This is a genomic window from Phycicoccus sp. Soil748, from assembly GCF_001428025.1.
Classification (GTDB): domain Bacteria; phylum Actinomycetota; class Actinomycetes; order Actinomycetales; family Dermatophilaceae; genus Pedococcus.
Window position 1 is genome coordinate 796311 of the sequence record NZ_LMSC01000007.1, and the last position, 179558, is coordinate 975868.

Consider the following 179558-nt stretch of genomic DNA (forward strand, 5'->3'; position numbering starts at 1 on the left):
GCAGCGTCTGCCTCGTCGGGCTGAGCTTCAAGATGGACACCGACGACCTCCGGGAGAGCCCGAACCTCGAGGTGGCCGAACGGTTCGTCGGCAAGGGACTCGACGTGCGCATCTACGACCCGATCGTGAATCCGGACAAGCTGATCGGCGCCAACCTGCGCCACCTCCAGAGCAAGCTGGCGCACGTGAACCGGCTCCTCGCCGCCACCCCGGAGGAGGCCCTGGACGGTGCCGAGGTCGTGATCGTGAGCTCATCCGACGCCGAGGCGCTGCGCGCCGTGACCGCCGCGTCGCCCAAGCTCGTCATCGACCTGCACGGCCGACTCGGCGAGGACGTCGAACAGCTCTCCGGTTACGCAGGAGTGAGCTGGTGAGGATACGTCCGGCCACCTCGGCCGCGCAGCCGCGCGTCCTGATCATCGTGCAGAACCTGCCCGTCCCCTTCGACCGACGCGTCTGGCTCGAGTGCCGGACGCTGGTGGAGTCGGGGTACGACGTCACGGTGGTCTGCCCACAGGGCGAGGGCACCGGGCCGGAGCAGCTGGTCGACGGCGTGCGGATCCTGGCGTACCGTCCGTACGCTCCAGGCGGCAGCGCGCTGGGATTCGTCGTGGAGTACGCCTACTCGTTCCTGGCCACCGCGCGGTTGGTCCTCTGGGCTCGTCGCCATGGCCGGTTCGCGGTCATGCAGGCCTGCAACCCGCCGGACATCTTCTGGCCGTTGGCGCGGATCCTGCGGCTGCCCGACGGGACGCGCTTCGTCTTCGACCACCACGACCTCTGCCCCGAGCTGTTCCGCTCGCGCTTCCCCGATGGTCGTCCGGCGCTCCTCGAGGGGCTGCTCTTCCTGGAGCGCATGACCTTTCGCACGGCTGACCGCGTCATCTCGACCAACGACTCGTATGCCGCGATCGCCCGCGCCCGCGGTCGGAAGCGGCCCGAGCACGTGACCGTCGTCCGTACCGGGCCCGACCCGCAGCAGCTCCGTCGCCGCGAGGCCAAGCCCGGGCTGCGGCGTGCGAGGCCGCACCTCGTGTGCTACCTGGGTGTCATGGGGCCTCAGGACGGGGTCGACATCGTCCTGCGCGCCGCGGACGTCGTCGTCAACCAGATGGGCCGCAAGGACGTCACCTTCACTCTCATGGGCAGCGGCGACTGCTGGGGCGAGCTCGTGGCCGAACGCGACCGGCTCGGCCTCACCGAGGTCGTCGAGATGCCGGGACGGGTGTCGGACGAGGTCGTCGCGGACGTCTTCTCCACGGCCGACGTGGGTCTGTCGCCCGACCCACTGAACCCGTTGAACGACGTCTCGACGATGAACAAGACGATGGAGTACATGTCCTTCGAGCTCCCCGTCGTGGCCTTCGACCTGCGGGAGACGAGGGTGTCCGCGGCTGATGCCGCGGTCTACGTCCCCCCGGGGGACGTGGAGGCCTACGCCCGCGCCGTGGTCGACCTGCTCGACGACCCGCAGGCTCGTGCCGAGATGGGCCGGCGGGGCCGGGAGCGGGTCGAACGCACGCTGGCCTGGGAGCACCAGCGCCGGGGCTACCGCGCCGTCTTCGACGAGCTGAGCGGTCGCGACCGGGCGGGGTCGCGCACGGTCCGTGCCGGGGCGGAGGTCTAGCCGTGTGTGGTGTGGCAGGGGCGTACCGGCAGCCCGACGGCAAGGACGTGGTCGCCGCCATGGTCAACCGGATCGCGCACCGGGGCCCCGACGCGTGCGGCATCGTGGAGCTGGTCGGCCTCGAGGCGTCCGTCGTGCTCGGCCACCGCCGGCTCTCGATCATCGACCTGTCCGCTGCAGCGGACCAGCCCTTCGCCAAGGACGGCCTCACGCTCAGCTACAACGGGGAGGTCTACAACTTCCGCGAGCTCCGGATGGAACTCGAGGGGTACGGCGTCCGCTTCACGACCACCTCTGACACCGAGGTGGTGCTCGAGGCCTGGCGCGTGTGGGGGACCGGCGCCCTGCGGCGGTTCCGCGGCATGTTCGCCCTCGCCCTCCACGACGCCCGCGACGACAGCCTGACGCTCGCCCGTGACCCGCTGGGCATCAAGCCGCTCTACGTCCTGCCACGCGGTGACGGCGTCGTGTTCGCCTCCGAGCTCAAGGCGGTGGTCGCCGCCGTCGGGGACGAGCTGCGCATCGACCCGGCCGGGATGGTCGCCTCGACCCTGTACTACTGGTTGCCCCAGGACTACGAGGTCGTCCGGGGGGTGCACAAGCTGACCCCGGGCAGCTGGAGCACCTACCACCGCGACGGCTCGGTGTCCCGCGGTGTCTACTGGCACGCAGCGCAGGAGGCGGCACGGGCGGCGGCGGGCGCTCGTGCAGACCTGCGCGAGGTGCTGGAGGCATCCGTGGAGGCCCACCTCGTCTCCGATGCGCCGGTGGCCTCCTTCCTCAGCGGGGGCCTCGACTCGAGCATCGTCACGGCCCTGGCGCACCGGGCGGACCCGGCCATCGAGGCCTACACGATCGCCTTTCGCGCCGAGGACCAGCGGCTGGAGGCGATGCCCGACGACGCACGCTACGCGCGGATCATGGCTCAGCACCTGGGGATCCGGCTGCACGAGATCGAGGTGAGCCCCGATGTCGTGGACCTCCTTCCTCGTGTGGTCGACATCCTCGACGAGCCGATCGGCGACCCTGCAGCGATCAACACACTCCTCATGTGCGACGCCGCTCGTCAGGCGGGCGTCAAGGTGTTGCTGTCCGGCATGGGAGCCGACGAGCTCTTCGGTGGCTACCGCAAGCACCTGGCGACGCTGCTCACGGCTCGCTACCGACGAGTGCCGCGCACTCTTCGCACCCACGTGGTCGGGCCCGCCGTGCGCGCCCTCCCCGTGGCCGTCGGTCAACGCGGCCTGCGGAGCGTCCGGTGGGCCCAGCGGTTCCTCACCTTCGCCGAGCTCGGGGAGGAGGAGGCCTTCCGGCGCAGCTACACGCTGTACGACCGGGACGAGCTGACCGACCTCCTCGACCCCGAGCTCGCCTCGGCGGTCGACGGGGTGATCGACCACCACCGGCGGGTCTACGCCGACACGACCCTCACCGACCAGGTCGACCGGATGTGCCTGGCCGACAGCCGCATGTTCATGGCGGGCCTCAACCTCACCTACACCGACCGCGCCAGCATGGCTGCCTCCACCGAGGTGCGGGTGCCGTTCGTCGACCCGGTGGTGTTCGCCGCCGCCTTCTCCATCCCGGGCTCGGAGAAGATCCGGGGGCGCACCCAGAAGGCGGTGCTCAAGGACGCCGCCCGGACGTGGGTGCCCGACCAGATCATCGACCGGCCCAAGGCCAGCTTCGGTGTGCCGCTCCGGGCGTGGGTGACCAACGACCTGCGCGAGCTCGTGGACGACGTGCTGGTGGACGGCGAGCTCGTGCGCAGCGGGTTCCTGCGGCGGCAGCCGCTCGTGCGCCTGGTCGAGGACCAGCGCAGCGGCCGTCGCGACGAGTCGAAGCAGATCTGGCAGCTGATGTCACTCGAGCAGTGGTACCGGAACGCGCGGGCTGCCGGGGTGGCGGCGCCGTGAGGGGCACACGAGCGCAGCGCGCCGAGGAGATCCACCCTCGGCGCCCGGGAACTGGTGCAGGGACGGGGAAGAACCCATGAGGCAGGTCGCGCAGAACTACAGGTCCGGAGAGCTCGTCGTCCTCGACGTGCCCCCACCGGCGTGCAAGCCGGGCGGGGTGCTGGTGCGCACGATGTTCTCGCTGATCTCGACGGGCACCGAGATGATGAAGGTGACGGAGGCCCGGCTCTCCCTGGTGGGCAAGGCCCGCGCCAGGCCCGACCAGGTGCGCAAGGTGCTCGACTCGGTGGCCCAGCAGGGCGCGGTCGCCACCTACAAGAAGGCCGTCAACACCCTCGACAGCTACACCCCGCTCGGCTACTCGCTGTGCGGCGTGGTCGTGGAGGTCGGTGCCGGCGCCGAGGAGTTCTCCGTGGGCGACCTGGTCGCGGCGGCCGGCAACGAGTTCGCCCTGCACGCGGAGCTCAACTGGGTGCCGACCAACCTCTGCGTCCAGGTCCCCACGGGGGTCGAGCCCGAGCACGCGGCGTTCGCCACCGTGGGCGCCATCGCCATGCAGGGCGTGCGCCGCGGTGAGAGCCAGCTGGGGGAGACGGCCTGCGTCATCGGCCTGGGCCTGATCGGCCAGCTGGTCGTCCGTCTCCTGAGCGCGTCCGGTGTGCGCGTCGTGGGCGTCGACACCGTGCCGGAGCGGTGCCGGATGGCGGAGGCGGCCGGGGCCATGGCCTGCGCCGCCCCGGACGCCGAGGGGACGGCGTACCTCGAGCAGGTCGTGCTCGAGGCCACCGGCGGTCTCGGCGCCGACGCCGTCTACCTTGCCGCCGGCGGTGACTCGAACGGTCCCGTGGAGCTGGCCGCACGGCTCGCCCGTGACCGCGCGCGCGTCGTCGACATCGGCAAGACCAGGCTCGACCTGCCGTGGAACGCCTACTACGAGAAGGAGCTCGACGTCCGCTTCTCCCGCTCCTACGGACCGGGACGCTACGACGACAGGTACGAGCTCGAGGGCATCGACTACCCCGCTGGGTACGTGCGCTGGACCGAACGGCGCAACCTCGGGTGCTTCCTCGACCTCCTCGCCGGCGGCTCCGTCGAGGTGGCCTCGCTCGTGTCCGGCACCCGCGACGTCGGTGACGCCGGCCAGGTGTACGACGCCCTGCGCACGGGCGCGCTCGCCGGCGTCGGGTTCCTCTTCTCCTACCCGCAACCGCCCTCGGTCGACCGTGGGCGGCTCGAGCGCGCCGGCCACCCGGGGCCTCGGGTACCCGGCCGGGGCGACGCCCTCGCACGGCGCTCCTCGCGGCGGGGCACCGCGGCGGCCACGCGGCCACCGGGCCAGGTGCGGCTCGGCTTCATCGGCGCCGGGGCGTATGCGAGCTCGATGCTGCTCCCGCACCTCGCCAAGCACCCCGGGACCTCGCTGGCGACCGTGGCGACGACCCGCTCCCTGTCCGCGGTGAACGCCCAGCGCAAGTTCGGCTTCGACACGGTCACGACCGACGCCTCGCAGGTCCTCGAGGACCCCACCATCGACGCCGTCTTCGTCGTGACGCGCCACCACTCCCACGCCGACTTCGTCTGCCGTGCGCTCGAGCAGGGGAAGGCGGTCTTCGTCGAGAAGCCCCTCGCCCTCACCCGTGACCAGGTCGACCACATCCTCGAGGTGGTGGACGCCACCGGGAACGACCGCGTCATGGTGGGGTTCAACCGCCGGTTCGCGCCGCTGTTCACCGACCTGCGCCGACGCTTCGGCGAGGAGGGCGGCCCGGTCAGCCTGCGCTACCTCGTCAACGCAGGGCGGCTGGATCCGCACAGCTGGTACCGCAACGAGGAGCTGGAGGGCCCGCGGTTCCTCGGGGAGGGCGGCCACTTCATCGACACCGCCAGCGCGTGGCTCGGGCACGACCCGGTGGAGGTCACGGCCCACGCGACCTCCAACGGCCTCGCCCTGCACGTCGTCCTGCGGTACGGCGACGGCTCGCTCGCGACGGTCACCTACGCCACGGACGGTGACGGCCGCTTCCCCAAGGAGACCCTCGACGTCTCCGGCTGCGGCAGCAACGCCCGCCTCGACAACTTCACCCGCGCCACCGTGTGGAGCCCGTCGGGGAAGGACGTCAAGCGGTCGTACACCGGTCAGGACAAGGGGCAGCGGGCCCAGGTCGCCGCGTTCGTCGAGGCGGTGCGCACCGGGGCGCCCATGCCCGTCTCGCTGGCGTCCCTGGTGACCACGACCCGGGCCACCATCGCGGTGGGGGAGAGCCTGGTGTCCGGTGGTGGGGTGACGCCGTGAGCACCACCTCGCCCGCGTGGTACCTGCGCCGGCTGCGCGGCATGTCGGCCGGTGAGGTGCTGCACCGTGTCGAGGACTGGGGGCGCCACCGCACCTGGGCGGCCCGACAGGTACGACCGGGGGACGACCTCCCGTTGCACGTGCCGGGTCTGCTGCCGGAGCGCTCGTTCACGGCCACGCTGCCGGACGGACTGGCGCGCGAGGTCTCGCCGGAGGCGGCCGAGTGCCTCCTGGCGGCGGCGAACCGGATCCTGGCCGGTCACCACGTGCTGCTGGGCTTCCCCCGTCCGGACATCGCCGACCCGGACTGGTTCCGCGACACGGCGACAGGCCGCAGGGCACCGCAGGACACCTACGCCTTCCGCATCGACCACCGCGACGAGGCCGTGACCGGCAACGTCAAGGCCGTCTGGGAGCTGTCCCGCCACCACCACCTCACCGTGCTGGCGGCCGCCTGGTGGCTCAGCGGTGACGAGCGGTTCGCGGTCGCGGTCGCCGCGCAGCTGCGGTCGTGGTGGGCCGCGAACCCGTTCCTGTCGGGCATCCACTGGACGAACGGGATCGAGGTCGGCCTCCGGCTGGTCAGCTGGGTCTGGGTCCGCCGCCTGCTCGACGGCTGGTCCGGAGCGGCGGAGCTGTTCGAGGACAACCCGGTGGCGCTGCACCAGCTGCGGTGGCACCAGGAGTACCTCGCCGCGCTCCGCAGCCGGGGCTCCTCGGCCAACAACCACGCGGTCGCCGAGGCCGTCGGCCGCTTCGCTGCGGCGTGCGCCTTCCCGTGGTTCGCCGAGAGCCCTGCGTGGCGCGACGAGGCGGCACGCGACCTCGAGAAGACCTTGGTGGCCAACACTTTTCCCAGCGGCGTCAACCGGGAGCTCGCCACCGACTACCACCGCTTCGTCAGCGAGCTCGGCCTCGTGGCACTGGGCGAAGGGGCCCGGGCCGGGTTCCCCCTGGGGACCGACACCTGTCGGCTCCTCGTGGCCTCGCTGGACGCCGCTGCCGCCCTGGTCGACGTGGCCGGCAGACCCCCGCGTCAGGGCGACGGTGACGAGGGCCGCGCCCTCCTCGTCGACGACGCCGAGCGGGACCCGTGGGGCATCGCCCTGGGTGCTGGGGCAGCCGTCGCCGGGCGCCTCGCCTGGTGGCCGGCCGTCCCCGACAGCGTCGCCGGCGTGGTGCTCGGCGCGCTGGCGGGACAGACGGAGGTCCCGGGTCGCCCCACGTCTCGCCCCACCGCATACGAGGACGCAGGCATCCACCTGCTCAGGACCCCGCATGGCGACGACCCGGAGATCTGGTGCCGGCTGGACGGCGGCCCCCACGGCTTCCTCTCGATCGCGGCCCACGCCCACGCCGACGCGCTGTCGGCCGAGGTGCGCTGCGACGGGGTCGAGGTGCTCGTCGACCCGGGGACCTTCTGCTACCACGGGGACCCGGAGTGGCGGCGCTACTTCCGGTCCACGTTGGCGCACAACACGATCGAGGTGGACGGCAGCAACCAGGCCGTCGAGGGCGGGCCGTTCCTGTGGAGCACGCGGGCGGACGCCACCGTGTCAGCCTGCGAGCGCTCGGCACACCGGCACAGCGTGACCGCAAGCCACCGCGGGTATGCGCGGTTCGACCCCACCCTGGTGCACGAGCGGACGGTGGAGCTCGACAGCCGGGCACGGACGGTCACCTTCCACGACAGGCTGAGCGCCGCGGGCCCGCGCACGCTGCGGCTGGCGTGGCACGTCGGGCCCCAGGTCGACGTCGAGGTCCTCGAGGGGGAGGCGCGCCTGCGCTGGCACACCGGCCTGTCCGGCGCAGGCAGTGGTGTGCTCCAGCTGCCTGCCGCCCTCTCGTGGACGGCCCACCGTGGTGAGACCGATCCCGTGCTCGGGTGGTACTCCCCGCGGTTCGGGGTACGGACACCGTGCACGACGCTCCTCGGCTCGGGGGGCTGGCGCGGCGAGCTGGCGCTGACCACCGTGCTGCGGGTGACGTCCGCCCCGACGACGGGGCCGGGACGTGACCTGTTGGTGGAGGGCCTCGCGGTCGGCGGTGGGGACACGTGAGCGAGCAGGCCCTCGACCTCAGGTGGGCCTGGGCGGTCGCGCGACGGCGCGCGGGGTGGTTGGTGGTGGCAGGCCTCATCGGGGCCGTCGACGGCGGAGTGGCCCTGTCGCTTCGCCCTCCGGTGTACAGCAGCACCGCCAAGGTGCTGCTGCCCCCCGTCGTCGCGGGATCCAGTGTGGCTGCGCCGGTCCACGACATCGACACCCAGGTCCGGGTCGCCGAGAGCGACGCGGTCCTCGGTCCGGCCGGGAGGGCGGTCACGCCCAGGCTCTCGCCGCAGGAGGTCGGCGACCGGGTGGCGGTCGAGGCGGAGACGAACGAGCTGCTCAAGATCACCACGACAGGGAGCACTCCCCGCGGGGCGCAGGCCCTGGCCGGCGCCGTGGCGCGGGCCGAGGTCGACTACCTGGACGGTGCGGCCAGTGCTGTGGACGAGAGGGCGCAGACCGCGCTGTTCGACCGTCTGCGCACGCTGCAGGACAGCCTGACGGCCGTGAACGCCGAGATCGGGAAGACGACCAAGCGAGCCCGTGGGGAGCTGTCCTCGTCCGCGCAGGGCAGGGTGGACGCGGCCGCGCTGGCGCAGCTGACGGCCCAGCAGGCCGGCCTGGCCCTGCAGATCGACCGGGTGAAGGGCGAGGCGAACAGCCGGTCCTCCGACCGACCCGGCGGCGCGGTGACCATCATCGAGCCACCCTCGCCCGCGGTCACGTCGTCGGCCGTGCTCAGCTATGCCCTCGTCGGCCTGGGCGGTGCGGGAGCAGGCGTCGTGATCGCCATGCTCGTCCTGCTGGTGCTGACCCGACGTGAGCGGGCGGTGCGCACCCGCGACCAGGTCGCCGACGCCATCGGTGTGCCCGTGGCGGCGTCCATCCAGAGCTGCGCCCCTCGTTCGGTCGCCGGGTGGGCCAGCCTGCTGAGGAGCTACGCCCCGCCCAACGTGGAGACGTGGAGCCTTCGCCAGCTCCTGCGCCTGGTGACACCGGGGCACCCGGGCAGCCTGGCCCGGGAGCCGGCCGGCGAAGCGGGTTCGACTGTCGTGGTCGTCACGCTCTCGGGCGACAGCCGTGCCCTGGCCGTAGGCCCCCAGCTCGCGTCGTTCGCGGCCTCGGCCGGCCTGCGCACCCACCTCGTGACGGCGCTCGCGCACGAGTCCGCGAACGCCTTCCGTGCAGCCTGTGCAGGCCTCGGGCCGGGCGAGCAGCCCCGCCCGAACCTGTGGGTCGGCAGCCGGCCGGGGCACCAGCAGGCCACGGATCTCGTCGTGCACCCCGTGGTCGTGGACCGCCAGGACCCCGTTCTCGAGCCGGGAGCGGTCACCGCGGTGGTGCTGCTCGCCGTGACTGCCGGGGCGGCCACGGCGGAGGACCTCGCGCGGGTCGCCATCGCCGGCGACGACTCGGGCAACCAGATCAGTCGCCTCGTCGTGGTCGACCCGGACCCGCTGGACCGCACCACCGGAAGGCTCCTGCCTTCTGAACGGGCACACACCCCGATCCCGTCGCTGATGACCGGTGCCACCTCGGCCCCGGAGGCGACCGCCCGACTGACCCGACGGAGGCTGCGGTGATCGACGTCTCCTGGCGCATCGAGGACGAACCCCGCGACGACGAGCCCACCGGCGCGCCGCGACCACTGCTGGGCACGTGGCACTACCTGAAGAACTCGCTGCGCCGCGGATGGCGCACGTGCGCAGTGCTGGCCCTCGTGGGGGCGGAGCTCGGTCTGGCCATGGTCCTGCTCTTTCCACCTGCGAGCACGGCCACCGCCAAGGTGCTCATGGCCCACCCCGCCAACCTCGACGGCCAGTCGGCCATGGCCACCGACGTGAGCTTCCTGAACACCCGCGAGGTGGCCGCGCGCACGCTGAGGACTCTGCACCTGCAGGTGCCTGCGGACGCGTTCCTGTCCACCGTCAGCGCAGAACCGCTGACGGCCCAGGTGCTCGCCATCTCCGTCTCGGCACCCGACGACCGCACTGCCACGGCGCGGACCAACGCCCTCACCGTCCAGTACCTTGCCTTCCGGGCAGAGCAGCTCCGCTCGCTCAGCAAGGGCCTGATCGAGGGTTACCAGGCACGCATCGACGCGCTTCGACCGGAGGTCGCCGACCTGTCCGCCGAGTACGCCGAGGCGAGCGCCAAAGGGGCCGCCGAACAGAACCGCGCCGCCGACGTCCTGACCCGTCGCAGCCAGATCAACGCCCACATCGTCGAGATGCAGGCGGCCCTCGAGGATGCCTCCCTGAGCACGGACGCCGCGATCGCCTCCACCCACGTCATCGACCCGGCCACGGTCCAGGGCCGGTCGCCGGCCAGGCACCTGGTCCTCAGCGTGGCTTCCGGCCTCATCGCGGGAACGGGTCTGGGCATGGGCTTCGTGCTGTTCCGGGCCTTCACCTCAACCGTGGTGCGCCGCAGGCAGGACGTGGCGGAGGCGCTTGGCGTGCCCGTACGGTTCAGCGTCGCCTCGCGAGGGCCGGGCGAGCGACGCCGCGGCCCGCTCCGGTTCCTCAGGCGCACGTGGCGGGGCGGTGACCTGTGGACACTCGTGCACGGCTTGTCCTCGACCGTGTGGTCCCAGCGAGGCGCGACGCCGGCCGGAGCGGCCGGCCGGCACGCCGCGTCCGGGAGCGAAGGACGTCGGGCCGGCGTCGCCCTCGTGGCGATCGACAACACCCGGGCGGCCGCCGAGGTGGTCGCCGCGCTGGCGGGCCTCCTCGCCGGGTACGGGCGGGCCGTGCTCCTGGTGGACCTCAGCCTCTCCGGCGCCCTCGTCGACCGACTGCCGGCGCAGGGTGGGGACCGGGGCGACCTCGAGGCAGCGGATGGCATGGCGAGCGAGGTCGGGGGTGCCGCCCCGACCGTCTTCCGACCGGCCGGATCGGTGTCCCTCGCACGAGGCCTCCGGGAGGCCACGGACAGCGCAGGGGGCGACCCGCGCTCCGACACCGAGCTGCGCGAGATGTGGGACGCGGTGGACGTCGTGCTCGTCCTGGCCGACATCGACCCGGGGCTCGACGCCGAGAGCCTCGCCACCTGGGTCGGCCAGGTCGTGCCGTTGGTGACTGCTGGCCAGTCCTCCCCGGAGCTCCTGGAGACCACCGCCGAGCTGGTGCGGGCGGCCGGACTGGAGCTGCCGTTCGCCATGGTGGTCGGGTGCGACAGCACCGACGAGAGCCTCGGCCTGATGAGCCGCGACGCGTCGGACCCCGCTGCAGGGAGCTGGGCGTGAGCACCCCGGTCCTCGGCGGCCGCTGGACCTGGAGCTGGGGCGCCACCGCTGACCCTGCGACGGCCCGGGTCCTGCAGACACGGGCCTCCGAGGTCCCCCGCCTGCTCCTCATGGCGTGGGCGGCGCTCTTCTTCAACGTGCTCACCCCGACCCCCGTGTCCACCATCGTGCCGATTCCCTCCCTGCTCACCCATGCCATGGCGCAGGGTTCGCTGCTGGTCGCGCTGGTGCTCGCCCTGCTGGCGAACCCGCGGATCGTCGTGCGTCCCAACGTCTTCCTCGTGCTGCTGTCGGTCATGGCCGTCGTGGCGCTCGCCGTGAGCATCCACAGCCAGTTCCTCCTGGGGTCGACGTACCGCGCCGTCCGGCTGGTCGGCTTCGTCGTCTGCCTGTGGCTGCTGTCGCCGTGGTGGGGCTCCCGTGAGCTCGTGCTCCTGCGGGTCCACCGGCTCTGCCTGTGGGCCGCCCTGGTCCCGGTCGCGGTCGGAGCCCTCCTGGCCCCCGGCAAGGCCTTCGCCTTCGACGGTCGCCTGGCGGGGGTCATCTGGCCCATGTGGCCCACGGCCGTCGCGCACTACGCGGCGGTGCTGCTCGGCACCTCCGTCGTGCTGTGGATGTGCCGCGTCATCGGCGGGAGGCACGCCCTGCTCGGGGTCGTGCTGTGCACCGCCTGCCTCGTCGGCACGCACACGCGTACGGCGCTGCTCGGCGTCGTGGTGGGGCTGGTCGTGGCTGCGGGCAGCCTGTTCCTGGGCCACGCCCGCGTCCGACGGACGTCGGCGTCGACGCTGGCCGCGGTGATCGTCGGCGCCACCTTCTTCGCGCCCCAGGTCCTCAACTGGGCCGCCCGGGGACAGTCGTCGGAGCAGGCGACCCAGCTTACCGGTCGTGCCACCGTCTGGTCGGCGGTGTCCGACACCACGCGCCCCCGTCTGCAGGAGCTCTTCGGGACCGGGCTGTCGGACAAGTCGTTCAAGGGCCTCTCGGTCGACAGCAGCTGGGTGGCCACCTACCTCGACCTCGGCTGGTTCGGCATCGTCCTGGTGGTGAGCTACCTCGGGGCGCTGCTGGCCATGGCAGTCACCGCAGCCAGGGGGCCCAGACGCGCACTGGCCCTCTTCCTCATCACGTACTGCATCGTGTCGTCCATCACCGAGACGGGGCTGGGCGACGCGTCGGCCTACCTGCTGGACCTCGTGGTGGCCGGGTCGTTGTTGTCCAGGGCACCCCAGGGGGGCTCCCGATGAGGGTCATGGTCGTCCACAACCGCTACCGGTCGGCGGCCCCCAGCGGCGAGAACATCGTCGTCGACCAGGAGGCTGCTGCCCTCCGGGCGGCAGGCCACCAGGTCGAGCTCTTCGAGCGCCACAGTGACGACATCGCCGACTGGTCGCTCGCCCGCAAGGCCGGGGTGCCGGCGACGACGGTCTGGAACGGCGGGGTGAAGCGTGACCTGCTGAGCCGGATCGAGGCCGCGCGTCCCGATGTCCTGCACGTGCACAACACCTTCCCGCTCCTCAGCTCGTCGGTCCTCCACGCCGGTCGTGAAGCCCGTGTCCCCGTCGTCGCGACCATCCACAACTACCGCCTCCTGTGCCCCGGAGGAGGCTTCTTCCGCGACGGCGAGCCCTGCCACGACTGCGCCGACGGGCACGGGACCGCGGCCCTGCGACACGGCTGCTACCGCGGCTCACGCCTGGCAACCGCCCCCATCGTCGTCGCGAACATCGTCCACCGTCCGGCGTGGCAGCGCCTCGTCTCCGCCTACATCTTCATCTCGCAGTCGCAGAAGGACCTCATGTCCGGCCTCGGCCTCCCGGCGGAGAGGACGTTCGTCAAGCACAACTTCGTGGAGGCCGGCGACGCGCACCCCGGCACCCGCGAGCACCTGGTCACCTACGTCGGGCGACTCGACGCCGCCAAGGGCATCGCCGTCCTCATGCAGGCCTGGGACACCTTCCGGGCTGCCAACCCGCACTCGAGGCTGCGGCTGGCCGTCGTCGGTGACGGCCCGATGGGTGACGAGGTCCGCACGTGGGGGGCCGGGCACCCGAGCGTCGAGGTCTGCGGCCTGGCCCCACGCGACCAGGTCGGCGCGCTCCTGGGCCGGTCCCTGGCGTGTGTCCTGACCTCGAAGTCGGAGGAGACCTTCGGGCTGGTGGCGGTGGAGGCGATGGCCGCCGGCGTGGCCGCCGTCGCTCCCCGCACGGGACCCTTCCCCGAGCTCATCTCCCACGGGACCGACGGTCTGCTCTTCGAGGCCGGTCAGGTGGGCTCCCTCGCAGCGGCGCTCGCGGAGGTGGACCGCGAGCCCGGGCGCTTCGTCGCGATGGGGCGGCAGGGGCGCACGACGTACGAGCGCCGGTTCCGAGCGGGTGACAACCTCGAGCGGCTCCTGCAGATCTACCGGTTCGTTATGGCCAACCCGGTCACCTCCGGGGACCCCTCGGACCATACGCAGAGCCCGGATCCGGCGACGGCCATCCCCACGGCTTCCCCCTCGGCGCCACAACCGCGTACGACGCCATGACGACCGCGCCGGGTCGCTCGCCCCTGCTCATCGCCACCATCGCCCGGGAGCGGGGCACCACGGGTGTGCACACCCACGTGCGCCAGCTGTTGGGCCACGTCGCGAGGACGGACCACCCCGCGGAGGTCGTGACGCCGCACAGCTGGGGAGGACGGCTGGGCCGGCTCCTGCTGTTCCCCCTCTTCGGAGTGCGTCCCGTCCTCCAGAGGCTGTCGGGACCGGTCCACGTCTGGTGGTACCGCACCTCGCACGAGCTCTTCCTCCGCCGCGAGCTGCGTCGCAGACTGGCAGACGGACACGCCTGCACCGTGTACGCCCAGTGCCCGGTCTCGGCCAGGGCCGCCCTCGCGGCACGGCGGGGCCCGCACCAGCGGGTGGTCCTCGCCGTCCACTTCCGCACCTCGCAGGCCGACGAGTGGGCCAACAAGGGCGAGATCCCGCCGGGGGGAAGGGTGTTCCGCTGGATCCGCGAGACCGAGCGTGGGGTGCTGCCGCGTGTGGACGGCCTCGTCTTCGTGTCGGCGTGGGCGCGCAACGCCGTACAGGCCTGGCTCCCGGAGATCGACGCCGTGCCCGGCCAGGTGATCCCCAACTTCCTGGACGCGCCGCGCGCGCACGACGAGGCTCCCGTCCCCGGACGGCTGGTCACCGTAGGCAGCCTCGAACCGGTCAAGAACCACCGCTTCCTCCTGCGGGTCCTCGCCGCAGCAGCGGCTTCCGGTCACCGGTTCACCCTGGACGTGTACGGCGAGGGCCCGGAGCGCAGTCGGCTCCTGTCACTGGCGGAGGAGCTGGGGGTGGGGCACCAGGTGGTCCTGCACGGGTTCTGCGCCGACGTGCGGGAGCGCCTGCCCGGTCACTCGGCCTACGTGCACGCCTCGTACTCGGAGTCCTCCTCGCTGGCGATCATGGAGGCCATGGCGGTCGGTCTGCCCGTCGTGTCGAGCGCCGTGGACGCGTTGACCGAGGTGTTCGACGCTCCTGAGGAGGGCCGGTACTGGCCGCTGGACGATGTCGAGGGGGCGGCACGGGTGCTGGTCGACCTCATGACGTCGCCGTCGGAGCTCGAGCGCGTCGGGACGGCGGCCAAGGAGCGGTTCCTGCGTGACTACGAGGTGCGGGTGGTGGCCCCACGGCTGCTCGGGTTCCTGGTACCCGGCCCCGTCGAGGCGCTGTCGGTGGAGGGGACGAGCGGGCGTCCCGGAAGGGAAGACGCGGGGGCGCCGGCACGCCCGGCCCCTCGGTCCCGGCCGGCCGGTGCCTCGGGGAGTGCAGTGGGCGCGGGCCATGGGGGTGGAACCCGGTGGTGGGGGTCGCGGTGACCCGTGCAACGCACAGCGGCGCCGGCCTTCCCACGCTCCCTCGTAGGAGGTCCCCGATGGTCCGGGGGTCAGGCGCCACGGCCCGTGGGGGGAGCGCGTCGACGGCTGTCTCGCTCGGCGTGGCGACAGCGCTGTGCTACCTGCTCCTCACCCTGCTCGTCGCGAGGGGGCGCACCCGCGGGCTGGACTCCAGCGTGTACGAGCTCTTGCGTCCGAGTGGCGTCTGGGGACCGGCGCAGCGGTTCAACGCGAGCCTGGTCGCAGGGCTCGACCCCCGTGTGGCCTTCCCGGTCCTTGTCTCCGCCGCCGTCCGGAGCAGCATCCGGAGGCGTTCGTGGCGTCCGCTGGTGGTGGTCTGCGCCGCGCTCGCCGCGACGGTCGTCGTCACCCTGGTCACCAAGGCCCTCGTGCATCGAGTCGACACCGCGGGCGCCTACGGCACCGGCGGCAGCTTCCCCTCCGGCCACGCGGCGTCGGTCACCGTCTGCGTCGTCGGGCTCGCGATGCTGGTCCGGGCGCGGACCCGCTCCTGGCAGTGCGCCGCCCTCGTGCTGCTCACCCCGGTGGCCAGTGCGCCGATCCTCGCCGTCGGCATGCACTGGCTGACCGACGTCATCGGCGGGATCCTGCTCGGGCTGGCCGTCAGCCTGTGGCTGTACGTCCTGCTGCTGAGGGACTCAGCAGGCTCAGAAGCTCTTGGCCCGACAGGCGGCCCGAACGGGTCCGCCCCGCCACCGGCCCGTGACGCGGGAGGAACGTGATGGGGGAGCGACGCATCGCCGTGGTCGGTGGGGGGATCGTCGGCCTGGCGGTCGCGATGCAGCTGAGCCAGCGGGACGAAGGGGTCCGTGTCGTGGTGATGGAGAAGGAGCCCCGGCTCGCGGCACACCAGACCGGCCACAACAGCGGGGTAGTCCATGCCGGCATCTACTACCGACCGGGCAGCCTGAAGGCGCGGCTGTGCACCCGCGGCCGTGGTCTGCTGCGCGACTTCTGCGACGAGCACCGGCTCCCCTTCGTCGAGTGCGGCAAGCTCGTGGTGGCCGTGGACTCCTCGGAGCTGTCGCGGTTCGAGGCGCTCGAGCGGTCTGCGCACGACAACGGTGTCCCGGGGCTGCGCGTTCTCGGACCTGCCGGGATCGCTGAGGTGGAGCCGTCCGCACGGGGCCTCGCCGCCCTGCACTCGCCGCGCACCGCGATCACCGACTACGGCGCCGTGGCCCGCGCCATGGCCGTGCAGGTCGTCCGCTCCGGTGGCGCCGTGCACCTCGCCACCGAGGTCACCGAGATCACGAGGGCCGTTGGGGGGCTTCATGTCTCGACCGCGGCCGGCGTCGAGGTGTTCGACCAGGTGGTGGTGTGCGCCGGTCTGCAGGCGGACCGGGTGTCACGCAGGGTCGACCACAGCGACGACCCGAGGATCATCCCGTTCCGGGGCGACTACCTGACCGTGCGGGCCGAGAAGGCCGACCTCGTCAACGGCCTGATCTACCCCGTTCCCGACCCGAGGTACCCGTTCCTGGGAGTGCACTTCACCCGCCGGGTCGGGGGGCAGCTCGACGTGGGCCCCAATGCCGTCCTCTCCCTGCACCGGGAGGGCTACGGCCGGACGGCCTTTCGCCTCGCAGATGTGGGGGAGACCGTCGCGTGGCCAGGTTTCTGGCACCTGGCCAGACGCCACTGGGTGACCGGTGCCAAGGAGCTCCACGCGTCCGCGTCACGAAGGTCCTTCATGCGCGTCGCCCAGCGGTACGTCCCGGACATCAGCCACACGGACGTCGTCCGGGGCCCATCAGGCGTCAGGGCGCAGTCGGTATCCCGCGACGGGAGCCTCGTCGACGACTTCACGATCACCGAGCAGGACGGGGTGACGTGTGTGCGGAACGCGCCGTCCCCCGCTGCCACCTCCTGCCTGGCCATCGCCGAGCACGTCGTCGACCTGATGCAGGCGCCCCGCTGACAGGTCGCACAGGCCGGGTTCTGGCGGCTGTCCGCGGCACCGCGCGCAGCTGCCGCTCTCAGGGCAGGGACAGCGAGTAGTCGTCCAGCGTGAACGTGGTCGGCTCACCGGTGTAGGCGACCTCGAAGCCGTACTCGACCTCGCCCAGGACCTGGGACGACCTCAGCCAGCCCTTGGCGACGGCCCACCTCAGCATGTGCGCCAGGTCGACGGTTCCCTGGTTGGTCACCTTGTCCCTGATGAACCACAGACCGGTGCCGGTGCTGTTCCGGTAGGCGTGGTACGCCACCCCGTCGATCGTGACCCGTACACCGCCGCTGACGCCCCACCAGTACTGCCAGTTCATGGTCCAGTTGTTCCAGATCATGACCTCGGTCCCGAAGTTGTCGAGCCACAGGTCGTAGGTGGCGTTCCACTGCTTCCCCCGCGTGGGTACGTGGCCTCCTCCACCCGGCGTCGTCACCGCGAACCGGGACGGCAACGAGGTGAGCGAGGACAGCGGGTAGCTGACATGCCGCTGCGTGTCGGGATACGTCTTCACCGCGTCGTCGGCTCCGGCGCCCGGTTGGTCGGACGTGACGGACCAGCGGTTCCAGGCGCAGGCCGACACGGTCTGCGCTCCAGCGTCCCCGCTCCAGGAGTTGTTGTTCACGAGGTAGCCGTGGGTGCTCCACGAGGCCAGCTTCGCGGACGACGTCCACGCGGGGACACAGGACGGCCTCGTGCGGGTCGTCGACCGCACGTCGGACGCGGGCTGCACCTCCGCAGCGAACCACGGCGTACGAGCTGCCGAGGCCGACGCCTCAGCGGGTGGTGCCGACGCGTCCGCCGCGATCGTCGCGGCGACCGCGGCACTCATCACGATCGCGGCTGACAGTGAACGTGGTCGCACCAAGGGCCTCCAGGCGTGGGAGATGCCGACCGTGAACCCGAGCGCCGTACCGTGCGGTCAGCCGTTCGTCCCAAACACCATCTCGAACCTCCGACGCCACCGCAAGGACCAACAACAAGAAGCTGCGCAAAGCCCGCCTGACCCACGAAAAGGCGCCCTGCCCACGAAGATCCGTGGGCAGAGCGCCTTCTCATGGGCAGAGCGCGGTGGCTCAGCTCGCAGGCTCGCTCAGATGTCGCTCAGATGTCGAAGTACATCTCGAACTCGTGCGGGTGCGGGCGGAAGCGGATCGGGTCGACCTCGTTCTTGCGCTTCCACTCGATCCACGTCTGGATGAGGTCCTCGGTGAAGACGTCACCCTCGAGCAGGAACTCGTGGTCGGCCTCGAGGGCGTCGAGCACCTCGGGCAGCGACCCGGGCACCTGGTCGATCGCGTCGTGCTCCTCCGGGGGCAGCTCGTAGAGGTCCTTGTCCACCGGCTCCGGGGGCTCGATGCGGTTCTTGATGCCGTCGAGGCCGGCCATGAGCATCGCGGAGAACGCGAGGTAGGGGTTGGCCGACGGGTCCGGCACGCGGAACTCGACGCGCTTGGCCTTCGGGTTGTCACCGGTGATCGGGATGCGGATGCAGGCCGAGCGGTTGCGGGCCGAGTAGACCAGGTTGACCGGGGCCTCGTAGCCGGGCACCAGGCGGTGGTAGGAGTTCACCGTCGGGTTCGTGAACGCGAGCAGCGCCGGTGCGTGCTTGAGCAGGCCACCGATGTACCAGCGGGCGATGTCCGACAGGCCGCCGTAGCCGCGCTCGTCGTAGAAGAGCGGCTCGCCGTCCTTCCAGAGCGACTGGTGGGAGTGCATGCCCGAGCCGTTGTCACCGAAGATCGGCTTCGGCATGAAGGTGACGGTCTTGCCGCCCTCCCAGGCCACGTTCTTGATGATGTACTTGAACTTCAGCACGTCGTCAGCGGCCTGCTTCAGCGTGTTGAAGCGGTAGTTGATCTCCTGCTGGCCGGCGGTGCCGACCTCGTGGTGGGCGCGCTCGACCGACAGGCCGGCCTCCTCGAGGGCGAGGGTCATCTCGTCGCGCATGTCGGCGAAGTGGTCCACCGGCGGGACGGGGAAGTAGCCGCCCTTGTAGCGCGTCTTGTAGCCCTTGTTGCCACCCTCCTCCTCGCGGCCGGTGTTCCACGCGGCCTCGACGGAGTCGATGTAGTAGTAGCTGGCGTTCTGCTTGGTCTCGAAGCGCACGTCGTCGAAGACGTAGAACTCGGCCTCGGCGCCGAAGTACGCGGTGTCCGCGATGCCGGTCGACTTGAGGTAGGCCTCGGCCTTGGCGGCGATGTTGCGCGGGTCGCGGGAGTACTCCTCGCCCGTGAACGGGTCGACGATGGAGAAGTTGAGGATGAGCGTCTTCTCCTTGCGGAACGGGTCGAGGTAGGCGCTCGTGGGGTCCGGGACCAGCTTCATGTCGGACTCGTGGATGGCCTGGAAGCCGCGGATCGAGGACCCGTCGAACATCTGGCCCTCCTTGAAGAAGTCCGCATCCAGGCTCTTGGCAGGCACGTTGAAGTGCTGCATCACGCCCGGCAGGTCGCAGAAGCGCACGTCGACGAACTTGACGTCCTCGTCCTTGATGAACTTCAGGACCTCGTCAGCATTGCTGAACAAACCAACCTCCTGTGGTGGGGCGGGCGAAACCGCCCAAGGACTCAACTCATGTCGTCCACGAGCCTAACGGGTGGGGATTTCTCGGCCATGACCCGAATGTTTCACCGGTGTTACACCGTGAGAGGCTGGCGACGTGGTCGACCGCAGGGACATCGGGTCCTGGCTCGAGGGGCCGGGTTCGCGCTCAGGCGCCTCCTCGGCATACCCCGGCGAGCGGCTTGGTATGCCGCGCGAGGGCGCGGGCTCGATGGGCCGGTTCGGGCGTCGCCTGGTCGGCGTCGTCCTGGACTGGACCGCCTGCCAGCTGATCGCGTTCGCGTTCTTCGGCGTGCCGCTGCCCTTTGCGGGCGTCGCCACCGGTCGCGACACCGCGGTGCTGCTGGCGGTCTTCGCCCTCGAGAACCTGCTCCTCGTCGGAACGCTCGGCTCGACCCTCGGTCACCGCGTCGTGGGGTTGCGGGTCCAGTCCACCGACGGGCGGCTGCCGCGACCGTTCCAGACGCTGGTGCGCACCGTGCTGCTCTTCCTGTTCCTGCCGGCGATGTTCTGGGACAAGGACGGCCGCGGCCTGCACGACAAGGCCGCCGGCACCGTCATCGTCCGGACCTGACCACGACCTCCCGGATCCGCGTCGACGCCTCGGTGAGGATGTCGACGATCTCGCGGGTCTGCTCGCTGGTCAGCCCGTGGCGTTTCCACGCGCTGCGCGCCTCCTGGCGCAGCTGCTGCACCGCCTGCTCGAGCTCGCCCATGGCCCCGCCCTCCCGGGGGTGTGACCACCCGTCGTGGCCGCCCGCGGGCGTCGCCGTACGGCGTGCCTCCTGGGCTGCCGCGCGGAGCTCGGCTCGCAGGTCGCTGGTCTGTCCGCGCACCCGCGAGCGCACCTGCTCCGCCAGCTCGCGCACCGACAGGTCGAGGTCGGACTGCAGGCTGGACAGGTCGTCGGCCCGTGCCCGCACCTCGGCCCGCCCGGCGTCGGTGATGCTGTAGACGGCCTTGCGGCCCTCGTCGGTGCGCTCGACCAGCCCTTCCTCCTCCAGCTTGGCCAGCCGTGGGTACACCGTGCCGGCGCTGGGGGAGTAGAGGCCGTTGAACCGCTGCTCGAGGTCCTGGATGACCTCGTAGCCGTGCCGCGGACCGTCGGCCAGCAGCGAGAGCAGGTAGAGCCGCAGCTGCCCGTGGGCGAACACGGGGCTCATGCGGGGCTCCCCTCGGCAGCGAGCACCACGACGTTGCCGGAGACGGCGCTCGCCTTGAGGCGCAGGCTCCCGGCACCGGCGGCGAGGCGACCGTTGGCAGGGCGGGAGAGCTTGTCAAAGGTCCGGCCGTCGATGACGACCTGCCCCGACGCGAGGCTGGCCTTGACGTCGTACCCGTCGTGCGGGGCCCGCACCGTGACGTCACCCGAGACCGAGCTGGAGGCGATCGTCGTGGTGGCGTTGACGAGGTCGAGCGTCACGTCGCCGCTGACGGTCTTGATGCTCACCTCCGGCACGTCGCTGTGCTGGGCGGTGACCGACCCGGAGACCGTGTTGACCTTGAGCGGCCCGTGCAGCGCGCCGCACTCGATGTCGCCGCTGACGGTGTTGACGTCGACCGGACCGGCGATGTCGTCCAGGGTCATCGACCCGGAGACGGTGTTGGCCTTCGCGCCGCGGCGCAGCCCGGCGAGCAGCCCCGTCGCGCTCACGGTGCTCACCGAGGCCTGGACGTCCTCCGGTACCGAGATGCTCAGCGCCACCCGGTTGTGCTCGAGCCCGTCGAAGGCCTGCCGCACCTTGTCGAGGATGCTCGACCCGTCGACGCCGTGCGTGATCCTCAGCTTGCTGCCGTCCCAGACGACCTTGAGCGGCATGCCCTGGATCTCGGCGACCTCGATGCGGGCGGTGGGGGAGTCGTCGTGGGTCACGACGTCGACCCGGCCGCCGACGACGGCGACGCTGAGGGCGCGCACCTGCTCGCCGTCGCCGCCGATGTCGAGGACCCGGGGNCGACTCACGTTATATCGCGTTGTTGGCCATGGCAAGACCCAGACCAGTCGGCAGGTCGGGGAGGTAGGTCGGGGAGGTAGGTCGGGGAGGTAGGTCGGGCAGACTGGGCCGGTGACGTCGCACCGCATCGCCCTGTGCACGTGGTCCGACCCGGCCTACGTCGACCCCGAGCCGCCGCTCGTCGCCGAGCAGCTCACCGCACGCGGTCACCGGGCCGACGTCGTGGTGTGGCACGACGACGTCGATTGGAGCGCCTACGACCTCGTCGTCATCCGCTCGACGTGGGACTACTTCGAGCGGCTCGAGGAGTTCCTGGCCTGGGTCGACCGCGTCGACGTCGAGAGCCGCATCGTCAACCCGCCCGCCGTCGTGCGCTGGAACGTCCACAAGGGCTACCTCGCCGAGCTCGGGGCGGCGGGGGTGCCCGTTCTGCCGATGCTCGTCGTGCCGCGCGGCGCCGCGGACATCGACGCCCGGATCGCCGCGACCGGCTGGGAGCAGGTGGTCGTCAAGCCGGCCGTCGACGGGGGAGCCCGCAAGGCGGCCCGGGGCGAGGCGACGTCACCCGCCCTTGTCGAGCACGCCCGGGTCGTGGTCGAGCTCGGCGACGTCGTCGTGCAGCCCTACGCGCCGGGCATCGAGGACGGCGAGGTGTCGCTGTTCGTCTTCGGCGGCGAGGTCTCGCACGCCGTCCGCAAGGTGCCGGCCGACGGGGACTACCGCGTCCAGGCGCACCACGGCGGTGCCGAGCACCCCCACACCGCGACTGAGGCCGAGCTGGCCACGGCCCGGGCCGCGCTGGCGGTCGCCCCGGACGGCGTCACCTACGCGCGGGTGGACCTGGTGGAGCACGAGGGCGTGCCGACGGTCATGGAGCTCGAGCTCATCGAGCCGGACCTCTTCCTGCGGATGGATGCCGGTGCGCTCGATCGCTACGTCGACCTCGTGGAGGCCCAGCTCCGGCCTGCCTGACCTCAGCGGCCGCGCATGGCCTTGCGGTCGACGCGGGCGCGCATGGGGTCGGTGCCGGCGGGGATCGGGGGACGCATGCCGCCGAGCGACTTCAGGCGCTTGTTGACCGCCGAGACCTCCTCCTTGGTCAGGACGGGCTTCATGCGGGTCAGCTTGCTGCTGAGCTTGCGCACGGGCACCTGGTCGTCGCCGTCACCCACGGAGATCGCGGTCACGGGCACACCGGGCGCCACGCGCTCGACCTTGCGGCGTTCCTGGACGATGAGCTTCTTGCGGCGCGCGTCCGGGCCCTCGGCGACCAGGACCACGCCCGGGCGACCGACGGCGCGGTACACGAACGCGGCCCCGACCATGTCCTCGGGGCGTGTGCCGCGGGCACCGTCAATGGCCACCGGCTCCTGGGAGAAGAACCATCCGCGGCGCAGCGCACCGAGGGCAGCGCCGGCCGCGCCGGGCTGGCCCTCGAGGCTGCGGTAGGCAGCGCGCTCGGCCTTGCGGCTCAGGACCAGGGTCGCGGCGAGCAGGCCGACGGGGATGCTGAGGACCAGCGCGTACTTCCAGTGCCCGAGGAGCAGGCCGATGACGGTGCCGACCACGACGACGGCGACGAAGGCGAACAGCATCCACCAGGGGATGGTCGGGTCGGCCTTGCTGGCCGCGCTGTAGACCTGTCGGACCTGGGCGAACCGTCCCTGCTTTGCGGGGGCGTCCGACTGCTGCTTCTCCTTGCGGGCCATGGGGGTCAGGATACGGGTGTCAGGCAGGGGTTCCCAACGCGGCCGGGCGGCGGGCGGCGACCAGCGACGCAGCCTCCTGGCGGGCGGGGTCGCCCGCGGCGTCGGCGAGGTGCTGCAGGTGCTCGGGGATCTCGCGGCCCCACTTCTTCATGGCCGTCGCCCAGAGGCGGCCGGCCCGGTAGGACGAGCGCACGAGCGGCCCCGCCATGACGCCCTTGAAGCCCATGTCCTCGGCCACCTGGCTCCAGTGCACGAACTCCTCGGGCTTGACCCAGCGGTCGATCGGGTGGTGCAGCTTGGAGGGGCGCAGGTACTGGGTGATGGTGAGGATGTCGCACCCGGCGTCGTGCAGGTCGCGGATGGCCTGCTCGACCTCGTGGTCCTCCTCGCCCATGCCGAGGATGAGGTTGGACTTGGTCACCAGCTGCGCCTCGCGGGCCATCGACAGCACCTTGAGCGACTTGTCGTAGGTGAAGGCGGGGCGGATCTGCTTGAAGATGCGCGGCACGGTCTCGAGGTTGTGCGCGAACACCTCCGGCTGGGCCTCGAAGAGCTGACCGACGAGCTCGGGCTTCGCGCCGAAGTCGGGCGGCAGGATCTCCACGCCGGTGTTGGGGTTCTTCTCGTGGATCTGGCGGATCGTCTCGGCGTAGAGCCACGCCGCGCCGTCGGGCTGGTCGTCGCGGGCGACGCCGGTGACGGTCGAGTAGCGCAGGCCCATCTGGGCGACCGACTCGGCCACCCGGCGGGGCTCGTCACGGTCGAGGGCCTCGGGACGGCCGGTCGCGATGTCGCAGAAGTCGCAGCGGCGGGTGCAGACGTCACCACCGATGAGGAAGGTCGCCTCGCGGTCCTCCCAGCACTCGAAGATGTTGGGACAGCCGGCCTCCTGGCAGACCGTGTGCAGCCCCTCGGTCTTCACCATCGAGTGCAGCTTGGTGTACTCCGGCCCCATCTTGGCGGTCGTGCGGATCCACTCGGGCTTGCGCTCGATCGGCGTCTCGGCGTTGCGTGCCTCGACGCGCAGCAGTCGACGACCCTCGGGTGCGACAGTCACGAAGACTCCCTTGCCTTGCGTTCGGTGCGCCGCCACCGGCCGGTATGCCGGGGGGCACGGGCGCGCCCGGAGGTCACCGGGCGTCCTCCAAGACTACGCCTGCCCCGTTCGAGGTATTCCGCCACCGTCTCGTGGTAGCCGAATACCTCGACCCGGACGGGAGATCCGGCTCAGGCCGCGGCGAGGACGTCCGCGAGGTGCTTCTCGGCATACGGGAGCACGTCCTGGACGGTGACCGCACGCCCGGCCTCGCGGCTGATCGAGCTCACCCCGGCGTCCTCGATGCCGCAGGCGATGATGTTGTCGGCCCACGAGAGGTCGGCGTCGCAGTTGAGGGCGAAGCCGTGCATCGTCACCTGCCGGCTCACGCGGACCCCGATGGCGCCGAGCTTGCGGTCGGGGCCGCGCTCGTCGGCGAGCACCCAGACGCCGCTGCGACCCTCGACCCGGACGGTCTCGACCCCGAAGTCACGGCAGGTGCGGATCATGACCTCCTCGAGCCGGCGGACGTGGGCGACCACGTCGATCGGCACACCGTGCAGCCGCACGATGGGGTAGCCGACGAGCTGTCCGGGACCGTGCCAGGTGATGAGCCCCCCTCGGTCCACGTCGATGACGGGGGTGCCGTCGACGGGGCGCTGGTGCGGCTCGGTGCGCTTGCCGGCGGTGTAGACGGCGTGGTGCTCCAGGAGCAGGACGGTGTCCTCGCCACCGGCCACCACACCGGCATGGACCTCGCGCTGCAGGGCCCAGGCGGCCTCGTAGTCGACGAGGTCCGGGGCGAAGCCGACGTGCTCGAAACGCATGGCTCGACCTTACGCCTGCGTCCCGGCGGCGCCGGGTCGGGCCCTCAGAGGCGCCGGGGCTCCAGCCGCTCCTCGACGGCGCGGTCGCCCTCACGGGTGACGACGTAGGCGCCCTTGCCGTCGACCTCCGACACCGCCTCGACCAGCTGGGTCCCGTGGTAGACGAGGCCGACCCCGTCGTCGGTGCAGTGGGTCGTCGACAGCGTGCCGTCCGCGACGAGCTGGTGGACCAGGGGGCGACGGCGCTCCTCGGAGTCGTAGTGCACGCCGTTGCCGTAGGGGAGCAGGGCCAGGCCGTTGGTGACGGCGCGCAGCTCCGGGCCGAAGGAGTCGGTGGTGCCGCCCTCGTACCAGCAGATCGACCCGGCAGAGACGCCGGACAGCACCACACCGGCCTCCCAGGCGCGGCGGAAGATCTCGTCGAGGCCGTGCACCCGCCAGACGGCCAGCAGGTTGGCCACCGAGCCGCCGTTGACCCAGACGACGTCCTGCTGCAGCAGGTGACCCTCGATGTCCTCGACGTTCGGCATGGAGAACAGGTTGAGGTTGGTCAGGTCGAACCCGGCGACGCCGGCCGCCTCGCCCATCCAGCTGTTGAAGTAGGCCTGGTCGCCGCCGGCCGTGCCGAGGTGGGTCACGCGTGGCGCCCGTCCGTCGACCCCGGAGAGCTCGACGGCGTGGTGCACCAGGGCGTTGAACTCCAGGCGGGTTCGGGAGCCGTAGCGGTAACCACCGGAGGTGGCGAGGATGGTCGGCTGGTCGGCAGGCATGACCCGACTCTAGGGGCCTGTGGACAACCGCCCGGGTGCCGGGTCGGGCGTCGGCAGACTGGCCGGATGGGAGCGACGGAAGGCAGCGAGGGGCAGCCGGGTGTGCCGCCGCATGTCCCGGGCTACCGGCTCGGCGACCTGCTGGGCGCCGGCGGCACCGGCACGGTCTGGGCGGCGACCCGGGAGGCCGACGGGGCACAATGTGCGGTCAAGGTCGTCGCGGTGGGGACCGATGCCGACACCTCCGCGGCGGCACGCGAGCTCGCGGTGCTCGGCCGGGTGGACGTGGAGGGGCTCGTGGGCTTCCACGAGGCGGTCGCCCTGGGCGACGAGGGAGCGGCCTCGATCGCGCTCGTGCTCGACCACGTCGGCGGCGGCTCGCTCGAACGGGTCGTGCGCGCCCGCGGTCGGCTCAGCGTGGGCGAGTCGGTCACGGTGCTCGCCCCGGTTGCCCGCACGTTGGCCGGACTGCACGCGCTGGGGGTCACCCACGGCGACGTCAGCCCCGCCAACGTGCTGTTCGAGCGCTCGGGCCGGCCACTGTTGGGCGACCTCGGGGTGGCGCGGCTCGCGGGCGAAGGCTGGGCAGACGCCTACGGCACCGACGGGTTCGTGGCGCCCGAGGTCCTCGACGGGGCCCCGGTGGGCCCCGCCGCCGACGTGTATGCCGTGGGTGCCCTGGCCTGGTACTGCGTGACCGGGGCGCCACCGGGGCCTGCTGCGCTGCGGCCGCCGCTCGAGTCGCTCGTGCCGGACCTTCCCCCCGCATGGCTCGACGCGACGCGGCTGGCCCTGAGGGGCGATCCCGAGGTCCGGCCCACCGCCGCGGAGCTCGCCCTCACGTACTTCGACGCCGCCGCCTGCGAACCGCTGCGGCTCGTCGTGGGCACGGACGACACCTCGATGCTGACGCACCGGCTGCGCAACGCCCCAGCCCCCGCTCCGGCCCCGCCGTCCCGACAGGCTGAGCGTGTGGGTCTGCCGCGCGCGGCTCTGGCACGTCTACTTCACAGGGTTCGGGTCGCCCGGCCCGGGGCGCGGACGACGCGCGCGGTGGCCACCACCACGGCACTGCTCCTCCTGCTCGGCACCGGGGGCCTCATAGCGGCCGGGACGGTGGCGGCACCGCGGTGGCTGTCGCCCGACGGCCGGCGCGCGGAGCCCACGACGTCGCACGCCCGGGCGGGTGCGAGCGAAGCCCCCGGCCCGACCCCCGACCCGACGCGCGACCCGAGCCCTGCCCCTCCGTCCGACCCGCAGCTGGACCCGTCGGCGCCCCGGGACCGGGCGCAGCGGCTGATGCAGGCGCTGTCGGACCTGCGGGCGCGTGCCATGGAGTCGAGGGCGGCGGCCGACCTCGACCACCTGGACGCGCCCGGGTCACCGGCCCTCGCCGCCGACACCGCGACGCTGGCCGGCCTGCGGCAGGTGGGGCAGTCCTACGAAGGGGTGCACCTGGTCGTGCGCCGGGCCGACGCGACGACGGTCGCCCGGGGGTCCGCCACCGTCGAGGCGGTCGTGGACACCGCGGCGTACCGCGTCGTGACGGCCGGCTCGAGCAGCACCCGGGCGGCGGTGGCAGGCCAGCGGTTGAGGTTCGAGCTGGTCTGGACCGGAGATCGCTGGCTCGTGGCCCGGGTCGGCGCCGTTCCCGGGACAGGGTGACGTGGCGACCGGGGGAGGGAGCGGCTAGTCCTGGGCGTCCTGCGAGAGCGCCCAGCGCAGTGCCGAGTCGATGGTGGGGTCGGCGTGGACGAACCCCGAGGCGGGGAGGCGCTCGGCGACGACCCGCTTGCTCGTGAGGATCTCGTCGGAGAAACCGCCCAGCACCAGCTTGATCCCGAATGCAGGCGCCGGGAAGACCGCCGGCCGGTGGAGCTGCTTGCCGAGGGCCCGGGCGATGTCGAGCTGCCGGGCGGGCAGGGGAGCGACGAGGTTGACGGGCCCTTCGACCTCGGGGTGGTCGACCAGGTGCACCAGCGCAGCGACGGTGTCGCGCAACGAGATCCACGGCCACCACTGCTGCCCGCTGCCCAGCGGGCCGAGGATCCCCAACCGGGCCAGCGGCAGCATCCGGGCCAGCGCTCCGCCCTTCGGGGACAGCACGATGCCGGTGCGCGGATGGGCCACGGCGAGCCCCGCCTCGCGGGCCGGGTCGGCGGCGGCCTCCCACGCACGGACGACCTCGCTGAGGAACCCGTTGCCGAAGGAGGACTGCTCGGTGAGCACCTCGTCGCCGCGGTCGCCGTACACACCGACCGCGGAGCCGCTCACCAGCCGCACCGGCTCCCCGAGGTCGGCGAGAGCCTTGGCGATCGTCTGCGTGCCGTCGACCCGTGAGCCGAGGATCTGCTGCTGGTAGGACGGCGTCCACCGGTGGTCGCCGACCCCGGCGCCCGCCAGGTGCACGACCGCCGTGACCCCGGTGAGGTCAGCCGGGGCGAGCAGGTGCGCGGCCGGGTCCCAACGCACCTCGTCGGGAGCCTGGACCGGGCGTCGCACGAGGCGCACCACCTCGTCCCCCCGCCCACGCAGGTATGACGACAGCGCGCTGCCGATCAGTCCGGTGGAACCGGTGATGGCAACGCGCTGCGGCATGTCACTCCTGCGGTCGAGCGGGGTGGGCCGGACGCGCCGGCCCACCCCTCAGCGGGTCAGAGCCCGAGGTCGGACTCGAAGTGGCCGTCCTCGAGGCGCGTCTTCATCGTGGTGAGGAAGCGCGCCGCGTCGGCACCGTCGACGACCCGGTGGTCGTAGGACAGGGCCAGGTAGACCATCGAGCGGATGGCGATCGTCTCGCCGCCCTCGCCGTCGGAGACCACGACCGGGCGCTTGACGACCGCGCCGGTGCCGAGGATGGCGACGTTGGGCTGGTTGATGATCGGGGTGTCGAAGAGCGCGCCGCGGCTGCCGGTGTTGGTCAGCGTGAACGTGCCGCCGCCGAGCTCGTCGGGCCCGATCTTGTTGGTACGGGTGCGCTCGGCGAGGTCGGCGATCTTGCGGGCCAGCCCGGCGATGTTGAGGTCACCGGCGTCCTTGATCACCGGGACGAGCAGGCCCCGCTCGGTGTCGACCGCGACGCCGAGGTTCTCGGTGCCGTGGTAGGTCACCTCGGTGCCCTCGACGCTGGAGTTGACCGACGGGTGGGCCTTGAGCGCCTCGACGGCGGCGAGCGCGAAGAACGGCAGGAAGCTGAGCTTGGTGCCCTCGCGCTGCTCGAACTCCGACTTCGCCTTGGCCCGCAGGCGCGCGATCTTCGTGACGTCGACCTCGACCACGGTGGTCAGCTGCGCGGACACCTGCAGCGACTCGACCATGCGCTTGGCGATGGTCTGGCGCAGGCGCGACATCTTCTCTGTGGTCCCGCGCTTGGGGGAGACCGCCGCGGAGCCGGCCGAGGGGGCCGAAGACGCAGCCTGAGCCGCGGAGGCAGCCGGTGCAGCAGCGGAGGCCGGTGCCGGGGCCTTGGCGGCCTCCTCGGCGGCCTTCGCCGCGTCGAGGACGTCCTGCTTGCGGATGCGGCCGCCGACGCCGGTGCCCTTGAGCGAGCCCAGGTCGACCTTGTTCTCGGCCGCGAGCTTGCGCACCAGCGGGGTGACGTAGGACGAGGCGTCCTGGCTGTCTCCCGAGGGCTGCGCGGCCGGTGCCTGGGACTGCTGGGGTGCGGCCTGCTGAGCCGGAGCCGACTGGGCGGCGGGGGCCTGCTGCTGGGGCGCCTCCTGCTTCGGCTGCTCCTGCGGCGCCTCCTGCTTCGGGGCTTCCTCCTTCGGGGCCTCGGGCTCGGGAGCCTGCTCCTGCTTCGGCTCCTCCTGCGGGGCCGCGGCGGGGGCGCTGTCGCCGGAGCCACCGGCTGAGCCACCGATGACGGCCAGGTCGCCGCCGACCGGGACGGTGTCGTCCTCCTGGACGAGGATCTTGGTCAGGGTGCCGGCGAACGGCGAGGGGATCTCGGTGTCGACCTTGTCGGTGGAGACCTCGAGCAACGGCTCGTCGACCTCGACGGTGTCGCCCTCGGCCTTGAGCCAGCGGGTCACGGTGCCCTCGGTGACGGACTCGCCGAGCGCCGGCATCGTCACCGTCTCGCCGGAGCCGCCACCGGAACCGCCGTCGCCCGAACCACCCTGGGCGGCCGGAGCGGAGTCCTGCTGGCCTTGCCCCTGCTGGCCCTGCTCGGGCTCGGACGTCGACTCCTGGGGCGCCTGCTCGGTCGAGGGAGCCTCGGCCGGCGGCTCCTCGGAACCGGCGGACGCCTGCTCCTGCGAGGCCTCGGCACCAGCGTCCTGCTGCCCACCCTGCTGGTCGGACTGCTCGCCACCGCCGGAGCTGCCGTCGCCAACGACGGCGAGGTCGGCGCCGACCGGCACCGTGTCGTCCTCCTGCGCGAGGATCTCCTGCAGCACGCCCGCGACGGGCGAGGGGATCTCCGTGTCGACCTTGTCGGTGGACACCTCGAGCAGTGGCTCGTCGACCTCGACGGTGTCGCCGACGTTCTTCAGCCAGCGCGTCACGGTGCCTTCGGTGACCGACTCACCCAGGGCCGGCATGGTCACGCGTTCAGACATGTGCCTCTATCTCCTTGTTTCGTGTTCGCTGGCGGATCAGCAGTACGTCTAGTTGTGGGCGTGCAGGGGCTTGCCGGCGAGCGCGAGGTGGGCCTCGCCGAGCGCCTCGTTCTGCGTCGGGTGCGCGTGGACGAGCGCGGCGACGTCCTCCGGGAACGCCTCCCAGTTGTAGATCAGCTGGGCCTCCCCGATCTGCTCGCCCATGCGGGCGCCGACCATGTGGACACCGACGACCGGGCCGTCCTTCTCGCGGACGAGCTTGACGAAGCCGGCGGTCTGCAGGATCTGGGACTTGCCGTTGCCGCCGAGGTTGTACTCGTAGGTCTCGACCTCGCCGTACTTCTCCCGGGCCTGGGCCTCGGTGAGCCCGACGGAGGCGATCTCGGGGTCGCAGTAGGTGACCCGCGGGATACCGAGCTCGTCGATCGGCGTGGGGGACAGGCCGGCGATCTCCTCGGCGACGAAGATGCCCTGGGCGAACCCTCGGTGGGCGAGCTGCAGGCCCGGCACGATGTCGCCGACGGCGTAGACACCCTCGACACCGGTGCGCAGGCGCTCGTCGGTGGTGACGAAGCCGCGGTCGAGGCGCACGCCCGCCTCGGCGTACCCGAGCCCGTCGGTGACCGGGCCGCGGCCGACGGCGACGAGCAGCAGGTCGGCCTCGATCGAGGAGCCGTCCTCGAGCGAGACCGTCACGGTGTCACCGGACTGCGTCGCGCCCGCGAACTTCACCCCGGTCCTGAACGCGATCTTGCGCTTGCGGAACGAGCGCTCGAGCGTCTTGGAGACGGCCTCGTCCTCGGCGGCCACCAGCCGGGGCAGCGCCTCGACGATGGTGACCTCGGAGCCGAAGGAGCGGAACACCGACGCGAACTCGACGCCGATGACGCCACCGCCGAGGACCACGACACGCGGCGGGACGAAGTCGAGCGACAGCGCCTGCTCGCTGGTCATGACCCGGCCGCCGATCTCGAGGCCGGGCAGCGACTTGGCGTATGAGCCGGTGGCGAGGACGACGTTGCGACCGGTGACCCGGCGACCGCCGACCTCGACGGTGGAACGGTCGACCAGGCGTCCCTCGCCCTCGACCAGCTCGATCTTGTGGGCCTTGGCCAGGCCCTGCAGGCCCTTGTAGAGGCGTCCGACGACGCCGTCCTTGTAGGCGTTGACGCCGGACATGTCGATCGACTCGAACGTCGACTTCACGCCGAACTGCGCACCCTCGCGGGCGGTGTCCGCGACCTCGGCGGCGTGCAGCAGCGCCTTGGTGGGGATGCAGCCGACGTGCAGGCACGTGCCCCCGAGCTTGCCCTTCTCGACGAGGGCGACGGTGAGCCCGAGCTCGGCGGCGCGGAAGGCGCAGGCGTAGCCGCCACTACCCCCACCCAGGATGACGACGTCGAAGGTGGTCTCGGCGTCAGCCGGCATGCTCGCTCCCTTGCGTGGTGGGCACTGGACGGTCGTTGACGACCGGCAGCGAGGTCAGGTCGTGACCAGACGCGATCGACACAGAGCATCTTGTCACTGTTCGGCCTGCGGGGTGCAAGCAGGTCCAGCGTTCGCGGACCGCACGGCGCGTACGGCGCAGATGCCCGCCCGCGCGGGTCGCCGCCCCGTATCGTGTGGCCATGGCGTGGTGGAAGCGGGGACGCAAGGGCCGGGGTCGTGGGCCCTCCGACGGACCCAACATGGCAGTCGACCAACGCGCCGTACGGGCCCACCTGGCCGACTTCGCGGCGACCCGTCGTGGGGTCGAGGCCTACGTCGAGCCGCCGACCAACGTCACCGCGACCACCGTCATCCTCATCGCGCACGACGGTGAGTGGACCCGCCGCGCGGCGGGCACGCGGCAGTCCGCCTTCGACCTGGCCGCGAGCCTGGGGGTGCCCGTGTACGACGTGCTGCAGACCGGGTACCCGAACCGCATGCGTGAGTGGAACTCGCGCCAGCGCAAGAAGGACTGACACCGCAGGCCGCTCGGCGGCGCAGGGCATATGTGCTGGTGCCCGCCCGTGACGAGGTGCGAGGCTGGAGGTCCGGCGGGTCCGCACGCGGCCCGCTCCGCACGAGGAGCAGGAGTCACCATGTCCAAGTCCGACGGCGCACGGTCGCAGGGGAGTGCCGGTCCCAGCGACGAGATGAAGCGCAAGTTCCGCGAGGCCCTGGACAAGAAGCGCTCGCACGCCGGCAAGGACGTCTCCGACGACCACGAGCACGGCAAGGTGGACCACGCCCAGGGCGCTGCCACCTCGGCGACGCAGCAGATGTTCCGCCGCAAGAGCGGCGGCTGAGCCGCACCGCCACGCACGGAGGGGCCCGTCCGACTAGGACGGGCCCCTCTGTGCGTCAGCGCCGGTGTGCGCTTCGCGCCTGCGTACTGTGCGTCAGCCGGCGTAGCCCTCGACCAGCGAGAGCAGCGTGCCGACGCCGAACCCGGTGCCGCCCTTGGGGGTGTAGCCCCACGGGGAGCCCTCGTTGAAGGAGGGGCCGGCGATGTCGACGTGTGCCCACGGCGTGCCCTCGGTGACGAACTCGCCGAGGAACAGGCCGGCCGTCAGCATGCCGCCCCAGCGCTCACCCTTGTGGGAGAGGTCGGCGACCGACGACTCGAGCTGCGGACGCAGGTCCTCCGGCAGCGGCATCGGCCAGGCGGCCTCACCGGCGGTGTCGGCGGCAGCCCGGACGCGGTCGCGGAAGGTGTCGTCGTTGGCCATGATCCCGGCGACGCGGGCGCCGAGGGCGACCATCTGGGCGCCGGTGAGGGTGGCGATGTCGACGATGGCGTCGGGGGCGGACTCGGCGGCGAGGCAGATGCCGTCACCGAGGACCATGCGGCCCTCGGCATCGGTGTCGATGACCTCCACGGTGGTGCCGTTGCGCATGGTGACGACGTCGCCGGGGCGCTGGGCCGAGCCGCTGGGCATGTTCTCGGCGAGGCACAGGTAGCCGGTGACGGCGACCGGCAGGCCGAGCTCGGCGGCGGCGAACACGGTGGCGGCCACGGCGGCGGCGCCGGCCATGTCCGACTTCATGCTCAGCATGGAGGCCGGCGGCTTGATGCAGAGGCCGCCGGAGTCGAAGGTGATGCCCTTGCCGACCAGGGCGACCGAGTGGGTGGCCTTGGCCGGGGCCCACGTCAGCGTGACGATGCGGGGCGGGCGCACCGAGCCCTGGCCGACCCCCACGATGCCGCCGAAGCCGCCCTTCTCGAGCGCCTTCTCGTCGAGCACCTTGACGGTGACCTTGGCCTTGCCGGCGCTGCTGCGCTCCTTGACCGAGTCGGCGAACGACTGCGGGAACAGCAGGTTGGGCGGGGTGTTGACGAGGTCGCGCGCGTAGGCCTTCGCGTCGGCGAGCACCGCGGCGCGGGTCGCGGCGGCCTTGACGGCCTTGTCCTTCGCCTGCCCGGTGACAACGGTGACGGCGCTGACGCCCTCGTCGGCGGCCTTGCCCTTGGCCGTCTTGCCCTTCGTGTCCTTGCCCGGGCCGCGCACCCCCGCGTAGCGGTAGGCCCCGAGGGCGGCGCCCTCGGCGACGGCGGCGACTGCCGCGACATCCTCGGCGGGCAGGGCGACGACGACCTTGGCGGCGTTCTTCAGCGAGCGCACGGCGGCACCGGCTGCGCGGCGCAGCACCTCGTCACCGACGCCGGCCCCGGCCCCGTCCGCGGCCGAGCCGAGCCCGGTGAGGACGACGCGGCTCGCCGCGACACCGGGGACGGCCGCGACCGTGAGGACCTCCTCGGCCTTGCCCGTGGCGTGGAGGGCGGCGAGCTGGGCCGAGAGGTGGCGCTCTGCGTCACTGGGCAGGCCGTGGCCGGCGGCCAGGGCGGCGGAGCGCTCGCCGGCGACCGTGCCGAGGACGAGGGCGTCCGCCTTGAGGTCGTGGGCGGCGCGGTCGGAAACGCTGACGGTGGTCACGTTCGCATCCTTCGAGGTGTGTGAGGTGGTCCCTGCTGCGCGCAGGATATCCGTGCCGTCGGGACGCTGCCCGCGGGGCGGTAGCGTTCGACCCATGAGCGACGCAGCCCTGAAGACCTCGCCCCTGCACGACCGGCACGTGGCCCTCGGGGCCAAGATGGCGGACTTCGGCGGCTGGGAGATGCCGATCGAGTACCCCGGCGGCGGCGTCGTCCGCGAGCACACCGCGGTCCGCACCTCCGTGGGCCTCTTCGACGTCTCGCACCTCGGCAAGGCCCGCGTGTCCGGCCCCGGCGCCCGTGACTTCGTCAACTCCTGCCTGGCCAACGACCTCGGGCGCATCCACGAGGGCAAGGCGCAGTACACGCTCTGCTGCGACGAGGACGGCGGTGTCGTCGACGACCTCATCGCCTACCTGCGCAGCGACGAGGACGTGTTCCTCATCCCCAACGCCGCCAACACCGCCGAGGTCGTGCGCCTGCTGTCCGCAGCCGCGCCCGAGGGCATCGTCGTCGAGGACCTGCACGAGTCCTACGGCGTCATCGCGGTGCAGGGCACGAAGTCCGACGAGGTGCTCGACGCCCTCGGCCTGCCGTCCGGCCACGAGTACATGTCGTTCGTCGAGACGGACTGGAACGGCCTGCCCGTCATCGTCTGCCGCACCGGCTACACCGGCGAGCGCGGCTACGAGCTCGTGCCGGCGTGGGACGTCGCGGGAGAGCTGTGGGACGCCCTCGTCGAGGCGGCGAAGCCCTACGACGGGCTGCCCTGCGGCCTCGGCGCCCGCGACACCCTGCGCACCGAGATGGGCTACGCCCTGCACGGCAACGAGCTGTCCCGCTCCATCACTCCCGTGCAGGCGCGGGTCGGCTGGGCGGTCGGCTGGAAGAAGGACACCTTCTGGGGCAAGGACGCCCTCGTCGCCGAGAAGGCAGCCGGCCCGGCCCGGGTGGCCTGGGGCCTGCTGGCCACCGGTCGCGGCATCCCGCGCGCCCACTGCGAGGTCAAGGTGGACGGCCAGGTCGTGGGCGAGGTGACGTCAGGGACCTTCAGCCCCACACTGCGCAACGGCATCGCGCTCGCCCTGCTCGCGCCGTCGGTCGCCGAGGGCGACGAGGTCGTCATCGACGTGCGCGGCCGCGAGGTCCCGGCGACCGTGGTCAAGCCCCCGTTCGTCACCGTCGACGTGCGCGAGGGCTGAGGACCGGCGACGGGTATGGCGTCGCACTCCTACCGTGCGCAGGTGCGCTGGGAGGGCTCGACAGGTGCGGGGTACCGCGAGTACCCGCGCGCCCACTCGGCATCCGTGCCCCCGGCGCCCGAGGGTTTCGACCTGTCCGCGGACCCGCAGTTCCGCGGCGACGCCGACCTGCCCAACCCCGAGCAGCTGCTCGTCCTCGCGGCGTCGTCGTGCCAGCTCCTGTCGTTCCTCGCGGTCGCCGCGCGGGCCGCGGTCGACGTCGTGGGCTACGCCGATGACGCCTCGGGCGAGATGCCGCCGGACGCCAAGCCGCTGCGCATCACGCGCATCGTCCTGCGGCCGGTGGTGACGGTGCGCGGTGAGGTCGAGGTGGCGGTCGTCGAGCGGCTGCTCCACCAGGCCCACGAGGAGTGCTATGTCGCCAGCTCGCTGCGCTCGGAGGTCGTGCTGGAGCCCGAGGTCCGCCGCGCCTGAGGTGCAGTCCAGGGCCCGCCGGGTAGCCAGGGCGTCGACCGTGGGGCGTTGTCGGTGGTCGCGGCTAGCGTGACCGGGATGAGGTTCGGGTTCGTGGTGCCGTTCGCCGACGCGCGGGAGTTCGCCGAGCTCGCCACCCTCGGTGAGCAGCACGGGTGGGACGGCGTGTTCACGTGGGAGTCGCTGTACGGCGAGCACGCGTGGGTGACGCTGGGCGCCGCCGCGATGACCACGTCACGGATCCGGTTCGGGACCCTCCTCACCCCGGTCTCCCGCCACCGCCCGTGGGACCTCGCCTCGATGGTGAGCACGGTCGACCGGCTCAGCGGCGGCCGCGTGGTCATGTGCGCCGGGCTCGGCGCGCTGCACCCGGGCTGGACGCGGTTCGAGCCCGACGAGGGCCGGCGGGTGCGCGCGGAGAAGCTCGACGAGGGGCTGGCGGTGCTCAGCGGCCTGCTCGGCGACGAGGAGTTCACCTTCGACGGGCGGCACTTCCCGGTGGGTCCGACCGGACCCGGTGGGCCGCCGGGCCCGCCGCCGCCGGTGCAGCGACCGCACCCTCCGGTCTGGGTCGTGGGCGCCTACCGTCGCGGCCGGGCGCGGCAGCCCTCGCTGGAGCGTGCCGCCCGCTGGGACGGGCTGCTCGTGTCGGTCGTCGGTGACGAGCCGCTGGAGCCCGGGACGGCAGTCGACCTCGAGACCTACGGCCGGGTCGTGCAGACCGTCCGCGGCATCCGCGAGGACACCGGCCTGTCCTGGGAGGGCTACGACGTCGTGGTGGAGGCAGACAGCTCAGGCGAGTTCGTGCAGCTCGAGGGCACGCCGGCCGACTGGCAGGAGGTCGGGGCGACGTGGTGGGTCGAGAGCTGGTGGAGCGTCCCGCCGGGTCCCGAGGGGCTGGCTGAGGTGCGCCGTCGCGTCGAGGCCGGCCCGCCGAGTGGGCCCGGCTGACCCGGGGGTCAGGCCGGGGTGCGGCCTACGGCTGCCACGAGCCGGTCCACCGTGAGGTAGGGCAGCGGCCGGACGACCTTGGCCACCTGAGGGGCGAAGGCGGGGGAGTCGAGCAGGACCGTGGTGCTCGGGCCGTCGGCCACCAGCTCGCCCTCGGCGAGGACCGCCACCCGGGTCGCCACCTCCGCGGCCAGCTCCACGTCGTGCGTGGCCAGAACCACGGCGACCCCGTCCTTCGCGGCACGCCGCAGGAGCACCGCCAGCCGGCCCTTCGCGCCGTAGTCGAGCCCCCGGGTCGGCTCGTCCAGCAGCACGACCTCGACCTCCCCGGCGAGCACAGGGCCCAGGACCGTCGCGAGGACGAGGCACATCTGCTGGCCCTGCGACAGCTCGCTCGGGCGCCGGGCGTGGTCGAGGTCCGGGGAGAGGTCGCGCAGCACGTCCGCAGTGGTGCCGTGCGTGAGGGCGTGCTCGAGGTCGGCAGCGTCCAATAGGTCGGAGACCGTGCGGTCTGGCGCCGCCTGGCGCAGGACCGCGCCGGGGTCCTGCGGCGACAGGGCCACCTGCACCGTGCGGCCGGTGCTGCTCGACGGGAGCGCGCGCACGCGACCCGTGGTGGGTCGCAGGCTGCCCGTCAGCGCGTGGAGCAGGGTCGACTTGCCGGCGCCGTTGCGCCCCATGAGCGCCACCACCTCACCGGGGGACACCGCGAGGTCGAGGCCCCGCAGCGCCACGGCACCGTCGCGCACGACCCCGAGGCCGCTGGCGGAGATGACCGGCGTCCCGGATGCCGGCGTGCGTGCGGAAGGGTCCGATGCCGATGCCGATGCCGATGCCGATGCGGGTGCGGATCCTGACGCCCATGCGGCCGCGGCGGCCTCCAGGGTGGCGGGCAGGTCGCGTGCGGCCCGGCGGGCGTCCCTGACCGAGAGGGGCAGCGGGTCCCAGCCCAGCGCCCGGCCGAGGGCCACCAGCGGGGGGTGGATGCTCGAGACCGCCATCGCCTGCGCCGGTGAGAGCAGCGCGCTCGTGCCGTCACCGCCGACGAGCAGGACCGAGTCGGCGTGGTGGACGACCCGCTCGAGGCGGTGCTCGGAGAGCAGCACGGTGACGCCGACGTCGTGCACCAGCCGGTGGAGCGCAGCCAGGACGTCCTCGGCGGCGACCGGGTCCAAGGCAGACGTGGGCTCGTCGAGCACCAGGACGCGAGGACCTGCGACGAGGGCCGCAGCGATGGCGACGCGCTGCTGCTCGCCGCCGGAGAGCCGGTCGAGCGGGCGGGCGCGCAGCGGCGTCAGGGCGAGCAGGTCGAGGGCCTCCTCGACCCGCCGCCGACCGCCGTGCGCGTCGTGCGCGCCGGGGCGGACGTGGCGCGCGACCTCGCCCTCAACCGTGTCGGCGGCGAACACCGAGGCCGGGTCCTGCGGCACCCAGCCCACCAGCGCGGCGAGGGCACCGGCGTCCAGGTCACGAGGGTCCACACCGTCCACGAGCACCCGGCCTGACGTCACGCAACGGCGGGCGTGCTCGCCGTCGCCCAAGCACCGCAGCAGCGAGGTCTTGCCAGAGCCGGTGGGCCCGACGACCAGCACGAGCTCGCCCTCGGGGACCTCGAGGGTCACGTCCCGCAGCGCCGGCCGCGCGCCGTACGCCACGCTCACCCGCTCGAGGACGATCACAACGTCGAACCGTCGCAGCCGGTCCCGCGGGTGTCAAAGCCGGCCGCGGGCCGAGGAGCGAGGCGACGGTCGGTGGCGCCGCCTACAGTGACGCCATGAGCGATGCGTGGACGTGGACCTATCTCGACGCCGACGGACGGGAGATGTCGGGGGAGCAGCTCGTGACGACGGCGTTCCCGTCGCAGTCCGACGCCGAGAACTGGTTCGGGGAGACCTGGCACGAGCTCGGCGAGGCGGGCGTCGACGCCGTCGTGCTGCACCACGAGGGAAGCGTCGTCTACGGCCCGATGAGCCTGCGCGCCGCCGAGTAGGTCAGGCGGGGAACTCGCCGCGCTTGACGAGCACGCGCGGCATCCGCGAGCGGCGGATCTGGAAGCCGCGCATCACGGCGTACATGGCCAGCCCGCGGCCCACCTTGTCGGCGCCGAACTTCGCGACGAGGCGCTGCTTGAGGCGGCGCCACATGAGCCACGAGTCGATCGCCGCGGCGAAGAGCAGGCCGTAAACGCCGATCGACACGGCGGCGAAGACCCACGGCAGCTTCAGGAACGACAGCGCCAGGACGACGATCATCACCGGGAGCATGATCTCGCCGAGGTTCCAGCGCGCGTCGACGTAGTCGCGGATGTAGCGGCGCACGGGGCCCTTGTCGCGGGCAGGCAGGTGCGCGTCGTCACCGGTCGCCATGGCCTGCCGCTGCAGCAGGGCCGCCTCCCGACGCTTGGCGCGGTCGAGGTTCTTGGCCTCCTTGCGGTCCGCGACGACGAGAGGACGCTTGCGAGCCGCCTCCTGGTCCCGGCGCTTGGGCGTGGGCCGGTTCTTGGCGCCCTCGCGGGGCGTGCGGTCGAGCGTGGAGGTCTGCTGCTCGTTGAGGGTCTTCTGGCGTCCGAACACGTGCCCACTGTATGCCGCGACGGCACCTTCCCCGGAATCGTCCGAGGAGGCACCCGTTAGGCTCCCCGCCGTGACCGACGACGTGCTCAGCCCCGACCAGGTTTCCGCCCTCAAGGCCACGGTGGCCGACCTCATGCCCGGCCTGCGCGCCGACCTCGAGGCGCTCACCCGGATCCCGAGCGTCAGCCTCGACGCCTTCGACCAGGCCCACGTGGAGGCCAGCGCGGAGGCGACCGCCGAGCTGCTGCGCGCCGAGGGCCTCCAGGTCGAGATCGTCCGCGAGGGTGGCCGACCCGCCGTCATCGGGCACATCGACGGGCCCGAGGGTGCCCCGACCGTGATGCTCTACGCCCACCACGACGTGCAGCCGCCCGGCGACGACAAGGACTGGGACAGCGCACCCTTCGAGCCGACCGAGCGCGACGGGCGGCTCTACGGCCGCGGTGCCGCCGACGACAAGGCCGGGATCATGGCCCACCTCGCCGCGCTGCGCGCCCACCGCGACCGGCTGCCCGTCGGCGTCACCGTCTTCGTCGAGGGCGAGGAGGAGATCGGCTCCGACTCCCTGCCGACGATCCTCGAGCGCCACGGCGAGAAGCTGCGCGCCGACGCCATCGTCCTGGCGGACTCGACCAACTGGGCCATCGGTGAGCCCGCCCTGACCACGACCCTGCGGGGCCTCATCCGCGTCGTCGTCACCGTCACGACCCTCGACCACGGCATCCACTCCGGCATGTTCGGCGGTGCCGTCCCCGACGCGGTCACGGCGCTGGTGCGCCTGCTCGCGACCCTGCACGACGACGCCGGCGACGTCGCCATCGCGGGCCTGCGCTCCGGTACGGCGAGCCAGCTCGACTTCGACGAGGCCCGCCTGCGCGAGGAGTCGGGGCTGCTCGACGGCGTCGAGGTCATCGGCACCGGCTCGCTGCTCGACCGCATCTGGGCGAAGCCGACCGCCACCGTCATCGGCATCGACGCACCGTCGGTCGCGAAGTCGTCCAACACCCTGGTGCCGACCGCGAGCGCGAAGGTCTCGATCCGGCTCGCCCCCGACGAGGACCCGATGGACGCCTATGCGGCGGTGCAGCGGCACGTCGAGGCCAACATCCCGTGGGGTGCCAAGGTCGAGGTGCACCTCGACGACCAGGGCTCGGGCTTCGCCGCGGACGCCGACGGACCGGTCTACGACCAGGCCCGCGCGGCGTTCACCGACGCCTGGGGCGTCGAGCCGGTCGACATCGGCGTGGGCGGCTCGATCCCGTTCGTCGCGGCGTTCGCCGAGAAGTTCCCGCAGGCCGCCATCCTCGTCACCGGCGTCGAGGACCCTGACACCCGCGCCCACGGTGCCAACGAGTCGCTCCACCTCGGCGAGTTCGAGAAGGTGTGCGCCGCCGAGGCGCTGCTCCTCGCCCGCCTGGGGGCCATGCCCCGCTGAGCCTGCCGCGCTGCGACCCGGGCACGGTCCGGTTAGGTTCGTGGCCATGGTGACCACCACGGCCAAGGGCTATGTCGAACCCTCGTACGAGCGCGACACCCGCTACATCGACGACCGCATCACCGTCTCCGGCGACGGCGAGCGCGAGTGGCCCGTGGAGGCCGGTCGCTACCGCCTCGTCGCGGCCCGGGCCTGTCCCTGGGCCAACCGCACCATCATCGTGCGGCGTCTGCTCGGGCTCGAGGACGCGATCTCCCTGGGGTTGTGCGGACCGACGCACGACGAGGACAGCTGGACGTTCGACCTCGACCCCGGCGGGGTGGACCCGGTGCTCGGGATCCCGCGGCTCAAGGACGCCTACGAGGCGCGTCAGCCGGGCTATCCCCGTGGCATCACCGTCCCCGCCCTCGTGGAGGTGGACAGCGGCGAGGTCGTCACCAACGACTTCGCCCAGATGACGCTGGACTTCTCCACGCAGTGGGGCGCCCACCACCGCGAGGGTGCGCCCGACCTCTACCCCGAGGACCTGCGCGAGGAGATGGACGAGGTGATGCAGCGCGTCTACACCGAGGTCAACAACGGGGTCTACCGCTGTGGCTTCGCGGGCACGCAGGAGGCCTACGACCAGGCGTACGACCGCCTCTTCACCGCGCTCGACTGGCTCGAGGACCGCCTCACCGACCGGCGCTACCTGATGGGTGGCTCCATCACCGAGGCCGATGTGCGGCTGTTCACGACCCTGGCGCGGTTCGACCCGGTCTACCACGGCCACTTCAAGTCCAACCGGTCCAAGCTCAGCGAGATGCCGGTGCTGTGGGCCTACGCCCGGGACCTGTTCCAGACGCCCGGGTTCGGCGACACCACCGACTTCGCGCAGATCAAGCGGCACTACTACGTGGGCCACCACGACATCAACCCGACCGGCATCGTCCCGGCCGGCCCCGACCTGTCCGGCTGGCTGACCGAGCACGGGCGCGAGGCCCTGGGCGGTCGACCGTTCGGTGGCGGCACCCCGCCGGGGCCGGTGCGCGAGGGGGAGGCCGTCGCTTCCGAGGGCCGGCCGTGAGCGGCCGCGCCCATGACGTCGTGGTCTACGGCGCCACGGGTTTCGTCGGACGCCTGCTGGCCGAGTACCTCGCCGAGCACGCTCCCTCCGGCACCCGCATCGCCCTGGCCGGTCGTTCCCGCACCCGGCTCGAGGAGGCCAGGCGCGGGCTCCCCGCGGCCGCCCGTGACTGGCCCGTCCTGGTGGCCGACGCCACGGACGAGGCGGCACTGGAGGAGCTGGCCGCCTCGACCACCGTCGTCGCGACGACCGTCGGCCCCTACCTCCGGTACGGCCTCCCGCTGGCCCTGGCGTGTGCCCGGACGGGCACCCACTACGCCGACCTCACGGGCGAGGTGCTGTTCGTGCGCAGGGTCATCGACGCCTGCGACGACCTCGCCCGCAGCACGGGTGCGCGCATCGTCACGGCCTGCGGCTACGACTCGGTCCCGTCGGACCTGGGAGTCCACCTGCTGCACCAGCGGGCCCGCCACGACGCCGCCGGGGCCCTGCTCGACACCACCCTGCACGCGAGGGCCAGGGGAGGGCTGAGCGGTGGCACCATCGACTCCTCCAGGGCCCAGGTCGAGGCCGTCGAGGCCGACCGTCGCGCACTGAAGGTGCTGTTCGACCCGTACGCCCTGAGCCCCGAACGCGCTGCCGAGCCCGACCTGGGCAAGGAGCGTGACGTCACGACCGTCTTCGAGGACGCGCAGACCGGTGACTGGGTCGGGCCGTTCGTCATGGCGGCGTTCAACTCGCGAATCGTCAGGCGCAGCAACGCCCTTCGCGGCCACGCGTACGGGCGCCGCTTCCGCTACCGGGAGGTGAACGCCTTCGGTCGGGGTGCCCGTGGCCACCGCCGCGCCCTCGTGCAGAGCGCCGCACTGGGTCTGGCGATGAAGGCCATGGCCGACCCGCGCACGCGTCCCCTCGTCGACCGCCTAGCCCCGTCGCCCGGCCAGGGGCCGAGCGAGCAGACCCGGCGCACCGGGTGGTTCTCGATGACCCTGCGCACCACCACCGAGACCGGGCGCCGCTACGTCGCCACCGTGCGCGCCCAGGGCGACCCCGGGTATGCCGCGACGGCGGTCATGCTGGGGGAGTCGGCGCTCGCGTTGGCGCTCGACGGCGACCGGCTGCCGGCCGCCGCAGGGGTCCTCACCCCGGCGACCGCCATCGGCGACGTGCTGGTCGAACGTCTGCGCGCACGTGACTTCGCCCTCACCGTGGAGGAGCTGCCCACCGCCTGACCTGCTCAGACGCGGCCACGCCGCCGCACCGCCGCGCGGTGCGTGTCAGGGCGCCGGCTGCCGGACCGATAGGGTGGGAGCACCGGCCCGCACAGTTCTGCCTCGGGCCGTGGCTTGTGATCATGCTCTTGCGCTGCGAACCCAGTGTCGGGTCGCGCCGGGCGGAACACCCCTTTGACTGTTCTGGAGTACCCACCTGTGTCTGTCGACACCACCTTCCCGAGCCTCGGCGTCCCCGACGCCCTGGCCACCGTCCTCGCCGCCCGCGGCATCACGGTTCCCACCCCCATCCAGGCCGCGACGCTGCCCGACTCCCTCGCGGGCCGGGACGTCCTCGGCCGCGGCCGGACCGGTTCCGGCAAGACCTACGCCTTCGTGCTGCCCCTGCTGGCGCGCCTCGCCGCAGGCCGGACGGCCCGGCAGCCGAGGCGCCCCCGTGCGCTCGTGCTGGCGCCGACCCGTGAGCTCGTCACCCAGATCCAGGCCGCCATGGCGCCGCTGGCCGAGCCCCTCGGCATCACCTCGCTGACGATCTTCGGTGGTGTCGGCCAGAACCCCCAGGTCGCTGCGCTGCGCAAGGGTGTCGACGTCGTGCTCGCCTGCCCGGGACGCCTCGAGGACCTGCTCCAGCAGGGCGCGCTCACCCTCGACGGGGTCGAGGTGACGGTCCTCGACGAGGCCGACCACATGGCCGACCTGGGCTTCCTGCCCGGCGTCAAGCGGATCATGGACAAGACGCCCAAGCAGGGGCAGCGGCTGCTGTTCTCGGCCACCCTCGACGCCGGCATCGACGTCATCGTCAAGCGTTACCTGTCCAATCCCGTGACGCACCAAGCTGATTCGGCCCAGTCGCCGGTCGCGACCATGGCGCACCACATCTTCCACGTGCACCGCGACGCGCGGCTCGACGTGCTGCTCGACCTCACCTCCGCCCCGGGGCGCAAGGTCGTGTTCACCCGCACCAAGCACGGTGCCAAGAAGCTGGCCAAGCAGCTCAACGCCTCCGGTGTGCCGGCCGTGGAGCTGCACGGCAACCTCGGCCAGGGCGCCCGCGACCGCAACATGGCGGCGTTCCACGAGGGCAAGGCGTCCACGCTGGTCGCCACCGACATCGCCGCGCGGGGAATCCACGTGGACGACGTCTCCCTGGTCATCCACGCCGACCCGCCGGTCGAGCACAAGGCCTATCTGCACCGCTCCGGTCGCACCGCCCGCGCCGGCAACGACGGCACCGTCATCACGCTGATGACCGACGACCAGGTCGCCGACGTGCGCATGCTGACCAGCAAGGCCGGCATCAAGGCCAGGACCACGCGCCTCGGCGTCGGCCACCCCATGCTCCTCGAGGTCGCCCCGGGCGAGCGGGTCGCCACCGGCGGCCTGACCCTGGTCGCGCCGGCCCAGCCGTCCGGCTCGGGTCGCTCCGGCGGCGGGCAGTCACGACGCGGCGGTTCCGGGCGCTCGGGTGGTCAGGGCGGCGGCGGACGGCGCTCTGGAGCCCAGGGCTCCGGCGGGCAGGGCCCGGGCCGGACCTCCGGGTCCAAGGCAGCAGGCGCCGGTCGGTCCGGCTCCGCGACGTCGGGAGCCAAGACCCCGGGAGCCAAGTCCTCGGGTGGGCAGCGTTCCGGCGGTCGCGCTCTGGGCGGCTCCACCACCGCGTACTCCACGTCCACGGGCTCCGGCTCGTCCGGCGGCGCCGCCGCGTTCTCCGCGGGCAGCCGCGCCGGCACCCGCCGAGGACGCTGAACCACGCCGTACGGGGGCGCTGAACCGCGGCGTACGAGGACGCGGTCCCCGACACCGCACCGTCCTGGACGCGGCGGTCCCCGTCACCGCACCGCCCCCACGGGCGGTGACGGGGACAGCCCCCCGTGGCAGGTGCCGCGGCCGGGATGAGTCGGCCGGACCCGCCCCCCGAACGTGACGCCTCCTCGGACAGCTCGAGACCGGTGTGCACGGGTGGCGGGGAGCCTCGTGCCGCCCGTACAGGTCACCAAGTCTGGGCCTGCTGCACGGCGGCTGCCTCCCGCATCCGGACTAGTCCGCCGCGGCGCGGCTCGACGGCTCAGCAGCCCTCCGGGGCTCAGCAGGCCACCGGCGGCTCAGTCCTTCGAGGTCTCCCCGGGCAGGGCGAGCATCTGGTCCAGCGCCACGCGGGCGTGGTGCGCGACCTCGGGGTCGACCCGGATCGGGTTGACCACCCGACCCTCGACGAGGGACTCCAGGGTCCACACCAGGTGCGGCAGGTCGATGCGGTTCATCGTCGAGCAGTAGCAGACGTTCTTCTCGAGGAAGGCGATCCTCTGCTTCGGGAACATCGCGCCGAGGCGCCGCACGAGGTTGAGCTCGGTACCGACGACCCAGGACGTGCCGTCTGGGGCGGCCGCGATGGTCTTGATGATCTTCTCCGTGGAGCCGACCTCGTCGGCCGCCTCGACGACCTCGTGGCGGCACTCGGGGTGCACGATGACCTTGACGTCCGGGATCTCCCGCCGTGCCTGCTCGACGGCCTCGAGCGAGAACCGCCCGTGCACCGAGCAGTGCCCGCGCCACAGGATCATCGTCGCGGCCTCGAGCTCTGCCCGGGTCAGCCCGCCCATCGGGCGGTGCGGGTCGAACACCACGCAGCCGTCGAGCGATCCGCCGAGGTCGCGCACGAACGTGTTGCGCCCGAGGTGCTGGTCGGGCAGGAACAGCACCTTGCCGCCCTCGCCGGCCTGCTCCAGGGCCCAGGTCAGGGCCGTCCTGGCGTTGGATGACGTGCAGATGGTGCCGCCGTGGCGCCCGGTGAACGCCTTGATCGCGGCGGAGGAGTTCATGTAGGTCACCGGCACGGTCCGGTCGGCGACGCCCGCCTCGACGAGGTCGTCCCACGCGTCCTCGACCTGCCGGATCGCTGCCATGTCGGCCATGGAGCACCCTGCGGCGAGGTCGGGGAGGATGACCGTCTGGTCGTCGCCGGTGAGGATGTCGGCCGACTCGGCCATGAAGTGCACGCCGCAGAACACGATGTACGGCGCGGTCGGCCGGGCCGCAGCGTCCTTGGCCAGCTTGAAGGAGTCGCCGGTGACGTCGGCGAACTCGATGACCTCGTCGCGCTGGTAGTGGTGCCCGAGGACGAACACGCGGTCGCCGAGGGCCGTCTTCGCCGCGCGGGCGCGGGCGACCAGGTCCGGGTCGGACGCGGCGGGGAGCTCGCCGGGGCACTCGACCCCGCGCTCGGTGTGCAGCTCACGCCCCCGGCCCAGCACGAGCAGGGGCAGCGGCGTGGCGGGGGAGGCGTCCGTGGTGGTGCTCACGCGGGCATCGTATGCCGTGCCGGCAGTGGTCCCGTCCCGCCGTCTCCGGGGATGGTCACAGCCGGCGTCCAGCACGCTCCCAGCCACCTGTCGCACCGTGGGGGACCGGGGCACCGGAGAGCCTCCCGGCACGTGCCGGGGCCGGGGCCGGGGCCCCGATCGGAGGTCGTCGGTGGCACTCACGTCCACAGGGCTGCTGGTGGTGCTCGGCCTGCTGGCGCTCGCGGTGTTCGCGGCGCTGGTGCTCGGGCGCCCACGGCTGCGCCGCCGGGGTGCGCAGATGGCGACGCGCGCCGTCTCCGTGCTCGTCCTCAACGTCCTCGTCCTCTCGCTCGCCGGAGCCGCCCTCAACGACCAGTTCGGCTTCTACGTGAGCTGGTCGGACCTGGCCGGCGCGCGCTCGCCGGTCACGGTCACCCACCACGGCGCCTCGGCCAGGAAGGCCGCCACCGCCGCGCTGGGGCACGGGGTGGACGTGGGCGGTGCGTTCTCCGCGGCCACCCTCGCCGCGGGCCGCATCCAGCACCTCGACGTCGTGGGGACCCACAGCGGGGTGCACGCCCCGGTCAGCGTGCTCCTCCCCGCCGGCTACTCCGCGTCGTCCAGCACGCGGTACCCCGTGATCGAGGCACTGCACGGGTTCCCCGGCAGCAGCACCTCCTGGCTCACCGGGATGCGGGTCCAGCAGGCCCTCGACGGGCTCGTCGCGTCGCGCACCATCCGGCCGTCGATCGTCGTGATGCCGCAGATCAACATCCCGGGCAACATCGACGGCGAGTGCGTCAACGGCCCGCGCGGGACGCCGCAGGTGGAGACGTGGCTCGCCAAGGACGTCCCGGAGTACGTCGCCGGCCACTTCCGCGTCGACACCCGACGGTCGTCCTGGGCCGTCGCGGGCTACTCCGAGGGCGGGTGGTGCGCCGCCATGGTGGGGCTGCGGCACCCCGACGTCTTCGGCGGCGACATCGTGTTCAGCGGGTCGTTCCAGCCCGAGTTCACCCGGGCGTACCGGCCGTTCGGAACCACCACGCCGGCCCGGTACGACCTCATCCGGCTGGCGCGGACCGCGCCGCCGCCGTTGGCCATGTGGGTCCAGTCCGCGAAGCCGGACGGCTACTCCTACCCGCAGACGGCGCGGTTCCTCAAGGCGGTGCGGGCGCCGCTGTCGGTGACGACCGACCTGCTCAAGACCGGGGGACACCGCGAACCCCTGTGGGCGGCCGAGCTGCCGACCGCGCTCACCTGGCTGGCGCACAACGTCCCGGGGTTCGCGGCGTGACCCCGGGCGGCGGTGGCCGGGTACACCTAGAGGGGGTGGATCTTGCTGCTGTTGAGCGCCACGCTGACGGTGCTCTGCCCGAACCGGACCTCCATGCGGTCACCGGTGATCCGGAGCACGGAACCCAGTCCGTGACGGTCGTGGGTGACCCTGTCGTTGACCGCGAAGTCGTGCAGCTCGGGGGTCGGCTGGGCCTGGAACGGGCTGTTCTTCAGGACGGGTTTCTTGGCGGGCTGACGGGGGCGCATTGGTCCAGTCTCCTCCACTTCGGCCGGGTCTGGTGACGCGAGGGGTGCCTGATTCGTCTTGCTCGAACCTGCCGGCACCCCTGGCCCGGCAGGCGCCAGGGAGTGGAGAGGCGCCGTACGCGCCGCTGACCTGCGCAAACGTCCGAAAAGCAGCCCTTGCCGGGCGTCCGCGGCCCTCGCGGCACCCGGCTCCCACCGGCCGGTGGAAGGATGGGCGCGTGCACGTCGTCATCGCCCCGGACTGCTTCACCGGCACCCTCACCGCCCAGCAGGCCGCGCAGGCCATGGCCGACGGCTGGGCCCAGACCGCACCGCAGGACCTGCTGACCCTGCTGCCCCTGTCGGACGGCGGCCCGGGCTTCCTCGACGTGCTGGGCTCGGCGCTCCCGGAGGCGCAGACCCTGGCCGTCACCGTCGCCGACCCCCTGGGTCGGGAGGTGCCCGCCGCCGTGCTCGTGGTCGAGGACGGCGCGCGACGCACCGCGTACGTCGAGTCCGCCCAGTCCGCCGGGCTCCACCTGCTCGACGCGGGCGAGCGCAACCCCGCCCTGACCAGCACGTGGGGAGTGGGCCAGCTGCTCGAGGCGGCGCTGTCCATGGGGGCCACGCGCATCGTCGTGGGGCTGGGCGGCAGCGCCACCAACGACGGGGGAGCAGGGCTGCTCGCGGCGCTCGGCGTCGGCCGCCCCGAGGACCTGGCCCGGGGCGGACTCCAGCTCGGCGACCTGCGCGACGACGCACTGTCCGGTCTGGACTCGGTGCGGGAGCGGTTCGCCGGCGTGGAGCTGGTGCTGGCCAGCGACGTCGAGTCGCCGCTGCTCGGCCTGCAGGGCGCCTCGGCGGTGTTCGCGCCGCAGAAGGGGGCCTCGCCCGAGCTCGCGCAGGCCCTCGAGGGCGCGCTGGGCAGGTACGTCGAGGTGGTGCGCCGCAGCCTTCCCGAGACGACCGACCTGCTCACGGGCAAGCCGGTGCGCCTGGACAAGCAGCCGGGCGCCGGCGCGGCGGGCGGGCTCGGCTACGCGCTCTACCTGCTGGGCGGCCGTCGCGTGAGCGGGGTGGGGGAGGTGCTGTCCGCGGTCGGGTTCCGCGACCTGCTGGCGGCCGCCGACCTGGTCGTCACCGGCGAGGGCAGCTTCGACTGGCAGAGCCTGCAGGGCAAGGTCGTGGCGGGCGTCGCCGCGGTGGCCCTCGAGACCGCGACGCCGAGCATCGTCATCGCCGGCCAGACCCTCGTGGGCCGCCGTGAGGCGATGACCCTGGGGCTGTCGGGCACCTATGCCGTGGCCACGTCACGCGAGCAGGTCGAGGCGGCCATGGCCGACCCGGTCGGCACGCTGGCGGCGCGCACCGCCCGCGTCGCGGCCACCTGGTCCCCCCAGCGGTAGGCACGACGTACAGTGGTGTGCGCGGGGGAACATTCCCCGCACCCCGTGGGTTGGCACCGATGGTCAGCCGACCCCCGACCACCGACATGAAGGACGCATCACGATGAGTGTTCAGGACCAGACCGCTCCGGCCAGCACCACGGCTCCGGCCGAGGCCGCCGAGACGACCCACGGCGTCCTCCTCTCCGACGTCGCCGCCGCCAAGGTCAAGTCCCTGCTCGAGCAGGAGGGTCGCGACGACCTCCGGCTGCGTGTGGGTGTGCAGCCCGGTGGCTGCTCCGGCTTGATCTACCAGCTCTACTTCGACGAGCGCACCCTCGACGGTGACCTCGTCCGTGACTTCGACGGTGTCGAGGTCGTCGTCGACCGCATGAGCGCCCCCTACCTCGAGGGCGCCAGCATCGACTTCGCCGACACCATCGAGAAGCAGGGCTTCACGATCGACAACCCCAACGCCGGCAGCTCCTGCGCCTGCGGCGACTCGTTCAGCTGAGCCACCGCGGCGCCTGCCGCACCTCGAAGGGCCCCACTGCGCGGTGGGGCCCTTCGTCGTGTCCGCCGTACGGCGCGCGCCCAGCCGGCCTCGCCGGGGCGGCCACGCCCGGTCAGCGGTACTCGGGGTTGGGGTGCTCGGGGTTGGGGTGCTCGGGGAAGTCGAAGCGCGCCCCGGCGTCCCACTCGGTGCGCTGGTTGCCGCCGACGGGGAACCCGCCCGCCGCCTTGAACATGGCGGCGAGGTGCATGAGGTTCCACGTCATGAAGGTGGTGTTGCGCTGGGTGAACTCGTTCTCCGGGCCTCCGCTGCCGGGGTCGAGGTACGAAGGCCCGGGACCCGCCTCGCCGATCCACCCCGCGTCGGCGCCCGGCGGGATGCTGAACCCGATGTGCTGCAGGCTGTAGAGGATGTTGGACGCACAGTGCTTGATGCCGTCCTCGTTGCCGGTGATGACCGCGCCACCGACCTTGCCGTAGTAGACGTACTGCCCCGCGGCGTTGGTCATCGAGGAGCCGGCGTACAACCGCTCGATCACCTTCTTGGTCACCGAGGAGTTGTCGCCGAGCCAGATGGGGCCGGCGAGGACGAGGATGTCGGCGTCGAGGATCCGGGCGAACAGCAGGGGCCACTCGTCGCGGTCCCACCCGTGCTCGGTCATGTCGAGGTAGACGCCGGTGGCGATGTCGTGGTCGATCGCCCGGACGACCTCCACCTCGACACCGTGGCTGGTCATGATCGCCGCACTGTTGTCGATGATGCCCTGGGTGTTGCTCTGCTCGGGAGAGCGCTTGAGCGTGCAGTTGACGAACATGGCGCGCAGTCCGGAGAAGTCGTGCTCGAGGTCGGTCATGGCCAAATGTTCCTCCCGCCGCCGCACCTCGGCAACGCCCACCGCGCCGACCGGGTAGGTTGCCGGACGTGCAGATAGCCATCACCGGGTCCATCGCCACCGACCACCTCATGACCTTCAAGGGCAGGTTCCGCGACTCGCTGGTCGTCGAGCAGCTCGACAAGGTGTCGCTGTCGTTCCTCGCTGACGACCTCGAGGTCCGCAGGGGAGGCGTGGCCGCCAACATCGCGTTCGGCATGGCCAACCTCGGGCAGCGCCCGATCCTGGTCGGCGCGGTCGGTGAGGACTTCGCCGACTACCGCAGCTGGCTGGAGCGCAACGGCGTCGACTGCACCTCGGTCCACGTCTCGGACTCCAAGCACACCGCCCGCTTCGTCTGCACCACCGACGAGGACATGGCCCAGATCGCGACCTTCTACGCCGGCGCCATGAGCGAGGCCCGCGCCATCGAGCTCGGGCCCATCGCCGACCGGGTGGGCGGCCTGGACCTCGTGGTCATCGGGGCCAACGACCCCGAGGCGATGCTCCGCCACACCCGCGAGTGCCGTTCGCGGGGCATCCCGTTCGCGGCCGACCCGAGCCAGCAGCTCGCGTTCGCCGACGGCGAGACCATCCGCCAGCTCATCGACGGCGCCGACTACCTGCTGACCAACGAGTACGAGGCGGCGCTGACCTCCCAGAAGACGGGGTGGAGCGCGGAGGAGATCGCCGACCGCGTCACCACCCGCGTCACGACCAAGGGCAAGGACGGCGTGGTCATCGAGCGCCGGGGCGAGGAGCCGGTCGAGGTGCACGTCGCCCGCGAGGTCCGTCGCGCCGACCCGACGGGTGTGGGCGACGCCTTCCGCGCCGGCTTCCTCACCGGCCTCGCTGCCGACCTCGGGCTGCGGCACGCGGCCGAGCTCGGGTCGATGCTGGCCACCTACGTGATCGAGACGGTGGGCACGCAGGAGTACACCCTCGGCAAGGCGAGCTTCCTGCAGCGCCTCGCCGACGCCTACGGCCAGTCCTCCGCCGACGCCATCGAGCCCCACATCGCCTGCGTGGCGCCCTGACCCGTGAGGGACCCCATCGAACCGCTCCCGACGTCGTGGGAGTTCGACCTGACGGAGGTCGAGGCCGGGGAGGACCTGGTCGCGGTCGGGGGTGACCTGCGCGCCGGCACGTTGCTCGAGGCCTACCGCAGCGGGGTCTTCCCCATGGGTCTCGGCGAGCACGGCGCCCGGCCGCTGGGCTGGTGGTCGCCGGACCCCCGCGGTGTCCTGCTGCCCGGGGCGGCTCACGCGAGCCGCTCGCTGCGCCGGTCCCTGCGTCACTTCGAGATGCGGGTCGACACCGCCTTCGACGAGGTGCTCGCCGCGTGCGCCGACCCCACCCGCGACGGTCGCTGGATCACGCCTGAGATCGTCGACGCCTACACCGAGCTGCACGCCCTGGGCTGGGCCCACAGCATCGAGACCTGGCGCGACGGCGAGCTCGTGGGAGGGCTCTACGGCCTCGCGGTCGGTGGCCTGTTCGCGGGGGAGTCGATGTTCCACCGGGAGACCGATGCGTCCAAGGCCGCGGTGCTGGCCATGGCGGGCTTCGTCTTCGCCGACGGCGACCCGCGCCGGATCATCGACGTGCAGTGGGCCACCGACCACCTGCGCACCCTCGGCATCGTCTCGATACCCCGCGAGGACTACCTCGAGCGGCTCGACGCCGCCCTGGACCTCGCGCCGCCCACCTTCACGGCCTGAGGGCGGGGCGGTCCGGAGCGGTCAGCGCCGCCCGGAGCGGTCAGGGCGGCGCGGTCACCCTGACGCGGTACGCCGCGTAGCTGTTTCCGTCGTCGGCCGTGACCGACCGCGCGCCGAGGTAGTCCTGTCCGCGCATGCGGCACCACGCAGGGACGTCCGCGGCGGCCGCCGCGTCCGTGGCCCACACCTCCACGACGGTGCCGGGGGAGGCGTCGCGGGCGTGCTGGGCGAGGCGGATGACCGGTACGGGGCAGGCTAGCCCTCGGGCGTCCACGACCTCGACGTCGCGCTCGTGCGCTGCCGCCGTGCCCGGACCGGTGCCGCTCACAGGTGCTCGGCCCCCAGCTCGGCGCGGACAGCGGCCACCGCGGGCGCCACCTGCGCGGCGAAGGCGCGGACGTCCTCGGCTCGGTGCGGCGCCACGGAGGCGAGCGGCAGGGTCACGCGGACGTTGCCGTGCGTCAGGGCGCCCATGGCGGCCAGCACGTGGCTCGGCTCCAGCGTGCTGGAGGTGCACGCGGACCCCGAGGCGACCGCGAAGCCGCGCCGGTCCAGCTCGCGCACCAGCGCCTCCCCGTCGGCGTACAGCGCGGAGAAGGTCACGACGTGGGGGAGGCGGTCCTGCGGGTCGCCCACCACCTCGACGTCCGGCACCGCGGCCGCGGCCTCGCGGACGAGGTCGACCAGGGCGCGTGCCTGCGCCGCGTCGGCCTCCCGGTCGGATGCCGTCTGCTGCCACGCCTCGGCGGCGGCGAGGGCGAGCGGCACCCACGGGTGGTGGCGTGAGGGGCCGTTGAGCCCGGCGTCGGGGTCGACCGGTCCGGGGCGCAGCCACCGGGTGCGCGACGGCACCACGAGCACGCCCACACCGCCGGGGCCGCCCCAGGACAGGGCGTCACCGGCGAGGACGTCGTAGTCGACGGGCGGTGCCACGCGGCCGAGGGACGACTGGGCGTCGACGGCCAGCGGCACGCCGGCGGCGCGACAGGCCTCGAGCGCCGCCCCGAGGGGCTGGATCGTGCCGACCTCACCGTTGGCGTGCTGCAGGAAGGCGGCGACGGTCCCGGGCAGCGAGACGGCAGTGGGCCAGGCCTTGAGGTCGACCCGGCCGAGGTGGTCCACGGCCACCTCTTCGACGAGGTCGGCGTCGCCGGCGAGGGCCGCCGCGTGGCGCGCCGGGACCAGCACCGCGGAGTGCTCGACCGCCGAGGCGACCACGCGAGCCCCCCGGCGGCGGGCGGCGTGCGTGAGGCCCTGCGCCATCCAGCGCACGGCGGTGGGCCCGTCCGGGGCGAAGGCGACCTCCTCGGCCCGCACGCCCAGGCCCTCGGCGAGGACGGCCCTCGCGTCGTCGAGCAGCCGGCGGGCCGTGCGTCCCTCCCGGTGGAGCCGGCGCGGGTCGGCCCAGCCGGCGTCGACCGCGGCGGCGAGCGTCTCCCGGGCCACCGGGTGCATCGGGCCGGGGGAGGCGTCGAGCAGGACGCGACGACCGCCCTCACCGGCTCGTGCACGACCGCCGTCGCCGGCACCCCTTCGGGCGCCGTCGGCACGGCCTGCCGAGGCGCTGCCGGGGGCACCCTCGGAGGCGTCGCCGGGGCCGTCGGGGAGGGGGTTCGCCACACCCCGACGTTAGCCGCACCCTGCCCGGACGAGCCGCATGGGCTGGAGTAGGGTTTGCGCTTGATGGCCCATCACTGTTTCGAAGAAGGTGCACCGTTGCGTCAGCACGACGTCTCTGCGCCGCGCCCTCACCGGCGGCGGTCCGTTAGCAGGAGATCCACCACGGCCCTCGGCCTGGCGGTCGTCGCCCTCGCCCTGTCCGGCTGTGCCGGCCGGGTCCAGGACGGCTTCCTCCCGCGTGCCGCCAGCGAGAACGGCGAGCACGTCACCCGGCTGTGGAACGGCGCCTGGATCGCCGCCCTCGCCGTGGGTGTGCTCGTCTGGGGCCTCATCCTGTGGTGCGTCGTGGCCTACCGCCGCAAGAAGGACGACACCACCCTCCCGGTGCAGCTGCGCTACAACGTGCCGATGGAGATCCTCTACACGGTCGTCCCGGTCTTCATGATCGCGGTGCTCTTCTACTACACCGCCCGTGACGAGGCCACGCTGCTCGACACCTCCAAGCACCCCGACGTCGTGGTCAACGTCGTCGGCAAGAAGTGGAGCTGGGACTTCAACTACGTCAACGAGCAGACCTACGAGACCGGCACCCAGGCCGAGCTCACGGGCCAGCCCGGTGCCGAGAAGAACCTCCCCACGCTCTACCTGCCGGTCAACAAGCGCACCGAGTTCGTGCTCACCGCGCGCGACGTCATCCACTCCTTCTGGGTGCCGGCGTTCCTGCAGAAGCTGGACATGATCCCGGGCCGGGTCAACCGGTTCCAGGTCGTCCCGACCGAGATCGGCGAGTTCAAGGGCAAGTGCGCCGAGCTGTGCGGCGCATACCACTCGCAGATGCTCTTCAACGTCAAGGTCGTGTCGCAGGCCGACTACGAGGCGCACATCTCCCAGCTGAAGGCCGCAGGCAACGACGGCCAGCTGGACAACAGCCTCAGCACCAAGAAGGTCATGCCCAACCAGCAGGACATCCTCAAGGACTCAGGGACCAAGTGATGGCAGCCGCAACCGAGTCGACCTCGACCTACTTCCGCTCGACGGAGGCGACCGCGACCCGCCGGCTCACCAAGGGCCAGACGGTCGTGAAGTGGATCACGACGACCGACCACAAGGTCATCGGCAACCTCTACTTCATCACCTCCTTCATCTTCTTCATGTTCGGCGGTGTGCTCGCGCTGCTGATCCGCGCCGAGCTGTTCCAGCCGGGCCTGCAGATCGTGGACAACCCCGAGCAGTACAACCAGCTGTTCACCATGCACGGCACGATCATGCTGCTGCTGTTCGCGACGCCCCTGTTCGCCGGCTTCGCCAACGCCCTCATGCCGATCCAGATCGGCGCGCCCGACGTGGCGTTCCCGCGGCTCAACATGTTCGCCTACTGGCTCTACCTCTTCGGTGGCCTCATCGCCTCGGCCGGCTTCCTGACCCCGAGCGGTGCCGCGTCCTTCGGCTGGTTCGCCTACGCGCCGCTGTCCGACGCGTCCAACAGCCCCGGCCTCGGTGGCGACCTGTGGGTCTTCGGCCTCGCGCTCGGTGGTTTCGGCACGATCCTCGGCGCCGTCAACTTCATCACCACGATCATCTGCATGCGCGCGCCCGGCATGACGATGTTCCGGATGCCGATCTTCACCTGGACCATCCTCATCACCTCCCTGCTGGTGCTGATGGCCTTCCCGGTGCTCGCCTCCGCGCTCCTGGCGCTCGGCGCGGACCGCAAGTTCGGTGCCCACGTGTTCGACCCCAGCAACGGTGGGCCCATGCTGTGGCAACACCTGTTCTGGTTCTTCGGGCACCCAGAGGTCTACATCATCGCCCTGCCGTTCTTCGGCATCATCTCCGAGATCCTGCCGGTGTTCTCGCGCAAGCCGATCTTCGGCTACAAGACCCTGGTCTTCGCCACCATCGGCATCGCGGCCCTGTCGGTCACCGTCTGGGCGCACCACATGTACGCCACCGGTCAGGTGCTCCTGCCCTTCTTCTCGGTCATGACGATGTTGATCGCCGTGCCCACCGGTGTGAAGTTCTTCAACTGGATCGGCACGATGTGGGGCGGCAAGCTCTCGTTCGAGACGCCGATGCTCTGGGCGATCGGCTTCCTCGTGACGTTCCTGTTCGGCGGCCTGACGGGCATCATCCTGTCCAGCCCCGCCCTGGACTTCCACCTCTCCGACAGCTACTTCGTCGTCGCCCACTTCCACTACGTCGTGTTCGGCACCGTGGTGTTCGCGATGTTCGCCGGGTTCTACTTCTGGTGGCCGAAGTTCACCGGGCGCATGCTCGACGAGACGCTCGGCAAGATCCACTTCTGGATGCTGTTCATCGGCTTCCACACCACGTTCCTCATCCAGCACGTGCTGGGTGTCGACGGCATGCCGCGCCGCTACGCCGACTACCTGCCCGAGGACGGCTTCACCTGGGAGAACCAGGTGTCGACCTACGGCTCGTTCCTGCTGGCCGCCTCGACGCTGCCCTTCCTCTACAACGTGTGGAAGACGTGGCGCACGGCCCCGCTCGTGGAGACCGGCGACCCGTGGGGCTACGGCGCCTCGCTGGAGTGGGCGACCTCCTGCCCGCCGCCGCGGCACAACTTCGACACCATCCCGCGCATCCGCTCGGAGCGTCCGGCGTTCGACCTGCACCACCCGGAGGCAGCTCCCGGGGGTGGGCTCCAGGCCGACCCCGACACGCTGACGCGGATCATCGGCCCCGCCGAGGTGTCCGAGGACGAGCACGGCCACCGCACCGGTGAGTACGACCAGGACCTGCACCCCCGGTTCCACGAGGAGCGCGACTGACCATGAAGATCGAGTACAAGCTCTTCGTCATCCTCGCTGCCTTCTTCGCGCCGGTGGGCCTGGCCTACGGCATCTTCACCCACTGGAAGGAGCCCGTCGGCCCCGCCGGCCTGTTCCTCTCCTCCGGGCTCGGGATCATGGTGGCCTTCTACCTGTGGGCCACCGCCCGCCGGCTCCCCGAGCGCCCCGAGGACAACCCCAGTGGTGAGATCGCCGAGCAGGAGGGCGAGTACGGCTTCTTCAGCCCGCACTCCTGGTGGCCGCTGCCCCTGGCCGCCGGTGCCGCGGTGTGCTTCCTCGGTGTCGCCGTCGGGTGGTGGCTGTTCATCATCGGTGCCGCCTTCGGCGTCGTGGCGCTCGTCGGCTGGACGTTCGAGTACTTCAAGGGCCCGCACGCAGTCTGAGCGCAGCCTGAACGACAGGCGTCCCACCGCACGGCGGCGAGGGCGCCTGTCGGCGTTGGGGGCCGGCCGGCAGCGTACGATGGGCACGCGGTCCGCGGGGTGGACCGTGAACCGCCAACCTGACGGAGTCCCCAGGCGTCTGTCCAGGTGTGGGTGCTCCACGGCACGTGCCGTACCGCGCCCACGGTGGACCGAGTACGAGCAGGAGGCGCCGCGCGGCGGCGCAGGGACACAGGGAGCTTTGACGTGGTGGGTAGGTCACTTCGGATGCGCGGCGCCGCCGGCGTCCTCGCAGCGGTCTTCGCCGCGGCGCTGGTCGCGGGCTGCCAGGGCAGCCCTGCCAGCCCCGGCACGAGCGCTGCCGGCACCGCCGCGGCAGCCGGGGACACGCCCTCCTCCTCGTCGAGCTCGACCCCCACGACCGTGCCCGCCGAGCTCCAGGTCAGCCCTGCTGACCAGGCCACCGGGGTGCGCCCGGACGCGTCCGTCACCGTCAAGGCGGTCACCGGTGAGCTCGGTACGGTGCGCGTGACCGGTCCCGACGGCGCCCCGGTCCCGGGACGGGTCGTGCAGGGCGCGTGGACGTCGACGGCCCTGCTGGCGCCCAGCACCTCCTACACGGTCACCGTCTCGGCCAAGGGCGAGGACGGCAGCCCGTCGACGACCACCTCGACGTTCAGCACCCTCAAGCCCAAGGTCACGGCCACCTACGGCATCCTCTACGCCGGCCAGACGGTCGGCGTCGGCATGCCCGTCAGCATCCAGTTCGACTCCGCCGTCGCGTCCAAGGCGATGCGCGCCGCGGTCGAGAAGCGGGTCAGTGTCACCACGACGCCCAAGCAGGCGGGTGCCTGGGGCTGGCTCGACGACCGGCAGCTGATGTGGCGCCCGGCCACCTACTGGCAGCCCGGGACGACCGTGTCCGTCAAGGCACCCCTCACCGGCCTGCAGACCGGCCCGGACAAGTGGATCGCGAACGACGACTCGGCAGGCTTCACGGTGGGGTCGACGATGGTCTCGACCGTCGACATCAAGGCCCACACCATGACCGTCCGGCGTGACGGCAAGGTCCTCAAGGTCATCCCCGTGAGCACCGGGCGTCCCGGCAAGCTCACCGAGACCCGGTCGGGCACCAAGGTCATCATCCGCAAGGAGGGTGAGGTCACCATGGACTCCACCACCCTCGGCATCCCCAAGGGCAAGCCCGGCTACTACAAGGAGGTCACCCAGTCCAACCTCCGCGTGACCTGGACGGGGGAGTACCTCCACTCGGCGCCGTGGTCGGTGGCCTCCCAGGGCAACGCCAACGTCAGCCACGGCTGCGTCAACATGTCGCCGGCCAACGCCAAGTGGATGTTCGACGCCTCCAAGGTCGGCGACGTCGTGAAGTTCACCGGCTCCAACCGGCCGTTCCTGCCCACGGAGGGCATCGGGGTCTGGCAGTACACCTTCGACGGGTGGAAGGCGCAGAGCGCCCTCACGTGACCGGGCAGACGCGGCGAGGGCACGGGCTGACGGGGCGGGTGCTCGCCTCGCGGGCCCTGGTGCCCGGCGTCCTGGTCGCCGGGCTCGCGGTGGCGGGCTGCAGCGGCCCCGGAACGGGGTCCGACGCGTCGTCGACCGCCACAGCCCGGGCCTCGGGGTCGTCCAGCGGCACTGCCCAGCCGCCCGCCGCGACATCCGCGACGGCCGGTGGCCCCTCGGCCACGCCGTCGGCGCGGAGCGTGGTCGACAAGCTCCTCGTCGTGGTGGTGGAGAACCACTCGCTGGCGCAGATGCAGGCGGCCATGCCGTACACCTCCGGCCTCGCGCGCCAGTACGGCTATGCCACCCACTACACCGCCACCCGGCACCCGTCGCTGCCCAACTACCTGGCCATGGTCTCGGGGAGCACCCACGGTGTCGCCGACGATGCCGCCCCCGCGGCGCACGCGGTGCCCGGTCCGACCGTTTTCGGCGCGGCCCTCGCCAAGGGACGGACCGCGGCGGTCTACGTCGACGGCATGGCGACCCCGTGTGAGCTCGCCAGTGCGGGGGACTACGCGGTCAAGCACAACCCGTGGCCGTACTTCGTCGACGAGCGGGCCCAGTGCGCGCGCCACAACCTGCCGCTGGCGGCGTTCGACACCGCCGTCCGCACGGGGACCCTCCCGAACGCCGGCATGCTGCTGCCCGACCTGTGCCACGACGCGCACAACTGCCCCCTGGCGACTGCTGACAGCTGGTTCGCGGCCCGGATGAAGGACATCCAGGCCGGGCCGGACTGGCGCTCGGGACGCCTCGCCGTGGTCCTCACCGCCGACGAGGACGACCACTCCGCCGGCAACGTCGTGCTCACCGTGGTCGCCCACCCCTCACTGCGCGGTGTGGTCGTCACCACGCCGTTGACCCACTACTCGCTGACCCGGCTCTACGCCGAGGTGACCGGCACCGCGCCGCTCGGGTATGCCGCGTCGGCACCTTCGATGGTCAAGGCGTTCGGCCTGCGCGTGCGCTGACCTAGCCCCAGCCGAGCGCGTGGAGCCGTGCGTCGTCGATGCCGAAGTGGTGGGCGATCTCGTGCACGACGGTGATGGCGATCTCGTCGAGCAGCTCGTCCCGGTCCTCGCACATGCGGGTGAGCGGCCCGCGGTAGATCGTGATGCGATCAGGGAGCGCCCCGGCCCACCCGTCACCGCGCTCGGTCAGGGGAGTGCCGTCGTAGACGCCCAGGAGGTCCGGATCGTCGGGCGGTGGCTCGTCCTCGACGAGGAAGACGACGTTGTCGAGCAGCGCCATCAGCTCCGGCGGGACCTCGTCCAGGGCGTCGCCGACCGCCTCCTCGAACTCCTGGACCCCCATCTCCACCACGGTCCCAGCCTGCCACGGGTGCCGGGGGACCTGGCACGAGGACCTTGGGACGGGGCCGGGAACGCCGTGTGCCGCCTGCTCGGGCGAGCAGGCGGCACACGGGGTGCGGGGAGGTGGTTCCCAGCCGTCAGGTGGGCGTCAGGGACGCTTGGGGGGCTCCCGGCGGGCGCTCTCCAGAGCCGGGCGCGAGCCCGACTCCTCGTGCGGGGCCTCCTCGATGGCCTCGAGGGCATGGCCGTCGTGGTGGGCGGCAGCCAGCTCGGCCGGGGTGACCGGGTCGATGCGGTCCTCGAAGTAGAACCGCGACAGGGCGGCGCGGACCTTGTCCTTGCGCGCGGTGGGGGAGACCACCCCGTGCTCGTCGGTGCCGGCGGTGAGCTGCAGCGGCTCGTGCTTGTCGTGCTGCACCAGCAGCCAGCGGGTGTACTCGTCGAGCGGCTCGTGCTGCTCGAAGAACCGGCCGTCGGCGGTGCGCACGATGCGTCCGGTCTCGCGGCCGTGCAGGACCAGGTCGCGGTCACGGCGCTGCAGCGAGAGGCAGATGCGCTTGGTGACCCAGAACGCGATCGGCGGGGCCACGAAGAACGCCGCACGCAGGATGTGCGTGATGTCGTTGATCGACAGCCCCAGCTTGATCGCCATCAGGTCGTTGCCGGCGGCGAACATCAGGACGCCGTACGCCGTCAGGCCAGCCATGCCCAGGCCGGTGCGGGTCGGGTTGTTGCGCGGGCGGTCGAGCAGGTGGTGCTCGCGCTCGTCACCGGTCACCCAGCGCTCGAGGAACGGGTAGGCGGCCATGAGCCCGTACATCACGGGGATGAGCAGGATGGCGCCGATCATGACGTTGAAGGAGAACGTGAACCCGAAGGCGTTGAACTCCAGCCAGCCCGGCAGCAGTCGCAGCGCACCGTCGGCGAAACCCATGTACCAGTCCGGCTGGGAGCCGGCGGTGACCGGCGACGGGTCGTAGGGCCCGTACGCCCAGATCGGGTTGATGGTGACCAGGGCGGCGATGAGGGCCAGCACACCGAAGACGATGAAGAAGAACCCACCGGCCTTGGCGGCGTACACCGGCATCACGGGGAAGCCCACGACGTTGTCGTTGGTCTTGCCCGGCCCGGGGAACTGGGTGTGCTTGTGCACGAAGACGAGGCCGATGTGGGCCACGAACAGGCCGACGAGGATCGCGGGCAGCAGGAGCACGTGCACGGAGTACAGGCGGGGGATGATCGCCTCGCCGGGGAAGGGGCCGTCGAAGACGAAGTAGGACAGGTAGGAGCCGATGACCGGCACCGAGCGCATGAAGCCCTCGGCGGCGCGCAGGCCCGTGCCGGACAGCAGGTCGTCGGGGAGGGAGTAGCCGGCGAAGCCCTCGACCAGCGCCAGCATCGACAGGATGCAGCCGATGACCCAGTTGATCTCACGCGGCTTGCGGAACGCACCGGTGAAGAACACGCGCAGCATGTGCACGGACAGGGCCACGATGAACATCAGGGCGGCCCAGTGGTGGATCTGGCGGATGAGCAGGCCACCGCGGATGTCGAAGGAGATGTTGACCGTCGACTGGTAGGCCTCGGACATGGTCACGCCACGCAGCGGCAGGTAGGAGCCGTCGTAGACGACCTGCCCAGCGCTCGGCACGAACCAGAACGTGAGGAACGTGCCCGAGATCAGGCAGATGATCATCGAGTACATGGCGACTTCGCCGAGCATGAAGGACCAGTGGTCGGGGAAGACCTTCTTCATGAGGTAGCCGATGGGCTTCGCGGCACCCGTGCGGTCGTCGAGCCAGCCCGCGACCCCGCCCACGGCCTTCAGGCCGGCGGCCGGAGGGGCCTCGGTCCTGGCGTCGTCAGCGCGGAGCCGGTCGGCACCGCGGGAGGTCTGTGTGGTGCTCATGCGTGTCCACGCTCCCAGAAGCTCGGGCCGACAGCCTCGCGGAACGGGGAGTCGGCCACCAGGTAACCCTCGGAATCAACGGTGATCTTCAGCTGCGGCAGCGGTCGCTTGGCCGGGCCGAAGATGACCTTGCAGTCCTGCGTCACGTCGAACGTCGACTGGTGGCAGGGACACAGCAGGTGGTGCGTCTGCTGCTCGTACAGACCCACGGGGCAGCCCACGTGGGTGCAGATCTTGGAGTAGGCGACGATGCCCTCGTGGCCCCAGTCGCGCTCCTTCTGGGGCTTGATGTCCTCGGGGTTGAGGCGCATGAGCAGGACGGCGGCCTTGGCCTTGTCCTCCAGCACGTGCTCGGAGTCCTTGATCGACTCGGGCAGCACGTGGAAGACCGACCCGATGGTGACCTGGTCGGCGCGGATCGGGGTGCGCTCGGGGTCGCGGACCAGCCGGTCGCCCTTCTTCCACATCGTCTTGGAGAGCGCGTCCTTGGGGACCGGGCCGAGCCCGGCCGCGAGCGGCACGACGAGGGTGATGGGGGGCAGCGCCAGCGCGCCGAGCAGGGAGTACTTGATCAGCGGGCGCCGGCCGAGCTGGGCCTTCTCGCCGCCCTGGGTGAGCTCGGAGACCACGCGCTGGCGGTCCTCGTCGCTCGCGCGCTGGGTGTGGCGGTACTCGACCGACTCCTCGTCGGGCATGAGCGTCTTGGCCCAGTGGACCGCACCGACGCCGACGCCGAGCAGGGCGATCGCCATGCAGACGCCGATGACGACGTTGTAGAGGCTCGTCCGCCCGATGCCGGGGATGAACGTCGTGCTCTCGCGGTCGATCGCGAAGAACGCGACGACGAACACGATGGTGAACAGGCTGGACAGGCCGAACAGGGTCGCGACCTGCTTCTCGGCCCGCTTGGCGGCCTTCTCGTCGTGGTCGGCCATGCGGGCGACGTGAGGCGGCAGGCCGGGGTTCTCGAAGCGCTCGGGGAGGCCCCCGGTGCCCTCGATGTGACCCTGGTCCAGACGGACGGCGGTGGCGCCGTAGCCGTCGGAGTCGTGGCCGACGACCTCGCCGTGGGGCGTGCCGTTATCGCTCATCGTGAGATCGGTCCTGTCGCGTCGCAGTCGTGGGTTCCATGGTGCGCCTTCGGCGCAGAAGTGGCCATCGGATGTGACCTGCTCATCACGCGGCCTTCTTCCCGAGCCACACGGCGAAGGCGACCATGATGCCGAGCCCGAACACCCAGACGAACAGGCCCTCGGAGACCGGCCCGAGGTTGCCGAGGTTCATGCCGCCGACGTTCTCCTCCTTGTCGACCGCGTGGAGGTAGGCGACGATGTCGTTCTTGGACTCGGGGGCGATGTTGGTGTCGTTGAACACCGGCATCGACTGCGGCCCGCTGACCATCGCCTCGTAGATGTGCTTGCCCTCGACGTCACGCAGGCTCGGCGCGTACTTGCCCCGGGTCAGCGCCCCGCCGGAGCCGGCGAAGTTGTGGCACATCGCGCAGTTGACGCGGAAGAGCTCGGCGCCCTTGGCGACGTCGCCGCCCTTGCCGCTGCTGACGTCGGCGTCAGGGATTGCGGGGCCGGGGGCCAGCGAGGCGACGTATGCGGCGAGCGCGGAGATCTCCTCGTCGCTGAACTGCTTGCGCTTCCGAGGTGCCTGCACGTCCGGGGCGGCCATCGGCATGCGGCCGGTGCCCACCTGGAAGTCGACGGAGGCGGCACCGACACCGGCGAGGCTCGGGCCCGCCTTGGTGCCCTGCGCCTGCAGGCCGTGGCACGTGGCGCAGTTGGCGAGGAAGAGCTTCTTGCCGTCCTGGACCTGGCTGGCGGCAGCCGGGGCGGCGTCGGCCTGCTTCGGCGAGAGGAACGAGTAGGCGACGCCGGTCACGACGAGGCCGAGCAGCAGGAGCAGGGCGATCGCGGCGGGGTGTCGTCTGCGGGCGGCCAGGGCGTTCACGGGGCGGTCCTGTCGGTGGGGGCGGTCAGGGCGGTCTGGGTGAGGCTCACGTCGGGGTTCTCGGGGTGGCTCACGTCGGGCTGCGTCACTGCAGCAGGTAGATCGTGGCGAACAGCGCGATCCACACGACGTCGACGAAGTGCCAGTAGTAGGAGGTCACGACCGCGCCCGCGGCCTGCGCGTGGCTGTAGTGCCGGGTCGTGAAGGTGCGGCCGATGATGAGCAGGAAGGCCAGGAGGCCGCCGGTCACGTGCAGGGCGTGGAAGCCGGTGGTGAGGTAGAAGACCGAGCCGTAGGCGTCGGACGACAGGGTGATGCCCTCGTGGACGAGCTCGGAGTACTCGAGCACCTGCCCGGAGACGAAGATCGCCCCGAAGATGTAGGTCAGGACGTACCACTCGCGCATGCCCCACTCCTTGAGGGAGAACAGGCTCGCGGTGCCGCGGTGCGGCTTGCCGTGCTCGGCAGCGTGGACGCCCAGCTGGCACCACACCGAGGAGATCACGAGGATGACCGTGTTGACGGTGGCGTAGGGGACGTTGAGCACGTCCGTCTTCACCTGCCACAGGTCCGGCTCGACCGAGCGGATCGTGAAGTACATCGCGAACAGGCCCGCGAAGAACATCAGCTCGCTGGAGAGCCAGACGATCGTGCCCACCGACACCATGTTGGGTCGGGAGACCGGACCGTGTCCGGGAATGCTCCCGGCGGAGCGGGAGGGTTCGCTGGTCACTGCGGATGCTGTCGCCACGAGCGCCATTATTGCCCATTGCGCAACAGGCACGCCTCCGACCCCCCGACGGGTGGCGAAGCAGGTCCCGGTATGCCGCCGGGAGGCTCGTCCCGGCCCGTGGCGCCGGCTCGCGGCGGCCACTCGGCGGTCGGGCGGACACGCACCGGTAGCATCGGCGCCATGACCGCTTCGCACGCGACCGCTGCCGACACCCCGACCTCTGCGGGCACCTCCGTCCGCAAGATCTCGGTGCTCCTCTACAGCGACGACCGCACGACCCGCGACGCCGTGCGTGTCAACGTCGGACGCCGTCCCGCGCGGGACGTCGAGGTCGCGACGTGGCGCGAGTGCGCCACCGCGGCGGCCGTCATCGAGGCCGTGGAGTCGGCCTCCTTCGACGTGCTGGTGCTCGACGGCGAGGCGGCCCCCGTCGGCGGCCTCGGCCTGTGCCGCCAGCTCAAGAGCGAGATCTTCCAGTGCCCCCCGGTGCTCGTGCTCACCGGACGTCCCCAGGACGGCTGGCTCGCGACGTGGTCCCTGGCCGACCTGGCCGTGCCGCACCCGCTCGACCCCATCGCCCTGGCTGCTGCCGTGGCGGAGCTGGGTCGGCGCGGACGCCCGACCGCCTCCTGACCGGGGTGTCCAGCCCCGTGGCCCCCGCAGGCGACACGCAGGCCGGGCCCACCTGGCCCGACCTGCTCACCCGGCTGATCGCCGGCCATGACCTGACGACGCCGCAGGCCGCCTGGGCCATGGACCAGGTGATGGCTGGTGAGGCGTCCCCGGTGCAGGTGGCCGGCTTCCTCGTCGCGCTGCGCTCCAAGGGCGAGACGGTCGAGGAGCTCCGTGGGCTCGCCGACGTGATGCTGGCGCACGCCAACCGCATCGAGGTCCCCGGCCCGAGCCTCGACATCGTGGGCACCGGAGCCGACCGGTCCAACACCGTGAACATCTCGACCATGGCCGCCGTCGTCATCGCCGCGAGCGGTATCCGGGTGGTCAAGCACGGCAACCGTGCGGCCTCCTCGTCCTCGGGCTCGGCGGACGTCCTCGAGGCGCTAGGGGTCAGCCTGACGCTGTCGCCCGAGCGCGTGCGGCAGGTGGCCCACGAGGCGGGGATCACCTTCTGCTTCGCCCAGGCCTTCCACCCGGCCATGAAGCACGCCGCGGCGGCGCGCAGCGGGCTCGGCGTCGGCACGACGTTCAACGTGCTGGGGCCGCTCACCAACCCCGCCCAGCCCACGTATGCCGCCGTCGGTGTCGCCGACCCGCGTATGGCGCCGCTCATGGCCGGCGTCTTCGCCGGCCGCGGCAAGGACGCGGCCGTCTTCCGCGGCGACGACGGGCTCGACGAGCTGACCCTCAGCACGACGTCGACGGTGTGGTGGGTCAGGGACGGAGCCGTCACGAAGCGGGTGCTCGACCCGGTCGACCTCGGCCTGGAGCGTCAGCCCATCGAGGCGCTGCGGGGAGCCGACGCCGCCCACAACGCCGCCGTGGCACGGGACCTGTTCGCCGGGGCGCGCGGCGCCGTCCGCGACGCGGTGGTCCTCAACGCCGGGATCGCCCTGGCGCTGACCGTGCCAGACCGTGGCCCGGGTGACGCCGACTTCGTCGCCGGTGTGCGCGCCGGCATGGACCGGGCCGAGCAGGCGCTCGACTCCGGCGCCGCGCAGCGGCAGCTGCAGACCTGGGCCGACGCGACGGGCGCCTGAGCGCCGGTTCACGTCAGCCCAGGTCGGTCAGGTCAGGTCAGGGAGGACAGCCAGCTCAGCGCCTGGCGGGCGTTCTCGCGGCGCTGCTCGTAGCGCGCCCCGACCATGAGCAGCAGGACGCCCAGCGTGCCGAGGGTGAGGAAGCGCGGGGCGTGCAGGGTGAACGGCCCGAGCTGGGTGACCGCCACGAGTCCCGCCGCAGCCGCTCCGACGACCACGAGCGCCTGCCAACGGCGCCAGGCGCCGACCACGAGGACGGCCACTGCGGCGGTCACCGTCAGCAGGGCCCGGGGGAGGTCGTCGCTGACCGCGGTGGCCGCGGCCGACGGCACGAGCGCCACCAGCAGCGCTGGTCCGGCCACCGTCCACGAGCCGTCACCCAGCTCGCGGTGCGACCACAGCCCGGCGGCCAGCAGCAGCGCCGCACAGGGCAGCGTGTAGGCCTCCAGCCGCATCACGTCCGCCTCGAGCAGCTCGACCCAGACGGCGGTGGTGAGGCCTGCGACCCCCACCGCCGCGAGGGCGCGGCGGTGGGGGAGCGCGGCGTACACGACGGCCAGGACGCCGTAGGTCGCGGCCGATCCTGAGGCGGCGTGCGGCCAGCCGCGGTCGAGGGCGAGGGTGACGGTGGTGACGGCGACCAGCCCGGCGACGATGGCCAGCACCGCCTCCTCCGGGCGCTCGCGCAGCCAGATGGCCAGCGTCGCCAGCAGCGCCGCAGCCAGGGCGAGCAGGATCCACTGCACGTCGGGGGAGGCGAGGCCGCCCACCAGCCACAGGGACGACGTGCCGGTGACGGCCGACACCCCGGCCGCGACGGGGCGGAGGCGTGGGCGCAGCACTGCCGTCGCGGCGGCAGCCGCGGCCAGGACGGCGAGCGAGGCCGCGGCATACCCGTCGGGCAGCGGCGTGGAGGCTGCCAGCGCCAGCCCGAAGGAGAGCGCGGCGACCACTCCGGTGGTCTGCTCGTCCGGCCGCCCACGGCGGGCCAGGGCGAACGCGCTGAGCACGGCTGCGTATGCGGTCACGGCGACGACCTGGGTGCCGGGCGAGCGGAGCTGGCCGGCGACGGCCACGGCGAACAGCAGCGCCAGCGCGCTCACGCCCGCCGCGGGGACCAACCAGCGGGGGCGCAGGACCGCGGCCGCGGCCGCCAGCGTCGCGGTGGCGACCAGGGTGGCGATGGTGGGGACGTCGGCGTGGTGCAGCACCGCCAGCGCGACCAGGACGAGCTCGCCCGCTGCCACCTGCCCGAGCAGCCACAGGTCGCCGAGCGACTGTCGCGCCGGTCGCAGGGCGAGCAGGCCGGCGCCGACGGCCGCCACGAGCCCCGAGAGCAGGGCCGTCCCGACCGGCCCCACCTGCGACCCGAGGCCGAGGACCGCGGCGGGACCGGCAGCCGTGGTCACCAGCGCCACCAGGGTCACGGCGCGCCAGTCCCCGGACACCGGCCGGGCCGACCAGTCGGCCCTGACGGCGGCCCGCGACCCGAGCACGCCGGCCCGGACCGCGACGACGCTGCGCACGACGAAGGCGCCACCGACGCAGAGCGCCACGAGCACCGCGACGCACGCGAGGCCGCTGGCGGTGGGACCGGCGATGTCCGCGCCGAAGCGCTCCGGGCGGGTGTCCCGCAAGGCGCCAACGAACGCGGTGGCCAGGGCGACCGCGCTCCACAGCGACGCCGGGCCGCCGGCCGCCCTCCGGGTCAGGCCCAGCGAGCCCGGCAGCGCGACCCGGGCTGCGCCGAAGGCAGCCGCCCCGAGCAGGGCCAGCGACGCAGCCCCGGCAGGGCCGTGCGCGAACGACACGACCCCGGCCCAGGCGACCGAGGCAGCAGCGAGCGAGGTCAGGGCGTAGGCGGCGATGCGACGGTCGACCCGGTGCAGCGCCGCGAGCCCGGTGGCCACCAGCAGGCCGGTGACGACCGTGTAGCCGCGCCCGCTCACGAGGTCGAGTCCGAAGAGGCCGAAGCGACGCGCCGCCGAGACGTCGAGGAGCAGCAGGCCGGCCGCGACGAGGGCGAGGGCCTCGGCGCTGCTCGGCAGGGCGCGGCGGGAGACGTAGAGGGAGGAGTAGACGGCCAGGCCGGTGAAGCCGCCCATGACGACCATCTGGCCGTAGGGGCCGATGACGAACCAGGCGAATGCGAGCGCGATGGAGGCTGCCACCAGGACGAGCAGGACCCCGACGGCGAGCAGGGTCTGCTGGGTCGTCCACCGGCGACGAGGCGCCGACAGCGGGGCCGCGGGCCCTGTGGTGCCGGCCGCCCCCAGGTCCTGCGGACCAGCACTCTGCAGGTCGGACGTCTGCGGCCCGGGGAGGGCCGAGCCGAGCCGGCTCGGTGCGGGGACCGTGGTGGTGCCTCGGGCGCGCAGGGCGCCGATGAGGGCCAGGCGCTCGGTCTGCAGGGAGGCCAGCTGCTGGTCGAGCTGCCAGAGCTGGACCGCCTCGGGGCCGGTCAGGGGCAGCTGGCAGGCAGGGCACACCACTGGGGAGGGCGGAAGGGTGGCGCCGCAGGACGGGCAGGGGATCGGGGGCATCGGTCCTCCAGGAACGGGCGCGCTGGTGCGCGTGGTGTCCCCGAGTGTGTCGGGGCGGGCGCCCCCACGGATGAGGAGTCGTACTCAGATCGGCCGAACGGCCGTGCCCTCAGTCGCCGTCGAGCCCGAGGCTGAACGCGGCCTCGAGGTCGTGCTTGGAGTAGGTGCGGAACGCGATGTGGGTGTTGGTGCCCGTGACGCCCTGGACCTTGTTGAGCCGGCCGGCGATGACGTCGTGCAGGTCCTCGTGGGCTCGGACGCGCACCAGGGCGATGAGGTCGGCGTCACCGGCCACCGAGTAGACCTCGCTGACCCCCTCGAGCTCGGCGATGGCCTCGGCCACCTCGGGGATCCGGTCGACTTCGGCGTTGATGAGGACGATGGCGGAGATCACGCGCCCACTGTATCGGCGGTGGTCGCGGCCGCGAGGCTGGTCGCGGTGAGTCGCGGTGAGTCGCGGTGAGTCGCGGCCGGCGGTGGTCAGGAGGCTGCGACGAAGACCGGCGCCTCGCGGCGTTCGGCCGGTCCCTCCAGCTCGGCTCGTGCCCCTGCCGCTCCACCCACCGGGCACGTCCACGCCCCCTCGACGTCGACGATGCGCACGCCGGGCTGCTCCAGCCACCGCAGCACCTTCTCGGTCTCCTCGGGGATCGCGGCCGGGGCGGGCCACGGCGCCGGCAGGACGACCTCGGCGGTGTCGCGGACGGCCTTGACGTAGGGCATCGGGTCGGCGCCGCGGGGGGACACGGTGCTCGCCGCCAGCCGCCCGTGCCGGACGACGACGACCTCCCAGCCGCCCACGGCGGCGGGCCGGGCGGCGACCAGCTCAGGGCTCGCAGCCAGGGGCGCGATGCGCTGGGCGCGCGCCATACCCCGCACGAGCGCGAGGAGGCGGTCGCGCAGGGTGCCGGCGTCCTCGTAGCGCTCCTGGTCGGCGAGGGTGCCCATCCGGGCGCGCAACGCCTGCACGACGGTGCGCGAGTCGCCCACGAGCGCGTGCTCGGCGACCTGGACCACCCGGCCGTAGTCCGCCACGCTCTGGGCGCCCGTGCACGGGGCCCCGCAACGGCCCATGTCGGCCAGGGCGCACGAGCCGACCCTGCGGGTGGGGGACAGGCGCTGCACGCACTGGCGCAGCGGGACGACCTCGTGGACCGCGGCGACGGCCGCCTCGGCCGACGCGCGGCTGCCGAAGGGCCCGATGTAGCGGGCGCCGTCGGGGCGCACCTCGCGCACGATGGACAGTCTCGGGAACGCCTCCACGGTGAGCTTGACCCACGTCGCGCGCTCGGGCGTCTTGGACCGGCGGTTGTAGCGCGGCTTGTGCTCGGCGATGAGCCGCAGCTCGCGGACCTCCGCCTCGAGGGTGGTCGCACACACGACCGGGGTCACGCTCTCGGCGAGCCGGACCATCTCGGCCATGCGGGTGCGGTGCTCGGAGGCGGTGAAGTAGCTGCGGACCCGGGTGCGGATGTTGACCGACGTGCCGACGTAGAGGACCCGGCCGTCGCCGTCCTTGAACATGTAGACCCCGGGGGCGTCGGGCAGGCCGTCGGCGAGCCAGCGCTTGCGACGCTGCGCCGGGCTCACCCGGGAGGTGTAGCTCGTGAGCTCCTCGAGGGTGTGCACGCCGAGGCTGCCGACGCGCCCGATCAGCGCGTGCAGGACGTCGACGGTGGCGCGGGCGTCGTGCAGCGCCCGGTGGTCGGGCGTGGTGGTGGCGCCGAAGAGGGCGGCGAGGGTCGACAGCTTGTGGTTGCGCGCCTCGTCGCGGGGGACGAGCTGGCGCGCGAGGTGGACGGTGTCGAGGACGGTGTGCCGTGGCCACTCGATGCCCTGCAGCTGGGCGGCCATCTTGAGGAAGCCGATGTCGAAGCGGGCGTTGTGGGCGACCAGTGCCGTGCCCTGCGCGAACTCCATGAACGCGGGCAGCGCCGACTCGATGCGCGGGGCGTCGGCGACCATCGCCGTGGTGATCCCGGTGAGCGCCTGGATGAACGGCGGGATGGGCACGTGGGGGTTGACGAGTGTCTGGAACTCTCCGAGCACGACCCCGCCGCGCACCTTGACCGCGCCGATCTCGGTGATGGCCGAGTCGGCCGGGCTGCCGCCGGTGGTCTCGAGGTCGACGACGACGAAGGTGACGTCGGCCAGCGCCGTCCCCAGGTCGTCGAAGGTGCCCTGGACCATCTGCATGGGAGTGACGGTATGTCGGTGGTGTGACAGCCCGTCGCAGGCGCGCCCGCCGCGCTAGCCGCCGGTGGGGGTCAGCTTGTAGTGCAGCCTCAGGACCGTGGACGACCAGAGCTGCAGCAGGTGGTCCGTGCGCAGGACCCCCTCGTCGTCGACGTGGACGCGGAAGAGCTCGTGGATCGGGAGGCGGGCGGCGTGGGTACGTGCCCCAGTCGTGTTCCCGGCCCCGTTCGCAGTCCTGTCCCCGGTCCTGTACCCGGTGCCGGCGTTGCGCTCGCCGACCAGGACGTAGGCGCCGTCCTGGCCGAACCTGCCTGCAGGAGAACGCAGCTCGAGCCCGCCCCCGGGCAGGACGGACGGCCGGAGGAACACCTGGACGTTGCCGGCCTCGAGCGGGAAGGCGACGTGCACGCTCGGCTGGCGGGAGCCGGGCAGGGTGCGGCTGGAGTAGCAGCCGCTGTAGACGTACCCGCCGGTCGAGCGCAGCGTGCGCAGCCAGCCGGCGGCGCGCTGCCGGCCGGAAGGGTCGAGGATCGTCACGACCCGGCTGTCCATGCCACGGGCCACGTCGAGGGGACGGGTTGGCAGGGCGAGCTGGTGGACCCGGCGCCCGAAGTACCGCGAGACGAGTTCGCCCCCGGGCTGGAACAGGGCGTTCCACTGGGTCCACACCTCCATCCGCCACCGTGCGGTGTGCTCGTAGAAGTCCTTCACCTCGGGCCGCAGGTCGGCGGCGCGGAAGGTGGGCCCGTCGAGGGCGGACAGGTCCGGCAGCAGGCCGGCGCCAGGCTCCTCCTGCAGCGTGCCGCCGACCCGGGCTGCCTCAGCCGCGAGCCAGCGGTCGCCGATGGTGGCCCCGTCGTGCACGGGTGCCTCCAGCCAGCGCTCGCTGCCCAGGAGGTCGACGGGTCGCCCCACGGTGCGCCAGAACGTCCGGGTCACCCGGTCCAGCCGCGGCATCAGCGAGCTCACGCGCGTCACTGTGCCAGAGGGATGCGGAGGGGGGAGGAGGTTTGGTGCGGAGGGCGTTGTCGGTGGCTTCTCGTACCGTCGTCGGCAGGTGGAAGACATCCACCCGTGGTGCCGAACAGGAAGGGGTGATCGCGATGATCATCGACTGCCAGAGCTGCCCCGTGCGTGACCTGCACTGTGACGACTGCATGGTCACGGCGCTGCTCACCCCCACGACGTCCGAGCTCCCCCTCGACGCGGCCGAGCGCGCGGCCGTCACCCGGTTCGCCGCGGTCGGCCTCGTGTCCGCCGTCGAGGCCGGGTCGGTCACCGCGCGGCGGGAGCCGTGGGCGGCGCACGCCCGCGCCGTCGGCTGAGGCCGCGCGTCCAGGACCGCCGGGCTGCCAGGCACCTCACCGCTGGCGCGACTCCCGGGCCGGCGGCGCACCCGATCCGGCCGGGCTGCCTACGATGGCGGCGTGCGACGGAGAGCGGGCCACGCCTACCGAGCGGCGCTGGCCGCGCTGACGGCCGTCGCGCTCGCCGGGGCGTGCTCCTCGCCCTCGCGTCCCGCTGCGCCACCGCGGACCGCTGCCGCCTCCTCGGCCCAGCAGAACGCCGCGGCGCCGACGGTCGAGCGCGAGGACGCCCTGGCGGCGCTGCTCACCCGCCGGGCCGCCGCCGTCCGGGCCCACGACCGGGCCGCGTTCGCCGCGACCCTCGACAGCACCACCTCCGGGTTCGGGCTGCGCCAGCTCGCCCAGTACGACGCCCTCGTACGACTGCCCCTGGGGACCTTCACCTACGGCACCCCGGAACCGGCGCCTGCGCTCGGCCCCGACCGGGTGGCCCAGCTCGGACCCGACGCCTGGGTGGCCCGGGTGGCGGGGCGCTACGGCTTCGCGGGCTACGACACCTCAACACGGGAGTTCGAGTCGTACTTCACCGCCGTACGGCGCGGCAGCCGGTGGAAGCTCGCCGACGACACCGATGGCGGCACCCAGGTGCAGCTGTGGGACCTGCCCCGGCTGACGGTGCTGCGCAGCGGGACCACCCTGGTGGTCGGCTCGGGGCCGGCGAACAGGTTGCGTCCGTACCTCGGCCTCGGCGACCTGGCGGTCTCACGCGTCCGGTCGGTCTGGTCGTCGGGCTGGAACGCCCGGCTGGTGCTGGTCGTCCCCGCCACCGCGGCGCAGATGGCCGAGCAGGTCGGCCAGGACGCGCGGCAGGTGTCACAGGTCGCGGCGGTGACGGACGGCCCGATCGCCACCACCGGACGGGCCGGCGCGGACCGGGTGGTGGTCAACCCCGGCGCCTTCGCGACGCTGGAGGTCAAGGGCAGGCAGGTCGTCGTCACCCACGAGGCGACGCACGTGGCGGTCAGGGCGACGACCGACCGCCCGGTGCCGCTGTGGCTCTCCGAGGGCCTGGCCGACTACGTGGGCTACCGCGACATCGGGGCCACGCGTCAGCAGGTGGCAGCCGCGCTGCTCGACCGGGTGCGGGCAGGCGCCGGCCCGAAGGCCCTGCCGGGACCGGCCGACTTCGACCCGGGCCGTTCGACCATCGCCCCCAGCTACAACGCCGCCTGGCTCGCGGTGTGCCGGATCGTGGACCGCCGGGGCGAGGCGGGGCTCGTGAAGTACTACCGGGCGGTGGCGACCACCCCGCGCGGCACCCACTCCGCCGGTGACCCCGACGCCAACGCGAGGGCGGCGTTCCCCGCCGTCCTCGGCACGACGGAGGCTGCCTTCACCCGCGACTGGGTCGCCTACCTGCGGCGACTGGCCGGCTCCTGACCCACGTGGCCTGCTGTACACGCGGCAGGCGCGGACCGGGCCAGCCGGCCGGTCAGCCCGGTGAGGGCACGCGCCCACCCTCCGGGGTGGGTGCTTCTTCGTGGGCGCGTGTCTGCGGTTCTCCGCCGACCACGCGGTCGAGCTGCGGAGCGGCGGCCAGGGAGAGGACGACGAGGGCGCCGACGAGCCAGAACTGGTTGTAGAACGCCTGCTTGTTGACCAGGTTGGCGACGAGCAGCACCAGCGCCAGCCAGCGCAGCAGGGCGTCGAGCGGCGGCTGCCGTCGCCAGACCGTCGCCGCCACCGCGGCGAGCGTGCCCAGCACGACGACGCCGGTGACGTAGAAGGGCAGGGTCACGCCGAAGGTGTTGAGCGCCAACAGGTAGAGCGTGTTGGCGAACTTGATGGGGTGGAACGACAGCAGCAGTGTGATGGTGTCGTGGACGAAGTCCGCGGGGCTGGCGAGGAACCACGGCGCGATCAGGACCCCTGTGAGGGCGCCGGTGGCGACGGTCCGGCGCCACCCGAAGGGGCGCCAGAGGAGCAGCACGGGCAGCAGCAGAGCCAGGTGCTGCTTGCTGGCACAGGCCAGGGCGAGGGGGACCACGGCCCACCACGCGTGTCCACGGCGGACCAGTACGGCCCACCCCACGAGGCCCGCGAACAGGAGCGGCTCGGTCCAGGCCTGGTCGAGCTGGGTGAGGGTGCCCGGCGCGAACAGCAGCAGCGCCGCGACGGCCGCTGCCGTCCAGACCGGAGGCAGCGCACCCGCCGTCGGAGCGACCACGGGGGTGGCGACCGGCCCCGGAGAGATCGCATCTGGGAAAGCCGGACTCGGCGAGGCTGTCCCCCGCGAGGCCGCACCCGCCGAGACCGCGCCCGGCACGTGCAGCGTGAGGAAGAAGACCCCGGCCACCGCCAGCAGCGTCCAGGCCGTGAGCGCCCAGCGCACGTCCCCGGCGAGCCAGCGGCCGGGAGCGAGCAGGGCCGCTGTCCACGGCAGGTAGGTGAAGGCGTCCTGGATGCCGGGGGAGCCGGTCCAGCGCATGGCGTAGAAGTTCTCGCCTCGGGCCAGGGCGTCGCTCGCCTGCTGCAGGGTGACCCAGACGTCGATGCGAGGCCGCGGGGACGAGAGCACCGCGGTGGCGGCGGCCACGACGTACGCGAGGACCGCGGTGCCCCCTGCCGCGCGGGCACTGCGTCGCGAGGTCGTCCCCGGGGAACCGAGCAGCGCGGCCACGGCGAGGGGGCCCACGACGAGCGCGCTGGTCGCGACGGCGAGCCCGGTGGGGGAGAGGTAGCTGAAGAGGGGGACGAGGAGGGTGGCCAGGGCCGACCCCGCAAGCATCAGCACGACCGCCGGACGGGTCAGCTCGACGCGCCAGCCACGCCACTGCCACAGGGCCAGCGCGACGGTCGCCACCGTGAGGGTGGCCACGATCGGGACGCGGTAGCGCACGACGCTCCACTGCAGGACGGTGAAGAACACCAGCCACGCCACCGCGAACACGGTGGCGTGGCTGGGTCGTGAGGTCGGCGCGCCGGTGGGCATGCCTAGACCGTAGAGGTCACTCCCGGCCGCCGGAGTAGAGGGCCTCCACCTGGTCGTGGAAGTCCTTCATGACGATGTTGCGCTTGAGCTTCAGGCTGGGCGTGAGGTAGCCGTTCTCCTCGGTGAAGTCACCCTCGAGCACCGCGAACTTGCGGATCGACTCGGCCTTGGACACCGACTTGTTGGCGTCGTCGACGGCGTCCTGCAGGGCCTTGAGGACCGTCTCGTCGGTGCGGGCCTGCTCGAAGCTGACCCCGGCGATGCCGTTGTTCTTGGCCCAGGCGGGGTACATCTCCTCGTCGAGGGTGAGCAGCGCGGCGATGAACGGCTTCTGGTCGCCCACGACGATGCACTGGGAGACCAGGGGGTGCGCGCGGAGCCGGTCCTCGAGGGCTGCGGGAGCGACGTTCTTGCCGCCGGCGGTCACCAGGAGCTCCTTCTTGCGCCCGGTGATGCGCAGGTAGCCGTCCTCGTCGAGCTCGCCGAGGTCGCCGGTGTGGAACCAGCCGTCCTCGATCGCGCCCGCGGTCGCGTCGGCGTTGTTGTGGTAGCTCGCGAAGACGTTGTTGCCGCGGATGAGGATCTCGCCGTCGTCGGCGATGCGGATGCCGACGCCCGGGAGCGGGGCCCCGACGGTGCCGATCTTGACGCGGTCGGGGACGTTGACCGTGGCGGGCGCCGTGGTCTCGGTGAGGCCGTAGCCCTCGAGGACGGTGACGCCGATGCCGCGGAAGAAGTGGCCCAGGCGGGTGCCGAGCGGCGCGCCGCCGGACACGGCATACATGACCCGGCCACCCATGGCGGCTCGCAGCTTGGAGTAGACCAGCTTGTCGAACACCTTGTGCCGCAGCGACAACCCGAAGCCGGCGCCACCGGTGTCCTGCGCGGTCGACCAGGCGATGGCCGTGTCGGCAGCGGTCGTGAAGATCTTGCCGCGGCCCTCGGCGGTGGCCTTGGCCTCGGCCGAGTTGTAGATCTTCTCGAACACCCGCGGCACGGACAGGATGAACGTGGGCTTGAACTCGCCGAAGTCCTCGAGGAGGTTCTTGATGTCGGCGGTGTGGCCCATCTTCGCCTCGCCGGCGACGCAGAGGACCTGGATGAACCGGGCGAAGACGTGCGCGAGCGGCAGGAACAGCAGCGTCGAGGCGTCGTCGGCCTTGACCACGTCCTTGAGCTTGGTGATGGCGTTGTCGGCCAGCGCCATGAAGTTGTCGTGGGTGAGCTGCACGCCCTTGGGGCGCCCGGTGGTGCCCGAGGTGTAGATGATCGTCGCGATGCTGCCGCGGTCGACACCGGCCGTGGCCTCGGCCAGCTGCTCGTCGCTCACCCCGGCGCCGGACGCCTCGAGCTCCTCCATGGCCCCCGCGTCGACCTGCCACACGTGCTGCAGCCCGGGCAGCTGGTCGCGGACCTCGTCGAGCGTCGCCTGGTGGGAGGGGGTCTCGAGCATGATGCCGCAGGCCCCGGAGTCGGTGAGGATCCACGCCACCTGCTCCGCCGACGAGGTCTCGTAGATCGGCACGGTGACCGCACCCGCGGTCCAGATGGCGAAGTCGGTGAGGGTCCACTCGTAGCGGGTCTTGCACATGATGGCGACACGGTCACCGGGGGCGATGCCTGCCGCGACGAGCCCCTTGGCCACTGCCCGGACGTCGTCGTTGAACTGTGCCGCCGTGACGTCGACCCAGCCGCCGCCCTCCTTGCGGGAGAACGCGATGAACGAGGGGTTGGTGGCGGCGTTGCGCGCCGGCAGGTCGGCGAGACTGCCCTTCGTCGTGGGCTCGACGAGTGGGGGCGCGACGTGTTCCTGCACGGAGACTCCTTTGACGGCGGCACTGCCTCGGACCTCCAGCCTACCCACCGGTAGCACGCCTGCGGGCGACAGGCACGTCGGGCGGGGGTGACGTGCGGAACACTGGTGCCCGTGAGGTCCCGACGCATCGACATCGTCGACGAGACCTTCGTCGACGCCGCCCCCGCCCTCGTGCGCCGCCAGCTCGACGACTTCGCGTGGGCCGACCAGGTGTGGCCGCACCTCCACCGGCAGGTGGTCCGCGACCGCGGGTTGAAGGGGCTGCGCTGGCGGGTCACCGGGCAGGTCGTCGGCGAGATGGAGGTGTGGATCGAGCCGTGGTGGGACGGCGCGGTCGTGCACCACTACGTGCGGGGCACCAGGGGTGATGGAGCACCTCGCGACGTGGCCCTGCGCCACACCCTGCGGTGGAAGCGTGCGGTCCACGGACTGAAGGACCGGCTCGAAGGGAAGTCGTTGTAGCCTTCGGCGCATGGCCGACCGCACGGAGTCCAGCATCGACATCGCCGCGACCCCCGGCGAGGTCCTCGACGTCATCGCGGACTTCGACAGCTACCCGGAGTGGGCCACCGAGGTCAAGAAGGTCAGCGTGCTCACCGAGGAGGGCGACGGCTGGGCAGACCAGGTGCAGTTCACCCTCGACGCCGGCGCGATCAAGGACACCTACGTCCTGGACTACCAGTGGGACGTGCACCAGGACGGGACCGGCGTGGTCTCGTGGTCGCTCGTGGAGGCGACCGTCCTCAAGGCGATGAACGGCTCCTACACGCTGGCCGCGCGAGGCGCCGACGGGACCACCGTCACCTACCGGCTCGCCGTCGACGTGAAGATCCCCATGCTCGGCATGCTCAAGCGCAAGGCCGAGAAGGTCATCATCGACACCGCGCTCAAGGAGCTCAAGAAGCGCGTCGAGGGCTGAGCCGGCACCGGCCGGTCACCGCACCCATGCGCGTCATCCTCTTCACCGGCAAGGGTGGGGTCGGCAAGACCACCACCGCCGCGGCCACCGCGGTGCGGGCTGCCCGCGAGGGCGTCAAGACCCTCGTGATGTCCACCGACGCCGCCCACTCCCTCGGCGACACCCTCGGGGTCGCGCTCGGGGGGTCGTCCGCCGGGAGCCCCGTCGAGGTCGAGCCCGGGCTGTCCGCGTTGCAGGTGAGCCCACCCCACCTGCTGGGGGAGTCCTGGCGCGTGGTGCAGGACTACCTGCTGTCGCTGCTCGACACCCTCGGCATCGACCCCGTCGTGGCCGAGGAGCTCACCCGGCTCCCGGGCGCCGAGGAGGTCGCGGCGCTGCTCGAGCTCCGGGCGCAGGTGGAGTCCGGCCCGTGGGACCTCGTCGTCGTCGACTGCGCCCCGACCGCCGAGACCCTGCGCCTCCTCGCCCTCCCCGAAGCCCTCGCCTGGCACCTCGACCGGCTCCTGCCGGCCCAGCGCGGCCTGATCCGGACCCTGCGGCCGGCAGCCGCTGCGGCTGCCGGGATGCCCCTGCCCGCGCCCGAGGTCGTCGAGGCGGTCACCGGCTGGCAGCGGCAGATGCGCCGCGTGCAGCGCATCCTCACCGGCGACGAGACCTCGGTGCGCCTGGTGCTGACCCCCGAGCGGGTCGTCATCGCCGAGTCGCGGCGCACCTGGACGTCGCTGTCGTTGTACGGGTTCGTCGTCGACGCCGTCGTGGTCAACCGGCTCTTCCCGGACGCCGGTGTGTCGGAGCCGGACGCGTGGCGCGCGTCCTGGAACGCGGCCCAGCGCACGGGGCTGGTCGAGGTGCGCGAGTCCTTCGCCGGCCTCCCTGTCGTCCTCACGCCGTACCTCGCCGCCGAGCCGATCGGCGCCGACGCGCTCGCGACGTTGGCCCAGGCGCAGGCAGGGGACGAGGGGACCGACCTGCTCGCCCCGGTCGCCCACCGCGGTATGCGGGTGGAGCGCACGCCAGAGGGCTTCACGCTCACGCTTCCCCTGCCGCTGGCGCACGCCAAGGACCTCGGGCTGCAGCGCCGAGACGAGGAGCTGCTCGTCGCCGTCGGTGAGCACCGTCGTGTGCTCACGCTCCCGGCGGCTCTGCAACGATGCGTGGTCGACGGGGCCTCCGTGCGCGACGGGATGCTGCGGGTCCGCTTCGTCCCCGACGAGGAGGTGTGGCCGCGTGGCTGACGACACTGGCCGTCCCGGACCGCCGCCGGTGGGTTCCGTGGCGGAGGAGGCCGCGCGGCTGCTCGACGCCCTCGGGGGCTGGGCCAGCACCCACGGGTATGCCGCGCCCGACGACGCTCGTGACCCGGGCGCCGCCACGGACGAGACCACCGCCGACGGGACCAGCGCGACCAGCGGGGCGGACGGTGCTGACCACGGGTCCGGCCACGCGTCGGGCCACGGCTCGGCTCAGGCCTCGGGACAGTGCCCCCACTGTGGGGCCGCCAACGGCGCCGGTACGGCGCTGACCTGCCAGTGGTGCCCGGTCTGCCAGGGCCTGGGGCTGCTGCGGTCCGTGCGCCCCGAGACCGTCGACCGCCTGGCCGACCTCGCGGCGACCCTGACGGTCGCGCTGCGCGACATCGCGACGCACGGACGGCAGGGCAACGCGGCGGGGACCGGCGCCGGCGCGGGCACAGCGCGGGGTGGGACGGAGCGTGCCACCGGAGCCGCGACGGGCAACCGCGCCGGCCGGGTGCAGGACATCACCATCGAGGACGAGGACCAAGGGAGCGCAACGGTATGACGGTCACGATCGGCGTGGACATCGGCGGCACCAAGATCGCTGCCGGTGTCGTCTCGGCGACGGGAGAGATCCTCGCCCGCAGCCGCCGGGACACCCCCGCGCAGGACCCTGACCAGATCGCCCACGACGTCGCCGACGTCGTCCGCGAGCTCGCCGCACCGCGCAGCGACGTCGTGGCGGTCGGTGTCGCCTGCGCCGGGTTCATCGACCGCACCGGCTCGACCGTCCTGTTCGCCCCCAACCTGGCGTGGCGCGACGAGCCGCTGAAGATGCGCCTCGAGGCCCTCGTCGACCAGCCGGTCACCATCGAGAACGACGCCAACGCCGCCGCCTGGGGCGAGTTCCGCCACGGCGCCGCGTACGAGGCCGACGACATGGTGCTGGTCACCGTCGGCACCGGCATCGGGGGCGGTGTCGTCGTCGACTCGAGGTTGCTGCGCGGGGCCTACGGCATCGGCGGCGAGCTCGGCCACATGCGCGTGGTGCCCGACGGCATCCGGTGCGGCTGCGGCAACCGCGGCTGCTGGGAGGTCTACGCCTCCGGCAACGCCCTGGTCCGCGAGGCCCGTGAGCTCGTGGCGTCGGGCTCCCCGCTCGGCGCTGCGCTGTCCGACGCCTGCGGCGGTGACCCGGCAGCCCTGCGCGGCCACGACGTCACGGCCGTCGCCCAGGCCGGTGACCCTGCCGCGACCGAGCTGCTCGCCGACCTCGGCCGCTGGCTCGGGGAGGGCGCGGCCTCGGTGGCGGCGATCCTGGACCCGGAGCTCATCGTCATCGGCGGCGGCGTGGTCGCGGCCGGTGACCTCCTCCTCGGCTCGGCGCGGGCTGCGTACGGTCGCCAGCTCACTGGCCGGGGGCACCGGCCGGTGGCCGAGATCGTGCCGGCTGCGCTCGGCAACGACGCGGGCCTCATCGGCGCCGCGGCCCTTGCGGCAGAAGGGATCGGATCATGAGTGAGCGGCTCGCGGTCGGCATCGACATCGGCGGCACCAAGGTGGCGGGGGGCCTCGTCGCGCAGAACGGCACGGTCGTCGCCCGGGCCCGGCGCGACACCCCCCACCGCTCCAAGAGTCCCGGGGTGGTGGAGGACACGATCGTCGAGGTGGTGAGCGAGCTGCTCGACCTCGCCGAGGACCCGGTGGTCGCCGTGGGCATCGGCGCAGCGGGCTTCGTCGCGGCGGACCGGGCCACGGTCGTCTTCGCCCCGCACCTGTCGTGGCGCGGCGAGCCGCTCGAGGCCAACCTCCAGCGCCGCGTACCGGTCCCGATCTCGGTCGACAACGACGCCAACGCCGCCGCGTGGGCGGAGTGGCGCTTCGGGGCCGCGCAGGGCGAGACGCACCTCATGATGATCACGCTGGGCACCGGCATCGGCGGTGCGCTGCTGTTCGACGGGCAGGTGGTCCGGGGCAGGTACGGCATCGCCGGCGAGTTCGGCCACATGCAGGTGGTGCCGGGCGGCCAGCGCTGCGAGTGCGGCAACCGCGGGTGCTGGGAGCAGTACGCCTCCGGCAACGCCCTGGTCCGCGAGGCGCGCTCGCTCATGACCGCCAACAGCCCGGTGGCCTCCGACCTGCTCGACCGCGTCGAGGGCGACCCGATGGCGCTCACCGGTCCGCTGATCACCCAGGCAGCGCGGGAGGGCGACCCGACCGCGACCGAGCTGCTCGGCGAGATCGGCCAGTGGCTGGGCATCGGCATCGCCAACCTCGCGGCGGCGTTCGACCCGGGCACGTTCGTCATCGGGGGCGGCGTGAGCGCCGCGGGCGACCTGCTGCTCGCCCCCGCCCGGGCCACGTTCCGCCGGCACCTCACCGGACGCGGGTACCGGCCGGAGGCCCAGATCGTCGCCGCCCAGCTGGGCAACGACGCCGGCCTCATCGGCGCCGCGGACCTGGCCCGTCGCGACACATGAGCACGGTGCGGGTGGCGTCCTACAACCTCAAGGACCTCACCCTCGACCGGCACGCCGCGAGCCGCGTCGTGCGGGCCATCGACCCGGACGTGCTGTGCCTGCAGGAGGTGCCGCGGCGGCTGTTCGCCTCCTGGCGCGTGTCCGCCTTCGCGGCCGAGTGCGGGATGTACTGGTCGGGTCGGCACCGGGGGAGCGGCGGCACCACGGTGTTCACCTCCCTGCGCGTCGACGTGCGCGAGTCCCACCACCACCGGCTGCGGGTCGCCGCCCTCAAGCGCACCCGCGGGTATGCCGTCATCGCCGTCGCCCCGGCAGGTCACCCGCCGCTGGTGGTCGCCTCGGTGCACCTGAGCCTCGACGCGGCCGAGCGCGAGCGGCACGCCGGCCAGATCCTTCGGGCCGTCTCCGGCGGCGGGCCCGTCCTGCTGGCGGGCGACCTCAACGAGGGGGAGACCGGACGGGCCTGGCAGCGGTTCGCCGAGCCCCTGCGGCTCGTGTCGCCGACCGCGCCGACCTACCCGGCCCCGTCGCCGCGCAGGCTGCTCGACGTCGTGTTCGCCTCGCCCGGCCTCACGGTTTTGCCGCACCGGGACGTCGCCCTGGACGAGATGGACGTCGTGGCGGCCAGCGACCACCGGCCGGTCTGGGTCGACCTCGACCTCGGGCCGGTCAGCGCCCGGGGCTAGACCCTCGCGCCGTTGTCGGGGCCGTCCTCGTCGCGGTCACGCGGCTGGCGCAGCACGAGCAGGACGAAGCCGCCCACCGTCAGGCCGAGCGCGCCGAGGGTCCACCAGTCGCTCACGTCGGGCCGGAACATCACGAGCCACAGGAGCAGCACCGGACCGGCGACGAGGCCGACGATGATGCCCCAGAACTGGTGGTCCTCCTGGGGCGGCAGCGGGGCCGTCGGGAAGGGCTCGAAGTGCTCGTCGTCCTCGGAGTCGGCGAGCTCGGCCGGCTCGGCGTGCTCGGCACCGCCCTCGCGGTCCTGCGGGGTCGGCTCGGGGTGCTGCTCGGCGCCGCGCCACACGACGAACGGGCGCGTCGGCGGCGGGTTGACGCCCTGGCCGGAGTCCGACGGCTCGGGGTCGAGCGGGGGGTTGACGCCGCGGTGCTCCGGCTTGTCCGGCAGCGACTGGACGTCGTCCCAGTGCGCGACGATGTCCGCGAACTGCGCGTCCACGTCCTTGTCGCCCATGGGCTCTTCCTTCCCGGGGGAGCGGACTAGCTCAGCCGCTCGATGAACTCCACCGACTCCCCAAAGATACGTGGCGCGTCATGGTCGAGGGTAGCCACGTGGTAGCTGTCGTGCAGCACCTTCTCGGTGACGTCGGTGCTCGAGATCCGCGAGAGCAGCAGCGCCGAGCTCGAGGCGGGCACCACGTGGTCGTCGGTGGAGTGCCACAGCAGCACCGGCTGGGTGACCTCGGGCAGGTCGCGGACCACCGTGGCCCACAGCTTGGTCTGCGACCACAGGGCCTTGAGGGGGATCCGGTCGTAGCAGACCTCGTCCTGGCCGGGCTTCTTGATGTCGTTGCCGATGCCGGGCAGGGAGGGCAGCACGGCCTGGAGGGCGGGCAGGGCCCGCAGGCGCGCGTCCTCGACCTTGTAGGCCGGGTTGACGAGCATCAGCCCGCGGACGCGCGGGCCGTGCTCCTCGGCCAGCCGGGTCACGAGCGCGCCGCCCATCGACAGCCCGCCGACGAAGACCCGGTCGCACTTCTCGTCGAGCTCACGGAACGCGGCGTCCACGGCGGCGTACCAGTCCTGCCACCGGGTGCGGTTCATCTCCTGCCACGTCGTCCCGTGGCCGGGCAGCCGCGGGACGCGGACGGTGTAGCCGGCCGCGGCGAGGTGCTGTCCCCACGGCGTCATGCTGCGCGGGCTGCCGGTGAACCCGTGGGCGAGGACCACCCCGGTGGCGCCCTTGCCGGACCCCTTCCGGGGGCCGTCGTGGGAGTAGGGCTCGGCGCCGGGACGGACGGACACGGGGGCTCCTGGGGGCGGCAGGCGGCGGTGGGCCGGGGGCGGCGCGGGACGACCCGGCGAGGCGCCGAGTCGGGTTGGCGCGCATCCTCGCATGCAGGTTTGCGGGCGTCGAGAGTGCCGTAGAGTGCACCGCGTCACATGGAGGTGAACGGTTGTTCTACTGGGTTCTCAAGACGGTCGTGCTCGGCCCGATCCTCAAGCTGCTGTTCCGTCCGTGGGTCGAGGGCGAGGAGAACATCCCCGAGGACGGGGCGGCCATCTTCGCCAGCAACCACCTGTCGTTCTCCGACTCGATCTTCCTGCCGCTGGTGGTCCCTCGCCGGATGACGTTCCTGGCGAAGTCGGACTACTTCACCGGCCGTGGCATCAAGGGCCGGCTCACGGCCGCCTTCTTCCGCGGTGTCGGCCAGCTGCCCGTCGACCGCTCCGGCGGCCGCGCAGGTGAGGCGGCCCTGCGCTCCGGCCTGCGGGTGCTTCGCCGCGGCGAGCTGCTCGGCATCTACCCCGAGGGCACCCGGAGCCCCGACGGCCGCCTCTACCGGGGCCGCACCGGTGTCGCCCGGATGGCCCTCGAGGGCGGGGTGAAGGTGCTCCCCGTCGCCATGATCGGCACCGACAAGGCCCAGCCGAGCGGCAAGAAGATCCCGCGGCTGATGCGCATCGGGATCAAGATCGGTGCACCGTTGGACTTCTCGCGCTACGAGGGCATGGAGGACGACCGGTTCGTCCTGCGCTCGATCACCGACGAGATCATGTACGAGCTCATGCTCCTGTCGGGCCAGGAGTACGTCGACATGTATGCCACCTCGATGAAGGACCGCATCCTCGCCGCAGCCAAGACCAAGGCGCGGGAGATCCAGGAGGCGGCCCTGCCCGGGTCGGCGGCCAAGGAGCTCGAGGAGGCGCTCGACGCCCACGACGACGAGGCCATCCGCAAGGCCCGCCGCCGCGTGGACGACGCCGCCGCGGACATCGACGAGAACACCGAGCGCGGTGGCGGCCCCGAGGCCGAGGGCGACGAGGACGCGGCCGGCGGACGCCGCCGTCGCCGCGCCAGCTGAGCGATGACCGGGGGCCGCAGCCGCGCGCTGGCGCGGGCCGTCTCCGGGCCGGACGGACAGCCTGAGGTCGTCTCCGCGTTCTGGAAGGGCATCGACGTCTTCCGCCCGATCGCGCTGGGGTATGCGGCGTACTCGCTGTGGGACCGACCCCACGACCTCGTCAGACCGGCCCTGGCGTGGGTGGTCCTGGCGGTGCTCGGCCTGTGGACCGTGTTCCTCGTGTTCTACCGGCGGCGCCGGCTGTGGCTGGTGGTGGCGGAGCTCGGGCTCGCCTCGGTGGCGATCCTGGCCACCCGGCTGGTCGACTCCGCCGAGGCGATCGAGGCCGGGTCCCGCACCCTGCCGACGTTCTGGCCCGCCGCCGGCGTCGTGTCTGCGGCGGTCCTGCTCGGCCGTCGGGGCGGCATACCGGCCGCGGTGCTGATCGGCGTGGTCGACCTCGTCGAGGTGGGCGCGGCGACGCCCAACACGGTCAACAACATCGTGCTGCTCCTGCTCATCGGCGCCCTCATCGGCTACGCCTGCGACCTCGCCCGTGAGGGCCATGCCAGGCTGCGCGAGGCCCTGGTGCTGGAAGCCAGGGTCCGGGAGCGCGAGCGGCTGGCGCGCACCGTCCACGACGGCGTGCTGCAGACGCTGGCCTTCATCAACCGCCGTGGCGCACAGCTGGGTGGTGAGGCGATGCAGCTCGGCAGCATGGCCGCCGACCAGGAGCGGCTGCTGCGGGCCCTCGTCAGCGGCACGACGCCGGACGAGTCGGCATCCGCCGTGCACGGCGACCTCGACCTGCGCCAGCAGCTCGCCCGCTACGCCGAGGGCCGTGTGCACCTCGTGGCCCCCGCCGACCCCGTCCTGGTGCCACCGCGTGTCGCGGGCGAGCTGGTCGCCGCGGTGGGTGCGGCACTGGACAATGTGCGCCAGCACGCCGGCGACGACGCCGAGGCCTGGGTGCTGGTCGAGGACGAGGGGGAGGCCGTGGCACTGACGGTGCGCGACAACGGCGTGGGTATGCAGTCCTGGCGCCTCGACGAGGCGGCGGCCGCCGGGCGGCTCGGTGCCTCCTCGAGCATCCGTGGCCGGCTTCGCGACCTCGGGGGAGAAGCGGTGTACTCGGGCCGACAGGGCTCGGGGACGACGGTGACGATGCGGGCGCCCAAGTCGGGCGCCCCGGGGGCAGGGGTGGCATGAGCGAGCAGGTCCAGCAGCACGGACAGCACGACGCCGGGCCGGGGCCGACGCCCCCGCTCACGGTCGTGGTCGCCGACGACCACCCGCTGTGGCGGGACGCCGTTGCGCGCGACCTCGCGGAGGCGGGCATGACGGTGCTCGCCACGGCCGACGACGGGCCCTCGGCAGTCAACCGGACCAAGGCGACGCGACCGCAGGTCCTGGTCCTCGACCTCAACCTGCCGGGCCTGCGCGGCCACGAGGTCTGTGCGGCCCTCGGTTCGTTGCAGACGCGGGTGCTCGTGCTGTCGGCGTCGGGGGAGCAGCAGGACGTCCTCGAGGCGGTCAAGGCAGGCGCCACCGGCTACCTCGTGAAGTCGGCGTCGCGGGAGCAGATCGTCGCGGCGGTCGAGGCGACCGCGCGCGGTGAGGCGGTCTTCACCCCGGGCCTCGCCGGGCTGGTGCTGGGGGAGTTCCGCAAGTTGTCGACGCAGCCGCAGACCGACCCCTCGCGGCCGATTCCCGAGCTGACCGAGCGCGAGACCGAGGTGCTCAAGCTCGTGGCGACCGGCATGTCCTACAAGGAGATCGCGGCTGAGCTGTTCATCTCGCACCGCACCGTGCAGAACCACGTGCAGAACACCCTCGGCAAGCTGCAGCTGCACAACCGCATCGCGCTCGTCCGGTTCGCCATCGCCAAGGGCCTGGACACCCCCACGGCCTGACGGGTGCGGCCTGACCGGTGCGGCCTGACCGGTGCGGCCTGACCGGTGCGGGCGGAGTCAGGCGCGGGGACTGACGATGAACAACGGCGTGGTGCGCCACGTCTCGCCGTCCGCGGACAGGACGACCGTCGACAGCTCGAGGGCCACCGGTCGCCCCAGCGTCTCGGCCACGCGCTGCCGCAGGGCAGGCTCGCTGGTGTCCCGGTCCAACCCGTCGAGCATCTGCGGGGGGTCCCCGGCCGACCACGCCTCCAGGTCCCAGTAGTCCCAGAAACCCTCGCCGGCACCGTCGTCGACGAGCAGGCCGGGCGTCCACTGCAGGACGCCGACGGTTCCGGCCGGGGCCGTGTCGGCGTCGAACCCCGCGTCTGGGTCCGAGAGAGCGCCCCTGACGGCGACCGCCGAGGGCCAGTCGTCGACGGGCTCGGCGGACCGTGGTCGGTTCGGCAGCTGCTTCGGGTCGTTGCCACCCGTCAGCGTCGTGCGGATCCGGTCGAGCATGCCCATGGTTCCCCCTGTGTCCCCGGCGTCCTGGTGCCACGAGTATGCGACGCCGGGTGCTCGGTGCGGTGGAGCACGCGCGGGCGGTGGCCGCGTCCACGACGTCCGGTGACCGGGATACGGGCTGCGGGACGAGGCGGTGCCGTGCGCACCTATCCTTGACCGGTGAGCACCACGCAGCACCACGACGCCCTCGCCAGCCTCGCGGCCGGCGCCGACCTGCCGGCCGCCCAGCAGCCGGTCTGGCCCGACGCCGCCCGGCTCTCCAGCGCCGTCGCCGAGCTCGCGTCGTATCCGCCGCTGGTCTTCGCCGGTGAGTGCGACGTCCTGAAGTCGCGGATGGCCGCCGCCGCGCGCGGCGAGGCCTTCGTCCTTCAGGGCGGCGACTGCGCCGAGACGTTCGCCGCGGCGACGGCCGACAACATCCGCGACCGGGTCAAGACGATCCTGCAGATGGCTGCCGTCCTCACCTACGGCGCGTCGGTGCCGGTCGTCAAGGTCGGCCGCATGGCGGGCCAGTACGCCAAGCCCCGCAGCAGCGGCGACGAGACCCGTGAGGGCGTGACCCTCCCGGCCTACCGCGGCGACATGGTCAACGACTTCGAGTTCACCCTCGAGTCCCGCACCCCGGACCCGCAGCGCCTGGTGAAGGCCTACCACGCGAGCTCGGCCACGCTGAACCTCGTGCGCGCGTTCACCACCGGTGGCTTCGCCGACCTGCGCCACGTCCACGACTGGAACCGAGGCTTCGTCTCCAACTCGGCGAACAGCCGCTACGAGCGCCTCGCCAAGGACATCGACAAGGCGATGAAGTTCATGTCGGCCTGTGGCGCCGACTTCGACGCCATGCGCACGACCGAGTTCTTCTCCGCGCACGAGGCCCTGCTGCTCGACTACGAGCGGCCGCTGACCCGCGTGGACAGCCGCACCGGTCAGCTCTACGACACCAGCGGCCACTTCATCTGGGTCGGCGAGCGCACCCGCGACATCGACGGAGCCCACGTCGACTTCGTCTCCAAGGTCCTCAACCCCATCGGCGTGAAGCTGTCGGCCAAGGCCGAGGTCGACGACGTGCTGCGGCTGATCGACAAGGTCGACCCCGACCGCGAGCCGGGACGCCTGACCTTCATCACGCGCATGGGCGCCAAGACGGTCCGTGACGCGCTGCCGACCCTGGTCGAGAAGATCACCGGGTCCGGCGCCCAGGTCACGTGGATCTGCGACCCGATGCACGGCAACACCTTCGAGTCGGCCAGCGGCTACAAGACCCGTGACTTCGAGGACGTCGTCGAGGAGGTGCGCGGGTTCTTCGAGGTCCACCAGGGCCTCGGCACGGTCCCCGGTGGCATCCACGTCGAGCTGACCGGCAACGACGTCACCGAGTGCATCGGCGGCGCCGAGAAGATCCTCGACGCCGACCTCACCAAGCGCTACGAGACGGTCTGCGACCCCCGGCTCAACCACCAGCAGAGCCTGGAGCTGGCCTTCCTCGTCGCGGAGATGCTCTCCAAGGACTGACCCGCGAAGGAGCGACCCCCGCCTGGCCGGCGGCGCTCACCTCGTAGGGTGCTGGCATGCCCGCTGCGTACGACGTCGACCTGCTCTCCGACACCCTCACCCGGCCGACCGAGGCGATGCGCCACGCCATGGCCACCGCCGAGGTCGGTGACGACGTGTTCGGCGAGGACCCCACGGTCCGCGCGCTGGAGGAGCGGGTCGCCGCCCTGCTCGGGCACGAGGACGCGCTCTTCACGCCCACCGGCTCGATGGCCAACCAGCTCGGCATCCGGCTGCACGTGAAGCAGGGGGAGGAGCTCATCGCGGACTCCCTGGCCCACGTGCTGCGGGCCGAGATGGGGGCGGCAGCCGTGCTCTCCGGCATCTCCTCGCGGTCGTGGGTGGCCCAGCGCGGCCTGCTCGACGCAGCCCAGCCGCTGGCGCTGATGATCCCCGACGGCGGCGCCTACCAGGTGAACACCCGGCTGGTCGTCGTGGAGAACACCCACAACTTCGGCGGCGGGACCGTCCAGCCCCTCGACCAGATCGAGGCACTGCGAGCGGGTACGCAGCCGCGCGGGGTCGCGATGCACCTCGACGGTGCGCGCCTCTGGAACGCCCACGTCGCCACCGGGGTGGCGCTGGCGGAGTACGGCCGGCACTTCGACAGCGTGAGCGTCTGCCTCTCCAAAGGGCTCGGCGCCCCGGTCGGCTCGGTCCTCGCCGGCTCGCGCGACCACATGGCGCAGGCCCGGATCTGGCGCAAGCGGTTCGGCGGCGGCATGCGCCAGGTCGGCATCCTCGCGGCGGCCGGGCTGCATGCGCTCGACCACCACGTGGAGCGGCTCGCCGACGACCACGCCAGGGCCCACCGGTTCGCGCAGGCGGCGGGGGAGGCCGTGCCCGGGTCGATCGACCCGGCCACCGTGCAGACCAACATCGTCGTGCTGGACGTCTCGGTCACCGGCTGGACCTCCGCCGGGTTCATGGAGGCGGCCGCCGCACAGGGCATCCGGCTCTACCCCGTCAGCCCCACGGCTGTCCGCCTCGTCTGGCACCTCGACGTCGACGACGCCGGCACCGACCGTGCGGTCAAGGCACTCGTGCCGCTGCTGGAGGAGGGCCCGGCCGCCGCCTGACCCTCGTGGTCACGCCGGCGGGCCGTTGGGGCCGCGGGGATGGGTGAGGTCGTAGGCACGGGAGAGCTTCTTCGGCACGACCATGCGCCAGGCGTCGACCACCAGCTCCCGGGCCTCGTCCGGGTCGAGCGCGGCAAGCCGGGCGTGGACCCAGTGGAAGCGCAGGTCAGACTCCGACGGCAGCTCGAACGTGCGCGGGTCGGTCGCGACGAGCGCCGCCCGCTCGTCCCTGGGGTAGGCGAAGCCCATCACCTGCTCGTCGAGGGAGAACGCGACGTAGACGAGCTGCCCGACGCGGAACTTCAGCCGTCCCCTGACCCGCACCGGGTAGGAGCGCTCGAGGCCCTGGCCCAGCGCCCGGACGTCGTCGACGGTGGCCACGGTCAGTCCAGCCGACGTCGCTCGACCTGGCCCTGACCCGTCACGACGGTGCGCGGCGGCACGTCCTTGGCCACCACGGTCCCGGCGCCGATGACCGAGCCGTCACCGATGGTGACGCCGGGCAGGACCGTGGCCGCGGCCCCCACCCAGACGTTCTCCCCGATGACGACCGGCGCGACCGTGATCGTGTCGTAGCGCTCGGAGGGCTCGACGGGGTGGCCCTCGGTGACGAGGGTGACGCGCGGGGAGATCATCGTGCGGGCGCCGATCGTGATGCCTCCGAGGTCGAGGAAGGAGCAGCCCTGCCCGACGGACACCTGCTCGCCGAGCTGGGTCCCCAGGCCATGGGTCGCGTGGAACGGCGGGAAGACGACGGCCCCGGCCGGCAGGGGCTTGCCCAAGAGCTCGGCGAGGAGGGCGTTGCGGGTCTCCACGTCGCCGAAGGGCACGGTGTTGAGGCGTGAGGTCAGCTCCATGGCGACTTGGATGCGGTCGTGCAGGGCCCGCCACTGCGGTGAACTGATCGCGATGCGCTGCTCGACGGCCATGCGGGCCATGCTCGCAGGCCCCACGGACAGCCCGGGTCAGACCTCGTGGTGGAGGAGCTCGGCCGGACGGTCCTGCTCGGCCGAGGCACCGGGCGTACGCCGGCCGAGCAGCTCCACGACGTACATCGCCGCGAGCACGAGGCCGCCGCCCAGCAGCATGCGCGCGGTCAGTGACTCGCCGCCGAGGAGCACCGCGAAGAAGGCCGCGAACACCGGCTCCATCGTCATGACGATGGCGGCGCGGGCGGCGGGCATGTGGGACTGCGCCCACGTCTGCGCCCACAGGGCGACCGCCCCGGCGACCAGCGCCATGTAGAGCAGCGAGCTCCACTGGCCGCCGGTCGAGGGGAGGGTGATCCCGCCGGGGAGGGCACCGACGAGCGTGACCAGGGTGATGACGAAGGCCTGCACCGTGGCCAGTCCCGTCGCCGACCGCGCGGTCGACCACCGGCCGAGGCCGATGATGTGCAGGGCGTACAGGACGGCAGCGGCCAGGGTCAGCCCCTCGCCGAAGCCGATGGACAGGCCGCGCAGCGACAGCACGCCCAGCCCGACCGTCGCCAGCCCCACGGCCAGCCACGTCGACCCGGGGATGCGGTCGCGCAGCAGCACGGCGCCGAGGACGGGTGTCAGCACGACGTAGGTGCCGGTGACGAAGCCCGAGACCGAGGCGTCGGTGTGCTCCAGTCCCACGGTCTGCAACAGCTGGGCCAACCCGTAGAGGACCCCCAGCCCGACGCCGGTGAGGAGCTCACGCCGGGTCAGGGCCATCGTCTGGCGCCGGAACACGACTGCCATGACGAGTGCGGCGATGGCGAACCGCACGGCCAGGAAGTCGGCGGAGGGGACGTGGGCGACCAGGTCGCGGATGAGGAAGAACGTCGAGCCCCACACCGCCGTGACGGCGACGAGCAGCAGCGTGGCGAGGCGGCTCGCCGGGACCGTGCGCAGCACCGGGCTCAGACGATGACGAGGGTGATGGTCGTCTTCTTCGGCTGCTCGCTGCCGGCGGCGGGGTTCTGGCTGCGGACGGTGCCGAAGATGCCGCCCATGAAGCGGTCGACCTTCACCTCGAAGCCGGCGTCCTCGAGGATCTTGACGGCGTCCTTCTCCTGCTTGCCCTGCACGTCGGGCACCTTGACGAGCTCGGGGCCCTTGGAGACGACCAGGGTCACCTTGTCGCCCTTGAACAGCGTGCCGCTGGACGGGGTCTGGCTGATGACGGCGCCCTTGGGCACGGTGTCGTCGTTCTTCTGCTGGGTGGCGTCGACCTGCAGCCCGGCGTCGGTGAGTGCCGTGACGGCCTGGTCGGCGGGCTTGCCGGTGAAGTCGGTGACCTCGACGGGCTGGCGGCCCTTGCTCACCACGATGTCGACGGCGGCGCCGCGCTTGAGCGACGTCCCCACCTTCGGGCTCGTGCTGATGACCAGGCCCTGGGCGACCTTCTCGCTGTAGGCCTCGGTGGTCTTCCCCAGCGTCAGCTTGGTCGCCGTCAGCCGTGCCTGCGCCTCGTTGGCGCTGGCACCGACGACGGCCGGCACGGCATACCGCTCCGGTCCCTTGGACACGGTCACTCTGACGTCCTGGCTGCGGCGCAGCTCGGTGCCCGCCCCGGGGTCGGTCGAGATGACGACACCCTTGGGGATGGTCTCGTCGAACGCGTCGACGCGGTCGGCCGACAGGTGGGCCTTCTCGAGGGCGCCCTGGGCCTGGGCGTAGGTGAGGTTGACGACGCGCGGCACGACGGTGGGGGATCCGGGACCGGCCATGAACCACCAGGCGGCGACCCCGGCCACCGCGGCCACGAGCAGGGCCGCGACGCCCCAGCCCCACGGGCCACGGCGGCGGTCACGGCCGTCGCGGTCGTCCTCGTCGGCCCAGGGGTCGGGGCCGGGGGGAGCGGTCGGCGTGCGGTCGACGGGCAGGGCCACCGGGCCGACGGGCCGTGAGTGGCGCGCCTCGTGCGTGGGCTCGACCGGCAGGGCGCTGGTGCGCTCGACGGCGACGGTGCTGGCGCCGGCGCCCATCGCCGCCGGGCCCTCGGGCCGGCGGTCGAGCTCGGTGGGCGTGAGCATGGCCCGTGAGCGGCGGACCTCGGTGAGGAAGTCGTTGGCATCGGAGGGCCGCTGGTCGGGGTCGCGCGAGGTGGCCAGCGCCACGAGCGCGTCGAGCTCGCTGGGCACCGTGCCCACGCGGGAGGAGGGAGCGGGCACCGAGCTGTGGACGTGCTGGTAGGCGATGTGGATCGGGGTGTCGCCGGTGAACGCCTTGGAGCCCGTGAGCATCTCGAACAGGATCAGGCCCGCGGCGTAGACGTCGCTGCGCGCGTCGGCGATGCCGCGCTCGACCTGCTCGGGGGACAGGTAGGCGACCGTGCCTAGCAGGACGCCGGTCTGTGACGTGGACGTCTGGTTGCTGACCGCCCGGGCCAGCCCGAAGTCGGCGACCTTCACGGTGCCGTCGTCCTCGCGCAGGATGATGTTCTCGGGCTTGACGTCGCGGTGGATGATCCCGGCGCGGTGAGCGGCGGCCAGGGCCTGCAGGACCGGCGCCATGATGTCCAGGGCCGCGCGGGGCGTCAGCGGGCCCTCGGCGCGCATGACCTCGCGCAAGGTCTGGCCGGGCACGTACTCCATGGCCAGGAACATGTGGCCGTCGTCCTCGCCCTGGTCGAAGACCGAGACCACGTTGGGGTGCGACAGGCGCGCCGCCGAGCGGGCCTCGCGCCGGAACCGGCTGGCGAAGCCCTCGTCCTGGGCCAGGTCGCGACGGAGCACCTTGAGGGCAACGTCACGGTCGAGGCGAGTGTCCAGCGCGAGGTAGACCGACGCCATCCCGCCGTCGGCGATGTGCGACTGGACGCGGTAGCGGCCGTCGATCACCCGACCGAGCAGGGACTCGGTGACACCTGAAGACACCCGCAAAGTGTAGGAGGTCAACGCGACCAACTCGTGCAAGCGGGTCCGTCGGCCCGGTGGCCGTACGGACCCGTCCTGCTCGAGCGGGGCGCCACGACGTGGCTCAGAAGCGCGCCCGGTGGGCCTTGACCGCCCGCACGTAGCCCTTGGTGTCGGCGTACATGCCGTGGTGCTGCACGGAGTACAGGCCCTGGTAGTAGCCGCCGATGGCCTGGTCGAGGGTGGACGCCGAACGGGTGAGCGAGCGCAGGATCACGACCCCCGCGGTGATGTTGTCCTGCGTGTTGAGCAGGTTGAGCCGGCGCCCGGCCATCTCCGAGGCCCACTGGCCCGAGGAGGGGATGACCTGCATGACGCCGATGGCGTTGGCGACCGAGACCTGGCGCTGGTTCCACCCCGACTCCTGCCAGCCGATGGCCAGCGCGAGGCGCGGGTCGACGCCGTGGCGGCGCGCGGTGGCGACGATCATGGCGCGGGTCTGGCTGCGGGTGGGGACGCGGGAGTGGGCGAGCGTGGACCGGTTGCGGCTGGCGGCGTTGACCGTGGTGCTGGGGTAGGTGCGGCCGGCGAAGGTGTTGGCGCTGCTGGCGGTCGCCGCCCTGCGCACCGGGACGCGCAGGTGCTGGCCGACGACCAGGTGGTTGGCGTTGGCGAGGTGGTTGGCCTTGAGCAGCGCCGCCGACGTCGTGTGGTGGCGGACCGCGATGCCGCTCAGGGTGTCGCCGGAGCGCACCGTGTAGATGCTGGTCCGCGCGACGGCGGCCACCGCGACGGTGCCGCGGACCTTGATGGTCTGGCCGGGGTGGATGACGCTGCGCGGCCCGAGACGGTTCCAGGCGTAGACCGAGTTCAGCGGCGTCCGCGTGCGGGTGGCGATCGCGCCCAGGGTGTCGCCGGACCGCACGCGGTACCGGGTGGTGCTGGTGCGGCTGGTCGCCCTCGCCTTGGTGGCCTTGGACGTCGGGCGCTTGGCGCTCGCCGCGCTGCTGCCGGGGATCCGCACCTTCTGGCCGACCTGGAGCACGGAGCGGGTGGACAGCCGGTTGGCCTTGAGCAGGGCGGCCAGCGACACGCCGCGACGGGCCGCGATGGCACTGAGGGTGTCGCCCGGGCGCACGACGTAGGTCGCCCGCCGGATCGCCGCGGCCCTGGCCGCCTTGACGGCGCGGGCGTGCGCGGCCTCGGCCCTCGCCTGTCCGGCGCTCTTGGGGATCCACAGCCGCTGGCCGACGGCCAGCTGGTGGCCCCCGTGCCGGAGCTTGTTGCGGGCCACCAGCACGCCGGTGGTGGTGCCGCGGCGGTCGGCGATGGCTCCGAGGGTGTCGCCGGAGCGCACGAGGTAGAGGGTCCAGCCGTACGGGGCGGGCTTGGCCTTCTGGACGACCGCGACGGGGGCGAGGGTCGAGGCCGAAGGGAGCGCTGCAGGAGCGATCACTGGGGACATCGGGGGGCTGCCTTTCGGGGGGCCAGCGCCGCGGTGGCGGTGGGGAAGATGCTCAAGTGAGGGATGTGACGACTGTGACGATTGTGAAAGGTACACCAACGCAGCCGCCTTATATCGACTTACATCGATGTAATTTGCAATGCCGGCACCGGCTGGCAGGCTGTCCCCGTGACCGACCTGCCCCCCACCCAGCCCGCGGCCGATGCGCCCGGGAACCAGCCGGGCGCTGGAGCGACGACGCCGCCCGAAGGCTCCCTCGAGGCCCTCGTCGGCTCCTGGCTCACCGTGCCCGACGTCGCCGAGCGGCTCGGCATCCCGCTGTCCGCCGTCCGGCGGCTGCTGGAGGACCGCGAGCTGCTCAGCTCCCGCATCGGTGAGCGCAAGGTCGTCGCCGTGCCCGAGCAGTTCCTCGACGAGGAGGTGTTCCGCCACCTGCGTGGCACCTTCACCGTGCTCGCCGACGGCGGCATGCGCGACGAGGAGATCCTGGAGTGGCTGTTCACCCGCGACGAGACGCTGCGGGTCCCCGGCACCCCGGTCGACAACCTGGCGGCGGGGTTCAAGACCGAGGTGCGCCGCCGGGCGATGGAACAGGCCTTCTGACCGACCCGGCCTGACCCGTCACCAACGGGGGTCGGGCCGGTGACCGACCCGGTCGCGCCGGTCGATGCTCCCGGCTGCGGTCAGTGTTCCAGGCCGGGCTCAGTGCTCCCGGCTGGTGGCGCTGTCGATGAGCTGGTCGAGCACCGCGACGGCGCCGGCATCGAGCCCGCGCGTCGACTTCAGCGACATCCGCGCCGTCCCCGCGAGCCTGGCGATGTCGGCCTCGACCGCGTCGACGGCCCCGCTCGACACGATGACCGCACGCAGCGCGTCGACCGTGGCGGCGTCCAGGTCGGGGTCCCCGAGCCGCGTCTCGACGAGCTCGCGTCCCTGCTCGTCCGCCCCGGCGAGCGCGTGCGCCACCAGCACGGTGCGCTTGCCCTCGCGCAGGTCGTCGCCGGCCGGCTTGCCCGTGGCGGCCGGGTCGCCGAACACCCCGAGCAGGTCGTCCCGCAGCTGGAAGGCTTGGCCGAGGTCGAGCCCGTAGCGGGACAGGGCTGCGAGGTCGCCCTCGTCGGCACCCCCGGCGCTGGCGCCGATGAGCAGCGGGTGCTCCACCGTGTACTTGGCGCTCTTGAAGCGGATCACGCGCTCGGCACGCTCGACCCGCTCGGCCAGCGGCATGCCGTCCCAGGACCGCACCGACTCCACGACGTCGAGGAACTGCCCGCCCATGAGCTGGGTGCGCATCCGGTCGAAGACGGCACGGCCGCGCGCGAGGTGCTCGGGCGGCATGCCGGAGGTGGCGTAGAGCTCCTCGGTCCAGTTGAGGCACAGGTTGCCGGCGAGGATGGCCCCGGCCACCCCGAACCGGCCGGCGTCGCCGGTCCACTCCTCCTGCGCGTGCCGCGCGGCCATCGACCGGTGGGCGGCGGGCATGCCGCGCCGGGTGTCGCTGTCGTCCATGACGTCGTCGTGGATGAGGGCGGCCGCCTGGAAGAACTCCATCGCGGTCGCCACCCGCACGGCGGCGTCCGAGTCGGGCTGGCCGGCGCTCCGGTAGCCCCAGTAGAGGAAGGCCGCGCGCAGGCGCTTGCCGCCGGTGAGGAGCCGGGCCACCGCGCCGAGCAGCTCCTGGGCGTCGGGGCCGACCTCGGCGAGGACGTCGGCCTGGTGGGCGAGCACGTCGTCGACGCAGTGCTGCACCCGGTCGCGCAGCTGCGCGGCGTCGAGGGGGCTGGCCACCACGCTCTCCTGCACGCTGTCCTCCTGGGCCGGTCCGGTCCGGTGCCGCGAGGCATCTCGCGGCGGCTCGGCGGCGTCTCACCGTGAGCCGCCCCTGAGCCTACGGCGTGGGCCCTCGACTAGTCTCACCGCCATGGCACTGGGGCAGCCCTCTCGTCTTGCTCGACCGGCGCAGCTCACGCGGTCGATCCCCGGCATGCTCGCGGGGCCCGAACCGTCGATCAGCTTCGAGTTCTTCCCGCCCAAGGACGACGCCAGCGAGGCCCTGCTGTGGGACGCCATCCGGCGCCTCGAGTCCGCACGGCCCGACTTCGTGTCCGTCACCTACGGCGCGGGGGGCTCCAACCAGGACCGTACGGTGCGCGTCACCGAGCGCATCGCCCGCGAGACCACGCTGACCCCGTTGGCCCACCTCACCTGCGTCGGTGCGTCCGTCGCCGCCCTGCGCCAGGTGGTCGGGCTGTATGCCGCGAGCGGGGTGCGCAACATCCTCGCCCTGCGCGGCGACCCGCCGGGCAACCCCGGCGGCGAGTGGGTGGCCCACCCCGAGGGCCTCAACCACGCGACCGACCTCGTCGCGCTGGTGAAGTCGCTGGGGGACTTCACCATCGGGGTGGCGGCCTTTCCGGACGTGCACCCTTCCTCGCCGGGCTTCGACCACGACGTCGAGATCATGGTCCGCAAGGCCGATGCGGGCGCGAGCTTCGCCATCACCCAGATGGTCTTCGACGCCGACAGCTACCTGCGGCTGCGCGACGCCGTCGCCCGCCGTCGCCCGGAGCTGCCCATCACCCCGGGCCTGATGCCGGTGACCAACTTCAAGCAGGTCGCGCGGATGTCCCAGCTCATGGGCACGCCGCTGCCGGAGAAGGTCGTGGCGCGGCTCCAGGCAGTGGCCGACGACCCGGCGGCGACGCGGACGGTCGGCGTGCAGGTCGCCACCGAGCTCGCCGAGCGGATGCTGGCCGAGGGAGCGCCGGGCCTGCACTTCATCACCATGAACCGGTCGACGGCGACCCTGGAGGTCCACCGCAACCTCGGCCTGCACTGAGGCCGCGCCTCGGGGCGGCTGAGGCCGACCCGTGGTGGCTTAGGCCGGGCGCATGGGAGCCGGCGCGTCGGGGCGGGCTGTCCGGGGGCGCACACACGAGCCGCGCTCGACCTCCCCTCATGGCCGGCGCGGCTCGTGCGTCACGTCGTCACGGTCCCCCGAACGCGACGGGGACGAGCCTGCCGGTGGTCGCGCCCGGCGGGCATCCGTGCACGTACTCAGATCCGCACACGTCCTCGAGGGCCCTGGCTGCGCCGTCAGTCGCGGGTGGTGAACCGGCGCAGCAGCATCGCGGCGAGGCGCTAGGACGGGCCGTCGAGGGGGCGGAGCTCACCCACGAGCGGCACGATGTCGGCGACGGAGTCGACCACGCGCGTGGCCTGGTAGGGGAACTGTTCGACCTGGTGCGGGCGCGTCGAGCCCGTGAGGACCAGGATCGTGCGCAGGCCGGCCTCGAGGCCACTGATGACGTCGGTGTCCATGCGGTCGCCGACCATCACCGTCGACTCGGAGTGGGCGTCGATGCGGTTGAGGGCGCTGCGCATCATCAACGGGTTGGGCTTGCCGATGTAGTAGGGCTGGCGTCCGGTTGCCGCGGAGATCAGGGCCGCGACGGACCCGGTGGCCGGGAGCGTGCCCAGCTTGCTCGGGCCGCTGACGTCGGGGTTGGTCGCGATGAAGCGCGCGCCGCCCTCGATGAGGCGGATCGCCTTGGTGATGGCCTCGAAGGAGTAGGTGCGCGTCTCCCCGAGGACGACGTAGTCGGGGTCGCGCTCGGTCATCGTGTAGCCCACCTCGTACAGGGCGGTGGTCAGGCCGGACTCGCCGACGACGAACGCGCTGCCGCCCGGGCGCTGGTCGTCCAGGAACTGCGCGGTGGCGAGCGCGGAGGTCCAGATCGACTCCTCGGGGACGTCGATCCCGCTGGCCAGCAGGCGCGCCCGCAGGTCGCGTGGGGTGAAGATCGAGTTGTTGGTCAGGACGAGGAACCGTCGGCGGTGCTCGACCAGCGCGCTGAGGAACTCGGCGGCGCCGGGGATGGCGGTCTCCTCGTGGACGAGCACGCCGTCCATGTCGGTGAGCCAGCAGTCGACCGGCCTGGGTCTGGTCATGTCGCTCATTCTGGCGCAGACCGATCACCACTTTGGTGGAGCAGCCACGGCGTGGGCAGGAGGACGCTTGTGGTGCCTGAAGGAGGTGCTCGTCATGTCATTGGCCACGAGCGCAGTCACCACGATGCTCCCCGTCACCGACATCGGTCGCGCGAAGGAGTTCTACTCCGACCGGCTCGGCCTGTCGTTCGAGGGGACCAACGCCGAGGGGAGCCTGCTCTACCGCCTCGGCGGTGGCACGATGCTGATGCTGCTGCCCAGGGAGACGGGGTCCCAGAACCCCAACACCGCCCTGACCTGGGAGGTGCCTGACGTCAGGGCGCAGATTGCCGAGCTCGAGGGCAAGGGAGTGGTGTTCGAGGACTACGACCTGCCCGGCCTGCAGACGCAGGACCACATCGCCGAGCTCGATGGCGAGCGGGCGGCGTGGTTCACCGACCCGGACCGGAACGTGCTCTGCATCCACGAGGTGAGCAAGGCCTGAGCCCGGAAGCTCTGCAGGTACGGTCTGGGAGCAGGGTCGCTCGTCCCTGCAAGCGTGCGTTTCGCCCGGCCGCCCGGTCAGGCGACCTCGATGGCGTGGCCTCCCGAGACCCGCAGCAGCTCCTCGTACGTCGTCTCGTAGACGGTGTGGCTGTGCCCGGCGGCCGCCCACACGTGCCGGTAGCGGCTGAGGGAGACGTCGACCACCGTGGGGATCGGTGCAGGGTGTCCGACGGGCGCCACTCCGCCGATGGCGAACCCGGTGGCGGCACGGACGAACTCGGCGTCGGCGCGGTCGAGGTGGTCGATGCCGTCGACGAGCTCGGCGACCTTGACCAGGTCGACGCGGTGGGCGCCGGAGGTGAGGACGAGCAGCGGGGTGACGGCGCCGGCCTCGTCGTGGGCCCGGAAGACCAGCGAGTTGGCGATCTCGGCGGTGGTGACGCCCAAGGCTGCTGCCGCTGCGGCTGCGGTGCGGGCCGCGTCGGGGAGGACGACCACCCGCGGCTCCACCCCGTGGATCGCGAGGGCGGCCAGGACCCGCTGGACGCCGGCGTGCTGGCGCAGGTCGCGCGCAGGGGCGGCGTCGGACGCCGGTGACGCGGGTGGCGAAGGGGCGGGGTCCGGCGCCGCGACGACGGGGCCGGGCGGTGTGGCCGCCGGCTCGGGCTGGCTCATGACGAAACCCTAGGGCGGGGCCCCGGACTCCACCAGAGGTCGGGTGCCTCGTCTCATCCGCTGCCCTTGACGGGCTGTCCGAGGGCGGGTGTACGGTTCTTCATATCGAACACCTGTTCGAACAGGTTCCGACCGGAGACCGGATGACCAGCAGCGCGTGACCCCACGCGGCCCCTGGCGTCCAGTCGAGGAGGCCGGGACCACCGTGCGGCTCCGGCCCCCGTGATCGGGCGCCTCGACCCCGTCCGTTCACCGGGCCGGAGCCCACACCACCTCATCCTGCCCTGCCGTGACGAAGGAGCCTGCTCGTGGTGCGCCGGTACGAAGAACCCATCGAGGTCCGCCAGTCCGTGCTCGCGGGGCGCTCGTCCGCGACGGCCGGCGACGTCCCCGGGGCCGGTCGCGAGGACGGCTGCGCCCCGCTCGGAGGCCCGCTCGGAGGCCCGGAGGCCTTCGTCTGGCGAGGGCGCCTCTACGTCGTGCGGGCCGTCCTCGACCGCTGGCAGGAGCGTCGTCCCTGGTGGCGGGACGCGCGGGAGCAGGGCAGCGGTGACGTCCTCACCGACGCGCGGGAGCGCCAGGTCTGGCGCGTCGAGGCCAGTGCCGGACGCTGCGCCGGGGTCGGGGTCTACGACCTCGGTGCCGACCCCGGAGCCCTCGACACAGGCCTCGACACAGGCCTCGACACCCCCCACTGGCGCCTCCTGCGCGTGGCGGACTGAGGTGACGACCATGACCGACACGACCCACCTGGGCGACACGACCCACCCGGGCGACACGACCCACCTGGGCGACACGACCCACCTGGGTGGCGCGACCGGTGCGACCGGCATGGCCGACTCGGCCACGAGCAGTGCCGCAGCCAGCCTCGAGCTGCTCGACCGGTCGCGGCACTCCCTGCTCGAGGCGTGCCAGAGCAGGGAGGTCACCCAGCGCTACCTCCAGGCCCAGCTGGGTGCCCTGCGCGCGGCAGCAGCCCTCGTCGCCGCCCGGGCCACCCCGGACGGCCACCGCGGGCCGCGCTCGCTGTGGGAGCTGCTGCCCGCGGTTGCCCCCGAGCTCGCGGAGTGGGCCGGGTTCTTCGAGTTGGTGTCCACCCGTCGCGCCGGGCACCCGGTCAGCGTGCGGGAGGCCGACGACCTGCTGCGCCAGTCCGAGGTGTTCCTCGACCTCGTCTGCCGCAGCCTCGGCCTGCCCGTGCAGCCTGCGGCCCACGGCGAGGTCCTCGTCCCCACGGCGCTCGCCGGCTCCGTGCCGTCCGCCATGACCCGCTCGCCATGACCGGCATGACTGCCACGACCACCACATCCGCCATGGGCGCCCCCACCCCCGTGAGCGACTTCGTCCACCTGCACGTCGCCTCCGGTTTCTCCATGCGTTACGGCACCTCGACGCCCGAGGCCCTCGTCGAGCGCGCCGCCCAGCACCGCCAGCCGATCCTCGCCCTCACCGACCGCGACGGCCTCTACGGGGCGATCCGGTTCGTCCAGGCGGCGACGGCTGCCGGCATCGCCCCGGTCCTCGGCGTCGACCTCGCCATCGGTCCGGACGCACCCGGCGACGACCTCCTGGGTGAGGCCCTCGGGGGAGGGCAGGCTGCCGGCACCGGACGCGGCGCCGCCCCTCAGCCGCCCGCCCCGACGCGCACACCCGTACGCGGCGGCGCGGACCGCGACCCACGCCACCCCCGGGTCACCGTGCTGGCCCGGGGCGCCGCCGCAGGCGTGCCCCACGGCGCTGGCTGGGCGGCGCTGTGCCGGCTGGTGACCGAGACCCACCTGCGCGGCGAGCGGGGCACGCCCGTCAGCTCTGCCGCGGTCGTCGCTGCCCGGTGCTGGACCGGCGGTGAGCGCCGGTCGAGCCGCGACCACGCGAGCCCGCTCGTCGTCCTGCTCGGCCCTGACTCCGACGTGGGTCGGGCCCTGCTGGCCAGGCGCACCGACCGGGCCCGCGCCCTGCTGGCGACGTGGCGCCGCCGGCTGCCCCCGGACTCGGTGGTCATCGAGGTGGTCTGCCACGCAGGCCCGGAGGGCACCCCCGCCTCCAGGGCCCACGCGCGCCGGCTGCTCGGGCTGGCCGACGAGCAGGGCATCCCCGCCGTCCTCACCGCCGCCGTGCGCCACGTCGAGCCGGGGGAGTCAGCAGTCGTCGACGTGCTCGATGCCGCGCGACGGCTCGTCGCCCTCGACACCCGCCACCTCGACCGGGTCACCGACGCGGCCCACCTCGCGTCGACGCCGGTGATGCGCACCGTGGCCCTCGAGGTCACCGGTGGCGACCGGAGCCGTGCCGAGGCCCTCGTCGCCCGCACGGTGGCCCTCGGGCTCGCCTGTGCCCAGAGCGCCCGGCGCGACCTCGGCATCGGGTCGGTCCACCTGCCCGAGCCCGAGAAGCTGGGCATCGCCCCCGGGGAGAGCCCCCAGGGCAGGCTCGAACAACGGTGCCGAGACGCGCTCGGGCGCCGCTACCCCGGACTCGGGGAGAAGGAGTTCTCGGCCGTCGAGCGGCGCCTCACCGACGAGCTCAAGGTCATCGCCGAGCTCGGCTACCCGACCTACTTCCTCACCGTCGCCGAGGTCGTCGACCTCATCCGGGAGATGGGTGTCCGGGTCGCGGCGCGGGGGTCCGGGGCCGGGTCGCTGGTCAACTACCTGCTCGGCATCAGTGGCGTCGACCCGATCCGCTACCGCCTGATCATGGAGCGGTTCTGCTCGCCGCTGCGGGCCGAGCTGCCCGACATCGACATCGACGTGGAGTCGGCTCGTCGCACCGAGGTCTACGAGCGGATCCTCGACCGGTTCGGTGGGGAGCGGGTCACCTGCGTCTCGATGATGGACACCTACAAGGTGCGCCACGCGATCCGGGACGTGGGCGCCGCGCTGGGCCTGCCCCCGACCGAGATCGACGAGATCGCCAAGGCGTTCCCGCACATCCGCGCCAAGGACGCCCGCAACGCCATCGCCGAGCTGCCCGAGCTGCGGTCCCGCGGCCTCGACAGCCCCCGGCTGCGGGCGCTGTTCGACCTCGTCGAGCGGCTCGACGGCTTGCCGCGCCACATCGCGCTGCACCCGTGCGGGGTGATCCTGTCCGACGGTGGGTTGCTCGACCGGACTCCGGTCGAGGCGAGCTGGCTCGGGTTCCCCATGAGCCAGTTCGACAAGGACGACGTCGAGACCCTCGGCCTGCTCAAGCTCGACGTGCTCGGCATCCGCATGCAGTCCGCCATGGCCCACGCGGTGGCTGAGGTCGCGCGGGTCGACGGGCAGCAGGTCGACCTCGACGACCAGGCCCAGGTGCCGCTCGACGACGAGGCGACCTTCCGGCTCATCCGCACCAGCCACACCCTCGGGTGCTTCCAGATCGAGAGCCCCGGGCAGCGCGAGCTCATCGGCAAGTTCGGGCCGCAGCGGTTCGAGGACCTCGTCATCGACATCTCGCTGTTCCGTCCCGGGCCGGTGAAGTCCGACATGGTCACGCCGTTCCTCGAGGCCCGGCACGGCTGGAAGGAGGTCAGCTACCTGCACCCCACGCTCATCGAGGCGCTGCGCGAGACCGAGGGCGTCGTGGTGTTCCACGAGCAGGTCCTCATGATCGTCGCCGAGACGACCGGCGTGTCCCTGGCGCAGGCGGACGAGGTCCGGCGGGCCCTCGGCACCCCCAAGGGACAGCTCGAGATCGAGGCGTGGTGGCGACCTGCCGCCCGCGCCCGCGGCTACGCCCCTGCCGACGTCGACCGGATCTGGGAGGTGCTCAAGGCGTTCGCGTCGTTCGGGTTCTGCAAGGCCCACGCCGCGGCCTTCGCCCTGCCCACCTACCACTCGGCCTGGCTCAAGACCCACCACCCGGCGGCATTCCTCGCCGGCGTCCTCACCCACGACCCCGGCATGTACCCGAAGCGGCTCATCCTCGACGACGCCCGGTCCCTCGGGATCACCGTGCTGGGCCTCGACGTCAACGCCTCCACCGGCGACTACCGCATCGAACGACTGGAGACCACCGCTCTCGACGCGTCGGGCAGCGACGCGACAGGCAGCGACACCCCGGCCGCGCCGGACTCCCTCGAGTCCTACTGGGGACCACGGCCCCCGGCCCACCCGGACCTGCCCGACGCGAGCGGCTACGGCATCCGCCTGTCCCTCGCCGACGTCAAGGGCATCAGCGACGCCGAGGTCGCCCGGGTGGTCGCCGGCCAGCCCTATGCCGGCCTCGCCGACTTCTGGCACCGGGCGCACGTCTCCCGACCCGTGGTCGAGCGCCTCGTCCTCGCCGGCGGGTTCGACGCCCTCTACGGCATGGGCACCCCGGCCGGACCCGCCGGGGCCCGGGGGATGGGTACGGGTGGGCTCGGCCGCCGGGGGCACATCACCCGGCGCGACCTGCTCCTGCACGTCGCCGAGCTCGACCGCTACGGCCGGGCCCTGGACCGGTCCGCCCGGCGGACCGCACCCCGCCGCGGACGGGCCGGCGCCCGTGTCGGCGCTGGGATCGGCGCGGGGATCGGCTCGGGAACCGGCTCGGGAGCCGGCTCCTGGACCGGCTCAGGGGTCCCTGCCGGCGGGCGGGCGCCCAGTGATGGGGTCGCTGACGGTTCGGGCGTGCGAGCCCTGGCTGCACGGCAGTCACAGGCGGCGCTGCCGGTGCAGGACGCGGCCGCCCAGCCGACCCAGCTCACCCTCGACCTCGGTGACCGGCCCGAGCTCACCACCGGCACCGGCCTGCCCGAGCTGAGCGGGCCCGAACGGGTCCGTGCCGAGCTCGACATCCTGGGCCTCGACGCGAGTGCCCACGTCGTGGAGTTCTACGCCCCGATGCTCGACGCGCTGGGGGTCACCCGCAGCCGCGACCTGTTGGGTTCACGCAGCCGCTCCACGGTCTGGGTGGCCGGCGTCAAGGTCGCGACCCAGACCCCACCCATCCGGTCGGGGCGCCGGGTCGTCTTCCTGACCCTCGACGACGCCACCGGCCCGGTCGACGCCACCTTCTTCGAGGACGTCCAGGGTCCCTACGCCGCCACGGTGTTCCACTCCTGGATGATGCTCGTGCGGGGTGTGGTCCGGCGGACCGGACCGCGGGGGATCTCGCTGCGGGCCACCGGCGCGTGGGAGCTCACCCCGTTGTGGGAGGCGTGGACGAGCGGCGGCCTCGAAGCCGTCCACGCCGCGATGGACGCCAGCGAGCAGGCAGCCAGCGAGCTCGCCGAGCTGGCCGAGGAGGCGCAGCGCTCCAGCGAGCCGGCCGGGCGCAGGGTCCTGGTGCACGCCTCGGGCTTCCGCCAGTCGCCCTACGCGGACATCAAGCCGCCGGGGGAGGACGTCCGGGGCTCCCGGGCCCTGGCGCAGGGGGCGCAGGTGCCCGACGACGGGGTCGGCCGGCTCGAGCCGCCACGCAAGCTGTGGCACTCCAGTCCCGGCAGCTCGGGCCATTAGGGTGGCAGCACCCACGACGAGTGGCACCGGCACGACAGACCAGCAGACGACGGAGGTGGACCCCGTGGCCGACGAGCAGTGGCGTACCCGGCGCGGCGGGGTGGAGACCGCCCTGCGCACCTCTGCGGTGTGGACCGCCGTCCGTGACCTCCTCGAGGCCAAGCGGGCGAACCACCCGGCCGACGGCGACCGGCCGTTGCGCGTCCTCGACCTCGGTGGCGGCACCGGCGGCCTGGCCGTCCCGCTGGCCGAGCTCGGGCACGAGGTCGTCGTCGTCGACCCGAGCCCCGACGCCCTGGCGTCGCTGTCCCGGCGCAGCACCGAGCGCGGGGTCGCCGCACGGGTCACCGCCGTCCAGGGCGACGCCGACTCCCTGGCCTCGATCGTCGGCGACCAGCTCGTCGACCTGGTGTGCTGCCACGGCACGCTCGAGGTGGTCGACGACCCGCAGGCCACGCTGACCGCCCTGGCCGGGGTCGTCGCCCCCGGCGGCCACCTCAGCATCGTCGCCGCCCAGCGCCTGGCCGTCGTGTTCGCGCGAGCCCTCGCCGGCCAGTTCGCGCAGGCCCACCAGGCCCTGGTCAGCGAGGACGGCCGGTGGGGCCCGGCCGACCCGCTGCCGCGACGGTTCGACGCGAGCACGCTGCGGGCGATGGTCGAGCAGACGGGCCTGGTCGTCGAGGACGTGCACGGCGTGCGCCTGTTCAGCGACCTCGTGCCCTCGGCCCTCATCGACTCCGACGCCGACCGTGCCGCGCTGCTCGAGCTCGAGGCCGCCGCGAGCCGGCACCCCGAGTTCGGGTTCCTCGGCGAGCTCGGCGCAGCGGTCCACGTCCTCGCCCACACGTGAGCCGCCGCCAGTTCACCCTGCCGACGCGCAGTGCGGACCGGCCGCCTGACGACACCGGCTGCACCGTCCTGCACGTCGACATGGACGCCTTCTACGCCTCCGCCTCCCTCCTCAGCCGGCCCGAGCTGGTCGGCACCCCGGTGATCATCGGCGGCGGTGGCAACCGCGGGGTCGTGCTGTCGGCGACCTACGAGGCGCGCCGGTTCGGGGTCGCGTCCGCCATGCCGATGTCACGGGCCCGGCGGCTGTGCCCCCAAGCGACCGTCATCGCCCCCGACCACCACCTCTACAGCCAGATCTCGGCCGCGGTGATGGCGACGTTCGACACCATCACCCCGCTGGTCGAGCCGCTGTCGCTCGACGAGGCCTTTCTCGACGTCGCTGGCTCGGTGCGCCGGCTCGGCAGCCCGGCGCGGATCGGCCAGCTCATCCGCGACACCATCCACGACGAGCAGGGCATCACGTGCTCGGTGGGGGTCGCGCCGACCAAGTTCGTCGCCAAGCTCGCCTCCGGCCTGGCCAAGCCCGACGGCCTGGTGGTGGTGCCGCGCGACGAGGTCGTCACCTTCGTCCAGCAGCTGCCCGTGGGCGCCCTGTGGGGGGTGGGGGACAAGACGGAGGAGACCCTCCTGCGGCTCGGGCTGCACACGGTGGCCGACATCGCCCACACGCCCCTGGACACCCTGCGCCGGGCGCTGGGCGACAGCGCCGGCCCGCACCTGCACGACCTGGCCTGGGGGCGCGACCCCCGCGGTGTCGAACCCGTCCGGCGCGAGCGCAGCATCGGCTCGGACGAGACGTTCGAGTTCGACGTCGACGACCCGGTGCAGATCCACCGCCACCTGCTCAAGCTCAGCGACCGCACCGCGGCCAGGGTCCGTGCGGCAGGGATGATGGGGCGCACCGTCACCATCAGGGTCCGGTTCTCCGACTTCACGACGATCACGCGCAGCCGTACCCTGCGCGACCCCACCGACGTGAGCCGCGAGATCTACGAGACCGCTCGCAGCCTGTACGACGCCTTGGGCCTCCAGCGCGCCCGCATCCGCCTCGTCGGGGTGCGGATGGAGGGCCTGGTGGAGGGCGCCGGCGCGCCCATCCAGGGCCTGCTCGACGAGCCCGAGCAGGGCTGGCGCGAGGCCGACCGCGCCGTCGACCGCGCCAGCGCCCGGTTCGGGGCCGGGAGCGTCCGCCCGGCCAGCCTGATCAGCGACGCCGAGCGCCGACGGCACGCCTCCGGCCGGGGTGACACGCACCACTGACGAAGCATCGGACCGGCCTGCCCGAACGGATGGTGCAACCCCGGGCTGCGACATATCCTGAAGACGTCAGCGCAAAGCCACTGACCGGCAACGACGCATCTCACCGGCGCAACGAATCGGCGGCTTGGCGCGTTGGAGGTCTTGCACGCCGATTGCCCAGGAGGTCACCGTGCCGCTCTCAGAGCACGAACAGCAGCTGCTTGAGCAGATGGAGCAGGCGCTGTATGCCGAGGACCCGAAGTTCGCCTCGCAGATGCAGGGGGCCGGTGCTCGCGCCGCAGCCCGCCGCCGCGTGGCGATCGGGGTGGTCGGGGTCGTGGCAGGCCTGGCCCTCGTGCTCGTGGGCGTCAACACGACCATGTGGATCGGGGCGGTGGGCTTCGCCGTGATGGTGGCGGCCGTCGCCTTCGCCCTCACCCCTCCACGACGTGGCAAGACCGTCCTGGGCGCCGTCCAGCCGGACGGCACCGTGCGCCGCTCCGTGCCGCGCGGCAAGACCGGCCAAGGTGCTCGGGGTGCCAAGGGTGCCCGCGCCCACGGCTCCTTCATGCACCGCATGGAGGAGCGCTGGGACCGCCGCCGCGACGGCGGCTACTGACCTCCACCCGACAGCGAAGAACCCGACAGCGGAGAACCGGCGGCCGAGCCCGCTTGGGCTCAGGTCGTGACCAGGACGCCCAGCACCCAGGTGGTCGCGATGGCGAGCCCGGCCAGCAGCTCGATACCGATCGACAGGAAGACCGCCTTGAGGGCGGCTCGCGTCGAGGTCCACGCCGAGCCACGGTCGCGGGAGTGGCCGAGCTCCACGAGGTAGATGCCCCCCACGAACCCGACCACGGCCCCGACGACCGGGATGACGAAGAAGCCCACGATCGCGAGCAGGACCGCGAGGAACAGCGTGGACCGGCGTACACCGGCCTCACGCAGGCGTCGACCGGGCACTGCATACTGCAGCGCCATCCCGACCACGTAGAGCACCGCGGACAGGGCGAACACCGCCCAGCCGGCGGTGGACCCGGTGTCGAACGCCCAGATCAGCACGGCCGCGAGGACCAGGAGCAACCCGGGCAGGACGGGTACGACGATCCCCACCAACCCGATCACGATCAGGAGGGCGGGGACCCACAAGGTGGCCTCCACGACGAGGGTGGAGCGGCCGGCCTACCGTTCCTCGTCGGCGGCGGACGCCGGGTTCTCGTGGAGCCGCTCGCTCTCGTCCTGGATGTCGGCGTGCTCGCGCAGCTTCGGCAGGTGCTCGCGTCCGTGGTGGGCGCAGAACAGCAGTTCCCCACCAGCGTGAAGGCGAGCGCGCACGTAGGCCTGGGCGCCGCAGCGGTCGCAGCGGTCTGCCGCGGTCAGAGAGGGTGCCAGTGCAGTGGTCACGTCAGCCTTCCTTCATTCGTGTCTCGGTGAGACATCCTCCGCCGGTCGGTGGCCGCCCCAGGGGTGGGACCTCTTCCGTCCGGCGCCGGTTGCAACAGTCAAGCACGCCGGGTTCTTCCCGGCCCGTATTGGGCCACCATGTGGGTCACGTCATGTCGCATCGGGTGATTCGTCGCTCGGGTGTCCGGTGGATGGGTGCGGGGGTGTCCGGTGGATGGGTCGCCCGCCTGCGGTGTGCCTGCGCCGGGCCCGTGGGCCCCCGGGTTACCCTGCGGGGACCGGTCAGCGACCTGGCCGCCAGAGCACCGAGAAGGGAACCCCGTGGCTGCAGCCACCACCGCGAAGAAGGCCGCGACGACGAAGTCCACGTCGGACTACAGCGCACACCACCTCCAGGTCCTCGAGGGGCTCGAGGCGGTCCGCAAGCGCCCGGGCATGTACATCGGCTCGACCGACGGCCGCGGCCTCATGCACTGCCTCTGGGAGATCATCGACAACGCGGTGGACGAGTCCCTCGGCGGGCACTGCGACCGCATCGAGGTGATCCTCTACCGCGACGGGTCGGTCGAGGTGCGCGACAACGGCCGCGGCATCCCCGTCGACATCGAGCCGCGCACCGGCCTGACCGGGGTCGAGGTCGTCTTCACCAAGCTGCACGCCGGCGGCAAGTTCGGCGGCGGTTCCTACACCGCCTCCGGTGGCCTGCACGGCGTCGGCGCCTCCGTCGTCAACGCCCTCTCCGCACGCCTCGACGTCGAGGTCGACCGCGCCGGCAAGACGTATGCCATGAGCTTCCGCCGGGGCGAGCCCGGCTACTTCCCGGACGTCGCCACCGCCGACAAGGCACCCGACCACGCGTTCACGCCGTACGAGCGCTCCAGCGAGCTCGCCGTGGTCGGCAAGGCCAAGCGGGGGGTCACCGGCACCCGGGTGCGCTACTGGGCCGACGAGCAGATCTTCCTCAAGGACGCCGCCTTCGACTACGCGAGCCTGGTCTCGCGCGCCCGGCAGACCTCCTTCCTGGTCCCCGGCCTCACCATCGTCATCCGGGACGAGCGACGCGTGCCCGGCACGCCCGGCGAGGAGGGTCCGCACGAGGAGACCTTCGTCCACGACGGCGGCATCTCGGAGTTCGCCGAGTTCCTCGCCCCCGACGCCGCGGTCACCGAGGTGTGGCGCCTGCAGGGCACCGGCACGTTCACCGAGACGGTTCCCGTCCTCGACGCCAAGGGGCACATGACCCCGACCGAGGTCGAGCGCGAGTGCGGTGTCGACATCGCGGTGCGGTGGGGGACCGGCTACGACGCGAAGGTCAGCTCCTTCGTCAACATCATCGCGACGCCCAAGGGCGGCACCCACATCGCTGGTTTCGAGCAGGCGCTGCTGAAGGTCTTCCGCAAGCAGCTCGAGGTCAACAGCCGCCGACTCAAGGTCGGCAGCGACAAGCCGGAGAAGGACGACGTGCTGGCGGGCCTGACCGCGGTCGTGACCGTCCGCCTCGCCGAGCCGCAGTTCGAGGGCCAGACCAAGGAGGTGCTCGGCACCAACGCGGTCCGCGCCATCGTCACGAAGGTCGTGGAGAAGGAGCTGACCGAGCGCCTCACCTCCACCAAGCGCGGCGAGAAGGCCCAGGCGGCGCTGCTGCTCGAGAAGGTCGTCTCGGAGATGAAGTCGCGCATCAGCGCGCGGCTGCACAAGGAGACCCAGCGCCGCAAGAACGCCCTAGAGACCTCCAGCCTGCCGGCCAAGCTGGCCGACTGCCGCTCGACCGATGTCGAGAAGTCCGAGCTGTTCATCGTCGAGGGTGACAGCGCCCTGGGCACCGCCAAGCTGGCACGCTCCAGCGACTACCAGGCCCTGCTGCCGATCCGCGGCAAGATCCTCAACGTCCAGAAGGCGTCGGTCTCCGACATGCTCAAGAACGCCGAGTGCGCCGCGATCATCCAGGTCATCGGCGCCGGCTCGGGCCGCTCGTTCGACCTCGACGCCTCGCGCTACGGCAAGGTCATCATCATGACCGACGCCGACGTCGACGGCGCCCACATCCGCACCCTGCTGCTGACCCTGTTCTTCCGCTACATGCGCCCGCTCGTCGAGGCCGGCCGGGTCTATGCCGCCGTGCCCCCGCTGCACCGCATCGAGGTCGTCAACAACGGGTCCAAGAAGAACGACCTCATCTACACCTACTCCGAGAAGGAGATGCGCACCACGGTCGCCTCCCTCGGCAAACGCGGCAAGAACATCAAGCAGCCGCTGCAGCGCTACAAGGGCCTGGGCGAGATGGACGCCGACCAGCTCGCGGAGACGACCATGGACCCGCGGCACCGTACGCTGCGCCGCGTCACCCTCGCGGACGCCGAGATGGCCGAGCGCGTGTTCGACCTGCTCATGGGCAACGACGTGGGGCCGCGCAAGGACTTCATCGTGGAGTCCGCCGCCGAGCTCGACCGCGACCGCATCGACGCCTGAGGTCGCGCGGCTGTCGTTGCCGCTGTTGGGGATCTGCGCCACTGTGGGCGGATGCAGGGGCCGTGAAGGGCGGCCTCGGCGACCGAGAGGTGCTGCCCATGACCACGACCACCCACCCCGACACAGGGGAAGAACAGACCGAGCTCAAGCGGGTGATGGGGCCCAAGCTCCTCCTGCTGTTCATCGTCGGCGACATCCTCGGCACGGGGGTCTACGCCCTCACCGGTGAGGTGGCCGCCGAGGTGGGCGGGGCCGCCTGGGCGCCGTTCATCGTCGCCTTCGGCATCGCGATGATCACCGCGTTCTCCTACCTCGAGCTGGTCACGAAGTACCCGCAGGCCGCCGGTGCGGCGCTCTACACGCACAAGGCGTTCGGGGTGCACTTCCTGACGTTCATCGTGGCGTTCACGGTCATGTGCTCCGGCATCACCAGCGCCTCGACGGCCTCGCGGGCGTTCGCGTCTAACCTCGCGGTGGGCTTCGGCCTCGACAAGGGCAACAGCGGGCTCATCCTGTTCATCGCGCTGGGGTTCATGGCGCTCATCGCCGCGGTCAACTTCCGCGGGGTCGGCGAGAGCGTCCGCGCCAACATCGTGCTCACGCTCGTCGAGCTGTCCGGTCTGCTGCTCGTGATCCTGTGCGGGTTCTACGCCCTCACCGCAGGCAGGACCGACTTCAGCCGGACCATGGTCTTCGACAGCCCCAGCGACAAGAACGCGTTCCTCGCCGTCACCGCCGCCACGTCGCTGGCCTTCTTCGCCATGGTCGGGTTCGAGGACTCGGTCAACATGGCCGAGGAGACCAAGGACCCGGTCCGCAACTTCCCGAAGATGATGATCACCGGCATCAGCATCACCGGGGTCATCTACGTGCTGGTGGCGCTCTTCTCGGTAGCAGTCGTCCCGGTGGGCGAGCTCGCCGGCTCGGACACCCCGCTGGTCACCGTGGTCGAGCGCGCCGCCCCCGGGGTGCCGATCGACACGCTGCTGCCGTTCATCTCGATGTTCGCCGTCGCCAACTCGGCGCTGATCAACATGCTCATGGCCAGCCGGCTGCTCTACGGCATGGCGCGCCAGGAGGTGCTGCCGCCGTTCCTGGGCAAGGTGCACTCCGTCCGCCGGACGCCGTGGGTCTCGATCCTGTTCACGACGGCGATCGCGTTCGGCCTCATCACCCTGGTCACCCTCAACGCCGACGGCGAGGTGATCGGCGCGCTCGGTGGCACCACGGCCCTGCTCCTGCTCGGGGTCTTTGCCATCGTCAACATCTGTGTGCTGGTGCTGCGCAAGGACACCATCGACCGCAAGCACTTCGTGGCCCCGACGGTGCTGCCCGTGCTGGGCGCCGTGCTGTGCGCCTACTTCGTGACGCCGCTGACCGGTCGCAAGCCGATCCAGTACGAGATCGCCGGCTGGCTGCTGGCGCTCGGCGTGGTGCTCTGGGCGCTCACGTGGTTCGCCAACCGCGCCCTGCGCGCCAAGCGCACCTACATCCGCGACCCCGAGGAGCTGGGGGAGCGCGAGGGCACCGTCAACTGACCGACTCCCGGACGAACGGCGGTCCCGCAGCAGCGGGACCGCCGTTCGTTCAGACGGCGAGCGTCTCGCTGACCCCTCGGCCCCGGGTGCGGGTCTTGACGCCCTTGGCCGGGGCGGGTCCGGGCGTGGCCGGCGCCTTGTCGGCGGCTGGGGGAGCGGTCGAGCCGCGGACGACCAGCTCGACCCCGAGGACCTCGTCGTGGGACGGGCTGACCTCGTGGCCGTGCAGGGTGGCCAGCATGATGGCTCCGGCATGCCGCCCCTGCGCCTCGACGTCCTGGCGCACGGTCGTCAGGTCGAGGATGCGCGAGTGCACGTGGTCGTCGATGCCGATGACCGACACGTCGCCGGGGACGTCGAGGCCGCGGTGCCGCGCGGCGCTCATCACCCCGAACGCCATCTCGTCCGAGGCGGCCACCACGCACGTGGGGCGGTCGCCGCCGCCGAACAGTCGGTTGGCGTGCTCCGCGGCGCCGTCGGCGGTCCAGTCGCACCGCAGCGTCCACTCGGGACGGACCTCGAGGCCGTGCGAGGCCATGACGTCCATGAAGGCCTGCCGGCGGTCGAACGGCGTCTGCAGGTGCGACACCGACGTGGGCACCGTGCCCGCGTACCCGATCCGCGTGTGGCCCAGCCCGATGGCGTACTCGGTGGCCATGGCCATCGCCGCCTGGTCGTCGATGCGCACCGAGGGCCAGCCGGGCTGGCGGTTGCCGACCGTCACCACCGGCATGCCGAGCCGGTCGAGCAGGTCGCGCTCGTCGGGCTCGGGCGGCACGTTGAGGATGATGACGCCGTCCGCCCGCTTCCACAGCATGTTCTGCGTGATGGGCAGCCGGGTGTCGAAGGTGTGGCCCTCGAGGTCGCAGAGCAGGACGTGGTAGCCCTCCTCGCGCAGCGCCTTCTCGATGCCGGTGATCACCGTGGCGAAGAACCAGCGGCTGAAGTACGGGGTGATGACGCCGATGCCGCGGGTGCGGCCGGAGACCAGCGAGGTCGCGGCGGGGGAGGCGACGTAGTGCAGGTCCGCGGCGGCAGCCATCACCCGCTCGCGGGTGTGGGGGCTGACCCGGTCCACGCCCCGCAGGGCGCGCGAGACCGTGGCCACGGACACACCCGCAGCCTTGGCAACGTCGCCGATGGTCGTCATGACACCTGTCCTGGTGGTGGGGTGCTGCCGTCAGTCAGACCCCGGTGTTCTTGCGGGCCCTCCACACGAGGTACAGCAGGCCGAGGAGGACCGCGAGGAGCGCGGCGGAGAATCCCGCCGGCTCCCCGCGGACCTCGAGCACGACCGTCTGCACCACGGCCATGAAGGCGAAGAACCCGAGGATGCCGAGCACCATGTCGAGGCGTTGCGCCCGGGCACGGGCGCCACCGGTGCCGCTCCCGGGGTTGAACAGTCCCATGGTGCCGAGGGGCCGGGCCGGGGCCTAGCCCTTCACCCCGCCGGCCGTCAGGCCGGACACGATGGCCCGCTGGAAGACCAGCACCATGATGATGAGCGGCACGGTGACGATCGTCCCGGCAGCCATGACCGCGGTGTAGGGCTCCTGGTGGGGCTGGGCGCCGGTGAACTGGGCGATGGCCACGGTGACGGTCTGGGTCTGGTTGGTCGAGAACTGCTGGGCCAGCAGGTACTCGTTCCAGCTGGCGATGAACGCCAGGATCGCCGTGGTGAACAGGCCTGGTGCCGCCAGCGGCAGCATGATCTTGCGGAACGCCTGGCCCGGCGTGCACCCGTCGATCCTGGCCGACTCCTCGAGCTCCCAGGGCATCTCGGCCAGGAACGCGGTGAGGGTGTAGATCGTGAGCGGTAGCGCGAACGAGATGTTCGGGATGATCAGCGCCTGGTAGTTGGCGCCGGAGAGCCAGCCGAGGTTGGAGAACATCTGGAACAGCGGCGAGACGAGCGCGACGCCGGGGAACATCGAGGCACCGAGGATGACGCCGAGGACGGCGTACTTGCCGGGGAACTGCAGCCGGGCCAGCGCGTAGGACGCGAAGACACCGACCAGCATGGCCACCGCGGTGGTGACGATGCCGATGATGACCGAGTGCCCGAGGGCTGCGCCGAAGTGGTTTCCGCGGGCCGTCGAGAACGCCGTCTTGAAGTTGTCCAGGGTCACGTGGGTGGGCCACGGCGTGCTGTCGAACGTGTAGCCCACGTCGCGGAACGCCGTGACGACCATCCAGTAGAACGGTGCGAGGCCCCACAGGACCAGGACGGCCAGCCCGATGTACATCCGGATCTTGGCGTTGCGGTTGCTCCGGAAGTGAATCTCCTGGGCTTCGCTCTGGCCGCTGGTGGGCGGCGCGGTGGTCGAGGCCGTGGTTGCCGCAGTGGTCATCTCAGGCTCCCGTCGAGGTCGCGTTGGCGGCGACAGGGTTGCCCGTCTGGGCGTCCTTGTCCCTGGGGGTGGGCGTTTCGTCCTTGTCCTTCGCCTTCTTCGACGACGGCGGGCGCTGGATCACGTCCGCACCACCGAACTTGATGAACAGGAAGGCGGTGAAGGCGATGAGGAGGAAGACGATGGTCGACAGCGCGGAGGCACTGTGGAAGCCCTCGTTCTTCTGCTTGATCACGAGCATCGACAGCGACGTGGTGCCGCCGGCGCCCTGGGTGAGGATGGCGGGCAGGTCGTAGATGCGCAGGACGTCGAGGGTGCGGAACAGCACCGCCACCATCAAGGGCACCTTGACCAGGGGGAGGGTGATCCGCAGGAAGGTCTGCCACTTGGTGGCGCCGTCGATCTGGGCCGCCTCGTAGACGTCGCCGGGGATGAGCTGCAGGCCCGCGAGGATGAGCAGGGCCATGAACGGCGTCGTCTTCCAGACGTCCGCGATGATGATCGCGAACTTGGCCGCCCACGGGTCGCTGGTCCACAGCTGGGGCGAGATGCCGACGAAGCCGATGAGCTTGTTGATGATGCCGTCGAAGGCGAACATGAAGTAGAAGAGCTTGGCCGTCACGGCCGTCGGGATGGCCCACGGGACCAGGATGGCGGCGCGGACCAGGCCACGGCCCTTGAAGTCGCGGTTCATGATCATCGCGAACCACATGCCGAGCAGGACCTCGATGACGACGCTGACCACCGTGAAGAACAGGGTCACCCAGAACGCGTCGTAGAACTGGGCGCCGATGGCGCCGGGTGGGCAGTCCACCTCGCCGCACTTCTGCAGCAGCCAGTGGGTGTAGTTGGAGACCCCTGCGCTACCGCCCTCGACGAACAGCCCTGTGGCGGGGTCGAGGCCGGCGTCCTTCTGGAAGGACAGCTGAACGGCCTTGAGCAGCGGGTAGATGATGATCACCGACAGGAAGATGATCGTGGGGGCCACCAGCAGGTAGCCCGTGCGTGCCTGGCCTGCGTTGAGGCCCTTGTTCTTCGCCGGCTTCTTCTGAGTCGGACCGGCGGTCGACTGCGCCACACTGCTCATGCCTGCTCCTTGCCCGGAGTGCTACGGAAAGCGAGTTGGGGTGGAAGGCGGTGTGGGGGGTGACCCCGTCGGGGTCACCCCCCACACCTGGGAAATGCTGGGTGGAGCGGGATCAGCCGCCGGCAGCTGCCGTCATGGCCGCCTGCATGTCCTTCACGGCCTGCTCAGGGGACTTCTGGCCCTGCATGGCCGCGTAGAAGTTCTCCTGGATGGCGTTGGTGACCCCGGGGTAGAACGGCGTCACCGGGCGCGACACGGCGTTCTCGATCGAGGTCTTCAGGACGGGCAGGTACGGGTACTTCTTGACCAGCTCCTGATCGGCGTAGATCGACTCGATGACCGGGGCCAGCGAGCCCTTCTCCATGTTGGTCTTCTGCTCCTCGGGGCTGGTGAGGAACTTCAGGAAGTCCAGCGCCGTGGCCTTGTGCTTGGAGTAGGCGCTGATGGCCGCCATGTGACCACCGAGGGTCGAGGTGCCGGGGCCGCTCACACCGGGCAGCGGGGCGACGGCGAACTTGCCCTTGACCTTGGACGACTTGTCCGTGGAAGCGAGGTTGTAGACGTAGGGCCAGTTGCGCAGGAACAGCAGCTTGCCGTCCTGGAAGGCCGCACGGCTCTGCTCCTCCTGGTAGGTGATGGCCTGCTTGGGGATGTCACCGCTCTTGTAGTGGTCGGCCAGGGCCTGCAGGCCCTTGGCGGCCTCGGGGGAGTCGACGGTCGGCTTGCCGGCGTCGTCGACGACCTTGGCGCCGTAGGCGTTCATCCACTCGGTGGCGTTGCAGGTGCCGCCCTCGTACTTGGCGAACTGGCCGGCGTAGCAGTCCATGCCGTTCTTCTTGGCGATGGAGCACATCGACCACATCTCGTCGAACGTCTTCGGCGGCGTCTTCACGAGGTCGGTGCGGTAGTAGAGCATCGCGCCGTCGGAGGACGTCGGGGCCGCGTAGAGGGTCTTGTTGTAGGTCGCGGCCTTGATGGTCGGCGCCAGGAAGCCGTCGGTCGGCAGCGTGAACTTGTCCTTGAGCGGCGTCAGCCAGCCCTTGGCGGCGAACTCCGCGGTCCAGACGACGTCGACCGAGACCACGTCGTAGCTGGGGTCCTTGGCCTGGAAGTGCTGGACGAGGTCGTCGTGCTGCTGGTCAGCCTTGTCGGACTGCTCCTTGACGGTGACCTTCTCGTTGGGGTGCTTGGCGTTCCAGCGCGCGGCCTGGGGAGCGAGCAGGTTGCTGTTGTCCTTGCCCTGGACGTAGGTGATGGGGCCTCGGGAGTCAGCGCCGGACGAGGCCGCGTTGTTGCTGTTGTCGCTGCCGCCACCGCAGGCGGCCGCGACCAGCGCCACGGACACTGCTCCGGCAAGCACTGTGAAAGTGCGCCGCTTGTTCGATCGGAGGGCCATTCGCCCGCCTCCATTTCTCGCGTCGTGCTGAGGCGGACGTGCCTCGGCGTTGAGGTGAACCGTCCTCATGTAAACGTTTGCGCTCCGGCAGCGCAATCATTCCCGACACGAACGCGGTAACGATTTCGTAACTGGGGCCGGGCGCGAGCGTGGACGGGGGTGCTCAGGACCGGATGGTGGTCTCCCACGTGGCGACCGGGATCGCCGCCTTTCCGCACGACTCGGGCAATTCGGTTGGGCCCGTACGCCGTTCGCAGACCACGAACCACTCGCGGCCGTCGCGGTGGCTGACCACCACGGCGACGGCGCCGGAACCCGGGGCGGGCGCGGCGGTCGCGGGGGCTGAGGTCGTCAGGGCCGTCAACGAGGTCTCCCCGACGAGGTGGCGAACGTGCGACTCAGCCGCCTGCTCGGCACCCTCGAGGGGGCTGCGGCCACGGTCGTGCAGCGGGCCCAGCGCCCGCTGGGGCAGCTCGCCCCGGTCGGCCGCGGCCAGCACCTCGGTGGACAGCTCGGTGTTGAGGCGGGCCAGGGTGGCGCCGTGGGGGAGCAGCACACCGGTGGGGGCGAACCGGTGGCCGCCGGTGTGGGACGCCTCCCAGACGCGCCCCGGGGACACCGCTGCGGCGTCGAGGGCCACGGGGCGTCCGCGGACCGCGCAGCAGACGTCGCGCCGCCCGTTGGTGCACACCAGCAGGACCGGGTCGCTCGGCGACAGGGCGGGCAGGCTCGCGCGCACGGCGTCGGCGTCGCCCCGGGCCAGGGCGTCGAGGTCGACGTCGAGCAGGACCTGGTGGTCGGTCACGCGCCCGGTGAGCAGCCACGGGGCGGGACCCGCCCACGCGAGGTAGACGACCTGGCCCGGCTCGTGGTGGTCGTCAGCGTGCCGACCGGGGCGCCGGATGAGGCTCAGCCGCCCACCCCTGGTGCTGCACGCCTCGGCCAGCGCGCGACCGAGGCCGGAGGGCAGGTGCGACTCAGTGGCAGCGTCCCGACCCCACGGGCCGGGCTGCTCCACGGCGAGGAAGAACGAGGCCCGGGCCGCCGTGCCGTACGCGCGCAGGCCGGCACGGTCGAACCCCACCGAGCAGGCGTCCGGCGCCGGGACTGCGTGCCCGGTCACCGTGGCGGGCCGGCGATGCGGGCGATGGCGGCGGGGGCCGGGGTGCCCGAGCCGTCGCGACGCCCGTTGGCCTCGGGCAGCTCGAGGGCGACGCCGTTGGCACCGGAGGCACGGGCCGGCACGGGACCCGCCCAGGCCAGCACGAGGGTGTCCTCACCCTTGAGGAACCGGTGGCACCGGACGCCTCCGGTGGCGCGGCCCTTGGCGGGGTACTCGGAGTAGGGGGTGACCTTGATCGAGCCGGGCTCGGTGCCAGGAAGCGCGCCGGAGGAGCCGGAGGAGGTGACGACCACGGCGTCCGCGCCCTGCGGCACCGCGCCGAAGAAGCTGACGCGGTCGCCGCCGCCCAGCTTGATGCCTGCGATCCCGCCCCCAGCACGGCCCTGCGGACGCACCGAGGCGGCCCCGAAGCGCAGCAGCTGCGCCTCGGAGGTGATGAAGACGAGGTCCTCGTCTCCGGTCAGCAGCTCGACCGTGCCCACGACCTCGTCGCCGTCCTTGAGCGACACGAGCTCGAACTCGGGGCGGCCCGGGTAGTCGGTGGTGACGCGCTTGACCACGCCCTGCGCGGTGCCGAGCGCGATACCGGGCCCCTCGGAGCCGAGCCCCACGATCGTGAGGGGCTCCTCGCCGGCCGGCAGGTCGACGTACGCCGCGAGCGGGGCGCCGCCGGACAGGCTCGGGGCGCCGTTGGTGGGGGGCAGCGTCGGCAGCTCGAGCGCCGACAGCCGGACCAGGCGTCCGCGGGAGGTGACGAGCCCGACCTCTCCGCGAGCGGTCGTGCGGACCGCACCCACGAGCGCGTCGTGCTTGCTGCGGGAGCCGTCGGCGGGGATCGAGTCGGCGCCGGTGGTGCGTGCCATGAGCCCGGTGGAGGACAGCAGGACCCAGCAGGGGTCGTCGGCGACCTCGAGCGGCGTCGCCGTGGTCGCCGGCACGCCAGCGGACTCGAGCAGCACCGTACGGCGCGGGGTGCCGTGCGACTTCGCGACCTCGGCGAGCTCGGTGGAGACGGTCTTCAGGAGCAGCTTCTCGTCGCCGAGGATGGCCTCGAGCTCCTCGATCTGGCGCTCGAGGTCGGTCTTCTCGTTCTCGAGCTCGATGCGCGAGAACTTGGTGAGCCGGCGCAGCTGCAGGTCGAGGATGTAGGTCGCCTGGGGGTCGGACAGGTCGAACACGTCCATGAGCCGGGCCTTGGCGGTGTTGCCGTCGTCGGAGGACCGGATGACCTGGATGACCTCGTCGATGTCGAGGATCGCAACGAGCAGGCCCTCGACGAGGTGCAGGCGGTCCTTGCGCTTGCCGAGGCGGTACTCGGTGCGGCGGCGCACCACGTCGGTGCGGAAGTCGACGTAGACGCGCAGCAGGTCCTTGAGCCCGAGGGTGCGCGGCTGGCCGCCGACGAGGGCGACGTTGTTGATGGAGAACGAGTCCTCCATGGGCGTGAGCTTGTAGAGCTGCTCGAGGACCGCGTCGGGGTTGAAGCCGTTCTTGACCTCGATGACCAGGCGCAGGCCGTGCTTGCGGTCGGTGAGGTCCTTGACGTCGGCGATGCCCTGCAGCTTCTTGGACTGCACCGCGTCCTTGAGCTTCTCGATGACCTTCTCCGGGCCGACGAGGTAGGGCAGCTCGGTGACGACGATGCCCATGCGCCGGGGGGAGGTCTTCTCGATGCGGGTGGTGGCGCGCGTGCGGAAGCTGCCGCGGCCGGTGAGGTAGGCGTCGCGGATCCCGTCGAGGCCGACGATGCGCCCGCCGGCGGGCAGGTCGGGCCCCGGGACGAACTTCATGAGGTCGTCGAGCGAGCACGAGGGGTTGGCGATCAGGTGGCGCGCGGCGCCGATGACCTCGACGAGGTTGTGGGGCGCCATGTTGGTCGCCATGCCGACCGCGATGCCGCTGGCGCCGTTGACGAGCAGGTTGGGGAACGCCGCGGGCAGGACCTCGGGCTGCAGGAGCTGGTCGTCGTAGTTGGGGACGAACGGCACCGTCTCCTCGTCGAGCCCGGTCGTCATGAGCAGCGCCGCCGCGGCCGGGCGGGCCTCGGTGTAGCGCGAGGCGGCCGGGCCGTCGTCGAGGGAGCCGAAGTTGCCGTGGCCGTCGACCAGGGGCAGCCGCATCGTGAACGGCTGGGCCATGCGGACGAGGGCGTCGTAGATCGCGGTGTCGCCGTGGGGGTGGTACTTGCCCATGACGTCGCCGACGACGCGCGAGGACTTCACGTGCCCGCGGTCGGGCCGCAGGCCCATCTCGTGCATCGAGAAGAGGATGCGGCGCTGCACCGGCTTCAGGCCGTCGCGCGCGTCGGGCAGGGCGCGCGAGTGGATGACGGAGACGGCGTACTCGAGGAACGCTCCCTGCATCTCCTCGCGGACGTCGATGTCGACGATCCGCTCGACGTAGGTCTCGTCCTCAGGCGCGGACGCGCTCTTGCGGGCCATACCGGGGTGCAACTCCTCGTGGACGCCCCGCCGGCCGCGGGGGAACCCCCCAATCTTGGCCCACGGCTAGACAGGGCCCGGGACCGACTCGCCGGGGCCGGCGCCGAACGCGCCCCGGTGCACGACCTCCGACGCCGGGCGCCGTCCGCGACGCAGGCTCGGCGACGTCGTGCGGGTGAGCTCGTGGCCGAGCGCCACCACACCGACCAGCCGCCGGTCCACGGGTATGCCGTGTGCCTGCCGCACGGCGTCGTGCCGGTCCGGTGGCACGCCGAAGAACAGTGCCCCCAGCCCTTCGTCGACGGCGGTGAGCAGCATGAGCATCGCCGCCATGCCCGTGTCGACGTCCCAATAGGGGACCGGCCAGCGAGCCGGGTCCCGGTCGGTCCAGCCCTTGTCGGGCTCGGCGTAGCGGTCGAGGTAGGCGTCGGGGTGGGACAGGCACAGGACGAGCACGGGCGCGGCGGCCACGCCGCGCAGCCAGGCGTCGGGTTGGCGCTCGCCGTCGCGGGTGGCTGCCCAGAACGTGCCGGTCTGCGCCGGTCCCTCGAGGACGAGGAAGTCCCAGCCCTGGCTGAAACCGGCGCTGGGCGCGCGTTGAGCCGCGTGCAGGACCCGCTCGAGCGACCCACCCGCCACCGGCCGGTCGGGGTCGAACCGGCGCACCATCCGCCGCCGGCGGACCACCTCTGCGAGCTCCATGGCACCATCCTGTCGCGGGCCGCCGTGACGACGCTGACAGGATGGCACCAACCACGCGCGGCGCTGCGGCGTCCACGGGACATGACGACGATGACCGCGGTGGTCCTCAGGGGAGGGGTGGGCGTGGCGACGCGGGACCGGGTCGACGTCGAGGCTGCCGTCCGCGAGGTCTACGACGTCCACTACGGCCGCCTCGCCGGCTGGACCGCCCGGCTCGTCGGCGACCACGACCTGGGCCACGACCTCGCCACCGAGGCGTTCCTCAAGCTGTTCCGCGACTTCGCCCGCGTCGACGACCCGCGCGCCTGGCTCTACACCGTCACCGCCAACCTGGTGCGCGACCACTGGCGCAAGCGCGGGCGCGAGTCGGTCGCCTACACCCGGCACGAAGGTGGTCGCGACGACTTCACCCCCGACCCCGACCTGGCGACGACGCTGACCGTCCGCGAAGCGGTGCTCGAGCTCCCGGACCGGCTGCGCGTGGTCGTGCTCCTGCACTACTTCGCCGACCTGCCGGTGGCGACCGTCGCACGCCAGCTGGAGAAGTCCGAGGGCACAGTCAAACGGGACCTTTTCGACGCCCGCCAGCGGATGGCGAAGACCTTGGGAGAGCTGCGATGACCCGGGACCCCCTGGACGACTTCTTCGCGCGTGAGCGCGCCGAGGTCCGGGAGCTGCCTGCGGGCCCGGACCGCTGGGAGGCGCTGCTTGCCGAGTCGCGCCGCCCGCAGCGGCACCGCGCGGTCCTGTGGCTGGGCGCGGCGGCGGCTGTCGCGGTGGTCGCGGCGGGCCTCGTCGTGGGCACGGGTCACGGGCCGGGCCTGCAGCAGGCCGCCGACACGCCGTCCAGGACGACGTCCTCCTCGACCGCAGCGCGGCCTACCGTCACGGTGACCCGGACGGTGACGGCCGGCCCCACCGGCTCCGCCCCCGCGAAGGGACCCGCGTCCGTCACCACCGCGCCGGAGCCCCAGGTGCTGCCCGTGCCCCGCACGTTCGAGCTCGCGTCGCTCACCAACGCCGGGACCGGCCACCTGGTCGGGCTCGGTTCCGCCGCCTGCGCATCCGGCAGCTGCAGCGCGGTCGTCGCCTCCGACGACGACGGGCGCACCTGGTCGACCCGGGCCTCGTTCACCGACCTGACCACCCGCGGACCCCTGGTCACCCCTGCGGACGCCAAGCAGCTCGTGGGCGTGCGGTTCGCGACGCCCCAGGTCGGCTACGTGTTCGGCAGCGAGGTGCGGCGCACCACCGACGGTGGACGCTCCTGGAGCCCCGTCGACGTGGCCGGACGCCGCGTGCTGTCCCTGGAGACCGACGGCACCCGGGTGTGGATGGTCACGGCGCGAACCTGTGGCCACGTGGGGACCGCGTCGGTGCAGCGAGGGTGCTCCGACCTCCAGGTCCGCACCGCCCCGGTCACCAGCGACCGCACGGAGGCCGTGGACGTCGCCGGCACGGCGCCGGTGGTGGAGAACGCCTGGATCGTCCTCGACGGGTCCGACGCCTACCTCAACGGCACGTCGACGGGGACCCAGCAGCCGCTGCGCCCCCAGCGGGTCTCCGGGACGCCCCAGCCGCTCCCGGTGCCCCAGGGCTGCGACCCGGCTCAGGGGTTCACCGTCACGGCCGCCGCCAACAGCCGCGGCACGCTGGTCGGCCTCTGCCCGGCCTCCGGCGCCGCCGACGTGCGTTACGACCTGGTCACCTCGACCGACCGCGGCGCGACGTGGCGCCAGCGCCCGGCTCCGGGCCTCGGCAACCCCACCCCGGCGGGGGTGTGGCTCACCGCCACCGACGCCGAGCACGTCGTCGCGGTCCGGCAGGCCCTGCCGGCCAGCACCGGCGAGGCGACGTCCCCCACCCGGATGCTCTCGACGAGCACCGGCGGCGCCGCCTGGAAGGACGTGGCGCCGGGCGGCTCTACATCCACCACGTGGGCAGGAGCGGCCGGCGGTGGACTCGTCTACGCCACCGGCGGCGGAGCCTCCTACTGGGTCAGCAGCGACTCCGGCTCGACCTTCGAGACGGTCCCGCTGCGGCACTGACCGCACCCTCCCGGGGTGGGGCGGGCGTGACATGCTTTCCACCATGACGCAGGCCGCGACGCTGGTGGCGAGCAGGGCCCGATGACGGCGACCCAGGCACGCCCTGCCGGCTACCCGACCGAGTGGGAGGCCGACGTCGTGCTCCGGGACGGCTCCGTGGCGCACCTCCGCCCGATCACGCCCAGCGACGTCGACGCGGTGCACCGGTTCCACGCCGGGCAGTCCGACGAGTCGATCTACATGCGGTTCTTCGCGCCCCTGCGCAAGCTCAGCGACCGTGACGTCACGCGCTTCACCAACGTCGACTACCACGACCGGGTGGCGCTGGTGGCGACGGTGCGGGGCGACATCATCGGCATCGGCCGCTACGACCGCATCACCCCGACCAGCGCCGAGGTCGCCTTCAACATCTCCGACTCCTACCAGGGCCGCGGCATCGGGTCGGTGCTGCTCGAGCACCTCGCGGTCATCGCCTGGGAGGCGGGGGTGCAGGAGTTCACCGCCGAGGTGCTGCCCCAGAACCGCAAGATGATCTCGGTCTTCGCCGACGCGGGGTACGAGGTGGCCCGCCGCTTCGAGGACGGTGTGGTCTCCCTCAGCTTCCGGATCCAGCCCACCGAGCGCTCGGAGGCGGTGCGCCTGTCCCGGGAGCACCGCGCCGAGTCCGTGAGCATGCACTCGGTGCTGTTCCCCGACTCGATCGCCGTCGTGGGCGCCAGCCGTCGCACCGACTCCATCGGGCACCACATCCTGGCCAACATCCAGGCCGCCGGGTTCAACGGCGCGGTGCACGCGGTCAACCGCGAGGCCATGGAGGTCCTCGGCCTGCCCGCCCACGCTCGGGTGTCGGAGATCCCCGGCGAGGTCGACCTGGCGGTGGTCGCCGTGCCCGCCGACGAGGTGCTCGACGTGGTCGCCGACTGCGCCGAGGCCGGGGTCAAGACGCTGCTGGTCGTGTCGGCGGGGTTCGCCGAGGCCGGGCCGGACGGGGAGGACCTGCAGCGTGAGCTGCTCGCCACCGCGCGCAGCGCCGGCATGCGGGTCCTGGGCCCCAACTCCTTCGGCGTCATCAACAACCACCCGAGCGTCCGACTCAACGCCTCGCTCGCCCCCGACCTGCCCCCACCGGGACGCCTCGGGCTCTTCGCGCAGAGCGGCGCCCTCGGCATCGCGGTGCTGGCGTCGGCGGCCCGGCGAGGCCTCGGCATCTCGGTCTTCGCGTCGGCCGGCAACCGCGTCGACGTCTCCGGCAACGACTTCATGCAGTACTGGATCGACGACGAGGACACCGACGCGGTCGGCCTCTACCTCGAGTCCATGGGCAACCCGCGCAAGTTCTCACGCATCGCCCGGAGGCTGGCGACGACCAAGCCCGTGATCGTGGTGAAGTCGGGGGTCTCGTCGTACGGCGTGCCGCCGGGTCACCGGGCCCGCACCACGAGGGTGCGCCCCGAGGCGTTCGACTCGATGCTGCGCCAGGCCGGTGTCATCAGGGTCGAGAACGTCCACCAGATGTTCGACGTCGCCCAGCTCGTCGTGCACCAGCCGCTGCCCCAGGGCAACCGGGTGGCCATCGTCGGCAACTCCGACGCCCTCGGCGCGCTCACGGCCGAGGCCTGCGTCAGCTGGGGCCTCGAGGTGGCCCACGGGCCGGTCTCGCTGCCCAGCGACGCGACGGGGGAGCGGTTCGCCGAGGCGCTCGCGGACGCGTTCGCCGACGCCGACGTCGACAGCGTGCTGACCTGCTTCATCCCGCCCCTGGTCACCCAGGACGAGGAGGTCGCGACGGCGGTGCGCAATGCGGCCATCGCGTCCGACAAGCCCTGCCTCGCAACGTTCCTCGGTATGCGGGGTGTCCTCGAGCGACTCTCCGACCAGCGCGAGGGCGGCCGGCTGGAGGTGGTCCCCGCCTACGCCATGCCGGAGGACGCCGTCCGCGCGCTCGCGGCGGCGACGCGGTACGCCGAGTGGCGGGCGCGCGACCACGGCGTGCCTGTGGGGCCGGTCGGCATCGACCGCGAGGCGGCCAGCGCGGTGGTCGAGCGCGTGCTGGCCGAGGCGCCGGAGGGTCGCCGGCTCACCCACCAGGAGGTGACCGAGCTGCTCTCGGCATACGGCATCGAGCTCTGGGGGAGCGTCCCGGTGCGCACGGTCGAGGAGGCCGTGGCCGCAGCGGGCTCCGTCGGCTACCCCGTGGTGATCAAGTCGGTGGCGCCGCTCATGCGCCACCAGCCGGGCCTCAGCGGCATCCGGGTCGACCTGCGCTCGGAGGCCCAGGTGCGGGAGGCGTTCGGCGCCCTGACCGAGCGGCTGGCACCGCTGTCGGCCAACACCTTCGTCGTCCAGCGCATGGCGAGCCTGGGTGTGTCCTGCGTGGTGCGCAGCGACGAGGACCCGTTGTTCGGCCCGGTCGTCTCCTTCAGCATCGCCGGACCGCCCACCGACCTGCTCGGCGACATCGGCCACCGCATCCCCCCGCTGACCGACGTCGACGTCTCCGACCTGATCTCCTCGGTCAAGGCCTCCCCGATGCTGCACGGCCACCGGGGGGCCGCACCCGTGCACCGGGCGGCGCTCGCCGACCTCATCGCGCGTGTCTCGGTGCTCGCCGACAACCTGCCGGAGGTGTCCAGCCTCGTCCTCAACCCGGTCAACGCCCAGCCCGCCGGGGTCGACGTCCTCGGCGCCGAGGTGGTCGTCGCCCCGACCACCCGCCGCAAGGACCCCGGTCGCCGCAGCCTGACGTAGGGCGGGCCCGGTGCGCCGCACGCGGCCCGACGAGGCCTCCGCCCCCGGCGGCGTCGGCCCGGGTAGGGCAAGATGGCCGGTATGGGCTCAACCTCCTCGCGCCGTGCCGCCGGACCGCTGGCCCTGCCGGACGACCTGACCAGGGCGATCGAGCAGGCGGGCTACTACCCGAGCCTGGTCGGTGACGTCGTCCAGGCGGCCCTCGGGGGCGACGAGGTGGTCTCCCACCTCGTGCACCAGGAGACGACGTTCGACCACGACGCGGTCCGCCGGCACATCACCGTCCTCGCCCTCACCGGCTCGCGGCTGGTCATCGCCCACGCCGACGACCACACCGACGAGCGTCCCGGCCACGAGGACGTCGCCACCGCGACGACCGAGAGCGTGCCTCTCAGCGCCGTCCGCGGCGTGATGGTCACCCACGTGGTCGCGCGTCCGCAGGAGTACCAGCCGGGCTCGCTCGGCCGCGAGATCACCCTCACGCTCGGCTGGGGGGCCGTGAGCCGGATCGACCTCGTGCCGGCCTCCTGCGCCGATCCAGACTGCGACGCCGACCACGGCTACGAGGGCAGCGTCGCCTCCGACGACATCTCCCTGCGGATCAGCGCCGACGCCGAGGGTGAGACAGCCCTGCAGCAGGCCCTCGACTTCGCCCAGGCCCTCTCGACCAGCATCGGCAGCTAGGCCCGTGCGCACGCCGAAGGCGATGCCCTAACCCATGCCACACGAAGGTCTGTTCCCCCCTCGGTACGACGCCGCCGGCCTCGCCGGTGTCCTCCCGGCCGTCGCCGCGAGCCTCGGCGTCCAGCGCTACGCGGGCTCCCTCGCGGCCGTCGGGGTCGACGGCCACGCGGGTGGACCCGCCGTCGTACACACCGGTGACGCCGAGGCCGCACCGGTCGCCGCGGCCCTGGAGTTCGGCCCCGCGCGGCGCGCTGTCGTGGTCCTCGTCGACGGGCTCGGCTACGAGCTGATCCGACGCAGGGGCGGTCACGCGCCGTTCCTGCGCTCGCTGCTGCCGGCCGCCCACCGCATCGGCTCGGGGTTCCCGTCGACGACGGCGACCTCGATGGGCACCTTCGGCACGGGCCTGCCACCGGGCAGCCACGGCCTGCTCGGCTACGAGGTGCTCGTCCCCGGCGAGGACCGGCTGGTCAACGAGCTCTCCTGGGAGGACGGTCCGGACCCGTTGCGCTGGCAGCCCCAGGCGACCGTCTTCGAGCACGCGGAGCGCGACGGGGTCGACGTGACCCGGGTGGGACCTGCCTTCTTCGACGGCTCCGGGCTGACCCGGGCCGCAGTGCGTGGTGGCCGGTTCCGCGCTGCCGACAGCCTCGCTGCCCGTGTCGACGCGTCCCTGGCGGCGGTCCGGGCGTCCAAGCGGTCCCTCGTCTACCTCTACTGGGGCGACCTCGACAAGGTCGGCCACGTGCACGGCTGCCAGTCGTGGGAGTGGGGCGACGAGCTCGAGGCGATCGACGCAGAGCTCGCGCGGCTGTGCCGGTCGGTGCCGTCCGACACGGCCGTCTACGTCACCGCCGACCACGGCATGGTCGACGCACCCCACGCCCTGCGCATCGACCTCGCCCACGACCCCGGGCTCGCCGCCGGCGTCCGCCACGTCGGGGGGGAGGCCCGGGCGCTGCAGCTCTACTGCGAGCCCGGTGCCGCCGACGACGTCTTCCACACGTGGACCGAGCGGGTGGCCGAGCGCGCCTGGATCCGCACCCGTGAGGACGCCGTGGCGCAGGGCTGGTTCGGGCCTGTCAGCGCGGGCAACCTGCCCCGCATCGGCGACGTGGTGGTCGCCATGCGCGACAACTTCGCGATCGTGGACTCCCGGCGTGCCCGCCCGCAGCTGCTCGCACTCGTCGGGCTGCACGGTTCGCTGACACCCGAGGAGTCCGCGATACCCCTCTTCCACGTCCCGGCCAAGGACACCGCCTAGGGTGGTCGCTCGTGGCTGAGCTCGTCTTCTTCTCCGGGACCATGGACTGCGGCAAGTCGACCCTTGCGCTCCAGATGGACCACAACCACCGAGCCCGTGGCCGGTCCGGGATCATCTACACCAAGCTCGACCGGGCCGGCACCGACGTGCTGTCCTCGCGGCTGGGGCTGTCGACCCCCGCCCACGAGGTCGGCGACGAGCTCGACTTCTGGGACGCGGTCGTCGAGCACGCGACGCAGGGCCTGCGCATCGACTACCTCATCTGCGACGAGGTGCAGTTCTACACACCCGCGCAGGTCGAGCAGCTCGCGCGGCTCGTCGACGAGATGGGCATCGACGTCTTCGCGTTCGGGATCACCGCCGACTTCCGCACCCAGCTCTTCCCCGGTTCGCGGCGGATGATCGAGCTGGCCGACAAGGTGCAGGTGCTCCAGGTCGAGGCGCTGTGCTGGTGCGGGCGCCGGGCCACCCACAACGCGCGCGTCGTCGACGGTGCCATGGTCGTCGAGGGAGAGCAGGTCGTCGTCGGCGACACCAAGGCAGGCACCGAGACTCTCGTGGAGTACGAGGTGCTGTGCCGGCGCCACTTCATGCGGCGGATGAACTCGGCCGCGGCCCGGGCGGCCGCGTCCTCGCCGGACGTGCTGCCGTTCGACCTCGACCTCTGCCCCGTGCCGCCCTGCTGAGAGGCACCCGTACGGCGTGAGCTGCGGGGCCCCAGCCCGGGGCGTCAGTCGCGGGGCTTGGCCCCGAACATCACGTCGTCCCAGCTCGGCACACTGCGCCGACCGGACTTCTTCGCCGGGCGGGGCCGTGCCGGCGCGGCAGGTGCCTCGTCGACCGGTTCGGGTTCCGTGGCCGGCTCGGGCTCCGGCTCGACGTCCTCCACCGCCACGTCGTCGAGGTCCTCCGGCTCCTGCGAACCCGCGTCCGCGACGTCCTCGGGGACCACGTCCTCCCGGGCCGCGTCGTCGAGGTCGGCGTCGGCCGCCGAGTGCTCCTCGACGTCGTGCTCCTCGATGTGGTCGCTGAAGTCGTCGGTGAGGTCGTCGACGACGAGAGCGGCCGCCTCCTCGGTGCGCTCGGGCTGCTCGGCGTCCGCAGTGGGGGCCGAGGGCTGGTCGGCCGCGGGGGTTGGGGCGGCGGGCAGGACGTCGTCGCCCACCGAGCCGGTGCCGGGCGTGGGATCCAAGGGGTGCGGACCACGGGCCGCCGGGGGCGGCGGCATGGTCTCGGGGTCGTAGGCGAGGTCCTCCAGGGGGAGGGCGTCCTCGCGGGGCGCCTCGTCGACGGGCGTCTGAGACGCCGGTCCCTTGCGACGCCGCGGGCGACCGCGGTGCGAGGCGCGCTCGCGCATGGCGCTCATGAGGTCGAGCGGCTCCTCGCCGCGCAGCGGCGCGGGCCGGCGCGGGGTGGTGGCCTGCACACCGCCCTCGGCCTCGACGTCGTACACGGTCGTGGCCCGGACGGGGGTGGAGACCAGGTGCGGCGTGGGCAGGGGAGAGGCACCGCCGGCGGTGTCCTCCTCGCTGAGCCAGCGCGCCTCGTCGTCGGACGCGGTCACGGTGCGGGCCTGGACGTCGAACTGCCAGCGGGCCTGGCGCTCGCGTCCGCCGGCCGGGAAGGTGACGACGACGGTCCACTCGCCGCTCTCGCTGCGGGCGGAGTCCCACTCGGCCAGGGCCGGGTCGACGCCGCGGCCGGACAGGCGGGTGCTGACCCGGGCAGCCAGGGTCGGGGTCGTGGACCCGGCGCCTGCGCGTCCACGGAGCCGGACCGCGCGGGCCAGCCCGGCGACGTACTCGCGCTCGGCGAGGATGGGCCCCTCGTAGCGGCGCACCTTCTCCACCGCCCAGCCCGAGCGGTCGGCGACCTCCTCGGCGCTGAGGCCGGCCCGGATCATCGCCTGGACGTCACGCGGGCGCAGGCCGCCGTCGATCTCGATCTGCAGCTGACCGAGCCGTGGCCGGTCACGGCGCACGGCCGCCCGCAGGGGTTCGTCGAGGGGAACGCCGTACTGCTCGCCCTCCGCGTCGGACAGCAGCAGCCGCTGGCCGTCCTCATGGACACCGATCAGCCGCAGGTCGCGCATTGCCTTCTCCCGTATCGCCACATCAGGGTGGACTCTGCCACCCCCGACCTCGCCGAGGAAGCGCCCACGCCGCGAGGGTACTTTTGACTCGCGATGCTCACCCTCGACACCCACCTCCAGCTGGCCCTCGACCTCGTCGGGGTGTTCGCGTTCGCCCTGTCGGGCGGCCTGGTGGCGGTGAAGAAGCGGCTGGACCTCTTCGGGGTGCTCGTCCTCGCGGGCGCGGCGGCGCTCGGCGGCGGGGTGCTGCGCGACCTGCTCATCGGCGACCTGCCGCCGGTGGGCATCTCCGACTGGCGGCTGCTGACCAGCGCCCTGGTCGCGGGGCTGGTGACCTTCGTCTACCACCCGGGGGTCGAGCGCATCTCGCGCTTCGTCCGGGTCCTGGACGCCGCGGGCCTGGCGGTCTTCGCCATCGGCGGGTCGCTCAAGGCGCTGGGGGCGGGAATGGACCCGCTGACCGCCGTGATCGTGGGCGGGATCACCGCCGTCGGCGGCGGCATCGTCCGTGACGTCCTGGCCGGGCAGGTCCCCGAGGTCCTGCGCCGAGAGATGTACGCCCTGCCGGCCCTGCTGGGGTCGGCCCTGATCGTGACCGCCCACCACTTCGACCTCGTCAACCCGCTGGTGATCTGGGGCTGTGTCGCCCTGGTCTTCGCCGTGCGGATGGTGGCGGTCGTGCTCGACGTCCACGCACCCAAGCCCCTGCGAACCGGAGAACTCACGTGAGCCCTGACCCCAGCCCGCTCGACCCCTACGACGGGATCCTCCTGCTGTCCTTCGGCGGTCCGGAGAAGCCCGAGGACGTCCTACCGTTCCTGCGCACCGTCACAGCGGGCAAGAACATCCCCGACGAGCGGCTCGAGGAGGTCGGTGAGCACTACTACGGCTTCGGTGGCCGCAGCCCGATCAACGACCAGAACCGCGCCCTCATCGCCGCCCTGCGCGCCGAGCTCGACCGGCGGGAGATCTCGACGCCGGTCATCTGGGGCAACCGCAACTTCACGCCGTTCGTCGGCGAGGCGCTGCGCGAGGCCCATGACCAGGGCCTGAACCGGCTCGTCACCGTCATGACCAGCGCCTACTCCTGCTACTCGTCGTGCCGGCAGTACCGCGAGGACCTCGCCGCCGCGACCGAGAAGGTGGCCTCCGAGGGCATCGACGTCGCCGTCGACAAGATCCGCACCTACGCCAACCACCCCGGCTTCTCGCGCACCAACAGCCGCCTGGTCACCGAGGCCGTCCGCGAGGTGCTGCGCGGCGGCACCGAGGCGGGCGACATACGCCTGCTGTTCGTGACGCACTCCATCCCGACGGCCATGGACGAGACCTCGGGCCCCGGCGACGAGGTGGGCAGCGCGTACTCGCGCCAGCACGTGGCGCTCGGGGCGGCGATCACCGAGGAGGTCAACGCGACCCTGGACACCGGCCTCAGCGGCGAGCTGGTGTTCTGCTCCCGCTCGGGGCCGCCGAGCCAGCCGTGGCTCGAGCCCGACGTCAACGACCGGCTCGAGGAGCTGGCGGCCGAGGGGGCGACCGTGGTGGTCGTGGCCCCGATCGGCTTCGTGTCCGACCACATGGAGGTCGTCTACGACCTCGACACCGAGGCTGCGGCGACGGCCGAGAAGCTCGGGCTCCAGCTGGTGCGGGTACCCACCGTGGGGATCGACCCCGAGTTCGTGTCCGGGTTGGTCGACCTCGTCGAGGAGCGGGCGGCCGTGGCCCGGGGCGAGCAGCCGGCCCAGCCCTCCTGGCCCGGGACCACGCCGCTGCGCTCGACCTGCGCCCCGGGCTGCTGCCCCAACCTGCGCACGGCCAAGCCGGCCCTCTGCGGCCAGGACTGAGGGTGGCCGGGGTGGGGGCAGGTTCGGGGGTGGCCGGCACGGGGGACGGCGCGGAGCCCTGGGACCTGCAGGTGCCTGACGAGGGTGAGCTCCGGGAGTTCGAGGAGCTGGCGGTCCGTGTCGCCCTCGAGGCAGGTCGCCTCATCGTCGACGAGCGTCCGGCCGACCTCGGCGTGGCCAGCACGAAGTCCTCCGCGACCGACGTCGTCACCGTGATGGACGAGCGTGCCCAGGCGCTCATCCGCACGCGGCTGCACGAGGCGAGGCCGCAGGACGGCTTCCTCGGCGAGGAGGCGCCCGGGACCACCGGCCGCTCGCGGGTCACCTGGGTCGTGGACCCCATCGACGGGACGGTCAACTACCTCTACGCGATCCCCGCGTACGCCGTGTCCGTCGCCGCCGTCGTCGGGGACCCCACGACCCCGGGGGCCTGGCGGCCGGTGGCCGGCGCGGTGGTCAACCCCGTCAGCGGACAGCTCTTCCACGCCCGCCTCGGCGGGGGCGCGCACCTGCGCATCGTCGACGGCGGCCCGGCACGACGGCTGGCGGTCGGCGCGCCGCCCGAGCTCGGGCAGGCGCTCGCAGGCACCGGGTTCGGCTACGACGCGGGACGTCGCCTGTGGCAGGCGCGCGTGCTGACCGAGGTGCTCCCGCACGTTCGCGACATCCGGCGCATCGGGAGCGCGGCCCTCGACATCTGCTCGGTGGCCCTCGGCACGCTCGACTGCTACTTCGAGCGGGGTCTCAACCCGTGGGACCTCGCGGCCGCGTGGCTGGTGCTGACCGAGGCCGGAGGGCTGTTCACGGGTCTCGGGGGTGGGGCGCCCGACCCCTCACTGGTCGTGGGGGCCGCGGCGCCGCTGCACGGTGAGCTCTCGGAGCTGGTGCGCCGGGCGGTCGAGGCCGCCGGCGCCGAGTAGGGACGGCGACGACCAGGGCGGGGACGGGACAGAGGTGACGACCGGCGCGCGGCCAGGGGCTCGCGCCGGTCGATGTACTCGGCCGGTGTGCTCAGGCGGCGTGGTAGTCGGAGAGCGCGGGGATGCGCAGACCGTGCTCCTGGGCGAGCCGGGCGAGGTTCTCCAGCTCGGCCTCCTGGACGGTGGCGAGGTAGTCGTCGCCGGTCTCCTGCGCGGTTCGCAGGTTCTGCACCGCGCGGCTGGCGCGGCGGGTGATCTCGGTGTGGAACTCGGTCATGGTGCACCCCTCTCTGAGTCGTTCGACGAGTCGGTTCGGGCGGGCAGTTCGCTGACGTGAGGTCAGGACTCTAGACGCACAGACGCGTTTCGACCCAGTCCGGGTTGCCCGCCCTGGGTGAATCTTGGGTGAACCGAGACCGCCCCGAGACGTCGCCAGCACGGCCAAGAGGAGGTCGTCGGCCGGCTCGGGAGATGATCGGCGCGCTCCCGTCGTGCCCCCGGGCGACGGTCCGTGGACCCAGGGATGACGCCATCTCGCGGATAGGGCACAATCCCCGCCGCAGGTGGGCACAAAACCATGACGGTCAGCGTTGACACCGGCGACTCGACTTCCCGATCACCGGGAGGACGACTGATGCGACAGAAGAGAGAGAGCGACAGCGACTATGGCGACTGACTACGACGCGCCGCGCAAGACCGATGACGAGCTGTCCGAGGACTCGATCGAGGAGCTGAAGTCCCGCCGGGTCGACAAGAGCGCCTCCAGCGTCGACGTCGACGAGACCGAGCAGGCCGAGGGCTTCGAGCTCCCCGGCGCCGACCTGTCCGGGGAGGAGCTCTCCGTCCGGGTCATCCCGCGGCAGTACGACGAGTTCACCTGCTCGCGGTGCTTCTTGGTGCACCACCGCAGCCAGCTGGCCAAGGAGGTCAACGGGCAGATGGTGTGCCGGGAGTGCGCAGCCTGACGTGAGCAGAGCGGGATAGGGTCAGTCCACGTGACTGGCCCTATCCGCGTATCGGTGCCCCTTCGGCGGCTCGACCCCGACCTCCCGGTGCCCACCTACGCGCACGACGGTGACGCCGGCGCCGACCTGCACGCCGCCACCGACGTGACCATCGCCCCCGGCGAGCGCACGCTGGTCCCCACGGGACTGGCGCTGGCCATCCCGGACGGGTACGTCGGCCTGGTGCACCCCCGCTCCGGCCTCGCGGCCCGCCACGGGATCACCATCGTCAACGCGCCGGGCACCGTCGACGCCGGCTACCGCGGCGAGGTGCTGGTCAACCTGGTCAACCTCGACCCGCGCGAGCCGTTCACCGTGCGACGCGGTGACCGCATCGCCCAGCTCGTGGTGCAAGAGGTGGCCCGCGCCGAGTTCATCGAGGTGGATTCGCTCGAAGACACCTCCCGGGGGGACACTGGACACGGGTCCAGTGGCGGCTTCGGCACCCACAACCAGACGACGAAGGACTGACTGACCAGTGGCGCTTTTCCGACGAGGCAAGAAGACCGAACCGGCCGACGAGACGGGACAGGTGGCCGACACCGGGTCGGCTGCGGAAGGTGTCGACGGCGCTGACGCCGCAGAGGCCGCCGGCGTGCTCGAGTCCGCCGAGCAGGGCTCACTGGCGACGACCCTAGCTGGCGACGAGGCTGCAGGCGGGGCCGCCGCCGACGGCCGCGGCCCGTTCGACAGCAGTGAGGTCGACGCCGCCGACGACGGTCGCCTCGACCTCGGGGCCCTGCGCATCCGCGGGGTCGCCGGCATGGAGCTGCGCCTGGAGGTCGACGAGGCTGCTGACCAGGTCGTCGGCGCCACCGCGGTCCTCGGCGACTCCGCCGTGCAGATCCAGGCCTTCGCCGCCCCCCGCACACTGGGCATCTGGGACGAGATCCGCGCCGAGATCGCCGAGTCCATCCTCGACCAGGGCGGCACCGCCGACGAGGTGAGGGGCCCGCTCGGCACCGAGCTGCGCACCCGTATGCCTTCCGCCGGCCCCGACGGCCGCACGGTCTTCGCCCCCGCTCGGTTCGCCGGGGTCGACGGGCCACGCTGGTTCCTGCGGGCCGTGTTCTCCGGCCGCGCCGCGATCGACGACGAGGCTGCCGCGCCACTGCTCGACGTGGTGCGCGACGCCGTCGTCGTCCGCGGCGACAGCGCCATGGCGCCGCGCGAGATGCTCCCGCTCACGCTGCCCGCCCAGCCGGGAGCCGCGGCCGACCACGACCACCAGCACGACCACGAGCACGCGGACGACGAGGGCGGCACCGGGGTCCGGGCCGACGACCTCAAGCCGTTCGAGCGCGGACCCGAGATCACCGAGGTCAGGTAGGCAGCCATGGCTGGCAAGACCACCGTCACCCCCACCGCTCGCGACGCCGCCGGGAAGGACCACAAGTCGGCCCTTGCCCGGCTGGGGGAGCGGCTGACCAAGTCGGTCACCCAGATGGAGGCCGACGAGCTGCAGGAGGACGCGGCCCGCCTCGGGTGCACCCCGATGTGCGACCTTCGCGACCGCCAGGAGGCGACCGTCTCCGGCACCGTCCGGGCCGTCACCCTGCGGCCGCGCGTCAACGTCCCGGCCCTGGTGATCGACCTCTACGACGGCAGCCGCACCATCAACCTGGTCTGGCTCGGCCGGCGCTCCATCGCGGGGATCCAGCCCGGCACCTACCTGCGGGCCAACGGCCGCGTCACCTACTACCGGGGCATCCCGACCATCTTCAACCCCGCCTACGAGATCGTGCCGCTGCGTGCACACTGACCACGAGGTGCAGGCCACCGTCGAGGAGGTCATCCGACAGCGCCTGTCCCGGGCCCTCGGCGGCTGGCGCGGCTCCGCGGAGACCGCTCTGCCCACGGTCCTGTTCGTCGCGATCTGGACGTGGACCCATGACGTGCGAACTGCCGTCGTCGCGGCCGGCGTGGGCATCGTCGTCCTGGCGCTGGTGCGCCTCGTGCAGCGCCAGAGCCTGCAGTTCGTCGGCTCGGCAGCCGTCGCGACCGGCATCGCCGCGTTCTTCGCCCTGCGCAGCGGCCGCGCCCAGGACGCGTTCCTCCCGGGCATCCTGACCAGCGCAGCCTGGGGCGTGGGTGCCCTCGTGTCCGTGGTGGCGCGCTGGCCGCTCGTGGGCTTCATGGTCGGGGCGGGTGACCCGCGGGCCACCGAGGACCCCTTCGCCTGGCACCGCGACCGCGGGCTCGTGCGCGTGTGCCAGCGGCTCACCATGGTGCTCGTGGTGATGTACGCCGTGCGCGTCTCCATCATGCTGCCGCTCTGGTTCGCCGGCGAGGTGGGCTGGCTCGGCGTCTGCAAGGTGGCGCTCGGCTGGCCGCTGTGGCTGGTCGGCCTGGCCGTCATGGGCCTGATGCTCGTGCGCGGCGAGACCGCCCAGGAGGTGCCGGCCCCGGACGGACACCACGTCGAGCACCACCGGCACGGCCTGCCGGAAGGCGAACCGCTCGAGCCGTGAGCCCGCTCGACCTGGGAGCCGCTCGAGCCGTGAGCCCGCCTTGGCGGTGGAGTCCCCTTGCGGGGTCGGTCAGGCCTCGCCGCGCGGGTTGCGCTGTCCCGGGCTCAGCATGGCCTCGAGCTCGTCCTCGAACTCCGGCGTCGAGATGAACAGCAGCTCGTCGTGCGGCTCGAGGGAGTCGTCCCGGCTCGGGGCGATGGGGTGGTCCTCGCGGATGATGCCCACCAGCACGGTCTCACCGGGGAAGTCGACGTCGCCGACGCGCTTGCCCGCGTAGGGGCTGTCGGCGGGCAGCGTGAGCTCGACCATCGTCGCCTTGCCCTGCTGGAACTGGAAGATCCGCACGAGGTCGCCGACGCTCACGGCCTCCTCGACCAGCGCCGTCATCAGGCGCGGCGTCGAGACGGCGACGTCGACGCCCCAGGCCTCGTCGAACATCCACTCGTTCTTGGGGTTGTTGACGCGGGCCACGGTGCGGGGCACCCCGAACTCGGTCTTGGCCAGCAGGGACACCACGAGGTTGACCTTGTCGTCACCGGTCGAGGCGACGACCACGTCGCACTCGGCGAGGCCGGCCTCGTGCAGGGCGGTGATCTCGCACGCGTCGGCGAGCAGCCAGTTGGCCTCCGGGACGCGACTGGACTGGATGTCCTTGCGCTCCTTGTCCATCAGCAGGACCTGGTGGCCGTTGTGCAGCAGCTCGCGGGCGATGGAGCGGCCGACGCTCCCTGCTCCGGCGATGACGACGCGCATTCGGGATTCCTTTGTGGCTCAGTGCCCGGACGGGACGGGAGGGGCGTCGAGGGTGCGCTCGACGGCAGGCAGCTCGGCCGCGAGGGTCGCGAGGTGGATGAGGTCGCCCTCCTGGAACACGGTGTCGGCCGTGGGCAGGATGCCCGACCCCAGGCGGGTGAGGTAGGCGGCACGCGTGCCGGTGGCGGACTCGAGCTCGCTGACGAGCCGGCCGACCCACCCGGGGTTGACCGTGACCTCGGCGACGACCACCTTGCCCGACGGGTCGACCAGCTCGGGCACATGGCCCTGGGGGAGCAGGCGACGCAGCATCTGGTCGGAGGTCCACTTCACCGTGGCGACGGTGGGGATGCCGAGGCGCTGGTAGACCTCGGCGCGGCCGGGGTCGTAGATGCGCGCGACGACGTGCTCGACGCCGAAGGTCTCGCGGGCCACCCGGGCGGCGAGGATGTTGGAGTTGTCACCGCTGGAGACGGCGGCGAACGCGTAGGCGTCGGAGATACCTGCCTCGATGAGGGTGTCGCGGTCGAAGCCGACACCGGTGACCCGGCTCCCCTCGAACGCGGACCCGAGGCGCCGGAACGCGGACTCCTCCTGGTCGATCACCGCCACGTCGTGGCCCTGGTTCTCGAGGCTCAGGGCGAGGGAGGACCCGACGCGGCCGCAGCCCATGATCACGAAGTGCACGGCGCCGACGCTACACCGCGGCGTACCACGTCCGCGCACCCTGCCGCGGTGTGCCGCGGGCACGCACCATCCCCTGGTGACGCCTAGAGTGTTCGCCGTGGCAACCTCAGGACGCGTCCTCAAACGGGTGCTCGTCGGTCGCGCGATGCGCAGCGACCGGCTCGGCGAGACCCTGCTCCCCAAGAAGCTCGCGCTCCCGATCTTCGCGAGCGACGCCCTGTCGTCGGTCGCCTACGCGCCGGACGAGATCTTCCTGACCCTGGGCCTCGCGGGTGGTGTGCTGGCCCTGACCCACTCGTGGCAGATCGGCCTGTGCGTCGTCGCCGTCATGCTCGTGGTCGTCGCGTCCTACCGGCAGAACGTGCACGCCTACCCCTCCGGCGGCGGTGACTACGAGGTGGCCAACACCAACCTCGGGCCCAAGGCCGGCCTCACCGTCGCCTCGGCGCTGCTGGTCGACTACGTCCTCACCGTGGCGGTGTCGATCTCCTCGGGCGTGCAGAACGCCGCCGCTGCGCTGCCGTTCATCCGCGGCCACGAGGTCGTCGTGGCGGTGGCGCTCGTGGTGCTGCTGACGGCGATGAACCTGCGCGGCGTGCGCGAGTCCGGGCAGGCGTTCGCGTTGCCGGTGTACCTGTTCATGTTGAGCGTGATCGGCATGGGCATCGTCGGTGTCATCCGTGAGGCGACCGGCAGCCTCCCCGACGCGGAGAGCGCCCGGCTGACCCTGGCGCCGGAGACGGGCTACCAGAGCCTGGGCAGCTTCGCGATGCTGTTCCTGCTGCTGCGGGCGTTCTCCTCCGGCTGTGCGGCGCTGACCGGTGTCGAGGCCATCTCCAACGGGGTACCGGCCTTCAAGAAGCCCAAGAGCCGCAACGCCGCGACCACCCTGCTGCTCATGGGTGTCATCGCCATCACCATGCTCATGTCGATGCTGACGCTGGCCAGGTGGACCGGCGTGAAGTACGCGGAGAACCCGGCGACCCAGCTCCTGCGCGACGGCAAGCCGGTCGGCGACGGCTACGTCCAGGACACGATCATGGGCCAGGTCTCCAAGGCCGTGTTCTCGGGCTTCCACCCGGGCGTCATCATCGTGTCGATCGTCGCGGGGCTCATCCTCATCCTCGCGGCGAACACCGCGTTCAACGGATTCCCCGTCCTCGGCTCGATCCTCGCCAAGGACGGCTACCTGCCCCGTCAGCTGCACACCCGTGGTGACCGGCTCGCGTTCTCCAACGGCATCCTCATCCTCGCCGGTGCGGCGGCCTTCCTCATCGTGCTCTACGACGCCGAGGTCACCAAGCTGATCCAGCTCTACATCGTCGGCGTCTTCGTGTCGTTCACGCTGAGCCAGACCGGCATGATCCGGCACTGGAACCGGCACCTGCGCCTCGAGCGCGACCGCGCCGAGCGCACCCGTATGCAGCGCAGCCGGGTCATCAACGCCATCGGCGCCACGATGTCCGGGATCGTGCTCGTGGTGGTGCTGCTCACCAAGTTCGTGCACGGCGCCGGGTACGCGATCGCGGCCATGGTGGTGCTGTTCTTCCTCATGCTCGGGATCCACAAGCACTACGAGCGGGTCCGCGCCGAGCTGAGGGTCCTCGACGACGACCTCGACGCGCAGATGCTGCCGAGCCGGGTGCACGCCATCGTCCTGGTCTCCAAGATCCACAAGCCGACGCTGCGCGCCCTCGCCTACGCCCGGGCCACCCGGCCGTCCAAGCTCGAGGCGATCACGGTCAACGTCGAGCCCGACGAGACCAAGGCGCTGCAGGACGAATGGGACCGCCGCGACATCCCGGTGCCCCTCAAAGCCCTCGACTCGCCCTACCGTGAGATCACCAGGCCCGTGGTCGACTACGTGAAGTCGCTGCGCTCCGGCCACCCGCGCGACGTCGTGGTCGTCTACATCCCGGAGTACGTCCTGGGCAAGTGGTACGAGCAGGTCCTGCACAACCAGAGCGCGCTGCGCCTCAAGGGGCGGCTGCTGTTCACCCCGGGCGTCATGGTCGCCAGCGTCCCGTGGCAGCTCGCCTCCTCCGAGGGCCAGGAAGAGCGTTTCGACGGGCCCACCGCGGGCTCGGTCCGCCTCGGCCAGTGACCGGCTCCCCGCCCGGGGCCGGCTCCCACCGCGGGACCGACGGCACCGGAGACCGTGTCGGCGAGCGCTCGGTCGGTGAGCTGTCCGTCGGTGACGTCGTCGAGGTCGAGGTCGGACCCGTCGCGCACGGCGGCTTCTGCATCGCCCGGTACGAGGGGCGCGTCGTCTTCCTGCGCCACGCCCTGCCGGGGGAGCGGGTCCGTGCCCGTGTCACCGAGGCGAAGCCGGGCCAGCGCTTCGTCCGCGCCGATGCGGTCGAGGTCGTCGAGGCGAGCGAGCACCGTGTCACCGCACCCTGCCCGTATGCCGGGCCGGGGCTCTGCGGCGGGTGCGACTTCCAGCACGTCGAGGTGGGGCACCAGCGCGAGCTCAAGGCCGCCGTCGTGCGCGAGCAGTTCTCGCGCCTCGCCCACCTCGAGGTCGCGGTCGCGGTGGAGCCGGTGCCCGGCGACCACGACGGCCTCGGCTGGCGGACACGGGTCGAGTTCGCCGTCGACGAGGCCGGCCGGGCGGGACTGCGCCAGCACCGGTCGCACGACGTGGTGCCCGTCGACACGTGCCTCATCGCCGACGAGCGGGTCCTCGCCACCGGTGTCCTGCATGGCCACTGGGACGGCGAGCAGGCGGTCGACGTCGTCGCCCCGTCCACGGGCGAGGCCGTCGTCGTGCCGGTCCCGTCGGGGGAGCAGGACGTCCCGACCGTCGTCGAGCACGTCGCGGCGCAGCGCTTCGCCGGCGACTTCCAGGTCTCGGCCCGGGGGTTCTGGCAGGTGCACCCCGGCGCCGCAGCCACCTTCGTCGACACCGTCCTGGAGGTTCTCGCGCCTCGCGAGGGGGAGACGGCGCTCGACCTCTACTCCGGTGTCGGCCTGTTCGCCGCGGCCCTCGCCGAGGCGGTCGGGCCCGGCGGCAAGGTCGTCGCGGTGGAGTCCGACGCCGACGCGGTGGCCTCCGCCGCGGCCAACCTCGCCGCGTACCCCTCCGTCCTCGCCCTGCGCGCTCGCGTCGACGACGCATTCGGGGTGGCGCGGCCGAAGCGCTCAGGACCCGGTTCGCGCGGGCAGCGCTCCCGCAAGCTGCGTCGCCACCCCCTGCTGCCGCTGCGCGCCGACCTCGTGGTCCTCGACCCGCCGCGGACGGGGGCGGGCAAGGACGTCGTGGCCCAGGTCGCCGCGCTGGAGCCACGAGCCATCGCCTACGTCGCGTGCGACCCCGCGGCCCTGGCCCGGGACGCGGCGTGGCTTCTCGAGGCCGGCTACCGGCTGGAGGGGCTGCACGCGTTCGACGCCTTCCCGATGACGCACCACGTCGAGTGCGTCGCCGTGTTCGGCCGGTGACCCACCCCGCGCCGTCGGCCCCGACGTCGGGGTCGGTGTGGCGGTACCCGGGTATGCCGGCGCTCGGTCTGGTGTCCGTGTTCGGGTTCAGCGGGTACGCCGCCCTGCTCTCGGTCGCGCCGCTGTGGGCGGCCCGGGGTGGCGCCGACGCGGTCGGCTCCGGACTCGTCAACGGGGTGCTGCTGGCGGCCACGGTGCTGACCCAGCTCGGGGTGCCGGCCCTGCTGCGCCGCCTGGGCCACGGACCCGTCATCGCCGCCGGCGTCCTCCTCATGGGCGTCGCCTCGCCCGCCTACCTGCTGTCCGACGCGCTGGGGCCGGTGCTGGCGCTGTCTGCGGTGCGGGGCATCGGGTTCGGCATCATCACGGTCACCGGGTCGGCCGTGGTCGCCCACCTCGTACCGGCCGCCAGGCGGGGCGCCGCGGTGGGCGCCTACGGCCTCGCCGTGGCCGTCCCCAACCTCGTCCTGCTCCCGGCCTCGGTGGCGGTGGCCGACCGCTGGGGCTTCGGCTGGGTCTTCGCCGTGGGCGCGCTGCCGGTCGTCGCCTCACCCTTCGCCTTCGCGGTGGGGCGGGCCCTTGGGGAGGCCGACCGGGTCGCCGGCAGGACGCCCCGCCTCGACCGGCGCACGGCGTGGGCCGTCGCGCGGCCGACCGCCGTCCTCTTCGCCGTGACGATGGCCGGGGGAGGGCTGCTCACCTTCGCGCCGCAGGTCGTGGACTCCGCGTCCGCGTCCTGGGTGCTGCTCGTGCTTGGGGTGGGCACCGCCGCGTGCCGCTGGGGTGCCGGCCACCTCTCGGACCGGTACGGCGCCGAGCGGTTCCTCGCGCCGCTGCTGCTCGTCGGCGCCGCCGGTCTGTGCCTGTGTGCCTGGGCGGCGCAGCGCGGGGGTGGCCTCGGGCTCCTGCTCGCAGGGGCGGCGTTGGCCGGGGTCGCGTACGGCGGCCTGCAGAACCTCACCCTCGTGGTGGCCTTCCACCAGGTGGACCGCGGCCACATCCCCGTCGCGAGCGCCGGCTGGAACATCGGCTTCGACGGCGGCACCGCGGCCGGCGCCGTGGCCATGGGCGCGATCGCGACGGCGTCCGGCTTCGGGGCAGGGTTCCTCGCGCTCGCCGTCGTGTGCGTCGCCGCGCTCCCGCTGTGCGTCCCCGCCCGGGGACGGGCCGCGGGCGGTGCGGCGGACGAGGTCGCCTAGGCTCCTGCGTCGTGCCCGAAGCCCCCGCGCAGGTCCCGTTCACCCACCACGTCGAGGTCCACTTCTACGAGGTCGACCAGGTGGGAGTGGTCTTCAACGCCTGGTACCTCGCGTGGTGCGACGACGCCCGCCTCGCCTACCTCGCCGCGCGGGGCTACGGCCTCGAGGAGGCCAAGGCGGCCGACGCGCTCCCGCTGGTCCGGCACGCCGACATCGAGTGGCTGGCGAGCCTGTCGGCCGGGGACCGCGCCGACATCGTCGTGCGGCCGGTCCGCGTCGGGTCCACGAGCTTCACGCTGCGCCACGAGATCCACCGCGCGAGCGACGGCCTGCTGTGCGCCGTGCTCACCATCACCTACGTGGCGGCTGGGCTGGGGGAGCGCACCAAACGTGAGCTGCCACTTTCGCTCCGTACGGCATTGGACGAGGATCGAGACCGGACCTGACCACGCACGACCGACGTGATATCTTGACGTCAAGATAAATCGAGATCGACCAGCAGAGTGCAGCGACGCACAACTGAGCATCGAAGGAGCAGGCAGTGGCCAGCACGAACAGCTTCAACGCCCACGGTGAACTCACGGTCGGCGACCAGTCCTACGAGATCTACCGGCTGTCCGCGGTCGAGGGTGCCGAGTCCCTCCCGTACAGCCTCAAGGTGCTGCTGGAGAACCTCCTGCGCACCGAGGACGGCGCCAACATCACCGCCGACCACATCCGGGCCCTGGGCTCCTGGGACGAGAACGCCGACCCCGACACCGAGATCCAGTTCACGCCCGCCCGCGTGATCATGCAGGACTTCACCGGCGTGCCGTGCGTCGTCGACCTGGCCACGATGCGCGAGGCCGTCGCCGAGCTCGGTGGCGACCCCGCCAAGATCAACCCGCTCAGCCCCGCCGAGATGGTCATCGACCACTCCGTGATCATCGACGTGTTCGGCCGCGCCGACGCCTTCGAGAAGAACGTCGAGATCGAGTACGAGCGCAACCGTGAGCGCTACCAGTTCCTGCGCTGGGGCCAGACCGCGTTCGACGACTTCAAGGTCGTTCCTCCGGGCACCGGCATCGTCCACCAGGTCAACATCGAGCACCTCGCCCGCACCGTCATGGTCCGCGACGGCGTGGCCTACCCCGACACCTGCGTCGGCACCGACTCGCACACCACCATGGTCAACGGCCTCGGCGTGCTCGGCTGGGGCGTCGGCGGCATCGAGGCCGAGGCGGCCATGCTCGGCCAGCCCGTGTCGATGCTCATCCCGCGCGTGGTCGGCTTCAGGCTGTCCGGCTCGATCCCGCCGGGCGCCACCGCCACCGACGTCGTCCTCACGATCACCGAGATGCTGCGCAAGCACGGCGTCGTCGGCAAGTTCGTCGAGTTCTACGGCGAGGGCGTCGGCGCCGTGCCGCTGGCCAACCGCGCCACGATCGGCAACATGAGCCCCGAGTTCGGCTCGACCTGCGCGATCTTCCCGATCGACGACGTGACCCTGGAGTACCTGCGCCTCACCGGTCGCTCCGACGAGTCGGTCGCCCTCGTGGAGGCCTACGCCAAGGAGCAGGGCATGTGGCTGCAGGCCGGCCCGGACCAGCCCGAGTCGCGCTACTCCGAGTACCTCGAGCTCGACCTGTCCACGGTCGTCCCCTCCATCGCCGGCCCCAAGCGCCCCCAGGACCGCATCGCCCTCACCGACGCCAAGGACGCCTTCCGCAAGGTGCTCCCCACCTACGTCTCGCACCACGAGGGCGACGCCGGCATGGCGACCAGCTTCCCGGCGAGCGACCCCTCGCCGCAGGGTGCGACGGACGGCACCAACGGCGGCTCCAAGCCGGCCGACGAGGGTGACGGCGTCGGCCGCCCGACCCGCAAGGTGAGCGTCACCACCGCGGAGGGCGCGACGTTCGAGATCGACCACGGCATCGTGTCGATCGCCTCGATCACCTCCTGCACCAACACCTCCAACCCGTCGGTGATGATGGCCGCGGCCATGCTGGCCAAGAACGCGGTGGACCGCGGGCTCACCGTGGCCCCGTGGGTGAAGACGTCGATGGCACCCGGCTCCAAGGTGGTCTCCGACTACTACGAGAAGGCCGGCATGTGGCCCTACCTCGAGAAGCTCGGCTTCCACCTCGTCGGCTACGGCTGCACCACCTGCATCGGCAACTCCGGCCCCCTGTCGGACGAGATCTCCAAGGCCATCAACGACAACGACCTCGCCGTCGTGTCGGTGCTGTCGGGCAACCGCAACTTCGAGGGCCGCATCAACCCCGACGTGAAGATGAACTACCTCGCGTCGCCGCCCCTGGTCATCGCCTACGCCCTCGCCGGCACCATGGACTTCGACTTCGACGCCGAGCCCCTGGGCCAGGACACCGACGGCAAGGACGTGTTCCTCAAGGACCTGTGGCCGAGCCCGGCCGACGTCGAGCAGACCATCGCCGAGAGCATCAACAAGGAGATGTTCACCAAGGACTACGCCGACGTCTTCGCGGGTGACGAGCGCTGGCAGTCCCTGCCGACGCCCGAGGGCAAGACCTTCGACTGGGCCGACGACTCCACCTACGTCCGCAAGCCCCCGTACTTCGACGGCATGCAGATGGAGACGACGCCGGTCGAGGACATCTCGGGTGCGCGGGTCCTGGCCAAGCTCGGTGACTCGGTCACGACCGACCACATCAGCCCGGCCGGCTCGATCAAGGCCGACAGCCCGGCCGGCAAGTACCTCGCAGAGCGCGGTATCGAGCGCAAGGACTTCAACTCCTACGGCTCGCGCCGCGGCAACCACGAGGTGATGATCCGCGGCACGTTCGCCAACATCCGGCTCAAGAACCTGCTCCTCGACGGTGTCGAGGGCGGCTTCACCCGCAACTTCCTGGCGGGTGGCGAGCAGACGACGATCTTCGACGCCTCGTCCGCCTACCAGGAGGCCGGCGTCCCGCTCGTCATCCTGGCGGGCAAGGAGTACGGCTCGGGCTCCTCGCGCGACTGGGCTGCGAAGGGCACCCGCCTGCTCGGGGTCAAGGCCGTCATCGCCGAGAGCTACGAGCGCATCCACCGCTCGAATCTCATTGGCATGGGCGTGATTCCGCTCCAGTACCCGGCCGGGCAGAACGCCGAGTCGCTCGGCCTCGACGGCACCGAGACCTTCTCGATCACCGGCATCACGGCGCTCAACGAGGGCTCGACGCCGAAGACGGTCAAGGTCGTCGCAGAGCGCGAAGGCGCGGACTCGGTGGAGTTCGACGCGGTCGTCCGCATCGACACCCCCGGGGAGGCCGACTACTACCGCAACGGCGGCATCCTGCAGTACGTCCTGCGCTCGCTCGTCAACAGCTGACGCCGCCGCGCGCCGAAGCCGGCGCCCGGCCACGAGGGCCCGTCCACCACTGGTGGGCGGGCCCTTCGCCGTAGGGCTCGTACGTCGGATGGGGGAGGTCTCGCGTGTGTTTGCCTTCGTTCGGGGTTGCGAGGGTCGATTCCTGATGTTTCACTGAGTGAAGTACTTCTCGGAGCTGGGGAACTCAGGAGATGACATGCGGGGGATCGCGCGCACTGACAGCCTGGTGAGGCTGGTCATGTGGGGCGCGCTCCTGGCGGTGGCGTGGATCCTGTTCAGCCCGGGCAAGGCGAGCGCCAGCGAGCACCCCGTCCAAGACGTCGTGCGTTCGACGACTTCGCTGACCGGCGCCGTACGCGATGTGCCAAAGGCGTTGCCGCAGAAGGACTTTCGTGACTCGCGGGTCAAGGTGATGAAGTCGGTGGTCGAGCCCGTGCTCACTCCGGTCTCGACCACGACCAGCGCCCTGGACCCGGTCGTGGCCACCACCGCGCACTCCGTGAGGGCCGTCGTCGACAGCACCGTGGCGACGGTGGATGCCACGACCGAGTCGGTGCCGGTCCTCGCCCCGTCGGTGAGGGAGATCACGGGCCTCGTCGACCAGGTGGCCGACGCGCTGCCCGTCATCGGCTCCTCGCCCGTGGTCGAGCTCCCGCTTCCCGCGGTGCCGTCAGGCTCAGGACCCTCCACCTCGTCGCCGGTGGTGCCTGCGGGCGCCGGCGTCTCGACCGTCTCGGTGTCCGGGGACGTGCGTGCGGACGACTCAGCGGCGCCGGCGACAAGGCGGGTGTCGGGTCTGCGACCGGTCGTCGATGTCACCGCGGAAGCGGCCCCGGCTGGGCCGATCTCGGAGGCGATGACCGGCGGCAACACTCATCCGGGCGCCGCGGATGGCGCCGGTCCGACCGGTGCGACTGCGCCTCGTCAGCCGCAGCCGTGGCCGTCCCAACCCACTCCGGCGTCCCCGGCCCCGGCTCCCGCGAGCGCCGGGTCCACCAGCCAGCTGCAGGGTGCCGACGTCCCGGCCGTCCTGCCCTCCAAGCCATCGACGAGCGGCGCCGCAGCAGGCGCCCTCCCCTCCAGCGACGACCGGGCGCCCGGCGCCCTGAACACCCGACCCGGCCTCCGACCTGACTGATGCGGCTCCGGCGCCTCCTAGCGCGGCGTGAGAGCAGTGCCTGCACGACGCGGGCGACCACAGCAGACGTCAGGAAGGAAGAACCATGCACACCTACGTGCGTCGAGGGCTGCAGGCAGCCCTCATGGTCGGGGGCGGGATCCTGTTCTTTGCAGGGCACGCTTCCGCGGAAGAGAACACGACGGGCGCCGACAGCGCCCTCGGCGGCAACCAGGTGGCCGTGGCCGCCTCGGTGCCGGTGCCGGTGTCGGGCAACTCGATCAGCCTCATCGGTGACTCGAGCTCGTCAGGGGCCGACAGCTCCGCGCAGAGCACCCCAGCGGGCTCGTCGTCGTCCACCACGGACGGGTCGAGCTCGGTCGCCGGCGGCAACCAGGGGGACCTCGCCGTCGCGCTCCCCGTCGACCTCAGTGGCAACAGCATCTCGGTGATCGGGGACTCCTCGTCCACCGGTGCAGACAGCACAGCCTCGGGGTCGGGCGGCTCGACCTCGGGTGGCGCCACCGCGACTGGTGGTTCGACCTCGGGCGAGGACTCGGCTGCTGGTGGCAACCAGGTCACCGCTCCGGTGACGGCTCCGGTTGTCGCTGGTGGCAACGCGGTGTCGGTGATCGGGGACTCGACCTCGACCGGTGCCAACAGCACGGCCTCGGGGTCGGGCGGCTCGACCTCGGGTGGCGCCACCACGACTGGTGGTTCGACCTCGGGTGAGGACTCGGCCGCTGGTGGCAACCAGGCGACGGCCCCGGTGACGGCTCCGGTCGTGGCTGGTGGCAACGCGGTGTCGGTGATCGGTGACTCGACCTCGACCGGCGCCGACAGCACGGGCACGGGCTCGGGAACGCAGGAAAGTGGTGCTGCGACTGGTGGTTCGACCTCCGGTGAGGACTCGGCTGGCGGTGGCAACCAGGTCACCCTGCCCGTCACGGTGCCCGTCGGTATCGGAGGCAACGCCGTCTCCGTCATCGGCGACTCGACCACCACAGGCGCGGATACCTCCGCCACCGACCCCGGTGACGGGAACGACCCCGGCACCGGCCCGGGCGACGGGACCGATCCCGGTACGGGCACCGACCCCGGTGACGGAACCGGTCCCGGTACCGGCGACGCCGGCACCGTGCCGTCCGGCGGGGCGGACTCGCTGCCGGCCGCCGAGCTGGGCTCCCAGGCTGCGTCGGCCGTGCCGGCCCTGGCAGCACCGGCCGTTCAGGGTTCCCTGGCGATGACGGGGAGCGATCCCCTTCCGCTGCTGGGGATCGCCGTGCTCCTGCTCCTGGCAGGACTGCGGCTGCGGGTCGTCTCCAGGCAGTTCGCTGCCCGGGGGTGAACCCGCGCCGGGGTGGGGCGGGCGTTGGCAGCACCCCCACGACGCCCGCTCCGTCCCGGCACCTCGCCCGACCATGCGCCGTACCTCGCCACGGCAGTGCCGTGGACGTCGTCCCACCCCGCCCCGGCGGCAGCCTGCCGTCAGGGGCCCCGTAGCGTGGCCGCCATGGCGACCTCGTTGACCGCTGCCGTGGACTGGGCGATGGACAAGTCGCTCGTGCTGGGCTACACCCGTCTGGGTCCTCGGCTGAGACGGTCGTGGTGGCCGTCGGACCCGCGTCCGGGCTGCCTGGCCGGTCGGCACGTGCTGGTCACTGGCGCGAGCGGGGGACTGGGGCTTGCGACCGCTGCCGGCCTGGCTCCACTGGGAGCGACGGTGCACCTGCTCGGTCGCAGCGCCGACCGCCTCGCGCAGGCGGAACAGACGCTGCTGGAGAGGATGCCGTCCGCGCGGGTGGAGACCGTGGTGTGCGACGTGAGCGACCTCGACGCCGTGCGCGAGTTCGCGACGTCCTTCGCCGCCCGGGTGCCGAGGCTGCACGCAGTGGTGCACAACGCGGGCGTCCTGCCGCCCGAGCGCCGGACCTCTCCCCAGGGGCACGAGCTCACCCTCGCCACCCACGTGCTGGGTCCGCACCTCATGACCGGGCTGCTGGCGGACACGCTCGGGGGAGGGCGCGTCGTCGTGGTGACCTCCGGCGGTGCCTACAGCCAGAAGCTCGCCCTCGACGACCCCGAGTACCTCGAGGGGGACTACAGCGGCGTCACCGCCTACGCCCGGACCAAGCGCATGCAGATCGTGCTCGCCGAGCTGTGGGCGGACCACCTGCGCTCCCGCGACGTCTCGGTCCACTCGATGCACCCCGGCTGGGCCGACACCCCTGGCGTCACCGACTCGCTGCCAGGGTTCGCGACCGTCATGGGTCCGCTGCTGCGCTCACCTGCCGAGGGCGCCGACACGGTGACCTGGCTGGTTGCCACCGACGACCGGCTGGGGACCGGCGGGTTCTGGCACGACCGCAGGCGTCGCCCGACCCACTACGCACCGGTCGGGGTGGAGACCGAGGACCAGCGGCAGCGGTTCTGGGACTTCGTCGTCGAGGCGACGGGGGAGTCGCTCGGCTGATCGAGGTGTCCGGCGTCCTCGCCATGGCCTAGAATCGAACACATGTTCGAACACGCCGGTCTGGTCGCGAGGCGGACTGTGCCGGCATCCGGAGGCTCCTGTGCCGACCCACGCCCGCCGGGCTGAGGTCGTCGGCGCGGTGCCCCCGGGGTGGCCGCCGCTCGTCCCGCCGCCGGAGAGCCCGGGGTGGCAGGTGCCCGCGGTGTCGTGGCTGCTCGACCACTGCCCGGCCGACTACCGGTCCTACGCCGGCTGGCGTCGGCAACCGGTGGCCCTGGCCTGGGTCACGACCCGCCACATCGACGCCCAGCTCGTGGCCATGCGGCAGGCCTACCGCGAGGTCAGGGTCGAGCTCGGCGACCACCTCACCAGCGAGGGCCTCAGCCAGGTCCTCGCCGACCTCGAGGCCGAGGGCGTGCGCCTGCTCGCCGCCCGGCGCAGCGCGGGCCTGGTGTACGACGCGCTGCAGGGCCGGCGCTACGTACCCCGCCTCTGAGCGGTCGAGGACAGGAGCGCGGGTGGGCCGGGTACGTCCCCGCCGGCCCACCCGCAGCCTGTGGCTCGCACGTGCGAGCAGTGACCTCCTACCCCTTGTCGCCGCCCTCATTCGCCCCGCGGACGAACTGTCGCTGGAAGGCGAAGAACAGCAGCGCGACCGGGATGGTCGTGAGCAGCGCCGCCCCGAGCTTGAGGGGGTACTGCGAGCCGGCGCCGAGGTCGCCGCTGGCGAGGCTCGCGAGCCCGGTGACCAGGGTCTTGAGCTCGGGGCTCTGCGTGGTCACCAGGAAGTGCGTGAACTCGTTCCACGAGCCCTGGAACGACAGGATCGTCAGGGTGATCAACGCGGGGCGCGCCATCGGCAGGACCACCGACCAGAAGGTGCGGAAGACCCCAGCGCCGTCGATCCGCGCGGCCTCCTCGACCGACACGGGGATCGAGTCGAAGAACTGCTTCATGATGAAGACACCGGCCGCGTCGACCAGCAGTGGCAGCACCATCGCCGAGTAGGTGTCGTAGATGCCCAGGTAGCTCACCATGAGGAACTTGGGGATGAGCAGGGCGACGCCCGGCACGCTCATCACCGCCAGCACCGTCCCGAACAGGAACCCGCGCCCCCGGAACCGCAGCCGCGACAAGGCGTAGCCCGCGAGGCTGTCGAAGAAGACCCGGGCCGCGGTCACGACCAGGGTGATGACGACCGAGTTGCCGAGCCACCGCATGATCGGCACCGAGTTGTCGCCGCCGATCCCGAAGATGCGCTTCCACGCGGAGGGGTCGAACGGGTGGGGGATGAGGCTGAGCGGGCTGTCGGTCGCTGAGGAGTCCGTCTTGAACGACGTCGCGATCTGGATGAGGAACGGGTAGAGGTAGATGACCGAGAACAGGACGAGCACGACGTAGAAGAGGATGAGCTTCCACCCGGTGGTGCGTCTGGTCATCGTGTCCTCCCGGCCGGCACGCCGGCGACCTGGTCGTTGGCGACGGCTGCAGCGGTCGCGCCGCCGGGGGTGCGTCGCCGCCGACGGGGGGCGTCCTTGTCGCGCATCACCCACCGCTGGAAGGCGGTCAGGGCGACGATGAGCAGGAACACGATGAACGACATCGCCGCGCCGCTGCCGTACTGGAGGCTGGTGAACGACTGCTTGTAGGACAGGAACGCCGGCGTCAGCGTGGTGTTGCCCGGTGCGCCCTTGCCCATGACATAGATCTGGTCGAAGACCTGCCAGGTGCCGATGAGCCCGAGCGTGGTGACCAGGAAGATCGTCGGCTTAAGCATGGGCAGCGTCACGTAGCGCAGCTTCTGCCACGGGGAGACCCCGTCGAGCATGGCCGCCTCGTCGACCTCGCCGGGCAGGTCCTGCAGGGCCGCGAGGAACATCAGCATGAACGTGCCGGTCGTGGTCCAGATGGCCAGGATGATGATGACGCACATGGCGACCGACGGACCGGACAGCCAGTCCCAGACCGAGCGCCCGAGCACCTCGCCCTGCGCCCACGAGGGGCTGTCACCGACGCCGAAGGCCTGGAGCAGGAGGTGCAGCAGGCCGCGCGAGTCGCTGAACCAGGCCGGCCCCTTCACCCCGAACGTCTCGAGCACGGCGTTGACGGCGCCCGAGTTGGCGAACAGGAACAGGAAGACGACGCTGATGGCGATCGAGCTGGTCACCGAGGGGAAGTAGAACGCGGTCCGGAAGAAGCCCTTGCCCTTGAGGAACCGGTTGCTGACGATCAGCGCGAGGAAGAACGAGATGGCGGTCTGCAGCGGCACCACGAGGAGGACGTACCAGAAGTTGTTGGCGAGGGACTGCATGAAGGTGGACCGCTTGAGGCCGTCCTCGGTGAACAGCGAGGTGTAGTTGCTGGCCCCGACCCACTGGGCGTTCTGGCCTCCCTGGAACGGCGAGCCGTTGCCGTTCCAGTTGGTGAAGCTCACGTAGAGGGCCATGAGCACGGGGATGAACAGGAACAGCCCGAGCACGACGATCATCGGCGCGGTGAAGACCCAGCCCGCCACGCCTTCGCGACCGTGGATCCCGCCGCCGCCACGCAGGCGGCGGCGGGACCCGGTGGTGGTGGTCACGGTCACTGGCCCTTGAGGGCCGCGTCACCGTTCTTCTGCAGGGTGGCGAGGATGGACTTCGGGTCCTTGGAGGCCAGCTGCTCGAGGTCGGTGTTGAAGGCAGCCATGACCGGGTCGAAACCGGGCAGGTTGACCGGGCCGGTGCCGTAGTCGCCACCGGCGGCGAAGGCTGCGTCGTCCGGGAAGGCGGCGGCGTACTGCTTGGCACCCTCGGTGGTCGACGGCATCACGCCGAACGCCTTGGCGAAGGCCATCTGCTGCTCGACCGACGCGAGGGACTTCACCAGGTCGACGGCGGCCGCCTGGTTCTTGGACTTGGCCGCGATGCCCCAGCAGTTGCTGAACAGCAGCGTGCCCTTGCCGGCCGGGCCCGCCGGGAGCTCGACGACCTTGGCCTTGATGTTCGGGAAGTCGTTCTTCAGGGCGCCGCGGATCCAGTTGCCCTCGATGGTCATGGCGGCCTTGCCCTTGCCGAGCGCCTCGCCGCCCCACCCTGCGTCGACCTGCTTGGCGTACTTCATCGAGCCGGACTTGAGGAGCTTCTGCGCCTCGGTGAGGCCCGCCGCGTTCTGGCTCGTGTCGGCGGTCACCGACGTGCCGTCCTCGCTGACGACCCAGCCACCGGCCTGGCGCATGAAGACGCCCAGGCGGGCCCACTCGCCGCTGACGACGAGCCCGGTCACCTTGCCGGAGGTGAGCTTCTTGGCGACGGTCTCCAGACCGGCCCAGTCCTTGGGGATGTCTGCGTCGGTCAGGCCGGCCTTGGTCCACAGGTCGGTGTTGATGACGAGGGCCAGGGTGGAGAAGTCCTTCGGCGCGCACTGCAGCTTGCCGTCGTAGGTGTAGGTCTTGACCAGGCTGTCGAGGAAGCCCGCGTCCTTGACCTGGTCGCCGTAGGCGTAGAGGTTCCCCGCCTTGGCGAAGTCGCCGATGCGGCCGGCGTCGGCGTAGAACACGTCCGGCGGGGTCCCGCCGGCGAAGCCCTGCCCGAGCTGCTGGTTGAGGTCGGAGGCCACGACGACCTCGGCGGTGTTGCCGGACTTCTTGCTCCAGGCGTCGGCCGCCGCCTTGACCGCGGCGGTCTCGGCGTCACCGGACGTGCCGATGAGGATCTGCAGCTTGGCAGGCCCGGAGGACTGCTTGGGGCTCGAGCTGCCCTTGTCGAATCCGCCTCCGCCGCAGGCGGAGAGAGCGAGTGCGGACGTGGTCACGAAGACCAGTCCCAGTGTGGTGGTGCGCCTCATGGCTGCTCCTCGGTGATGGGTGTGTCGCGGGGCCGGGTGGCCGACGACGTGGGGGTGCGGGTGGTGCTGGAACGAACCGTGAGCGCGGGGGCGAGCAGCACGGGTCGGGGGCTCTCGGGGGAGGTGAGCATCTGCCAGGCGGTCCGGGCTGCTTCGGCGATCGGCTGCCGGATGCTCGTGACCGACAGCGCGTCGGCGACGTCGGTGTCGTCGAAGCCGACCACCCCGATGTCGGCGCCGAGGGCCAGACCGGTGTTGCGCACGGCGCGGACCGCACCGAGCGCGAGCATGTCCGAGGCGCAGACGACGGCGCTGCCGGGGCCGAGGCGCCGCAGCAGCCGCTCGGCGGCAGCGGTGGCCTGGTCGAGGTCCTGCACCGACTCCTCGGCCTCGAGCTGCCCGCTGGCGGTGCGTCCGGCGTCGGCGAGGCCGGCGAGCCAGCCGTGGCGGCGGTCGTCACCGACGGGGGAGCCGGCCGGCCAACCGAGGAACCCGATGCGGTCGTACCCGGCGGCCACGAGGTGGGCGACCGCTTCTCGGACGCCCGCGCCGCCGTCGACGTCCACCCACTGGCGCAGCTCGGGCAGGTCCCACACGCGGCCGAACGCCACGAACGGGACGTGGTGGTCGAGGAGCCACTGAGGGCGCGGGTCGCCGTGCCGGGTGTCGGCGAGGACGAAGCCGTCGACGAGGCCGGTGGCCAGGGTCTGGCGGTAGCCCTCGATGACGTCCTCGGGGTCGGGGGCGAACGTCATGAGGTGGGAGCCGTGAGCCGGCGCCGCCACCGTCAGCTGCACGAGGAACTCGTCGAGGATGTGGCCCAGGCGGCCGTGGCCGGAGGGGTTGACCTCGAAGCCGTAGGCCGCGGCCTTGCGCCGGCGCAGCTGCTGGGCGGTGATGTGCGGGGTGAAGCCGAGGCGGTCGATCTCGCGCAGGACCCGCTCGAGGGTGGGGGCGGCGACCTTGTCGGGGCGGTTGAGCGCGTTGCTGACCGTCTGGCGGGAGACCTGCGCGGCGCGGGCGACGTCGACGATGGTGGCGCGACCCGGCGGGGTGTCCGCCGTCGCCCTCGTCAGGTCCGCCATCGATCGCTCCCTCGCGATGTGATCGTTCAAACCGATGCGCGTTTGAACGTTCCAACAAATGGGAGCATGCTCTACGCACCCGGCGTCGTCAAGGGCATGATGGGACGGCACGCCGGGAACCGACCGAGCGGCAGCGTCCACGTGACCGGGGCGCCGACAGCCCGCTGACCTGCCCAGACGTCCACGGAGAGAAGGCCCACAGGTGTCCGACCACGAGGCGGCAGACGCCGACACGACGGCTACGACGACCGACAGCCCGACGGCCGGCCCGCCCCCGAGGCAGCCGTGGCTCCACCAGCTCAACGTCTGCGTCAACGGCAACGCGACGGCGCTCTCCTCGACCGGCGGCGACATCGAGCCGGGCACGGCCCAGGGGCTCTACGTCGACGACGTCCGGGTCCTCAGCGAGGCCACCGTGCGCCTCGACGGCGAGGCGCCTGCCTTCGTGGCCGAGGGCGCGAGCGGTCCCCGCGCGGAGTTCGTCCTGTCGGCCCGAAACCTCGGCAACCCGGGCCCCGACCCCACGGTCGAGATCCACCGCACCCGGCTGCTGGAGGACGGCGCCATGGTCGAGCGGGTCGTCCTCACCTCGCGGGCCGCCGACACCGTCCGTGCCCGGCTGGTGCTCGAGCTCGCCGGCGACGGAGCGGCCATCGGCTCGGTGAAGGCCGGGCACGTCGTGCACCCCGAGGTGGCCCCGCAGGTCGTCACGGCGCCCGACGGCGACGTCCTGGTCACCACCTTCGAGCGCCACACCACCCGGACGACCTTCGACCCGGCGCCGGACGCGCTGCTGGTCAGGGGTGGCCGCGCCGTCGTCGAGGTCGACCTGGTCGTGGAGCCGGGGGAGAGCGCCGCCACCACGATGCGCGTGGAGGCCACGAGGACCTCGGCCTCGGTGCTCGACGCCGACCCCGGTCGTGCCGCCGTGGCGTGGGACGGAGTGCGCGTGGTCGCGGACGACCCCCGGCTCGCCCCCGTCGTCGACCACTCCATGGACGACCTGCGCCACCTGCTCCTGCGCGACCCCGACGACCGGGCCGACGTCTTCGCTGCCGCCGGAACCCCGTGGTACCTCACGCTCTTCGGCCGTGACTCGATCTGGGCCGCCCGGATGATGCTGCCCTTCGGCACCGACCTCGCCGCCGGCACCCTGCGCGTCCTGGCCCGTCGCCAGGGCACCAGGGACGACCCGCGCAGCGCCGAGGCGCCCGGCAAGATCCCCCACGAGCTGCGCCGCACGGCATACCTCGACCCGGAGAGCGGGCTGGCGCTCCCGCCGGTCTACTACGGCACGGTCGACGCCACCGCGCTCTGGGTCACGCTGCTCGCCGAGGCGTGGCAGTGGGGTATGCCGCAGGACGAGGTCCGCGCGCTGCTGCCGAACCTGCGCGCCGCCGTGCAGTGGCTCACCACCACCGGCCAGCCGGACGAGGACGGCCTGCTCAAGTACCTCGACACCTCGGGCACCGGACTGGCCAACCAGGGCTGGAAGGACTCCGGCGACTCGATCCGCTGGCGCGACGGGCACGTCGCCGACGGCCCCATCGCGCTCGTGGAGGCGCAGGCGTACGCCATCGAGGCGCTCAACGGCGCGGGGCGCCTCCTGCGAGCCCTGGGCGAGGAGGGCGCGGACGAGGCGGAGAAGGAGGCCGAGGGGCTGCGCACCCGCCTCTCCGAGCGGTACTGGGTGCAGACCGACGCCGGCCGCCACCTGGCCATCGCCCTCGACGGCCACGGCGCCGCCGTCGACGGGCTCGCCTCCAACATGGGGCACGTCCTCGGCACCGGTGTGCTGACCCCCGCCGAGTCCGACTCGGTCGCGGCCCAGCTCACCGGCGACGAGCTGCTCGACGAGTTCGGGGTCCGCACCCTCGGCTCCGGGAACGGCGGGTTCAACCCCATCGGCTACCACACGGGGTCGATCTGGACCCATGACAGCGCGATCGTGGCGCTGGGCCTGGCCCGCGAGGGGCACCGTGCCGAGAGCGCAGCCGTCGCGACGGCACTCGTCGCGTCGGCCGAGGCGTTCGACTACCGCTGGCCCGAGCTCTACTCGGGGCTGCCCATGATGGGCAGGCCCTCGCCGTACCCCGCCTCGTGCCGCCCGCAGGCATGGTCGGCGGCCTCCGCCGGCGCCCTCGTCACGGTCGCGCTGGGGCTCCGCGCGGACCTGCCCGCCGGGGTCCTGGAGGTCGACCCGGTCGTGCCCCCGCCGTTCGGGGCCCTGCGCGTGGAGGGCCTGCGGCTCGGGGACGCCACGGTGACCGTGAGCGTTGACCGGGACGGACACGCCGAGGTGACCGGGGCCCCGGAGGGCGTCGAGGTCAGGCTGGGCGGCACCAGCGCTTAGACTCAGTCGCTTGCCCGATGTCGAGCCCGATGTCATGCCCGACGTAGTGCCCGACGTCAGGGACGGGCGACCGACAGAGTGAAAGGACGGCCCTGCGTGGGACTGCTCGAGACCATCAAGAGCCCTGCCGACCTCAAGGCGCTGCCCGCCACCTCGATGGCACCCCTCGCCGAGGAGATCCGCACGTTCCTCGTGGAGTCGGTCTCCCGGACCGGTGGCCACCTCGGGCCCAACCTCGGCGTCGTCGAGCTCACCATCGCGCTGCACCGCGTCTTCGACAGCCCGCGGGACACGATCGTCTTCGACACCGGGCACCAGTCCTACGTCCACAAGCTGCTCACCGGGCGCCACGACTTCAGCAAGCTCAAGAAGCAGGGTGGCCTGTCGGGCTACCCGAGCCGCGCCGAGTCGCCGCACGACGTGGTGGAGAACTCCCACGCGTCCACCGCCCTGTCCTGGGCTGACGGCATCGCCAAGGCCCGGCGCCTGAAGGGCGAGCGCGGACGCCACACCGTCGCCGTGATCGGTGACGGCGCGTTGACCGGTGGGATGGCGTGGGAGGCGATCAACAACATCGCCGCCGACAAGGACCTGCCGCTGACGATCATCGTCAACGACAACGAGCGCTCCTACGCCCCGACCATCGGCGGCCTTGCCGAGCACCTCGCGACGCTGCGCACCACGCGCGGCTACGAGCGCTTCCTCGACTGGGGCAAGAACACCCTGCACCGCACCCCCGTCGTCGGCGGCGCGATGTACGAGACGTTGCACGGCATGAAGAAGGGGATCAAGGACATCGTCGCCCCGCAGGGGATGTTCGAGGACCTCGGCCTGAAGTACCTGGGCCCGGTGGACGGTCACGACGAGGCGGCCCTGGAGTCGGCCCTGCGCAGGGCACGAGCCTTCGGCGGGCCGGTCCTCGTGCACGTCATCACGCAGAAGGGCCGCGGCTACCAGCCGGCCATCAACGACGACGCCGACCAGTTCCACAGCGTCGGCAAGATCAACCCCGAGACGGGCCTGCCGTTCGAGGTCAGTGGGCGCATCTGGACCGACGAGTTCAACGACGAGATGGTCGCCCTCGGAGCCGAGCGCCCGGACCTCGTGGCGCTGACCGCCGCCATGCTCATCCCGGTGGGCCTCGACGGGTTCGCCGCCGCCTACCCCGACCGTGTCTTCGACGTCGGGATCGCCGAGCAGCACGCGGTGACCATGGCGAGCGGGCTCGCGTTCGCGGGGTTGCACCCCGTGGTGGCCGTGTACGCGACGTTCCTCAACCGTGCGTTCGACCAGCTCCTCATGGACGCGGCGCTGCACCACGCCGGGATCACCTTCGTGCTCGACCGAGCCGGCATCACCGGCAGCGACGGGCCGTCGCACAACGGCATGTGGGACATGGCGATCGCGTCGATCGTGCCCGGCCTGCGGCTCGCGGCCCCGCGCGACGGCCAGCAGGTGCGGCTGCAGCTGCGCGAGGCCGTCGAGGTCGGCGACGCGCCGACGGTGATCCGCTTCCCCAAGGGCGACGTCGGCGCGCCGGTGCCCGCCCTGCGACAGCAGGGTGCGCTCGACGTGCTCCACGAGACGTCACGCGACGGCTGTGACCTGCTGGTCGTCGGGGTGGGTGCCTTCGCCGCGCTGTCCGTCGACGTCGCCGGCAAGCTCGAGGCGCAGGGACTGCGCGTCACCGCCGTCGACCCCCGCTGGGTGCTGCCCGTCAGCGACGACCTGGTCGAGCTGGCCCGGTCGGCCGGGGCGGTCGCCGTCGTCGAGGACAACCTCGTGACGTCGGGGGTGGGGACGGCAGTGACCGTCGCCCTGCGCGAGGCGGGCGTCGAGGTGCCGGTGCACCTGCACGGCATACCGAAGGCGTTCCTGGACCACGCCTCGCGCGGTCAGATCCTGGACGAGCTCGGGCTCACTGCGGACGCGGTCGCGACGTCGCTGGCGACGCACCTGCACTGAGCCGCCGGAGGCGCAGTGCCAGCTGGAGCTCCAGGGCGGTGTCCGGGTGCTGCCAGCGCGGCCCGAGCAGCGCCGAGATGCGCTCCAGCCGCTGGCTCACCGTGTTGACGTGCACGTGCAGCTCGGTCGCAGCGTGCCGGGGGCTCCCGCCGGCGTCGAAGTAGGCCTGCAGGGTCTTGACGAGCTCGGACCCGCGGCGGGCGTCGTAGTCCAGCAGCGGGCCGAGGTGGGCATGGACGTAGCCGTCGACGTCCGGAGCGGACCCCACGACGAGGCCCGCGAAGCCGAGGTGCGCAGCGCTGGCACCCTGCCCCGCGAGGCCGAGGGACCCCATGGCCTGCACGGTGCGCACGGCCTCGGCCCACACGGGGGGCACGTCGCCGGTGAGGGCCACCGGCCCCGCGGCGCCGACGCTGACGCGGCCCAGCCGGGTGAGGCGGCGCGCGAGCTCGACGGCGGCCTGCTGGACGTCGAGGGAGGGCACGAGGGCGACCACGCGGCCGTCGTGCTCGCCGACGACGGACCCCGGGCCGGCTGCCGCGTGGGCTGCGAGCAGGAGGGTCCGGCGGGGCACGTCGGCGTCGGCGTCCGCGACCAGCACCGCGTGCCGGGCGGCGGGGTCGACGCCCTCGGTGCGGGCCCGGGCCGCGAGGCTCTGCGGGTCGCCGCGGCCGCTGACGAGATCGGCCACGAGGTCGGTGCGCACGCGCTGCTCGGCCTCTGCCGCCGTGCGCTCGAAGAGCAGGACGAGGGCCGTGACGACTGCTGCGCGTTCGACGGTGCGGCGGTCGGCGTCGTCGAGCACGCACACGCCGCCGAGCACCAGCGCGCCCAGCGGGGTCTGCGGCGCCTTGACGCCGATGGCCCACTGGTCGCCCCGGGGGTCGTGGGCGAGGCGGCCGGAGGACAACGTCATGGAGACGGCCGGCGAGGTGGCCACGCCACCGGTGCGGGGGTCGTCGACGGGTGCGTCGCCGTGGGTGCTCAGGCACTCGCCCTCGGAGCCGAGGAGCACCACCCAGCCTCCGAGGAGGTCGCCGAGGGCCTTGGTGATGTCGTCGACGCCACCGCCGGCCAGCACGAGCTCGGCGAAGCGGTCGTGCGCCGCGGCCGCCCGCTCGACGCCTGCGGTGTGGCGGCGCACCTCCTCGGCGGTGCGGGTCTGGACGATCGAGACGGCGGCCAGCGCGGCCAGCGACCCGAGCAGCGCGACCTGGTCGGGGGAGAAGGGCCGCGGCGAGCGGTTGGCGGCGAAGAGCACCCCGACGAACTCGTCCTCGACCACCAGCGGCGTACCGCAGATCGACACCAGGCCCTCGTCGCCGACGGCGCTGTCGATGGTGCCGGTGTGCTGGAACCTCTGGTCGTGCAGGTAGTCGGCGCTCCAGTAGGGCTTGTGCGTCGAGGCGACCAGGCCGCCGAGTCCGTCGCCGAGGGACAGCCGGACGGTCTGGAACTCGACGCTGACCGACCCGTCGGTGGCGCGCATGAACGTGTCGCCGGCTGCGGGGTCGTAGAGCGTCAGGTAGGAGACGTCGGTGCCGAGCAGGGTCCGGGCGCGGCGGACGATGGCCTCGAGGATGCCACTGGGGTCGCGCAGGGCGGCCAGGTCGCGCGCGGTCTCCACGAGCGCGGTGAGCTCGGCCTCACGCCGTCGCCGGGAGTCGAACGCCGCGCGGACCCGCAGGGCCAGCTCCCGGGCCTCGCCACCGGGGTCGGGGACGGCCCCGAGCTCGGACGCGGGCGCTCCCCCGGCGAGGAGCCGCAGCAGCGTCATCGCGGGGGAGTCGTGCGACTCCGGGGAGTCGTGCGGGTCAGGGGAGTCGGGGGCGTCCATCGAGTCGGATCCTAGGCGGGCGGCGGGCTCAGTGGGCGGTCCAGCCGCCGTCCATCGCAAAGGACGAACCGGACACCGACGCGGCGGAGGTGCCACACAGGAACGCGACGAGCTCGGCCACCTCGCCGGCCTCGACCAGCCGCTTGACCGCCACGGGCTCCAGCATGACCTTGCTGACGACCTCCTCCTCGCTGATGCCGTGCGACCGGGCCTGATCGGCGATCTGCTTCTCGACCAGCGGGGTGCGCACGTAGGCGGGGTTGACGCAGTTGCTCGTCACCCCGTGCTCGGCGCCCTCGAGCGCGGTCACCTTGGACAGCCCCTCGAGGCCGTGCTTCGCCGAGACGTAGGCCGCCTTGAACGGGCTTGCGCGCAGCCCGTGCACGCTCGACACGTTGACGATGCGCCCGAACCCCTGCTCGTACATGTGGGGCAGCACCCGGCGGGTCAGCCGGAACGGGGACGTGAGCATGAGCCGGATGATGAGGTCCCACGTCTCGACGGGGAACTCGTGGATCGGGCTGACGTGCTGGATGCCGGCGTTGTTGACCAGCACGTCGACGTCGCCGGGCAGCTCGTCCACCGCGTCGAGGTCGCTGAGGTCGGTGGGAAGGAGGTCGACGCCATCGAGCCCAGCGAAGCGGCCGAGCCCGTCCGCGTCGCGGTCGACCGCCCAGACGCGCGCGCCCGCGCCGGCGAGCCGCTCGACGCAGGCGGCCCCGATACCACTCGCGGCGCCGGTCACCAGGGCGGTGCGTCCGGTCAGGTCGAGGGTTCCAGGCGTCGTCGGCATGACCGCGAGACTAGGTCTGGCGGGCGGGGGCCGAGCATGTGGTGGCCGACCACAGTTGTGCCTGAAGGTGTGTGGCGAGTCCGGACATGCCGGTGGCCGGCACACCACGAGGGTGCGCCGGCCACCGCGGAGCCACGAGCCGCTGGACGCCGCTGGACGCCGCCGCACGGCGCCGCTGCGGCGGGGGGGNGGTCGGGACGCTCGCCGCACCGGCGGGCAGGAACCGCTTCCCCGTGACCTTCTCCGAGACACCTTCGCGGTCGAGCAGCGGCGTGAGGCCGCCGTTCCAGAACTGGAAGCCGGCGCCGGTGATCATCGCCAGGTCCAGGTCCATCGGGGCCTGGGCGACGCCCTCGTCGAGCATCCGCCTGGCTTCGTCGGCCAGGACGCCCAGGACGCGCTCGCGCACCTGCTCGGTGGTCAGCACCACGGGGTCGGAGGGCTTGTCGAACAGCGCCTCGACCTCAGGGTCGACGACCGGCTTGCCCTCCGGCCAGGTGTAGATGGCCGGCTTCTTGGCCGCGACGACCTTGCGCAGGTTCTCCGAGACGTAGAAGCGGTCAGGGAACGCCTTGGCCAGGGTCTCGTTGTTGTGCAACGCGATCGCGGGCCCGACGAGCCCGAGCAGGATGAACGGCGGCATCGGCGCGAGGCCGGCGAACGCCCGGTCTGCCACCTCGATCGGGGTGCCCTCGTCGACCACCTTCGCGACCTCGCCCATGAAGCGGCCGAGGAGCCGGTTGACGATGAACGACGGCGAGTCCTTGACCAGGATCGTGGTCTTCTTCAGCGTCTTGCCGGTGGCGAAAGCCGTGGCGAGGGTGGCGTCGTCGGTCTGCTCGCCCTTGATGATCTCGAGCAGCGGCATCACGGCGACGGGGTTGAAGAAGTGGAAGCCCACGACCCGCTCCGGGTGCTGCAGCTCCGAGGCCATCTCGGTGATCGACAGCGAGCTGGTGTTGGTCGCGAGGACGCACTCGGCCGAGACGACGGCCTCGACCTCCGCCCACACCTGCTTCTTGACGGACATCTCCTCGAAGACGGCCTCGATGACGAAGTCCGCGTCGGCGAACCCGTCCTTGCTCGTGGACCCGGTGACCAGGCCCTTGATGCGATTGGCCTTGTCGGGGCTGACACGACGCTTGCCGAGCAGCTTGTCGACCTCGCCGTGGACGTAGCCGACCCCCTTGCCGACGCGCTCCTCGTCCAGGTCGGTCATGACGACCGGCACCTCGAGGCGCTGCGCGAACAGCAGGGCGAGCTGGCTGGCCATCAGACCTGCGCCGACGATGCCGACCTTGGTGACCTTGCGCGCCAGGGCCTTGTCGGGCGCACCGGCCGGCCGCTTGGCGCGGCGCTGCACGAGGTCGAACGAGTAGAGCCCGGCGCGCAGCTCGTCGCCCATGACGAGGTCGGCGAGCGCCTCGTCCTCGGCGGCGAACGCCTCGTCACGGGTCGCGGTGCGAGCCTCTGCAACGAGCTGCAGGGCCCGGTACGGCGCCGGCGACTTGCCGCCGGTCTTGAGGTCGACCAGGCCCTTGGCGGCCTTGACGGCACCGGCCCACTCGGCCTCGTCGCGCGACACCTCGGGGCGCTCGACCTTCGTCTCGCCGGTGAGGACCTTCGCCGCCCACAGCAGTGACTCCTCGAGGAAGTCGGCAGGGGCGAACATCGCGTCGGCCATGCCGAGCTCGAACGCCTGCGGACCCTTGAGCATCCGGTTGGTGTTCATGGGGTTCTCGATGATGACCTTGAGCGCGTTCGCCGGTCCGACGAGGTTGGGCAGCAGGTAGCAGCCACCCCAGCCGGGCACGAGCCCGAGGAACGTCTCGGGGAGCGCGATCGCCGGGACGCCTGCGGAGATGGTGCGGTAGTCGGCCGACAGCGCGATCTCCACGCCACCACCCATCGCGGCGCCGTTGACGAACGCGAAGGACGGCACCGGCAGGTCCATGATCGCCGCGAAGGCCGCGTGGCCGGCGCGGGCCACCTCGAGGGCCTGGTCGCGGCTGGTCGCCTGGGCGACGGCCTTGAGGTCGGCGCCGACAGCGAAGATGAACGGCTTGCCGGTGATGCCGACGGCCTGGATCTCGCCGGCCTCGGCGCGGGCCCTCAGGCCGCGGACGACCTCGAGCAGCCCGGCGATGGTCTGCGGGCCGAAGGTGTTGGGCTTGGTGTGGTCGAACCCGTTGTCGAGGGTGACGAGCGCGAGCACGCCCGCGCCTCCAGGAAGGGTGATGTCGCGGACGGGCGTGCGCGTCACGACCTCCTCGGAGCCCGCGGGGGTCGAGCGGGGAGCAGTGGTGGTGTCGCTCATGCGGCGACCTCCTTGCCGTAGTCAGCGTGGTGGGGGTTCTCCCAGATGACCGCTCCACCCATGCCGATGCCGATGCACATGGCGGTCATGCCGTAGCGGACCTCGGGGTGCTCCTCGAACTGGCGCGCGAGCTGGGTCATCAGGCGCACGCCGGAGGAGGCGAGCGGGTGCCCGGTGGCGATGGCGCCGCCGTACTGGTTGACGCGCGGGTCGTCGTCGGCGATGCCGAAGTGCTCGAGGAAGGCGAGCACCTGCACGGCGAACGCCTCGTTGAGCTCGAAGAGGCCGATGTCCTCGATCGAGAGGCCCGCCTTGCCGAGCGCCTTCTCGGCAGCCGGCACGGGCCCGATACCCATGACCTCGGGCTCGACACCCACGAACGCGAAGTCCACGAGGCGCATGCGGATCGGCAGGCCGAGCTCCTCGGCCGCCGCCTGCGAGGCGAGGATGCACGCGGTGGCACCGTCGTTGAGGCCGGCGGAGTTGCCGGCGGTGACGTTGCCGTGCGGGCGGAAGGGGGTCTTCAGCGCGGCCAGGTCCTCGACCGTGGTGCCGGGGCGCGGCGGCTCGTCCTGGGTGGCGAGGCCGTAGCCGAGCTCCTGGTGGCGGGTGGCCACCGGCACGAGGTCGGGCTGGACCTGGTTGTTGGCGTAGGCCTTCGCGAGCTTGTCCTGCGAGCCCACGGCGTAGGCGTCGCTGCGCTCCTTGGTCAGCGTCGGGAAGCGGTCGTGGAGGTTCTCCGCGGTCGAGCCCATGACCAGGGCGCTGGGGTCGACGAGCTTCTCGGCGACGATGCGGGGGTTGGGGTCGACGCCCTCGCCCATCGGGTGGTGGCCCATGTGCTCGACGCCGCCGGCGATGGCGACGTCGATCGAGCCGAACGCGATGGAGGACGCGGTGGTGGTCACGGCGGTCATGGCGCCTGCGCACATGCGGTCGATGGAGTAGCCGGGGGTGGTCTTCGGCAGCCCGGACAGCAGCGCGGCCATCCGGCCGAGGGTCAGGCCCTGGTCGCCGATCTGGGTGGTCGCGGCGATGGCGACCTCCTCGACCCGCTCGGGCGGCAGCTCGGGGTGGCGGCGCATGAGCTCGCGGATGCAGCGGATGACGAGGTCGTCGGCGCGGGTCTGGGCGTAGATGCCCTTCTCCCCGGCCTTGCCGAACGGCGTCCGGACGCCGTCGACGAAGACGACCTCACGAAGGGTGCGGGGCACGGGTGGCCTCCTGGTCGGTGTAGCGGGTGGGGTCGCGGGCCGTGGCGGCCGGCGGGGGAGCGCGGTCGCCCGTGCTCCTGCCCCGATGCTACTTCCCGGTAACAAGGCGGTCACCCGACCCTCGAGTGAGAGCCGTCACCCCGCCGGGGCCGAACCCGTCCGCAGCGCCCCGTGCGGGAGGGCGCGGCTACTCGTCCGGGTGGGCGGCGAACGCCGCGGCGACCATGGGCGCCACGATGTCGGTCTGCCAACGGCGGGCGCCGAGGCCCTGCAGGGCCTGGGCGAACCCAGCAGCACTGCGGTCGTGCGGCGGCGACCAGATCACGCGGCGCAGCGGCTCCGGGGACAGCACGTTCTCGACGGGTATGGCGCGCTCGGTCGCGAACGCGGTGAGCGCCTCCCGGGTGTCAGCCAGCCGGGCGGCGGCCACCGGGTCACGCTCGGGCCAGGCGCGTTGCGGGGGCGGGCCGTCGGACCGCAGGGTCATCGGCGGCAGGTCGGCCTCGGGGATGGCGTTGGCCCGGTTGACGGCGTCCAGCCACTGGCGCTGGTAGCGGCGCACCGACCGGTGGCCGGAGGGCAGGGTGTCGACGGATGTCGGTGCGGCCATGGCGATCTCGACGAGGACGGCGTCGGGCAGGACCCGGCCGGGGGAGACGTCGCGCTCCTGGGCGATGGCGTCACGCGCCTCCCAGAGCTCGCGCACGACGGCCGCGGTGCGCCGTTGGCGGACCTTGTGCATCCCCGACGTCCGGCGCCACGGGTCGACGCGCGGCGCCGGGCCGGTGAAGTCCAGCAGCGCCTCGAACTCCTCACGGGCCCAGCCGTCCTTGGCCTGCCGCGCGAGGTCGACACCCATGAGGTTGCGGACCTCGACGAGCACCTCGACGTCGAGCGCTGCATAGCGCAGCCACGGCTCGGGCAGTGGCCGCGTGGACCAGTCGACCGCCGAGTGCTCCTTGGCCAGCGACAAGCCGAGGTAGTGCTCGACGACCGCGGCGAGGCCCACCCGGGGCAGGCCGAGCAGGCGGCCCGCCAGCTCGGTGTCGAAGAGCTGGCGCGGGCGCAGGCCCACCTCGGCGAGGCAGGCCAGGTCCTGGGTCGCGGCGTGCAGGATCCACTCGGCGTTGCCGATGGCCTCGTTGACCGGGGAGAGGTCGGGGCAGGCGATGGGGTCGATGAGCCAGGTGCCCGAACCCTCGCGGCGCAGCTGCACGAGGTAGGCGCGCTGGCCGTAGCGGTAGCCGCTGGCGCGCTCGGCGTCGAGGGCGACCGGGCCCTCACCCGCGGCGATCGCCGCAGCAGCCTCCAGGAGGCCGCGCTCGGTCTGCACCACCGGCGGGACGCCGTCGGCCGGCATGTCCAGGGCCACGGTTGCGTCGGCGGGTGCGCCGTCCTGCGAGACCTCGGAGGAGTCGACGACGGTGCCGTCACGGGAGTCCGGTGGCAGGAGCAGCGAGGCCTCGGGGGCCGCCGGGTCCACGGCGGATGCCTCGGCGTCGGTGTCGGTCACCGCCCCAACCTACCGGCAGCGGTCGTCAGCGCCGCGGCCCAGGCAGCGCGACGACTCCCTCGGGCAGGGGCGGCAGTCCGGCGATGGTGCACAGCAGGTCGGACCAGGCGACGAGGTGGGCGCCGACGTTGCCGGTGGTCGGGGTCCACGACGCGCGCACCTCCATCTCCACGCTCGCGGGGCGGTCGGACAGTCCGGCGAAGCTCTCGGAGACCACGCGCGTGACGGTGCCGGCCTCGGCGGTGTAGCCGAGGTGGTGGCTCTCGAGCGCGTCGGTGAGCCACGACCAGCCGACGGCCCCCAGCATCGGGTCGTTGGCGAGCTCGGGCTCGAGCTCGGCCCGGGCGAAGGTGACCGCGCGCCAGGCGCCGTCCCACGGGTCGGGGACCGACGGGTCGTGCAGGAGGACGAAGCGCCCGGAGGCCAGCTCGTCCTCGTCGGCGGCGGCTCCGACGACCTCGGCGGTGAGCGCCACCGCGTACGGCGCGATGCGCTGCGGCGCCGGCACCTCGGTGAGCCTGATCTCGGGACGCAACCGCGCGCCCCGCAGGTCGCTCAGCGCCTGCGTGAACTCCGGTGACTGGTCGCCAGGGACCGTTCTGCTGCCCACCGTCAGAGCGTATGTCGCGGGGTGCCGTATCACAGGGAGGCTGAGTCCGCGCCGTGTCGCGGGGGCCGGGTAGCGTGCGGCCGTGGTCTCCCTCCTCGCGCTCGCCAGCAGCGTCTGCTGGGGCACCTCGGACTTCTTCGCCGGCCTGTTCTCCCGCCGGCGGCCCGCCGTCGCGGTGGTCGGCTGGACGCAGGGACTGGCGTTCGTGGTGCTGTGCGTCGTCGTGCTCACCCAGCTCGACCACGCCGTCTGGACCGGGTGGCCGCTGTGGTCCGTCGGGGCCGGGCTGTCCGGGCTCACGGGGCTGCTCTGCTTCTACACGGCCCTGTCCACGGGGACCATGGGCGTCGTCGCGCCCATCGCCGCCCTCGGCGTCGCGGTGCCGGTCCTTCTCGGCGTCGCCACCGGTGACGAGCCGTCGGCCTGGACCTGGGTCGGCATCCTCGTCGCGGTCGTCGGCGTCACCCTGGCGTCCGGGCCCGAGCTGAGCGGTGACGTCTCCACCAGGCCGGTGGTGCTGGCCGCTGTCGCCGCCGTCGGTTTCGGCCTCGCGCTGTTCTGCCTCGACCGCGGGGCGCGCACCTCGACCCTGATGACGTTGTGGGGCATGCGGTGCACGTCCGTCGTCGTGTTCGCGGTGGTGGCCCTGGTCACGCGTTCCGTCGGCGGCGTCGTGGCCCGGGAGGCGCCCACCCTGCTGGTGATCGGCTGTGGCGACCTCGTGGCCAACGGGCTGTTCGCCTTCGCCTCCTCACGGGGTGAGGTGAGCGTCGCCAGCGTCCTGGGTTCGCTGTACCCCGTGATGACGATCCTGCTGGCCCGGCTCGTCCTCGCCGAACGGCTGCGCCCCATCCAGCAGGTGGGTGCCCTGCTGTCCCTCGCCGGCGCCGCCGTCATCGCCCTGTGAGGGGTACGGCGGGCGCCGCCTAGGATTGCCCGCGTGACCTCCCCCCGTGACTCCGCCCTCGTCCGGGCTGCCCGCAAGCAGCCCGTGACGCACACCCCGGTCTGGTTCATGCGCCAGGCCGGGCGCTCGCTGCCGGAGTACCGGAAGGTCCGTGAGGGCGTCGGCATGCTCGAGTCCTGCCGTCGCCCCGACCTGGTCACCGAGATCACGCTTCAGCCCGTCCGCCGGCACGGCGTCGACGCCGCGATCTTCTTCTCCGACATCGTCGTGCCGCTCGCTGCCGTCGGGGTCGACCTCGACATCGTCGCCGGGGTCGGGCCCGTCGTCGCCGAGCCGTTCCGGACCCGCGCCGACCTCGACCGCCTGCCCGAGCTCACGCCCGAGCACGTGCCCTACATCACCGACTCGGTGCGCCTGCTCGTGGCCGAGCTCGGCGCGACGCCGCTCATCGGGTTCGCGGGGGCGCCGTTCACGCTCGCGAGCTACCTCGTCGAGGGCGGCCCGAGCAAGAACCACGAGCACACCAAGGCCCTGATGTACGGCGACCCGCAGCTGTGGCACGACCTGTGCTCCCGGCTGGCGCAGGTCTCGGGGGCGTTCCTCGACGTGCAGGTCGCCGCGGGTGCCTCGGCCGTCCAGCTCTTCGACTCCTGGGTCGGCGCCCTGCCGCGGGCCGACTACGAGCAGTACGTCCTCCCGCACTCGCGCACCGCGCTCGCGGCGGTCTCCGGTCGCGACGTGCCGACGATCCACTTCGGCGTCGGCACCGGCGAGCTGCTCGCCTCCATGGGCTCGGCCGGGGCCGACGTCGTCGGCGTCGACTACCGCGTCTCGCTCACCGACGCCCTGGCGCGCCTCGACGGCCGGTACGCGGTGCAGGGCAACCTCGACCCCGCCCTGCTGTTCGCGCCGTGGGAGGCGCTCGAGGCCAAGGTGCGCGCCATCGTCGAGGAGGGCCGGGCGGCTCCCGGCCACATCTTCAACCTCGGCCACGGCGTGCTGCCCTCGACCGACCCCGACGTGCTCACCCGCGTCGTCGAGCTGGTGCACGAGGTCGGCGCCCGCTGAGCGGACTCCCTACTGCGGCAGCGTCGCCGGGGCGACGGGAGCCGGGCGGCGACGCCGTACGACCCACCACAGGGGCAGCCCCACGAGGGCGAAGAGCACCGCGAAGGGAACCACCGCACCGACCACGGTGAGGACCACGGTGACCGAGCCGGCGAACGCGTGCCAGCCGCTGCGCAGGCCGGCGAGGAAGCCGGTGTCGTCGGCCTTCTTCGGGACGATCACGTCAGGCTGCGTCGTGAGGCTGACCTGGACCGGCGACCGCGCCACACTGCCCTTGAGCGAGGCCAGCTGCGCCTCCAGCGCCTCGAGGTCCGCCTCGCGACGGGTCAGCTCGGCCTCCATGGCGACCGTCTGCGTCAGGTCCTTCGCATCGGCGAGGTAGCCACGCACCCGGTCGACGCTGATGCGCATGGTCTCCAGCCGCGACTGGGTGTCGACGATCTGCGAGCCGACGTCCTCGCTGGAGCTCGTCGAGCGGATCACCGTGCCGACCTGTGCGAGGTCGGCGACCACTGCATCCAGCTTCGTCGACGGCACCGAGATGGTGATCTCGCCGTACGTGGTGGCGGTGACCCGGGCCGAGGGCTGGACCGGCGTGTCGCCGGCCACCGTGCCGATGTTCTCCGAGAGCACGATCCCGTCTGCGGCCGCGGAGACGGCGCGCACCCTGGCGACTGCCTGCCCGATGTCCTTGACCTGCAACGCCACCGACGCCCGACGCGCCAGCGACTCCTGCGCCGCCTGCAGCGAGGCCTGGCTCACGGTGGTGCCGGACCCGGCTGCGGGCTTCCCGGTCCCGCTCTCGGGTGCTCCGGCGGAGCTGCCGGCGGCATCGCTCCCGGAGCCGCCGTTCGAGGCCTTGGCGCCGCCGTCGGCAGGGGACGGGGCGACGGCTGCACGCCCGGCGACTGACGACGCGCTGCTGTCGGAGCCGCTGCTGCACGCCGCGAGGGCGGCGGAGGCGAGGAGGACGGCCGCGAGACCGGCGACGGTGTGGGGCGGACGATCACGGAACATGGCGACTCCCGAGGTCAACGTCGGTGGGCGAGCAGTGATGACAGTGCGACTGCGCCCGGGGGCCCGACGTTCCCACCCGGTGGTGTCGAAACCGTCACGATCTTGAAAGGGTGTGGCCATGGTCGGATCACGAGTCGTCATCATCGGTGGCGGGATCAGTGGGCTTGCTGCCGCTTGGGAGCTGGTGCGTGCGGCTCCCGGCACCGAGGTCACGATCCTCGACGCCGCGGACCGGCCCGGCGGCAAGCTGCGGCGCGAACCCGTTGCCGGGGTTCCCATCGACGTCGGCGCCGAGTCGGTCCTCGCCCGTCGGCCCGAGGCGGTGGGCCTCATGGCCGAGCTCGGGCTCGAGGACGCCGTGGTGCACCCGGCGACCACGTCGGCGAGCATCTGGTCGCGCGGCCAGCTGCACCCGATGCCGCGCAGGACCCTCATGGGCATCCCGTCCCCGGCATCGTCGGCACTCGGGGTGCTGACGCCGGACGAGGTCGCCCGGGCCGAGCACGAGCAGGCGTGGTCACCCGAGGACGGCGTCGACGTCTCGGTCGGTGACTACGTCGCCGGCCGCCTCGGTGACGCTGTCGTCGACCGGCTCGTCGAACCCCTGCTCGCCGGCGTCTACGCCGGCCGGGCGCGGCGCCTCTCGCTGCGTGCCTGCCTGCCGCAGGTCTACGCCTCGGTGGCGCAGGGCACGAGCCTCACCGAGGCGGCACGCACAGCCGCCGAGGCCTCCGCCCTGTCGTCGGCAGGGTCGTCGGCACCGGTCTTCGCCGGGCTGCACGGGGGAGTGGGGCGGCTCGCCGAGGTCCTCACCGAGTCGCTGCGCTCGCAGGGCGTGGTGATCCGCAGCGGCACGATCGCCCGGGAGCTCGTGCGCGACGGTGGCGGGTGGTTGGTGGTGGCCGGCCCGCGGCCCGACCCCCAGCGCTTCGCGGCTGACGCGGTCATCGTCGCCACCCCCGCGTCGGCGACGGCCCGGCTGCTCGAGCCGCACGCCCCGGACGCGAGTGCGGCCCTGCGTGAGGTGGAGTACGCCTCGATGGCGATCGTGACGCTGGCCGTCGACGGCGGGCCCGGGCGCGCGCCGCTGCCGGGCTCGGGGTTCCTCGTGCCGGCCGTGGACGGCCGGACCATCAAGGCGAGCACGTTCTCCTCGACCAAGTGGGGGTGGACCTCCGAGGTCGCCGACGACCTGTCCTTCCTACGGGCCTCGGTGGGGCGGTTCGGTGAGACGTCCGACCTGCAGCGTCCCGACGAGGAGCTCGTGGCGGTGGCGGTGGCCGAGGTGAGCGAGGCGCTGGGCCACCAGCTGCCGCGCCTGCTCGACGCGCACGTGCAGCGCTGGGGCGGGGCGCTGCCGCAGTACACGGTCGGGCACGTGGACCGGGTCGCCCGGGTCCGCGCCGCCGCGGCCGAGCTGCCCGGGCTGGCCCTGGCCGGCGCTGCGTACGAGGGGGTCGGGATCCCGGCCTGCATCGGCACCGGACGGGCCGCCGCCCGGGCGGTGTTGACCCACCTGTCCGCCGCCGATCGAGAAGGCGGAGAATGACGGCATGACCAGCAAGCCCACCCCGTCCCGGATCCGCGAGATCAACGCCTCGATCAGGTATGCCATGTGGTCCGTCTTCAGCGTGACGGCACCGCTCGGCGACGACCGTGAGCGGATGGCCAAGGAGGTCGAGGCGCTGCTCGGCGACCTCGAGGAGCAGGGCGTGGTCACCCGCGGCCTCTACGACCTCGGGGGCATGCGGGCCGAGGCCGACTTCATGGTGTGGTGGCACGCCGAGAAGATCGAGGACGTGCAGGCTGCCTACCGCGCGTTCCTGCGCACCGACTTCGGGCACCTGCTGGAGCCGACCTGGTCGGCTGCCGCGCTGCACCGGCCGGCCGAGTTCAACAAGAGCCACATCCCGGCGTTCCTCGCCGACGAGACGCCGAAGGACTTCATCTGCGTCTACCCGTTCGTGCGGTCCTACGAGTGGTACCTGCTCGATGACAAGGAGCGCCGCGACATGTTGCGCGAGCACGGGCAGATGGCGCGCGACTTCCCCGACGTGCGGGCCAACACCATCGCCTCGTTCGCGCTGAACGACTACGAGTGGGTGCTGGCCTTCGAGGCCGACGAGCTGCACCGGATCGTCGACCTCATGCGCGAGCTGCGGGCCTCCCGCGCCCGGCTGCACGTCCGCGAGGAGGTGCCGTTCCACACCGGTCGCCGCGTCGAGGTCGGCGACCTGCTCGCGTCCCTGCGCTGACACCACCGCGCGCCGGCTTCCTCGGCGCCCTCGCAACCCGGGCAGTGAGGCTCCGGGGGTGCGCAGCTTCGCACCGGGTGACCTCCTCACCGGATGGGTCGTGTCGGCCGTCGGGTTCTGGCTGCTGTGGTGCTGTCCACCGGCTACCCCACTGCCGCTCCTCGCTGCGACGGTGGCCGCCTGGGTGCGGGCCGACCGCGCGGAGGCTGTCGCCGTGGGCCCCCCGTCTCGACCGCGAACCGGTGTCGGACCGTCCCTGGTGGGAGGACGACCCGCGGTTCCGGCACCGGTCGTCCTGATGTGGGAGGTGCGGCTCCCACGTCAGGACGACCGGTGCCTGGACGGGGGCCCAGGACGGGTCCGGGGCCCCCGCGTGCACAGTGCGCCGTCAGGCGGCGTCGCGTCGTGCCGTCAGGTCACTCAGGTCGCTGAGGTCACTCATAGGGAAGGCATCCCCGCCCGGTGAGGGCGAAGTCCCTGTTGCTGAACTCTTCCTGGGTGAGGTACTGGTGGCCGTGGATGACCTGGTTGTAGCGGCTGCCCGCGGTGCCACTCATGGTCCCGTAGACATAGGCGCACTCGTCGCCGTTCTCGTACCCGTTGCTGTCGTACCAGCCGGTGACCGTGTCGGGGTCGGTCGCCGCCTCCATGATCTCGTGGCTGGTGGGGCTGATCTCGGTGTCGGCGTCCGGGTTGCCGTTCGGCGACTCGATGATCCCGTGTCCACGGGCGTTGCTCCCGCAGGTGTAGCCGACCGGCGACAGGTAGACCGGGAACGGCATGTTCGCGTAGACGGTGCCCCGCCCGGTGTCCTGGTTGTGGTACGCGCAGTACGCGGCGCTCGGCTGGTGGTTGATGGTGCAGGCGTTGGCCGAGGTGAGCGTCGAGCCGGCGAAGAAGCACGACTCGACGTGCTTGGGCAGGAACATGACGTAGATGTGGCCGTAGTCCACCGGGAGGTCCTTGCTCGCCACCACCCGGTTGGTCTCGGCGATGACCTGGCTGTCGTCGAGGCAGGCGTCGTAGCCGGTGAGGTCCGCGTAGATGTTGGCGGTGTCGTTGGCAGCGACCGTGCAGCCGTCGGCCGGCAGGGGAGCCGTGTCGAGGACCGCCTTGGTGAGCTTCATCTTGTAGCGGATCGCGCCGTTGGTGCCGTAGTACTCGTTCAGCGTCGAGTAGACGTTGGTGTGCTTCCCGCTGTCGGCCGCCACGTCACCGAGGTACCGGCGGATGATCGACGTGTACGAGGCGTCCATCGGGTGGCCGGCGGGGGCCCAGAAGATCGGTGTCATGAACAGGGGGCCGGTCTGCTTCGTGCCCATGACGGGGCCGCCGTGGAAGAGCAGGGGCGGGGTGCCGACCGCCGGGTCGCTGGCGGTGCTCGTCGGCGGTGTCGCGGTGGAGGAGGACCTGGCCGACGTGGCGCACCCGGTGGATGCCGAGACCGCCCGCGTCATACCTCTCGACCGGGCGCTGCCCGTGGCGGCTGGTGCCGAGCAGGCCGCGGTGGGCTGGCTCGCTGTGGTGGTGTCGCTCGCCGCAGCCCCGGTGGCGTTCATGGTGGCACCGGTCAACAGTGCCGTCGCCAGTGCTGCGAGAGCTGCAACCACTCTGCCTTGGTTACGCATTCGTGGATTCACGGGGAACCCCTTTCGACGTGCCGGCGTCAAGGTCTCCGCACGACTGACGCTCTGGTGCACCCCACTGCTGCGGGGTGCACGGCACCCGTCACGGTCCGCTGCGGGCAGGTCGGTGTCAACGAGTCGGCGCCGTACCCAATAGGGACGACCGGCGGTCCGCGCGGCTACGCGTTTGGCGGGACGAGTGACGGCTCGACGACGCGCACACCACGACGAGCACACGACGACGCGGCGGGCTCGACCCGGTCGCGCCCGCCGCGGTGCCCGCAGCGTCCTTGCCTCAGGCCTCGGTGGCCGGGCGCAGCGTCATGGAGATCGAGTTGATGCAGTAGCGCTGGTCGGTCGGGGTGTCGTAGCCCTCGCCCTCGAACACGTGCCCGAGGTGGCTGCCGCAGCTGGCGCAGCGGACCTCGACCCGCTTCATCCCCATCGAGACGTCCTCGATGTACTCGACGCTGTCACCGGCGAGCGGAGAGTAGAAGGACGGCCAGCCGCAGTGGCTGTCGAACTTCGTGCCCGAGGTGAAGAGCTCGGCTCCGCAGGCCCGGCAGGCGTAGACGCCCTCGGTCTTGGTGTCGGTGTACTCACCGACGTAGGGCCGCTCGGTCCCAGCCTGGCGCAGCACCTGGTACTCGGCCGGGCTGAGCTCGGCACGCCACTCGTCCTCGGACTTGGACACGGCGTACGTGCGGTCGGTCTTCTCCATGCTCACGTCACGGCTCCTTCGGTTGAGTCTCACGCCCTGTGCAACGCAGCCGGCCGCGGAAATGGTCCCGGACGGGTCGCAGGGGTCGCCGCCCCATTCTCCCGGGTGCCTGGCACACCCGCCGGATAGGGTCGGCCCATGGCGGCAGCGGCGACGACGGTGGAGGTGCCCGAGGGGCCTTGGGGGGACGCGCGCGAGGTGCGGATCTCCAGCCCTGACCGGCTGATCTGGCCTGACGACGGCATCACCAAGCTCGACCTCGCGCAGTACGCCGTGGACGTGCGGGCGGGGTTCATGAACGCCTTGGGCCACCGCCCCGTGACCTTGCAGAGGTTCCCCGACGGCATCGCCGGCGAGGAGTTCTGGACCAAGAACCCGCCCAAGGGCATGCCCGACTTCATCACCCCGGTCATGTGCACCTACCCGTCGGGCCGCCGGCACCTGCAGGTCGTGGTCGACGAACCCGCGGCCGTGGTCTGGGGCATGCAGGTGAACACCGTCACCTTCCACCCGTGGCCGGTGCGCACCGCCGACGTCGACCGGCCCGACGAGCTGCGCATCGACCTCGACCCCCAGCCGGGGCGCACCTTCGTCGACGCGGTCGAGGCGGCGGTGGCGCTTCGCGAGCTGCTCACCGAGATCGGCCTCACCGGGTGGGCCAAGACGTCGGGCAACCGCGGGGTGCACGTGTTCGTCCGGGTGGCCCCGACCCACGAGTTCCTCGACGTGCGCCACGGCGTGATCGGTATCGCGCGCGAGCTCGAGCGCCGCTTACCCGACCTCGTCACCTCCTCCTGGTGGAAGGAGGAGCGGGGCGAGCGGGTGTTCGTGGACTTCAACCAGGCGTGCCGCGACCGCACCATCGCGTCCGCGTACAGCCCGCGTCCGCTGCCCGGTGCACCGGTGAGCATGCCGCTGGGCTGGGACCAGCTCGTCGGCGTCGACCCGGGCGAGTTCACCGTGCGGACGGTGCCGGGCATCCTGGCGGCGTCGGGTGACGCGTGGGCCGACATGGACCAGGCGGTGGGTGACGTGACCGGCGCGATCGCCTTGTGGGACGCGGACATCCACGAGCGTGGGCTGGGGGAGCTCAACTTCCCGCCCGACTACCCCAAGATGCCGGGGGAGCCGCCGCGGGTGCAGCCGAGCAAGCGGCGCAAGGACAAGACCGACGAGGACTACATGACACCGAAGGCCGACCGCGACGCCGAGCTGCGTGAGCAGTGGGGCCCCGTGGTGCCGCCGGTCGCGCCGATGCTGGCCAAGCCGGTGAAGGACATCCCCGAGGGCGACTACCTGTTCGAGCCCAAGTGGGACGGGTTCCGGTCGATCATCTTCCGCTCCGGAGAGTCGGTGGAGATCGGCAGCCGCAACGAGAAGCCCATGACGCGGTACTTCCCCGAGGTGGTCTCGGCGGTGCTCGACAACTTCCCGGAGCAGGCGGTGGTCGACGGGGAGATCGTCGTGGTGGGCGGGTCGGGGGACCGGCTGGACTTCGAGGCGCTGCAGCAGCGCATCCACCCCGCGGCGAGCCGGGTGAAGAAGCTCTCCGTCGAGACGCCGGCGCAGTTCGTCGCGTTCGACCTGCTGTCGCTCGGGGGAGAGGACCTCACCGGACGGCCGTTCGAGGAGCGGCGGTCGTTGCTGGAGAAGGCGTTCGCGGATGTCGAGGCCCCCATCCACCTGACTCGCGCCACCCGTGACCCGGCGGTGGCCCGGGAGTGGTTCGAGCAGTTCGAGGGCGCCGGGCTCGACGGGGTCATCGCCAAGCCCTTGTCGGGCACCTACGAGCAGGACAAGCGGACCATGCTCAAGATCAAGCACGTCCGCACCGCCGACTGCGTGGTGGCCGGCTACCGCACGCACAAGACCGGTGACGACCTCGTCGGCTCCCTGATGCTGGGGCTGTACGACGACAGTGGCTCGCTCATGAGCGTCGGCGTCATCGGCGCGTTCCCCATGGCGAGGCGTCGTGAGCTGTTCGAGGAGCTGCAGCCGCTGGTCACGACGTTCGACGACCACCCGTGGGCCTGGGCCAACGAGGAGATGGGCACGCGCACACCGACCAGCGGGGCCACGAGCCGGTGGAACGCCGGCAAGGACCTGTCGTTCACGCCGCTGCGGCCCGAGCGGGTGGTCGAGGTGAAGTACGACCACATGGAGGGCATCCGCTTCCGCCACACCGCGCAGTTCGTGCGCTGGCGCGACGACCGGGACCCGAGGTCGTGCACCTACGAGCAGCTCGAGGAGCCGGTGAGCTTCGACCTCGCCGACGTCCTCGGCGAGTCCCGCCGATGAGTGCCCCCGTGACCCGGGCCGGCGAGCGGGGCGCGCTGCGGACGACTGCGACGGTGGCGGGCGCTGCCGGTGGGGCACTGGCGGCGACGGCTGCGGTGTCCTCGGTGGGCGCGGCTGCCTACTTCGCCCGACGCGCGCTGACCCCTGACCGCCAGCGCCCTGACGACACCTCGATCCTCGCCGTCGACGAGGGGGTGGTCACCCTGGGGCTGACCCCCGAGACGGTGATGCCGGGGCGCTACGGGCTGTGGCTCGACCAGTCGACCGGTCACGCGCGACTCGGCGACCTCCTCGACGTCGACGAGGACCGGGGCCGCGTACGGCGTGAGGTGCTCGGCGTCGACCGCGGTCACCTCACCCCGGGTTTCGGCCGGTGGAACCAGTACTTCTACGCCGGTGCGCCGGACCGGACCCTCGGCCTGCGGACGGAGTACGTCGACGTCCTGACCGAGCTGGGCACGATGCCCGCGTGGGTGGTGCGGTCCTCCACGCCCTCGACCCGCTGGGCGGTCCTCGTGCACGGTCGTGGAGCCCGGCGCGACGAGGGCCTGCGCGCGGTCCGACCGCTGGTCGAGCAGGGCGTCAACGTGATCATCCCGTCCTACCGCAACGACCTCGGTGCCCGGCGCGGCGCCGACGGGCGCTACAACCTCGGCCTGTCGGAGTGGCGCGACATCGAGGACGCCGGGCTGTGGGCCGTCCAGCAAGGCGCCCGCGAGCTCGTCCTGGTGGGGTGGTCGATGGGCGGCGCGATCGTGCTCCAGACCCTCAGCCGGTCCTGGCTCGCCGACCACGTCAGCCACGTCGTCCTCGACGCCCCGGTCGTCGACTGGACCGACGTCCTGCGGCACCACGCCAGGATCCACGGCATCCCCGACCCGATCGGCGGCCTCAGCCGGGTGCTCATGGGCAAGCGCTGGGCGCGGCGCCTCGTCGGCGTGCACGACCCCCTCGACGTCGCCCAGACCGACTGGGTCAGCCGGGCGGGGGAGCTGTGTCACCGGATGCTGGTGGTCCACTCAGTCGACGACGAGTTCGTGCCGGTGGGACCGTCCCATGCCCTTGCGGCTGCCCGGCCGGACCTGGTGACCATGGAGCGCTGGGAGACCGCCCGGCACACCAAGGAGTGGAACGTCGACCCCGACCGCTGGGAGCGCTCCGTGGCCGAGTTCGTCAGCAGCTAGACGTCGCGCGCGGAGCGTTGGCCCCCGGAGCCCGAGCCCGCGTCAGAGAACGCGGATGAGTCCGCGGTCGGGGTTGGCGGGGTCGTCGAGCCAGGAGACGAACTCGGGTTCCGGTTCAGTTTCAGGTTCAGCTTCGGGCCGTGGGCCTTGCGAGACTTCGGGTGCCCGATCGGGTGGTGGCAGAACGACGAGGCGTCGCTGACCGAGGTGGCTGTCGGGTGGGAGCTCGATGTCGGTCCAGGTGATGGGTCCGCCGGAGGGTGGCTGGTAGGTGCCGGGCGGTGGTTGGGGGTCGCCGCCGGGTGGGGGGGCGGTGTCGGCTGGTCGGGGTGGTCGGATGGTCAGGCCGTGGCGGTTGGTGACGACGAGTCCGTCGGGGG

At 72.3% G+C, this 179558-nt stretch carries 160 protein-coding genes and 1 pseudogene (1 of these 161 only partly in view); 93 read left to right on the top strand and 68 right to left on the bottom strand.

From position 1 onward, the window contains the following. The 12 genes from ASG70_RS11440 to lhgO form a co-directional block, all read left to right on the top strand. Positions 1–374, top strand: the 3' end of a protein-coding gene (locus ASG70_RS11440; protein WP_056883891.1) for a nucleotide sugar dehydrogenase. Its footprint begins 946 nt before the window's first position; the window shows 374 of its 1320 coding nt (coding positions 947–1320); its start codon lies off the left edge, out of view; its stop codon occupies positions 372–374. After that, positions 371–1627 carry a glycosyltransferase family 4 protein gene (locus ASG70_RS11445; protein WP_235531452.1) on the top strand — a complete coding sequence of 419 codons (1257 nt, stop codon included), beginning with the start codon at positions 371–373 and terminating at the stop codon, positions 1625–1627. Before ASG70_RS11440 ends, ASG70_RS11445 begins: the two co-directional genes overlap by 4 nt. Before the next feature lie 11 nt (positions 1628–1638). After that, entirely contained in the window at positions 1639–3543 is a 1905-nt protein-coding gene (gene asnB / locus ASG70_RS11450; protein ID WP_200949251.1) for an asparagine synthase (glutamine-hydrolyzing), read from the top strand. Between the two features lie 76 nt (positions 3544–3619). Further along, positions 3620–5836, top strand: a complete 2217-nt coding sequence (locus ASG70_RS11455) for a bi-domain-containing oxidoreductase (protein WP_056883893.1) — start codon at positions 3620–3622, stop codon at positions 5834–5836. Further along, on the top strand, positions 5833–7896 hold the full coding sequence (locus ASG70_RS11460) for an alginate lyase family protein (protein WP_200949252.1): 2064 nt from the start codon (positions 5833–5835) through the stop codon (positions 7894–7896). The genes ASG70_RS11455 and ASG70_RS11460 overlap by 4 nt, the downstream gene beginning before the upstream one ends. Next, positions 7893–9467 (top strand): hypothetical protein, encoded by a 1575-nt coding sequence (locus ASG70_RS11465; protein ID WP_056883894.1) that lies wholly within the window; start codon positions 7893–7895, stop codon positions 9465–9467. The genes ASG70_RS11460 and ASG70_RS11465 overlap by 4 nt, the downstream gene beginning before the upstream one ends. Beyond that, on the top strand, positions 9464–11131 hold the full coding sequence (locus ASG70_RS11470) for a hypothetical protein (protein WP_056883895.1): 1668 nt from the start codon (positions 9464–9466) through the stop codon (positions 11129–11131). Before ASG70_RS11465 ends, ASG70_RS11470 begins: the two co-directional genes overlap by 4 nt. Beyond that, positions 11128–12378 (top strand): O-antigen ligase family protein, encoded by a 1251-nt coding sequence (locus tag ASG70_RS11475; RefSeq protein ID WP_056883896.1) that lies wholly within the window; start codon positions 11128–11130, stop codon positions 12376–12378. Before ASG70_RS11470 ends, ASG70_RS11475 begins: the two co-directional genes overlap by 4 nt. Beyond that, positions 12375–13661, top strand: coding sequence for a glycosyltransferase (locus tag ASG70_RS11480; RefSeq protein ID WP_082590555.1), 1287 nt, complete (start codon positions 12375–12377; stop codon positions 13659–13661). Before ASG70_RS11475 ends, ASG70_RS11480 begins: the two co-directional genes overlap by 4 nt. Then, positions 13658–14983 (top strand): glycosyltransferase family 4 protein, encoded by a 1326-nt coding sequence (locus ASG70_RS11485; RefSeq protein ID WP_056883897.1) that lies wholly within the window; start codon positions 13658–13660, stop codon positions 14981–14983. Before ASG70_RS11480 ends, ASG70_RS11485 begins: the two co-directional genes overlap by 4 nt. A 56-nt stretch (positions 14984–15039) precedes the next feature. Beyond that, positions 15040–15744, top strand: coding sequence for a phosphatase PAP2 family protein (locus ASG70_RS11490; RefSeq protein ID WP_056883898.1), 705 nt, complete (start codon positions 15040–15042; stop codon positions 15742–15744). Continuing rightward, entirely contained in the window at positions 15744–16943 is a 1200-nt protein-coding gene (gene lhgO / locus ASG70_RS11495) for an L-2-hydroxyglutarate oxidase (RefSeq protein WP_056883899.1), read from the top strand. The genes ASG70_RS11490 and lhgO overlap by 1 nt, the downstream gene beginning before the upstream one ends. Before the next feature lie 58 nt (positions 16944–17001). On the opposite strand, the gene ASG70_RS11500 is transcribed toward lhgO, so the two are convergent. Both ASG70_RS11500 and glnA read right to left on the bottom strand, forming a co-directional pair. Then, positions 17002–17802: a hypothetical protein gene (locus ASG70_RS11500; RefSeq protein WP_056883900.1), complete on the bottom strand. Its 801-nt coding sequence runs from the start codon at positions 17800–17802 to the stop codon at positions 17002–17004. A gap of 272 nt (positions 17803–18074) precedes the next feature. Continuing rightward, entirely contained in the window at positions 18075–19499 is a 1425-nt protein-coding gene (glnA, locus tag ASG70_RS11505) for a type I glutamate--ammonia ligase (RefSeq protein ID WP_056883901.1), read from the bottom strand. A 133-nt stretch (positions 19500–19632) separates the two neighbouring features. On the opposite strand from glnA, the gene ASG70_RS11510 reads away from it, so the two are divergent. Then, positions 19633–20109 (top strand): RDD family protein, encoded by a 477-nt coding sequence (locus tag ASG70_RS11510; RefSeq protein ID WP_056883902.1) that lies wholly within the window; start codon positions 19633–19635, stop codon positions 20107–20109. Here the strand turns inward: ASG70_RS11510 and ASG70_RS11515 are convergent. Together ASG70_RS11515 and ASG70_RS11520 are read right to left on the bottom strand one after the other, a co-directional pair. Beyond that, on the bottom strand, positions 20093–20698 hold the full coding sequence (locus ASG70_RS11515; protein ID WP_056883903.1) for a PadR family transcriptional regulator: 606 nt from the start codon (positions 20696–20698) through the stop codon (positions 20093–20095). The two genes, ASG70_RS11510 and ASG70_RS11515, sit on opposite strands and share 17 nt — an antisense overlap. Continuing rightward, the coding region (locus tag ASG70_RS11520; protein WP_235531453.1) for a DUF4097 family beta strand repeat-containing protein at positions 20695–21489 on the bottom strand (795 nt) is incomplete at its 5' end. The genes ASG70_RS11520 and ASG70_RS11515, both read right to left, overlap by 4 nt. A gap of 112 nt (positions 21490–21601) precedes the next feature. Between ASG70_RS11520 and ASG70_RS11525 the strand changes: the two genes are divergently transcribed. Then, positions 21602–22462, top strand: a complete 861-nt coding sequence (locus ASG70_RS11525; RefSeq protein ID WP_056883905.1) for a RimK family alpha-L-glutamate ligase — start codon at positions 21602–21604, stop codon at positions 22460–22462. A gap of 2 nt (positions 22463–22464) precedes the next feature. Here ASG70_RS11525 and ASG70_RS11530 read toward each other — a convergent pair whose 3' ends face one another. The 4 genes from ASG70_RS11530 to ASG70_RS11545 all read right to left on the bottom strand — a co-directional run bounded on the left by ASG70_RS11530 (position 22465) and on the right by ASG70_RS11545 (position 25832). After that, positions 22465–23199 (bottom strand): DUF4191 domain-containing protein, encoded by a 735-nt coding sequence (locus tag ASG70_RS11530; RefSeq protein ID WP_056883906.1) that lies wholly within the window; start codon positions 23197–23199, stop codon positions 22465–22467. 19 nt (positions 23200–23218) lie between these two features. Next, positions 23219–24256 carry a lipoyl synthase gene (lipA, locus tag ASG70_RS11535; RefSeq protein ID WP_056883907.1) on the bottom strand — a complete coding sequence of 346 codons (1038 nt, stop codon included), beginning with the start codon at positions 24254–24256 and terminating at the stop codon, positions 23219–23221. Positions 24257–24426: 170 nt separating this feature from the next. After that, the gene (lipB, locus tag ASG70_RS11540; RefSeq protein WP_056883908.1) at positions 24427–25062 is read right to left on the bottom strand and encodes a lipoyl(octanoyl) transferase LipB; all 636 of its coding nucleotides are present in this window, start codon (positions 25060–25062) and stop codon (positions 24427–24429) included. 44 nt (positions 25063–25106) lie between these two features. Then, positions 25107–25832, bottom strand: a complete 726-nt coding sequence (locus ASG70_RS11545) for a peptidase E (RefSeq protein WP_056883909.1) — start codon at positions 25830–25832, stop codon at positions 25107–25109. A 66-nt stretch (positions 25833–25898) separates the two neighbouring features. Here ASG70_RS11545 and ASG70_RS11550 point away from each other — a divergent pair, with 66 nt between their 5' ends. Next, positions 25899–27497, top strand: a complete 1599-nt coding sequence (locus ASG70_RS11550; RefSeq protein WP_082590557.1) for a serine/threonine-protein kinase — start codon at positions 25899–25901, stop codon at positions 27495–27497. Between the two features lie 24 nt (positions 27498–27521). Here ASG70_RS11550 and ASG70_RS11555 read toward each other — a convergent pair whose 3' ends face one another. From ASG70_RS11555 to lpdA, 3 genes are read right to left on the bottom strand one after another with little or no spacing between them, the layout of a single operon-like run. Beyond that, complete coding sequence (locus ASG70_RS11555; RefSeq protein ID WP_056883911.1) at positions 27522–28430, bottom strand: TIGR01777 family oxidoreductase; 909 nt, start codon at positions 28428–28430, stop codon at positions 27522–27524. Positions 28431–28486: 56 nt separating this feature from the next. Continuing rightward, entirely contained in the window at positions 28487–30394 is a 1908-nt protein-coding gene (gene sucB / locus ASG70_RS11560) for a 2-oxoglutarate dehydrogenase, E2 component, dihydrolipoamide succinyltransferase (RefSeq protein WP_056883912.1), read from the bottom strand. 48 nt (positions 30395–30442) lie between these two features. Then, positions 30443–31822 carry a dihydrolipoyl dehydrogenase gene (gene lpdA, locus ASG70_RS11565; protein WP_056883913.1) on the bottom strand — a complete coding sequence of 460 codons (1380 nt, stop codon included), beginning with the start codon at positions 31820–31822 and terminating at the stop codon, positions 30443–30445. A 260-nt stretch (positions 31823–32082) separates the two neighbouring features. Here lpdA and ASG70_RS11570 point away from each other — a divergent pair, with 260 nt between their 5' ends. Together ASG70_RS11570 and ASG70_RS11575 are read left to right on the top strand one after the other, a co-directional pair. After that, entirely contained in the window at positions 32083–32358 is a 276-nt protein-coding gene (locus ASG70_RS11570; protein ID WP_235531454.1) for a hypothetical protein, read from the top strand. A gap of 120 nt (positions 32359–32478) precedes the next feature. After that, positions 32479–32685: a DUF5302 domain-containing protein gene (locus ASG70_RS11575; RefSeq protein ID WP_056883915.1), complete on the top strand. Its 207-nt coding sequence runs from the start codon at positions 32479–32481 to the stop codon at positions 32683–32685. A gap of 93 nt (positions 32686–32778) precedes the next feature. On the opposite strand, the gene ASG70_RS11580 is transcribed toward ASG70_RS11575, so the two are convergent. Next, complete coding sequence (locus ASG70_RS11580) at positions 32779–34314, bottom strand: leucyl aminopeptidase (protein WP_056883916.1); 1536 nt, start codon at positions 34312–34314, stop codon at positions 32779–32781. Between the two features lie 94 nt (positions 34315–34408). Here ASG70_RS11580 and gcvT point away from each other — a divergent pair, with 94 nt between their 5' ends. The 3 genes from gcvT (at position 34409) to ASG70_RS11595 (ending at position 36940) form a co-directional block, all read left to right on the top strand. After that, on the top strand, positions 34409–35515 hold the full coding sequence (gene gcvT / locus ASG70_RS11585) for a glycine cleavage system aminomethyltransferase GcvT (protein ID WP_056883917.1): 1107 nt from the start codon (positions 34409–34411) through the stop codon (positions 35513–35515). A 15-nt stretch (positions 35516–35530) separates the two neighbouring features. Then, positions 35531–35989 (top strand): OsmC family protein, encoded by a 459-nt coding sequence (locus ASG70_RS11590; RefSeq protein ID WP_056883918.1) that lies wholly within the window; start codon positions 35531–35533, stop codon positions 35987–35989. A 78-nt stretch (positions 35990–36067) separates the two neighbouring features. Continuing rightward, positions 36068–36940: an LLM class flavin-dependent oxidoreductase gene (locus ASG70_RS11595; RefSeq protein WP_056883919.1), complete on the top strand. Its 873-nt coding sequence runs from the start codon at positions 36068–36070 to the stop codon at positions 36938–36940. An 8-nt stretch (positions 36941–36948) separates the two neighbouring features. Here ASG70_RS11595 and ASG70_RS11600 read toward each other — a convergent pair whose 3' ends face one another. Then, complete coding sequence (locus ASG70_RS11600; protein ID WP_056883920.1) at positions 36949–38619, bottom strand: ABC transporter ATP-binding protein; 1671 nt, start codon at positions 38617–38619, stop codon at positions 36949–36951. A gap of 95 nt (positions 38620–38714) precedes the next feature. On the opposite strand from ASG70_RS11600, the gene ASG70_RS11605 reads away from it, so the two are divergent. After that, positions 38715–38930 (top strand): hypothetical protein, encoded by a 216-nt coding sequence (locus tag ASG70_RS11605; RefSeq protein ID WP_056883921.1) that lies wholly within the window; start codon positions 38715–38717, stop codon positions 38928–38930. 1 nt (position 38931) lies between these two features. On the opposite strand, the gene ASG70_RS11610 is transcribed toward ASG70_RS11605, so the two are convergent. Next, positions 38932–39513 (bottom strand): DUF3043 domain-containing protein, encoded by a 582-nt coding sequence (locus tag ASG70_RS11610; protein WP_056883922.1) that lies wholly within the window; start codon positions 39511–39513, stop codon positions 38932–38934. A 70-nt stretch (positions 39514–39583) separates the two neighbouring features. Between ASG70_RS11610 and ASG70_RS11615 the strand changes: the two genes are divergently transcribed. From ASG70_RS11615 to ASG70_RS11630, 4 genes are all read left to right on the top strand, one after another. After that, a complete protein-coding gene (locus tag ASG70_RS11615) occupies positions 39584–40948 on the top strand; it encodes a dipeptidase (RefSeq protein ID WP_056883923.1) in 1365 nt (454 codons plus the stop codon). 46 nt (positions 40949–40994) lie between these two features. After that, complete coding sequence (locus tag ASG70_RS11620; RefSeq protein ID WP_056883924.1) at positions 40995–42014, top strand: glutathione S-transferase family protein; 1020 nt, start codon at positions 40995–40997, stop codon at positions 42012–42014. After that, positions 42011–43246 (top strand): trans-acting enoyl reductase family protein, encoded by a 1236-nt coding sequence (locus tag ASG70_RS11625; protein WP_056883925.1) that lies wholly within the window; start codon positions 42011–42013, stop codon positions 43244–43246. The genes ASG70_RS11620 and ASG70_RS11625 overlap by 4 nt, the downstream gene beginning before the upstream one ends. Positions 43247–43444: 198 nt before the next feature. Then, positions 43445–44992 carry a DEAD/DEAH box helicase gene (locus ASG70_RS11630; RefSeq protein WP_056883926.1) on the top strand — a complete coding sequence of 516 codons (1548 nt, stop codon included), beginning with the start codon at positions 43445–43447 and terminating at the stop codon, positions 44990–44992. 356 nt (positions 44993–45348) lie between these two features. Here the strand turns inward: ASG70_RS11630 and nadA are convergent, their stop codons facing one another. Further along, a complete protein-coding gene (gene nadA, locus ASG70_RS11635) occupies positions 45349–46545 on the bottom strand; it encodes a quinolinate synthase NadA (protein ID WP_056883927.1) in 1197 nt (398 codons plus the stop codon). A gap of 172 nt (positions 46546–46717) precedes the next feature. On the opposite strand from nadA, the gene ASG70_RS11640 reads away from it, so the two are divergent. Continuing rightward, entirely contained in the window at positions 46718–47824 is a 1107-nt protein-coding gene (locus ASG70_RS11640; RefSeq protein WP_056883928.1) for an esterase family protein, read from the top strand. A 26-nt stretch (positions 47825–47850) separates the two neighbouring features. On the opposite strand, the gene ASG70_RS11645 is transcribed toward ASG70_RS11640, so the two are convergent. Continuing rightward, positions 47851–48072 (bottom strand): hypothetical protein, encoded by a 222-nt coding sequence (locus ASG70_RS11645; protein WP_056883929.1) that lies wholly within the window; start codon positions 48070–48072, stop codon positions 47851–47853. 218 nt (positions 48073–48290) lie between these two features. Between ASG70_RS11645 and ASG70_RS11650 the strand changes: the two genes are divergently transcribed. Next, entirely contained in the window at positions 48291–49457 is a 1167-nt protein-coding gene (locus ASG70_RS11650; RefSeq protein ID WP_056883930.1) for a glycerate kinase, read from the top strand. Between the two features lie 103 nt (positions 49458–49560). Next, a complete protein-coding gene (locus ASG70_RS11655; protein ID WP_056883931.1) occupies positions 49561–49950 on the top strand; it encodes an iron-sulfur cluster assembly accessory protein in 390 nt (129 codons plus the stop codon). Between the two features lie 112 nt (positions 49951–50062). Here the strand turns inward: ASG70_RS11655 and ASG70_RS11660 are convergent, their stop codons facing one another. Further along, positions 50063–50803: a flavodoxin family protein gene (locus ASG70_RS11660; RefSeq protein WP_056883932.1), complete on the bottom strand. Its 741-nt coding sequence runs from the start codon at positions 50801–50803 to the stop codon at positions 50063–50065. A gap of 68 nt (positions 50804–50871) precedes the next feature. Between ASG70_RS11660 and ASG70_RS11665 the strand changes: the two genes are divergently transcribed. Continuing rightward, positions 50872–51858 (top strand): carbohydrate kinase family protein, encoded by a 987-nt coding sequence (locus ASG70_RS11665; RefSeq protein ID WP_056883933.1) that lies wholly within the window; start codon positions 50872–50874, stop codon positions 51856–51858. A 3-nt stretch (positions 51859–51861) separates the two neighbouring features. Beyond that, positions 51862–52542 carry a leucyl/phenylalanyl-tRNA--protein transferase gene (aat, locus tag ASG70_RS11670; protein WP_056883934.1) on the top strand — a complete coding sequence of 227 codons (681 nt, stop codon included), beginning with the start codon at positions 51862–51864 and terminating at the stop codon, positions 52540–52542. A 40-nt stretch (positions 52543–52582) separates the two neighbouring features. Here the strand turns inward: aat and ASG70_RS19310 are convergent, their stop codons facing one another. Together ASG70_RS19310 and ASG70_RS11680 are read right to left on the bottom strand one after the other, a co-directional pair. Further along, positions 52583–52870, bottom strand: coding sequence for a sulfurtransferase TusA family protein (locus ASG70_RS19310; RefSeq protein ID WP_056883935.1), 288 nt, complete (start codon positions 52868–52870; stop codon positions 52583–52585). After that, positions 52867–54162, bottom strand: a complete 1296-nt coding sequence (locus ASG70_RS11680) for a cysteine desulfurase family protein (protein WP_235531455.1) — start codon at positions 54160–54162, stop codon at positions 52867–52869. The genes ASG70_RS19310 and ASG70_RS11680 overlap by 4 nt, the downstream gene beginning before the upstream one ends. A 96-nt stretch (positions 54163–54258) precedes the next feature. On the opposite strand from ASG70_RS11680, the gene coxB reads away from it, so the two are divergent. The 5 genes from coxB to ASG70_RS11705 all read left to right on the top strand — a co-directional run bounded on the left by coxB (position 54259) and on the right by ASG70_RS11705 (position 59856). Then, the gene (gene coxB / locus ASG70_RS11685; protein ID WP_369818899.1) at positions 54259–55155 is read left to right on the top strand and encodes a cytochrome c oxidase subunit II; all 897 of its coding nucleotides are present in this window, start codon (positions 54259–54261) and stop codon (positions 55153–55155) included. Continuing rightward, positions 55155–56954, top strand: a complete 1800-nt coding sequence (gene ctaD / locus ASG70_RS11690; RefSeq protein WP_056883937.1) for a cytochrome c oxidase subunit I — start codon at positions 55155–55157, stop codon at positions 56952–56954. Before coxB ends, ctaD begins: the two co-directional genes overlap by 1 nt. A gap of 2 nt (positions 56955–56956) precedes the next feature. After that, positions 56957–57358, top strand: coding sequence for a cytochrome c oxidase subunit 4 (locus ASG70_RS11695; protein ID WP_056883938.1), 402 nt, complete (start codon positions 56957–56959; stop codon positions 57356–57358). 267 nt (positions 57359–57625) lie between these two features. Then, the gene (locus ASG70_RS11700) at positions 57626–58843 is read left to right on the top strand and encodes an Ig-like domain-containing protein (protein WP_056883939.1); all 1218 of its coding nucleotides are present in this window, start codon (positions 57626–57628) and stop codon (positions 58841–58843) included. Beyond that, on the top strand, positions 58840–59856 hold the full coding sequence (locus ASG70_RS11705; protein ID WP_200949253.1) for an alkaline phosphatase family protein: 1017 nt from the start codon (positions 58840–58842) through the stop codon (positions 59854–59856). The genes ASG70_RS11700 and ASG70_RS11705 overlap by 4 nt, the downstream gene beginning before the upstream one ends. A 1-nt stretch (position 59857) precedes the next feature. Here ASG70_RS11705 and ASG70_RS11710 read toward each other — a convergent pair whose 3' ends face one another. From ASG70_RS11710 to ASG70_RS11730, 5 genes are all read right to left on the bottom strand, one after another. Further along, positions 59858–60199, bottom strand: coding sequence for a metallopeptidase family protein (locus tag ASG70_RS11710; RefSeq protein ID WP_200949271.1), 342 nt, complete (start codon positions 60197–60199; stop codon positions 59858–59860). Positions 60200–60346: 147 nt separating this feature from the next. Next, a complete protein-coding gene (locus ASG70_RS11715) occupies positions 60347–62107 on the bottom strand; it encodes a ubiquinol-cytochrome c reductase cytochrome b subunit (RefSeq protein ID WP_056883942.1) in 1761 nt (586 codons plus the stop codon). Next, positions 62104–63198: a ubiquinol-cytochrome c reductase iron-sulfur subunit gene (locus tag ASG70_RS11720; RefSeq protein WP_056883943.1), complete on the bottom strand. Its 1095-nt coding sequence runs from the start codon at positions 63196–63198 to the stop codon at positions 62104–62106. Before ASG70_RS11720 ends, ASG70_RS11715 begins: the two co-directional genes overlap by 4 nt. A gap of 85 nt (positions 63199–63283) precedes the next feature. Beyond that, entirely contained in the window at positions 63284–64066 is a 783-nt protein-coding gene (locus tag ASG70_RS11725; protein ID WP_056883944.1) for a c-type cytochrome, read from the bottom strand. Between the two features lie 85 nt (positions 64067–64151). Further along, a complete protein-coding gene (locus ASG70_RS11730) occupies positions 64152–64826 on the bottom strand; it encodes a heme-copper oxidase subunit III (protein ID WP_082590561.1) in 675 nt (224 codons plus the stop codon). A gap of 153 nt (positions 64827–64979) precedes the next feature. On the opposite strand from ASG70_RS11730, the gene ASG70_RS11735 reads away from it, so the two are divergent. Next, on the top strand, positions 64980–65432 hold the full coding sequence (locus ASG70_RS11735; RefSeq protein ID WP_056884177.1) for a response regulator transcription factor: 453 nt from the start codon (positions 64980–64982) through the stop codon (positions 65430–65432). Continuing rightward, a complete protein-coding gene (gene trpD / locus ASG70_RS11740; RefSeq protein WP_369818909.1) occupies positions 65429–66514 on the top strand; it encodes an anthranilate phosphoribosyltransferase in 1086 nt (361 codons plus the stop codon). The genes ASG70_RS11735 and trpD overlap by 4 nt, the downstream gene beginning before the upstream one ends. Before the next feature lie 32 nt (positions 66515–66546). Here trpD and ASG70_RS11745 read toward each other — a convergent pair whose 3' ends face one another. The 4 genes from ASG70_RS11745 to ASG70_RS11760 form a co-directional block, all read right to left on the bottom strand. Continuing rightward, positions 66547–69057, bottom strand: a complete 2511-nt coding sequence (locus ASG70_RS11745; protein ID WP_156399947.1) for an SCO7613 C-terminal domain-containing membrane protein — start codon at positions 69055–69057, stop codon at positions 66547–66549. Positions 69058–69166: 109 nt separating this feature from the next. Further along, on the bottom strand, positions 69167–69451 hold the full coding sequence (locus ASG70_RS11750) for an Lrp/AsnC family transcriptional regulator (RefSeq protein ID WP_056883947.1): 285 nt from the start codon (positions 69449–69451) through the stop codon (positions 69167–69169). Positions 69452–69537: 86 nt separating this feature from the next. Then, a complete protein-coding gene (locus ASG70_RS11755) occupies positions 69538–71253 on the bottom strand; it encodes a DEDD exonuclease domain-containing protein (protein WP_056883948.1) in 1716 nt (571 codons plus the stop codon). Between the two features lie 54 nt (positions 71254–71307). Continuing rightward, entirely contained in the window at positions 71308–72222 is a 915-nt protein-coding gene (locus ASG70_RS11760; RefSeq protein WP_235531457.1) for a hypothetical protein, read from the bottom strand. Positions 72223–72356: 134 nt separating this feature from the next. Between ASG70_RS11760 and ASG70_RS11765 the strand changes: the two genes are divergently transcribed. Beyond that, positions 72357–72578, top strand: a complete 222-nt coding sequence (locus ASG70_RS11765; protein ID WP_056884179.1) for a hypothetical protein — start codon at positions 72357–72359, stop codon at positions 72576–72578. 102 nt (positions 72579–72680) lie between these two features. Beyond that, positions 72681–74000 carry a hypothetical protein gene (locus tag ASG70_RS11770; protein WP_056883949.1) on the top strand — a complete coding sequence of 440 codons (1320 nt, stop codon included), beginning with the start codon at positions 72681–72683 and terminating at the stop codon, positions 73998–74000. A 52-nt stretch (positions 74001–74052) separates the two neighbouring features. On the opposite strand, the gene ASG70_RS11775 is transcribed toward ASG70_RS11770, so the two are convergent. After that, positions 74053–75552 carry a hypothetical protein gene (locus ASG70_RS11775; protein ID WP_056883950.1) on the bottom strand — a complete coding sequence of 500 codons (1500 nt, stop codon included), beginning with the start codon at positions 75550–75552 and terminating at the stop codon, positions 74053–74055. A 16-nt stretch (positions 75553–75568) separates the two neighbouring features. Continuing rightward, positions 75569–77368, bottom strand: coding sequence for a long-chain fatty acid--CoA ligase (locus tag ASG70_RS11780; protein WP_056883951.1), 1800 nt, complete (start codon positions 77366–77368; stop codon positions 75569–75571). Between the two features lie 111 nt (positions 77369–77479). Between ASG70_RS11780 and ASG70_RS19995 the strand changes: the two genes are divergently transcribed. The 7 genes from ASG70_RS19995 to ASG70_RS11815 are packed head-to-tail and all read left to right on the top strand — an operon-like array spanning position 77480 to position 82688. Beyond that, complete coding sequence (locus ASG70_RS19995; RefSeq protein WP_056883952.1) at positions 77480–77830, top strand: hypothetical protein; 351 nt, start codon at positions 77480–77482, stop codon at positions 77828–77830. A 10-nt stretch (positions 77831–77840) separates the two neighbouring features. After that, positions 77841–78287, top strand: coding sequence for an SRPBCC family protein (locus tag ASG70_RS11790; RefSeq protein WP_056883953.1), 447 nt, complete (start codon positions 77841–77843; stop codon positions 78285–78287). 26 nt (positions 78288–78313) lie between these two features. Further along, positions 78314–79522: an ArsA family ATPase gene (locus ASG70_RS11795; RefSeq protein ID WP_056883954.1), complete on the top strand. Its 1209-nt coding sequence runs from the start codon at positions 78314–78316 to the stop codon at positions 79520–79522. Next, positions 79515–80087 carry a hypothetical protein gene (locus tag ASG70_RS11800; protein WP_056883955.1) on the top strand — a complete coding sequence of 191 codons (573 nt, stop codon included), beginning with the start codon at positions 79515–79517 and terminating at the stop codon, positions 80085–80087. The genes ASG70_RS11795 and ASG70_RS11800 overlap by 8 nt, the downstream gene beginning before the upstream one ends. Then, the gene (locus tag ASG70_RS11805) at positions 80084–81040 is read left to right on the top strand and encodes an ROK family glucokinase (RefSeq protein WP_056883956.1); all 957 of its coding nucleotides are present in this window, start codon (positions 80084–80086) and stop codon (positions 81038–81040) included. Before ASG70_RS11800 ends, ASG70_RS11805 begins: the two co-directional genes overlap by 4 nt. After that, the gene (locus tag ASG70_RS11810) at positions 81037–82002 is read left to right on the top strand and encodes an ROK family glucokinase (RefSeq protein ID WP_056883957.1); all 966 of its coding nucleotides are present in this window, start codon (positions 81037–81039) and stop codon (positions 82000–82002) included. Before ASG70_RS11805 ends, ASG70_RS11810 begins: the two co-directional genes overlap by 4 nt. After that, positions 81999–82688 (top strand): endonuclease/exonuclease/phosphatase family protein, encoded by a 690-nt coding sequence (locus ASG70_RS11815; protein ID WP_056883958.1) that lies wholly within the window; start codon positions 81999–82001, stop codon positions 82686–82688. The genes ASG70_RS11810 and ASG70_RS11815 overlap by 4 nt, the downstream gene beginning before the upstream one ends. Here the strand turns inward: ASG70_RS11815 and ASG70_RS11820 are convergent. Together ASG70_RS11820 and ASG70_RS11825 are read right to left on the bottom strand one after the other, a co-directional pair. Beyond that, on the bottom strand, positions 82685–83200 hold the full coding sequence (locus tag ASG70_RS11820) for a hypothetical protein (RefSeq protein WP_056883959.1): 516 nt from the start codon (positions 83198–83200) through the stop codon (positions 82685–82687). The two genes, ASG70_RS11815 and ASG70_RS11820, sit on opposite strands and share 4 nt — an antisense overlap. A 26-nt stretch (positions 83201–83226) precedes the next feature. Next, positions 83227–83991, bottom strand: coding sequence for a carboxylesterase (locus ASG70_RS11825; protein ID WP_056883960.1), 765 nt, complete (start codon positions 83989–83991; stop codon positions 83227–83229). 152 nt (positions 83992–84143) lie between these two features. Between ASG70_RS11825 and ASG70_RS11830 the strand changes: the two genes are divergently transcribed. The 3 genes from ASG70_RS11830 to ASG70_RS11840 are packed head-to-tail and all read left to right on the top strand — an operon-like array spanning position 84144 to position 86944. Continuing rightward, positions 84144–85052 (top strand): 1-acyl-sn-glycerol-3-phosphate acyltransferase, encoded by a 909-nt coding sequence (locus tag ASG70_RS11830; RefSeq protein ID WP_082590567.1) that lies wholly within the window; start codon positions 84144–84146, stop codon positions 85050–85052. 3 nt (positions 85053–85055) lie between these two features. Continuing rightward, on the top strand, positions 85056–86240 hold the full coding sequence (macS, locus tag ASG70_RS11835; RefSeq protein ID WP_056883961.1) for a MacS family sensor histidine kinase: 1185 nt from the start codon (positions 85056–85058) through the stop codon (positions 86238–86240). After that, the gene (locus ASG70_RS11840) at positions 86237–86944 is read left to right on the top strand and encodes a response regulator transcription factor (protein ID WP_056883962.1); all 708 of its coding nucleotides are present in this window, start codon (positions 86237–86239) and stop codon (positions 86942–86944) included. The genes macS and ASG70_RS11840 overlap by 4 nt, the downstream gene beginning before the upstream one ends. 57 nt (positions 86945–87001) lie before the next feature. Here the strand turns inward: ASG70_RS11840 and ASG70_RS11845 are convergent, their stop codons facing one another. Continuing rightward, a complete protein-coding gene (locus ASG70_RS11845) occupies positions 87002–87451 on the bottom strand; it encodes a hypothetical protein (RefSeq protein WP_056883963.1) in 450 nt (149 codons plus the stop codon). A gap of 159 nt (positions 87452–87610) precedes the next feature. On the opposite strand from ASG70_RS11845, the gene ASG70_RS11850 reads away from it, so the two are divergent. Together ASG70_RS11850 and ASG70_RS11855 are read left to right on the top strand one after the other, a co-directional pair. Next, positions 87611–88963, top strand: coding sequence for a class II 3-deoxy-7-phosphoheptulonate synthase (locus tag ASG70_RS11850; RefSeq protein ID WP_056883964.1), 1353 nt, complete (start codon positions 87611–87613; stop codon positions 88961–88963). 56 nt (positions 88964–89019) lie between these two features. Further along, positions 89020–90081 (top strand): low specificity L-threonine aldolase, encoded by a 1062-nt coding sequence (locus tag ASG70_RS11855; RefSeq protein WP_056883965.1) that lies wholly within the window; start codon positions 89020–89022, stop codon positions 90079–90081. A 9-nt stretch (positions 90082–90090) separates the two neighbouring features. Here the strand turns inward: ASG70_RS11855 and ASG70_RS11860 are convergent, their stop codons facing one another. The 5 genes from ASG70_RS11860 to ASG70_RS11880 form a co-directional block, all read right to left on the bottom strand. After that, positions 90091–90462, bottom strand: coding sequence for an MmcQ/YjbR family DNA-binding protein (locus ASG70_RS11860; protein WP_056883966.1), 372 nt, complete (start codon positions 90460–90462; stop codon positions 90091–90093). 2 nt (positions 90463–90464) lie between these two features. Beyond that, positions 90465–91010 (bottom strand): sugar O-acetyltransferase, encoded by a 546-nt coding sequence (locus tag ASG70_RS20255; RefSeq protein WP_056884180.1) that lies wholly within the window; start codon positions 91008–91010, stop codon positions 90465–90467. Between the two features lie 36 nt (positions 91011–91046). Next, a complete protein-coding gene (locus tag ASG70_RS11870; RefSeq protein WP_235531458.1) occupies positions 91047–91964 on the bottom strand; it encodes a DMT family transporter in 918 nt (305 codons plus the stop codon). A 5-nt stretch (positions 91965–91969) separates the two neighbouring features. Next, on the bottom strand, positions 91970–93928 hold the full coding sequence (gene pknB / locus ASG70_RS11875; protein WP_056883967.1) for a Stk1 family PASTA domain-containing Ser/Thr kinase: 1959 nt from the start codon (positions 93926–93928) through the stop codon (positions 91970–91972). Between the two features lie 103 nt (positions 93929–94031). After that, positions 94032–95372: a lytic transglycosylase domain-containing protein gene (locus ASG70_RS11880; RefSeq protein WP_082590569.1), complete on the bottom strand. Its 1341-nt coding sequence runs from the start codon at positions 95370–95372 to the stop codon at positions 94032–94034. A 168-nt stretch (positions 95373–95540) separates the two neighbouring features. On the opposite strand from ASG70_RS11880, the gene ASG70_RS11885 reads away from it, so the two are divergent. Then, on the top strand, positions 95541–95975 hold the full coding sequence (locus ASG70_RS11885) for an Rv2175c family DNA-binding protein (protein ID WP_369818900.1): 435 nt from the start codon (positions 95541–95543) through the stop codon (positions 95973–95975). Between the two features lie 99 nt (positions 95976–96074). Here the strand turns inward: ASG70_RS11885 and ASG70_RS11890 are convergent, their stop codons facing one another. Next, entirely contained in the window at positions 96075–97160 is a 1086-nt protein-coding gene (locus ASG70_RS11890) for a polyprenyl synthetase family protein (RefSeq protein ID WP_056884183.1), read from the bottom strand. Between the two features lie 133 nt (positions 97161–97293). Between ASG70_RS11890 and metF the strand changes: the two genes are divergently transcribed. Further along, positions 97294–98211 carry a methylenetetrahydrofolate reductase [NAD(P)H] gene (metF, locus tag ASG70_RS11895; RefSeq protein WP_056883969.1) on the top strand — a complete coding sequence of 306 codons (918 nt, stop codon included), beginning with the start codon at positions 97294–97296 and terminating at the stop codon, positions 98209–98211. Positions 98212–98513: 302 nt separating this feature from the next. Here metF and ASG70_RS11900 read toward each other — a convergent pair whose 3' ends face one another. Then, positions 98514–99323 carry an HAD-IIA family hydrolase gene (locus tag ASG70_RS11900; protein WP_056883970.1) on the bottom strand — a complete coding sequence of 270 codons (810 nt, stop codon included), beginning with the start codon at positions 99321–99323 and terminating at the stop codon, positions 98514–98516. 94 nt (positions 99324–99417) lie between these two features. Between ASG70_RS11900 and ASG70_RS11905 the strand changes: the two genes are divergently transcribed. Next, positions 99418–99807 (top strand): VOC family protein, encoded by a 390-nt coding sequence (locus ASG70_RS11905; protein WP_056884184.1) that lies wholly within the window; start codon positions 99418–99420, stop codon positions 99805–99807. 77 nt (positions 99808–99884) lie between these two features. Here the strand turns inward: ASG70_RS11905 and ASG70_RS11910 are convergent, their stop codons facing one another. After that, positions 99885–100484 (bottom strand): YbaK/EbsC family protein, encoded by a 600-nt coding sequence (locus ASG70_RS11910; RefSeq protein ID WP_082590573.1) that lies wholly within the window; start codon positions 100482–100484, stop codon positions 99885–99887. A 311-nt stretch (positions 100485–100795) separates the two neighbouring features. Between ASG70_RS11910 and ASG70_RS11915 the strand changes: the two genes are divergently transcribed. The 6 genes from ASG70_RS11915 (at position 100796) to ASG70_RS11940 (ending at position 108620) form a co-directional block, all read left to right on the top strand. Next, positions 100796–101206: a DUF6504 family protein gene (locus tag ASG70_RS11915; RefSeq protein ID WP_200949254.1), complete on the top strand. Its 411-nt coding sequence runs from the start codon at positions 100796–100798 to the stop codon at positions 101204–101206. 10 nt (positions 101207–101216) lie between these two features. Next, complete coding sequence (locus tag ASG70_RS11920) at positions 101217–101765, top strand: SAV_6107 family HEPN domain-containing protein (protein ID WP_235531459.1); 549 nt, start codon at positions 101217–101219, stop codon at positions 101763–101765. Positions 101766–101770: 5 nt separating this feature from the next. Continuing rightward, complete coding sequence (locus ASG70_RS11925; protein ID WP_235531460.1) at positions 101771–105910, top strand: DNA polymerase III subunit alpha; 4140 nt, start codon at positions 101771–101773, stop codon at positions 105908–105910. Positions 105911–105974: 64 nt separating this feature from the next. Beyond that, a complete protein-coding gene (locus ASG70_RS11930; RefSeq protein WP_056883971.1) occupies positions 105975–106760 on the top strand; it encodes a methyltransferase domain-containing protein in 786 nt (261 codons plus the stop codon). Next, the gene (dinB, locus tag ASG70_RS11935; RefSeq protein WP_056883972.1) at positions 106757–108022 is read left to right on the top strand and encodes a DNA polymerase IV; all 1266 of its coding nucleotides are present in this window, start codon (positions 106757–106759) and stop codon (positions 108020–108022) included. The genes ASG70_RS11930 and dinB overlap by 4 nt, the downstream gene beginning before the upstream one ends. A 169-nt stretch (positions 108023–108191) precedes the next feature. Next, complete coding sequence (locus ASG70_RS11940) at positions 108192–108620, top strand: DUF3040 domain-containing protein (protein ID WP_056883973.1); 429 nt, start codon at positions 108192–108194, stop codon at positions 108618–108620. Between the two features lie 59 nt (positions 108621–108679). On the opposite strand, the gene ASG70_RS11945 is transcribed toward ASG70_RS11940, so the two are convergent. Both ASG70_RS11945 and ASG70_RS11950 read right to left on the bottom strand, forming a co-directional pair. Continuing rightward, positions 108680–109162 carry a DUF456 domain-containing protein gene (locus ASG70_RS11945; protein WP_056883974.1) on the bottom strand — a complete coding sequence of 161 codons (483 nt, stop codon included), beginning with the start codon at positions 109160–109162 and terminating at the stop codon, positions 108680–108682. Between the two features lie 21 nt (positions 109163–109183). Beyond that, positions 109184–109405 (bottom strand): hypothetical protein, encoded by a 222-nt coding sequence (locus ASG70_RS11950; RefSeq protein ID WP_056883975.1) that lies wholly within the window; start codon positions 109403–109405, stop codon positions 109184–109186. A 321-nt stretch (positions 109406–109726) separates the two neighbouring features. On the opposite strand from ASG70_RS11950, the gene ASG70_RS11955 reads away from it, so the two are divergent. Further along, positions 109727–111874 (top strand): type IIA DNA topoisomerase subunit B, encoded by a 2148-nt coding sequence (locus ASG70_RS11955; RefSeq protein WP_056883976.1) that lies wholly within the window; start codon positions 109727–109729, stop codon positions 111872–111874. 98 nt (positions 111875–111972) lie between these two features. Next, a complete protein-coding gene (locus tag ASG70_RS11960; RefSeq protein ID WP_056884188.1) occupies positions 111973–113412 on the top strand; it encodes an APC family permease in 1440 nt (479 codons plus the stop codon). 49 nt (positions 113413–113461) lie between these two features. Here the strand turns inward: ASG70_RS11960 and ASG70_RS11965 are convergent, their stop codons facing one another. From ASG70_RS11965 to ASG70_RS12000, 8 genes are all read right to left on the bottom strand, one after another. Then, a complete protein-coding gene (locus tag ASG70_RS11965) occupies positions 113462–114562 on the bottom strand; it encodes a LacI family DNA-binding transcriptional regulator (RefSeq protein WP_082590575.1) in 1101 nt (366 codons plus the stop codon). Between the two features lie 34 nt (positions 114563–114596). Beyond that, positions 114597–114821 carry a hypothetical protein gene (locus ASG70_RS11970; protein WP_056883977.1) on the bottom strand — a complete coding sequence of 75 codons (225 nt, stop codon included), beginning with the start codon at positions 114819–114821 and terminating at the stop codon, positions 114597–114599. 24 nt (positions 114822–114845) lie between these two features. Then, on the bottom strand, positions 114846–115763 hold the full coding sequence (locus ASG70_RS11975) for a carbohydrate ABC transporter permease (RefSeq protein ID WP_056883978.1): 918 nt from the start codon (positions 115761–115763) through the stop codon (positions 114846–114848). A gap of 1 nt (position 115764) precedes the next feature. Then, positions 115765–116850 carry a carbohydrate ABC transporter permease gene (locus tag ASG70_RS11980; RefSeq protein ID WP_082590577.1) on the bottom strand — a complete coding sequence of 362 codons (1086 nt, stop codon included), beginning with the start codon at positions 116848–116850 and terminating at the stop codon, positions 115765–115767. Between the two features lie 112 nt (positions 116851–116962). After that, on the bottom strand, positions 116963–118246 hold the full coding sequence (locus ASG70_RS11985) for an ABC transporter substrate-binding protein (RefSeq protein WP_056883979.1): 1284 nt from the start codon (positions 118244–118246) through the stop codon (positions 116963–116965). Between the two features lie 163 nt (positions 118247–118409). After that, complete coding sequence (locus tag ASG70_RS11990) at positions 118410–119369, bottom strand: sucrase ferredoxin (RefSeq protein ID WP_082590579.1); 960 nt, start codon at positions 119367–119369, stop codon at positions 118410–118412. After that, the gene (locus ASG70_RS11995; protein WP_056883981.1) at positions 119366–121810 is read right to left on the bottom strand and encodes a DNA topoisomerase (ATP-hydrolyzing) subunit A; all 2445 of its coding nucleotides are present in this window, start codon (positions 121808–121810) and stop codon (positions 119366–119368) included. The genes ASG70_RS11990 and ASG70_RS11995 overlap by 4 nt, the downstream gene beginning before the upstream one ends. Positions 121811–121876: 66 nt before the next feature. Then, positions 121877–122512: a nitroreductase family protein gene (locus tag ASG70_RS12000; protein ID WP_056883982.1), complete on the bottom strand. Its 636-nt coding sequence runs from the start codon at positions 122510–122512 to the stop codon at positions 121877–121879. An 81-nt stretch (positions 122513–122593) separates the two neighbouring features. Here ASG70_RS12000 and ASG70_RS12005 point away from each other — a divergent pair, with 81 nt between their 5' ends. The 6 genes from ASG70_RS12005 (at position 122594) to ASG70_RS12030 (ending at position 129942) form a co-directional block, all read left to right on the top strand. Continuing rightward, positions 122594–123133, top strand: a complete 540-nt coding sequence (locus ASG70_RS12005; protein ID WP_056883983.1) for an RNA polymerase sigma factor — start codon at positions 122594–122596, stop codon at positions 123131–123133. Continuing rightward, complete coding sequence (locus ASG70_RS12010; RefSeq protein WP_056883984.1) at positions 123130–124560, top strand: hypothetical protein; 1431 nt, start codon at positions 123130–123132, stop codon at positions 124558–124560. The genes ASG70_RS12005 and ASG70_RS12010 overlap by 4 nt, the downstream gene beginning before the upstream one ends. Before the next feature lie 81 nt (positions 124561–124641). Beyond that, complete coding sequence (locus ASG70_RS12015) at positions 124642–127308, top strand: bifunctional GNAT family N-acetyltransferase/acetate--CoA ligase family protein (RefSeq protein WP_056883985.1); 2667 nt, start codon at positions 124642–124644, stop codon at positions 127306–127308. Between the two features lie 81 nt (positions 127309–127389). Beyond that, complete coding sequence (locus ASG70_RS12020) at positions 127390–127992, top strand: DUF5998 family protein (RefSeq protein WP_056883986.1); 603 nt, start codon at positions 127390–127392, stop codon at positions 127990–127992. A gap of 34 nt (positions 127993–128026) precedes the next feature. Further along, complete coding sequence (locus ASG70_RS12025) at positions 128027–129256, top strand: alkaline phosphatase family protein (protein WP_056883987.1); 1230 nt, start codon at positions 128027–128029, stop codon at positions 129254–129256. An 11-nt stretch (positions 129257–129267) separates the two neighbouring features. Next, positions 129268–129942 carry a thymidine kinase gene (locus ASG70_RS12030; protein WP_056883988.1) on the top strand — a complete coding sequence of 225 codons (675 nt, stop codon included), beginning with the start codon at positions 129268–129270 and terminating at the stop codon, positions 129940–129942. Positions 129943–129986: 44 nt separating this feature from the next. On the opposite strand, the gene sepH is transcribed toward ASG70_RS12030, so the two are convergent. After that, on the bottom strand, positions 129987–131348 hold the full coding sequence (sepH, locus tag ASG70_RS12035; RefSeq protein ID WP_056883989.1) for a septation protein SepH: 1362 nt from the start codon (positions 131346–131348) through the stop codon (positions 129987–129989). 93 nt (positions 131349–131441) lie between these two features. On the opposite strand from sepH, the gene ASG70_RS12040 reads away from it, so the two are divergent. From ASG70_RS12040 to ASG70_RS12050, 3 genes are read left to right on the top strand one after another with little or no spacing between them, the layout of a single operon-like run. Next, positions 131442–132077, top strand: coding sequence for a trimeric intracellular cation channel family protein (locus ASG70_RS12040; RefSeq protein ID WP_056883990.1), 636 nt, complete (start codon positions 131442–131444; stop codon positions 132075–132077). Next, positions 132074–133192 (top strand): ferrochelatase, encoded by a 1119-nt coding sequence (locus ASG70_RS12045; RefSeq protein WP_056883991.1) that lies wholly within the window; start codon positions 132074–132076, stop codon positions 133190–133192. Before ASG70_RS12040 ends, ASG70_RS12045 begins: the two co-directional genes overlap by 4 nt. Before the next feature lie 29 nt (positions 133193–133221). After that, positions 133222–134112: an inositol monophosphatase family protein gene (locus ASG70_RS12050; RefSeq protein ID WP_235531461.1), complete on the top strand. Its 891-nt coding sequence runs from the start codon at positions 133222–133224 to the stop codon at positions 134110–134112. Between the two features lie 91 nt (positions 134113–134203). Here the strand turns inward: ASG70_RS12050 and ASG70_RS12055 are convergent, their stop codons facing one another. Beyond that, positions 134204–134389 carry a hypothetical protein gene (locus ASG70_RS12055; protein WP_056883992.1) on the bottom strand — a complete coding sequence of 62 codons (186 nt, stop codon included), beginning with the start codon at positions 134387–134389 and terminating at the stop codon, positions 134204–134206. A 388-nt stretch (positions 134390–134777) separates the two neighbouring features. Here ASG70_RS12055 and ASG70_RS12060 point away from each other — a divergent pair, with 388 nt between their 5' ends. The 5 genes from ASG70_RS12060 to ASG70_RS12080 all read left to right on the top strand — a co-directional run bounded on the left by ASG70_RS12060 (position 134778) and on the right by ASG70_RS12080 (position 137587). Further along, positions 134778–135077, top strand: a complete 300-nt coding sequence (locus tag ASG70_RS12060; RefSeq protein ID WP_056883993.1) for a DUF4193 domain-containing protein — start codon at positions 134778–134780, stop codon at positions 135075–135077. A gap of 54 nt (positions 135078–135131) precedes the next feature. Beyond that, complete coding sequence (gene dut, locus ASG70_RS12065) at positions 135132–135587, top strand: dUTP diphosphatase (RefSeq protein ID WP_235531462.1); 456 nt, start codon at positions 135132–135134, stop codon at positions 135585–135587. 7 nt (positions 135588–135594) lie between these two features. Further along, positions 135595–136446, top strand: a complete 852-nt coding sequence (locus ASG70_RS12070) for a DUF3710 domain-containing protein (RefSeq protein ID WP_056883995.1) — start codon at positions 135595–135597, stop codon at positions 136444–136446. A 114-nt stretch (positions 136447–136560) separates the two neighbouring features. After that, positions 136561–136878: an OB-fold nucleic acid binding domain-containing protein gene (locus ASG70_RS12075; RefSeq protein ID WP_200949273.1), complete on the top strand. Its 318-nt coding sequence runs from the start codon at positions 136561–136563 to the stop codon at positions 136876–136878. Further along, on the top strand, positions 136868–137587 hold the full coding sequence (locus ASG70_RS12080; protein ID WP_082590581.1) for a DUF3159 domain-containing protein: 720 nt from the start codon (positions 136868–136870) through the stop codon (positions 137585–137587). Before ASG70_RS12075 ends, ASG70_RS12080 begins: the two co-directional genes overlap by 11 nt. Positions 137588–137656: 69 nt before the next feature. On the opposite strand, the gene ASG70_RS12085 is transcribed toward ASG70_RS12080, so the two are convergent. Continuing rightward, on the bottom strand, positions 137657–138340 hold the full coding sequence (locus ASG70_RS12085) for a TrkA family potassium uptake protein (protein ID WP_056883996.1): 684 nt from the start codon (positions 138338–138340) through the stop codon (positions 137657–137659). An 18-nt stretch (positions 138341–138358) separates the two neighbouring features. Continuing rightward, on the bottom strand, positions 138359–139027 hold the full coding sequence (locus ASG70_RS12090) for a TrkA family potassium uptake protein (RefSeq protein ID WP_056883997.1): 669 nt from the start codon (positions 139025–139027) through the stop codon (positions 138359–138361). A 145-nt stretch (positions 139028–139172) separates the two neighbouring features. Here ASG70_RS12090 and ASG70_RS12095 point away from each other — a divergent pair, with 145 nt between their 5' ends. The 9 genes from ASG70_RS12095 (at position 139173) to ASG70_RS12135 (ending at position 151087) form a co-directional block, all read left to right on the top strand. Then, complete coding sequence (locus ASG70_RS12095) at positions 139173–141131, top strand: APC family permease (RefSeq protein WP_200949274.1); 1959 nt, start codon at positions 139173–139175, stop codon at positions 141129–141131. Further along, positions 141128–142468 (top strand): class I SAM-dependent RNA methyltransferase, encoded by a 1341-nt coding sequence (locus ASG70_RS12100; protein ID WP_235531463.1) that lies wholly within the window; start codon positions 141128–141130, stop codon positions 142466–142468. Before ASG70_RS12095 ends, ASG70_RS12100 begins: the two co-directional genes overlap by 4 nt. Next, complete coding sequence (locus tag ASG70_RS12105) at positions 142465–143667, top strand: MFS transporter (RefSeq protein ID WP_156399950.1); 1203 nt, start codon at positions 142465–142467, stop codon at positions 143665–143667. The genes ASG70_RS12100 and ASG70_RS12105 overlap by 4 nt, the downstream gene beginning before the upstream one ends. 11 nt (positions 143668–143678) lie before the next feature. Continuing rightward, on the top strand, positions 143679–144113 hold the full coding sequence (locus tag ASG70_RS12110; RefSeq protein ID WP_056883998.1) for a thioesterase family protein: 435 nt from the start codon (positions 143679–143681) through the stop codon (positions 144111–144113). 95 nt (positions 144114–144208) lie between these two features. Then, complete coding sequence (gene acnA / locus ASG70_RS12115; protein WP_056883999.1) at positions 144209–147001, top strand: aconitate hydratase AcnA; 2793 nt, start codon at positions 144209–144211, stop codon at positions 146999–147001. 196 nt (positions 147002–147197) lie between these two features. Beyond that, complete coding sequence (locus ASG70_RS12120) at positions 147198–148139, top strand: hypothetical protein (protein WP_056884000.1); 942 nt, start codon at positions 147198–147200, stop codon at positions 148137–148139. 85 nt (positions 148140–148224) lie between these two features. After that, complete coding sequence (locus ASG70_RS12125) at positions 148225–149466, top strand: chaplin family protein (protein WP_056884001.1); 1242 nt, start codon at positions 148225–148227, stop codon at positions 149464–149466. 165 nt (positions 149467–149631) lie between these two features. Further along, the gene (locus ASG70_RS12130; RefSeq protein ID WP_056884002.1) at positions 149632–150591 is read left to right on the top strand and encodes an SDR family NAD(P)-dependent oxidoreductase; all 960 of its coding nucleotides are present in this window, start codon (positions 149632–149634) and stop codon (positions 150589–150591) included. A 100-nt stretch (positions 150592–150691) separates the two neighbouring features. Beyond that, positions 150692–151087, top strand: a complete 396-nt coding sequence (locus ASG70_RS12135) for a hypothetical protein (RefSeq protein WP_235531464.1) — start codon at positions 150692–150694, stop codon at positions 151085–151087. Between the two features lie 88 nt (positions 151088–151175). Here ASG70_RS12135 and ASG70_RS12140 read toward each other — a convergent pair whose 3' ends face one another. The 4 genes from ASG70_RS12140 to ASG70_RS19320 are packed head-to-tail and all read right to left on the bottom strand — an operon-like array spanning position 151176 to position 155501. After that, a complete protein-coding gene (locus ASG70_RS12140; RefSeq protein WP_056884003.1) occupies positions 151176–152030 on the bottom strand; it encodes a carbohydrate ABC transporter permease in 855 nt (284 codons plus the stop codon). Next, a complete protein-coding gene (locus ASG70_RS12145; RefSeq protein WP_235531465.1) occupies positions 152027–153172 on the bottom strand; it encodes a carbohydrate ABC transporter permease in 1146 nt (381 codons plus the stop codon). Before ASG70_RS12145 ends, ASG70_RS12140 begins: the two co-directional genes overlap by 4 nt. A 2-nt stretch (positions 153173–153174) precedes the next feature. Continuing rightward, entirely contained in the window at positions 153175–154416 is a 1242-nt protein-coding gene (locus tag ASG70_RS12150) for an extracellular solute-binding protein (RefSeq protein ID WP_056884004.1), read from the bottom strand. Further along, positions 154413–155501, bottom strand: a complete 1089-nt coding sequence (locus ASG70_RS19320; protein ID WP_056884005.1) for a LacI family DNA-binding transcriptional regulator — start codon at positions 155499–155501, stop codon at positions 154413–154415. The genes ASG70_RS12150 and ASG70_RS19320 overlap by 4 nt, the downstream gene beginning before the upstream one ends. Before the next feature lie 202 nt (positions 155502–155703). On the opposite strand from ASG70_RS19320, the gene ASG70_RS12160 reads away from it, so the two are divergent. Together ASG70_RS12160 and dxs are read left to right on the top strand one after the other, a co-directional pair. Beyond that, on the top strand, positions 155704–157854 hold the full coding sequence (locus ASG70_RS12160; protein WP_056884006.1) for a glycogen debranching N-terminal domain-containing protein: 2151 nt from the start codon (positions 155704–155706) through the stop codon (positions 157852–157854). 96 nt (positions 157855–157950) lie between these two features. Next, the gene (gene dxs, locus ASG70_RS12165) at positions 157951–159819 is read left to right on the top strand and encodes a 1-deoxy-D-xylulose-5-phosphate synthase (RefSeq protein WP_056884007.1); all 1869 of its coding nucleotides are present in this window, start codon (positions 157951–157953) and stop codon (positions 159817–159819) included. Here the strand turns inward: dxs and ASG70_RS12170 are convergent. From ASG70_RS12170 to ASG70_RS12195, 6 genes and pseudogenes are all read right to left on the bottom strand, one after another. Next, entirely contained in the window at positions 159773–161656 is a 1884-nt protein-coding gene (locus tag ASG70_RS12170) for a helix-turn-helix domain-containing protein (RefSeq protein ID WP_235531466.1), read from the bottom strand. The two genes, dxs and ASG70_RS12170, sit on opposite strands and share 47 nt — an antisense overlap. Positions 161657–161684: 28 nt before the next feature. Further along, positions 161685–162449 (bottom strand): 3-hydroxybutyrate dehydrogenase, encoded by a 765-nt coding sequence (locus tag ASG70_RS12175; RefSeq protein ID WP_056884008.1) that lies wholly within the window; start codon positions 162447–162449, stop codon positions 161685–161687. A gap of 190 nt (positions 162450–162639) precedes the next feature. Further along, positions 162640–164766, bottom strand: a pseudogene (locus ASG70_RS12180) (3-hydroxyacyl-CoA dehydrogenase NAD-binding domain-containing protein); the annotation flags it as partial. Then, positions 164763–165980 (bottom strand): thiolase family protein, encoded by a 1218-nt coding sequence (locus ASG70_RS12185; protein WP_056884009.1) that lies wholly within the window; start codon positions 165978–165980, stop codon positions 164763–164765. The pseudogene ASG70_RS12180 and the gene ASG70_RS12185, both read right to left, overlap by 4 nt. A gap of 187 nt (positions 165981–166167) precedes the next feature. After that, complete coding sequence (locus ASG70_RS12190; protein ID WP_369818901.1) at positions 166168–167493, bottom strand: HRDC domain-containing protein; 1326 nt, start codon at positions 167491–167493, stop codon at positions 166168–166170. A 25-nt stretch (positions 167494–167518) separates the two neighbouring features. Beyond that, the gene (locus tag ASG70_RS12195; RefSeq protein ID WP_056884010.1) at positions 167519–168103 is read right to left on the bottom strand and encodes a DUF3000 domain-containing protein; all 585 of its coding nucleotides are present in this window, start codon (positions 168101–168103) and stop codon (positions 167519–167521) included. Between the two features lie 82 nt (positions 168104–168185). Here ASG70_RS12195 and ASG70_RS12200 point away from each other — a divergent pair, with 82 nt between their 5' ends. After that, positions 168186–169010 (top strand): DMT family transporter, encoded by an 825-nt coding sequence (locus ASG70_RS12200; protein ID WP_056884011.1) that lies wholly within the window; start codon positions 168186–168188, stop codon positions 169008–169010. Positions 169011–169043: 33 nt separating this feature from the next. After that, entirely contained in the window at positions 169044–170078 is a 1035-nt protein-coding gene (gene hemE, locus ASG70_RS12205; protein WP_235531467.1) for a uroporphyrinogen decarboxylase, read from the top strand. Positions 170079–170087: 9 nt separating this feature from the next. On the opposite strand, the gene ASG70_RS12210 is transcribed toward hemE, so the two are convergent. Continuing rightward, positions 170088–171095, bottom strand: a complete 1008-nt coding sequence (locus tag ASG70_RS12210) for a DUF4349 domain-containing protein (RefSeq protein ID WP_056884013.1) — start codon at positions 171093–171095, stop codon at positions 170088–170090. Positions 171096–171213: 118 nt separating this feature from the next. Here ASG70_RS12210 and hemG point away from each other — a divergent pair, with 118 nt between their 5' ends. Then, complete coding sequence (gene hemG / locus ASG70_RS12215) at positions 171214–172644, top strand: protoporphyrinogen oxidase (RefSeq protein WP_056884014.1); 1431 nt, start codon at positions 171214–171216, stop codon at positions 172642–172644. 4 nt (positions 172645–172648) lie between these two features. Then, positions 172649–173350 carry a hydrogen peroxide-dependent heme synthase gene (gene hemQ / locus ASG70_RS12220; protein ID WP_056884015.1) on the top strand — a complete coding sequence of 234 codons (702 nt, stop codon included), beginning with the start codon at positions 172649–172651 and terminating at the stop codon, positions 173348–173350. Between the two features lie 434 nt (positions 173351–173784). Here hemQ and ASG70_RS12225 read toward each other — a convergent pair whose 3' ends face one another. Both ASG70_RS12225 and msrB read right to left on the bottom strand, forming a co-directional pair. Continuing rightward, entirely contained in the window at positions 173785–174960 is a 1176-nt protein-coding gene (locus tag ASG70_RS12225) for a hypothetical protein (RefSeq protein WP_156399952.1), read from the bottom strand. A 310-nt stretch (positions 174961–175270) separates the two neighbouring features. Further along, positions 175271–175696 carry a peptide-methionine (R)-S-oxide reductase MsrB gene (gene msrB, locus ASG70_RS12230; RefSeq protein ID WP_056884017.1) on the bottom strand — a complete coding sequence of 142 codons (426 nt, stop codon included), beginning with the start codon at positions 175694–175696 and terminating at the stop codon, positions 175271–175273. Between the two features lie 138 nt (positions 175697–175834). Here msrB and ASG70_RS18985 point away from each other — a divergent pair, with 138 nt between their 5' ends. Further along, positions 175835–177994 carry an ATP-dependent DNA ligase gene (locus tag ASG70_RS18985; protein WP_082590589.1) on the top strand — a complete coding sequence of 720 codons (2160 nt, stop codon included), beginning with the start codon at positions 175835–175837 and terminating at the stop codon, positions 177992–177994. Beyond that, positions 177991–179178 carry a S9 family peptidase gene (locus ASG70_RS12240; RefSeq protein ID WP_056884018.1) on the top strand — a complete coding sequence of 396 codons (1188 nt, stop codon included), beginning with the start codon at positions 177991–177993 and terminating at the stop codon, positions 179176–179178. Before ASG70_RS18985 ends, ASG70_RS12240 begins: the two co-directional genes overlap by 4 nt. Positions 179179–179558 lie beyond the last annotated feature (380 nt).

Excerpts from the sequence above, each read along its gene's own strand:
- ASG70_RS11455 (WP_056883893.1), top strand. The coding sequence starts at position 3,620 with ATGAGGCAGGTCGCGCAGAACTACAGGTCCGGAGAGCTCGTCGTCCTC.
- ASG70_RS11480 (WP_082590555.1), top strand. The coding sequence starts at position 12,375 with ATGAGGGTCATGGTCGTCCACAACCGCTACCGGTCGGCGGCCCCCAGC.
- ASG70_RS11485 (WP_056883897.1), top strand. The coding sequence starts at position 13,658 with ATGACGACCGCGCCGGGTCGCTCGCCCCTGCTCATCGCCACCATCGCC.
- ASG70_RS11490 (WP_056883898.1), top strand. The coding sequence starts at position 15,040 with ATGGTCCGGGGGTCAGGCGCCACGGCCCGTGGGGGGAGCGCGTCGACG.
- lhgO (WP_056883899.1), top strand. The coding sequence starts at position 15,744 with ATGGGGGAGCGACGCATCGCCGTGGTCGGTGGGGGGATCGTCGGCCTG.
- ASG70_RS11500 (WP_056883900.1), bottom strand. The coding sequence starts at position 17,802 with ATGAGTGCCGCGGTCGCCGCGACGATCGCGGCGGACGCGTCGGCACCA.
- ASG70_RS11515 (WP_056883903.1), bottom strand. The coding sequence starts at position 20,698 with ATGAGCCCCGTGTTCGCCCACGGGCAGCTGCGGCTCTACCTGCTCTCG.
- ASG70_RS11530 (WP_056883906.1), bottom strand. The coding sequence starts at position 23,199 with ATGGCCCGCAAGGAGAAGCAGCAGTCGGACGCCCCCGCAAAGCAGGGA.
- lipB (WP_056883908.1), bottom strand. The coding sequence starts at position 25,062 with ATGCGTTTCGAGCACGTCGGCTTCGCCCCGGACCTCGTCGACTACGAG.
- ASG70_RS11545 (WP_056883909.1), bottom strand. The coding sequence starts at position 25,832 with ATGCCTGCCGACCAGCCGACCATCCTCGCCACCTCCGGTGGTTACCGC.
- ASG70_RS11550 (WP_082590557.1), top strand. The coding sequence starts at position 25,899 with ATGGGAGCGACGGAAGGCAGCGAGGGGCAGCCGGGTGTGCCGCCGCAT.
- ASG70_RS11555 (WP_056883911.1), bottom strand. The coding sequence starts at position 28,430 with ATGCCGCAGCGCGTTGCCATCACCGGTTCCACCGGACTGATCGGCAGC.
- sucB (WP_056883912.1), bottom strand. The coding sequence starts at position 30,394 with ATGTCTGAACGCGTGACCATGCCGGCCCTGGGTGAGTCGGTCACCGAA.
- lpdA (WP_056883913.1), bottom strand. The coding sequence starts at position 31,822 with ATGCCGGCTGACGCCGAGACCACCTTCGACGTCGTCATCCTGGGTGGG.
- ASG70_RS11570 (WP_235531454.1), top strand. The coding sequence starts at position 32,083 with ATGGCAGTCGACCAACGCGCCGTACGGGCCCACCTGGCCGACTTCGCG.
- ASG70_RS11575 (WP_056883915.1), top strand. The coding sequence starts at position 32,479 with ATGTCCAAGTCCGACGGCGCACGGTCGCAGGGGAGTGCCGGTCCCAGC.
- gcvT (WP_056883917.1), top strand. The coding sequence starts at position 34,409 with ATGAGCGACGCAGCCCTGAAGACCTCGCCCCTGCACGACCGGCACGTG.
- ASG70_RS11590 (WP_056883918.1), top strand. The coding sequence starts at position 35,531 with ATGGCGTCGCACTCCTACCGTGCGCAGGTGCGCTGGGAGGGCTCGACA.
- ASG70_RS11595 (WP_056883919.1), top strand. The coding sequence starts at position 36,068 with ATGAGGTTCGGGTTCGTGGTGCCGTTCGCCGACGCGCGGGAGTTCGCC.
- ASG70_RS11605 (WP_056883921.1), top strand. The coding sequence starts at position 38,715 with ATGAGCGATGCGTGGACGTGGACCTATCTCGACGCCGACGGACGGGAG.
- ASG70_RS11620 (WP_056883924.1), top strand. The coding sequence starts at position 40,995 with ATGGTGACCACCACGGCCAAGGGCTATGTCGAACCCTCGTACGAGCGC.
- ASG70_RS11645 (WP_056883929.1), bottom strand. The coding sequence starts at position 48,072 with ATGCGCCCCCGTCAGCCCGCCAAGAAACCCGTCCTGAAGAACAGCCCG.
- ASG70_RS11655 (WP_056883931.1), top strand. The coding sequence starts at position 49,561 with ATGAGTGTTCAGGACCAGACCGCTCCGGCCAGCACCACGGCTCCGGCC.
- ASG70_RS11660 (WP_056883932.1), bottom strand. The coding sequence starts at position 50,803 with ATGACCGACCTCGAGCACGACTTCTCCGGACTGCGCGCCATGTTCGTC.
- ctaD (WP_056883937.1), top strand. The coding sequence starts at position 55,155 with ATGGCAGCCGCAACCGAGTCGACCTCGACCTACTTCCGCTCGACGGAG.
- ASG70_RS11695 (WP_056883938.1), top strand. The coding sequence starts at position 56,957 with ATGAAGATCGAGTACAAGCTCTTCGTCATCCTCGCTGCCTTCTTCGCG.
- ASG70_RS11700 (WP_056883939.1), top strand. The coding sequence starts at position 57,626 with ATGCGCGGCGCCGCCGGCGTCCTCGCAGCGGTCTTCGCCGCGGCGCTG.
- ASG70_RS11710 (WP_200949271.1), bottom strand. The coding sequence starts at position 60,199 with ATGGGGGTCCAGGAGTTCGAGGAGGCGGTCGGCGACGCCCTGGACGAG.
- ASG70_RS11715 (WP_056883942.1), bottom strand. The coding sequence starts at position 62,107 with ATGAGCACCACACAGACCTCCCGCGGTGCCGACCGGCTCCGCGCTGAC.
- ASG70_RS11720 (WP_056883943.1), bottom strand. The coding sequence starts at position 63,198 with ATGAGCGATAACGGCACGCCCCACGGCGAGGTCGTCGGCCACGACTCC.
- ASG70_RS11730 (WP_082590561.1), bottom strand. The coding sequence starts at position 64,826 with ATGGCGCTCGTGGCGACAGCATCCGCAGTGACCAGCGAACCCTCCCGC.
- ASG70_RS11735 (WP_056884177.1), top strand. The coding sequence starts at position 64,980 with ATGACCGCTTCGCACGCGACCGCTGCCGACACCCCGACCTCTGCGGGC.
- ASG70_RS11745 (WP_156399947.1), bottom strand. The coding sequence starts at position 69,057 with ATGCCCCCGATCCCCTGCCCGTCCTGCGGCGCCACCCTTCCGCCCTCC.
- ASG70_RS11755 (WP_056883948.1), bottom strand. The coding sequence starts at position 71,253 with ATGCAGATGGTCCAGGGCACCTTCGACGACCTGGGGACGGCGCTGGCC.
- ASG70_RS11765 (WP_056884179.1), top strand. The coding sequence starts at position 72,357 with ATGATCATCGACTGCCAGAGCTGCCCCGTGCGTGACCTGCACTGTGAC.
- ASG70_RS11775 (WP_056883950.1), bottom strand. The coding sequence starts at position 75,552 with ATGCCCACCGGCGCGCCGACCTCACGACCCAGCCACGCCACCGTGTTC.
- ASG70_RS11790 (WP_056883953.1), top strand. The coding sequence starts at position 77,841 with ATGGCCGACCGCACGGAGTCCAGCATCGACATCGCCGCGACCCCCGGC.
- ASG70_RS11795 (WP_056883954.1), top strand. The coding sequence starts at position 78,314 with ATGCGCGTCATCCTCTTCACCGGCAAGGGTGGGGTCGGCAAGACCACC.
- ASG70_RS11805 (WP_056883956.1), top strand. The coding sequence starts at position 80,084 with ATGACGGTCACGATCGGCGTGGACATCGGCGGCACCAAGATCGCTGCC.
- ASG70_RS11810 (WP_056883957.1), top strand. The coding sequence starts at position 81,037 with ATGAGTGAGCGGCTCGCGGTCGGCATCGACATCGGCGGCACCAAGGTG.
- ASG70_RS11815 (WP_056883958.1), top strand. The coding sequence starts at position 81,999 with ATGAGCACGGTGCGGGTGGCGTCCTACAACCTCAAGGACCTCACCCTC.
- ASG70_RS11820 (WP_056883959.1), bottom strand. The coding sequence starts at position 83,200 with ATGGGCGACAAGGACGTGGACGCGCAGTTCGCGGACATCGTCGCGCAC.
- macS (WP_056883961.1), top strand. The coding sequence starts at position 85,056 with ATGACCGGGGGCCGCAGCCGCGCGCTGGCGCGGGCCGTCTCCGGGCCG.
- ASG70_RS11840 (WP_056883962.1), top strand. The coding sequence starts at position 86,237 with ATGAGCGAGCAGGTCCAGCAGCACGGACAGCACGACGCCGGGCCGGGG.
- ASG70_RS11845 (WP_056883963.1), bottom strand. The coding sequence starts at position 87,451 with ATGGGCATGCTCGACCGGATCCGCACGACGCTGACGGGTGGCAACGAC.
- ASG70_RS11855 (WP_056883965.1), top strand. The coding sequence starts at position 89,020 with ATGCCCGCTGCGTACGACGTCGACCTGCTCTCCGACACCCTCACCCGG.
- ASG70_RS20255 (WP_056884180.1), bottom strand. The coding sequence starts at position 91,010 with ATGGCCGTCGAGCAGCGCATCGCGATCAGTTCACCGCAGTGGCGGGCC.
- ASG70_RS11880 (WP_082590569.1), bottom strand. The coding sequence starts at position 95,372 with ATGTCCCCAGTGATCGCTCCTGCAGCGCTCCCTTCGGCCTCGACCCTC.
- metF (WP_056883969.1), top strand. The coding sequence starts at position 97,294 with ATGGCACTGGGGCAGCCCTCTCGTCTTGCTCGACCGGCGCAGCTCACG.
- ASG70_RS11900 (WP_056883970.1), bottom strand. The coding sequence starts at position 99,323 with ATGACCAGACCCAGGCCGGTCGACTGCTGGCTCACCGACATGGACGGC.
- ASG70_RS11905 (WP_056884184.1), top strand. The coding sequence starts at position 99,418 with ATGTCATTGGCCACGAGCGCAGTCACCACGATGCTCCCCGTCACCGAC.
- ASG70_RS11910 (WP_082590573.1), bottom strand. The coding sequence starts at position 100,484 with ATGAGCCAGCCCGAGCCGGCGGCCACACCGCCCGGCCCCGTCGTCGCG.
- ASG70_RS11920 (WP_235531459.1), top strand. The coding sequence starts at position 101,217 with ATGACCGACACGACCCACCTGGGCGACACGACCCACCCGGGCGACACG.
- ASG70_RS11925 (WP_235531460.1), top strand. The coding sequence starts at position 101,771 with ATGACTGCCACGACCACCACATCCGCCATGGGCGCCCCCACCCCCGTG.
- ASG70_RS11960 (WP_056884188.1), top strand. The coding sequence starts at position 111,973 with ATGACCACGACCACCCACCCCGACACAGGGGAAGAACAGACCGAGCTC.
- ASG70_RS11965 (WP_082590575.1), bottom strand. The coding sequence starts at position 114,562 with ATGACGACCATCGGCGACGTTGCCAAGGCTGCGGGTGTGTCCGTGGCC.
- ASG70_RS11970 (WP_056883977.1), bottom strand. The coding sequence starts at position 114,821 with ATGGGACTGTTCAACCCCGGGAGCGGCACCGGTGGCGCCCGTGCCCGG.
- ASG70_RS11975 (WP_056883978.1), bottom strand. The coding sequence starts at position 115,763 with ATGACCACTGCGGCAACCACGGCCTCGACCACCGCGCCGCCCACCAGC.
- ASG70_RS11980 (WP_082590577.1), bottom strand. The coding sequence starts at position 116,850 with ATGAGCAGTGTGGCGCAGTCGACCGCCGGTCCGACTCAGAAGAAGCCG.
- ASG70_RS11985 (WP_056883979.1), bottom strand. The coding sequence starts at position 118,246 with ATGGCCCTCCGATCGAACAAGCGGCGCACTTTCACAGTGCTTGCCGGA.
- ASG70_RS11995 (WP_056883981.1), bottom strand. The coding sequence starts at position 121,810 with ATGGCCCGCAAGAGCGCGTCCGCGCCTGAGGACGAGACCTACGTCGAG.
- ASG70_RS12000 (WP_056883982.1), bottom strand. The coding sequence starts at position 122,512 with ATGGAGCTCGCAGAGGTGGTCCGCCGGCGGCGGATGGTGCGCCGGTTC.
- ASG70_RS12005 (WP_056883983.1), top strand. The coding sequence starts at position 122,594 with ATGACGACGATGACCGCGGTGGTCCTCAGGGGAGGGGTGGGCGTGGCG.
- ASG70_RS12010 (WP_056883984.1), top strand. The coding sequence starts at position 123,130 with ATGACCCGGGACCCCCTGGACGACTTCTTCGCGCGTGAGCGCGCCGAG.
- ASG70_RS12015 (WP_056883985.1), top strand. The coding sequence starts at position 124,642 with ATGACGGCGACCCAGGCACGCCCTGCCGGCTACCCGACCGAGTGGGAG.
- ASG70_RS12020 (WP_056883986.1), top strand. The coding sequence starts at position 127,390 with ATGGGCTCAACCTCCTCGCGCCGTGCCGCCGGACCGCTGGCCCTGCCG.
- ASG70_RS12025 (WP_056883987.1), top strand. The coding sequence starts at position 128,027 with ATGCCACACGAAGGTCTGTTCCCCCCTCGGTACGACGCCGCCGGCCTC.
- sepH (WP_056883989.1), bottom strand. The coding sequence starts at position 131,348 with ATGCGCGACCTGCGGCTGATCGGTGTCCATGAGGACGGCCAGCGGCTG.
- ASG70_RS12040 (WP_056883990.1), top strand. The coding sequence starts at position 131,442 with ATGCTCACCCTCGACACCCACCTCCAGCTGGCCCTCGACCTCGTCGGG.
- ASG70_RS12055 (WP_056883992.1), bottom strand. The coding sequence starts at position 134,389 with ATGACCGAGTTCCACACCGAGATCACCCGCCGCGCCAGCCGCGCGGTG.
- ASG70_RS12060 (WP_056883993.1), top strand. The coding sequence starts at position 134,778 with ATGGCGACTGACTACGACGCGCCGCGCAAGACCGATGACGAGCTGTCC.
- ASG70_RS12075 (WP_200949273.1), top strand. The coding sequence starts at position 136,561 with ATGGAGGCCGACGAGCTGCAGGAGGACGCGGCCCGCCTCGGGTGCACC.
- ASG70_RS12085 (WP_056883996.1), bottom strand. The coding sequence starts at position 138,340 with ATGCGCGTCGTCATCGCCGGAGCAGGGAGCGTCGGCCGCTCCATCGCC.
- ASG70_RS12095 (WP_200949274.1), top strand. The coding sequence starts at position 139,173 with ATGCGCAGCGACCGGCTCGGCGAGACCCTGCTCCCCAAGAAGCTCGCG.
- ASG70_RS12120 (WP_056884000.1), top strand. The coding sequence starts at position 147,198 with ATGCGGGGGATCGCGCGCACTGACAGCCTGGTGAGGCTGGTCATGTGG.
- ASG70_RS12125 (WP_056884001.1), top strand. The coding sequence starts at position 148,225 with ATGCACACCTACGTGCGTCGAGGGCTGCAGGCAGCCCTCATGGTCGGG.
- ASG70_RS12130 (WP_056884002.1), top strand. The coding sequence starts at position 149,632 with ATGGCGACCTCGTTGACCGCTGCCGTGGACTGGGCGATGGACAAGTCG.
- ASG70_RS12140 (WP_056884003.1), bottom strand. The coding sequence starts at position 152,030 with ATGACCAGACGCACCACCGGGTGGAAGCTCATCCTCTTCTACGTCGTG.
- ASG70_RS12150 (WP_056884004.1), bottom strand. The coding sequence starts at position 154,416 with ATGAGGCGCACCACCACACTGGGACTGGTCTTCGTGACCACGTCCGCA.
- ASG70_RS19320 (WP_056884005.1), bottom strand. The coding sequence starts at position 155,501 with ATGGCGGACCTGACGAGGGCGACGGCGGACACCCCGCCGGGTCGCGCC.
- ASG70_RS12170 (WP_235531466.1), bottom strand. The coding sequence starts at position 161,656 with ATGGACGCCCCCGACTCCCCTGACCCGCACGACTCCCCGGAGTCGCAC.
- ASG70_RS12175 (WP_056884008.1), bottom strand. The coding sequence starts at position 162,449 with ATGCCGACGACGCCTGGAACCCTCGACCTGACCGGACGCACCGCCCTG.
- ASG70_RS12210 (WP_056884013.1), bottom strand. The coding sequence starts at position 171,095 with ATGTTCCGTGATCGTCCGCCCCACACCGTCGCCGGTCTCGCGGCCGTC.
- hemG (WP_056884014.1), top strand. The coding sequence starts at position 171,214 with ATGGTCGGATCACGAGTCGTCATCATCGGTGGCGGGATCAGTGGGCTT.
- hemQ (WP_056884015.1), top strand. The coding sequence starts at position 172,649 with ATGACCAGCAAGCCCACCCCGTCCCGGATCCGCGAGATCAACGCCTCG.
- msrB (WP_056884017.1), bottom strand. The coding sequence starts at position 175,696 with ATGGAGAAGACCGACCGCACGTACGCCGTGTCCAAGTCCGAGGACGAG.
- ASG70_RS18985 (WP_082590589.1), top strand. The coding sequence starts at position 175,835 with ATGGCGGCAGCGGCGACGACGGTGGAGGTGCCCGAGGGGCCTTGGGGG.
- ASG70_RS12240 (WP_056884018.1), top strand. The coding sequence starts at position 177,991 with ATGAGTGCCCCCGTGACCCGGGCCGGCGAGCGGGGCGCGCTGCGGACG.